The following is a 225,177-nucleotide window of genomic DNA, read 5'->3' as shown; positions in this document are numbered from 1 at the left end:
GGCCTCGCGCTGCTCACGGCGGTGAGCACGGCGGTGAGCGGCCCCGAGGCGGCGGTCGGCGGTGCGGCCGCACTCCAGGCGCAGACCGGCGGGTGGACGACCGGATTCGCGATCGCCGCCGCGACCATGATCCTCGGACTCGTGATCACCCTGCTCACGATCCCGCGGAAGCCCCTCATGCAAGTAACGACTTGCGCTTGACATGCAAGCATTCACTTGCCTATCATTGCCGCCATGACGGATGTCTTCAAGGCGCTCTCCGACCCGACACGGCGTGCGATCGTCGATGAGCTGCGCCAACGCGACGGGCAGTCGCTGTTCGAGCTCTGCGCGCGGCTCGCGACCAACCACGGGTCGACCTCATCGCGGCAGGCCGTCTCGCAGCACCTCGACGTGCTGGAGGCGGCAGGACTCGTGCGCTCCGAGCGCAAGGGCCGGTACAAGCTGCTCTTCCTCGACACCGCGCCCCTGACACCGGTCGTGGAGCGCTGGCTCGCCGACCGCACCGCGACGGCGCCCGCCCGGGTCGCCGCCCCTGCCGCCGGGACGGCGCGGACAGGCATGAAGATCACCTGGGTCAGCCTCTTCGTCGACGACCAGGAGCACGGACTGCGGTTCTACACCGAGGTGCTGGGCTTCGTCACCAAGCACGACGTCCCGGTCGGCGAGGACCGATGGGTCACCGTCGTCTCCCCCCTGGACCCCGACGGCGTCGAGCTCGTCCTCGAACCGACCAGCCATGCCGCCGTGCGGCAGTTCCGGGACGCCCTGACCGCCGAGGGCACGCCGTTCACCTCCTTCGCCGTCGACGACGTCGACGCCGAGTACCGGCGGCTCCGCGACCTCGGCGTCCACTTCACCCAGCCCCCCGCCGCCATGGGCGAGACCACCACCGCGGTGTTCGACGACACCTGCGGCAACCTGATCCAGATGCACCACCATGTCGGCCGACCGGCCGGCGAGTCCGACACAGAGAAGAAGGAGAACTGACATGTCCGACATCGCAGCCCAGGACGCGAGCATCCCGCTGGTGGAGCGCCGCGTCACGACCCGCGAGATCGGCGACGGGACCGCCCACGCCGTCGTGCTCCGCCGCCGCCTGGACGCACCCGTCCAGGACGTGTGGGCCGCCGTCACGACGCCCGATCGCATCGACCGCTTCTTCCTGCCCGTCGGCGGCGACTTCCGCGAGGGCGGCGAGTACGCGTTCGAGGGCCAGGCCAGTGGCAGGATCCTCGCCTGCGACGCCCCGAACCTGCTCCGGCTGGAGTGGATCCCGCCGGACCGCACCGAGGCCGACCAGGTCGAGGTCCGGCTGACCGCCGACGGGGACGACGCGACCTGGCTGGAGCTGGAGCACGCCTCCATCGCCGACGTCTTCCACACCGACCTGTCCGGCGACAAGTTCAGTCCGGCGATCGGCTGGGAAGGCCCGCTGCACTTCCTCGGCGAGTACCTGCGCGGCGTCCTTCCGGACCGGCCGAGCATGGAGTGGTACGAGTTCGACGAGGCCGAGGAGGTCCGGCTCGCCAAGCTCCGCGCCGCCGAATGGGTCAAGGCCGAAGCCGAGTACGCCGAGTCCCGCTAGATCGGAGCATCCCGCGTGAACGAGCCCCTTTCCTCACCCGGAGGCGCCGGTTCGGCGGCGCCTCCGGGGTCCCCCACGCAAACGAGAACGGCCTAGTCCTCGCAGTGCTCGTCCTTGCAGAGGCGGTCGGGATCGACCGGGTCGTCGGCCCCGGCAGCCGAGGCCGCCGAGACGCCGACCACGGCGATGATCAGCCCCAGGAACACGGCGGCGATCGCCTTGCGGGTCTTGGAAAACATGGTGGTACTCCGTTCACGGGAATCGGACCCGACCGGACTCCCCGGCCGGGGGACAGGGGTGATCAGCAGGAGCCGACCCAGCGGAGGCCGGCCAAACGGGCACCGGCCGGCACCGCCCCGGTCGTGGGGGTGCCGCCTCCGGGGAAGTTCAGGCACTGGCTGTAGTTCGAGCCGTCGCTGCGGATGACGTTGTAGCTGAGATGGTCGGCGCCCGGGTCCGCCACGCCGTTGTTGCGGACCGATCCGGACGCGGTGAAGGGCCGTGTCGGGAAGGGCGCGTCGCTGTCGCTGCTCCAAATCAGGGCGCCGCCCTCGTAGACGCAGGCCTCACCCCGGTCACAGGTGTCCTGGACGGCGAGGCCGTCGGCCGAGGCGGGAGCTGAGGCGGTGATCAGAGAGATGCCGATGAAGGCGGCGGTAGCGGCGGCGCCGAGTGCCGCCTGCAGTCGCAAGGTGCTCATTCGTGGTCCGTTCTGCGGAAGTCGTGGAAAGGGGTCCGGCCGCCCCGCGCCCCTCGTCGTGGCGGGGCGGCCGGAGGTCTAGCAGGCGTTGACCCAGCGGAAGTTCCCGACCCGGCCGTTGTTCGGGATCGCCCCGGTCGTGGGGGTGTCGTCGCCGGGGAAGTGCAGGCACTGCCCGTAGCTCGATCCGTCGCTGCGGGTGACGGTGTACTTCAGATGGTCGGCGCCCGGGTCCGCCACGCCGTTGTTTCGGACCGAGCCCCCGCCCGGGAACGGGCCGAGGGTGCCGGAGACGTTGCCCGGGTTGCTGTACACGAGGTCGCCGTCGGCGTCGTACACGCAGAACTCGCCGCGCACGCACGTGTCCGCCGCGGCGAACTCCTCGTCGGCGGTGGCGGGCGTGGAGGACGCGAAGAGCGAGAAACCGATGATGGCGGCGACCGCGGCGAATCCGAGTGCGAGCCGCTGATACCTGCTGGTCATGCGAGATCCGTTCTGGAGATTCGGATGATTCGCAGACGACTCTCGGTCACGGGTGCACGGAATCCGCACGGATTCGGCACGTGCCCCTCGTCGGCCCTCCGGGCTAGGCCGTGTCGGGTCATGTTCCTTCGGCGTTGGTGGTCTTGGTCTGCGTGTCGATGGTGTTGGGGCTGAGGCGGTCCGAGTGCCGGGGCTCGTCTCTGCTCAGGCTTCGACGTAGATCCAGGCGGTGCGGCCGGAGACGAGGGTGGTCTGGACGCGGGTGTAGTCGTCGACTTCGTAGTCGTCGGCGGCTGTGAGGTCGGTGTCGGTGAGGGCGAGGGCGGTGCCGTCGATGCGGTCGGCGGGGTCGCCGGTGCGGACGGCGATGGGGTGGTGGGTGGCGCCGGAGTCGGCGATGACGGCGGGGTCGGTGATCTCGACGGTGTCGAGGCGGTAGCCGGGAAGGGCGTCGGGGGTTCCGGCGAGTTCGCGGCCGAAGCGGGCGACCTGGACGGCGGGCAGTTGCAGGGTGCCGTAGGAGAACACCAGGTGGTCGGTCAATGCGGCTCCTCGATCGGGCGGATGCGGTCGGGCGGATGCGGTCGGGCCCTGATTTTCGCTGCGGGCGCGGTGTTGCGTCGTGCCGGGTGTGGTGGTTGTGGGCGCACCGGTCCAGACCGTCTCGGTGGGCTGCTGCTTCGGATTCGGGGTTGCTGCCTGCGAGGACCGCGGTGGCCAGCGGGTGGTTAGCCGAAGGTGAAGGTGTAGGCGGTGATATCGGGGCTGTAGGAGATGGTGATGGTCTCCTCGACCGCCTCGTCGCCTTGGATGAGCGGGTACAGGTTCGGTGTGCTCGACACCTCGATCACGGTGTCCGGCTCGCCCTCGCGGCTGACGGTGACGGTGCCCTCGCCTTCGAGGACGTGGTAGACGTTCGCGGCGTGGAAATGCACCCGGGACTGGGCGTCCTCAGTAGTGGTGATCGACTCGTCGTCGACCTCCCAAGCGCCGCCGATGCTGTACGTGTCGAGGCGCTGGTCCTGGGCGAGGGTGTACTCGGTGACCGAGCGGGCGAGCGCGGCCGGGCCGTCGTAGCCGTCCTGGCGGAACCGCGACAGGTACATCTCCGGCGACCGGTCGTCGGGGTCGGCCACGAGCTGCTCGCCGTCGTCGGCGGCGATGTCGGTGACCGGGTCGGGCAGGTCCGCCTCGGGGTCCCGCTCGTGCAGCAGTTCGCGCAGGAGGGTCTCGGTCTGCTCGTAGGAGCCCTCGCCGAACTTGATCGCCCGCACCGTCCCCGACTCGTCGATGAGGTACTTCGCGGGCCAGTAGCGGTTGCGGTAGGCGCTCCAGGTCGCCAGGTCGTTGTCCTGGACGACCGGGTAGGCGATCCCTTCGCGCTCGATCGCGTCGGCGACGTTGGCGGCGTCCTTCTCGAACGCGAACTCCGGGGAGTGGACGCCGATGACCTCCAGGCCCGCGTCTCGGTAGGCGTCGTACCAGGCCGAGAGGTACGGCTCGTCCCTTTGGCAGTTGATGCACGAGTAGGCCCAGAAGTCGAGCATCACGACCTTCCGACCGCGGCGAGGATGACGACCCCGGCCCAGCGCAGGAAGTCCTGCGGCAGGCCCAGCGCCGACAGCAGCGCCGACCCGGCGAGGGTGAACACGCTGAACGAGGTGATCAGGCCCGCGATGATGATCAGCGGGCGCAGGTCACGGTGCTTGCGTGCCCTCCGGGGCCTGGTGCGGACCCCGACCGCGCCCGATCCGGACGCTTCGCCCCCGCCGCCCGGATCGGCTTCGGCGGGGGCCTCGGTGTCGCGGTTGCCGGTGCCCCCGGCGAAGAAGATCACCGGCAGAAGGCCGTCGATCCGTCGAATGGTGGTCGAGCGAATTCAGTTGCGTGGTGGGCGGGGCCAGAAGGCGCTGGTGCGGCGGGTGTAGGCGGCGTAGGCGGGGCGGGTGGCGGACAGGTGGGACTCCATGAGCGGCTTGCCGGTCTTGGCGACGAGGAAGTAGGTCATCAAGACCGGGGAGAGCAGAGTGGCCGCGCCGGGCCAGGTGCCGCAGGCGGTGAGGTACAGGCCCCACCAGACGCAGGCGTCGCCGAAGTAGTTCGGATGGCGGGTGTAGCGCCACAGTCCCTTGTCGAGGACGAGGCCCCGGTTGGCCCGGTCGCGGCGGAACGCGCGGAGCTGGGCGTCGCCGACGGACTCGAACACAAGGCCGATCGCCCACAGCGCGACGCCTATAAGGAAGAGCGCGTCGGGCGGCGCGGGATCGTACTGCGCGAGCTGCACCGGGAGCGAGATGAACCACGCGACCGCGGCTTGCAGCAGGTAGACCGTGCGCAGCGCGTACAGGTTGCGCGACCCTTTCGCCGCACCGAGCATGGCCTGGTAGCGGCGGTCCTCGGGCTCGCCCCAGTTGCGCACCAGGAGATGCACGGCCAGACGCAGCCCCCACACCACCGTCATCGCGGTGACGAGCCAGCGCCGCACGGGATCGCCGTGTCCGGCGGACATCGTCAAGCCTGCGATGGCGATCGCGGCGAAGACGGCTCCCCAAGCGACGTCGACGACGCGGTGCCGGTCGCGGGCCGCACCGATCGCGAACGCGATGAGGAACGCGGCGAGGGAGATCGCGGCCGTCGCCGCGAGGTTGTCGGCGAGGGCGCTCCAGTCGGTCACGACGGCGCGTCCTCAAGGAGCGCACGGCGGGTGCGCGGCATGCCCGAGGTGCCGAAGCCGTCGGGGACGACGCTGAGGATCTGGTCGACGCCCATGCGGCGGTCCTCGAACGCCAGGGCGGCACCGACCAGGTAGAGGCGCCATACTCGGGCGGTGGGCAGGCCGACGAGGTCGACGGCGGCGTCCCAGCGGGCTTCGAGGGTGTCGTGCCAGGCGCGGATGGTGCGCGTGTAGTGCTCGCGCATGGCCTCCACGTCGCGGACCTCGAATCCGGCGTCCTCGATGAGGGCGACGGTCTCGCCCAGGGGCCGCATGTGCATGTCGGGGGCGATGTAGGTCTCGATGAAGGGGCCGCCCCCGGGGGCCGTGGAGCCGCGGGACATCTGTTGGACCAGGAGCCGTCCTCCCGGCCCCAGGAGGCTGCGGAGCCGGGACACGAAGGGCGCGTAGCCGTCGCGGCCCACATGCTCGCCCATCTCGACGGTCGAGACCGCGTCGAAGCCGCCGTCGTCGATGTCGCGGTAGTCGCAGTGCCGGAACTCGACGCGGTCGAGCAGGCCGCGCGCGGTGGCGCGGTCGAGGGCGAAGCGGTGCTGCTCGGCCGAGAGGGTCACGGCGAGGACGTCGGCGCCGTAGTGCTCGGCGGCGTGCATCGCCAGTGCGCCCCAGCCGCATCCGACGTCGAGGAGGCGGGTGCCCGCGCCGAGGCCGAGTTTGCGGCAGATGAGGTCGAGCTTGTCGCGCTGGGCGTCTTCGAGCGCGTAGTCGGGGGACGTCGAGGTCCAGTATCCGCAGGAGTAGACCACGGCCGGGTCCAGGAGCAGCTCGTAGAAGTCGTTCGAGAGGTCGTAGTGGAAGCCGATGACCTCGCGGTCGCGGCGCTTGGAGTGCATGCGGCCGGAGACGGCGTGCTCGACGCCCACTGTGGCAGGGCGAGGGCCGATGAGCTTGTGGCGCAGTGCGAACGGGAGCGCCGCCGCGGCGGCGGCCAGGCCGGTGGCGGGGCGGGTGGCGGCGGCGACGCGGCGGACGCGGCGGAGCCCGTCGGCGAGGTCGCCTTCGACGTCGATCTCGCCGAGGAGGTACGCCTGGGCGAGGCCGAGCTCACCGGGGCTCCACAGCAGGCGCCGCAGGGCGTCGGGGGTGTTGACGCACAGGACGGGGCCGCCGTCCTGCGGGCCCGCTTCGCTGCCGTCCCAGGCGCGGAGCCGGACCGGGGGCACGGTGCCGGTGGCCTTGGCGGCGAGGTCGAACAGGTCTTGAGCGAGCGTCATGGTCAGACCTCCAGGATGAGTTGGCGGACGTCGAGGTATCCGGTGGCGAACCCGGCCTCGGAGTAGGCGAGGTAGAACTCCCAGGTGCGCCGGAACGTCTCGTCGAATCCCAGGGCGGCGAGGCGGTCGGCGCGGGAGGTGAACCGCTCGCGCCACAGCCGCAGCGTCCGGGTGTAGTCGCCGCCGAAAGCGAGCCGGTCGCCGATCTTCAGGCCCGCGGCGGCGGCGTGCTGCTCGATCACGGGCAGGGAGGGGATGATCCCGCCGGGGAAGATGTACTTGTGGATCCAGGTGTAGCCGCGCCGGGTCGCCGTCATCCGGTCGTGTCGCATGGTGATCGCCTGGATCCCCGCCCGGCCGCCGGGTTCGAGGGCGCGCCGGAGGGTGGCGAAGTACTCGGGCCAGTAGCGTTCGCCGACGGCCTCGATCATCTCGACGCTGACCACGGCGTCGTATCGGCGGGCCGCGTCGAGGTCGCGGTAGTCGCGCAGTTCGGCATGGACGCGGTCGGCGACACCGCGCTCGGAGGCGCGTGCCTTCGCATGCTGTAGCTGGTTGGCCGAGAGCGTGACGGTGTGGACGGTGGCGCCGCGTTCGGCGGCGCGGACGGCGAGTTCGCCCCAGCCGGTGCCGATCTCCAGGACGCGGGTGCCGGGGCCGACCCCGGTCCGGTCCAGGAGCCGGTCGATCTTGCGGCGCTGGCCTTCGGCGAGGTCGTCCCAGGTGCTCTCGGCGCCGCCGAACAGGGCCGAGGAGTAGGTCATGGTCTCGTCGAGGAATAGGGCGAACAGTTCGTCGGAGAGGTCGTAGTGGTCGGCGATGTTGCGTTCGGCGTTGGCTCGGGTGTTGTCCTGGCGCTCGGGGGCGGGGGCGGTGAAGGGGCGCCGGAGGATCTGGAGCGGGCGGGGCACGAGGTAGTCGATGTTGGCTGCGAGCGCGGTGAGCAGGCGCGGCAGGTCGTCGGAGCTCCAGTCCCCGGCCTGGTACGCCTCGCCGAAGCCGATGAGGCCGCCGGTGCCGATGCGGTGGAAGAACGCCTGCGGGCGGTGGAGGCGCAGGACCGGCAGCGCGGGGTCGCCGACGGCGCCGGCGGCGGTCTCGACGCGGAGGGGGATGCGGGCGGCGATGTGGCGCACCAGTTCCGAGGCGATCCGGGCGCGCACGGGCGCGTGCGGGAGGGCGGCCACGTCGGGCCAGCGGCTGGGGTCGGTGCGGGTGTCAACGGGTGTGTTCACGGTGTGCCTCTCGTTCCGTGCGGGGCGCCCGGCGGAGCACCGGCAGTCCCTTGAGCCACAGGCGGATGCCGTGGCGGCGGATGTTCGCGGTGACGGCGAAGGTGCTGAACGGGTGGCGCGCGGTCGCGGCCAGGAGCGCGCCGGTGCCGGCGCTTCTGCGGTGCCCGGCGACGGTGGCGACGAGGATCGGCTCGTCGTCGATGTCGAGGGCGACCGAGAGGCGCAGGCGCTCCCCCGGTTCGGGCAGGGCCATGCGGTACTCGCCCGCGACGGGCAGGAACGGGGAGACGTAGAACGTCTTGGCGACTTCGTCGCGGCCGCGTTCGTCGGGTCGCAGCAGGTACCGGTGGCGTTCGCCGTAGGTGTTGTGGACTTCGGCGACGATGCACCGCAGGCCGTCCTCGGGGTGGCGGCACCAGTAGACGGTGAGGGGGTTGAACACGTGGCCGAAGGCGCGCGCGTGGGCGAGCATCGTGACGGAGCAGTCGGTGGTGTCCACGCCTCCTGCGGCGGTGAACTCGTCGAGGCTCTCGCGCTGGCCGGGGGCGCCGATGTGGTCGCGGGCGGGGAAGCCCGCGAAGGGGCGCAGCCACCAGGGCGGGCGGGGCGGGTCGTCGAGGTCGAGGACCCAGTAGAAGGTGCGGTGGCGCAGGCGGTGGGCGACGGGGCGCAGCCGGGTGTGCCGCACCGTCGCCTCGTAGAGGGACGCGCCGCGGGCCCAGCCGGTCACCATGTCGCCCCCAGGCTCGCGGCGGCCGCGGCTCCGGCCCGGCACCCGTCCTCGTGGAAGCCCCAGCCGTGGTAGGCGCCCGCGAACGCGGTCCGCCCGGTGTTGAGCTCGGGGAGGCGCCGCTGCGCGGCGAGCGCGGCGGGGGTGTACACCGGGTGCTCGTACACCATCGTCGCGATGACGCGGTCGGGGTCGATGCGCGAGGCGTCGCCGAGGGTGGCGACCATGTCGGTCGCGGTGTCCAGGCCCTGGAGGCGGCGCAGGTCGTAGGAGACCTCGACGGCGCCTGGGCCGGGGCGGCATGAGGGCAGTAGGTAGTTCCAGGAGCCGCGGGCGCGCTCGCGCCTGGGCAGGGGCGCGGGATCGGTGTGCAGGACGGTGCTGTTGCGGGAGTATGTGATCGCGCCGAGGAGTTCGGTCTCGGCGGTGGTGGGGTCGGCGAGGAGTCGCAGGGCCTGGTCGGGGTGGGCGGCGATGACGACGGCATCGTGCTCGCTCTGCTCGCCCGAGCCGAGGGTCACGGTCACGCCGTCGGTGCGGCGCTGCACGGCGGCGACGGGCGCGTCGGTGCGGACGGTGTGGAGCCGCTTGGCGATCCGCTCGACGTAGGTGCGCGATCCGCCCTGGACGGTCCGCCAGGTCGGGGACCCGGTGACGGACAGGAGCCCGTGGTTGTCCAAGAACGCGAACAGGTACCGGGCCGGGTAGTCCGCGACCTGGTGCGGCCCGCAGGACCAGACCGCCGAGACCAGCGGGATCACGAAGTGGCTGGTGAAGTGCGCGCCGAAGCGGCCTTCGGCGAGGAACTCGCCCAGCGTCGGCTCGGTCCCGTCATGGCGGGCGAGGAGGCGGCGGGCCCGGGCGTGGAACCGCGGGACCTGCGCCAGGAGCGCCCAGAAGCGCGGGTCGGCGGCGTTGGCGGGGCGCGCGAACAGGCCGGAGGCCCCGCGGGCGCCGCAGTATTCGAGACCGCATTCGAGGCATTGCACCGACATGCTCATCTCGGTGGGCCGGGTGGTGACGCCGAGTTCGTCGAACAGGCGACACAGCAGCGGGTAGGTGCGCCGGTTGTGGACGATGAACCCGGAGTCGACCGCGACGGAGCGGTCCCCGGCGCGCACGTCGTGGGTGTGGGCGTGCCCGCCGAGCCGATCGCCCGCCTCGTAGAGGGTGACGTCGGCGCGCCGCTGGAGCAGGTGCGCCGCGGTCAGTCCGGCGACGCCGGAGCCGATCACGGCGATCGTCCGGGATCGAGTGCTCACGGGCCCCTCCTTCGTCTCGCTTCACTCCCGATTCGGAGCCGGGCCGGTCGCGGATGGGTCGCGTGGTGGAGGATTCGCCGCGCCGGGCTCACTTCGGGTCGCGGCCGGAGGCGAGGACGGTGCCGGTGAACGCCTCGACCGCGTCCATGACCGCGTCGAAGCGCAGCGAATGGCCCAGGTCGAAGGCGTGTTGGCCGCCGGGGAGGACGGCGAGGACCACCCGCTGGGCCGAGACGTCGCGCAGTTCCTGCGCGAAGTGGCGGGCGTCGGCGACGGGCACGACGGTGTCGCGTTCGCCGTGGACGATCAGGCACGGCGGCGCGGCGGGCCCGGCGAGGCCCAGCGGAGACGTCCGCGGCCCCTGCCCGTAGTAGGTCCCGTAGTAGCCGCCGAACCCGATCACGGCGCTCACCGCCGTGTCGACGTCCTCGAACCCGGGTTGCAGGGCCCGGTCCGCCGCGGTGAACGCGGCCGAGGCGGCCAGGTGCGCCCCGGCGGAGGACCCGGCCAGCACGATCCGTCGGGGGTCGGCGCCCCACTCGCGACCGTGCTTCCTGATCCAGGCGATCACGCGTTTGGCGTCCAACAGGTGGTCGGTGAACCCGGCGGCGGGCCGCAGCCGGTAGTCGGCGCTGACGCAGACCCAGCCGGCCTCGGCGAGGCGGTACAGCAGCGCCAGCGACTGCGTGTCCTTGCGGCCGGAGCGGTAGCCGCCGCCGAAGAAGTGGACGAGGACCGGCCCGCCGCGGGACCCAGGGCGCCGGTACAGGTCAAGCGAGTTGCGGTCCTCGGGGCCGTAGGGGAGGCCGCGGACGTGCTCGACGGTGCGGCGGCGGCGGAGCACGGGACCGAGCAGGAGACGTCCCCACGACCGGGACCGCGGGAGCGGCCCCATGACCTGTTCGAGGACCTGCCGCGCCGCGGCGGCGCGAAGCGCCAGCACCACCAGCCCGAGCGCGACTGCGGCGGCGGCCGCGGCGCCGTACACGGAGAGGGCGCCGAGCCCCCACGTGAGCGCCGTGGCGGCGCCAACCCATGCGAGCCACAGGAACGGCGCCTCGTTGACGACCACGCTCAGGTAGAACACGATCGTGCCCGCCGGGCCCGGCCGGGCCGAGGCCGTCAGGGCCGCCAGCATGGGGACGGCCGCGATGAAGAGCGCGGCCGCGTATCCGTACGGCATGGTCCTCCTCGGCTAGTCGGCGGCGAGTTTGGCGAGCCGTTCGGGGGTGGGCCACTTGACGTCGGTGACCCACCCCGCCCGCTCCATGAGCCAGATGACGCGGGCGGAGGTGTCGATCTGGCCGCGCCTGACGCCGTGGCGGGCACACGACTGGTCGGCGTGGTGGGAGTTGTGCCAGGACTCCCCGCCCGAGAGCAGGGCGAGCGGCCAGAAGTTCGCGGCCTTGTCGCGGCTCTTGAACGGCCGGTCGCCGATCATGTGGCAGACCGAGTTCGTCGACCAGGTGGCGTGGTGCAGCGCCGAGACGCGCACCAGGCCCGCCCAGAAGAACGCCGTCGCCGCGCCCGCCCACGACATCGTGATCAGCCCGCCGAGCAGCGCCGGGAGCGCGAACGTCGCCACCGTCCACACCCAGAACAGCCGGTCGATGCGCACCAGGTCGGGGTCCTTGAGCAGGTCGGGGGCGAAGCGCTCCGCGTTGGTGGTGTTGCGCGGCTGGAACATCCACCCCATGTGCGCGTGCCAGAACCCCTTCGCCAGGGCCCATGCGGAGGTCCCGTACAGCCACGGCGAGTGCGGGTCCCCCTCCCGGTCGGAGAACGCGTGGTGGCGGCGGTGGTCGGCGACCCACGAGATCACGGGGCCCTGCACCGCCATCGACCCCAGGATCGCCACGGCGATCTTGACCGGCCGGTTGGGCCGGTACGAGCCGTGCGTGAACAACCGGTGGTACCCGACGGTGATGCCGTGGCAGGTCAGGACGTAGAACCCGATCGCGAGCGCGGCATCCGACCACGACAGCAGCCCGGTCGCCCACGCCAGCGGCACCGCTGCGACCAGTGCCGCCATCGGGACCAGCAGGAACAGGTACACCAGGGACTGGCGTCCGACGTCGCGCGGCTCGCCGTGGAGGCGGCGGTGGCCCAGCCGCGTCTCCGCACGCCCCTCTTGCGTTGTCACCACGATGCCGACACCCCGTTCCCGAATCGATTCGACCGATCACCCTTGATTCGTCGCCGATCGCGGCGCGGATGGCACGGCGGCGGCAGAGATGCGTCAGACGTCGAGGGGCACGTCGGCGACCAGGGGGAGGGTCAGTGTCGGCGGGCCTCCATGCGAAGGAGCGCCGGTCGGAACGGGTTCCGGCCGGCGCTCTCGCGCTGCTGCTCGTGTCCGGGCCTGGCGCAGCAGACCGGGAACGAGGACGAGGGCGCGTTGTGTGTGGTGTGGGTGTGTTAGGCGGGCATGAGGACGGTGTCGATGATGTAGACGGTGGCGTTGGCGGTCTGGACGTTGCCGCAGACCACGGCGGCCTCGCCGTTCACGGTGAAGTCCTCACCGGCGCCCTCGACCGTCAGGCTCTCCCCCTGGAGCGTCGCGTGCTCCCCGGCCAGGTCCTCAGGCGCGAGCCGGCCGGCCACGACGTGGTAGGTCAGGATCGAGGTGAGGGTCTCGGTGTCGGCCAGCACGGCCTGGAGGTCGGCCTCGGGGATCTTCGCGAACGCCTCATCGGTGGGCGCGAACACGGTGATGTCCTCGGCGGTGTTGAGCGTGTCGCCCAACCCCGCCTCGGTCACCGCGGTCACCAGCGTCGACAACACCGGGTTGTTGCCCGCCGCGGTGGCGACCGGGTCGTCGGCCATACCGGTGAAGGAGCCCTCGCCGTCGGCCGGGACCGCCGAGCACGCCGCCCCGAACTCGCCGGCCGGGGTCATGGCCTCGGTGGTCTCCTCGGGCATGGACTCCTGGGTGGCGGAGGTGTCCTCAGTAGCGTCGTCGCTGCCGGTGTCGTCCGAGCACGCGGACAGCGCGATCGCGCATCCCGCGGCCAGGGCGAGCGCTCCGGCGCGGGTCAGGAGTCGATTGCTCATCGTGAATGCCTCTCTCATCGGGTACCGGGCCCAGACGCCTCCGGCGCCCTGCCATGCCCCAGATTCGGCACCAGGACCACCCCGGATGGGTCCCCAACCAAAAATCTCTCCAGCCCCGCCCCCACCGCTTCGACGGCCCGCCGCGATCCTCGCGCTTCCACCGGGAAACGTTGGGTGCCAGTGCTTGTGGGTGGGACACCAGCCTGTCCCTCGATCGCGGGGCGCCGGCGCGGGTTCGGGGCAGCGTGAGGGCGGGGCGCCCGTTTCGGATGCCCCGCCCGTTGTTCACTTCACTTCAGGTCAGGCCAGCAGGGCCCGACCGGTATGCGCAGTGTTGCCGCCCCAGGAGTGGGCCCAGGCGTCGCCGCCCTCGCCCGCGTCACCGGAGTGACCACCAGTGGTGTGGCTGGAGTTCCAAGCGTCACCGGTCGCACCGGTCCAGCCGGTGTCGCCGGAGTCGCCCGAAGTCACCTCGGTGCTGGACGCATCGTCGTGCTCCCAGCAGCCGCACCATTCGTGCCAGCCGTGGCGGTCCTGGTTCGACTCGCCGAACGCGAGCCCGAGCGCGGTGTTGCCGCCGGTGGATCCGGAGTCACCGGAATCACCGGTGTCGCCGGACGTGGCGGTGTTGTCGCTCGCGGCGTCCCCGGCGTCGCCGGAGTCGCCCCCGTTGCCGCCGTTCGCACCCGCGGTGCTGTCGCCGTCGGCCGTGGCGTCACCGGAGGCGGTGTCGCCCCAGCTGCCGCGGTTCCAGTCGGCGAAGTGCCACCAGCCGTCCGCGTTCACGGCTTCGCCTGAGTGGGCGGCGTTCCAGCTGCCCGCGTCGGCGTCGGCGTCCCCGCCGTCGCCCGCGTCGCCGGAGTGACCGCCCCAGGTGTGGCTGGTGTTCCAGGCGTCGCCGGTCGTACCGGTGGACCCGGTGTTCCCCGAGTTCCCCGAATCGGCGCTCGCGTGGCACTCGGCCAGGACGCACACGTTCAGCGCGCTGTTCCCGCCGGTCGCCCCGGAGTCGCCCGAGTCGCCCGAATCCCCGGAGGTCGCGGTGTTGCCGCTGACGGCGTCACCGGCGTCGCCGGAGTTCCCACCGTTTCCGGCAGTCCCCTCGGCATTGGAGTCCCCGGAGGCGTCGGCGTCACCAGTGGTGGTGTCGCCGGAGCCGTGACCGAACCAGCCGTCCTCGTTCCAGACGTCACCGCTGTCGGCGGTGTTCCCCGACTCGGCAGCGGCGTCGGCGTCGCCGCCGTCACCGGCCGTACCGGAGTTGCCGCCGGCGGTCTCGCTGGTGTTCGAGGCATCCCCGGTGTCACCGGTGGAACCGGTGTCGCCGGAGTCGCCCGAATCGGCGCTCGCGTGGCACTCGGCCAGCACGCACACGTTCAGCGCGCTGTTCCCGCCGGTGTCACCGGAATCGCCCGAGTCCCCGGAGTTCCCGGAGGTGGCGGTGTTGTCGCTGGAGGCGTCCCCGGCATCACCGGAGTCACCGCCGTTGCCACCTGTCGCATCGGCGTCGCTGTCACCGTCGGCCGTGGCGTCACCTGTGGTGGTGCCGTCGCGGTCGCCTCCGGTCACGGCCGAGGCCACGGAGTCGACGGCCCCGGCGATGCCGAGCAGGTCGCCCGGTCCCTCGTCGGCGCTCGCCATCGAGCCGCCCAGCAGGATGATCCCGCCGGACATCACTGCGGTCACCAGACCGCGTCGCACATATCTGTGCATGACGTTCCCTTCTTTTCCATTGCGTCTTCGAACTTGAATCTGCGGAAGAGAAAAGGCGTCTAGCCCGGATGGTCGCGGTCGCCGTACCCGAACCATTCGCTGAACGGCTCCTGGCCCGGAGGCCCGGGACCGGCCGCGGTGTCGCCAGTCGCGGCTGGCCATTCCACTGCTGTTGCATGGTCAGCGGAGGTGGACCCGTTCGCGTTGCTCGCACCGCCCACCGGAGCGAAGGTCCCGATCGCGAACCCACCGGTCGGCCAATGGCCTTGCGCTGGATCGGATCGGGTCTCGTTCCCAGTCGCGCTGCGCGCGTCGATCGCGGTGTCCAGAAGGACGGACTGCTCTTCGACGTGACGCTGCACTGCCGCGGCCGGTTCGGGCGGGGCCCCGGAGGGCCCGACGGGAACCGGTGCAGCCTCCTCTGGAAGCGGCGCGGACGGTTCGAGGCCAGTGGCCTCGACGACCGGGTCCACGACCGGGCTTGCGGCGCCCAGCACGGGCGCCGTGATCGGCTCGGCCAGCACTGAGACGGATTCGAGAACCGGCGCCACCGCGGTGGCGACCGGCTCAAGGACCGGCTCAGCCACCGGTTCGACCACTTCGGCCACCAGCGGCTCGGCCACGCCCTCGACCACCGGTTCGGCGGTCTCGGCGACCGGTGCCACCAGGTCGCCCACGGGCTCGGTCACCTCGGACAGCTCCTCGACGGGCGCAACGGCCGCACCGAGTGCGCCCGCGACACCGCCCAGAAGACCGTCCTCAGTGTCTTCGGAAGCGTTCGCCTCTGTGGCCGCGACAAGGCCGAGCAGCACGAACCCGAATGAGAAACCCGCGGTGGTCCCAATTCTGCGCAGCGAGACCAGAACCGGCGAGGGCGCTGGCGCTGCGTCTGCGTTCATCTTCATCGAATCACCTCCTTCAGAAGACGTCGCATGAGAGATTCGCCGCCAGGGCACCCCCAGATGGGCCAGAACACGAGAAATCTCAATAAATCGACATACATGCAGCTCAAGAGCCCGATCCGCACTGAGCCACGGCCTGATGGGGACTAGGACTGGGATCGAGTGGGTCCGTGTCGGCCAGGTGCCGTTCGATCGCATTGTGAACTTGCTGCCGCACCGCCGCTACGCCAGCACGCACACGAAAACACCGGGAACATCATTGATGTTCCCGGTGTCCGTCTGTCGGCCTAAGTCGCGCTTATTTGAACCTGAACCCCCAGCTAACGGCCCTTCTCAAACGCCTATCAGGCCCGTGGCCCACCCGCGAACCCGAAACCGGACCTTTGACCCCCGGCTCCCCGACGATCAACCTCCCATCGCCTACCCGCCAGCGCCTGAGCGAACGCTCGCCAAACGCCTCTCCCCCACCGACCAGGCCGAACTGGAACCGCCTCACCCCGAACAACGCGACGCCATCGCCACCAACTACGCCACCGGAGGCAACACCAAGACCGAACTCGCCCGCACCTACGGCGTCGGTCTCAGCACCATCAAGCGCATCCTCCGCGAAACCCGGCAATGAACTTGTATTCGCCGAAGCGGCTTCAGACACAACCAGCGAGCGCGACGAAGATCTGCTTGCGCGGTGCCTAATCGGTCTTCCCGCAGCACCTCGCGGGCCCCTCAGTGTTCGCTGCTGAAGAACCGTAGCAACAGCGGGCCGACGACCTGTGGGTCGACGACGTGATCCGGCCCCTCAAGGGTCTCCCGCTGAGCGTGGGGTAGGAGGTCTGCAAGCTCGTCGGCTGCGCGGTCGAAGAAGTCCGAGGGCAGGCCTGCCATGTAGGAGACCGTAATCGGTCCTCCGGTGGTGACCAGGACCGGTTGGGTGACCGTTGCCAGTCGATCGGCCGGCAACTGGTAGCGATTGAGGAAGAGGCTGTCGTGGACCAGCGTGGGCGCGAGGGCGACCGAATCCGCCCAATGCTCCGTCTGCTTGCCTGCCGCTTTCCTGGCCGCGATGTTGTCGTCGGAGGCGCCGGTCATGCGCATGAACAGTTCGAGAACCTCCTCGTCTCGCCCGGCGTCGAAGGCGCGTCGGGTGTCCGCGACGTACTCCTCGAATCGCGGGCGTATGTCGTCCCCGACCGCGTAGGGCACCTCCCACACGGCGATCGTGTCGATGGCTGACCCGGCCGCGGCGGCTTCCAGCGCCAGAGCGCCACCAGAGGACGCCCCGAACAGGTGTGCCGAGCCGCCCGCCTCCGCGATCAACGCATCCAGGTCCTCGATCTCCCTTTCCACGGCATAGGGCTCGGTGAAGCCGCTCGCGCCGCGTCCCCGACGGGCATAGTTGAACACCGTGAAGTGCTCGGCGAGAGCAGGTACCAAGGGAGCGTTCTCGGCTCCGTCGTCCTGTGCGCCGCCTACCAGGACGACAGCCGGGCCGCTTCCCTTCCGGTCGTAGGCGATGGCGGTGCCATCGTTTGATGTCACGCGAAAGACCATCTCGTTCATCTCACATCTCCGTTCGAGAGGCTTGTCTCAGCGCCTGAGCAGCGTGCCGACGACGGCCTCGGTGCGCGACCACCGCGCCCTTGCGATCACGGCCGCCACGACGAGAAGGGCGAGCGGCAACCAAGGGCTCTGCTTGAGCACGAACTGATCGGTGATGACAGCACCGGTCAGCAATGCCGCCAACCCGAGACTGGCCAGCCCCGATGTCGGCCGTCTAGTCAAGTTTGATTACTCGGTGAAAGTACACGAGGAGGAGCGTCTAGTCAAGATTGATTAGGGGACCGTTCGTCACAAACCCGGATCATCGGCCATGGTGTAGGCGCCCTCAGCCAGTCGTTTGCTCAGGCTCTTCGCCCACTCCAGTTCGGTGCGTGCATGTCCCGCCCACAGTTCGGCCTGATCCCGGACGTGTTCGGGAATGTCGGGGTTCGGGTGCTCCCGCCACTTGGCCTGCTCTACCAGCTCCGCTTCCAGGCGCGCGACCCGCTCGTTGACGTGCGCGATGGCATCTGCCCTGGTCAGCATGGGCAACATGGCGATCGACGCGTCGAGCATGGCGGGGTCGTGAGTGTGCCGCAGACCGTCGCGGACCAGTTCGACTATCTCGTCACGTCCCCGAGCTGTCACGCGGTACAGAACGCGCTCCGGCCCGGAGTTGCCCGGCTCGGCGTGTTCGGTGAGGAGGCCAGCAGCCGCCGCCTTCTTCAGCGCGTGATAAATCGAGCCGGGCTTGATCTTGGCCCAAATCTCCGCACGCCAGCTCTGCAGCTCGGACCGCACCTGGTAGCCATGCGCGCCGCCGGAGAGGTGCACGACACCGAGTACCAGGAGCTTCGTCGCCGACATGCGCCCGCCTCCGCTCAATCTGCTCGGACTCGCTCCGCTTGCGCGCCCGCCAGGGTGGTATCAACTCCCACCAACTCTAAAGCTTGTCCCGTATTAGGTTGTTGCTCCTGCCGTGGCTGGCGGTAGCTTCGGCTGATGGAGTTGGAGCAGCCGAGTGTGTGTGCCCTGCACGGCGCTGGGATCGCGCCGCAGCGTTTGATCGGTCGTCGCCTGGTGAAGGTCACCGCCTCATGGTTTTGGTATGAAGGCGTGCAGACCGCGGCACCCCTGGAGGTGTGGCTGACTGATGAGCGTCAGGAGTCGATACGGATCACCACCGGTTCGGACTGGTGCCTGATCATCGAGGCGTCCGAGCCCCATGAGGGTTACGACATGGGTGAATGGGGTCGTGTCGAGGTGCGTGAGGGTGGCGATGCGACGCCGCTTGCCGACCACATCGGGGAGCGCATCCTCGGCACACGTGAGGGTTTTGAACCGTTCACCGGGCGCATGGCGCTCGACTTGGCCTTCCCGACCGGTGGAGTGCGCTGTGACAGCTGGGCGGGCGACCTGCGCCTGCAGCATCGCCGACCGGCTGACCGGTGCGCGCCAGATGCGCTGCCACCGCCCGGCCGAGCCCTGCCGCGATCCGAGGCCGGGGCGCCCCGGCGCCATGCTCTGACATCCGACTCCTCGGCAAGGGGCTGCCGGGCACTCCACCCCGCCGCCCGAAGCCGTCGACCGTAGCGGATTCCAGCCGATTGCAACGAACACTTTGCACCTGCTGCGAGCACCCGTTCACTTGGGGTGCGCGGAGAACACCCTTCTCAACGCACGATCACCACAGAAAGGTCGGACATGCACACCAACCCGCTATTCCGGTCGCGAAGGACCCCGGCGCTGGCGGCGGCGTTCGCCGCCATGCTCATCGCCCTCGTCACCGTCCTCGGCGATCCGAGCGCCGCCTCCTCCCCTCGGATCGACAGCGTCCAGGCGAAGATCGACGCCGTCCTCGCGAACTCGACCGACGGCGTCCAGATCAACGAGAACGAGATCGCCTGGGACGGCGGCACCATGGTCCTGACGATCCCCGAGGAAGGCGAAGACACCGCGATCGGCCCGAACGAGATCGAGTACGGCAACGGTTACCGCAACTGCCCGCGAGGGTGGACGTGCCTGTATGAGGACAGGAACTTCGAGGGCGTCCGCGTGCGGTTCACCGAGTGCGGCTTCATCCACCAGCTCAGCAAGACCGAGCCCTACTTCCGCGACATGGCGTCCTCGTACCACGACAACCAGACCGGCGGTGTCCAGACTACCGTCTACAACTGGCACGACTGGACCGGATGGATTCCGATGTGGACTTCCGCTCCTGCTCCCACGTCGAGCACCTACGTCGGCGACGACAAGAACGACCGCGCCGACGGCGTCAAGGCCTGCTAAGGACCGCACCCCTGCCTTGCAACGCCTTTCCTTGGGGCGGCGCCGTGATCGGCGCCGCCCCGGCCCGCATCGCGCTGACTTGGGCCACTCGGTACCAGCGGCGACAGGCCCCAGGCGCCGACCGCCTCCTCGCCGTAGAACGCGGCCTCCTCGACCCGTTTCCGCAGCTCGGATTCGACACCGCGGGACTCATGGTTGAGATGCGCCTCCCAGCGGCCGTCCGGTCTCCGCTGTCGCACTTCCCGGCGAATATCGTGTCGCAGTCCGGAGTTGGGGTGGATCGCATGGGACGCAGAGCGCACGCGCGGCCGGTTGGCGTCGCGGGTGCTGGTCGGGGACGTCATGTGGCAGGCGAAGACCGGCGCGAACACGCCGGTGAAACCGCCCGGGGGCTGCTCGACCGTCTCGCGCATGCGTGCGAACTCGGCCTGGGTGAACGCCCCTGGCGTCGCGTCGCGGCGCCAGGGGCACTCGGTACAGGACCGGTGCCGGTAGGCGAACGCACTCGCCGGGGCGGGCGCGGCGTTCGGGGTTTCATTGTCGCGCATCGGTACTCCTCGAACGGCTGCCGTATCGTCCTCGTCGCGCCCGGCAGCGTACCGCGCACCGCCCGCACGTGGGGGGTTCAGGACCGCAGTTCCAGCCGCACCCACAAACCCATTCGCTGCACAAGTGGCTTGACCGGATTGGTTGATCGGGTAATTCCTGGCAGGTTGCCCGTTTCGTTGTTACCGCGAGCCGCGCATGGGGGCGATACCGGCGGAAAACCGGCAGGCGCGGCGCGAGGGCCCCCGTGAATCGCTCCCGCACCGTATCGTCTTCGTTGTCTCGCATCCCCGTCCAGTCCCTGTCCCGTCCCCATTGGTCGCTGCGGATCGCTTCGGCCCGGCGACCGAGGTCCGGCATCTCACTGCCGCCCACCGATCCCAGGAGTGCACCCTTGACTGCCCCTCAGTCCTCCCCTTCGACTGCTCCGTCGACCATCCCCTCGAACGGGCCGCGACCTGCGGCGGGCCGAAACCGGAAGCAACTCTTCACCTTCGTGTCCATCGGGCTGGCCCTGGCGGCAGTGGCCGCCGTGTACCTGGTCGTCAGGGGTACCGATGACGGCGCATCGAACGACGCAACGAACGATGCCGGGACGACCGGCGCGACGTGCATCGACGATGCGGCGCACGTCATCGACGAGAAGGCCGGTCTCTGCTTCACCCTCCCCGAGGGCTGGACGCGGCTCTCAGAGGAAGAGATGGCGGAACAGGAGTTCGAGGTTCCCACCTCGGTGGTCAGTTCACCAGGGGGCGAGGCCCGAATGCTCGTTTTCGCGTGGGACGCGGACGAGGACGTTCTCCCGGAAGACGAGGTCGCAGTTTCGATCAATGCCTTCGTTGATGCGGGGGGAACCGACGCTCCGGAGATCGAGCCGATGTCCGGCACCGTCGACGGGTACCCCTCCGCCACGGCTTCGGGTTCGCACGACATTCTCGGGTGGTTCTCCACGACGTCCATCAGGGTTGAGGATCGGATCATCACTACGCGCAGCATGATGCTCGGTCAGGAGCCAGAGCTGAAAGCGCAGATCGAGGCGATCCAGGAGTCGTTCAGCCTCACCTGACGATGGCGACGCTCACGTCCCCGGTACCAGGGATGCGAGCATCACCGCCCTCGCCTGGCTGGCGCTCATTCCACTCGCCGGGGTCGTCGCCGCCGAGACCGCGGCCATGCGGCAGGCCCGATCGAGTTGAGCTCGGGCACAGGGCCGGTGCTAGTGGCTTCTCCGCGAACCTTGGGTCGGTAATCGGGGTGGCGGATCTTGGAGTTGATCGCGAATCTGGTTTTGGGCCTGGCGTTCTGGTTGCGCCATCTGACGTAGTCGCCGATGGCTTTGCCCTGCTCGACATGGGATCGGTGCTCGGTGCCGTTGAGCGCACATTCGCGCAGCACGTCCAACTGCCCAGATTCACCCACCACACAGGCAGCTTCAGACACCGACAACACGAACGCAAGCGCCAGCCTCAGCTAGTGCAGTCAACAGCCAGCAGCGAGCGGACGGCGTCCCCGTGCATCGGGGCGTCGAGGCCGATGGCGGTGCGCTCTGTCGCGTCGAGAGTGCCGACCGTGTGCCGCTCGCGCAGGTGGATGGTCCCGGTGCCGATGGCAACTTCGGACTTGACCGCGGGTGCGGCGGCTCCGGCGCGGGCGATCTTGTCGATGACGCCGACAGGGCGCGGCGGGTGGATCGGCCGATGCCGGTGCGCAACGAATCGAGCGCACCGGCAGCAGCGGGCGCGTCATGTTGCACCGGCACGCGGCGGCCGGAGCTGCGGTCACACCGCGCGCGGGGCCGGGTCCTGGGGGTCGGCGCTGGCGGTTCGCGGCGGCGGGGGGACCTTCCGGGCGTGGTAGAACCGCTCGATGTACTCGCAGAACAAGCTGTGCGTGCGGTAGCGGAGCCAGAACCCGTGGCACACCGCGGCCTGCACCCCGGCCGGGCGCTGGACGCCGCTGTCGTGGCACACCACGTACCCGTCCTCGGCCGCGACCTGGCCACCCACACGTCGCGGTCGGTGTCGGGCAGGCGGAACGGCCGCGGGGCAGTCGGCGACGATCCCGGCCTGCACCGCGGCCTCGACCGGGTCGACGCTCAAGCCCCGCCTCGTTGGCCCAGACCCGCTCGTGCATTTACCGGCACCCCGCGTCTGCGGGACCTGCTCGCGGGCGAACTCACCCCGCGCCGGGCGCTGGACGAGGGAGTTCTGACGCTCGATGGCGACCGGGCCCTGCTGGAGGACTTCGCTGCCGCATTCTCGGTGCCCTACCGCGTGCCCGCCGATTCGTGAGGAGCGCTGCGGCCGCGATCGATACCTCAGCCGTTGCGGATCTTCGGGTAGCGGCGGGGCTGGTAGCCCCGGGCCTTCAGCGAGGCGACGCTGTGCCGCGCGTGCCGCATGTCGTAGCTGGGGTTCGCCAGGTCGTACATCCAGACGTATCCGGTCCCGCCCCGCTTGTGGTACAGCATGCAGTGGCTTTCGTCGATGCTGTTGACGATGTCGCCCGGTCGCAGGTGGCCCCATTTGATCTTGGGGGCGATCTGCGCCAGGAGCGGGATGCTGGGTCCGGGCGCGTGGGAGTGCCAGGCCATTGCCACGAACCCGGCGCAGTTGCGCCAGTACAAGTGGGTCCCGTCCATGTCGGAGGCTTTGCCGCTGATCTCGTACTGGATGTCGCGGTCGTACCAGTTGCGGGCCCGGGCCATCACGCTTGAACGCGAAATGGGGTCCAGGTAGCCCGCGTGGGCCGGGCTCGCGACGGCGAGGGTGGGAACCGCGGCAGCCGGGATAATCACCGCGGCTTGCAGCAGTCGCCGCCGGGAGAGGTTCGCTTTGACATTGCTGTCCGTCATGTGGACGACCTTCGGTGAGAAACGAGCGGGGTGGATCCGGCTGGCCTTGCGAGGTCTGTCCGGCGCCTGGGGAACTGTCGGACCGTTGCGGCCCAGCATTGCGAGTGGAAAATCTGGCACTGAAGCCCGGACGCCCGCTGGACCGGCCTGAGGCCGATGCCCGAATAGGATTGACGGAGACGATCCGCGACCTCCGGAACGAGCACCGGCCACCGGCACCGCAAGTGCACCATGCGTCCTCGTACGCCAGCTTCGGGGCATTTCGCTGCGACAAGGCGGGCGGCTGTCAGAGGCGTCCCTCGTAGTACACGTGCCAGATGGTGCCCATGGCGTTGCCTTGCAGGCACCAGGCATCGGTGATGCCGTTGAACGAGCCGAGCCAGTCGGCCACCTCCCCGCACCGAGTGGAAGTGCTGAAGGACGCGTAGTAGATGCCCCGGGACGCCGTGTAGTCGCCGGAGTCGATCGATGTCGCCTCCACCTGGGCGGGCGCCGGTGCCGCCGCGGCGGCACCGGCGAGGGCGAATCCGGTCATGGACGCCGCCAGCGCGAAGCCTGCGAGCACCGCCGAGGCCCGTCGCGCGTTCGCCTTGAGGACACCGTTCATGGACATCGCGTTCCTTCCGCTGCAAGGGTCTGCGCCAACTGGTGACGCGAGCGGAAGCCGTACCCAGTGCTCGGCCACCTGGTGGGGATCGGCGGGGCCGGGCCGCTCTGCGATCAGTCTGGTGGCGGGAGTCGACCGTGACCAGGCGGTACTGCGGCGGGTCGGCGGCAGGAGTCTTCGCACCATCCCGGCAGCGGTCGTCGCGGGGACGTGTGCCACGACCTGCCCGAAGGAGGGACTGTTGCTAATCTGAACGCCCACCCGACGAGCGAACAGGTTCACCTGCCCCCCAATGCCTTCCGCAACCAGCACTGATCTTGCCGCTTTGGTCGTGTCCGTCGTGAGCGTTCTCGTGGCCGTGGTGGGCATTTCGGCGTCCGCGCGGCCGCCGAAGCGACACCTGCGGTTGGTCGCTTGTCGATCGAGACGACTCCTGCCCTTCACTGAGCCTGACATCGAGGTCGTTGTTGCGGGCGAGACTCTCAACGACCCCTACATCACCGAGGTGCGATATCGAAGCACCGGCCGCTTTGACTTCACCGAAGCGAACGGAGACATCAGCCTGCGCTTCACTGCTCCGGTCCGGGTCCATCAGACCGCGGGCACGCTGTTCATGACCCACAACCAGGAGCAGAATGTGCTGGGCCTCTCGCTCGATCCGTTTCGCTGCCCGAGGAAGAGGCTGTTCGTTCTGACTGTCCTGACAGAGGGAATCACGGAGATCGCACTTCAGGACGATCCCCTCAAGGACGCGACCGCTCGACTTCACCATGTCCACCCGAAGCGATGTGGGATTCGCACGTAGCCAAACTCTCAGGCATTCCTTTGCCTGCGGCCTTCATCAGTCATGCCGTGGTGTGTCTCAGGCTCGCGCCGCTGCGATCGCCGTCGGTCGTCTCCGGTGTGGATCCGCCACTGCGGGAACGCCTCGACGAGGTAGTGCGGGCCGCCCTCGTCGGCATCGAAGTCGTCATCCACCACCTCATCATCGGTAACTGCACCGCCCCGCCGTGCCAAGGAGCGACCAAGCTCCGCGCTCACTTGAGGTTCCGCCTCCCATTGGAGTTGAACATCAAGTCGCGATCGCGGAGCTGTCTGGAATCGCGGTCAAGGACCGGTCCGGCGGTGTAGGCCGCGACGGCCTGCCCGTCCCGGTCACGACCTCCAGAATTCCTGGGACGGCGGTTCCCTTCGCCGCCACCAGGACCGGGACGTCGTCCCGGTACGAACGGGCGGCAGAGCGTCGCCGCGCTGTTGTGCGGGTGGGCTCTATCGTGTGCCAGAACCCCTGCGGGACAACTCTTCGAGACGGATGGTGACACATGGAATCCCTCGGCAAAGGCGATCCGAAGCGTCTGGGCCCGTATCGGCTGCGGGCACGGCTGGGCGCGGGGGCAATGGGTCAGGTGTACCTCGGCCAGACGCGAGACGGGCGCCAAGCGGCCGTGAAGCTGCTCCGCGCCGAGTTCGCGTCCAGTCCTGAGTACCGGGAGCGGTTCGCACGCGAGTTCGCGGCCGCCCGCAGCGTCACCGGCCCGCACACCGCGCCGGTCTTCGACGCCGATCCGCAGGCGGCGCGCCCCTGGTTCGCATCGGCGTACGTCCCCGGGCCGACCCTCCATGAACACGTCGCCGCACACGGCCCGCTCCCCGCCGCCACGGCGGCGGCGCTCGGCGCCGGACTCGTCGGCGGACTCCGGGCGATCCACGCGATGGGGCTCGTCCACCGGGACCTCAAGCCCGGCAACGTGATCATCGCCGGGCACGGCCCGGTGATCATCGACTTCGGGATCTCCCGGTCGATCGACGCGAGCACGCTCACCGCGACCGGCACGATCCTCGGCACCTACGGGTACATGGCCCCCGAGCAGATCACCGCCGACACGGCCTCCCCTGCCAGCGACGCCTTCGCCCTCGGGTGCGTCCTCGCGTTCGCCGCCAATGGCAAGGGTCCGTTCGACGCCTCCACCATCGCCGCCGTCATCCACCGTGTGGTTGCCGAACCCCCCGAACTCGGCGGCCTCACCGGGGATCTCAGGGCACTCGTCGAATCCTGCCTCGCCAAGGACCCCGCCCAGCGGCCCGCACTGCCCGAGCTGGCGTCCCGACTCGCCGCGGCCGCCGGTCCGACCCCCGCTCCCACACTCGTCGACCCTGCACCGGGCCCGGGTTTCGCACCAGGACAGGCCGACGCACGGACCTGGACCGGCGACCGACCGACCGAACCGTTCGCGGGCCCAACCGCCCCGAGGCCGCACAGGCGCTGGCTCAACCGGCGCAACCTCCTCATCGCGGCCGGGACCGCGGCGGTCGGCACCGCCGTACCCGTCGGATGGAACCTCTGGAGGAACCGCCACCGGCTCACGGACGAGGACCTGGACGGCATCGCGATCAGCCCCGACGGCACGATCGTGGCCGCCGCCATGTGGAGCGGCGGGACCATACGGATCTGGGACGCCCACACGCGGGACGTCCTCGTCGAGGGCAGCGGGAGCGGCGTCGGCGCGCTGGCGTTCTCTCCTGACAGCTCCGTCCTGGTCACTGCCGGGCACGACACGCCCGTCGAGTTCCGCGATCCGGCCACCGGCCTCGCAACCCGGTCCCTCGACTCGCCGGTCGCAACGACGAACGTGTTCGCGTTCAACGCCCGCGGCGACCGCCTGCTCCAGGGCGGCCACGTGCCCGTGGGGACCCCTGATGCCGATGAGATCTGCGCCGTCTGGGACGTGGAGTCCGGAGAGGTCACCGCCGTCCTGCCCTTCGCGAGCGCTGCCAGTTCATCAGTCCACTCGGCGCTGTTCCTCGACGAGGACACCGTCCTCATCGCAGGCGATCAACTCACCGGCACCGAATACACGGCGGGGTTCTGGCGCTGGCGCCTCGACGGTTCCGGGATCGAGCCGATCGGGCCCGAATCGGTCGGCTACGCCGTCGCGATGAGCTCCCAGGGCCGCCTCGCGCTCGGGAGCGAGGAGGGCTGTTGGCTGTCGCTCGATGGCAGCGGCGACGAGTTCTCCCAGATCAGCTCTGCGGCGGTCGACGCCGTAGCGTTCACTCCGGACGGCGCCGCACTCGCGGTCGCCGATGCCGACGGGATCGCGCTGTGGGATGTGGGGACTGCCCAGGTGGCGCGGACCGTCACCGACCAGCGCTCCCTCCAACTGACCTTCGACGACGCCGGCACCAGACTCGCCTCCGGAGGCTGGTACGTCGGCGGCACCGGGGGCTGGCTGTGGCCCATCGACTGACCAGCGCCACACCATGAGAGCCCAGCGGGCGAACGCTTCAGCGCACACCGGTGTCGGTGCACCTCCTCGATGAGGCCGTCGGGCCCGACCTGATCCGGGAGGGCATCCCGGCATCGCGCACAGGAGCACAATGCCTTCCCCCATACCAATCCGGTTCGGCGCTCGACAACGGCAACCCCGAGACGGAGGGCGCCGCCGTGGTCCAGGGGGCCGATTCCGGTGCGGTCCCAAAGCAGTGGAACCTCAAGCGCGTCACCGGAGGGCAGCCGCAGCACCCCGAGCTGGTGCGCCAGTGCGACGCCAGTGCCGCGACACCGCACGGTGACAACGTTGGCCGCGAACCGCAACGACAGGAGGAATCATGAGATCGCGAATCATCAAGAGCCTTGCGGCGCTCGCGGCGAAGGCGGGCCTGGCGTTCGCCGCCGCCCCGGCCCACGCCGAGTACACACCGAACACACTGGCCTGCATCACCACTCTCACCGTCCACGAGTCCGAGGACTGAGGCGCGGACGGCGATGAACCCCTGCTCAAGTTCGATCTCGGCACCTGGAACTCCCCGGGGTCGATGGACAACGGCTCGACGGCGGCCGTATACCGGCAGGTCAACACCGGCACGATCGTCCAGGCATGGGACCGGGACTCGCCCGACCCGGACGACTTCATCGGGAGCGACCGGGTGGGCTCGACGGCAGGCACCCTCTCGTTCTCGGGCGACGACGCCTCGTACACCGCCAGGTACAAGATCGGCGTCGGCTTAGAACGACTACTACTCAGGCTCGGGCCCGGATCCTGAATGGGTCCGGCCCCGAGAACAAGACACGGTCCTCCACACCGTCGGCCCCCTCCCGGGCCCCAGTGACCGCCTGTGACGAAATCTTCGGTCACAAGCGGTCGTTTTGTTTGTGCCGGAGACGGCCGAAACGGTGCCACGTGCGTGGAGAACAGGTACGGCCGTGTGTGATCAGGTGCACCAGCATCGGAACACCTCCAGGCACGTGGAGGTGTTCGGGGAGAGTGGTTCGCACCTTGGACTCTGGCCCCGAAGTTCTTGTGACGCTCTCCCCATGCAGCGCAGGAGGGCCCAGGCGAATCGAACTGAAGCTCTTCAAGGCGTAAGAAGCGAATGCGAAGCGCCTCAACGAATCTAATGCGAGTCAGCCAGAACATGATGGAGGTCACTTCGTCGGGGGCTTTCGGTCGCCAGCGTGCCGGGGGATCCTGGTTCATTTGACCAGAGAATGACCAGCGAGAGCGGTCAGTCGGGCTTTCAGGTTCTTGGAAATCCCTTCTGACCACTGGTTTTGAGTCGGGACGACAGGATTTGAACCTGCGACCCCTCGCTCCCAAATGTTGCGGCAGCCGGGATGTCTCATTGGTAGGACTGAGGCTCCTCACCGACCGATCTCTGCCGCGCAGATCGGCACCCACCAGGGAAGAAATCTTATGCGACTGAGACCACGTCCTTCAGCGGTTCCGCCGCCGGGCGTGCCGAGGCATCCTGGAACATCCAGACAAGCGAGAGCCAAACACGACGAAGCCCCAGACCGGGGACTTCGTCCCTGGCCTGGGGCTTAACGGTCGGCCTAACACTCGCTTACTCGAACCCAAACCCCCAGCTAGACGGCCTCCTGGAACGCCTGTCCGGCCCCTTGCCCGCACGCGGCCGAGAGTCCGGCCCCTCGCCCCTGGGCTCCTCCGAGGACCAGCCCACGGTCGCCTACCCGCCAGCGTCCCCGAGGGCGATCGGCAAGCGCCTCTCCCCCACCGACCGGGACGACCTCATCGCGGCCTTCAACGCGGGCGCCACCCAGAAGACTCTCGCCGCTAAATGCGGCATCAGCACACGCAGTATCAAACGCCTCGTCCACGGCAACTCCAACCGACCTCAAGCCACCGCCAACCGACTCACCTCCGACCAGCAAGCAGCCATCGCCCACATCTACGCCACCGGAGGCACCACCCAAGCCGAACTCGCCCACCACTACGGCGTCGACACCAGCACCATCAAACGCCTCCTCCGCCAAGCCCGCAGCGGCAAGCCGAGCGACACGTTCGAGTGAACCCAGGCCAGTACGGCTCCAACTGGCCAGAGAAGCTGGCAATCACATCCGTGGAGAGCGGCAAGAAAACCGAAGACGCGGCCCACTCCTCTGGGGCAACGCGACGGGGCTCGATCCAGCGACAAGGGCGACCTATCGTCCGACGAGTTCGGGAAGGGCGCCGTCGCGGGTGAACACGGGGATGAGTTCGATCGGCGCGTCGACCGTGATCCATTGGCCGCCTTGGTGTTCGGTGCCGGTGTGGAGGTCGGTCCAGGTGGCGCCCTGCGGGAGGTAGACGCGGCGGGTGGTTGCGCCGGGTTCGGTCACGGGGGCGACGAGGAGGTCGGGGCCGTACATGTACTGGTCGGCGAGGTCCCAGGTGGTCGGGTCAGCGGGGAAGTCGTGGAACATGCCGCGCATGACCGGCTGGCCGTCGGTGTGGGCGGCCTCCATGAGGGTCCGGGTGTACGGGCGCAGGGCTTCGCGGAAGTGGACGTAGCGCGAGAGGATCGCGTAGACCTCGTCACCGAAGCTCCACAGCTCGTTGGGGGCCCCGGTCTCCTGGCGCACGGTGCCGTCGGCGGCGAGGACCTCCTCGGAGGGGTGGCGGTGGCCGTGCATGCGCATGACCGGGCAGAAGGTCCCGAACTGGAACCAGCGGACCAGGAGCTCGCGGAAGGGCGGGTCGTCGACGTCGCCGCCGCCGAAACCGCCGATGTCGGTGGTGAACCAGGGGATCCCCGCGACGCCCATGTGGATGCCCGCGGTGATCTGGCGGCGGAAGTCGGTCCAGTCGGAGTGGATGTCGCCCGACCACGCGAGCGCGCCGTACCGCTGCGACCCGGCCCAGGCGCAGCGGACCAGGTTGACGACCTCCTCCTGCCCGGACGCGCGCTGGCCCTCGTAGAACATGCGGGAGAACGTCTGCGGGTAGATGTTCCCGACTTCGACGTTCGGTCCGGCGTGGTACCGGTAGTTGTCGAAGTCGTAGACCCCGTACTCCGGTTCTGCCTCGTCGAGCCAGAACAGCTTGATGCCGAGGTCGTGGTAGTTCCGCTTGAGGATCTCCCAGACCCGCTCGCGGGCACGGGGGTCGGTGGTGTCGAGGAACATGCTGGGGCCCTGGAATCCCATCTGGACGTCCAGGCCGCGCTCGGTGCGCACGAGGAGGTTCTCCTGCTTGAGCATCGCGAAGTTCTCCGATTCGACCGAGACCTGCGGCCATACGGAGACCATCAGCTCGACGCCGAGCTCCTTGAGTTCGGCGACCATGGCGGCCGGGTCGGGCCAGAACTCCTCCTCGAAGCGGAAGTCGCCCATCTTGGGCCAGTGGAAGAAGTCGGCGACGAGGACGTCGAGCGGCAGGCCGCGGCGCTTGTGCTCGCGGGCCACGTCGAGGAGCTGCTCCTGGTTCCAGTACCGCAGCTTGCACTGCCAGTATCCGAGACCGTACTCGGGCATCATCGGGGCGTGGCCGGTCGCGTCGGCGTAGGCGGCGGTGATCTGCGCAGGGGTGTCGCCGGCGGTGATCCAGTAGTCGAGCTGCCGGGTGGCGTCGGCGGTCCACTCGGTGCGGTTCGCGGCGAAGGTCGCGGTCCCGATGGCGGGGTTGTGCCACAGGAACCCGTACCCGGCGCTGGACATGACGAAGGGGACGCTCGCCTGCGAGTTGCGGTGCGCCAGCTCGAAGGTGGAGCCCTTGACGTCGAGGATGTCCTGCTGGTACTGGCCCATGCCGTAGAGCTTCTCCCCTGTCGGAGGCTCGAACGCCGCGCGGAGCCGGTGGGCGCCGCCGGCGAGCGGACGGAACTCGCGGGCGGCGAGCTTCAGAGCGCCGCCGCGTCCGAGTTCGCGCAGGAGCGTGCGTCCGGCGGCGTCCTGGAATTCGACCGAGCAGTGGAAGACGTCGTAGCCGGTCTGGTGGTCGAAACCGCCCCAGGCGCGGAGCACGGCGGTGATGCCGCCGTTGACGAGGACCGCGGTGTCGCCGTCGACCTCGATCCGCACGTCGGCGGGCTCGGGCTCCAGGAGCGCGAAACCGGTGTCGAGCACCTCGCCGGACACGCTGGCGCGCACGCGCAGCGAGTCCTTCCCCCATGCCTGGACGACGAGGGTCTCCCCGTCGCCGCGCCAGGTGAGAGCGTCCTTGCCTACTGCGAACTGGTTCATGCTGGTGCCAATCTTCCTTGTCGGGATCAATCCTTGACGGCCCCGGCGGTCACGCCGGCCGCGATGTACCTCTGTGCCGCGACCAAGAGCACCGCCGCCGGGACGGACGCGATGACCGCGGTGGCCGTCATCGGCCCCCACTCCTGGTTCTGGGCGCCGATGTAGTCGTAGATCCCCATGGTGACCGGGCGGAGCGCACCCCCCTCGCGGTTCAGTGTGGAGGCGAAGATGAAGTCCGACCAGGCCCACAGGAACGCGAACAGCGCGGCGGTGATGAGCGCGTTGCGCGAGACGGGCAGCACGACCGACCGGAACGTGCGCCACTGCGAGGCGCCGTCGAGCTGCGCGGCCTGGAGCAGTTCGCGCGGGAGTCCGGCCATGAAGGCCGTCAGGAGGAGCGCGGCGAACGGGACGGCGATCGTGGAGTCGGCCAGGATCAGGCCGGGGATCGTGTCGAGCAGCCCGACCGCGTTGTAGATCGAGTAGAAGCCGAGGGCCATGACCACGGCGGGGATCATCTGGGCCACGATGAGCGCGAATCCGAGGACGCCGCGGCCGGGGACGGACAGTTTCGCGAGCGCGAACGAGGCCGGGGCAGCGATCGCGAGGGTCAGCGCGGCGGTGCCGATCCCGATCAGGAGGCTCGTGCCCAGATACGGGAGCTGGTCGCCGAACGCGGCCCGGTAGTGGTCGAGCGTGAAGTCGAAGGGCAGGAGGTCGCCGCGGCGGATGCTGTCGCGGCGCGTGAGCGAGACGTTGAGCATCCAGTACAGCGGGAACAGCATGACCGCGGTCATCAGGAGCGCGACGGGGGTCTTCCACCAGGTGCGGGGCATCGTCAGTTCTCCTGCTTCCGTTGGGCGGCCGTGTAGAGCATCCCGAACGCGAGTGCGACGAGGAGCAGGACGGTGCCGACCGCCGACGCCTCGGAGTAGCGGATGACGCCGGAGGCGCCCTTGCCGAAGGCCATGCCGTAGGCCCAGGTGGCGAGCGTCTGGGAGGTGCCGGTCCCGAGGGTCATGATCCAGATGACGTCGACGACCTTGAGCGTGTAGACGAGGCCGAGGAGCAGTGCGATCAGGGAGACCGGCCGCAGCATCGGCAGTGTGATGCGCCGGAACTGCTGCCAGGGTCCGGCGCCGTCGATGGCCGCGGCCTCGTAGAGCTCCTTCGGGATGTTCTGGAGTCCGGAGTAGAGGATCACCAGGTTGAAGGGGATGCCCAGCCAGATGTTGACGATCGTCACCGACGTCAGGGCGTTGTCGGCGCTGAGCCACCACACCGGGTCGAGGCCGAGGACACCGAAGGCGGCGTTGAGGATGCCGTTGTCCGGGTTCATCATCCACTGCCAGGTGGTACCCGAGACGATGATCGGGAGGAGCCACGGGATGAGGAGCGCGGCGCGCAGGGGCGCGGCGAGGCGGAACCCGCCGCGGTGGAAGAACACGGCCGCGGCGAGTCCCAGCAGGTACTGGAACGCCAGGGACGCGACGGTGAACGCCGCGGTCTGCCGCACGACCGTCCAGAAGCGGGGGTTGTCGACGACCTCGCCGTAGACGTCGAGGCCGACGAAGGGGGCGCCGCCGTTCACGAAGGTGCCGCGGTCGAAGCGGTGCAGGCTCATCGACACGTTCGCCACGAGCGGGTAGGCGTAGAACAGCAGCAGGTAGATCACCAGCGGCGCGATGAACGCGATCGCGGTCCACTCGCGGGCGCGCCGCCTGCGTGTAGGTGCCGGGCGCGGCGGCGCCTCGGTGGTCGCAGTGGTCATGGGGGGATGCTCCGATCCGGTTGCGGGAGCGCCGACCCGCCCGGTCGGGGCGGGTCGGCGGTCCGTCAGAATCCGCCGGCGTCCTGGAACGCGGTCTCGACGGCGGCCGGGTCGCCTTCGGCGTTCAGCGACGCGGTGATCGCCTCGGAGAGCGAGGCGGAGACGCCGACGTAGTCGCTGCCGAGGTCGGTGGTGCGGCCTTGCGCGCCTTCGACGGCGGCGACCCACGGTTCCCACAGGGGGTTCGCCGCGACCTGCTCGGCGCGGACGTCGGCCTTGGCCGACAGGTAGCCGAGCGTCTCGTTGGTCTGGAGGGCCGCCTCGCCTTCGGTCAGGCAGGCGATCACCGCGGCGGCGTTCGCGTAGTGGTCGGAGGCGTCCTCGGACTGGATGGGCGCCACGGCGAACTCACCGCCCGTGGGAACGGGGGCGACGCCGCCGTCCTTCGCGGGGATCGGGATGACGCCGACCTCGAAGTCGGCTTCGGCCGCGGCTGCGGCGAACCAGGACCCGTTCTCGGCGAACGCGTACTCGCCGGTGAGGAACAGGTCCCAGGCCGCGGACTGGTTGTCGGTCGCGGCCGAGCGCGGCGCGTAGCCCTCGCCGATCCAGTCCGAGAGGAGCTGCCCGGCGGCCACCGCTTCGGCGGAGGCGGGGTCGGCGAGGTCGGCGCCCGCGCCCCAGAACCAGGGCAGGAACTGGAAGACGCCTTCTTCCCCGGTCACGCCGGAGAAGGTGATGCCCTTGCCGCCGCCGTCGGCGACCTGTCCGAGGGCGGCGTTGAGCGAGTCCCAGTCGGTGACCGAGGCCGGGTCGACGCCGGATGCGGCGAGCAGGTCGGCGTTGTAATACAGGCCGAGCGCGTTGGAGCCGAACGGGACACCGTAGGCCTCGCCGTCGACGACCCCGGGGCCGAGCAGGTTCGCGTCGACGCCGGCGGTGTCGATGCCGGACTGCTCGGCGGTCGCGAGCATGCCGGCCGCGACGGCCTCGGGCATCATCGGGTTGTCGAGCAGGACCACGTCGGGTGCGGTGCCCTCCTTGACCGCGGTCGTGAGCTGGTTGAACAGGTCGGTCTGCGGCGCGCTCGTCCGCGTGATCGCCGATCCTTCGGGGGCGCAGGACTTGACGTGCTCGTCCCAGGCCGACCCCTCGGCGTGCTGGGGGTACGGGTCCCAGAAGGCGATCTCGGCGGTCGTCGAGCCCTCCTCGGCGTTGCCTTCGGCGCCGGGTTCGGGCGTGCCGCCGTTCGAGCATGCGGCCGCCGCGCTGAGCGCGAGGGCCGCCGCGGCCGCCAGGGGCCAGTGCGTTCGCTTGGTCATGTTCCACCTCTTCGTTGAGCAGGGGTCCCCGGTGGAGCGCTGGATCGAGGGATTCAAAAAGTCAGCGAACCGGTTCGCTGACGATCATGCCAAGGACTTGCGGCATCGTCAAGGCGAACCGGTTCGCTGAATGTTGAACTGTTATCTTCGCAGGTGGGAACGGGGTTCAGTCGCCGGTCCCGACGCTGCCCTTCCGCTCCAGGTGCGGTACGACGAGGCGCTTCTGGACGGGTGTGTCGGGCGAGGCGAGTCGCTTGCCCAGCATCTCGACCGCGGCCTGCACGACGGCGGTCGGCTCGGACTCGACCGCGTCGTAGGAGAGGACGTAGAGCCGCGCCAGCTCGGCGGAGTGGAGCGAGACGACGCTCAGGTCCGCGGGAACGTCGAGTCCGAGGTCGTGGAGGACGAACGGGAGCATCGCGGCGGCGGCGTCGTTGTGGATGAGCAGTGTCCGCGGATTCTCGGGATCCCGCAGGGCGGTGCGCAGCGTGGCGCGCACCTGCTCGGGTCCGACCGGCACGGGCAGGTGGACCAGGCGCAGCCCCCGCTCGGCGGCGCGGCGGTGGGCGGCGCGCTCGAACCGGGTCGCATAGGTGCTCCCCGAGGCGTACAGCTCCTCGGGCCAGCGCACGAACACGGCCTCGCGGCGCCCGGAGTCGGCGAGGTGGTCGACGAGCATCGTCGCCGCCCCGGCGAAGTCGAGGTCGACCGCGTCGATCCCGCGGGTGTCCTCGGGCATGCCGACGAGGACCGCGGGGTAGCCGGACCGGCTGATCGGGTCGAGCCGCGGGTCGCCGTCGACGACGTTGAGGAGGATGAACCCGTCGACCTGGCGGGCCGCGATCGCGCGCTGCACGGCCGCCGCGCCGTCGTGCTCGGTCAGCAGGACCACCGAGTAGCCCTGTTCGCGCGCGGCGTCGGCGAGCGCGACGAGGTAGGTGGCGAGTGCGGGGCTGAACTCGGCCTCGTGGAAGCGGACGACGACGCCGTAGGTCATGGTCCTGGAGGTGGCGAGCGCGCGGGCCCCCGCGTTGACGGAGTACCCGAGCTTGGCGATCGCGGCCTCGATGCGCGTCTTCGTCTCCGGGCTGACGAACTTCCGGCCGGTCAGGACCGAGGAGACGGTGCTGCGGGAGACCCCGGCCTCTCGGGCGACATCGCCGATCGTGGCCATGCCGACCCCTTTCGATGGAGATGGTTGAGGAGTCGAGTGTACCGGTTCGCTGGAAGGCGGCCGGGTGCTCGGGACGGCCTGCGACCGTCGCGGGCACCCGGCCGTCCTCGTTATCCGGCCCGTTCCCAGGGCCCGTAGGCGGCCCCGGGCTCCTGGTTCCGGGTCCACCACTTCGCGGTGAAGACGGCGTCGCCGAACCGCACCCGGTCGCCGGCGTGGTAGATGCGGCTGGCGGTCCATTCGGCGATCCCGTCGGCGGCCACCGGTGCGATCTCCTCCCAAGGGCCCCAGGCGCTCGCGCCCGGTTCCTGGTTCTCTGTCCACCAGGCCGCGCGGTAGACCGCGCGGTTGTGGACGACGAGGTCGCCGGTCGAGTAGGCGGTGGCGGCGTCCCACGCCGGATGCTGCTCGGTCGCGGCGAACAGCGGGGTGAGGGCGATGCTGTCGAGGTTCGGCGCGTACTGGGACCGCAGCAGGACGCCGGGCCAGGTGTCGGAGGCGTAGGTGGTGCCGTCGAACTGCGGTTTCTCCTCCCCCGCGATGGTGATCGTGTTGGTCCCGGCGTCGAGTTCGACCACGGTGGTGAGTTCCCAGAAGTTGTTCTCGTGGAACGAGTGCGGGAAGACCACGCGGATCGGTTCGGCGCCGTTGACCGACACGAGCGCGTACCGCGCGACGGGGTCGGGGTTGTAGTGGGTCGCGGGCGACTGCTCCTCGTTGGAGTAGCGGAAGGTCAGCGCGTACTTCCCGGATTCGGCGGCTTCGACGGCGTCGAAGGTGAGCGTGTTGCCGTTGCCGGGTTCGCCGCCGATGCCGGTGACCGCGGTGCCGCCGGAGGCCAGCGACAGGTCGGTGGCGGCGGCGGTCCCGGCGAGGTCGCCGTCCTCAGCCTCGTAGACGGCGGTGGCGAGTGCGTCGGAGGCCCTGATGGCGAGGCGGTCGACGGTGAGGGCGTCGGCGCCGTGGACGGTGATCTTGTTGACGCCGCCGAGCAGGAAGGCGTCCACAGTGCCCGCGGCACCGGTGGTGACGGTCTCGCCGTTGACGTCGAGGGTGACCGGACCGGTGGCGTCGACGTCGATGAGTGCACCGGCGTCGTCGGCGGCGTAGGTCCAGAACGTCGCTGTCGCGCCTTCGGGGACGACGGCGCCTCGGGTGTCGCCGTATGCAGTGCTCGCGCCGCCGTCGAGTTCGGCGTACTCGGCCTCGTAGACGTCTTCGTGACCGGGGTCGGCCAGCGTGAGGTCGAGCTTGTCGACGATGACGTCGCCGGTGATCGCGCCGTCGCCGCCGATGGCCTTGGTGCCCAGGCGGATCACGTGCTCACCGGCGGTCAGGTCGACGGTGGTGTCGGCGTGGTCCCACACGACCCACTTGTATCCGAGCGGCAGGAACACCTCCTGTTCGGTCGCGGGGTCGCCGTCGACGCTGAGGAAGAGGTTCGTCGGGCCCTGGTCCTGGACTTCGGCGTCGGTGTTGAGGGAGCCGGCGAAGACGCTGAGGTCGTAGGCGCCGTCCTCGGGGACATCGACGTGGAATTCGAGGGCGTTGTCGGTGCCGGTGCGCATGCCGCCGATGCTGTGGCCGCCGGAGGTGTAGAACTTGGCGACGTTGGACGGGGACCCTTCGGGGCCGTTGACGTTCAGGCCCGAACCGATCCGGTCGGCGTCCTCGGCTTCATAGGTCGCCTCCCAGGCGGTGCGCGGCGCGGCGGTCGCGGCAGCGGGGTCGCCGGGGGTCAGGATCACCTCGTAGGCGGACTCGGCGTTCAACGAGGGCAGGTCACCGGCGCCGAAGTGGAGCGAGGCGGTGCCGTCGGCGACCGGGACGTCGAGTTCGGCGACGGTCTCGGGCTGCGCCGAGTCGCCGATCTGGCCGCTCCAGTCGATCTCGCGGACGACGGCGCGGACCGAGTCGCCGAAGACCTCCGAGGGGACGTCGTCGAGCTTGAGCGCGTAGTCGCCGCCCTCGCCGCCGAGGATCACCCGGGCCTGGCGCTGCCCGGTGTCGAGCGAGGCGACGCCCTGGAGGGTGTAGCTGACGCCCGGATGCGGCGGGGTGACCTCGACGGTGTCGCCGCTCATCTGGCTGTAGGCGTTCAGGAGCCACCACTGGCCGTTGGCGCGGTTGGCCTGGACGGCGGAGTCGGAGAGGTTCCCGTCGATGTTCCAGTAGGCGATGTCGCCGTAGACCTTGGAGTCTTCGAGGGCGGAGATCCACTGGATCATCTGGCCGGGCACGGAGGTGTGGTAGTTGTAGGCGTATTCGCTGATGTTGACCGGCAGTTCGGTGCCCTCGTACTCGGTGCCGGCGAAGAACTCGGCCTCCCAGCCGCGGTACCGGTCCACGTTGGATCGGATGGTCGCGGGGTTGGAGAGCTCGTGCCACACGACGGTGTCGGGGACGGTGCCGGCGGCGACGGTGTGCTCCATGAAGCCCTCGACCTGGTTGTACAGGCCGCTGGTGTTCGGCCCGCCGATCCGGGCCTCGGGCAGGACGTCGTGGATGACCGCGTAAGCGGCGTCCCAGGCGGCGAAGAAGTACTGGGGGTCGCTGAGCCAGCTGACGCCGTTGTAGCTCCACTCGCCGGTGCCGAACATGTTGCCTTCGGGCTCGTTGTAGGGCATGAACACGACGTTGTCCTGCTGCTCCGCGGGGAGCGTCGCGACCTGCTCGGCCTGGTCGCGGAGCTTCTGGAGGTAGGTGTCGAGCTTCTCCTCGGGAGTGTCGCCGGGCCACTGGTAGGGGAAGCCGCGGTGGATGTCGGTCATGTAGACGTAGACGTCGCCGTTGGAGGCCTCCACGAGGGGGCCGAGGACTTCGAGTGCGTCGGCCCCGGGGTGCTGGGGCCCGTCCTGGGCCTTGGTGGCGACGGTGGTGAGGTCGATGCCGTCGATGAGGTTCTCGGAAGGGAGGCCCTCGTCGTACAGGCCGTAGAGGGTGCCGGAGGCACCGCCCATGAAGTCGCCTGTGGATCGTCCGAGGTCGACGGTGAGGGCGTTCTCGATGACCTCGACCGTGGCGGTCACCGCGAAGTCGTGGCCGGCGACGGTGCCGGACACGGTGAACGTGCCGGGTTCGGCGTAGCGCTCGGCGGGGACGTCGTCCCAGTCGATGCCGACGTTGCGTCCGATGCCGTCGCTGAAGGAGGCGGCCGCGGCGGCGGGCAGCACCGGCGCCTCGCCGACGACCGTGCGGACCTCGAACGCGTCCTGGTCAACGGTCTCCAGGACGGGGAGGTCGGCGCCGTAGAGGTCGGCGACCTGGGCGGCGTCCAGTGCGGTGTCGTAGACCCGGAAGTCGTCGATCGCTCCGTCGAAGAACGGGTGCCCGGTCCAGAACGCCTTGCCGATGAAGCCAGACGTGGTCCCGTCCGGGTCGTGCATGACCGCGTCCAGGTCGAGCCGGGCAGCGGTCCGGCCGACCTCGACCCCGTTGAGGTAGTAGACGATCGACTCGCCGTCGATGGCGGTGACGGCCTGGACCCACTGCCCGGCCGGAAGCTTCCCGGTGCCGTCCACACCGACCTCGGCGCTGCCGTTCACCGGCTTGATCGAGGACCGGTTCGTCCCGGGCCCCTGATACGACGGGGTCAGGAAGGTCGCGGTGGCGTTGTCCTTGCCGAGGTTGTAGACCCACTGGAAGTCGGCTCCGCCGTCCCAGCGCAGCCAGGTCGCGATGGTCACCTGGTCGCGGCCCTCGAAGAGGCCGTTCGGGATCGCCACGTAGGGCGCGGTGGCCGAGGAGGCCGACCCGCCGGTCAGGTCCAGGGCGGTCGAGCCGTCGGTCCGTCCGGGCACCGAGGGCGCCTGCCCGGCGTTGACGACGGTTCCGTCCAGGCCCGAGGACGAGAGGTCGTCCACAATGCCGTCGGCGACCTGCCCTTCCTCGAACGCGTAGGACAGGATCAGGTGCTCGTCGAGCGCTGCCGCGGAGGCCGCGTCGCCTGCGAAGGGGACGGCGGCCGCGACCAGTACGGCCGAGGCGAGCACCCCCCACGGACGGGCGGCCGGTCTTGCTCGCAAAGTCATTGCGCCTCACTCTCATCATTGAGAGGTCCGTCCGCCCGGGTCGGGCCGACGGGCAGAGGCGGCCCGTCGACCCGACCCAGGACAGCGAACCGGTTCGCTGATGACCCTACCTGCTATATCGATCACAGGCAATACCTTGACGAACCGGTTCGTTGCACATTTATCCAGCGGCGACCAGGCCCGCTATGGCTGCGGCGAGGTCGTCGGCGGCGGTGTCCACCTCCTCCTGCGTCATGCCCTTGTCGTCGGCGGCGGCCTGGGCCGCGTCGCGTGCGGCGGACAGGGCCGTCCATGACCCGGGCGTCCACTCGGCCTCGGTCAGCGCGGCCGCGTCGTCGAGGCGGACGGCGATTCCGGTCTTGTCGACGACGGCGACGATGAACTGGAGTTCGGCGACGTTGCAGTAGCCGTTGCCGCCGCTGATACGCAGTGCCTCGTAGGCGGCGGGCTCGCTCAGGGTCAGCGTGTTCCAGCCCGCGGCGGGGGTGCCGGTGTTGGCGAAGGTGGTCCAGGTGGCGCCGCCGTCGGTGGAGCCTTGGATCGGCATGCCGGTGGCACGGGAGACCGCGTTCGAGCGCGGGTGGTACCTGACCGAGAGGACTTCGAACGCGGTGCCGTCGGTCGGCAGGACGGTGTCGGTGCAGGACTTGGTGGTCGTGTCGGTGTAAGTGCCGGTGTCGCCGTCGAACATGCGCCAGCCGTTGGCGGCCGCGGCGGTGCCGTCGGCGCTGGCGGTACTGGCCGTGACCCACGTCGGGTCGAGCACGGCGGGGGCCGTGTCGGCGGCCGGGTCGAGGAGGTCCCAGGCGTCGAGCAGGCGGCGCGCGAGCGCGGTCTCGTCGGCGTCGGGCTCACTTGCGGCGGCGCGGACCGCCGCCACCTCCCTGGGGAACAGGATCTGCGACCCTCGGGTGTAGGAGGTCAGGTCGACCGCGTCGGCGCGCGCGAGGATCGGGTCGAGATCGAGTGCGACCGTGCCGTAGACGCGCAGTTCGGTGATGTTGATCCAGTTCGTGTTGGTGATGCGGAGATAGCGGTAGGCGCCTCCGTCCGCGTCGACGTTCTGCCATGCGTAGGTCTTGAACGGGGGATCGGTCAGCGCGGTCCAGTCGCTGAGGTCGTCCGAGCCTTCGAAGACGAGGCCGGGCAGCCGGAGCATGCCGTTGTTGTTGGCGAGCGCCAGGAAGTCGAGCCGGTCCACATCGAACGTGGAGCCTTCCCCGGCGTCCCAGATGAGGCTGTAGGCCCCGTCGACGGGGCCGATGTCCGCGAACGTCGCCGGATTGCCGTCGAGCATGCGGGCGGCCTGGGTCGCCTTGGCCGCGTCGGGTTCCCCGGCGGTGTCGACGACCGTGAAGTCGGCCAGGTCGATGAGGTCGCTCTCGTCGGCGCCGTACAGGTAGGTCCCGTCGGTGGCACCGTGGACGGTCGCGGCGGTGCGCCCCTTGGCGGTGGTGTGGTCGATGGCGACGTCGAGCAGTCCGCTCCCTTCGATCGGGCCGACGGTCCCGGTGGCCGTCCAGTTGCGGCCGTCGTCGCTGGCCGCCGTGAGCTCGCTGCCTCCGACGTCGACGGTCACATCGGTGATCTCGGTACGGCTGGTGAAGGCGACCGTGACCGCATCGCCTTCGGTGACGCGTCCGGAGACGGCGTCCGGCGAGGAGACCGAGACGGTGTCGATGTCGCCGCGCACCTCGGTCCGGTCGCCGTCGATCGCGAGGTTCGCGAAGGACCAGATGCCCGGGTAGGCCGGGTCGGTCGGGATCCCGGGCTCGTCCACCTGGGCTTTGAGGTAGCGGTACTGCTTCCCGCGGTGCTCGTCGACGACGTCGACGCGGTCCCATTCGTTGGTGTTCGCCGCCGGTCGCTCGGTGAGGAGGTCCCAGTGGACGCCGTCGGTGGAGCCGTAGACGTTGGTGCCCTCCATGCGGTTGCCGAAGGTGAACCGCGCTTGGAACGCGAAGCCGTCGACCGTGACCCGGTACTGGGGGCCGAAGTCGTAGACGAACGATGCGGTCCGCAGGTCGCCGATGGAGGTCATGGTGCCGTCGGCGAGGTTGTTCACGCCGGTCGCGTCGAGCCCGGTGGCCTTCACGACGCCGAAGCGGTAGTCGAGCATCCCGTCGAGGCGCGGGTTCAGCAGCTTCAGCGCCTTGACGGCGTCGAGCAGCGCGGTCACCGCCGCTTCGAACTCCTCCTGAGTGCCGTCCTCGGCGGCCTGCTTCGCGGCGTCGAGGGCCGCTCGGTAGGGCTCGCGGGAGACGGTGGTGTAGACGGCGCCGCGGTCGGTCCCGTCCGCGACGATCGCGTCGACGGTCTTGATCCGGTTCTTGGAGACGACCAGTTCGAAGGCCCGGGAGGCGACGGTCTCGCCGTCGTCGGCGGTGATCACGACGTCGTACCGGCCGGACTGGGTCTTGGCCGGGGTCCATTGGAGGAGCCCGGTCGCGGCGTCGAATTCGGCGCCGTCCGGCAGCCCCTGGACCGTGTACGCGACGTTCCCGCCGGTGTCCACGGCGGAGAGGTCGACCGCCCGCTCCTCGCGTGCGGTCAGGTAGAAGGTGGACTCGGTCTGCGCGAACTGGGGGGCGGTCAGATCGGTCGCGGCGGAGAGGATCACGCTGTGCAGGTCGACAGTGTCGCCGGCGGCGCCGGTGAGACGGTAGAAGTGGGTGTTGGATCCGCCCGCGGGATAGGTGATGTACCGCCACTCGCCGCCGGTGTCCGGGAGGTCCCTGACAGCGATGGAGTCGGCGTCGTACTCGTCGGGGTTGATCCCGGAGGCCTCCTCCTTCGTGCGCACTTCGAGTCTCGCGGGACCGTCGCTGCGGTAGCGCAGGCCCAGAACGGCGCCGGTGCCGTACATGAGGCGGCTGACCGCGGTCGTGGTGCCCGCTTCGGAGAGCGTCGCCCGCGCGAAGGTCTCCCCGTCCTCGGTCACCAGTTCGGTGTCCTCGTCCAGGGTCGTGCCGATCCGCTCGAAGGTGAGCGCGGCGTCGTCGGGGACCGGCGTCGGGCCGGTGCCCGCGAGCTCCTCGGGGAAGGCCACCCAGTACTCGGGGTTCTTGTCGCCGGGGCCCCAGAAGTTCGCGACGCCCGTCCCGTAGTAGTAGTACGGTCCGTCCATCCGCGACGCGAGCTCGGCCAGCCAGGGCGCCTCGGTCTCGACGTCCACCCCGCGTTCGTAGGCGTACTCGTAGTACAGCTCGTTGACGGGGTTGAACAGGCGGCCGCGGTACGCCTCGGAGATGGTGCCGTTCCAGCCGTCGCCGCGCTCGTCGGTCCAGGGCATCCACTGCCCCATCATGAATCCGAAGAACGTGTCGGCACCGTCGAGGAGGCGCCGGTCGAGGAAGTCGTAGGCGCTCACGGCGTCCGCGGCGTCGGAGACGGTCCCCGCAGTCGGGTCTACTGTGGTGCCCTGCACTTCGAGCATTCTGGCGAGGCCGGTGAAGTTGTCGATGTTGCACTCGCCGTGCGCCTGGTCGCGGCCCATCTCGCGGACCTGCACGAAGTCGGTGCCGTACGGGTTCAGCGGGTCGTCGGCGTCGATGAGCGGCATCTGCGCGGCCATCGACCCGTTGTCGTAGCCGTCATAGGTCGCATTGACGGTGAACCACTCGACGCCCTTCGCATACCCTTCGGCGTCGTCGGCGTAGATCGCGGTCGCGATGCGCCCGAACAGGCCGAAGTTGTGCTGGTTCATCCACTTCGTGTTCGAGTAGAGGAAGGTCTCCACCACCGGGTTCGCGAAGTTGGTCAACAGGTCGGCGTCGTCCTCTTCGGACCAGATGACGTCGTACCCGCCGTACTCGCCGTGGGTGTCGTCGTCCACGGGCTCGGTGGCGCGGATGATCTCCGCGGCCATGAGGAACTGGTACAGCGGGTGCCCGGTGTGGATGTGCGCATCGGGGAAGTACGCGTACTTGGTCGGGTCCATGCCGCCCCACGTGCGGAGTGCCTGGATCGCGTTGCGCCGGTACACCTCGTCGCCGGTGATCGTCCACATGAGCGCCTGCGTGAGCGCCCCGAAGGAGTCGTTGGTCTCGCGGTACCGCAGGCCCACTTGGGTGAAGGTGGGGTCGAGGGGGACGTCGGGCTGCGCCGCGGACTTGGAGTTCGACGCCCGGTAGGTGGTGGACGCGAACGAGGTGTCGGCCATCGCCGTGAAGTAGGAGGCCCACGGCTCGACCCCGGCGCGGGCCTGGGTCTGCGCGTTCCGCAGGTCCTCGGCGGTCAGGCCGACGCCCGGGTGGACGAAGCCCTCGTCGGAGACGGTCTCGTTGATCGCCACGACGTTCTCGGTGATGAGGTCGCTGTACTCGACCGCCTGCGCGGACTGCTGAGGAAGGGCGACCAGCCCGACCGCGGTCGCGAGGGCGGCGGCGAGCGCCAAGGGGCGCAAGCGCTTTCTCTGTCTGGTGTGTGTCATCGGTTCCTGATTTCAGTGAGGGGGACGGGTGGTCGGAACGGCCGCGGACCGGGCGGGAGCCCGGCCCGCGGGAGGGGATCAGGTCGTGATCTTGAAGGTCGCGTCGGCGTGGCCGCCGCTGTCGATCACGTCGGTGCGGAGCACGTAGTAGGCGTGCCGCACGTACAGAGTCGCGTCGTCATATGCCTGGAACGAGGTCCACGAGGCGTCCGCGAGTCCGGCGACCGCGCGGAAGGTCGCGTCCCCGGCGAACTGGGCCGAACCGTCGTGCTCTTCGAGCTTGAGCACTGAGCCGTTGCGGCGCAGGTAGTAGCCGGGGAGGTTGACCGACTCGAACGACACGCAGTCGTCGGCGCGGTCCGCCAGGCCCGCGGCGACCTGGAACCAGGTGTCCTCGGCGGGGCTCGCGTCGACCGAGATGTTCGCGGCGAATCCGGCGTGCCGCCAGTAGCGGGTCTGGTAGTTGTACGACTGGATCCGGTTGTAGGGCACCGTGGCCCGGCTCCGGCTGTAGAGGAGGGTGCCGAAGCCGAGGGCGTCGTAGCCGCCGGAGGTCGAGCCGTAGTCGCCGCCGCCGCCTTCGGGAGCGATGGAGGCGGCCATTTCCGCCGTGTAGGGCAGGTCGAGACCGCGCCGGGAGTAGTAGTGGTGGTGGATCATGGCCCAGATCGGCCGCACGGTGCCCCGCCCGGCCTCGCCGATGGCGGTCTGTTCGTTGTAGGCGCAGTTGGTGCCCGAGCCCCAGGCGTAGGTGGTGTAGGGCACGGCGTTGCCGAGGTTGTACTTGGCGACGTACTCGGCTGCCTTGGCGAACGCGTTGTCGTCGGCGGAGTAGAGGTCGATCCCCTGGTTCCAGGCGGTCTCCATGAAGGTCGCCATGAGACCGATGCCGAAGACGGCGTGGGCCTGGTCGCGGCCCGACTCCTGCCACTGCGCGAGTCCCTCGTCGTCGTAGGTGAAGGGCACCGCGCCGCGGATGGAGCCGTTGCCGACGCCGTTCCAGAAGTAGTCGAGGACGTCTTCGACGAGTGTGTCGTCGTCGCAGAGGATGCCCATCGCGAGCTCGGCGTTCATGGCGCACAGGTCCCAGTTCGCCCAGTAGTGTGTGGAGCAGGTCCCGTTGTGCACGTTGAGGAATCCGCTGGTCCAGGGATGGAAGACCTCCAGCATCATCGTCTGGAACGCGGCCATGTCGAACCCGGGGGCGTCCCGGATGAGCTCGGCGGCGTTCGCGAACTGGTAGCCCTGGATCCCGGCGCACAGCAGCGCGTCGGTGCTCCCGTTGATCTCGGTGAGCGTCGACGCCCAGGCGTTGCAGATCTCGACGGCGGCGTCGCGGTTGTCGGTGGTGCCGGCGAGGCGCCAGCGCAGCGCGTTCTGGTAGGCGGCGTGGACGTCGCGGTAGAGGACCGGGTAGTTCTGCGTGCCCGAGCCGCCGCGGGTGATCACCGCTGTGGCGCTGGGGGTCCAGGTGGACTGGGAGTGCGAGCTCGCGGTGAGCTTCTGCCAGCCGGAGAGCCAGGGGTCGGACCCGAGGTTCGCGGTGATGTAGGCGAGGTCGGACGCCGTGTGCAGCATGCCCGGGTGCGCCGGGGCCGCGGCGGTCTGCGCCGAGGCCGATCGAATGCCGCCGAGGCCCGCGGCGGTGAGGCCGACGGCGGCGGCGCCTTTGAGCAGGCGGCGTCGAGTGGTGCTGGGGACGGGGAGGACGGAGGGGGGAGACGACATGGTGCTCCTTTGCGCCATGCGGCAGGCGATGCCGGGGGATGCCACCGCGGACCAGTCCAAAGCGTGATCGCTCACGCAAATGGAGGTGTAGAAAACGGTATCTGGACTGTTCACACATGTCAATGCCTTGAGGAGATCATTCTTGAGGCCCCTCAGGACGCGCACTAGCCGAGCGACAGGTGATAATGGGTGCCATGCAGCGACGAGTGACCATCGAGGACATCGCCAAGGAGGCCGGCGTCTCGCGCCAGACCGTGACCCGGGCGATGAACGGGATGCCGCGGATCAGCGAGGCCACGCGGGCCCGCGTCCTGGAGGTCAGCGAGCGGCTCGGCTACCGCCCCAGCCGGTTCGCCGCGAACCTCGCGCGCTCGGCGAAGACCACGACCGTGGCGTTCGTCGTGGACTCCTTCCGCAACCCGTACTACTCCGAGCTCACCGCCGACCTCCTCGACGCCGCCTCGGCGCGCGGCTGGCAGATGACGATCTCCTCGCACGAGGGCGAGTCCGAGACCGCGCTCATCGGCCGCCTCGCGGGCGAGGTCGACGCCGTCGTGGGCTACTTCAGCGCGGACGAGGCCGCGATGGTCACCGCCGCCCGCGGCGCCCCCCTGGTCACCCTGGGACGCACCGCGACCGCAGCAGGCCTGCACTCCGTCGACCTCGACTTCGACACCGCCTTCGCCGGACTCGTCACCGCGCTGCGGGCCAAGGGCTCGCAGCGGTTCGCGCTCCTGGAGAGCCAGCCGCTCGGGACCGCGTACGAGCCGAGCAGCCGCCGCACCGCCTACGAGGGCGCCGTGGACGCGGCCTCGACCGGAGCCGTCATCGTGTGCGAGGCCCCGGCGCAGTCCGTGGACGCGGGCGAACTCGGCTTCGAGCGGCTCATGGAGCGGTTCCCCGAGACCGACACCGTGATCGCCTTCAGCGACCTCATCGCCATGGGCGCACTGCGGGCCGCCCACCGCCTCGGCGTCGACGTCCCCGGCCGGGTGCGGCTGGTCGGCGTCGACGGGCTCTCGCTCGGCGCCGTCACCTCCCCCGCGCTCACCAGCCTGGCGATACTCGGCACGGACTTCACCGGCCAGATCGTTGCCGTGATCGAACGGGCCCTGGCCGAAGACCAGGGCCCGTACGAGCACCGTCTAGCGGTGCCATCCGTCCTTTGGCGCGAGTCCGCCTGAGCCGCAGGCGGTCACGGTCCTGCGAGCGGCAGGATCGGGCCGGTCAGGACCTCCTCGCGGTCGCACACCAGAACCCCGTCGACAACATGCGCTCTGGCGACCTGGATCGAGGTGCGTCGGTGCGCGTACAGGTTGTCGCGCACCGGCGCATCGCGGTGGCGTCCGGGATGGGTGAAGTAGAAGACGAACGCGTCCTCGCCGACCACGACGACGTCCGCGTGCAGGCCGTTCCCACCGTCGTCGGGACCGGTTCCGGAGGCGTCGAGGATGCGGTCCTGCGGTGTCCAGGTCTCAAGGTCGTCAGAGCGCAGGACGCGCAGGCCCCGCCACTCGTCGACGAGCATCCAGTGGGACCCGCCGAGGGTGAACGCGTTCGGGCCCTCGTGCTTAGAGACGGTCACCGCCGGTCCGACCACCGTCCAGTCGTGCAGGTCGGGGCTGTCTGCGCAGTAGGTGTGCGTGCCGTGGTCGTCGTCCTTGAACCACATCCGCCATCCCCCTGAGGGGAGCGGGACGACGCACGCGTCGATGACGTGTCGCGAGTCCAAGTCGAGAGTGGATTCGAAGGTCCAACGCGCCAGATCAGTACTGGTGTAGTGGCGGATCCGCGCATCGGCGCCCCAGCGGGTGGGCACGCCCTCGATGACGCTGACGTACATGTGGAACCGCTCGCCGTCGTCCACGACCTCGGGGGCCCAGTAGGTGTCGCGGCCCCAGCCCGTCGCCAGGCCCTGAGCGGTGCCGCGGTAGACCCAGGTGGCGCCGCCGTCCCTTGAGGAGGCGATGCCGATGTCGGTCCCGTGGACCCACGAGACGTCGTCCACCGGGGGCGCGAGCACGCGGCGGTTGGTGTAGAACATCCACCACTCCCCCGCGGTGCGGTTCCAGATCACGGTGGGGTCGGCCGCGCCGTCGTGGACCGGGTCGCGGAACAGGGGCTTCGGGATCGCGGTCATCAGACTCCTCCGATGGTGATGCACGTCCAGGACATCGGCGGGAGCTCGACCGACACCGTCCCGCCCTCCCGGGCGATCGAGGTGTTCTCGCGCAGCGTCACACGGTCGGGCGCTTCGAGCGTGTTCTTGGCGTGGCGGTCGGTATCCCAGATACCTTGGGCGCGAACCGGACCGTCGACCCCGAGCAGACCGGCGTCGACGGTCAGCGACGCGGATTCCTCCAGGGAGCGGTTGAGGACGAACACGGCGGCGCGGTCCCCGTCGATCGTCGCGACGGCGTCGAGCACGGGCACCTCGCCGTACTTGGCGGTGCTGACGGTCGGCGCGTCGAGGACGCCTTGCAGCGCAGTCCCTCTCGCGAGGCGCGCCGTCGCGGCGAACGGGTGGAACGTGGTCTGGCGCCACGCGGGCCCGCCCGGCTCGGTCATGATCGGGGCGATCACGTTGACCAGCTGCGCGAGGTTCGCGGCCTTGACGCGGTCGGCGTGCTTGAGCAAGGTGATGAGCAGCCCGCCGAATGCGACCGCGTCGGTCACCGAGTACTGGTTCTCCAAGAGGCGCGGGGCCACGGGCCAGGAGGTCACGTCGATCTCGTTCGGGTCCTGGTACCAGATGTTCCACTCGTCGAAGGCGATGTCGATGCGCCGCTTCGACCGCTTGACCGCGCGCACGTGCTCGATGGTGTGGACCACGCTCTCGATGCAGTCCTCCATGTCCGCTCCGGACGCGAGGAAGCTCGCCGTGTCGCCGTCCTCCTCGTGGTAGTACGAGTGGCAGGAGATGTAGTCGATCTGGTCGTACGCGTGCTCCAGGACCGTCCGCTCCCAGACCCCGAAGGTCGGCATCCCGCGCCACGAGGACCCGCACGCCGCGAGCTCCAGGTCGGCGTCGACCGCGCGCATCGCGCGGGCGGTGACCGCGGCGAGCTTCCCGTAGTCGTCGGCGTTCTTCTGCCCGATCTGCCAGTCCCCGTCGAGTTCGTTTCCCAGGCACCACATCCGCACGTCGAAGGGCTCCTCGCGGCCGTTCTTGCGCCGCTCGTCGGCCCGCGCAGTGCCGCCGGGAACGTTCGCGTACTCCAAGAGCTGCAATGCCTCCCGCGTACCGCGGGTGCCCAGGTTCGCCGCGAGCACGAGGTCGGCGCCGACGAGGTCGAGCCAGTCGCTGAACTCGTGCAGGCCGACCTCGTTGGTCTCCAGCGAGTGCCAGGCCAGGTCGAGGCGCCTCGGACGGTCGGCGACCGGGCCGACGCCGTCCTCCCAGTCGTGGCCGGACACGAAGTTCCCGCCCGGATAGCGGACGGCGGTGATCCCGAGTTCGCGCACGAGGCCGACCACGTCGCGGCGGAACCCGTCCGGGCCCGCGGTGGGGTGGCCGGGCTCGTGGATGCCGCCGTAGATGTGGCGGCCCATCTGCTCGACGAAGCCGCCGAAGAGGCGCCGCTCGACCGTCCCGATCGTGAAGTCGGGGTGGAGTTTCAGATTCGCGGAGAACATCAGATCCGTTTCGGAGTAGTGGTCAGCCCTTGACGCTGCCGGCGACGAGGCCGGAGACGATGTGGCGCTGGGCGAAGATGAACAGGACCACCAGCGGCGCGAGCACGATGACGCTGAGGGTCATGAACGCGGGCCAGTCGGTGGTGAACTGCCCGACCGCGCTGTAGACCTGGAGGACCAGGGTCTGCTTGTCGGGCGAGTTGATGAACACGTTCGGGGTGATGAAGTCGTTCCACACCCACATCGCCTGGAACACCCCCACAGTGACCAGGATCGGGCGGATCAGCGGGAGCACGATCGACCAGTAGATGCGGAAGGCGCTCGCCCCGTCGATCCGCGCCGACTCGAACATCTCGGTCGGGATCGTGCGCATGTAGCCGACGATGAGGAAGTAGCAGAAGATCGCACCCGACATGTAGAGGACGATCAGGCCCTCCAGGGTGTCGACCAGTTGCATGCCGGTGAGCATGCGGTACAAGGGGATCAGCGTGGTCTGGCCCGGGACGAGGAACGCGACCAGGCACAGCATGCCGACGAAGGTCATGAACCGCCCGCGGCCGATGAGCATGCCGTAGGCGGCCATGGAGCCGACCAGCAGCATGAGCACGATCGACACGACGCCGACGTACAGGGTGTTGAAGAACGACTGGACGATCGGCAGGCTCTCGAAGACCTCGGCGTAGTTCGAGAAGTCCGGGCTCGACGGCAGTGCGAGCGGGCTCGCGGAGACCTCGGGCTGGGTCTTGAACGTGTTGACCAGGATGTAGTAGAAGGGGATCGCGACGACGCCGGCGATGGGGAGCATCAGGATACTCAGGAGGATGCTGCGCAGGCTTCTCATGAGAACCGGGCCTCCAGACGGCGGGACAGGGCGAGCTGGGCGACGATGATGAGCCCGACCGCCAGGAAGAACACCACGCTGAGGGCTGACGCCTTGCCGACCTCGCCTTGGGCGATGCCGTTCTCGATGATCGACTGCGTCAACGTGCGGGTGGCGAACCCCGGACCGCCGCCGGTGAGGGTGTACGGCAGGTCGTAGACCTTGAGTCCGCCGGTGAGCAGGAGCAGCTGGCTGATGGTGATCGCCGGGGTGAGCAGCGGGAGCGTCAGGTGCCGGAACCGCTGCCAGCGCGAGGCGCCGTCGATGCTCGCAGCCTCGTAGAACTCCGAGGGGATCGCCTGGAGGTAGGCGAGGTAGAGCACCGCATGCCAGCCGGTGCCGCTCCACACGGCGACGGCGACGACGCTGAACTTCGCGAGGGTCGGCTCGGCGAGCCAGGCGACCGGCTGTGCGCCGAACCAGCCGATCACCGAGTTGATGACCCCGGACCCCAAGGGCGCGAGGATGAACCCCCACACCAGGCCGAGGATCGCGACGCTGACCACGGAGGGGAAGAAGAACACGGAGCGGACGAGGTTGCGGCCGAAGAACTTCTGGTTCAGGATGAGCGCGAGCGGGATCGCCAGGACCGTGATGGCCACGGTGGTCGCGACCGTGAACAGCAGAGTGAACCCGAGTGCGGCGAGCATCGAGGTGTCCTGCCAGATCGTGGTGTAGTTCTCGAATCCGACGAAGTTCACGTCGGTGGAGTAGCCGTTGAAGTCGGTGAGGCTGTAGTAGAACGAGTACACCAGTGGAACGGCGAACAGCACCACGAAGACGACGATGACCGGCAGCGTGAACAGGTACGGCTCGATGCCGCGGCGGCGCAGGCGCTCCAGGCGCGTGGGCTGGGGGGCGGCTTGCCTGATCACCGGTCGCGGTGGGGCGGTGGCGGTGCCCATGTCGGGGTCTCCTCTCTGAGACGGGTCGCCGGGGCGGGCTGCCTCCCGCCCCGGCCGGGCGGCTACCGGAGGGACGCGAGCTTCGCGTCCATCGCCTTGCCGACGTCGACGGGCTCGATATCGCCGGTGGCGAGCTGCTGGGTGAGGGCGTTGGCCTCGGTGGAGAGCGCGTCGTTGTTGTCGATCCAGCTGACCGCGGGCAGGTAGTACTCGCCGTCCTGGACCGCCGTGACGAGGTCGCCGAGCTGCGCGGGCAGATCGGGCTCGTAGTCCTTGACGGTGGAGATGAACTGGTTGGCCTGCTGGTAGAAGCTCACCCCCGGCTCGGTGGACATCCACTCGATGAAGACCTTCGCGGCGTCGGGGTTCTTCGCCTTCACGTTGATGGCGAGCCCTGGCGAGACCGCACCGGACCAGTACGGCTCGCCGGCGGAGCCGGGGACGGCTTCGAACCGGAAGTCCAGGTCGGGCGCGCCGTTGCTGATGCCGCTGATGCCCCATGAGCCGGTGGTCATGACGGCCAGGCGGCCCTGCTGGAACTCGGGGAGCACCACGTCGCCGGTCAGACCGGCCGCGGAGGTGTCGAGGATGCCCTCCTCGAAGAGCCGGTACCAGGCCTTGACCGCGGGGGTCCACGCCTCCTCGAAGGTGAGGTCGCCGTCCCAGATCTGCTGGTCCATGGTGCCGCCGTGGACGACGTTCTGCTGTCCGAGCAGGGCGCAGAACGTGTCGGTCATGCCGACGACCGCTTCGAGGTAGGGGACGGTGCCGTCGGCTTTGAGCTGCTTGCAGAGGTCGAGGAATCCGTCCCAGTCGGCCGGGAACTCGCCGGGGACGAGGTCGCGGTTGACGACCATGCCGCCGGCCCAGGACGAGATGGCCGAGCCGTAGAGCTTGCCGTCGCGCGAGTACGTCTCGACGGCGGTCTCGTTGAGGTTGGAGGCCCACGGTTCGCCGGACTGGTCCTGGACGAAGGCGCCGTCCATGAGCTGCTTCTTGTTCTCGGCGGTGATGATGAAGACGTCCGTGGCGCTGTTGGAGCCCAACTGCGTCTGGAGCTTCTGGATGTACCCGGCCACGGGCGCGGCGTACTGGACTTCGACGTGGTAGTCGGGATTGTCCTTCTCGAACTGCTCGATCACCGGGCCCATCACTTCGGCGTTGTCCCAGGACAGGAACGTGATCTTGTTCGGGTCGTCCTCGCCCGAGCAGGCGGCGAGGGCTCCGGCCACCGGGGCGGCGACCGCGGTCGCAGCGGCGATCCGCCCGAGGGACCGGCGGGTGAGCCGGGTGGCGGTGGAAGGCGACATTGCGCTTCTCCTTAGGGATCGTAGGGGTTCTCGTTGCAGGTAGATGAAGGAATGAATACTTGCGTGATCGCTCACGCAATGGTTACCATAGCACCGCCCGGGACCGGGTACCACCGGATCGACGAACAGGAGGCGGCATGTACTTCGGCGGCGACTACAACCCCGAGCAGTGGCCCGAGGAGGTGTGGGACGAGGACGTCCGCCTCATGCGCGAGGCGCGCGTCAACCTGGTGAGCGTCGGGATCTTCGCCTGGGCGCGGCTCCAGCCCGACGAGGGCGAGTTCGACTTCGACTGGCTCGACCGCCTCCTCGGCAAGCTCCACGACGGCGGCATCGGCGTCGACCTCGCGACGGCCACCGCCTCCCCGCCGACCTGGCTCGTGCGCCGCTACCCCGACGTCCTCCCGGTCACCGAGACCGGGACCGTCCTCGGCCCCGGCAGCCGCCAGCACTACGCCCCGACCTCACCGGACTACCGGCGCCTCGCCTCGGAGCTGGCGACCGCGCTCGGGCACCGCTACGCCGACCATCCCGCGGTGGTGATGTGGCACGTGAACAACGAGTACGCCTGCCATGTGCGCGCCGACTACTCCGAGCACGCCGCCCGCGCCTTCCGCGCCTGGCTGGCCGACCGCTACGGCGGCGTCGACGCGCTCAACGACGCATGGGGCACGGCCTTCTGGTCCCAGCACTACAACGACTTCGACGAGGTCAGACCCCCGCGGGCCTCACCGACCACCCAGAATCCCTCGCTCATGCTCGACTGGCGGCGCTTCACCTCCGACTCGGTCCTGGACCTGTACCGGATGGAACGCGACGCGCTCCGCGCCGCCGGGGCGACCCAGCCGATCACCACGAACTTCATGGGCGCCTTCCCTGCGATGGACTACTGGGCCTGGGCAGCCGAGGTCGACCTCGTCTCCCACGACGGCTATCCCGATCCGCGCGAGCCCGACGCGCACCGCCACGCCGCCTTCGCGGCCGACCTCATGCGGTCCCTGCGACCGGACCGGCCGTGGCTGCTGATGGAGCAGGCGCCGAACGCGGTCCAGTGGAGGCCGAACAACGCCGCCAAGGCACCGGGCCAGATGGCCGCCTGGAGCGAGCAGGCCGTCGCCCGCGGCGCCGACGCGGTGATGTACTTCCAATGGCGCCAATCGCGAAGCGGCGCGGAGAAGTTCCACTCCGCGATGCTCCCCCACTCCGGAACCCGGTCGCGCACCTGGACGGAGATCGCCGCACTGGGCGCCGACCTGGAAGACCGGGAACCGGCGTCGCCGCCACCGGGAGCGGTCGCGATCGTGTTCGACTGGGAGAACTGGTGGGCGCTCACCCAGCCGGACCTTCCCGCCGACATCGACTACCAGGCCGAGGTCTTCGCCTGGTACACCGCGCTGCACGAGCGCCACGTCCAGGTGAGCTTCGTGCGCGCCGACGCCGACCTGTCGGCGTTCCGCCTGGTCATCGCACCGGCGCTGTACCTGCTCACCGCAGACGGCGCCGCCTCGCTCACACGGTTCGTCGACACCGGCGGCACCCTCGTGACGACCGCGTTCACCGACATCGCCGACGAGCACGACCGCCTCCGTCCCGGCGGGTACGGCACCCAGACCGCCGCCGTCCTCGGCGGGCAGCCGGTCGACTTCTTCGGGGTCCTGCCGCAGGACGGACTCGTCGCGCGGGCGAGCGGCACCGAGTTCGCGGTCAGGACCATGATCGAGGAGTTCGATCTCGACGGCGGCCACGTCCTCGCCCGCACCGCCGACGGCGAGCCCGTGCTCATCCGCAACGAGGCCGGTACTGGCTCCTCGCTCCACCTGGCCTGCTTCACCGACCGGGCCGGCATCGACTTCACGCTCGACCGGGCGCTGGAATCAGCCCGGGTCGAACCGGTCGTCAAGGACCTCGACCCCGCCGTCGAAGCCGTCGCCACCGCGCACGGCGTCACCCTCGTCAACCAGTCCCGCCGACCCGTCGACGTCGCGACCGGACTCCACTCGTTCCGGCTGGCCCCGTTCGAGACCCGCCACCTCCCCAAGTGACCCGCGAAACCGACAGGAAGCACCCGATGCGCGATACCGACCACCCGAACGCCCGCGACCTCACCGGATCCGGACGGCTCCTCGTGGGCGCCAACTACCACCCGCACGACAGCGACCCCGAGACCTGGCGGCGCGACGCCGCGATGATGCGGGATGCGGGTCTGCGGATCGTCCGCATGGGCCACCTCGCCTGGGACACCTTCGAGCCCGAGGACGGCGAGTTCCGCTTCGACTGGTTCGACGAGGCCATGGACCTCATGCACGAGCACGGCATCGGCGTGATCCTCGACATCGCCGTCCGCCCCGCGCCCCTGTGGCTCCACCGCAAGCACCCGGGCATCGGCGTCGTCGACCCCGAAGGGACGAGCCGGTACCCCAACCACCGCTACACCGAGGACGCCGGGGACCCGCACTTCCGCGAACACGCCGTCCGCTTCGCCGACCGCCTCACCAGCCGCTACGCCGACCACCCCGCGCTCGCCGCGTTCGGCGTCGACAACGAACCCGGCGACGGCCCGATCTCCTACTCCCCCACTGCGCTCGCCCGCTTCAAGACCTGGCTCAAGGCCAAGTACGGCGACGTCGAGGGGCTGAACCGCGCTTGGGCGAGCCAGCGCTGGTCGCGCCGGGTCGGCGACTTCGAGGAGGTCGGCCTCCCGCGACCGGGCGTGGCCGGCGGCGCACCCGAGCGCGCACTGGACTTCCGCCGCTTCGTCTCCGACGAGATGAACGGCTACCTCGCGGCCCTGCTCGACGTCGTCGACGCCAACGCGCCGGGCATGCTGACCACCTCGAACATGTGGTACTACGGCGAAAGCAAGCACTTCGACTGGGCGGCAGGGGCGTACGCGGGCCGCCTGACGCGTCCGGGGAACGGCTTCTACCCCAGCGGGTCTCTCATGGACACCGAGAGCGTCCGAGACGCGCTCTTCGGGATCGCCCGCATCCGCTACGAGCAGGACGAGCCGTTCTGGTGCACGGAGTTCACGACGATGACCGCCGCACCAGGCTCGATCCGCCGCTCCGCCTACGCGACCCTCATGCTCGGCAACCAGCTGGTGTGCGGGTGGACCTGGCAGACCATGCACGCGGGCGAGGAGCAGTTCCTCCAGGGCCTGGTCGACTGGGACGGCGAGCCGACCCGGAAGCTCGACGAATACCGTCGGATCGCCGCCGAGTTCGCGGCGATCGAGGCCCTCGGCTTCCCGTACCGCCCGAAGGCCGAGATCGCGATCGCCCTCGACTTCGCCAGCCAGATCGCCGGCGCGCCCCTGCCCGAACGCCACGACGACCAGGCGCTCACCGCGTTCCGGGCCGTGCTGGACCGGAACCTGGACGTGCGCATCGTCGACCTCGACGAGTCCGAACTCGAATACGAGATCCTCATCGTCCCGGGCGTCCTCCTACTGGAGGACCGGGCGGCCGAGGCGATCCGCCGCTTCGTCGCGCGCGGCGGCACCGTGATCATGACGTCCGACTCCGCGACGCTCGATGCGAACGGCCGGGCGTTCCGACACACCAGGCCCGGCGGCCTCGCCGACGTCTTCGGCATCCGCGTCGGCGGGTACGAGGAGCCCCGGCTTCTGGGCGAGTTCGCGAACGGCCGCAAGGGGACCGACGAGGTGCAGGTGATCCTTGACGAACGCCCGCTCCGAACCGGGTCGCCGCGCTTCGATCTGATCGAACCCCGCGGCGCCGCGGTCCGGGGCACCCTCGAAGGCTTGGACCGCCCGTATCCCGCGGTCACCGCGCACCGGTACGGCGAGGGCACCGCCGTCTACATCGGCCTGCCCGCCCGCCCCGACGTCCTCGGCGCGGTCCTGGACGCGGAGGTCGAGCGCCTCGGAGTGCGCACCGGCCCGATCGTGCCCAAGGGCGTCATGGCCCGCGCGGTCACCGACCGGCACCGCCTCTACCTCAACCTCGACGGCGAGCCGAAGCGGATCGAGCTGCCGCGCCCTGGGAGAGGAGTCCTGTCCGGACGGCACTTCGAGGGGTCCTTCACGCTCGGCCCCTGGGACGCCGAGCTCGTCGAGCTCGACGAGTCCGCTTGATCCGGGCGCAGAGCAGAGCAGACACGGCGCCCCGGTCCCGTGCTCAGCTCCGGGCTTTGACCAGTCCCGTGTCGTAGGCGGTGATGACCGCCTGGATGCGGTCCCGCGCGCCGATCTTGGCGAGGACCCTGCCGACGTGCTTCTTCACCGTCGACTCGGTCAAGTGCAGCGTCTCGGTGATCTCCGCGTTGGACAGTCCCCGGCCGATGAGCCCGAGCACTTCGAGTTCACGGTCGGTGAGGTCCGCCAGGCGCGGGTCGGTGCCGGAGGCGTCAGGGGCCGGGGCGAGCACTTGGTGGGCGTAGGCGTCGAGGAGGCGCCGGGTCAGGCTCGGGGCGACGACGGCGTCGCCGGAGGCGACGGCGCGGACGCCGGCCACCAGCTCCTCGGGGCGGGCGTCCTTGAGGAGGAAGCCGCTGGCCCCGGCCCGCAGGCCGTCGTAGGCGTACTCGTCGAGGTCGAACGTGGTGAGGATGAGGACGCGGGTGCGCCCGCCCGCGGCGGTGATGCGGCGGGTCGCCTCCAAGCCGTCCATACCGGGCATGCGGATGTCCATCAGCACCACGTCGGGCCGCAGGTGCGCGGACATCCGCACCGCCTCGGAGCCGTTCACGGCCTCGCCCACCGGCTCCAGGCCGTCGGTGCCTTCGAGGAGCATGTGGAGGCCGAGGCGCTGCATCGGCTGGTCGTCGGCGACCAGGACGGTGATCATGACGGGTGTGCTCCGTTCATAGGGACGGGTGCGGCGTCGCCGCGGTCCAGGACCACGTCGACCTCCCAGCCCGCGCCGTGCCCGCGCGGGCCGATGGTGGCCGCCCCTCCGTAGAGCGCGGCGCGCTGGCGGATGCCGATGAGGCCGTGGCCGGGATCGCCGCCGGTCTTGTCTCCGGTTGGGGCCGTGCCGGTGTCGGTGATGCTGATGTGGACTCGGTCGGAGTCGGCGGACAGCGCGACCCCGGCCGTCGCGGACGGTCCGGCGTGTTTGAGGGTGTTGGTCAAGGCTTCCTGGACGATGCGGTACACCGTCAGCTGGATCCCCGAGCCGAGCAGGTGGAGCGGGCCGGAGGTCCGGTAGGTGACCGTGAGGCCGGCGGCGCGGACGCGTTCGAGCAGGGCGTCGAGGTCGGCGACGCCAGGTTGCGGAGTCAGGGAGCGGGGGTCGCGGCCGTCGGCGCGCAGGACTCCGAGGACCCGGCGCAGCTCGTCCATGGCTTCCCTGCCGGTGTCCCCGAGCATCCGCAGCGCCCCTGCGGACGGCTCGCCCCGCTTGTCGGCGAGCGTCGCGGCCCCGTCTGCGAGCGTGACCATGACGGAGAGGTTGTGGCCGAGGATGTCGTGCATCTCGCGGGCGATGCGCGAGCGCTCGGTGGAGGCGATGAGCCGTTCGCGCTGGTCGCGTTCGACTTCGAGCTGCCGGGCGCGCTCTTCGAGGGCCTCGGTGTAGAGCCTGCGGATGCGCACCGCCAGGCCTAGGGCGCCCGCGGCGGTCACGGTGCCGAGCATGAAGAACAGGCCCAGCATCGGCTGCTCGACCTCGCGCACCACGGTGACCACGATGACGGTCTGGACGACGACGATCGCGGTCACCCAGGCGAGGACCCGCAGCCGGCCCCGGGAGGCCAGGGAGTAGAGGGCGATGAGGACGCTGATCGCCGCGGGCTGCCACAGGCCGATCGTCCACTGGGCGAAGACGATGAAGGACGCGACGAGGGCGACGGCGCCCGGATGGCGCCTGCGCCACCACAGCACCCCCACCAGTGCGGCGGTGAACGCGTACGGCACGAACCCGGGCAGCTCGGCGCGGGCGTCGATGCCTGGCTGGAACGGGCCCTCGCTGGTGCCGCCGAGGACGAGTTCGGGGAGTGCGACCACGGCGACGAAGGCCATCACGAGCAGGTCGAGCACCCAGGGACGGCGCCTGTCGAAGTCCCGCAGGCGCTGCTGGGCACCGAGGAGTCGGTCCAGCGGCACGTGCGCGTCCAGCGAGCCGGGCCCCGGGGGCGCCCCCAGGGCCTCGACTGCGGGTTCGGGACTCATGGTCCTCATTGTGTACGTCCGGTGGCGGGTCTAGGCGTCGGTTCGCTTGAGCCGGAGCGCCGCGGCGGCGAACATCAGGACGACCCACCCGGCGAAGACCGCGATCCCCGCGCCCGGCGAGAGCGAGCCGGAGGACTCGGTGAGCGCGTAGACCGCGCCGCCCGCGTTCGACGGGAAGTACGGGCTGAGCGTGTCGTACCAGGAGTCCGGCAGCAGCGAGGCCAGACCCGGCAGGATCAGCAGGATGCCCGCGAGCGCGGCGATCCCGCCCGCCGGGGAGCGCACGAGAGCGCCGATGCCGACGCCGAACATGGCGACCAGGCCGAGGTAGAGGCCCGCGCCCACGAGGCTGCGGACCACGCCGTCGTCGGTGAGCGACAGGGCGATCGACTCGCCGTCGAGCCCGATCCGACCGACCAGGAACGCGGCGAACGCGCCGACGGTGGTGACGGTGAAGACGCTGATCCCGGCGACGAGGCCCTTGGCCCACAGGACCGGGAGGCGCTTGGGGACCGCGGCGAGGGTCGAGCGGATCATCCCGGTCGAGTACTCGCCGGCGGTGAGCAGGACGCCGAGGACGCCGACGACGAGCGAGGCGAACGACAGGCCGGTCAGGGCGAGGCTCACCGCGTCCGAGGATCCGGTGTCCGCACCTGGCGGGCCGCCCATGCCCGCGGCGGCGTCGGGGCTGTATGTGAATGAGGCGACCGCCCCGAACACGCCGAGCAGGACCAGGCCCAGGCCCAGGGTGATCCAGGAGGAGCGCAGGGTCCGGAACTTCGTCCACTCGGATCGCAGGACCCGTCCGAAGGTGACCTTCTTGACGACGGTGCGCGCGGGCCGGGTCTCCTGGAGTTCGACGGTGGTCATCAGACTGCCTTTCCGACGGTGACGGGCGCGGAGTGGTACTCCACCTCGTCGCGGGTGAGGTCCATGAACGCCTCTTCGAGCGAGACCGACAGCGGCGTCAGCTGGTGGACGAGCACGTCGTGGTCCAGTGCGATCCGCCCGATCTCGCGGGCGCCGAGGCCGGTGACCATCAGTTCCTCGTTCGAATAGGAGGTGACGCTGACCCCGGGACCGCCGAGGAGCGATTGCAGCCGCGGCGCCTGGTCGCTGAGGACCTTCACTCCGCCGACGGTGGCGGCGACGAGGTCGGTCACGGTGGTGTCGGCCAGGAGCCGGCCGCGTCCGATGATGATCAGGTGGTCCGCGATCTGCGCGGTCTCGCTCATCAGGTGCGAGGACAGCATGACCGCCCGGCCCTCGGCTGCGAGGGACGAGAGCAGGTTCCGCACCCACAGGACGCCTTCGGGGTCGAGGCCGTTGACGGGCTCGTCGAGCATGACGACCTCGGGGTCGCCGAGCAGCGCGGCGGCGATGCCGAGGCGCTGGCCCATGCCGAGGGAGAACGCGCCGACGCGCTTGTGCGCCACGGATCCGAGCCCGGCCAGGTCGATCACCTCGTCGACGCGCTTGCGCGAGATCCCGTGGGTCTGCGCCAGGGCGGTGAGATGCCCGACCGCGGAGCGGCCGGGGTGGACGGACTTGGCCTCCAGGAGCGCGCCGATCTCGTGCATGGGCGCGGCGTGCCGGTCGTAGGTCTTCCCGTTGACGGTGACGGTCCCGGCGGTGGGCCGGTCCAGTCCGAGGATCATGCGCATGGTGGTCGACTTCCCGGCCCCGTTCGGGCCCAGGAACCCGGTCACCTCGCCCGGCTTCACGGTGAAGTCGAGATGGTCGACCACGGTCTTGTCGCCGTAGCGCTTGGTCAGTTCGCGTGCCTCGATCACGGGCTTCCTCGTTCCGCTCCGGCCGCGGCGTGCGCTGCGGCTCATGGGATCGACGCTACGAGGATCCGGGTCGCGCGCCCTGGCACCGTGGGCGAATCTTTCGCCCCGGAATGGGACCGTGGTACCAGTGCGCGGCCCGGCCGTTCAGGGCCGGTCGGCGCCTTCGGTCACGAGTTTGCGGGCCAGCTTGTCGACGGCCTGGTCCAGGACCTCCCGGTCGGCGGGGTCGAGTCGGCGACGATGGTCGATAGCGCGGTCGACACGATGGTCAGGTCGAGCGCGGCCATGACCATGCCCAGCAGGATCGCGACGAACACGAGGGTCCGGCGTGACTTCGCCAGCGGCGGCGCCGTGTCCACCACAGCATCATTCGTGCTCACCCCGGCCTCCGTCCGCCCTATGTGGGCAGAATGTAGACCAACGTCGGTGCCGCCGAAACCGATTCGGCGATCACCGTTCGACCGCCCGCAGTGGTACCACGGTCCCAGTTGGTCCCAAAAGATTCCCCCTCGGTCCCATCCTGCGCCGTCCCGGCGATCGTAGGTTTGGGCCAGGAGGTTCGCTGGTGAATGCACGATCCGATCGCGCCGGGCACATTCTGATCGCCGACGACGACGAGTCCACCGTCGCGATCCTCTCCGCCGCACTCCGACTGACCGGATTCGACGTCGACACCGTGTACGACGGCCCCTCATGCCTGCGGGCCGCGGCGGACCTGCGGCCCGACCTGGTCGTACTGGACGCCGTGCTCCCCGTGATCGACGGCTTCGAGGCCGTCGCCCGGCTCAAGGAGGGCGACCCCCGGATTCCGGTGATGTTCCTGTCGGCGCGGAGCAGCAGCCGTGAACGCGTTCGCGGGCTCCGGCTGGGAGCCGAGGACTATCTCGCCAAACCGTTCGACCTGGAGGAGCTGCTCCTGCGGATCGAGGTGATCCTACGGCGCAACCGCGCGGACGCCCCCGTGAAGAACCCCGTCCTCAGCTGCGGCGACCTCGAACTGAACGAGGACACGCACGAAGTCCACCGCGCCGGGAGGACGATCCACCTGTCCCCCACCGAGTACCGGATGCTCAAGTACCTCCTCGTCAACGCCAAGACCGTGCTGAGCAAGGCGCAGCTCTTCGAGCACACGTGGGGTTACGCCTTCACCGGCAACAATCAGATCATCGAGTCGTACATCCACCTGCTGCGCAAGAAGATCGACTTCGCCGAGCCCCGACTGGTCCACACCGTCAGAGGCTTCGGATACACGCTCAAACTCCCGGCGGCCGCCCGCGCCACCGGTCGTGAATAAGGCCGGGCGAGCTCCGCGGCATGCGAGCGGGGCGGGCCGCGGCAGCTCCGCCGCGGCCCGCCCCGCTCCGATCGTCCTTGCGCCGCCAGCTGTGAGTGAGAGACAACCGCTGGACTGCCTGCGCTCCGGAACCATCGTCGTCCGCAAGTCAACCCGAGCGAACTCAATCCGTCCTTCAGGTGAACTGACGGTTTCCTTGAAGTCTCGGCACACTGGACCCCGCGCGCCCGGGGGGTCAGCGCCGGGGCGCCCCGAGCACCGGAAGGAAGACCGTCTCGACGAACCGCCGCGATCTCGCCGCGTGCGGCGGCGCGGTCGAGGATCAGGTGCATCGTTCCTGCGGTCGGGTGCCCGATCGCGTCCTGAAGGGCCTGGACCAGCTGGGGGTCGCTCTTGGCGTCCTTCCCGATCGCGGCCATCAGCGCACCGTCCTCATCCGCGATCAGCAGCGACCGGCGAACGCACGCGAGCAGGTCGCCGCGCAGGCTCCCGGTGTCGATGTCCTCCAGCCACGAGGGCGTACCCTGCCGCAGCGCCTCGGCCGACGGATCCGAAGAGGCGAAATAAGTTACTAATTGTAATGATTTATGCGCTTTTCTCGCGCATCGCCTGATTTCTTCAAGGAAACGTTGAGTTCACCGGAAGTTCAGCTAGAGATACTCCGGGTTCACTCATGGCAGTCCCAAGCGACCAAGGAGTGCCTATGAGTCAAGACGCCGGCCATCTGCGCCGCACCGCAAGCGCACTGCACTCGTTCAACCGGTTCGAGATCAAGTACCTCCTCTCCTATGAGGAGGTCCCGAAACTGCGGGAGGCCCTGCGCTCGCGCATGGAGGCCGACCCGTTCACCGTCCGCGGCGGCTACCCCGTCGCGAGCCTGTACTACGACTCCGCCTCGCTGCGGTACTACTGGGAGAAGATCGAGGGCCTGCACTTCCGCCGCAAGCTGCGCATCCGCAACTACGGCGACCGGCACGAGCTCACCGACGAGACCCCGGTCTATATCGAGATCAAGCAGCGGGTCAACCGGGTCACACAGAAGCGGCGCGTCAAGGTGCCGTACCTGCTGGCGCGCAAGCTGTGCGACGAGGCGGTCCTCATCGACCACCTGCCCGAGCAGCGGCCGTTCCTCGAAGAGGTCATGGGCCTGGTCGAAGGCCACGGCCTGCGCCCGACCGCGATCACCGCCTACAACCGCGAGGCGTACCTCGGCGCCGACGCCGACCTCGGGCTCCGGGTCACCATCGACCACCGGGTGCGGGGGCGCGACCGCGACTTCCACCTCGGCGCCGAAGTCGAGAACCGGCTCATCATCCCCCCGCACAAGACCATCGTCGAGGTCAAGGCCAACGAACGGGTCCCGTACTGGGTCACCGACACCGCCGCGAGCCTCGGCATGGCCGTCGTGCGCGTCTCCAAGTACTGCCAGAGCATCGAGGCGCACGGCCAAGCGCCGCGCTCGGTCTTCCACGTGCCGGTCGAGGAGGACTACGCCGTCCACTCCAAGCCCGAGCACAGCGAGGCGGCCGCGCAGGTCTCCTAGCACCTGCGCGTCTCCGACTCCGTCCCCCAGTGTCCCTACACGAGGGCGAACCGCCCTCCTCTCAATGGAAAGCAAGCCGCTTCAATGGATTTCCTGACCAACCTCAGTGACAACACCGGCGAGTTCAGCTACCTGGACATCGCGCTGTCGCTGTCGCTGTCGTTCCTGCTCTCGTGCGTCATCGGCATCGTCTACCGCAAGACCCACCGCAACGTCTCGTACTCGCAGTCCTACGTGCAGACGATGATCGTCATGGGCGTCATCATCTCGATGATCATGCTCATCATCGGCTCCAACGTCGCCCGCGCCTTCGCGCTCGTCGGCGCCCTGTCGATCATCCGGTTCCGCAACGCGCTCAAGGAGACCCGCGACGTCGGGTACATCTTCCTGGTGATGGGCGTGGGCATGGCCTGCGGCACCGGCTTCTACACGCTCGCGATCATCGCGACGGTCGTCATCTGCCTGGCGCTGCTCATCATGCACCGCTTCAACTGGTTCCACCACTCCGTCCAGCGCCAGGTCGTCAAGGCGCAGGTCCCCGCGCACGAGGACTTCGCCGGCGATATCGACGACGTCCTGATCCGTTTCACCGACGAGTACGAACAGGTGAGCATCGAGACCATCCGCGGCGGTGCGCTGACCGAGATGACGTACACGGTCAGGCTCAAGAGCGGCAAGACCTCGAACGAACTGCTCGCGGCGCTGCGCGACGTCACCCAGGGCCAACAGGTCACCGTCCTGACCGGCTACGACCAGACGGACCTCTAGCCATGGGCGCCAAGGGCAAGCGGCTGCGCCACCGGATTCCGGTGAGCCTGCGCCACTACTGGAGGCTCATCGCCGGCTCCGTCGGACTGCTCCTGGTGCTCGCCCTCGTCATCGGCACCGTCCGGGTCTCGGCCCTGGCCTACTCCGACTCGAACGAGGGGTTCACGGTGAACTACGACATCGAGGGCACCGTGGACCTGTTCGACACCTCGGTCGCGCACGAGATCGGCCTTGAGTTCAGCGAGGACGACTACCAGGACATGATCGCGGTGTTCCAGGACTCGGGAGAGAAGGAGTGGATCAAGGCCGACATCACCATCGACGGCACCACGGTCCACGACGTCGGCATCCGCCTCAAGGGGAACTCGACGCTCTCCTCGCTCGGCGGCGGGTCCGCGGACGGGGGCATGGAGGGGATGATGCCCGAGGGCATGGAGCTTCCTGAAGGCATGGAGATGCCCGAAGGCATGGAGGGCATGGAGTTCCCCGGCGGCGGCGAGGGCGGCGCCGGGGGCATGGGAGGCATGGGCGCCGGTGCGTCGCTCAGCTTCGACGACCCCGAAGGGCTCCCGTGGCTCGTGGACTTCGCGAAGTACGTCGACGGGCAGGTCTACCAGGGCCGTCAGCAGATCAGCTTCCGCGTCGACTCGGGCCTCGGCGGCGGTTCGACGCTCACCGAGGCGGTCGCCGCGGAGCTGGTCGAAGCCAGCGGTGAGTCCTCGTACGACTGGACGTATGCGAGCACGTCGGCCAACGGCTCCGAGGCCGTCACCCGCCGGATCGTGGACATCATGGACACCACCTGGGCGGCCGAGGAATTCGGAGCGGATGCCGGTGTCCTCTACAAGGGCCGCGCCGGCGGGGACATGTCCTACCAGGGCGAGGACCCCAAGGACTACGAGGACGACTTCAAGCAGATCAACATGTCGGGGAACGACGAGCTCCAGTACCTCGTCGACTTCCTCAAGTGGCTCGACCAGGCCGACGACGCGACGTTCGAGGAGGAGCTGGGCGAGTGGGTCGACGTCGACTCGTTCGCGAACTACACCGCGCTCCAGAACCTGATCTCCAACGGCGACGACATGTCGGGTCCGGGCAGCAACTACTACCTCTGGTACGACTACGACACCGGGCTGATCAGCATCATCACCTGGGACCTCGACCTGACCCTCTCGGACGCCACGCTCGCGCCGAGCGAGTCCCCCTCGGTGCTGGCCGGCATGGGAGGCGAAGGCGGCTTCCCCGGCGGCGGTGAGATGCCCGAAGGCATGGAGATGCCTGAGGGTATGGAGATGCCCGAGGGCATGGAGGAGATGTTCGGCGGTGGGGGCGCCGGGGACTTCAAGGACCGGTTCCTCACCGTGTTCCAGGACGAGTACACGGAGGCGTACAGCGAACTGTACGAACGGCTCTACGGCTCCGGGACCGCGCTCGAAGCGATCGACGAGGCCGCCGCCGCGGCCGAGCTGAGCGGCGCCGAGGGCGTCGACGAGGACGCCGCGTCGCTCAAGGCGTTCGTCCAGGAGCGCAGCGAGTTCCTCGCCGTGGTGCTCGACGCCGACTGACCGCGAACGGCCGGATGATCCGGCGGCGGGGCCCGGGAAAGGGTGTACCGGGCCCCGCCGCCTTTTACGTGGAGGCGGTGGGCGCGGGCGCCAAGGGGACACCGCCGGGGTCAAGGATGCCGGTCCCCCGGCAGGAGCACCCGGAACGTCGCACCGCCGCCGGGCGTCGAGGACACCTGGACGCAGCCGCCGTGGCCCGCGACGATCGCCGCCACGATCGACAGCCCCAGCCCGGAGCCGCCACGCTCCCCTCCCTCGACGCGCGCACGGCCGGGGTCGATCCGGTAAAGCCGCTCGAAGACGGCTTCGGCGTACTCGGGCGGCACACCGGGCCCGGTGTCGGCGACCTCGACCACCGCGGCCGGCGGCGGGGGCGGCTCGCCGATCTGCGCCAGGCACGACCACTCGCACCGGCGACTCCGGCCCAGGCGCAGCGCGATCTTCGCATCGGGCGCCGTGTGCGCCAAGGCGTTCACCACGAGGTTCGTGACCACCTGGCGCAACCGCGGCTCGTCGCCGACGACCTCGACGGTATCGAGGAGACCGTCGCCCTCGTGCAGCGGCTCGATCGCGATGAACCGCCCCGGTTCGCGGACATGGGCGTCGCCGACCACCTCGGCGCACAGCCCGAGCAGGTCCACCGGCCCCTGGCGCAGGGGCCTGTCGCGGTCGAGGACCGCCAGCAGCATGAGGTCGTCGAGCAGCCGGCCCATCCGGCGCGACTCGGCCTCGATGCGGCCCATCGCCTCGTCGAGCACCGGCCCGGGCGGGGTACCGCCGCGCCGGTACAGCTGCGCGAAGCCGCGGATCGAGGTGAGCGGGCTGCGCAGCTCGTGGGAGGCGTCCGCGAGGAACTGCCGGAGCTTCGCGTCCGAAGCCGCACTGTCGTCGAGCGCCGCCTGAATGCGGGTGAGCATGGTGTTCAGCGCCGCGCCAAGACGCCCGGTCTCGGTGTGCGGATCGGTGTCCGCGACGCGTTCGCCCAGCCTCCCCTCGGCGATCGCCGCCGCGGTCGACTGCATGCGGTCGAGGGGGCGCAGCCCGACCCTGACGACCCAGGACGCGCACAGCGCGAGCAGCACCAGCACGGCGAGCACGACGACGCCGCCGATGACGACCAGGCTCCCCGTGGCGGCCTCGACGGTCTCGGCGGACAGCGCCAGCGCCTCGAACCCGTCCGCGGTGTCCAGGACCAGGATGCGCCAGGCGTTGCCGTTCACGTCATCCACTGTGTACGGCGCTGCGGACGAGGCGTGCCCGGCGAGGTCGCCGAGGCCTGTCAGGGCCGGGAAGTCCGCTTCGCCGTCCGGCTGCCCGAAGGTGCCGACCAGGGCGCCGTCCTCGTCGTACACGTAGACGCGGGGGCGTTCGGATACCGGTGCCCGAGGTCCGGGAGATCCGACTCCGTCGGGGAGGCCCTCCGGGGGCCGGAAGTTCCCGGCGTCCTCCGCCGCGGTCCTGAGCCGGTCGTCGATGCGGTCGGTCAGCACGTCGCCGAGCAGGGCCGTGGCGGTGATGACCGCCGCCGAGAGCGCCAGGCCGCACAACGCCACGATCGCAACGGCCATGCGCGAGCGAACCGTCAAGTGCCGCCATCGACGGGGGCGCGGCGTCGTCCGGCCCGGCAGGGATGCGACGCGTCCGCGGGGCGCGAGTGGGCATCCCATGACGGGAAGTCTCAGGCCCTTCGCTCAGCGCCGCGTCGACTCCTCCTCAACGCCGCCTTGAGAATCAGGATCGCGAGGACATATTGAGCGGTCTTCAACCTGGTTTGAACCCGAACCGTAGATCATCTGCGATCATGCGCACGAAGATCTCTCGCTCATTCATGTCCTCGATCGCCCTGGCCGCGGCCGGCCTGATGCTGGCCGCGTGCGGCAGCGACGACGACGGCGCGGGCACCGCCGAGGAGAGCGCCTCGGCCGACGGCGGCATGTTGAGCGCCTACCTCACCTGCATCGACGAGCAGGGCATAGACCTCCCCGACGACTGGGCCGAAGGGATGTCGGGCTTCGATCCCGGCAGCCTCCCATCGGGCATGCCGACCGACATGCCTTCGGACATGCCCACGGACATGCCGACCGATATGGCGGGAGGGTTCGGGGGAGGCGGATTCGAAGCGCCCGAAGGCGTCAGCGACGAGGACTGGCAGGCGGCGCAGGAGGCGTGCGCGGACGAGCTCCCCGCCGGTGGCGGGTTCCCCGGCGGCGGAGGCGAGGGCACTGACGACCTCACCGCCTACCGCGACTGCCTCTCCCAGCGTGGCGTCGAGTTCGGCGATGACCTCGCCGCTCTCGACGACACCGACCCGGAGACGGCCGCCGCGATGGAAGAGTGCGCAGTCCTGGCCCCGGAGACCGCGACCGACTCCGAATCCTGAAGACCCGCGAGGAAGGCCCGGTGGTCGTCCACCGGGCCTTCTTCGTCTTGTGGGCCTTCCAGACTGCGGAGACGGGACTCGGTCCCAGTCGCGGACGCAAGATTCCCCTCCAGTCCCATGGTGACCGTTCCGGCGGCTTGTAGCTTCAGTGCCGATCCGCCGCCGACGCAGTCGACGGACACTGCATGATCGTGCAGCTCCGCCTCGTGCGGAGCCTGAGCGCCCCACCGAATGGAGCACCTGCTGATGGCAACTGTTCTCTACCGGCTCGGCAGGGGATCCCTACGCCCGCGATGACTCGTCCTCGCCTCTTGGGTCGACTCGACCGAATTCGATGACCACCAGATGCGCAAAGGGACCTCCCTTCGCCGGTGGATCACCCTCGCGCTGCTGGCCTCCTGCCAAGTGCCATCGCCCATCACAGGGCCGCGGCGCTCGGCAGCCGCCTGACCTGACCGGCCTCGCCCGCCTCTACGGCGAGATCACCCGGGCCACTCACCACGCCGACTTCCATAACCGGCGGTCAGAGTGGATACGCGACCACAACGAGCAAGCCCGCGGATCCCACTTCGCCGACCGCGGCACCATCGAAAAAGGAAAGCGTCGGCGCTTTCGTGCTGCCAGAATGCCCCCATGAGCGACAAGCACCCCGCCGGGCTCACCACGCGCCAAGCGCGCGCGTCAGACGCGACCGCACTGGCCGAGCTCGACCCAATCGCCGCAGCAGGCGACGATGCCCGCCGCGCCAGCATCACACATTGGTGCGAACACGGCCTGGCCCTCATAGCCGAAGACCCGTCCGGGCCACTCGGCTACAGCGTCCTGGAGAACATCTTCTTCGAGCACGGATTCGTCACCATGCTGATGGTCGCGCCCCACGCACGCCGCCGGGGCGTGGGCACCCAGCTCCTCAAGGCCATCAATGCCGCATGCACCACCCCGAAACTGTTCACCTCGACCAATGTCTCCAACCACCCGATGCAGCAACTGCTGCACCAGAACGGCTGGACCCCGGTCGGTCTAGTCCATGGCCTGGACGAAGACGATCCCGAACTGTTCTACCTCTGCCACGGCAACTAGGAAACTTCCACCGACGTGGGTGCGGTCCTGACCTGGAGCGCCCGCCGCTAGCAAACCGGCATGAGCGTGGACGAACTGTTCCGGCATCGCCGGCCCCCGGCATCAGGCCAGACCACGAGCATCCGGATCGCCGCACTCCTCCTGGCCGAAGAAGCAAACACCCACTGCGGCAACAACACCGCAGACCACTTCCACCAGCTCGCCGCCGCAGCCACCCTGCTCGAACAACGAATGGAAGGCAAGGCCCTCGCCGCAGAAGCCATCATCCTGGGAACCCCCTGCAGCGGGCCCACGGGAAATCTGCCCTCATTGTCGAACTGGTAGCCGTCCGGCACCTTGATGCCGATCAATCCACGCCGGAAGACCCACAGTATGAAGAGCGCGAGGGCGAGTTGCGGAAGCGGACCCATGGACGGGTTGATAACCAGCGCACGAATCGCCAGCACGAGGATCGCGGTCGCGAATGCAATCATGAGCCATGCGAGCCAACCCACCCAGAGCCGAGCCCTGCCGAGCCGGCGGGCAGGCATGAGTGAGGGGGACTCCATCAGATGACCCTGGTCGGAACCGGTCGCCAACCTGCGCACTGAAGCTCAACGCCACCACAGCAGCGGAGCAAAGCGGACAAGCGAGAAATGCCCGCCAACTGAGACACACTCTCAGTACTGCTGCGGCACTCGGCGATCCTGCGATGGAGCAATCGAGGCTGCTGGCGTGACCGGCGGGGTTGCCGCAGGCACCTGGTCTTGTCCTCAGTATCCGCCGTCGTTCGAAGGACGTGACGGTATCGCAGCCTGGGCTTCACGGCGATCGTGGTGGCCGGGCTCTTCGGGATCCTGATCGTCTATGGGTACGGCGAGTTCGATGCGGCGCTCTACCAGGACGTGGAGATGCTGTGCCCCATGAACGCAGCCGGGACGCATATCAGTTGGGAGTACCCTGCTTGACCAGCAGGCCGTTGATCTTGATGACGTCAGCGCACCGTAAGGGTCTTACTCGAACCTAGAGAAAAGGTCGCAAAAGCCTGCAGCGCTCGCGAAACAGACTATCTGGATACTGCCGGAAACCTCCCGATCGCGCCCGGCCGCCCGAAATTATCGACCGCCAACTCCGCTATATCTAGGACGCATACGAAAACACCGGGAACATCATTGATGTTCCCGGTGTCCGTCTGTCGGGCTGACAGGACTTGAACCTGCGACCCCTTGACCCCCAGTCAAGTGCGCTACCAAGCTGCGCCACAGCCCGTTTTGCTGCGTTGCCGCAGCGGTGACAACTTTAGCGTATGGGCTGGGGGGCGGGTGAGGCGAGGTCCCCTGTGTGAGGCGGGCTATTTGCGCTTGTCTTTTTTGCGGGATTCGCGTGGTTTGACCACGAGTTCGATGGGCGTGCCCGGGAAGCCGAAGTCTTCTCGGAGCTTGCGCTGGATGAACTTGAGGTACTGCTTCTCGAACGGGGCGTTCGTGAAGAGGATGAAGCGCGGCGGCTCCGCGGCGGCCTGGGTCGCGTAGATGACCTTCGGGGCCTTGCCCGAGCGGGTCGGGTGCGGAGTGGCCGCCTGGAGCGTGCTGATCCACTGGTTCAGCTCGCCGGTGGTGATGCGCTGGCCCCAGCCTTCGAGGGCGACGCGGAGGGATCTGGCGATCTTCTCCACGGCGCGGCCCGTGAGCGCGGAGACGTTGACCCTCGGGGCCCAGTTCACTTGACCGAGTTCTCGGTCGATTTCTTTTTCGAGGTAGTAGCGACGGTCCTCGTCCACCAGGTCCCATTTGTTGAAGGCCAACACCAACGCGCGGCCACTCTCCACTACTTGCGTCAGGACACGCTGGTCCTGTTCGCTGATGGGCTCACTGGCGTCGAGGAGCACCAGGGCCACCTCGGCGGCCTCAACAGCGGCTTCGGTGCGGAGCGCCGCGTAGTACTCCGTGCCCGAGGCGAACTTCACGCGCTTGCGCAGGCCCGCGGTGTCGACCAGGATCCAGTCCTCGCCGTCGATCTCGACGACCGAGTCGACGGGGTCGACCGTGGTGCCGGCGACGTTGTCGACGACGGCGCGGTCCTCCCCGGCGATGCGGTTGAGGAGGCTGGACTTGCCGACGTTGGGGCGGCCGACCAGGGCGATGCGGCGGGGGCCGCGCTCCTTGAGCTGGCCGGTGGGCTCCTCGGGGAACGCCCAGATGATCTTGTCGAGCAGGTCGCCGGAGTTGCGGCCGTGGAGGGCCGAGATCGGGAACGGCTCGCCGAGGCCGAGGCTCCAGAGGTCGTGGACCTCCGCTTCCTGGCGCTCGGAGTCGGCCTTGTTGGCGACGAGGATGACCGGCTTCTGCGTCGAGCGCAGGATGCGGACCGCCGCCTCGTCGGCGTCGGTCGGCCCCACGCGGGAGTCGACCACGAAGACGATGACGTCGGCGGTGCGCATGGCCAGCTCCGCCTGGAACGCGATGGACTTGGCCATCCCGTCCGCGTCGGGCTCCCAGCCGCCGGTGTCGACCAGGCTGAACTCCTTGCCCGACCACTCGGCGTCGTACGCGATGCGGTCGCGGGTCACGCCCGGCTCGTCCTGGACGACCGCGGCGCGGCGGCCCAGGATGCGGTTGACCAGGGTCGACTTGCCCACGTTGGGGCGGCCGACCACGGCGACCGTGGGGACCGGGCCGCGGCCTGCGGGCTCGTCGAGGCCGTCGTCGGCCTCGTCGAACTCGAAGTCGTCGTCGTCCCAGGTCGGTTCGTCAGTCATCGATGTCCCTGTTGTTCAGCAAGGCCAGGATCTTGGCCACTACCTCCACGATCGGCAGCGTCGTGGAGTCGATCACCACGGCCCCGGCGGGGGCCTCCAGGGGCTTGGTGGTCTTCGAGTCGGCGGTGTCGCGCCGCTCGATGTCCTTCGCGGTGGCGCCGGCGTCGGCGCCGTTCTCGGCGGCGCGGCGCTTGGCGCGCTCGACGGGGTCCGCGGTGAGGTAGACCTTGACGTCGGCGTCGGGGGCGACCACCTCGACGATGTCGCGGCCCTCGACCACGATGCCGCGCTTGGCGTTCGCGATGATGCGGCGCTGCTCGTCGATGAGGAACTTCCGGACAGTCTTGTTGCCCGCGACCGCCGAGACCGCCTTGGTGACGTCGTCGGAGCGGATCGCCAGGTCGGCGTCCTCGCCGTCCACGCGGGTGAACGGGTCGTCGGGCGCGGTGCCGAACTCCAGCTTGGCGTTCTTCACCGTCTTGGTGACCTGCGCGGTCTGGGAGGGGTCGACACCGGCCTTGAGGACGGCGAGGGTCGCCGCCCGGTACATCGCACCGGTGTCGAGGTACGCCGCTTCGATCGCGGTCGCGAGGGTCTTGGACACCGTCGACTTCCCGGCTCCGGACGGGCCGTCGATAGCGACGACCGGTCCGCTCTTCTGCTCAGGCACTGTCGGCTCCGTTCTTCAAGTGCAAACCCCGCAAACCTACATCATGCCGGGTCAGGCGAGCCGGGGCGCCGAACGGCGCCGGTCCACAGTCGGCCTAGCGATCCACGACACGCGCCCCCAGCGGCCACAGTGCGAGCGGGATCATCTTCCAGTTCGCCACGGCCAGCGGGATGCCGATGATCGTGATCGCCTGGGCGAAACCGGTCACCAGGTGGGCGATCGCGAGCTCCCACCCGAACAGGATGAGCCACAGGATGTTCGCCACCAGCGTGAGGCACCCGGCCTGCGGGTCGTAGACCACGGTGCGCCCGAACGGCCACAGCACGTACCCGGCGAGCCGCATGTTCGCGATGCCGAACGGGATCGTCACGATGAAGATGCAGAACACCAGGCCCGCAACGAAGTAGCCGATCGCGAGCCACAGCCCGGCGAGCACGAACCAGATGATGTTCAGAATCGTCTTCATGCTGAGACCCTAACCGGGCCTTGCCCATCCCGTCGCTACAGCAGGCTGTACAAGGCTAGAGCCCGACCTCGCGGAACAGCTCCCCCACCTCGTTGGGGGTGAGCCGCCGCAGCGTCCCCGGCTTGAGGTTGCGCAGCTGGACCGGGCCGATCTCGGTGCGCACCAGGCGCGAGACGTGATGCCCGACCTCGTCCATGAGGCGCCTCACAATGTGCTTGCGGCCCTCGTGGATGGTGATCTCGATCAACGACTGCCCGGCGTGCTCGTCGATGATCTTCAGCTTGTCGGCCTTCGCGGGCCCGTCCTCCAGGTCGACGCCCTTGAGCAGCCGGTTCCAGGTGGGCTTGTCCATGATCCCGTTGACCTGCGCGCGGTAGACCTTCGGCAGGCCGTGCGACGGGTGCATGATCCGGTTCGCGAGCTCGCCGTCGTTGGTGAGCAGCAGCAGCCCCTCGGAGTCGGTGTCGAGCCGGCCCACGTGGAACACGCGGTGGTCGAGGCCCTTGGCGTACCCGCCCAGCGAGGGGCGGCCCTCCTCGTCCTCCATCGTCGAGACGATGCCGCGCGGCTTGTTGATCGCGTAGTAGACCTTGTCGACGTCGGTCACGACGCGCTTGCCGGAGACGTGGATGACGTCCTTCTCGGTGTCCACGCGCTGGCCGAGTCGGGCGGGCTCACCGTTGACCTTCACCTTGCCGCGGGAGATCAGCTCCTCGGCGGCGCGGCGGGAGGCGATCCCGGCCTGCGACAGGACCTTTTGCAGGCGTACGCCCTCTGCGTCAGCGTTGTTCATCTTCCTCGATATCCGTCACGTCGTCGGGCAGGAACGGGGCCAGCTCGGGGAGCTGGTCGACCGAGTCCAGCCCGATCTTCTCCAAGAACAGGGTGGTGGTGCGGTAGAGCGTCGCCGTCGAGTCCGGGTCGGTCCCGCACTCCTCGACCAGGCCGCGCGCCAGCAGCGTGCGGATGACGCCGTCGCAGTTGACCCCCCGGATGGCCGAGATGCGGCCGCGGGTGACCGGCTGCCGGTAGGCGACCACGGCAAGCGTCTCCAGCGCCGCCTTGGTGAGGCGGGCGGAGGCGCCGTCGGTCACGAAACGCTCCACGAACCGGGCGTAGTCGGCCCGGGTGTAGAAGCGCCAGCCGCCGGCTTGGCGACGCAGATCGAATCCGCGTCCGTCACCAGTGTATTCGGCGCTGAGCCGACCCAGCGTCTCGCGCACCTGTGAGCGCGGTCGCTCCAGGACCGAGGAGAGGAACTCCTCGGAGAGCGGCTCCTCGGCGATCATGAGGATCGCCTCCAGGACCGCGCCGAGGTCGACGTCCTCGGGGACGGGGCTGGGGGCCGCGTCCTCGGGTTCGTCCTCGGCCTCGGGTTCGGGGGCGGCCTCGGTCGCCAGCGCGGCCGCGTACTCGTCGACGTCGCCGACGGGTTCGTCGGCGGGCGTGTCGGCGCGCAGCGGCTCGGCCTCGGTGCGGGCGCCGGGCATCTTCCACGTCGCGAGGTCCCGGTCGAGGGACCCCTCCAGGTGCTCGGTCATTCGTTCGGCTCCTCCCCCGTCTCCGCGGGCGCGCCCGCGTACTCGTCGACCTCGATATCGGTGTTCCCGGTGCCGCCGAGCCACCTGACGGTGAGTTCTCCGAGCGCCTGCATCTGCTCGAACCCGACCAGGGCCTCGCGGTAGAGCTCCAGGAGCGCGAGGAAGCGGGCGACGACTTCGAGGTGGGTCTCGCAGTCGGAGGTGAGGGCCCGGAAGGTCGCGGTCTGGACGCGCTGGAGGCGGCGGGAGAGGATCACGGCGTGCTCGCGCACGGAGACGCGCTGGACGTGGATGTGGCCGGTGCCGACGGTGGGGGGCGGCTTGGGCTTCATGGCCTTCCCGGCGAGGGCGGCGAGGGCGTCGGGGGTGAGGTCGAGGACGAGTTCGGGCAGGAGGCCCTTGAAGCGGTCTTCGAGGCCGACGTTGCGGGCGACGCGGGTGGAGGCGGAGTCGGCGAGCGCGGAGAGGGCGCCGGCGGCCTCCTTGTACGCCTTGTACTGGAGGAGGCGGGCGAAGAGGAGGTCGCGGGCTTCGAGGAGGGCGAGGTCCTCTTCGTCGTCGACGACGGTGCCGGGGAGGAGGCGCGCGGTCTTGAGGTCGAGGAGGGTGGCGGCGACGAGGAGGAACTCGGAGGTCTCTTCGAGGTTCCACGCCTCGTCGAGTCCGGTGACGTAGGCGATGAACTCGGAGGCGACCTCGTGGAGGGCGATCTCGGTGACGTCGAGCTTGTGCTTGCCGATGAGCTGGAGCAGCAGGTCGAAGGGGCCCTCGAAGTTGACGAGCCGGACGCGGAAGCCGGTCTCGGCCTCGTCCGGTTCGCCCTCCCGCTGGGTCGGGAGCTGGGGCAGCTGCTGGTCGCTCACGCACGCAAGCTTAGACGGGCCCCGCAGACGCTACGGGGTGAACTCTGGGTTTCTTGTCCGGGAACGCGATCGGGTGACTGTTTGTCTGTGCCGCTACTTGTCCGTGGCGGCGATGAGTTCGCGCGCGAGCTGGCGGTAGGCGCGGGCGCCGGAGGAGGCCGGGGCCCACGTGGTGATGGGCTCGCCCGCGACGGTGGTCTCGGGGAAGCGCACGGTGCGGGTGATGACGGTGGAGAACACCTTGTCGCCGAAGGCTTCCACGACGCGCTGGAGCACCTGGCGGGAGTGCGTGGTGCGCGAGTCGTACATGGTGGCGAGGATGCCGTCGAGTTCGAGGTCGTAGTTGAGGCGCTCGCGGACCTTGTCGACGGTGTCGAGGAGGAGGGCCACGCCGCGGAGGGAGAAGAACTCGCACTCCAGGGGGACGAGGACCGAGTGGGCGGCGGTGAGCGCGTTGATCGTCAAGAGCCCCAGGGACGGCTGGCAGTCGATGAGGACGTAGTCGAAGTCGGGGATGACGGGCCGCAGGACGCGGGCGAGGGTCTGCTCGCGGGCGACCTCGTTGACGAGCTGGATCTCGGCGGCGGAGAGGTCGATGTTCGCGGGGAGGAGGCGCAGTCCGGCGACGTTGGTCTTGACCATGACGTCGTCGATGTCGACGTCCTCCTGCATGAGGAGGTTGTAGACCGTCAGGTCGAGGGTGTGGGGGTTGGTGCCGAAGCCGACCGAGAGCGCGCCCTGGGGGTCGAAGTCGACGAGGAGGACCTTGCGGCCGTACTCGGCAAGGGCCGCACCGAGGTTGATGGTCGTGGTGGTCTTTCCCACCCCGCCCTTCTGGTTGGCCATGGCGATGACGCGGGCCGGGCCGTGGCGTTCGAGCGGCTGGGGCTGGGGGATGTCCCGCTTGCCGGTGTACGCCTCGGGGTCGGGCGAGGACAGGTCCCCGTCGCCGTCAGTGGGAGGCACCTGCGCGGCCCCGCGCAGGGCGGCCCACTTGTCATTGCTGTCCACACTGCTCATTTCCGCCTCCGGGTGCGAGTCGGCACCGGGTGCCGGGCGTCTCACCATTGCCTGTCATAGCGACTGTACGTCAGTGTATCGAGGCTGTCGACGGCTTGCGAGACTCCGAGGCACCCGGTGTGGGATCGCTTGCTGCATCGCGGCGGCGCGTGCGGGCCGTCCGCGTGCTCAGCGGGACGCGAGGGTCCCCTGTGTCCTCAGTTCTCGGCGAGGACCTGCGCGATCGGCATGAGCGGCAGGTGGTGCGTGATCGCGACGGGCTCGTTGACGACCTGCCCCGCATAGGTGTTGAGGCCGCCGGCGAGGGCCGCGTCGGTGCGGAGGGCCTCGGCCCAGCCGTGGTTGGCGAGCTTCATGACGTACGGGAGCGTCGCGTTCGTGAGCGCGTACGTGGAGGTGTTCGGGACGGCGCCGGGCATGTTGGCGACGCAGTAGAACAGCTTGCCGCCGTAGTTGAACGTCGGGTCGTCGTGGGTGGTGGCCTTCGAGTGGGCGAAGCAGCCGCCCTGGTCGATGGCGATGTCGACGAGGACCGCGCCCTCCTTCATGTCGGCGAGCACCTCGTCGTCGACCACGGTGGGGGCCTTGGCGCCCGGGACGAGGACGGCGCCGATGACGAGGTCGGCCTCGCGGCAGGCGCGCTTGACCTCGAAGCGGTTGGAGACGATGGTGCGCAGGCGGCCCTGGTAGAGGTCGTCGGCGGCGTGGAGCTTGTCGAGGTTGAGGTCGAGGAGCTCGACGTCGGCGCGCATGCCGACGGCGACGGCGGCGGCGTTCATGCCGGAGACGCCCGCGCCGATGATGACGACGCGCGCGGGCGGGGTCCCGGGGACGCCGCCCATGAGGGTGCCGCGGCCGCCCTCGGGGCGCTGGAGGTGGTAGGCCCCGGCCTGGACGGCGAGGCGGCCCGCGACCTCGCTCATGGGCGCGAGGAGGGGCAGGCGGCCGTCGCGGGTCTGCACGGTCTCGTATGCGATGCCGGTGACGTGGCGCTCCAGGAGCGCGTCGGTGCACTCGGCCGACGCGGCGAGGTGGAGGTACGTGAAGAGGGTCTGGCCGGGGGACATCCGGTGGAACTCGTCCTGGATCGGCTCCTTGACCTTGAGGACGAGATCGCCTGAGCTCCAAGTGGAGTCGGCGTCGGGGCAGACGACGGCCCCGGCTGCGCGGTAGTCGTCGTCGGTGATGGCCGAGCCGAGCCCGGCGCCGGTCTCGACGCTGACATGGTGGCCGGCGGCGACGAGCTCGTGGACCCCGGCGGGGGTCAGGGCGACGCGGTACTCGTTGTTCTTGATCTCGCGGGGGACGGCGACTTTCACTCTGCGGGTTCCTTCCGAAGCGTTGTGCCAGTTCGGGGCCGGTCGGCGTCCCGCACGGGCAGTCTAAGACGCGCAGCGCCCTGAGCCCGGCATTCCTTCTGGGTCAGCGGTTCGGACGGCGTCGTCGCCGTGATCGTAAGTCGGCCCGCCACGCGAGTGCGCGACGGGCCTGGGTTTTCGGTAACACGGAATCGTGCGCCTCAGCGTCGTTCGAGGTGGAGGCGGGCGAGGTTGAGCGCGAGCGCGCACACGCCGTTGCGGATCTCGCCGTCCACGACCGCGTCCAGGGCCTTGTCGAGGTCCCACCAGACCAGCTCGATCGCGGCCTCCTCGTCGGTGCGCTCGTGCCGGTCGGCCTCGGGCACGGGGGTGAGGCCCGTGGCGAGGAAGTAGTGGATGAGCTCGTTCGAGATGCCCGGGGTGGTGTAGAACTCACCGAGCTTGACGAGGTCGGCGGCGGCGAGGTCCACCTCCTCAGCCAGCTCGCGGCGGGCGGTCACGGCCGGGTCCTCCCCCGCGACGTCGCGCAGGCCCGCGGGGAACTCCCACATGCGCTCCTTCGGCGGGACCCGGTACTGGCGGATGAGGCCGACCCTGCCGGACTCGTCGAGCGGGACGGTGACGACGGCGCCGCAGTGGTCGAGGAACTCGCGGCGGGCACTCCCCCCGTCCGGCATCGCGACGGTCTCGGCGGTCAGGTCGTAGCACCAGCCGCGGTGGACGATTTCGCTGTCGAGGACTCGGTATTCATGCACGGGAGCCACACTAGCCCGGACAGGGCTCATTCCTCCCCGGCGAGCCGGTTGAGGCGCTCGCGGAGGGCTTCGAGGGTCTCCCGGGTGGGCAGCGGGGCCCCCGAGAGCGCCGACAGGAACAGGCCGTCGCCGACGAGGCGGACGATCTCGGCGGTGACGGGGTCCTCGATCTCGGCGTGGAGGGCGTCCTTCCAGCCGTCGAAGATGAAGAGCATGTCCGCCTGGGCGGCCGCGGACAGCTGGTCCTTGCCCCGCATGGCGGTGAGCAGGGCCCACAGCCCGGCCGCGGACTCGATGTCGGCCACCTCCGAGACGCGCAGGAACGTGTCGACGACGCCTTCCTTGCGGGCGCGGGCGATCGTCGCCTCCTCCTCTTCGCGGAAGCGCCGGGCCAGGCCGTCGTACAGGTCGGACTTGGACTTGAAGTGGTACAGCAGGCCGCCCTTGGACACGCCGGCCTCGGCGGCGACCCGCTCCAGCGTCACCCCGGCGCTGCCCTCCTCCACGAGGCTGCGCTGGAGCGCGTTGAGAATCCGGTCACGCGTGCTCGGTTCGTCCTTGGCCATGAGACCTCCCGCTTGCTACTATACCGTCTGGACGGTACAGCGAATTCCGCTGAACCGTCGATTCGATCACAAGCTTCGCCGAAGCGCCCCAGGTGTCCACCTGCGGGCCTCCCGGTTCTGGAAATCCAGTTCGGGCGGCCCTCGGCCCGCGAGCTGATTCAGAGGAGGACACCATGACGACGACCCTGCCGCAGCACGCGGGACCGCGCCCGCGCTTCACCGCGAAGCAGATGTGGGCGCTGGCCGTGCTGGTGCTCCCCGTACTGCTCATCTCCATCGACATGACCGTGCTCGGCTTCGCCGTGCCGTTCCTGTCCGAGGACCTCGAACCGTCCTCCTCGCAGCTGCTGTGGATCGTGGACGTCTACGGGTTCACGCTCGCCGGACTCCTGGTCACCATGGGCACGATCGGCGACCGCGTCGGCCGCCGCAGGCTCCTGATCATCGGCTCGGCCGCGTTCGCCGCCGCGAGCGTCATCGCCGCGTACGCGACGTCCGCGGAGATGCTCATCGCCGCCCGCGCGTTCCTCGGCCTCGCCGGGGCCACGCTCATGCCGACCACGCTCGCGCTCATGCGGAACCTGTTCACCGACGGCCGCCAGCGCAAGTTCGCCATCGCGATCTGGGCCTCCGGGTTCTCCGCGGGCTCGGCCGCCGGGCCGATCGTCGGCGGCTGGCTGCTGGAGCACTTCTGGTGGGGCTCGGTGTTCCTCATGGCCGCACCGGTCTCGATCGCGGTGATGATCGCGGCGCCGCTGCTGCTGCCGGAGTCGAAGGACCCGAACCCGGGCCCGATCGACGTCGTCAGCGTGCTCATGTCGTTCCTGGCGATGTTCCCGTTCGTGTACGGCGTCAAGACGATCGCCGAGAAGGGCGCGTCGTGGGCGGCGGTCGCGGCGATCGGGTTCGGCATCGCCATGGCGGTCCTGTTCGTGCGGCGCCAGCGCCGCCTGGAGCACCCGCTGCTGGACCTGAACCTGTTCGGCATCAGGCGCTTCAGCGCCTCGCTCGCCACGAACTTCACGATCGTGTTCGCGATGATCTCGTCGCTGTTCCTGCTGACGCAGTACCTCCAGCTCGTGCTCGGGTTCTCCCCCATGCAGGCGGGGCTCCTGCTGCTGCCGGAGGTGACGGTGTCGATCGTCGCGGGCCTGGTGGCGGTGCGGCTGTCCGAGCGGATCGGCATGGCGCGCACCATCGTCGGGGGCCTGGCGTTCGTCATCGCCGGGTTCGCCGCGATGGCGTTCGTGGGCGTTGACGAGGGCGCGCTGGTGGTCGTGGGGGCCTCGGTCCTCATCGGCTCGGGCGCCGGCCTGGCGCAGACGGTGACCAACGACGCGATCCTCGCGGCGGCCCCGGCCGACCGCGCCGGGTCGGCCTCGGCCATCTCGGAGACCGCGTACGAGCTCGGCGGCGCGATGGGCGTCGCCCTGCTGGGGTCCCTCGCGACCGGGATATACCGGAGTGAGCTCGGGGACGCGCCCGCGGGCGCGTCGGAGACGCTGGGCGAGGCCGTGCACGTCGCGGCGACGCTCCCGGCCGAGGCCGGGGACGCGCTGCTCACGGCGGCGCGCACCGCGTTCACGCACGGGCTCCAGTCCGTGGCGCTCATCGCCGCGGGCCTGATCCTGATCTCCACGATCGCGGTCGGCCGGGCCCTGCGGACCAGGAAGGCGTTAGCGGACGCGGAAAGGGCGGGGCTCCGAGGAGCCCCGCCCTTTCCGCTTGTCTCGCTTACGCCTCGATGTCGAGGCGCTCGGCGGCCTGGCGCTTCAGGGCCGCGGCGACCAGGCCCGCGAACAGCGGGTGCGGGCGGGTCGGGCGGGACTTCAGCTCCGGGTGGGCCTGGGTCGCGACGTAGTACGGGTGCTGCTCGCGGTCGAGCTCGATGAACTCGACGAGGCGCCCGTCGGGCGAGAGGCCCGAGATGACGAACCCGGACTTCGCGAGCTGGTCGCGGTAGGCGTTGTTGACCTCGTAGCGGTGGCGGTGGCGCTCGTTGACCTCGGTGGCGCCGTAGACCTCGGCGACGATCGAGCCCTCGGCGAGGTTCGCCGGGTAGGTGCCCAGGCGCATCGTGCCGCCCATGTCGCCGCGGCCCGCGACGATCTCCGTCTGGTCGGCCATCGTGGAGATGACCAGGTGCTCGGCCTCGCGGTCGAACTCCTCGGAGTCGGCGCCGACGAGCCCGGCGATCTCGCGCAGGCCCTCGATCGCCATGCACTGCAAGCCCAGGCACAGGCCCAGCGTCGGCACCCCGCGGGTGCGCGACCAGGTGAGCGCCTCGATCTTGCCGGGCACGCCGCGGTCGCCGAACCCGCCGGGGATGACCACGGCGTCGACGCCCGCGAGGGCCTTCGCGGTGTCCTCGGGGCTCCCGCACCGGTCCGAGATCACCCAGCGGACGTTGACCTTCGCGTGGTGCGCGAACCCGGCCGCGTGCAGGGCCTCCACGACGGACTTGTACGCGTCGGGCAGCTCCACGTACTTGCCGACGATCGCGACCTCGACGGTGGCCTGCGGGTTGTGGACGCGGTCGAGCAGGTCGTCCCACGCGGTCCAGTCGACGTCCTTGAACGGCAGGTTCAGCTTGCGGACCACGTACGCGTCCAGGCCCTCCGAGTGGAGGGTCTTCGGGATCTCGTAGATCGACTTCGAGTCGGGCGCCGAGACGACCGCCGCCTCGTCCACGTCGCAGAACCCGGCGATCTTGCCCTTGAGGCCGTCGGGCAGCGGGCGGTCGGAGCGGCACACGATCGCGTCGGGCTGGATGCCGATGCTGCGCAGCTGCGCCACGGAGTGCTGGGTGGGCTTGGTCTTCATCTCCGAGGACGCGGCCAGGTACGGCACCAGCGACACGTGGAGGAAGAAGCAGTTGTCGCGCCCGATGTCGTGGCGGTACTGGCGGATCGCCTCCAGGAACGGCAGCGACTCGATGTCGCCGACCGTGCCGCCGACCTCGGTGATGACGACGTCGGGGACGCGCCCGGTCTCCGGGTCGGGGTCGGCCATCGCCGCGAGGCGGGACTTGATCTCGTTGGTGATGTGCGGGATCACCTGGACCGTCGCGCCGAGGTAGTCGCCGCGGCGCTCCTTGGCGATGACGTCGGAGTAGACCTGCCCGGTGGTGACGTTCGCGTCCCGAGACAGGTTCCGGTCGAGGAACCGCTCGTAGTTGCCGATGTCGAGGTCGGTCTCACCGCCGTCGTCGGTGACGAAGACCTCGCCGTGCTCGTACGGGTTCATCGTGCCCGGGTCGACGTTGAGGTAAGGGTCGATCTTCTGCATCACCACGTACAGGCCGCGGGCCGTCAGCAGGTTCCCGAGACTGGCGGCGGTCATGCCCTTGCCGAGGGCGGAGGTGACCCCACCGGTGACGAAGAGGTGCTTCGTAGTGCGGATCTGACCATTCGCAGCGCTGGCCAAGGCGGACTCCCGTGGTGTTCGTGGCGAACGAGCCGCTCAATAAAGCAGCCGGTGGATCGCTTCATCCACGGGATTCCACACTAACACTTTCGCCGCTGTTTTCCTCATCGACCCACGAGGGTGCGTCGACGATCATGTCCGAGTACTCCCCGTCCTTCACGTGAGCGCGGGCCAGGACGCGGTGACTCATGATGACCGCCAAGGGGACCATGACCGCGAGGGCCGAGCCGAGGCTCATGATGCCCTTGCCGAGGAGGAGCCCGGCGATGCCCGATCCGAAGACGGCCGCGGAGAACGCAGCGCGCAGCGGCGGGTACAGGCCCCAGGCGCGGCGCAGGCCGCCGCCGGGGCGCAGGAGCACCAGCCAGCAGTAGGCGCCGGCCGTGACGGCGAGGAGGCTCATCGGGGACGTGAAGACCGACACGACGTTCGAGCCGACCCCGGAGGCGATGACGCCGTTGGTGTCGCCGAGGACGTCGCCGAGGAACGCGCCCAGCTCGCCGCGCTCGGCGGCGGGCCGCTGGTAGTCGATCCACGAGAGCCCGAACAGGACCGCGACGCCCGCGAGGCCGGACCACGCGAAGCGCTGGAACGTGACCCAGCCGCCGGTGGCGAGCGCGGCCGCGAGGCAGGTGCCGACGATGATCGCGACCGCGGCGGGCACGGAGTCGCCGAGGAACCCGGCGGAGACGATGAGGACGCCGAGGCTGCCGATGGCGGCCATGACGGGGGCCTGGTAGCGGCGCGGGAGGCGCCAGGCCGCGGCGGCGGCCAGGAGCCACAGGGACGCGATGAACATGCCGGTGGCGACCGGGCCGAGCTCGTTCGAGGCGGAGTCGGCGACGGTGTAGTCGCCCAGGAGCGTCCCGAGCGGGTCCTCGGTGTGGATGACCATCGCCATGACGGTGACGACGATCCCGAACGCGGACACGGTGATCATGAGGCTCGCGGGGCCGCGGCGGCCGGGGATGAGGATCGCGGCGAACGCGCACACGACGGCGATGCCGAGGGCCGTGAGCGGCCCGACGACGCCGGGCCGGTCGGCCGACCACCACTCAAGGAAGTCGGCGAGGATCGCGGCCGCGGTGAACAGGGCGCACACGAGCGCCGAGACGATGTTCAGGCGCATGAGCCACAGCGGCGGGGGCTTGACGCCCGGCTGCCCGGCCTGGCGCAGCAGGTGCAGCAGCGGCCACGCGACGAACGTCAGGGCCAGGAACAGGACCACCTGGAGCCACTGGGTGGCGGGCGCGGCGGTGGCGGCGGCGATGAGCCGCACGTCGGTGTCGTCGAAGACCGCCTGGCGCTCGGCGTACGAGAGCGTGTCCTCGGAGGCGCCCGCGGCGGTCCCGGAGACCGAGTCCGGGAGCGGCACGTCCAGGAGCGTGAGGATCGTCGCCGTCAGGTCGGTCAGGCGCAGGTAGCCGGGGCGCTCGGCGGGCAGGTCCAGGAGCGTGTGGCCGTCGGTGGCGCCGAAGTTCGCGACGGTGGCGAGGAGCCGGTTGGGCTCCTCGGTCTGGCTGATGCCGGTCACGATGAGCGCGGTGTCGCCCGAGCGGGCGGCGTCGAGGGCCGCGACGGTGTCGTCGAGCTGGTCGAGCGCGGCGGCCCGCAGCTCCTCGTCGGAGGAGAGGACCCCGCCGTCCACGACGGTGAGCGGGCACTCGTTCAGGAGCGCGGCCAGGTCGCGGCCGGAGGGCAGCGCGGAGTCGTACTCGCCGACGCGGCCGACCGAGTTCGCGGTGGCGTAGGCCCCGCCGGGGCCGACGCCGGTCGCGCAGGAGGTCCCGGCGGCGAGCATCCCGACCTCGGCGCCCTGGTCGAGGTCGCGGTTGAGGGCCACGAGGTCGGTCATGTCGCCGACCGTGGTGACCCCGTTGTCGTCGTCGATCCGCTCGTCGGAGACGGGGCCGCAGTCGGCGGAGTCGCCGTAGTTCCCGGCGACGGCGGGGGCGCCTGCGGAGAGGGTGAGCCAGCCGTCGAGCGTGCACGTGAAGTTGCGCCCGGAGTCGGTGTTCAGCTCGGCCAGCGCGCCGTTCTCGGCGAGCGCGGCGAGGTTCGGGGTGGTGTCGGCGTCGATGTCGGTCCAGGACAGGCCGCCGACGCCGAGGACGATCACTGAGTCGACGGTGTCGGGGATGGCGTCCTCGCGCTCGTCGGGGAGGAGCTGGAGGACCGCGAGCGCCGCGAGGAGCACGACGGCGATCCAGACGCCGAGGGGCCCGCGGTTCTCGGACACGGAGCGGGACAGGGACTTGCGGGCTTTGCGGGCCCGCCGCCCGGCGTCCAGGTTGCGCACCACTGGTTATCTTCCGGTCAGTTCGAGGTAGAGCGCGTCGAGGGCGTCGAGCATCTGGGCCTCGTCGGGCCAGGTGGCGGCGCGGGCGAGGCTGGCGGCGCGGTAGCGGTCGAGCTTCTCGGCGTCGCCGAGGAGGCCGCGGACGGTCCGGTCGAGGGCGTCGACGTCGCCGACCTCGAAGTAGAGCCCGGCGTCGCCCACGAGTTCGGGGATGCCGCCGGTGCGGGTGGTGACGAGCGGGACGCCGGCCTGGAGGGTCTCCTGGGCGAACAGCTGGCGGGCCTCCCACTGGCTGGTGACCAGGGAGAGGTTCGCGTCGGTGAGGAGGTCGCCGACGTCGGTGCGGTGGCCGAGGAGGCGCACGTCGGCGCCGGAGGCGTCGATGAGGGCCTGGAGGCGGTCGCGCTCGGGGCCGTCCCCGGCGATGACGACCACGGGTGCCGGGTCGAGGTCCTTCCAGCGGGTCGCGGCGGCGATGAGCGTGTCGTAGTCCTTCTGCGGGTGCAGTCGGCCCACGGACAGGAGCATGGGGCGGTCGCCGATGCCGAGTTCGGCGCGGACCGTGCCGGGCGCGCCGTCGGGGGTCTTGGGCGGGGCGGCGACGGGCGCGAGGCGGGCGTCCTTGGCGCCCAGGGACACCAGGTGCTCGTGAAGGTCGGAGGAGGCGGCGAGGGCGACGTCGACGCCGCGGGCGAGGCGCCCCTCGATGGCGTCGGAGACGCGGCGCTTCACGCCGGAGGTGATGAGCTGGTTGTGCCAGGTGGTGACCAGTGCGGCGCCCGCGGGGCGGGCGGCGAGCGCGGTGATCCCGGCGGTGAGGCCGTGCGCGTGGACGACGTCGACGCCGCGTCCGGTGATGCCGTGCAGCGCGTTCCGGGCGGCCCACCAGGCGAGGGGCAGCTCCGGGGAGGGCTTCGCGGTGATGGGCGCGGGGGCGAAGCGGGCGCCCCGGGCGCGGAAGCCGAACCGCTCCTCGGTCTCGGGCGGGCCGACGACCAGGACGGCGTCGCCGCGCTCCACGAAGCCCTGGGCGACCGAGGCGACGTGGGTGCCGATGCCGCCGGTCGAGGGGCCGAGCACCAAGGCGATACGGCGGTGGCTCACTGGTCTGCTCCGTCTTCGTCGGGTTGGTGTGCTTCGTCTTCCGTTGACGACCGTATTCTGCCAGCGCGTCGCAGGACCGGGCGCACGACACCGGATCCGCCGATGAGGGCCCCGATGCCGAGGTAGACGACGGCGGTGGCGGCGCCGACGACGACGCCCTGGAAGAGCGCCGTGTAGATCGTATTGGCGTGGCCCCACAGCACGATGAGCTCGCGGGCGGCGAGCACGGCGGCCACGGCGGCGACGACGGTGGCGAGCGCGGCGCGGGGGATGCCCGCGAGGCTCGCGGCGCCGGTGTGGCGGGCGATGGCGGCGGTGAGGGCGAGGCCGATGACGGTCATGCCGATGGACCACGCGATGGCGAGCGCGAGCGTGCGGTCTTCCAGGGGCATGACCTGGGAGAGGACGACGGCGGCGACGGCCCCGGCGGCCCAGCCGATGGAGGTGGCCCCGGCGGCGTACTTGTTGCGGCCCACGGCGTAGAGGCCGCGGGAGTAGATCGCGAACATGGAGTAGCCGAAGAGGCCGAAGGCGAGGCCGGTGAGGGTGCCCTGGAACTGGTGGAGGGTGTTCTCGCTGCTGTCGGCGGACACGGAGGAGAGGACCGTGGCGATGGGTTCGGCGAGGCCCGCGAGGGCGGCGACGCCGAGGCCGGACAGGAGGAGGACGGCGCGGCCGGTCTGGGAGAGGCGGCGCTGGTAGCGGTCGTTCTCGCCGAGCGAGAACGCTTCGGCGAGCACGGGGTAGGCGGCGGTCGCGAGGGGGACGGCGAGCACAGCCCACGGCAGGAGGAAGAAGGTCTGCGAGACGGTGAAGATCGCGGACGGGCCCTCGCCGGCGTCGTTGGCGAGGGCGATGAGCAGGGCCTGGCACAGCTGCTGGGCGCCGACGGTGATCGCTCCCGCGATGGCGAGGGACTTGAGCCCGGAGGCCACGTGGGTCTCCATGCGCCAGGCGGGCCGCAGCCGCAGGCCGAGGCCGCGCAGCGGGATGATGAGGGACGCGGCGAGGACGGCGACGCCGACGGTGGTGCCGAGGCCCAGGAGCATGATGTCGCCCTGGTCGGTCTCCTCGACGCGGTAGGCGCGCCCGGAGCCGAGGCCGTAGACGACGTACACGCCGGCCATGACGACGCTCGACAGGAGCGGGGCGAGCGCGGGCCAGGCGAAGCGGCGGTGGGACTGGAGGATGCCGGTGAGGACGACGGCGACGCCGTAGATGGGGATCTGCGGGGCGAAGAGGACGAGCATCTCGGTGCCCGCGTCGATGGCGGCCGCGGAGGTCTGCTCCCCCGGCATGAGCAGTTCGATGATGGGGCGGGCGAACAGCGCGACGAGGAGCCCGGCGGGGACGAGGATCGTCAGGGCCCACGTGAGCAGGGCCGAGGAGATGCGGCTGACCTGGGCGGGGTCGTGGCGGGCGAGCGGGGCCGCGAGGAGCGGGATGACGAGGGCCGCGAGCGCGCCGCCCGCGACGAGCTCGAAGATGATGTTGGGGATGCTGTTGGCGGTCTGGTAGGCGGCGCCGAGGCTGCCGACGCCGACCGCGTAGGTGAACACCATCGTCCGGCCGAACCCGGCCAGGCGGGAGGCGACGGTGATCGCACCGATGACCGAGGCGGCACGACCGACTTCGCGTCGGGTCTCGGTCAAGACTTCGTCCGACCCAGCTCGTCCAGCTCGCGCAGTACGGGCGTCTCGGCGATGACCTTGGTGAAGGAGACCTTCTCCGAGGCGGCGATGAGGGCGGCGACACCGGCGAGGGCGACGTGGCGGCCGACCATGCCGGTGCGGGCGACGTAGGCGAGGCCCAGGAGCGCGCCGAGGGCGTTGGCGCCGCCGTCGCCGAGCATGGTCTTGCCTTCGAGGTCCTCGGACATCGCGGCGCCCGCGGCGGCGGAGACGGCGAGCGCGGTGTTGGCGCCGCCCGCGGCGGTGGCGCGGCGGGACTTGGGGCCCGGGGGGCGCGAGAGCGGGGCGGCGGCGATGGTGACGACTTTGAGGGCGCGGCCGGGGCGCAGGTCGAACAGGTTGATGACGTTGGCGGCCCCGGCGATGACGCCGCCGCCGACGCCGACGTTCCAGAGGCGCCGCAGGCGGGACCGGCGGCCGTCGGTGAGCTCGCCGTTCTGGAGGTCGACGAGCGCCGCGGCGGCGAGTCCGGCGCCGGAGATGCCGAGGATCTTGACGAGCCCGGCGGACACGCGGCCCTTGAGCAGGGCGCCGACGTGGCCCTTGAAGCCCTTCGCCTTCTCCCCCTTGGAGTCGGCGATGTCGTCGTAGAGGCCGACGGCGCCCGCGGTGACGCCCGCGGTGGCGGCGGCCGCGGCGTAGGCCGGGGAGTTCGCGCCCAGGACCGCGCCCGCGGTGGCGCCGATCGTGATGCCCGGCCCTTCGGCCAGGCTCACGGTGTCGCCCTTGTGGTTGATCCGTTCCAGGTCGGCGGCCCATTTCGAGCGGCGGATCGCGCCGATCGCGGCTATGGTGCCGCCTGCCGCGACCCCTCCGAGGAACGCCCTACCGACGGTGCGCGTCAACTGGCTCATGGGCGCGATACTAGGCCGCGTCGGGAAGCAGGGCCGAAGCGCCCTCCCCGATGCCGAGGTGGTCCACGGTGCCGGAGTTGATGAATTCGGCCAGCGCGGCGACGGCGGCGATCTGCCCCTGGGTGAACGCGGCGTTGTCGACGGTGGCGACGGTGTCGGCGCTGTCGGCGCGCAGGTCGGTAAGCGGGTTGCCGTCGCCGGTGGAGGTCATGGCGCCGTAGACGGTCGGGCCGTCGGCGGCGAACTCGTTGGTGAACGTGACCATGCCGGTGTTGCGGGAGTCGGCGTCGGAGTCGGTGGCGCCGGCCCCGGCGAGGATGAGCACGCCGTCGGCGAGGCCGGTGGGGGCGGTCTCAACGGTGAGCATCGACATCTCGCTGAGGGCGGTGGTGACGGTGGTGATGTCGCCGGGGGCGACCTCGACGGCGGTCCCGGCGGCCTTCCCGGTGGTGACGGCGGCGAGGACGTAGCTCATGGCCTGGACGCCGTCGTAGGTGACGGGGGTCTGGACCGTGGCGGGGGTGGCGGTGTCGACGAGGTCGACGAGCTGGTCGGCGTTGGTCGGGTCGAAGAAGTCGTCGAGCACGGAGATGCGGCCCGAGACGGTGGCCCCGGCGTAGCCGAGCATCTGGACGGCGCCGTCGACGGCGCCGGTGTCGGCGCCGGGCAGGGCGACGACGAGGATGTTCTTCCCGGTGAGCTTCGCGGAGAGGTAGGCGGGGGCGATCTCGGCGGCGAACTCCTGCTCCTCGCCGAGCTGGTCCTCCAACTGGGCGACCTGGGCGCGCAGCTGCTCGTTGGAGTCGCGCAGGCCCTGGCTGGTGGTCTCCAGGGCCTCCATGGCGGGGCCGTTGAGGGCGGCGGTGCCGAGGATGAGGCCGACGGTGAGGGCGAGGAACACCGCGGTGAGGCTCACCAGGTGGTACCGGAAGTTGATCACGAGAACAGCCTTTGGATCTGGAAGAGCAGCCCGTCCCACCAGTCGGCGATGACGTCCACGAAGGAGCGGCCGACGGTGGAGATGGCGACGGCGGTGGCCATGGCGGCGAGGCCGGAGACGATGAGCAGCAGGAGCGCGGAGATCGACATGTCCTGGCGGTACAGGCGCGAGACGCCCTTGGCGTCGACGAGCTTGCCGCCGACGCGCAGCCGCGTGAGGAACGTCGAGGCCATGCCGCCGCGGCCCTTGTCGAGGAACTCGACCATGGTGACGTGGGTGCCGACGGCGCAGATGAGCTCGGCGCCCTTCTCGTCGGCCATGAGCATCGCGATGTCCTCGGAGGTGGCGGCCGCCGGGAACGGGATCGCGGGGACGCCGAGCTTGTCCATGCGCTCCATGCCGGGCGCGCGGCCGTCGGCGTAGGCGTGCACGACGATCTCGGCGCCGCAGCGCAGGGCGTCGTCGGAGACGGAGTCCATGTCGCCGACGATCATGTCGGGCGTGTAGCCCGCCTCCAGGAGCGCGTCCGCGCCGCCGTCGACGCCGACGAGCACGGGCTTGAACTCGCGGATGTACGGCCGGAGGACGTCGATGTCCTCCTTGTAGTTGTAGCCGCGGATCACGATGAGCGCGTGGCAGCCGTTGAAGGAGGTCTTCACCTCCGGGACGCCGACGCCGTCGAGGAGCAGGTCGCGCTCGCGCTTGAGGTACTCCATGGTGTTGGCGGCGAACGCCTCCAACTGGATCGACAGGCCCTCCTTCGCGGCGTCCATGTCGGCGGCCACGGAGTCGGTGGTCTGCACGGTGCCCTCGGCGACCAGTTCGGTGCCGAGGAAGACCTTCCCGTCCTCGACGGTGACGGTCTTGCCCTCGCGGACCTTGTCGAAGATCTCGTCGCCGACGCCGTCGATGAGGACGATCCCGGCTTTGACGAGGACCTCGGGTCCGAGGTTCGGGTAGCGGCCGGAGATCGACTTGGCGGCGTTGACGACCACGGCCACGTCGGTGCCGACGAGGGTGTCGGCGGCGACCCGGTCGAGGTCGACGTGGTCGATGACCGCGATGTCGCCGGGTTCGAGGCGACCGCAGAGCCGCTTCGTGCGGCGGTCGAGGCGGGCGGTGCCGACGAGCCGACCCTCGGAGGGCTCGCCCTCCTGGTTCCGCCCGGGCAAACGCAAGCTAGGTACACGCATCGTGCATCATCATGCCATCTGGCGGCCACGCCCCATGCTGCGGCGCGCCGCTCAGCGGTGGATCGGCGCGGCTCCTAGGACTTCATCTTGGCGGCCTCGGCCAGCAGCTCCTCCGCGTGCGCGACGCCCAGGTGGGAGTCGGGCATCCCGGCGAGCATGCGAGCAAGCTCACGCGCCCGCGCCGCGTCGTCCACGACGCGCACGCCGGAGACGGTGACCGCGCCGGAGGTGTCCTTGGACACGACCAGGTGGCGGTCGGCGAACGCGGCGACCTGCGGCAGGTGGGTGACGACCAGGACCTGGTGGCGGCGGGCGAGCTTCGCGAGGCAGCGGCCGATCTCGATGGCGGCGCCGCCGCCGACGCCCGCGTCCACCTCGTCGAACACGAGGACCGGCGGACCGCCGATCTCCGCGAACACGACTTCGATGGCGAGCATCACACGGGACAGCTCGCCGCCGGACGCGCCCTTGTGGAGGGCGGCGGGCTGGGAGCCGGGGTGGGGGCGCAGGAGCAGCTCGACCTCGTCGGCGCCGTCCTCGGACGCGCCGGAGACCGCGGTCTCCACGGCCAGGTCGACGCTGCCGCGTCCGGCCGGGCGGGCCTCGACGGCGGCCACGACCTCGGCGTGCGGCATCGCCAGGCCCTTGAGCTCGGTGGAGACCGAGCCGGAGAACCGCTCGGCGGCGGCGCGGCGGGAGACGCGCAGCTGGGTGGCGAGGTCGGCGGCGCGGGCGGTCAGCTCGGCGTGCTGGGACTCCAGCTCGGCAACGCGCTCGTCGGAGACGTCGAGCTCCCCGAGGCGCTTGCTCGCGTTGTCGGCCCACGCGAGCACGCCGGGGAGGTCCTCGGCGTACTTGCGGTACAGGGTCTTCAGGGCGGCCTGGCGCTGGTAGATCTCCTCCAGGCGGCGCGGGTCCGCGGAGAGGTCGTCGAGGTAGGACGAGAGGTCCACGGCCGCTTCCGCAAGCAGCGCACCGGCTTCGGCGAGCCGCTCGGCGAACTCGGCGAGCTTGGGGTCGGAGTGCGCGTCGTGCTCCAGGGCGCGGGCGGCGGCGCCGACGGTGTCGGTGGCGCCCCCTTCGCCGGTGGCCGGGTCGCCGGTGATCGCGCCGTGCGCGGTGGCGGCGGCCAGGCGCAGGGCCTCGGCGTTCTCCAGGCGCAGGGCCTCTTCGGCGAGTTCGGACTCCTCGCCCTCCTGCGGGTCGACGGCGGTGATCTCGTCGAGGCCGAGGCGGAGCATGTCGGCCTCGCGGGCCATCTCGCGGGCGCTGGTGCGCAGGCGGGACAGCTCGGAGGCGCACGCGGCCAGCTCGTGGAAGGCGGCGCGGTAGGCGTCGAGGAGCTTGCCGTGGTCGGCACCGGCGAAGCGGTCGAGCGCGGCGCGCTGCTCGGCGGGCTGGAGCAGGCGCATCTGGTCCGACTGGCCGTGGACCGAGATGGCGAGCTCCCCGAGTTCGGCGAGGACGCCGACGGGCGCGGAGCGGCCGCCGACCCAGGCTTTGGAGCGGCCCTCGGAGGAGACGGAGCGGGCCAGGAGCAGCTCGCCGTCCTCCAGGTCGGCTCCGGCCTCGATGGCGCGCTCGCGCAGTTCGAGCGCGACCTCGGCCACGGCGAAGCGGCCCTCCACAAGGGCTCGGTCAGCGCCGAGGGGGGCACGGGAGGCACGACCGCCGAACAGCAGACCCAGACCGGCGACGACCATGGTCTTGCCGGCGCCGGTCTCACCGGTGATGCAGGTCAGACCGGGGTCGAGCGGCAGGGTGGCGTCAGCGATCACGCCCAGGTTCTGGATGCGAAGCTCCTCCAACACAGTTCAAGACTGTACCCGCACGCACCGACATCGGTCGGCTGAGTGCACCGAGGTGCGAGCTAGATTCGCCCGTGCCGCCAACCGTCAACGGGCAGAGAGAGTTTCGAGACGAGGCGGGAGGCGAACGGCTGTCCGGACATGCGCACCAGGCGGACCGGGCGCGCCGAGCGCCGGATGGTCACCGTCGATCCGGCCGTCAGGCGGGTCAGCTCCTTGCCGTCGGCGATGAGCGCGCCCTCGGTGCCGACCGACTCAACGCCGATGCGGATCTCCGAAGAGGAGTGCACGACCATAGGCTTGGCGAACAGCGCGTGCGCGTTCATGGGGACGACCACCAGGGCGTCCACATCGGGCCAGACGACCGGGCCGCCCGCGGACATCGCGTGCGCGGTGGAGCCGGTCGGGGACGCGACCGCGACGCCGTCGCAGCCGTAGCGGGAGATGCGGGTGCCGTCGATCTCGATGAACAGTTCGAGCATCCGCGCGGGCTCGGCCTTCTCCACGGCGATGTCGTTGAACGCCCAGGAGCGGTGCAGCTCGCCGTCGGTGCCGGTGGCCTCGACCGACAGGGCGGTGCGCTCCTCCACGCCGTAGTCGCCGTCCAGGAGGCGCGAGACCACGGTCTCCAGCTCGCCGGTCTCGGCCTCGGCGAGGAAGCCGACCTTCCCGAAGTTGACGCCCAGGAGCGGCACGTCGGCCTCCGCGGCGAGCTTGGCCGAGCGCAGGACCGTGCCGTCGCCCCCGAGGGCGAGCACGAGGTCGGCGGTGGCGGAGGTCTCCTCGTCGACGACCAGCAAGGCGTCGGGGTGGCGGAGGGAGCGGATCTCGCCGGTGAGGATGCGGACCGCGACGTCGGCGGAGCGGAGGGCGGCGGCCAGCTTCTCGGCGAGTTCGGCGACGTCCTCGCGGAGCGGGTGCGTCACGACCAAGACGCGGCCGGGCTTCTGCTGCGACCCCACTCGCGCTCCTTCTCAGACGGTTCCAGGGCCTCGAACTGTACACCGGGCGCCGTGACGCCCGGTACGGGTGAGCATACCGAAGACAACGCTTTCCGATCACAGTTCGGATATTCGCCTTCGCTTGGGCCGCAGGCCGGTCTACGCGGGCTTCGGGCCCGCCGCGACCACGGCGTCGACCGTGTCGCGGGCGACGGGCTCGCCGCCGGTCTGCATGCGGCAGAAGAACTCCACGTTGCCCTTGGGGCCGGGGAGGGGACTGGCGGCGACCGCGGTGGTGGTCCAGCCCAGGCCCTGGGCGGCCTCGATGACGTTCCACACGGCGTCGGCGCGCTGGGCCGGGTCGGCGACGACGCCGCCCGCGCCGACCTGGCCCTTGCCGACCTCGAACTGCGGCTTGACCATCGGCAGGATGAGCCCGGTGGGCTTCGTGCAGGCGGTGAGCGCGGGCAGGACGAGGCCGAGGGAGATGAACGAGAGGTCCCCGACGGTGAGGTCCACGGGCCCGCCGAGCTGCTCAGGCGCGAGGTGGCGGACGTTGGTGCGGTCGTGGACCTTGACGCGCTCGTCGGTCTGGAGCTTCCACGCGAGCTGGCCGTAGCCGACGTCCACGGCCAGGACCTCGGCGGCGCCGCGGCGCAGCAGGACGTCGGTGAAGCCGCCGGTGGAGGCGCCCGCGTCGAGGACGCGGAGCCCGGCCGGGTCGACGCCGAACGCGTCGAGGGCGCCGATGAGCTTGTGGGCGCCGCGCGAGACGTAGTCGTCGGCGTCGCCGACGAGGCGGATCGAGTCGTCGCCGGTGACGGACGTGGCGGCCTTGGTGGCCGGGATGCCGCGCAGGTGGATGCGGCCGTCCGCGATGAGCTCGCGGGCGTGCTCGCGGGAGCGGGCGATCTTGCGGCGCACGAGTTCGGCGTCGAGTCGGTAGCGCGTCGGCATGGCGCGGTCGGTGTCCCTCTAAACGGCGGGTGGAGGCGTGCGGATCAGGCGTCGTCGACGTTGCTGAGGATCTCCGAGAGGCGCTGCTGCACGCCCTCGAAGACGGCGACGTGCTCGGTCACGGGCAGGTCCGGGAGCGCTTCGAGGCGGCCGAGGGCCTCCTCGACCTCCATCTCGACGTCCTCGGCGTCGGCGCGGAGCCGGGCCGCGACGGCCCCCGGGTTCGGTGCGTCGGTCATGCGTCCCCTTCGTCGTCGCTCGGCGTGTGCGAGGGGGCGGCAGCGCGGGCCTCGGCCTCGGCAAGGCGGACGCGCAGTTCTCGGATCTGCCCCTCGGAGTGCTCCAGGCGCAGGTTGAGATCGTCGAGGTCGGCCTGGGTGGCGACGCCCATGCGGGTGAGGCCCGCGTCGAACTCGGCGCGCACGAGGCGGCGCACGTCGTGGGCGGTGCGGCCGCCGTGGCCGCGGAACTGCTCAGCGCGGGTGCGCACCCCTTCGGTGCCCGACCGCAGGTCCTCGCGGACCCTGCCGGCGAACTCGCGGGCGCGGCGGGCGGGCTCGCCGGCCATGCCGAAGACGGTGTCGAAGTAGGCGCGGTCGGTGTCGGCCATGTGGTCCCACTTCCTTTCGGGGTCCCCCGGTTTTCCCGGGACGGGGTCCTGTCCCTTCAACGGTACTGCCAAGCTACCGGTGACCGGTCGCGACCGACGCGTCGTACTGGCCGGTAACATACATGCGGGCGCACAGCCGCGCCCGCGCCGATCGAACAGGAGCGCCACATGGCCACCATCGACGAATGCCGGACCGCCCTGGAGCAGTTCGCGGAGAACCTCGCCTCCAACCCGAAGACGGTCAAGAAGCTCACCGGGTTCCAGCGGAGCCTCGCGGCGGACATCAAGGACCTGTCCGTCTCGTTCAACGGCCGCTTCGACGGGGGCAGGCTCGTCGACATCGTCGACGGCGACAACCCCGACGCCGAGATCCGCATGATCGTCGGCTCCGACGACCTGCTCAAGCTCGTCGCGGGCGAGCTCGACTTCATGAAGGCGTTCACCGGGGGCCAGGTGAAGATCAAGGCCCCCATGATGGACCTGATGAAGCTCCGCCAGGTCCTCTAGGGCCGCTTGGCCTCCCTATGCGGCGTAGGGTGCGCGGGCGCGGGCCGTGAGGCCCGCCCCGCCCCCTGCGGCCCCCGGACGGTCAAATGCCTCCCGGTCGGACGCAACAGCATTCAGGCCACGTTGTAATCTCTGCGCAGCCGACCACGCAGACGAGCGGGTCGAGCTTCACTGCATTCTCGGGAGGACCGCATGGCCACTGTTGACGAAGTCCGCAACGTGTTGGAGAAGCTGGCTGGCAAGGTCGCCAGGAAATCCGACGAGCTCAACCTTGAAGACGACTTCGAACGCACGCTGGCCGTCGAAGTCACCGACCTGGGCCAGGCGTTCAGCGCCAAGCTCGCGGGCGGCAAGCTGACCGACCTGCTCGACGGCGACGCCGCCGACGCCGAGGTCCGCATCATCATCGGCTCTGACGACCTGATCGCCCTGTCGAAGAAGGAACTGAAGCCCGCCAAGGCGTTCCTGACCGGCAAGATCAAGGTCAAGGCGTCCGTGAAGGACCTCGCGAAGCTGCGCAAGGCCCTCAAGGTCGACTAGGACCCGGAGGCCCCCGCTGCCGCCTCTAGAAACGACGAAGCCCGGACCGCGGCAGTCCGGGCTTTTCGCTTGCCTTGGAACGGGTCGGGTCAGGACGCCAGGAGCTTCTCGGCGGCCGGCCCGACCGGGACGGGCGGACGCGACGGGTCGTACCCGTTCATGTCCGCTGCGGCCCAGCTCAGCTCGCACAGCGCGCGCCAGCCGTCCAGCTCGTCCCCCTGCCCGCTGAAGCGGACGTCGGGGCCGTCGAGCTCGGCGGTCCAGCCGCCGCACTCGATGCGGTCCACGGCCTCGTTCCAGTCCGGCTCCGGGTGCGCCTCGGTCAGGGCCGCGAGGCTCCAGCCGAGGTACGTGGGCCGCTGCTCGGGCGGCAGGCCCAGCGCCAGGCGCGGCGAGGCCACGCCCGTGAACACCAGGAGCGAGTCGATCCCGGCGCGGTTGGCGCCCGCGATGTCGGAGTCGGGCCGGTCGCCGACCATGATCGCCCGGCCGCCCGGCTTGCGCGCCATGGCGATCCGGTAGATCGGCTGCTCGGGCTTGCCCGCCGTGAAGTCGGGCCCGTGCCCGAGCGCGGTCTCGACCGCGCCCACGAGCGCGCCCATGCCGGGCAGCGGACCGTCCGGTGTGGGCAGTGTGGCGTCGAGGTTCGCGACGGCCCAGAAAGCGCCGTTCCGGACCGCGATCGTGGTGTCCGCGAGCGAGCGCCACGAGGTCTGGGGCGTGTACCCGAAGGCCACCGCCGCGGCGGCCTTCGGGTCGTCGACCGGGACGAGCCCGGCGCCGGTCACCTCGTCGAGCAGCGCCTGCGAGCCGGTCACGAGGACCTTGCCGCCCTTGCCGATCCGGTCGAGGATGCCCGAGGCCACCACCTGCGCGGAGGTGAGCACCTGGGCCGCCTCGGCGGGGATGTCCATGCCGCGCAGGGACTCCGCCACCGTCTCGGGGCTGCGCGACGCGTTGTTCGTGACGAACACCGGGTCGCAGGCGAGGCCCGGAAGGGCCGCGAGGGTCGCGGCCGCTTCCGGGATCGGCTCGTGCAGCAGGTACACGACCCCGTCGAGGTCGAGCAGCGCCAGGTCATAGGCGCCGGCCAGTGCCTCAGGGGCGCCTTTCAGTCGGGTCATCGGACTCCTCAGCGTCGGGGTTCGCCTTCTCGGCCGCCGGACCGGTCGGCTCCTGCGCTGCGCGCGGGGCCTCGGGCTCGTCGTCCTCGTCGTCGTCCTCGTCGCCTTCGTCGAGGTCGCCGTCTTCGTCGCGTCGGTCGTCCTCGTCGTCGTACTCGACGTCGTCGCGGTCGTCCTCGTCGTCTTCGAGGTCGTCGTTGTCCTCGAACTCGTCGTCGTCCTCATCGTCTTCGATCTCCTCGAAGTCGATGCCCTCCAGCTGGAGGAGGCGCTCGGCGGCGCCGGTCTCGCCCTCCTCGTCGGCGGCGACGGCCTTGGACAGCCACTCGCGGGCCTCGTCCTCAAGGCCGTCGGCCAGCAGGCCCTCCGCGTAGGCGTAGCGCAGACGCGCCAGCCACGGCTCGGCCTTCGGCGAGTTGAGCGCCCCGACCTTGAGCATCGCGGTCGCGGCCTCGCCCATGCCCATGTCACGGCGGGCGCCGGAGGCGACGATGAGCAGTTCCACCCTGACCTCGGCGTCGATGGCCTCGTCGGAGCCGTGCTCGCGGAACAGGTCGATCGCGCGCTCGGGGTGCCCGAGGGCGCGCTCGCAGTCGGCGATCAGCGCGATGTGGTCGAGCGTGCCGCTCAGGCGCTGCGCGGCGCGCAGCTCGTTGACGGCGAGCTGCCACTCCTCGGCGCCGTACGCGGCCACACCGGTCACCTCGCGCACGATCGCCACGCGGGACGCCTTGCGGCGGGCGTAGCGGGCCTGCTCCAGGGCGCCTTCCACGTCGTCCTCGGCGAGGAGCGCGGCGGCGGCGAGGAGCCGGTTGCCGACGGCCTCGGCGAGCTGCTTGTTCAGGCTGCGGAGGCCCTCGCGGGTCTCCTTGTCGAGCTGGTCGAAGCCGTACTCGACGCCCTCGGGCAGGTCCGGCGCCTCGTCGGACTCGCCCATGCGGATCGGGCCCTCGTGACCGGCCTCGCGCTCCTCCAGGGGACGCAGGTTGTCGCGGCCCCGGCGCTCCTTGCCGTCGCGGCCGAAGCGGTCGTCGCGGTCCCGGTCGTCGTAGCGGCGCGGGCCGCGGTCGTCGCGGTTCCCGTAACTGCCGCGGCTGCCGCCACGGTCATCGCGGCTGCCGCCGCGGTCGTCACGGAACCCGCGGTTGCTGCCGCGGTCGCCGTCGAAACGGCGGGGGCCGCGGTCGTCGCGGTTGAACCCGCCGCGGTTGCCGCCGCGGTCGTCGCGGTTGTAGCCGCCGCCGCCGCGGTTGTCGCCGTCGCGGCGCGGGCCCCGGTCGTCACGGTCGAAACGGCGCGGACGCTCGTCCCGGTCGAACGTGCGGGGACCGCGGTCGTCGCGGTTGCCCTCGTAGCGGCGCGGGCCGCGGTCGTCGCGGTTGTAGCCGCCACCGCCGCGGTTGTCGCCGTCGCGGCGCGGACCGCGGTCATCGCGGTTGCCCTCGAAACGACGGGGGCCGCGGTCGTCACGGTTGAAACCACCGCGCTGGCCGCCCCGGTCGTCCCGGTTGTAACCGCCGCTGCGGTTGCCGCCGCGATCGTCGCGGTTGAAGCTGCGTCCGCCGCGGTCGTCGCGGTTGTACCCGCCACCGCCGCGGTTGTCGCCATCACGGCGCGGGCCCCGGTCGTCACGGTTGAAGCCGCCGCGCTGGCCGCCGCGGTCGTCGCGGTTCTCGAACCGGCGGGGGCGGTCGTCGTCGTAGCGGCGCGGGCCCCGGTCGTCGCGGTTGAACCCGCCCCGGTTGCCACCGCGGTCGTCACGGTTGAAACCACCGCGGTTGCCGCCGCGGTCATCGCGGTTGTACCCGCCACCGCCGCGGTTGTCGCCGTCGCGGCGCGGGCCGCGGTCGTCACGGTTGAAGCCGCCGCGCTGGCCGCCCCGGTCGTCCCGGTTGTAACCGCCGCCGCGGTTGCCACCACGGTCGTCGCGGTTGATGCTGCGTCCGCCGCGGTCGTCGCGGTTGTACCCGCCGCCACCCCGGTTGTCGCCGTCGCGGCGCGGGCCCCGGTCGTCACGGTTGTAGCCGCCGCGGTCGTCGCCGTCGCGGCGCGGGCGGTCGTCCCGGTCCTCGTAGCGCCGCGGGCGGTCGTCGCGGCCTTCACTGCGGCCGTAGCCGCCCCGGTTCCCGCCGCGGTCGTCGCGGCGGTCGGAACCGCCCCGGCCCGAACGGTCGCCGTAGCCGCCGCCCTCGCGACGGCCGTAGCCGCCTCGTCGGTCTTCTCCACCCTTGCGGGCGCGGCCGTCTTCAGCCACTTGTGTCTCCCCCTCTGTTCACCGCGACAAAACCAATCAAGTGTAGGACTCAGCCGACGAGTTCGACCCCGGCGACGGTCTTCTTACCCCGCCGGATCACTCCGTACCTGCCGTGAAGCAGGTCAGACCGGTCGATAACGGCCTCCGCGTCACTGACCCGGACGTTGTTCAGGTACGCCCCGCCCTCCTTGGCCGCGCGGCGCGCCTCGCCGAGGCTCGCCACGACACCGGCCTCCTTCATCGCCTCGGCGACGGTGACGTCGGGCTTCTGGAGCTCCGCGAGACCCGCCTCCACGAGCGCGGCGCGCAGCGTCGCCTCCGGCAGCTCGGCCAGTTCGCCGCGGCCGAACAGGGCCTGCGAGGCGGCGACGACGTTCTGCGTCTCCTCGGCACCGTGCAGGAGCGTGGTCAGCTCCTCGGCGAGGGCCTTCTGCGCGAGGCGCGCGGCGGGCTTCTCGGCCGTGGCGGCCTCCAGCTCGGCGATCTCCTCGTGCGACTTGAACGAGAAGTACTTCAGGTAGCGCACCACGTCGGCGTCGCCGGAGTTCAGCCAGAACTGGTAGAACGCGTACGGGCTGGTCAGCTCCGGGTCGAGCCAGACCGCGCCGCCCTCGGTCTTGCCGAACTTGGTGCCGTCGGCCTTGGTCACGAGCGGGGTCACGAAGGCGTGCACGTGGTCGCCGGTGCGGCGGCGGATGTAGTCGACGCCCGCGGTGATGTTGCCCCACTGGTCCGACCCTCCGAACTGGAGGGTGCAGCCGTGGCGCTGGTTCAGCTCGAAGTAGTCGTGGGACTGGAGCAGCTGGTACGAGAACTCGGTGAACGAGATCCCGGCCTCCAGGCGGGACTTGACCACGTCGCGGGCGAGCATCTTCGAGATCGGGAAGTGCTTGCCGACGTCGCGGAGGAAGTCCACGACGCTCAGCTCCGAGGTCCAGTCGAGGTTGTTCACCGGCACCGCGGCGTTCTCGCCGTCGTAGGTGACGAACGGCGAGACCTGGGCGCGGATCTTCTCGACCCACCCGGCGACGACCTCCGGCGGGTTGAGCGACCGCTCCCCCGCCTCCTTGGGGTCGCCGATCTGGCCGGTCGCGCCGCCGACGAGCAGCAGCGGGCGCAGCCCGGCCAGCTGGAGGCGGCGGGCGGTGAGCACCTGCATGAGGTGGCCGACGTGCAGGCTGACGGCGGTGGGGTCGAAGCCCACATAGAACGTGAGCCGCCCGGCGTCGATCGACTCGCGGAGGGAGTCGGTGCCGGTGGAGTCCTGGATGAGGCCGCGCCATGCGAAATCGTCGAGAATATGCACGGTCTCATTGTGCCCTAGCGGCCGAAACGCTTTTCCCGGTGCGTGCGGGCGGGTGGTGCGGCCTACGCCGGGCTGCGCGTGCCGGTCTCGCCGAGCGCGAGCCCGGCCTCGACGACCATCCGCAGCTCCGCGGACGCGGCGGTCTTCGCGGCCTGCTTCGTCGGGCCCTTCCCCTCGGCCGTGACCCGCTCGCCGGTGGCGCGCAGGAGGCCCTCGCCGCGGCACGTGAACACCCGTTCGTGGGACGGCCCGTCAACCTCGAACTCCCACGCGAGGCCGTCGATGGCCCCGCGGGCGGCGTAGATCTGGACGGCCTCGGCCGGGTTGACGGCGGCGTCCACGAGGAGCTTGCGGGGCGCGTCGGTGCGCGGTTTCGCGGCGGCGTCGGCGGAGAGGTCGGGCAGGCCCGCGAGCTGGGCGGCCAGCGCCAGGGCGGCCTGGTTGCGGGCGTCCTTCTTGTTGCGCTGCAAGCGCTTGGGGGACTCGGTGCGGGTGCCGTCGAAGACGAGGGCGACCTGGGCGCTGAAGAGGGGGCCTTCGTAGGCGGGTTCGGGCTCGACGGTCCAGTTGACGTTGGTCTCGTTGCTGACGGGGCCGCCGAGGCGGTCCTGGAGGTAGACGTTGAGCACGGACTGGGCCTGCTGGGGTTCGCGGGAGAGGCGGCGGTTCATGCGTTCGCGCAGGGGCTGGAAGTCGGGGCCGCCGTAGAGGTAGACGGAGGCGAACTCGCGGAGCAGGAGTTCGCGGGCGTCGAGGCGGCGGGCGGTCTCGTCGGCGAGTCCGGCGGGGGCCTCGCCGCGTTCGACGGCGAACTGGAGGACGCGGGCGAACTGCTTGTACGGCAGGGACGCGAAGTCGGCGGCCTCCATCTGGCGGGCGGTCTCGGCCTGGGCGCGCTGCTTGAAGAAGTCGGCTTTGGCGCGGCGCTCGGCGTCGAGGTGCTCGTTGACGTGGTCGGCGGTGGCGGCGAGCTCTTCGGGGCTGTAGGGGCCGGGGCGGCCGAGGGCGGCGGCGAGGAGGATGCGCTGGGTGACGAGGTCGGGGTAGCGGCGGATGGGGCTGGTGGCGTGGGTGTAGACGGGGAGCTGGAGGCCGTGGTGGCCGTGGACGGTGGGGCCGTAGGTGGCGGCGCGGGAGACCATCTTCATGCGGGAGCGGAGCATCTCGAAGGCGGCGCCGTCGCCTGAGGCGGCGATGTCGTCGAGTTCGCCGCGGAGTTCGGCGGGGTCGCCGGCGACGGCGGCGAGGCGGTGGTTGCGGAAGAGGATGGGGAGGTCCTCGCGGACGGCCCAGGAGGCGATCTGCGCGTTGGCGGCGATCATGAACTCCTGCACGATGATGTAGCCGGAGTTGCGTTCCGCGGAGTCGAGGCGGACGATCTGGCCCTCTTCGTTGGTGGCGAAGCCGGAGAGGAGGTCGTAGAAGGCGAGGGCGCCGGCGTTGCGGCGCGCGGCGAGCATGGTCTGGGCGAAGCGGAGTGCGAGCGCGAGGGTGGCGTGGAGGGGGTGGGCGGGGTCGCCGGAGGCGGTGGCGGCCTCGGCGTGGGTCATGGTCCAGGAGCGGGTGAGGCGGCCGGGGCCGAGTTCGGCGTCGAGGACGCGTCCGGCGGGGTCGATGCGCAGGTGGACGGCGAAGGTGTCGCAGGGCCGGTCGGGGGTGAGGGAGGCGGCTTCGACGACGGGGGCGGGGAGCATGTGCCGGGTGTGGTCGGCGCGGTAGCGGGTGTGGACGCGGCGGCGGGCCTCGGTGTCGGCGGGGCCGCCGGTGGTCACGTGGTCGGCGGCGCGGGCGATGTGGATCCACGCGTCGAAGCCGGTCTCGCCGCCGGCGCCGTCCCCGAGGGGTTCGATCCAGACCGCGTCGTCGCGGTCGGCGGTGGTGGGGGCGTCGATCATGATCCCGCACTCCGCCGGGTTGTGCTCGGCCAACTGCGCTCCTTCGTGTCCAGCCGCAATCGTAGCGGCAGCGACACGCTGTGCGCGCATACGAGTGGGGCCGGGCGTTCACATGGTGAACACCCGGCCCCTCGCGTGCGTCTACTGGGGCCGGAGGTCCCAGGTCTCGAGGCGTCCGCACATGCCCCACTTGCCTTCGGCGTCGCCCGCGGAGGCGACGTGGGCGTCGCAGAGGTGGGCGGCTTCGGCGCCCGCGAGGGCGTCGAGGTGGGCGCCGGTGGCGTCGGCCTGGGCCTTGGGCCCGGCGGCCCAGAGCTTGCGCCAGGTGTCGGTGCGGTCGGCGACGATGCGGGCGGCCTGCTCCCACACGGGCTTCATCGCTTCGGCGCCGTCCTTCTGGACGCGTTCGCGCAGGGCGAGGTAGCCCTCGACGGCGAGGTCGCGGCGGGTGCGGGTGGCCTCGCCGCGCTGCTCGTGGGTGAGGCCGGGGGCGCCGGGCGCGGTGGCGGCGGCGATGTAGGCCGCGGGGTCGTTGAGGACCTCGTCGGGGAAGGTGAAGACGGCGTCCCCGGCTTCGGGGATGCCGGCGTTCTGCATGACGACGACGAGTTCGAGGTCTCCGGCGTTGATCAGGCGGTGCACCGTGCCGGGGGTGAACCACAGGACGGTGCCGCGGGCGAGGTCGCGGCGCTCGTAGCCGTCGCCGGAGAGGGTCTCGACCGCGCCGGTGCCGCCGGTGACGACGTAGCCCTCGGTGGAGGCGGTGTGGAAGTGCGGGGAGCCTCCGGCCTGGCCGTCGATCGTGGGCCAGTCGTAGACGGTGACGATGGAGACGGCCGTGCCGCCGGGGAAGCCGGTCATGCGGCCAGCTTCGCGAGTTCGGCGGCGGCGAGTCCGGCCTTCTCGGCGGCGCCGTCGACGCCGGTGTCGCCGTTGACGATCGCCACGGCGTGGCGGAGGGTCACGGTGTCGCCGGGGGCCATCGGCAGCTCGGTGTCGAAGAACGGCGCGGGGCAGACCGCGGCGAACGGGGTCGAGCGGACAAACCACTTGACGGGCGCGCCGGGGTTGTCCGGGTGGTCGGTGAAGACGAGGGTGGAGGCGGCGTCGACGGAGTCGTGCGCGCCGCGGAAGGCCATCCAGTCGCCGCGCACGCCCATGAGCTCGTCGCCGCCTTCGCCGTCGGCGGTGTAGACCCGGCCCTCGGTGAAGGAGCGGGGCCCGCGCCAGAAGAACCCGCCGTACCCGGCGTTGTCGCGGCCCTCGGTGGTGGGGCTGCCCATGACCACCGTGTCCGCGGTGTCGTTGGTGAACGCGGTGGAGAAGGAGAGGACCCAGGTGTCGTCGGCGAGGACGGCGACGGCGAAGGAGCGGGTCTCGGAGAAGAAGTGGCGGCCGTCCTCGGTGATCCAGTCGAGGCGCTCGACGGCCTTGACGCCGTTCTCGTCCGCAGTGAGCTCGGTGAACTCCTGGTGGACCATGGCGCCGTCGTTCTTCTCGTCGACGTAGCCGAGGTCGCGGCGGAAGGTGCGCCCGCCCCAGAAGTTCTCGGGGCCCGCGTTCGGCAGCGAGAGGGCGATGCCCTTGTGCCACACGTGGTCGTGGGGCCGGTAGAGGCTCACCTGGTGCCCGGCGAGGTCGCGGAGGGGCTCGAAGTAGGGCCGGGGGGACTCGAACTGGTCGTTGTCGGGTCGGTAGACGTAGCGCAGGATCTCAAGGTCGCCCTTGGTGATCGAGAGGGCGGTGCCGTCGTCGGCGAGGTGCAGCGTCATCGGTGTCTCTCCACTCGGTTTCCGGTACGTCGTCACTTGAGGTCGGCCCAGGGCGTGCCCGAGCCGTCCATCCGCTGGTAGAAGGGGGAGGTCGGGTCGATGTCGCCGGCCCGGACGCGCTTGCCGGTGAACGCGGAGGCGTAGATCGCGGCGAGCAGTTCGAGGGTGCGGCGGGCCTCTTCGACGGGGACCGGCGGAGTCGCCTTGCCGTCGAGGGCGTCGGCGATGCGCTTGAACTGGGCGCCGTGGCCGGAGGACTGGCCGCGCGGCTCGCCCGCCCATGCCTGGTTGACGTCGTCGGCGGCGGACTCGATCGGGTGGACCGACCAGTTGTCGTCCCCGTACCCGTAGAGGTGGTCGAGTTCGACGGTGGCCGTGTCGAAGTCGAGGCGGATCTGGGAGACCTCGCGCGGGGACAGCAGCGAGTTGGTGATGACCACGGACGCGCCGGATTCGAGGGTGACGATCGCGTGCGAGACGTCCTCGGTGTTGGTGCGGCGGCGGTGCCGGTGCGCGGTGGCGACCACTTCGGACCAGGGCCCGACGATCGACAGGAGCGTGTCGATCTGGTGGATGCCGTGGCCCATGGTGGGGCCGCCGCCCTCGGTCTCCCAGCGCCCGCGCCATTCGACGGCGAAGTACTCCTCGGGCCGGAACCAGAGGGTGTCGCACTTGGCGACGGCGAGGCGGCCGAGGACGCCGGAGGCCATCATGTTGCGCACGCGCTCGGCCGCGGAGCCGAAGCGGTGCTGGGAGATCACGGCGAAGTCGGCGCTGGAGGCGGCGGCGGCCGCGGCGATCCGGTCGAACTCCTCCAGGCTCAGGGCCGGGGGCTTCTCGCAGACGACGCCGACGCCCGCTTCGAGGGCGGCGATGGCGCCGGGCCCGTGGGCCACGGGCGGGGTGCACAGGTCGACGAGGTCGAGCTCCTCGTTCGCGAGCAGCTCCTCGATGGAGGCGTAGCCGCGGTCGAGGCCGAACTTGTCCTTGAACGCGTCGAGGCGGGCGGTGTCGGGGTCGACGGCGGCCACGAGCTCGATGCGGCCGGGGACGTGCTTGCGCAGTTCTTCGGCGTGCAGGTTGGCGATCCCGCCGGTGCCGACGACGGCGAGGCGGTAGGTGGAGGACACAGGGGACTCCTTTGGCACGGAGATTCGGTAAACGTTTTCCAGCGCTGACGACAATACTAGCCGACAGCCGTTTCGACAGTGACCTGGGTCTCCAATGCCCTGGTCCCCGGCTCGATGCGCCGCTCGCCGGTGACCTGGACGGCGAGGGCCGCGGCGGTGTCGGCGGCCGAGCGTCCCAGGCGCAGTTCGAGGGCCCCGGCCTCCACGGTCCACTGGCCGTCGAGGCCGATGAGCGCGGCGAGGTCGGCGGGGACGGCGAAGCGGGCGCGCGCGGCCTCCCCCGGGGCCAGCTCCAGGCGGGCGAAGCCCACGAGGCGCTGCACGGGGCGGACGGTCGACGCGACGGGGTCGTGGAGGTAGAGCTGCACGACCTCGGTGCCGCGGCGGCCCCCGGTGTTGGCGACGCGCACGGCCACCTCGACGACGCCGTCGGGCGCGGTCTCGGCGCCGGAGAGCAGTTCCGGCTCGTCCCAGGTGAACTCGGTGTACGTGAGGCCGTGCCCGAAGGGGTAGCGGGCGGTCGGGTCGACCGAGGACACCTCGGAGCGGCGGGCCAGCTGCGGGCCCAGGTAGGTCGCGGGCGGCGAGTCGCGCCGGGCCGGGACGCCCACGGGCAGGCGGCCCTCGGGTTCCGTTGCGCCCGTGAGGATGCCGGAGATCGCGGCCGCGCCCTCCTCGCCGGGCAGGAACGCCTGGACGATCGCGGCGGCCCGCTCGGGGGCGGTGCCGAGCGCGTACGGGCGGCCCGAGACGACCACGACGACGGTGGGCGTGCCGGAGTCGAGGACCGCTTCGAGCAGCTCGTTCTGGCGGCCGGGCAGGGCGTGGTCGGGGGCGTCGCAGCCCTCGCCGGAGGTGCCGCGCCCGAACAGGCTGGAGCGGTCGCCGACGGCGACGATCGCCAGGTCGGCGGCCGCGGCGGCGTTCGCGGCGGCGGCGATCTCGGTGTCCGTGGACTCCCGGACCCAGCCCCCGGCGACGTGCTCGATAGCGGCGCCGGGCAGGTCGGCCGCGAGCCGGTCGGCGAGGGTGGCGACGGCCACGCCGGTGTCGACCACCGGGTACGGCTCGCCGCTCTCGGTGTCGTACCGCATGTGGTGGTTGGGGAACGAGTAGCAGCCGAGGAACGCGGCCCGGTCGTCGGCGACGGGGCCGAGGAGCGCCACGCGCGCGGGGGCCGCCGCGAGGGGCAGCGTCCCGTCGTTCGACAGGAGCACCACGGACTTGCGGGCGACCTCGGCGGCCAGCGCGCGGGCCTCGGGCGGGTCGAAGTCGACGGTCCCGGACGGCTCGGGCAGCTCGTCGAGCAGGCCGAGCTCGATCTTCTGCGCGAGGACGCGCTCGACGGCGCGGTCGAGGGTCTTCTCCTCGACGAGTCCTTCGGCGACGGCGTTGCGCAGGGGCTCGCCGAAGCAGTCGACGCCGGGGAGCTCGACGTCCACGCCCGCGCCGAGTGCGGCCGCGGCGGCGGCGGAGCGGTCGCCCGCGATGCCGTGCAGGGAGTTGAGGAAGTTGACGCCGAAGTAGTCGGCGACGACGGTGCCCTCGAAGCCCCACTCCTCGCGGAGGATGCCGGTGAGGAGGCGGGTGTTGGCGTGGGAGGGGACGCCGTCGTTGGCGGCGTAGGAGGGCATGACGGACTTGGCGCGGCCGAGCCGCACGGCCATCTCGAAGGGCGTCAGGTAGGTCTCGGTGAACTGCCTGGGGCCCAGGTAGACCGGGCCGAAGTTGCGGGCGGCGTGGGAGGCGGAGTACCCGGCGAAGTGCTTGACGGTGGCGACGAGTCCGGCGTCCTGGAGGCCGGTGACGTACGCGGTGCCGAGGACGCCGGTGAGGTACGGGTCCTCGCCGATGGTCTCCTCGGTGCGGCCCCAGCGGGAGTCGGCGACGACGTCGAGGACGGGGGCGAGGCCCTGGTGGATGCCGGCCGAGCGCATGGTGTCGCCGATGCGCCGGGCGACGGCGTGGACGAGCGCGGGGTCGAAGGTCGCGCCCCAGGCGAGGGCGGTGGGGAAGATGGTGGCGCCGTAGGCCATGAACCCGGCGAGGCACTCGTCGTGGGCGACGGCGGCGATGCCGAAGCGGCTGCTCTCGCGGACGCGGCGCTGGATCGCGGCGAGGCGGGCGGCGCCCTCGGCGGGGTCGACGCGGGCGGATCCGAAGGGGCGGGTGACCTGGCCGAGCCCGTGGGCGAGGGGGTCGGCGGCGGCGACGGCGCCGCCGGTCTGCTCGCTCTGGTGGGGGGCCATCTCCCCCGCGTCGGCCTCGACGCCGTGCCACAGGCTCGACAGCTGCGCGCACTTCTCTTCGAGGGTCATCCGCTTGACCAGCCCGGCGGCCCGTTCGGCCGTCTCCGCGGGGGTGTCGGTGTCCATGCTGCTCCACTCAAGCGGCCCAGCGCGCGCCGTGGCGGCTGGTTCCGGGCCGATAGTTTCTGAAACTTTTCTGATCGTTTTCGATACAGGTTCGCACACCATAACATTGATGAAGCCTCAGTTCTAGCGCCAATCTGACCTTGGGATGCGTTTGCCCAGCACCCGGTTTCACGGTCGGCGGCCGAAACTTTCGGGCGCGCTCCGGGAGCCGCGTAGCCGCGCTATAGGATGTGCAGCGAACCATTGCGCACCGGACCTGGAGGAGACCCTTGAGCGAAGCCGAACACGGGCGGATCACCATCCGCGCCATCGCCGACGAGGCCGGCGTCAGCGTGCCGACGGTGTCACGTGTCATCAACGGCCGCTCCGACGTCGCCCCCGAGACCCGCCGACGCGTCGAGGAGCTGCTGAACGAGCGCGGGTACCAGCGCCGCCGCTCGACCCGCACGCCCAGCCGCGCGCGCCTGGTCGACCTGGTGTTCAACGAGCTGGACAGCCCCTGGGCCGTGGAGATCATCCGCGGCGTGGAGGACGCGGCGCACGCCGCCGGGGTCGGCACGGTCGTCTCCGCGGTGCACCGCCGCCGCGCCTCCACCGAGCAGTGGATGGACAACCTCCGCACCCGCGCCTCCGACGGCGTCATCCTGGTGGTCTCGCAGCTCGCGTCCCCGATCCTGGAGCAGCTGCGCCACCTCGGCGTCCCCATGGTGGTCCTCGACCCCTCGGGCGGGCCCACGATGGACGCCCCCGCGATCGGCGCCACCAACTGGGCGGGCGGCCTGGCCGCCACCGAGCACCTGATCTCCCTGGGCCACCGCCGGATCGGGTTCATCCACGGCCCCAAGCAGGTCCTGTGCTCGCGCGCCCGCTTCGACGGCTACCGCGCCGCCCTGGAGGCCGCGGGCATCGAGTTCGACCCGTCCCTGGTCTTCGACGGGGACTTCTACCACCAGTCCGGCTTCGACGCCGCGAACGGGCTCCTGGCCCTGGACCCCCGCCCGACGGCGATCTTCGCGTCCTCCGACCAGATGGCCTTCGGCGCCTACGAGGCGATCCGCCAGGCGGGCCTGCGCATCCCCGAGCACGTCAGCGTCGTCGGCTTCGACGACCTCCCCGAGTCCCGCTGGACGTCCCCGCCCCTCACCACGGTCCGCCAGCCCCTCGCCGAGATGGGCGCCCTCGCGGCCCGCACCGTCCTGGAGATGGCCGCGGGCAACGAGATCGACTCCCCCCGACTCGAACTCGCCACGGAGCTCGTGGTCCGCGAGTCCACCGCGGCGGTCTAGGCGTTCGGCGCGACCTCGGTGCCGGCGCCGCGCCTGCGGGGCTTGACGGCTTCGCGGACCTCTTGCGGGGCGGTGTCGAGGCCGAGGGGGACGAGGCCGGCGTCGGCGATGAGGGCGAGGTCGTCCTTGGCGGCCTGGCCCTCGCTGGTGAGGTAGTCGCCCAGGAAGATCGAGTTGACGATCTGGAGGGCGGTGGCCTGGTGGGCGCGCAGGTGGACCTCGCGCCCGGCCGCGAGGCGGACCTCCGCCGACGGGTTCGCGAGGCGGACCATCGCGAGGATGCGTAGGCACCGGCGCGGGTCCAGGTCCCAGGTCGCCTCCATGGGCGTGCCGTCGAAGGGCAGCAGGAAGTTCACCGGGATCGAGTCGACGTCCAGCTCCCGCAGGCCGAGGGCGACCGAGACGAGGTCGGCGTCCGACTCGCCCATCCCCGCGATGAGGCCCGAGCACGGCGACAGGCCCGCGCCGTGGGCGGCGTTGACGGTGTCGACGCGGTCGGCGAACGTGTGGGTCGAGCAGATCTCCGCGTACGTGTCCTCGGAGGTGTTCAGGTTGTGGTTGTACGCGTCGGCGCCGAGGTCGGCGAGGCGCTCGGCCTGGCCGTCCTTGAGCAGGCCCAGGCACGCGCACACCTCGACGCCGGGGGCGGCGTTCTTGACCGCGGCGATGGTCTTGCCGACCCGCTCCACGTCCATGTCCGTCGGCCCGCGCCCGCTCGCCACCAGGCACACCCGCGAAGCCCCGCCCGCGACCCCCGCGGCGGCCGCGTCCGCGGCCTGCTCGGGGCTGAGCCACGTGTACTTGAGGACGTCGGCCTTGGAGCCCAGCCGCTGCGAGCAGTAGTTGCAGTCCTCGGGGCACAGGCCGCTCTTGAGGTTGACGAGGTAGTTCAGCTTGACCGTGTTCCCGAAGTGGCGGAAGCGGAGCCGCGCGGCGGCGGCGACCACGTCCATCAGCTCGGCGTCGCCGCTCGCGAGGACGGCCGCCAGGTCCGCCGCGTCGGGGGCGCGGTCCAGTTCGGCGGCGGTGGCGAGGCGGTCGAGGGCGTCAGGGAGTCCGGTCATGGGCACGATCCTCCCACAGCCGTGGGGAGGGGATTTTCCGATGGTGCGGGTGGTATCGGGCGGTATGCCCTCGCGACATCACGCTCGGGCCGGAGCGTCGCGATCCGCCTACACTTGCTACAGTGGGTGGTCGGTGCTGCGAAGGACGCGGCGGGCTGGTGGAGATCCCCCTGCTCGCGTCTCGACTTGTGAACCGCCCGAACCATCCGGAGAGAACCAATCTTGCCGATCGCACCTGGACAACCGGCGTTGATCGCCGTGGCAGTCGCGACCCTCTGGGCCCAGCCCTCCGCCGCCGGGCCCGAGGACCGGCTCGCGCTGGGCGTGCCGTCCGCCATCCGCGAATGGGTCGCCAGGCTCACCAACGACATCCGCGCCAACGGCCTCAAAGGACGCGTGCGGACCCAGTGCCTCCTGGGCACCCGAGTCGACGTCGAGCAGATAGCCGACGGCTGGGCGAAGGTCACCTGCCCCTCGCAGGAGACCTCGGGCTGGGTCCCCCTCGACCAGCTCGCGCACCCGGCCGACGGGGGCGGCGGCGGCACCGAGTACCTCGTGAGCGCCACGGCGACGGCCGTGCGCGACGAGCCCGGGGGCGACGTGTCGATCCCCGGCGTGACCCTCGGGACGCGCCTGCGCGTCGTCGGCGAGGCGTACCGCGGCTGGGTCCCCGTGGCCCTCCCGGGGCCGCGCCAGCCCGGCTGGGTCCCCCAGCGCGACCTGACGGCCGAGCCCGCCGCGGACCTGTCCGCGCCCTCGACCGCGATGGTCGCCGCGGGGCTCGACGCCGTCAAGCTCGCGCAGCAGCTCCTGGAGATCCCCTACCTGCACGGCGGCGTCAGCGCCTACGGCATCGACGCCCCCGGCCTGGTGTGGATCGTCTACCGCCAGCTCGGGATCGACGTGCCCCGCTTCGGCGAGGCCCTCATCGAGGCGGGCGAGGCCGTCGCGTTCGAGGACCTGCACCCGGGCGACCTGGTCTTCCTCGACCACGGCGGGGACCCGAAGACCCCGGCGATCATGGCCGAGCGCAGCCAGTCGGACCTGCCCGAGGTGATCTTCTCCTCGCCGGTCTACGGCAAGGTCGTCGCCGAGCCCCTCAAGGACGCCGAGCTGGCGCGCATCGCCGCGTGCCGCAGGCTGCCCGTCAGGGCCTGACAGCAACGCGAACGGCCCGCCTCTCCTGTCCCGGGGAGGCGGGCCGTTCCACGTGCGTGTCAGACCTTCTCGGCGCCCGCGGTGGCCGGGACGTGCTGCTCGCGCTCGGCCTCCTCGAACAGCTCCTTCCAGGTCTTGCCCTCGCGGCGCAGGAGGATCCCGTTCGTCACGATGACGGCGATGAGGACGCCGGCGATGACGCCCAGCGACAGCGCGGTCGGGATCTCGGGGATCGCGTCGAGGTGCTCGCCGCCGTTGATGAACGGGAGCTGGTTCTCGTGCAGGCCGTGGAGGATGAGCTTGACGCCGATCCAGCCGAGGATCGCGGCCAGGCCCAGCGAGAGGTACCGCAGCGACTTGAGCAGGGCCGCCAGCAGGAAGTACAGCTGCCGCAGGCCCATGAGCGCGAAGATCGTCGCGGTGAAGACCAGGTACGGCTCCTGCGTGAGGCCGAAGATCGCCGGGATCGAGTCGAGCGCGAACAGGATGTCCGTGGAGCCGATCGCGAGCATCGCCAGCAGCAGCGGGGTCACGAACTTGACGCCGTCGATGCGGGTGGTCAGGCGGCCGCCGTCGTAGTCGGGGGCCACGCGCATGCGCGACTCCGCGAACCGCATGAAGCGGTTCTGCGTCAGGCCCTCCTCGTGGTCGTCGTCGCCCTTGAGCTGGCCCCACGCGGTCCAGATGAGGATCGCGCCGAAGATGAGGAAGACCCAGCTGAACTGCTCGATGAGCACCGAGCCGACGGCGATGAAGCCGCCGCGCAGGATGATCGAGAGGACGATGCCGACCAGCAGCACCCGCGACTGGAGCTTGTCCGGGACGCGGAACGCCTGGATGATCAGGAGGAAGACGAAGAGGTTGTCCACGGAGAGGGCCAGCTCGGTGAGGTAGCCCGCGTAGAACTGCCCGCCGTAAGCGGCGCCCTGCGTGAAGAATATGAGGGCTCCGAAGAGCAATGCGGCACTGACGTAGACGCCGGCCCAGGTGGCCGATTCCTTCGTGGAGAGTTTGTGGGGGTTGCGGACCGCCATCACGAGGTCGAACACGACCACCGACGCCAGTCCTGCCATGGTCAGCGCCCATGCCCAGGCCGGGAGTTCCAATGTGTTGCCTTCCTTGGTCTTTGGAGGGTCACATGGTCTCTCCCGATCCCTCTGGGACCAGCGTCACCGGGGACCGATCGCGGTCCCGTGCATTGACGACGACGCTAACAGCGCTGGCGCTGCGGGATACTCCCCACATACCTGATTTTGAACAGACACGCTTATTCTGCCTGCCGAAACCCGACTTGTCATCAGTCGGATTTGTGACTTCTCTCTCGACAGTACGCCTGACCTGCGGCGATCACCGAACCTTGTGGCACGCTCCGCCCATGGTTCTGGAAGTCGCTGAAATCAAGATCACCCCCGGACAGGAGGACGCCTTCAAGGAGGCGTACCGGTCCGCCCGCGAGTTCGTCAAGGTCTCCCCCGGCCTCCGCTCCATGCGGATGACGCAGGGGGTGGAGAACCCGAGCCGCTTCGTGCTCCTCATCGAGTGGGACTCGGTCGAGGCCCATGAGCAGGGCTTCCGTGAAACCGACCGGTTCCCGAAGTGGCGCGAGGCGATCGGCCCGTACTTCGCCGAGCCGCCGTTCGTCGAGCATGCCGTCGACATCGACTAGCACCCTCTGCACAACACCGGCACCGGCCCGCGCATTCCCGCGCGGGCCGGTCCCGTGTCAGGCCCCGGCCGCGTCGATCTCGCGCAGCTCGCGCTTGAGGTCGGCGATCTCGTCGCGGTAGGCCGCCGCCAGCTCGAAGCGCAGTTCCCTTGCGGCGGTGAGCATCTGCTCGTTGCGCTCGTCGATCTGCTGCACGATCTCGGAGCGGACCTTGCCCGCGCCCTTCGTGTCCGACTTCTTCCCGCGGACCGGCCGCTCGGCGGCGACGAGCTTCGCGGTCTCGGCCGCGGAGTCGTACAGGTCCTCCATGATGTCGCCGATGCGCTTGCGCAGCGGCTGCGGGTCGATCCCGTGCTCCAGGTTGTAGGCCACCTGCTTCTCGCGGCGCCGGTCGGTCTCGTCGAGCGCGGCCTTCATCGAGTCGGTGAGGTTGTCCGCGTACATGAGGACCGTGCCCGAGACGTTTCGGGCCGCGCGCCCGATCGTCTGGATCAGCGAGGTCGCCGAGCGCAGGAAGCCCTCCTTGTCGGCGTCGAGGATCGCCACGAGCGACACCTCCGGCAGGTCGAGACCCTCCCGGAGGAGGTTGATGCCGACGAGCACGTCGTAGTCGCCGCGGCGCAGCTCCCCCAGCAGCTCGACGCGGCGCAGCGTCTCGACCTCCGAGTGGAGGTACCGGACGCGGATGCCGTTGTCGAGGAAGTAGTCGGTGAGGTCCTCGGCCATCTTCTTGGTGAGGGTGGTCACCAGGACCCGCTCGTCCTTCTTGGCGCGCTCGCGGATCTCGAACATGAGGTCGTCGATCTGGCCCTTCGTGGGCCGAACCTCCACGTGCGGGTCGACCAGGCCCGTGGGCCGGATGACCTGCTCCACGAACTTCCCCTTGGTCTGCTCCATCTCCCACTTGCCGGGCGTGGCCGACAGGTACACCGACTGGCCCACGCGCTCGCGGAACTCGTCGAAGCGCAGCGGCCGGTTGTCCTGCGCGCTGGGGAGGCGGAAGCCGTGGTCGACCAGGTTGCGCTTGCGGGAGGCGTCGCCCTCGCTCATCGCGCCGATCTGCGGGACGGTCTGGTGCGACTCGTCGACGATCGTGACGAAGTCCGAGGGGAAGTAGTCCAGGAGCGTGTGCGGCGGCGACCCGGCGGGGCGGCCGTCGATGTGCCGCGAGTAGTTCTCGATGCCGTTGCAGGTGCCGGTCTGCTTCATGTTCTCCAGGTCGAATACCGTGCGCATCCGCAGCCGCTGGGCCTCCAGGAGCTTGCCCTGGGACTCCAGCTCCGTCAGGCGCTCTTCGAGCTCGACCTCGATGTCGCCGATGGCGCGCTTGAGCCGGGCGTCGCCCGTGGCGTAGTGCGAGCCGGGGAAGATGAGGACCCGGTCGACCTCGCGGACGACGTCGCCGGTGATCGGGTGCAGGTAGTAGAGCCGGTCGATCTCGTCGCCGAACATCTCGATCCGGATCGCCAGCTCCTCGTACGCCGGGATGATCTCGATCGTGTCGCCGCGGACCCGGAAGGTGCCGCGGGTGAAGGCGATGTCGTTGCGGGCGTACTGGACGTCGACGAGGCGGCGCAGCAGCTTGTCGCGTTCCCACTCCTGGCCGACGGCGACCTCGGTGGCCTGTTCGAGGTACTCGGCGGGCGTGGCGAGGCCGTAGATGGCCGAGACCGTGGCGACCACGACGACGTCGCGGCGGGTGAGCAGCGAGTACGTGGCGCGGTGGCGCAGCCGCTCGACCTCCTCGTTGATCGAGGCGTCCTTCTCGATGTAGGTGTCGGTCTGGGCGACGTACGCCTCGGGCTGGTAGTAGTCGTAGTAGGAGACGTAGTACTCGACGGCGTTGTTCGGCAGGAGCTCGCGGAGCTCCTTCGCCAGCTGGGCGGCGAGGGTCTTGTTGTGGACCATCACCAGTGCCGGCCGCTGGAGTTGCTCGATCAGCCACGCGGACGTGGCGGACTTGCCGGTGCCGGTGGCGCCGAGCAGCACGGTGTCGCGCTCGCCGCCGCTGACCCTGTCGGTGAGCTGCGCGATCGCTGTCGGCTGGTCGCCGGAGGGCCGGTACTCGCTGACCACCTCGAAGCGCCCGTCGGCGCGCGGAATATCGAAAGCCACGGCCCAACGGTAACCCCGGGGTCCGACACTCCTCGCTCCCGCCGGTGACTTTTCGGGCACTGGATCGTTGGTCCCTGCGTGAGCTCCACTACCTCTGTTCCGTTCAAGTCGGCCCTGCTGTGGGTCGTCGCCATCATCACGGCCATCGCGATCGCGGGCTGGTTCGCCGTCTCGTGCAGTCCGGGGAACTCGCAGGCCGAGCGCCCGGTCAGCGAGGACGAGGCCGCCCTGCTGGCCTCGATGCGCCAGAAGAACCACGAAGCCGCGCCCGTCGCGCTGCGGATGAGCCTGCCGGTCGACGGCGAGACGCTCACCGTCGACGGGTACATGGACTGGCAGGTCCCGATGGTGTACGCGCGCGTCCCGGCCGCCGACGGCACGTACACGCTGGTCCAGGCCGTGCCGGGGCTGATGGCTTCGCGGGCCGACGACGAGGCCGCGTTCACCGCCGCCACCGTCCCCGAAGACGGCTGGACGACCCGGGCGATGCTCTCGGGCGCCGGCTCGCAGTTGGAGACGACTCTGGACATCCTGGTGTCCTCCCTGTTCACGCTGACCGCGGCGGACGCCGACGACCCGGCCGAGCTGGCCGACGAGGCGACCTGGCGCGAGGAGGGGATCATCGACGGCGAGCCCGTGGACTCGTTCCGGGCGCCGATCATGGTCGAGACCGGCGAGCCCGCGGCGGGCGAGACCGCCGCGGCAGCCCCCGAGGCGCTGTACTCCATCGACGGCGAGGGCGTGCTGCGCCGGTTCCAGGTGAACACGGGCTCCGAGAGCCTCTCGGCCGTGGACTTCCTGCGCGACGTCGAGATCGACGCGACCGGGCTCGACCCGATCGACCTCCTCGGCGGCCCGGCCATCGCGCCGGGCGCGGTGGACGAGGACCTGGCCGAGACGATCAGCGAGGTCCGGTACGAGAACTGGGAGCAGTCCTCGGAGGTCGAGATGTCGGTGCCGATCGCGGACGGGCAGGTCGCGACCGGGTTCGGGTCGATCGACTGGCGCACCATGACCGCGTACCTGCACCTGGAGGACGCGAGCGGCCAGCGGCTCATGCTCGCGCGGCCGGGCGGCTTCGCAACGCTCGCGGTCGAGGACGGCGAGCTGCCCGACACGCCGCCGACGGAGGGCTGGGAGGCCCACCAGCTGTCCGACGAGGACGTCGCGGACAGCTTCGGCCCGGTCGAGTCGCTGGTGTACCGGCTCCTGGAGATGGCCTCCGAGGAGCCCGACGACGAGGCCAAGATGGCCGAGCAGGCGAAGCTGCTGCGCACCGACGGCACTGAGGACGAGCCGGAGTACGTGGTCGAGTTCCCGGTCAACGGCGACGCGGAGGCCGCGGCGGGCCAGTCGGCGTACCGGTACCACGTGGCCGACGACCGCCTGACCGAAGTCGAGATGATGACGTACTACGGCGTCGCGAGCGCGAACGTGGCGTACGAGGACTACCCGATGGTCGCGGTCCCGTGGGGGGTCGAGGACCAGATCGGCTGAGGCGCAGCATGACTGCGGGCCCGGCCTCTCGGCCGGGCCCGCGGTGCGTCTGTGCCGCTTCGAGTCAGGCGTCGAGGCGCTTGAGGGTCAGGGAGAGCTGGGCGCGCGCGTCGGCGGGCAGCTCGGGGTTCTCGATCCACTCGCACAGCAGGTCGTAGGCGGCGCGCACGCGGAGCATGACGAGCTTCGCGGCGGCCACGATCCGCCAGTACCAGGGCGTCGTCGTGGCGAGGACGATCCGCCACAGCGCCTCCACTGCGGCCTCGCGGTCCATGAGCGCCCACTCGTTCGCGGCGAGGATGCGCACGCCGAAGCCGACGGCGGCATCGGTGGCGATGACCTGGAACGCGGCCTCGGCGTCGCGCGGGGCCAGCGGCTTGAGCGCGGTCGCGGCCTTGAGGCGGCACTCGGCGTCGACCTCGGCGGCCGTCGCGATGGCGAGCACGGCGCGGCGCCGGACGGACCGCTCGGTGATCCACTGGGCCGCTTCGAGTCTGCGGAACGCGTTGTTGGAGCCGTCGCGGGCGAACAGGTCGAGCGCTTCGAGGGCGGCCTCGGGATCGCAGCGGCAGTAGGCGGTGAGCATGGCGAAGCGGTGGTCTTCGTCGAGGTAGCGGTCCTGGACGGTGTTGCGGAGGGTCCACCGGGTGGTGTCGGTCGCGGCGCGGCCGTGGGCGAGGTCGTGGACGGCGCGGGCCCGGTCCTCGGCGGGCCGGTGCGGGTCGCGGACGGCGGCGCGCGCTTCGCGCTGCACGTCCTTCGGGTCCCGGATCTGGGTGTCGACGTGACCGCAGTCGGAGCGGCCGTGGCGCCGCAGGAGCGCGTCGAGCGGCGGTATGCGGCGTCTCGCGCGGATTGCGAGGACTATGTGGACTGTCAGAGTCGCGATGAGCAAGGTCGTGCCGAAGACCGTGAGCGGGAAGGGTGTCAGCATTGTCCCGAAAAGACTTTCGTTGCTCGTACAAGCGGATGCCGGTGGCACCTGGGACGCTGAGCGACCGAATGCGCACCGATCGGTGAATGACGGCGCCGGGCGGAATCGAATCCGCGTCGAACGCGACTCGTCATCGTATCAGCATCGGCGGCCGCGTGCGCATACGCGAGCGGGCCCGCGGTCGCACCGCGGGCCCGGATTTGTCGTGTTTGGACGATCAGCAGAGCGGCGCGTGCCAGCCGTGCTCCTCGGCCCAGCGGTTGGCGCGGGGCCAGCCCTCGCTGTCGAACCAGGGCTCCTTGGCCTCGGCGTAGTCGGTGACCGAGTCGACCTTGGCCGCGAGCACGCCCTTGGCCTGCGCGTAGTCGGCGCGGGCCTGCGGGTCGGCGCGGAGCCAGTCGCGGAACAGCAGCGCGAACCGCTGGCCGGGCGTGTCGATCGACCGGAAGTGGATGTGGGACACGTTGCCGGGGTCGGCGTAGCCGTAGAGGCGCTTCTCCCACATGGCGACGTCAGGGAACTCGGGCTTGGGCGAGTCGGACCCGACCGCGCCGTAGAATCCGGCGTCGCCGAGCGCTTCCGCGAACGCGTCCACGACGTGCAGGGACACCACGGTCACCTGGATGTCGATGACGTCCTTGGCGGGCAGGCCCGCGACCGCGGTCGAGCCGACGTGGTCGATGCGGACGGCGCTGGGGCCCATGACGCGGCGCAGCCGCGCGGCCAGGTGCTCGAAGCGGCGGAACCAGGCCGGGTCCGACTCCACGAACTGGAGCTTCTCGGGCCGGCGCTCGGCGTGGCCGTGGCGCAGGTTCTCCGCGAACGGCTTGATGCGCTCGTCCCACAGCAGGGCCACGCGCCGTTCGAGCTCGTGGACGTCGTCGCCGTTGTTGAGGACGACGTCGCAGACCTCGCGGCGGTCGGCGTCGGACGCCTGGGCGTCGATCCTTCGGAGGGCGTCGGCGCGGTCGAGGCCGCGCGCGGCGAGCCGTTCGAGCCGGAGCTCTCGCGGCGCTTCCACGTCGATGTTGAGGTGGAAGCCGGGCGCCTGGCCGGTCTCGGCCAGGAGCGGGATGTCTTGGACGACGATGGCGTCCTCGGGCAGGGATTCGGTGATCTCGCGGGCCCGCGCGCGGACGCGCGGGTGGACGATCGCTTCGAGTTCGGCCCGCGCGGGCGCGGAGTTGAAGACGATCTGGGCGAGTTTCGCGCGGTCGAGCGCGCCCTCCGGGGTCAGGACCTCGGGGCCGAAGCGTGAGACCACCGCGGCGAGGCCCTCCGTGTCGGGGGCGACGACTTCGCGGGAGAGGGCGTCGGCGTCGATGACGCTCGCCCCCAGCTCTGCGAGCTGCTTCGCGACCGTGCTCTTACCGGCTCCGATGCCACCGGTCAATGCGACTTTAAGCACAGATAAAACACTACCCGCCCCAGGCGAACGGCCTGGGACGGGCAGTGGTCTGTCAGTTGAAAGAGTGACAGCTGTTAGTTGCCGGCGAGCTTCTCGCGGAGAGCCGCGAGCGCCTCGTCGGTGGCCAGCGTGCCCTGGGGCTCCGCGGGGGCCGACTTCTTCTCGGAAGTGGCCTTCTTGGCGCCCTTGTCACCCTTCGGGGCGGCTTCGCCCTCGGCGGGCTTGGCCGGAGCCTCGGTGATGACGCGCTCGGCGATCTGCTTGCCGTGCTCCTCCCAGCGGGTGCGGGCCTCGGCGTACTGCCGCTCCCACTCCTCGCGGGCCTCGTCGAAGCCCTCCATCCACTCGCCGGTCTCCGAGTCGAAGCCCTCCGGGTAGATGTAGTTGCCCTGGTCGTCGTACTGCGCGGCCATGCCGTACAGCGTCGGGTCGAACTGCTCCTCGTTCTCGACGTAGGCCTCGTTGGCCTGCTTGAGCGAGAGCGAGATCCGGCGGCGGTCCAGGTCAATGTCGATGACCTTGACCATGGCGTCGGAGCCGACCTTGACGACCTGCTCGGGCACCTCCACGTGGCGCTCGGCCAGCTCGGAGATGTGCACGAGGCCCTCGATGCCGTCCTCGACGCGGACGAACGCGCCGAACGGGACGAGCTTGGTGACCTTGCCGGGCACGATCTGGCCGATGGCGTGGGTGCGCGCGAACTGGCGCCACGGGTCTTCCTGGGTCGCCTTCAGCGACAGGGAGACGCGCTCGCGGTCCAGGTCCACTTCCAGGACCTCGACCTCGACCGGCTGACCGACCTCGACGACCTCGGACGGGTGGTCGATGTGCTTCCAGGACAGCTCGGAGACGTGAACCAGGCCGTCGACCCCGCCGAGGTCGACGAAGGCGCCGAAGTTGACGATCGAGGAGACCGTGCCCTTGCGGACCTGGCCCTTCGCGAGCTGGTGCAGGAACTCGGTGCGGACCTCGGACTGGGTCTGCTCCAGCCAGGCGCGGCGCGACAGGACCACGTTGTTGCGGTTCTTGTCGAGCTCGATGATCTTGGCTTCGAGTTCGCGGCCCACGTACGGCTGGAGGTCGCGCACGCGGCGCATCTCGACCAGCGACGCGGGGAGGAAGCCCCGGAGGCCGATGTCGAGGATGAGTCCGCCCTTGACCACTTCGATGACCGAGCCGCGGACGACGCCGTCCTCTTCCTTGATCTTCTCGATGGTTCCCCAGGCGCGCTCGTACTGCGCACGCTTCTTCGAGAGGATCAGACGGCCTTCCTTGTCCTCCTTCTGGAGGACGAGGGCCTCGACGTGGTCGCCCACAGAGACGACGTCTTCAGGGTCGACGTCGTGCTTGATCGACAGCTCGCGCGAGGGGATGACGCCCTCGGTCTTGTAGCCGATGTCGAGCAGGACTTCATCCCGGTCGACCTTGACGACGGTACCTTCGACGATATCGCCGTCGTTGAAGTATTTGATGGTCGCGTCGATCGCGGCGAGGAGTTCCTCGTCCGAGAACGTTTCTTCGACCGTGGTGCTGTTCTCAGCGTTGCTCGAGGTGGCCTCGATGCTGCTCGTCATGTGGGCTGGTGCTCCGGATACGTATCAATCGTGGGCTCGCGCACGCACCCTGGCCGGACGCGCGCACTCGCGGTTCAGTCCCGGGCCGCCCTTGCCGCCGGCGGCGTCCTGCTCCATTCTGAGGACGCGGACAAGCCCAGGCCCGTCCAGGTTACCGTGCGCGATAACGCCGCGCCAGTCCGGGCCGGGTCCCGGTGTCGATCGACACCGCTAATGCGCAGCGGCTTCCCACGAATCGCCGAAGCCCGCGGCGACGGTCAGCGGCACCGCGAGCGTTGCGGCGTTGGACATCTGCTCCCGCACGAGTGATTCGAGCCGCTCCGACTCGCCGGGTGCGACCTCGCACACGAGCTCGTCGTGGACCTGGAGGATGACCCGCGAGTCGAGCTTCGCCTCGCGCAGCGCGCGGTCGACGCCGAGCATCGCGGTCTTCATGATGTCGGCCGCGGAGCCCTGGATCGGCGCGTTCAGGGCCGCGCGCTCGGCGATCTCGCGGAGCTGGCGGTTGTCGGAGGTCAGGTCCGGGAAGTAGCGGCGCCGGCCCATGATCGTCTCGGTGTACCCGGTCTTGCGGGCCTCCTCGACGACGTTGTGCAGGTAGTCGCGGACCTTCCCGAAGCGCGCGAAGTAGTCGTCCGACAGCTGCTGCGCCTCGGCGTTCTCGATGCCGAGCTGCTGGCTCAGGCCGTACGTCGACAGGCCGTACGCGAGGCCGTAGGACATGGCCTTGATCTTGCGGCGGTGCTCGGCCGAGACCTCGCCGAGGCCGACGCCGAAGACCTTCGCGGCGACCGCGGAGTGGATGTCCTCCCCCGCGATGAACGCCTCGATCAGGCCCTCGTCGCCGGTGAGGCTCGCCATGATCCGCATCTCGATCTGGCTGTAGTCGATGGTCATGAGCGACTCGAAGCCCTCGGAGACCACGAACCCGGCGCGGATCGCGCGCCCGGCCTCGGAGCGGACCGGGATGTTCTGGAGGTTCGGGTCGGCCGAGGAGAGGCGCCCGGTGGCGGCGACGGTCTGGTGGAACGTGGTGTGGATGCGCCCGTCGGTCTGGATCGTGGCGCGCAGCGTGGCGACGATCTGCTTGAGCTTCTCGACGTCGCGGAAGCGCAGGAGCTGCTCCAGGAGCGGGTGCCCGGTCTTGACCAGGAGCTGCTGGAGCGCCTCGGCGTTCGTGGTGTACCCGGTCTTGGTGCGCTTGGTCTTCGGCATCTTCAGCTCCTCGAAGAGGATCTCCTGGAGCTGCTTGGGCGAGCCGACGTTGAAGGGGCGCCCGACGATCTCGTGGGCGCGGTCGGTGGCGTCCTTGGACTGCGCGGCGAACCCGGACTCGATGTCCGCGAAGTGGCCCTCGTCGGCGGCGATCCCGGTGATCTCCATGCGCGCGAGCACGCCGATGATCGGGAACTCCAGGTCGTCGGCGAGCGCGGCCTGGTGGCGCTGCTCCAGGCGCTGCGCCTGCTCGGCGGCGAGCTCGGCGACGACCGCGGCGGCGTCGCAGTCGGCCTGCACGCGCGCGGAGCCGTCGTCCTCGCTCCCGCCCGCGAGCGCGGCGTCGCTGAACAGGGCGCCGTCGTCGGAGGCGGTCTGGGCGGTCTCCAGTTCGCGGCCGAGGTACTGCATGGCGAGGTCGCCGAGTGCGTAGGAGCGCTGCTCGGGCTTGAGGAGGTACGCGGCGATCATGGTGTCGGCCTTGAGCCCGGCGGGCTCGGGCCAGCCCGCGGCGTCGGCGCCCCACAGGAACGCCTTGGCGTCGTGGACGAGCTTCGGCTTCGCGGCGTCGGCGAGCCAGTCGGTCCAGGACCGCTCGTCCTCGGCGTCGAGCTGCGAGGGCTCGAACCAGAGGGCCTGGCCGCCTTCGGCCAGCGCGATCGTGTCGAAGGACCCGGCGCCGGACGCGAACGTGCCGGTGAAGGCCACGCCGGTGTCGCCGGTGCGGGCGCCGAGCCAGGCGGCGAGCCCGCCGGGGACGAGCGCGGCGGCTTCGACGCGGGCGGTCTCGGCGACGGGGACGGCGGCGGCGCCGACGGCCTTGTCGGCGAGGTTGGCGTTGAGCCGCTCGCCGAGGGCGCGGAACTGGAGGGCGTCGAAGAGGGTGTTGGTCTCGGCGACGTCCCAGCCCTCCCATTCGAGGTCGGGGACGGCCTTGTCGAGTTCGACGTCGGTGACGAGGAGGTTGAGGCGGTGGTTGCGCAGGACGTCGTCGAGGTGGTCGCGCAGGCTCTGCCCGGCCTTGCCGGTGATCTCGTCGGCTTTGGCGATGAGGCCGTCGAGGGAGCCGTACTTGGCGATCCACTTGGCGGCGGTCTTGGGGCCGACGCCGGGGATGCCGGGGAGGTTGTCGGCCTTCTCGCCGACGAGCGCGGCGAGGTCGCGGTAGTGGCCGGGGGTGACGCCGTACTTCTCCTCGACGGCGGCGGGCGTGTACCGGGCGAGCTCGGTGACGCCCTTGACCGGGTAGAGGAGGGTCACGTTGTCGTTGACGAGCTGGATGGCGTCGCGGTCGCCGGAGGAGATGAGGGTGGCGAGCCCGGCGGCCTCGCCCTGGGTGGCGAGGGTGGCGATGATGTCGTCGGCCTCGAAGGTGTCCTTGGTGAGCCAGGCGATGCCGAAGGCGTCGAGGAGCTGCTTGATGATGGGGATCTGGCTCTTGAACTCCTCGGGGGTCTCGCCGCGGCCGTCCTTGTAGGCGGCGTACTCGTCGGTGCGGAACGAGTGGCGGGAGACGTCGAAGGCGACCGCGACGTGCGTGGGGGCCTCGGCCTTGAGCAGGTTGATGAGCATCGAGGCGAAGCCGTAGACGGCGTTGGTCACCTGCCCGTCGTCGGTCGCGAACTTCTCCGCAGGCAGGGCGAAGAACGCGCGGTAGGCCATTGAATGGCCGTCGATCAGGAGCAGGCGGGATTGCGAAGCGGTCACGCCCCCGAGCCTATCGAGTGGGTCCGACAGGATCGGGGCAAGTCCGCGACGGCGTGCCGGGGAACGCGGAAGGCCCGCGATCCGGCGGATCGCGGGCCCCTCGGGAATCGGGTCGCCTACTCGGCTTCCTGGGCTTCCTTCTGCTCTGCTTCGGCGATGACGCGCTCGGCGACGGCGCGCATGGACAGGCGGTGGTCCATGGCGGCGCGCTGGATCCAGCGGAACGCGTCGGGCTCGGGCATGCCGTACTGGGTCATGAGGAGGCCCTTGGCGCGGTCGACGAGCTTGCGGACCTCCAGGCGCTCGGTGAGGTTCTCGACCTCTTTCTCCAGGGCGGTCATCTCGGCGAAGCGCGTGAGGGACAGCTCGATGGCGGGGACCAGGTCGGACTTCTGGAAGGGCTTGACCAGGTAGGCCATGGCCCCGGCGGAGGTGGCCCGGCTGATGAGGTCGCGCTGCGAGAAGGCGGTGAGGATCACGACCGGCGCGATGCGCGCGGAGACGATCTTCTCGGCGGCCTGGAGACCGTCCATGATCGGCATCTGGATGTCGCAGATGACCAGGTCGGGCAGGTGCTCCTGGGCGAGGCGCACGGCGGCTTCGCCGTCGGCGGCCTCGGCTACGACCTCATAGCCCTCCTCGGTGAGCATCTCGGCCAGGTCGAGGCGGATGAGCCCCTCGTCTTCGGCGATGAGCACGCGCTTGCGCGGCTCCTCGGCGGCCTTGCTCGTCATGCGGGTCCGTACCTTTCATGCGCGTCTGGACGGTGGGGCGTGCGGGAATCGCGGCACGTCCGGACGCTAGCTTAGCCGCCGCGTGTTACGTCCGCACGTTCCTATGGCGAGCGTTTCGGACGACAGGGCCGAAACGTGAGCCGCACTACCCCTCGCCGGTGCCGCCGGAGTTCGCCATGAGCGCGTCGAGCAACGGGATCTCGGCGAGCTGCTCGGCGGTCAGCCGGTCTTTGTGGAGCCCGTGGGGGCGGCGGGTGCGCGGGCAGCGGATGACAGCGGTCGGGGTGACGACGAGGTCGACGCGGAAGTCGTGCGGCTCCTCGGGGATCGGGCCGTCGATCACCTGGAGGTCGTGGACGGTCGTGGCGATGACCGTGGCGTCGTCGATGAGCCCGGCCTCGGTGAGCATCCCGTACTCGATGTCGGCGTACCCGCGGCCCTTGCCGATGCGGGCGCCCTCGCGGTTGACGGCGACGGACCCGGAGACGACCAGGTCGAGCCGCTGCATGGCCTCGACGCCGACGAGGAGGCTGTGCGCCTCGGCGGCGTCGCGGGTGGCGGCCTCGTCGGGCGTGTAGCTGGGCAGCAGCGAGTTCAGCAGGTAGAACGGCTGGTCGAGCGCGAGTTTCGGGACGGCCATGTACGTGGCCTTGGAGGCGCCGAGGGCCAGCGCGCGCACCTGGTGCTGGGCGCGGTCGGGGTTGACCTTGACGGCGTTCGCGCCGCGCCACTGCTCGGTCGCGGCGAGCCGCTCGGCGGCCTCGCCGGCGCCTGTGAAGCGGGGTATGCGCCCGTGCGGGTCCCCGTCGGCGGCGCCTTGGCGCTCCAGGAGCGACCACACGCGGTGTCGGATCTCATCCTTCGCTTGCGCCGACGACATTCCGGTCTCCTCAACGCCCAGGGGTGAACTCCTCCAGGCTCCCACACCTCCACTGTGCCCGTCATCCTCCGGGCCGGGAAAACCCGGTTGCCGCGGGGGCCGGGCGGTGCGAGGCTCTGCCCATGCAGATGCACGAGGGCCAGCTTTCCGTTCCCGTTGCCGCAGTTCAGGAGCTGATCGACGCCCAGTTCCCGCGGTGGCGGGGCCTGCCGGTGTCCCCGGTGTCCTCGCCCGGGACCGTCAACGCGATCTTCCGCGTGGGCGAGGACCTGACGGCCCGGTTCCCGCTCCAGCCGGCCGATCCCGCGGCGGCGCGGCTCGTGCTCGAAGCGGAGGCCGAGGCGGCCCGGGAGCTGCTGGGCCGCACGGGGTTCCCGACGCCGAAGCCGCTGGCGATCGGCGCGCCGGGCGCGGGGTATCCGATGCCGTGGTCGGTGCAGACGTGGCTGCCCGGTGAGACGGCGGTCGACGATCCCGGTGCGTCCCACGGGCTCGCGGCGGACCTCGCGGAGTTCGTGCGGGACGTGCGGGCGATCCCGACGCGGGGCCGCCGCTTCTCCGGCGGCGGGCGCGGAGGGATCGTCGCGGCCCACGAGGAGTGGGTGGCGACGTGCCTGCGCGAGAGCGAGGGGCTGCTCGACGTGCCGCTCATGCGCCGCCTGTGGGCCGACATGCGGGACCTGCCGCGCGGTTCGGCGCCCGACGTCATGAACCACGGCGACCTCATCCCCGGGAACGTCCTCCTGCGGGACGGCCGCCTGACCGGCGTGCTCGACGTCGGCGGCCTCGGCCCGGCGGACCCGGCCCTGGACCTCATCGCGGCCTGGCACCTCCTCGACACGGGACCGCGCCGCACCTTCCGCGACGCCCTCGCCCCCACCGAATCCGAGTGGGACCGCGGCCGCGCCTACGCCTTCGTCCACGCCATCGGCGCCGCCTGGTACTACGTCGAGTCCAACCCCCCGATGACCCGCTGGGCCACGCGGACGCTGTCGCGCATCGCCGCCGACGTCCTCGCCTTAGGCTCGGCGCATGGGACGGGCAGTGGTCGTGACGGGCGGCGGACGAGGGATCGGGCGGGCGGTCGCCGAGCGGCTGCTCGGCGGCGGGGACGCGGTCGTGGTGGTGGAGACGGCGCCGGTGCCGTGGCTGGAGCCGCTGGTGCGGGCCGGGCGCGCGGCGGTCGTCGTCGGCGACGCCGGGGATGACGCGGTCGCCGCGCGGGCCGCGGACGCCGCGGTGTCGTTGGGGGCGTTGCGCGGGTGGGTGAACAACGCGGCGGTGTTCCGCGACGCGTGGCTGCACGAGGCCGGCGGCGCGGCGGTCGCGGAGCTCGTCCGCGCGAACCTGCAACCGTGCCTGGCGGGCGCGGCCGCGGCGGTGCGCGCGTTCCTGGCCGCCGGGACGGGCGGGGCGATCGTGAACGTCTCGTCGCACCAGGCGCAGCGGGCCGTCGGGGGCGCACTCCCCTATGCGACCGCGAAGGCCGCGGTCGAGGGGCTCACGCGGGCGCTCGCGGTGGACTACGGGCCGCTCGGCATCCGGGTCAACGCGGTCGCACTGGGCTCGATCACGACCGGGCGGATGGATGAGGTGCCCGACCGGGCGGGGTTCGAGCGGCGGCTGCGGGAGCTGCACCCGCTGGGCCGCGCGGGGGAAGGCTCCGAAGTCGCCGACGCGGTCGCGTACCTCCTGTCGGACGCCTCGTCGTTCATCACCGGGGCGGTGCTCCCGGTCGACGGCGGCCGGGCCGCGCAAGGCCCCGATCCGGAGGCCCGCCGACTCGATTGACAGGTACCTGTCAACGAATGTTAGCCTTGCCCGCGTGGAGGAACTGAGTCCGCGCGCCCTCGCGGTGTCCGAGCTGATCATCGGCGTGTTCCGCGCCAACGGCGCGCTCATCGCCGCCGGGGACGACCTCGCGCGGCCCGCGGGGCTCACCAGCGCGCGCTGGCAGGTCCTCGGCGTCGTCGACACCGAGGCGCGCACCGTCGCCGACGTGGCGCGCCTCATGGGACTGCGGCGACAGAGCGTCCAGCAGACCGCCGACGCGCTCGTGCGCGACGGCCTCGCCGAGTACCGCGACAACCCGCGCCACCGCCGCGCGAAGCTCATCGCCCCCACGCCCGCGGGCCTGCGTTCACTGGCCGAGATCGAGCGCCGCCACGCCGCGTGGGCCGACGCCCTCGCCGCGCGCCTCGACCCCGCCGCGGTCGACGCCGCCCGCGTCCTTCTCGACTCTCTCAGTGCCGCAATCGAACAGGAGATCCCGCATGACCGGTGAGACCACGATCCCGCTGCTCCCCTGCCGGTCGATCGACGAGACCGCCGACTTCTACCGGATGCTCGGCTTCACCGAGACGCTCCACCAGACCCGGCCGAACCCGTACACGGTGGTCGTCAAGGACGACATCCAGCTCCACTTCTTCGGCGTCGACGACCTCGACCCCGAGAACACCCACGGCACCTGCATCGTCATCGTCCCCGACACCGGCGCCCTCTTCGACCGCTTCGCCGCGGGCATGCGCGCCGAGCACGGCAAGGTCCTCGTCTCCGGCATCCCCCGCGTCACGCGCCCCCGCAAGCGCGCCAACACCGGCAACCGCGCGGGCTTCTCCCTGGTCGACCCCGGCGGCAACGTCATCCGTTTCTTCCCCGCCGACGAGGACACCGAGCAGGCCCCCAAGCCCACGAGCAAGCTCGGCCGCACCCTCGTCACCGCGATCATCCTCGGCGACGCCAAGGGCGACGGCCCCCAGGCCGCCAAGATCCTCGACGCGACCCTCGCCAAGGCCGCCCCTGACACCCCTGCCACCGAACTCGCCGAAGCACTCGCCTACCGCGCCGAACTCGCCGTCCGCCTCGGCGACCACCCGCGCGCCCTCGAACTCCTCGACCGCCTCGCCGCCCTCCCCCTCACCCCCGCCGACCGCACCGCCCTCGCCCCCGCCCTCACCGCCGCCGCCGACCTCCGGACCCAACTCACCTGACCCCCAGGTATCATTTGCACCGGCCCCGCCCTCACCGGCAGGACCCCGGCCCGGTATTCCAACTGGCAGAGAAGACGGATTCAAAACCCGTACAGTGTGGGTTCGAATCCCACCCGGGCTACCACCACAGACCCACACCCCTCGACGACCTGCAAACACACGAGAATCTTCCAGGCTTCCGGGTTCGGGCTGTATATGACTCCAACGGCAACGAGATCGCAGCCGAGGTTCGGTCCATCTGATTCCATGTCATTGCGGTTGCCGCGCAGCCCGCAAAGCGGGCAGGTCTCCAGTTCGCTTAATCTCCGCCCTGGACTACCCGGCCGAGGTGAGTAGAGCCGCCGCCTCCTTCGCGCACAGGTCGCGATGGAAGAGCTGCCCGGCGCCGCAAGCACCATGGACAGCGCCTTGGCCGCGCCGAGGGAAGACAGGCCAGTCGAGCTTGCGGATGCTGTAGGTGCGCCCGTGGACGGCTGGTGGGTGTGTGTTGTCGATGCCCGGCAAGATGACGACCGGGCCGTCGCCGTTGTGGACGGCGACGAAGCCGTCGGGGCCGAACGCTTCGGAGACCCCGGGGGTGTCGAACGTGCTGCGCACGGCGAGGTGCGCATGTCCTGCGAGATACGAGGCGTCCTCATGGTGGATGGCGAGCCGGATCGGCTCGACCGCGGGGGAGAACACCCATGGGTGTCCAAGGACGGTGAACGCGATCGTGAAGGCGGCCTTGACGTCGGTGAGCTGCTGGGCAGCCGTGCGGGGCACGACCATGCGGCCCGTGTAGTGCTGCGGCTGCGGGTCGATGAGGCCGAGGTGCGCCATGGCCGCCAGCCGCGTCGGGCGGGCGACATCCGCCTCGAAGCCTTCGCCGCACTTGTGGTTGCAGGGCCCGCAGGTCCAGCACGCCATCGACCAGGCACCGAAAATGGAGCGGCCGCTCTGCTGGGGTGCGTGTTCCCATTCCCACAGGTCGTCGTTGGCTTTCGCCACGATGCCGCACATGGGGCACTTCAGCTCAACCTGCGACAGCAACTCCGTGGTCCGCGCGCGGTATTCGACCAGAGCGTTCCGGTACTCCTGGCCGTTGAGGAGGTCGCCGTCCGGGTACTTGGGGAATGGGCAGTTGCGCTCGTTCAGGTGAGCGCCTTGGAGGCCGGCGGCGTAGTGGAAGGCGGCGTGCGCCTGCCAGACACGCATCTCCTGGCGCTGGCGTGGGTCAGATCGTGCCATGGCTCCAGACTAGTGACCGGGCCTCGCGAAACCGCATACCGCGCGCCGTGTCGCGCCGGGGATTAGGCAAGGGAGAACTGCTCGGCGAGCCGAAGGAGCTGTGCGGAGACGCCTTCGCGGGTGTGTCGCCAGTCCGGGCCACCTAGGGTGTCCCGGACCGGCGCTCCCAGAGGGCGTTAGGCGGCGGCGTCGATCTCGGCTTGGAGCTCGTCGATGAACGCCTGGGCGGCGTCGTCGGGCGCGGTGTCGTCGAAGAGGACTTCCTGGGTGTAGCGCTGGAGCATCGGTTCGATGCCGCTGGCGCCGTTAGGGGTCACGACCGGGGAAGGGCCGGGGTGACGGTGGTGAGGAAGTCGGCGGCGGCCTCGTAGTTGGCGAGGAAGTCGACGAACAGGGCGGCTTCGGCGGGTGCTCGCCCTGCGAGGACACCGACCAGTACATCCAGGGCCTGCAGAAGGTCGCCCCGGATCCGGCGCTGTCGGGCAGGGCCAGCAATCGCAGGTCGGCGCCGCTGACCTCGCGCAGGGCGGTGATCTGGGTGTTCCAGGCGAAGCCCATGACGATCTTGCCGGTGACCAGGGACTCGACGCTCTCATGGTTCAGCTTGTTGGCTGTTTGTTCAGGTGCCGGAGCGTACGATGACGCGATGGCGACACCCCTCAATGCAGCCTTGAAGCCGATGTATGGATTCAACGGCCCCAACGAGCCGATCGAGCTGTTTAGCGGCGAGATCGGCGGTCACGGCCCGGACAACTGCCAAGGAACTGTGGCTATCTCGTTCTCACGTCGACCGATCATCGAGTGGGAGGTATCGGTCCCGGACATCAGAGCAACGCGGAGAGGGCCGCTCGATCTGGTCCTGCATCGGCCAGACGGTGTCATGCCCCTTGTGGGGAACGCTTCAGACCCCCAGCGTGGATTGTCGAACGGCAGCGAATTCGGGTCACGAAACTCGAAACTATCTCGAGCCATCGCCCACTGGTTCAACCTGCCGGACTGGTGGTGCAGAGATCTGATCTCCGACACACCGGACGACCCTGACACCGGATACCAGGGGCGATGGAGCTTCGAAGCTGATGGTTGGTCCATCACCTTCGACCAGAGGCCGGATCTCGATGAAGTGCTCAAGCACGCCAAGAGGTCCAACTTGTATGTCATGACGCATGTGATGGAGCTGCGCCGCACCGATGGAAGCGAGTTCTCGGCAGACGAGGCTGATGCCGTCCTCGAATCTCTCCATACCGGTATGTCGTTCGCCCTCGGAAGATGGGCTGCGCCGATGCTGCCGGTCGGGTTCGCCCGAGACGGGTCGATTGCATGGGAGGAATGGCGTCCTCTGCACCTGGACACTGCTGACTCGATTACTCCTGGCTGGTGGTATCAGAACGACCTGGTTTCGCTTGCAGAGGTCCTACGACTTGCGATCGAGAAGTTCAAAGATCCGGCTGTACGTGCCAGGCTGGGCTTCCAGATGAAGTTCTCCATCCTGGCGACCGGATATCACGGATTCGTCGAGTCCCGAGTCATCAACGGCACCGCCGGGCTCGAGCACATGCAGTGGCAATACTTGAGGCTCGGCAAGATTCTCACGAAGGAGCAGTACAAAGGGCGCGCCCCGTGGAACGGAAAGACCCTCCGTGCCGCGCATCGGCTCCGTATGACACTCGACGCTGCTCAGATCTCGTACGACGTGGACCCGCTCGTGCTCCCCGAAGTTCATGCCTTCATCCAGCGCGACCCGAACGCGAACGACGGCGCTGACGTCGTCACGCGGATCCGCAATCGGCTCGTGCACCCCGAGGCCGGCCAGGAGATCGTGTACGACCAGCCGGGCTTGCTCACCGAGGTGTGGGCACTCGCCCGCCACTTCCTCGCGCTGCTCGTGCTGCACTCGCTCGGCTTCACCGGCCAGTACCGTGACCTGCGCAAGTTCGAGGGCTGGTACGGAGCAACTGAGCAAGTCCCCTGGGCGTGAGCACGAAAACACGCGAAGCTGCCCTGGCGCGGCTCGGCGCCGCGAACACCTACTCCATCACGATGAGGACGACGGCATGACGAGCACCCCTGCGGACACCAACCTATTCGCGAGCTCCCTCGACCTGGTGCGCATGCCGTTCATCTTCACGCAAGACGAGTTGCACACCACCGAGTCGTTCATCAAGCGGGCTAAGGAGCGGGGCTTCGACCTGACCCTGGACACGCTTCAAGAGCTTCACAGCCTTCGCGTCCTCGTTCCCCTGTATCGCGTGAGCGATACTGCGGTGGCCGGCCGACGCATCGCAATCGAACGGCCGATGGGGCCGAATACTCGAGCCGAGGTGCTGGACGCCGCCGGTGAAGGGCGCCTGCGTGATCCTGCGGCGGAGGGATACTCGGTGGCGTGGCCGTATCGAAGACCTGCCGATGCGGACCCGGAGGGCTGGTGGAACGGCTTCGTGTACTCCTCATGGCAGCTCATCGACCTGCACAGAATTACGACTATTCACCAGAACTTCAAGCACGGCTGGGACCGCACTCGCGTCGGTCGAGTAGAGCAGCACCACCGGTTCGCTCGGGCTCTGGCGGCCCTGGCGACGCCATACCTGCCGGGAGTCATCAGGCGATTCAGTCTGCCCATGGAACTCGATGAGAGCGAGCTGCGGCGGTATCGAGCGGGCGTGGACAAGCTCGACCTCCTCCGCGTGGCGGGCTTCCCGCCTGACCAACTCCAATCGACCGCTGACCACCTCCTCGCACAGGCGAATCACCTGGACCCGCTCCGCAAATGGCTGCCGCTGATGCGCTACGCACGCTACGACGGATGGTCGAAGCTCCGGGGGGCACCGCTCGCAGCGATGTGGCAGCGGGTAGCAGCTGAGGTTCTGCTGCGAGCCCACGAGGAACTCGCCGCATACGGCACTCTCGAGCCGCTGCCCGCCCTGACCGGCACGGGCTGGTGGACCCCACAGCATGACCGGCTGTCACCTCGGTACGTGGAGGCGCAGACGCTTGAAAGGGCGCTCGCCGAGTTCGGGCTCTCCCCCCACCCGAAGGTCATCCTCCTGGTAGAAGGGGAGACTGAGCTGTTCCACCTCCCCAAGTTGCTTGCAGAGCTGGGATACGACCGACCCCAGGACATCCGGGTACAACGCACCGAGGGGTCCATGGTCAACCCGCACCTGATCGCCCGGTACGGCGTGACACCGCGCGTCGGGCGGAAAGTCAAGGACGACACTTGGCTGCTCGATGCCTCCCCCACGGCCTTGATGATCGCGATGGACGCAGAGAACAACTTCGCCACGGAGGAGAAACGGCTGAAGATGCGCCGCAAGCTCCAGGCCGCGATCAGAGAAGAAGTGCGGTACCAGGACGCCGACATCAACGATGCCTCCCTCGACGAGCTGGTGCACATCTTCGTCTGGGGCGACGACACCTACGAGCTCGCCAACTTCACCGACGACGAGCTAATGCCCGCACTCACACAGATTGCGAAGGCGCAGGGGAATCCTCGGCAGGCGGAGCCCTCCTGGGAACACGACCTTGCCGCGGCTCTGCTCGACGCGCGCTCGAGGCACGTCGACATCAAGTTCGTGTTCTCAGCGATGCGCATGACCGAGTCCAAAACCGAGCTTGCACGACTCCTCTGGCCGGCCCTGCTGCGGAAGAGTGAGCGCGAGTACGCCGACGATGAACCCACCACGCCCGTCGTCCGGCTGGTGCTGGAGGTCCGCCGCGTCATCGCACGCCAAACAGGCATTTTCGGACTGAGGGGCCCGTCGGAAGCATCCTGACGCATTCGGTCGAGCATCGGCGGTCGCCGTGCTTCCTAACGGGTGATTGTGGACCCTGCGTCGACTGTCAGCGGGGTTACGATAAGCAAGATCAAGCTGATTCGTGTGGATGTGATGAATCATGGCCCGTCGACACCCCTCCCGCCGAACTTCCGCCTCACCCCCGGCTGACGCCGCTCGTGAAGCCGCGCAGATTCAAGCCGCTGCTTCGAAGAGGGGCGCGCACATCGCCGGCATCTGGGGAGTGGTCGCGGCGTCCCTGGCAGTCGTCATCGGCGGCGTGATCGGCCTGATGCTCGCCAACGACACAGGCAGCCCCAGCGAAGACAGCTCGACCTCGGTATCGCAGGCGGGCGATGCGCTGACCTCTGCGGAGGACCTGGCGAGCGGAGCGTTTTACGAAGTGGCCTACACCGACGGGCTCGGCGTCGACACCTACGAAGGCCCGTCGCGGGATTACCAGAAGGGCACCGCCCTGCAGGAGGGTGTGCTCGTCCGTATCCAATGCCAGGACCGCACCGGGGAGACCATCAGCGAGTACGCCGACGGCGACGCCTCCGAGCGCTACGACGAGCCCTGGCCGGTCTGGGACCTGCTCAGCACCAGCATGTGGGTGCCCGACCTGTTCGTCTCCACCCCGAAGATCCCGGGCGATCAGCCGCCAGCAGACATTCCATTGTGTGAAGAAGAGTGAGCAGAAAGGGCGAAAGTGGCTAGGAACTCCTCGAAAGGCAAGGGCAAGGCGGGAAAGCAGCCGCGGCAGGACTGGTCAGCCCTGGATCGCCGGATGCTGCACGATGACGCCTCGTGGGTGTACTCACTGGCGGGGTCGGCCCAGGGGGATGAGTACTGGGAGGCGCCCATGGGTCTCGGAGGGCTTCCCCAGTTCGCGCGCATCGCCCATGAAGGTCTGGAGCTACTGAAGCACCGCGACTCCGACCGGGCAAGAGCGATCGCCCTCAAGTTCGCCGACGATATCGCCGCCGCCCGCCATACCGTCAAGCTGTTCGATGATAACCAGAAGTTCTACGACGGGGTCATCGCCGATTTCGTCCGCATCGAAACGCTGCACGGCAGCCGGTTCAGCGCCGATGACGATCTCGCGATCGTTGAGGTCGACGGCCGGCTGATCTCGACCAGCCGCATCGCCGCCTTCCAGAGAACACTCGTCCTCGATGCCACTGGGGACCGAGCGCAGGGTCGCGGCCACACTTACAACTTCGGCAATGAGATCGGCCAATTGGTCTCCGTCGTGCTGTTGGGGTTCGGGTTGACCAAGCCGCGCTCCGTTCCCCTGGAGCTTCCGGAGGGACCCCACCCCTCAGCGGAGACCACGTCTCGTACCGACCGCTATAGCGGGTGGTTCGAACCAGAGTTCCCGCTCCCCGTGAAGGACGCTTTGACCGTGGTGGAGACCCATGTCAACACCGCACTGCTCCTGTTCGCCTTGTCGGCATCCGAGTTCACCAGCCCGCTCTTTCGCGCCCGGTTCATCACTGCAGCCCACGTGCTCAACGCACTCGAAGAGGTCCAACTACGGAATCCCGCACTCGCAGGACGGCAGGGCATGTCGGAGCTGTCGCGGCTGCTGACCATGCCCGAAGCGAAACGCATCCGCGCCAACGACAAGCTAAGGAACAGGTGCATGCACTATGGTGTGCCCTCGTACCTGCAGAACCTGGGCCCGAACCGACCCGGATACGGTCTAGTGGAAGCAACAACCAGCCCACGCTGCACCTTCGACCAAGCGAGAGCCGACGTACTGGAAGTCCTCCAGACTGCTTCAGATCTCTTCCGAGACTGGCGCAATCCCTGAGGAGACACGCAGTGCCATTCCGGCGCTTGGTCTTCTGGCGGAAAGTTCTCTGGCAGAGATTCTTGTCAGCCTCGCCGAGGAATTTGTTCGCCGGGGCAACACTTGCGGGCGCGTCAGAGGCCCTCAGCTGCCAGCGCTGCAGTCAATCTGCTTTTCCTGCTTCCGGATTCCGGATAGCCCAATTTGCTCGAGACATTCATGGGTTGAAGAACGGTACGCTGAGGCGATCAGTCGTTTGCCCCCTTTCGAAGGACTGTTTGTGATGTCACTCCGTCATTGGATTTGCGGACCGAGTTGGAAAGCCTCGACGGGTGCGATCGTCGTGGCGGTGATCGTCGCTGGGATCTCGGGCCCTGTGACGAACGCGGTGCCGTTGTGGGTAGGCATTCCGTTGGGGCTGGCCGCGGGAGTTGCCACGGCCTCGCTCCAAGTGCAGTTGGACCGCCGCGCTGAGTGCCGGACGCGAGAGCGCGCGTGGGAGGCGGCGGTCGCGAACGGGCCGTCAGTTCCCTCGACCGATGACGACGAGGATGGGCTGATCACGCTCCTGCTGCCTGAGCAGTCGCCGGTGCGGTTCTCCCAGACGCATGCCGCGATGGCGCGACAGTTGCGGCGTTGGGCAGCCGAGCCTGGGACACGGCCACGGCCGGTGATCTGCTTGGCAGGGCAGGCCGGAGGTGGGAAAACTCGACTCTTGCTCGAGGTGTCCTCAATGCTGGCCGATCAGGGCGTCCGAAGCGGCTGGGTCTCCGAGGGGCACGGTCCGGATGCGGTGGAGGCAGCAATCGCCCTCGACGAGCCGGTGCTCCTGATCGTCGACAATGCCAGCACGCATCCGCAACTGGTCGATCTTCTGACCTGTCTGCAGACCACGGCGCCTTCAGCGGTGACCGTGGTGCTGGCGGCGCGCGACTTCGGGGACTGGTGGCGCAGCGCCCAAATGCGGCTTCCACGCAAAGTCCTTGGCCTCGTGGTGGTCGATCCCGACCTGCAACTTCCGCCGGCACCAACCGACCCGAAAGGGCAGCAGCAGGTGTTCGAACAAGCGCGGCGAGCGTTCGGTGGCGACGCTGCGGCGGCGGTCCAGTTGACCCCGGCAGCGGCGCCGTCGATACTGCTACTCCAAACTGCTGCACTCTTGGCGGCGACAAGCACGAGCGCTCCCCGAGCCGACCCCAGCGTGGCGATCGCGAGACTCTTCACGCTCGAAGAAGCGCGGTGGCAAGCCGCATCTAGGCATGGCGGTGGCATTGAAGACTTGCGTGCCGCAATCCTCCTGGCGACGCTGGTAGGTGCCGCCACCGAGGCAGACGCAGAGCCGCTCCTGCTGCACCACCCTGGGCTGGCAGCATAATCCCATCTTTGGCGCCAGGATCTGATCGTGACACTTCGAGGCCGTTATCCGCAGGAGTACTCCTTCTACCTGGCACCGCACTTGCCAGGCTTGCTCGCCGAGTACTACACCGCAACCCATCTCGCAGCTCACCCCACCATCGCGAACGCCGTCGAAGCAGCAGCACTTGCAACCGCGGACCCGCACATGACCGCGACCCGCATCGTCGGAATCCTGGGGCAAGCAGCCAGCCACACCCCAGCCGCCGCGACCGCCTTGCGGACAATCATCGACCACAATCCCAGCTACTGGCTCCCGGCCGCCATCAGTGCCGTCCGTGACGTCGGCGTACCGATCGACCAGATCCTCGCAGCAGCAAGCAGAACCGCGAAGCTGGACTCCACCGAACTGGCCGAGACGCTGGAACAGATCCCGCAGTCCGAACGAATTTACCGATTGGGCGAAACCGCAATCGCACTCATGCGATGCCGCGCCGAACTCGCCGACGATGAGGAAGCTAAGACAGAGCGCTACCTCGACATCACGAACCTGCTCGATGCCCAGGGCAAGTTCCGCGAGGCCGAGCGCGTGCTCCAGCAAGCACGAAGCCGCATGGAGCGGGACAGCCACGAAACAACCAACCCATCCGATCTTCAATCAGCCGCGTCTAGTCAACCTGTATTGGCTGCGCTTCTAGAGACCAGCTCGCAGTACCAACGACTCGTGGGGCTCCTCGCTTCGGTGCTGAGGCATCAGGAGCGTCTGGAAGAGGCTGAGCAGCTGTACCGCATAGTCCTGCAGGCGCGCGAAGAGCAGCTCGGTACCGACCACCGAAAAGCCCTCGCCATCCGCCACAATCTCGCGGACCTCCTGGACAGGCGCGGCCGGTGGGAGGAGGCCGAGCAAATACTTCGGGCAGTCCTGCGCGCGCAGGAAGAGCAGCTCGAGACCGACCACCCCGACATCCTGACCAGCCGCCACAACCTCGCTCGCCTCCTGGACAGGCGCGGCCGGTGGGAGGAGGCTGAGCAACTGTTCCGGGCAGTCCTGCGCGCGCAGGAAGAGCAGCTCGGGACCGACCACCGCGGCACCCTTGCCAGCCGCCACAATCTCGCGGGACTCCTGGGCAAGCGTGGCCGATTGGGGGAGGCCGAGCAAATGTTTCGGGCAGTCCTGCAGCCGCAGGAAGAGCGGTTCGGGACCGACCACCCCGATACCCTCAACACCCGCCACAACCTCGCAGGCGTCCTGGGCAAGCGTGGCCGGTGGGAGGAGGCTGAGCGACTGTTCCGGGCCGTCATGCAAGCCCGAACGGAACACTTGGGAACCGACCACCCCCACACCCTCAACACCCGCCACCATCTCGCGGACCTCCTTGAAATGCGTGGCCGGTGGGAGGAGGCTGAGCGACTGTTCCGGGCCGTCATGCAAGCCCGAACGGAACACTTGGGAACCGACCACCCCGATACCCTCAACACCCGCCACAACCTCGCAGGAGTCCTGGGCAATCGTGGCCAGTGGGAAGAGGCCGAGCAACTGTTCCGGGCAGTCCTGCGCGCGCAGGAAGAACAGCTCGGGACCGACCACCCCGACACCCTCGAGACCCGCCACAATCTCGTGATCCTCCTGGGTAAACGCGGCCAGTGGGAAGAGGCAGAAGTGGAAGCACGCACCGCGTTCGCACGGGCAACTGCGACGCTTCGAGGTGACGATCCCCGCGTGGAAGCGACTCGACGTTCATTGACAAATGTTCTGCGAAGTCAGGGAAAGATAGACGAAGCCGAGCAGATCGCGTCCAGCTAACCCCCAAGTTTGTCCTTCACCTTGCAGGTCTCGCAGTGTCGGCCCGGCTGGGTGACTCAGGATATTCCCGGCAGTCAGTTCGTACTTGACATCACGCCAGCACAGCGTGACCCGGACGCCTCGCTGCGACTGTGAGTCAGGACCTGCTGTGACGCAACGTGAAACGCTATCGGCGCTCTTGCCTGGCGCAGCTCGGCGACGGCATCGCCAAGGACCAGCGTCCCTTAATCACGTACGCAGTTACGAGGCGCTCACATATGTCAAGATGAAGGCCCTGCCCTTGGTCTGCAACGGACTGAAGCGAATGAAGCTGTTTCGGCCCACAATGTAATCAAAGAGTGGGTCCGCCGCCTCCCCGGGCTACCACCACAGACCCACACCCCTCGACGACCTGCAAACACACGAGAATCTTCCAGGCTTCCGGGTTCGGGCTGTATATGACTCCAACGGCAACGAGATCGCAGCCGAGGTTCGGTCCATCTGATTCCATAGCAGGAGATGGCGGCTGCGAGGGCGAGGAATGCGGCGAAGAGGCGGCCATGGCGCGTATCGCAAGGTCACACGGCGGTAGCCGCCGAGCCAGGCGATGGTGCGCTCTACGACCCAGCGGTGGCGGCCGAACGACAAGATGAGCATTGTGCCTGCCGACCGGGTAGTCGGTCAGGTTCGCCACGCCGTGGTACTCCAAGATCGCCCTGTTGAGCGTGCGGTTCTTACGGTCCTCGGCCTCAATCTCCTGCTGACACTTGTCGCGTTTACAGAGCCGCTCGATGTTGACGCTAGTGACGGTGACACCGAAACAATCGAGCGCCTCCGTCTTCGCGGCGACCTCTTCGATGACTACCTTGTCCGTGTCGCCTTCGACCAGAACAGCGCCGACAGCGAACAAGCAATCGACGAACGGCTCGGAGAAGACGGCGTCGATTTGTTGGAGCCCTTCGGACCCGCCAGGCGCTTCGCATTAAGCGGCGCGTTCCTCGGCGTTCAACCGTGTACCCCAATGTGTACAACTCTCGCATACGATTTGCGTAGCGGGTCGCTCACCGGACTCAAGGGGAGGACGGCGGAATGTCGGCCCAGGACAGGAAAACATACACGTTGACACCTGAGCGATACTGCTCGGCGCACTGCATAGGTCATCACGGAGAGATCCTGCAGGGAGTGTTCTACACGGAGGGCGGCAAGCCCGTGCGCGCATTGGTCACGATGCCGTTCCACGGCGGCGGTACCACCGCATTCGCGCAAATGACCACGGAGGACGGGATTCGAGTGCTTCCCGCCGGGCGTTGGAAGGCGTTCCGCGCGGCGGAACTCACCAGGAGGGCACTCCGCATCAAGGCCGGATTGCGAATCACCCTTTCATCGGACCTCCCTCCCGGCCTCGGTATGGGTTCATCGACTGCCGACGTCGTCTCCACCATCCATGCGATCGCGGGTGCTGCCGGTCGGCAGCTGTCAGAGTCGCGCGTGGCGGGGTTGGCGGTCCAGGCCGAGAAGGCGGCCGATTCGCTGATGTTCCAGAGCAAGGTCGTCTTGTTCGCCCAACGCGAAGGCCGCGTAATCGAGGACCTCGGAAGCCGGCTTCCGTCGATGATCGTGGTCGGGTGCTGCTGCGACGACGGAACGGTGGAGACGCTCGGTCAAGCGCTGATCGAGTACACCCCTGCGGATCAGCGCGAATTCGAACAGCTCCGGCGCCGGATTCGGGCCGCCGTCCGCGACGACGACGCGTCGGCACTGGCATCAGTGGCCACGAACAGTGCCCTGATCAACCAGCGCTACATTCCGAAACGGCGATTCTCCGAGTTCATGGAGGTCGCCGAGCGAGCCGGGGCGCTCGGGGTCCAGATCTCCCACAGCGGCACCGTCGCCGGGATCATCTTCGACGGTCGGGATCCCGAATCCCTGGAGCGTGCCGCTCTCGCGAGAAGGATGCTCTCGCTCCGAGCGCTCGAGCCGAACTGGTCCTTTCGCACCGATGAGCGCTTTCCGCCGATCAGGCTGCGTCAGGGGAAATATCGGGACGCGTAGGAGCGTGCGAGGGTAGTCACCCGGAGTCCTTCTCTCCTTTGTGCTCCGCGATGAGCCCGAAGATCCACGCCGAGGACTCGACCGTGTCGCCGAGAAGCAGTCGGTTGGTTCGCGATCGCATCCGGCCCGCCATCTCGGTGAGCCCGATCTGCTCGTATATCTCCCCGGCCGCTCCGAAGTGGCTCAGCGCCGGGGAGAGCTTTCCCCTGGCCCGGGCGACCTCTCCCAGGCCGAGTCGAGCGTTCGCGCCGCCGAGCCGGTCTCCGATCTCCTCGAACGTCTCCAAGACCGCCTGGAAGCAGGTGTCTGCGTCAGCGAGTCGTCCCTTGGACAGCGCCACCGCCCCGAGTCCCCATTGGGCGTACGCGGCTCGCCGCCGCTTGCCCAGCGACGCGAACAGTTCGAAGGCCGCCGAGAACCGCGTCTCGGCCGTCGCGTAGTCCTCGCGCAGCCGGGCCACCTCGCCGAGTCCGCGGTGCACCCCGGCGACCCCGCCCAGCATCCCGGTTGCCTCGAAGATCACTCCCGCCGCCTTGTAGTGCGTCTCTGCGGTGTCGAAATCGCCCCGGAGGCGGGCGATGTGGGCGAGGCCCGAAACCGCGTCGGCGATGCCTCCCTGGTCACTGAGGGCCTCGTACGTCGAGAGGGCCTCCGCGTAATGACGCTCGGCAGCGGCGTGCTCTCCACGCAGGCGCCCGACCTCGCCGAGCCCCCACTGGGCCGAGGCCCGGCCGGCCTGGTCCCCGATTTCACCGAAGACCTCCGCGGCGTGCAGCAGCGCAGTGGCGGCGATGTCGAACCGATCCAGCAGGATCGCCAGACCGCCCGCCGCGCGCGCGAGACGGGCGCGGTCGCCGTCTCGGCCAGACAAGGCGACGTCGCGCACGTTCTCGGCTTCCACCTCGAACCAGTCCCGCCGTTCCTCGTTCGTCGACGCGACTCTGGTGCGGTAGTGCGCGACGAGCGCGGCGACGATCCGGTCGTGATCGGCCGGATCGGAGCCGGCGCTGAGCGGGTCCGAGGCGGAGTCTGACCATCCGAGCCGGGCGAGATGGTCGCCGAATGCGCGGATCATGTCGTGAGCGACGTAACTGCGCAGCCCTAGGTCGGAGGCTGAGGCGGCGGCCGCCGGGCGCTCGGCGAGACCCGCGCGGATGAGCATGTCCATCACCGCGGCTGTGCGCCGGAGCGGGAGGCCGAGGACCGACGCGATGCTGTCGATCGTGGCAGCGGCCCCAGGATGCACGCCGAACGCGCGGAAGGCCCGCCGCTGCTGCTCGTCGAGGTGGCGGTACGAGCCGCCCAATCGCACGAACAGGTCGGAGAACGAGTCCGGTTCCGTGCTTTCGCGTGGCTCAGGAAGGTCCTCGACAACCTCGGCCAGCGGCCAGCCGGCGGCGACCTTCCTGGCGTGCGAGGCGATGAGGACGGGGATGTACAGGTCGCGCTCCAGCAGTGCCGCGACGAGGGAGCGGTCGTGCCCGACTCCGGCGATATGCTCGAACATGGCCTGCGCCTCCGGCGGTTCCAGCACGTGGAGCCGGATCGGACTGCTCGCCAGCTCCATCTCGATGCGGTTCCGGCTGGTGATGATCGTCGCGCACCCAGGGGCGCGCACCATCAGGTCGGCGACCTGCTCCGCGGCCCTGACGTTGTCCCACACCATGAGGAGCCGCCGGCCTGCGGTGACCGATCGCCATAGTGCCAGCCGCTCCGGCGCGGTCAGCTTGCCGATCTCCATGACCGAACGTCCACTCACGGTCGGTAGCATCGTCGCCAGTGCCTGGTCGGCGGTCTGTGGGAGCTTCGTCCCGTAGGAGTGGAAGTCGTAGAAGACCCGGCCCTCGAAGGAGTGGGCTCGATTCGCGAACGCGATGGCGAGAGCGGTCTTGCCGACTCCACCAAACCCGCCGATGGACTGGACCTGTGCGATCCCGTCGGCGGACTCGACTGCCGCTCGGATCCGTTCGAGGTCCGCCTCCCTGCCGACGAACCCGGTGCCGCTCTGGTCGGGGTGCCAGTAGTCGCGCCACTCGAACCGGGCCTCTCCTGAAGCGATCTCGATGTCGCGGCGACCGGAGGCCGCGGCTTCGAGTTCAGGGAGCCGCTCGAGGTCGTTCTGGCGGAACGCCTGCCACAGCGGATTAAGCACCTGCATTCCCCGCGTAGCCTCATGCTCGACTTCGCGCAGGATAGACGTGCAGAATACGGCGACGACCGAGTGCTCCGTGTTCCCCACCACCGCCGGGAAACCAGTACCGGCGGCGTCGATCCACAATCGCACGGAGCCGACCAAATCCTCAATTGCCGTACCGTTCACCAAGGGCCAGTTGGCCTTTCGCTGGCCGAACAGTGATTTGCGAACGGTGCGCCGGAGTCGCGCATCGTTCTCCCACAAGGTTGCGATCGCGGTCCGGGCGCCCCGGGAGACGGCGATGAGGAGTGCTCGTCGCACCTCTGCAGAGTCCCGGCGTCGACGTGCGGCGACGAAATCGGAGGCGCGCTGGGAAAGCTTGGAGGCGATCCACATGCTAATGCTTAAGGGGTCCATGGACATCGCCGTTCACTCAAGGGGTGGGTCCAATGCTACCGATCTGACGCCGTCGCCGCTTTTCCGGCTTGCGCACCCGACGACGCCCTAGTGCCCCGGGGGGCGGCGCTCTGGAGGCAGCTCGGGCTCGAAATGCATGAGCCGGTGCGATGTGGTGAACCCCGCGCGCTGGTAGACGGCGACCGCTCGGGTCGTCGAGTGGACGGTCACGCGTTCCAATCCGAGTTCGTCGGCGAGAAGTAGGAGTGCGTCCACTAGGCCGCTCCCGATGCCGCTATTGCGTGCTTCCGGAACGATGTACACGCTCTGGACGTCGCCGACGGAGCGGTCCAGAACGAGTGGAGTGGGTACGCGAGGGGTGATCGCGATCCAGGCCATGCCGATCAGCTCCCGCACGCGGACCGCCACGACGCACCGGTGAGAGTGCGCCGCCGCCGCCCAGCGCGCGAACTCCTGCTCGAACGCGTCGCGATCGGTCCCGGGTTGGCCGTCTTCCTCAGTCAGCCATCGCCATCGGAGCCGGGCCACGTCGAGCCACTCGGCATCCTGCGGCTGTCGGAACTTGACCTCGCTCATACATCGAGTATGCCCGCTCGGGGCTGCACGGGCGCGAACGCGGGTCCTGGGGCCCACTCGCATGACGCATCGGGCCGCGCTCGCCCAGTTCGTAGCGGATGGTGAGGCGGCGGTAGCCGCCGAGCCAGGCGATGGTGCGTTCGACAGCCCGGCGGTGTCGGCCAAGGTGGGCTGAGGACTCGATGCCGCGACGAGCGATCCGGTCACTGATCCGGCGTTCGCGCAGCGCTCGGTGACGGTATCCGCCTCGTCGGCCCGGAGAGCAACCGGGAGGTGCTCCGGTCGGCTGCGACTCGCGGCGGCCTGCTGCTCTTCACGGACGCGGGGGTGTACCAGTCTGCTTTGCACCGTTGCGCTCGTTGCCGGGAAGTCCTCTCCACCGCGGGGTGGACTGGTCAGCGGGCTCGTGCACCTCGCCGAGAACCGCACCGCCATGGGCGACCCCGGCACGGCCCGCGGGCACTACCGGCGCGCCGTGGAGATCCTCGACCGACTCGGCCACCACGACGCCGCCGAGGTCCGCGCCGCCCTGGACGCACTGCCCTGACGCGGCGGTGCCGACCGTCCAACCGCCGATCCATGGAGACCGACACCCCGATGATCGCGATCACGACCGCCCGACCCGAGGAGTACGCGGCCGCCGCCGCGGTCCTCGCGGACGCCTTCGCCGACGACCCCGTCGCCCTCAGCATCCTTCCCGCGCAAGCGGACCGGCAGCGGAAGCTGACGCACTTGTTCACCGCGGTCCTGCGGTCCGGCCCGGGGCCGCGCGGTGCCGTGGACGTCGCCCGCCGGGAGGGCGACGGGCAGATCGTCGGCGTCGCCGCCTGGGAGTCGCCCGCGGCGCGCCGCGGCGCGCTCGCCCGGGAGCTCGCCCAGATGCCGCTGTACCTCAAGGCGTTCGGCGCCGCCGGCATCCCCCGCGCGATGACCATGGAGCACCGCCTCCAGCGCCACCGCCCCGCCGAGCCGCACTGGTACCTGGCCGACATCGGCGTCGGTGCCGCGACACAGGGGCTCGGCGTCGGGTCGGCGCTGCTGCGGGCCCGCCTGGAGGACGTCGACCGCACCGGCCTGCCGTCCTATCTGGAGTCCTCCACTCCCGGCAACCGACGCCTCTACGCACGCTTCGGCTTCCGCGAGATCGCCCCCATCGACGGCATCCCGAACGCGTCGCCCGTCGCCATGCTCAGATAGCGCGGCCGACCGTCCGGACGGTCCGCGGCGTACCGGGAACGAAGCCGCTGTTCGGCTTCAGCACGGCCACCACCGCACGTTCGGTGGCGGTTGGTCGTGTCGGGCATGCCCCGATGCCGTCTCGGAACAGGGACAGGTTCGGTCCTGGTTCGCTCCTACGCTCGCCGGACCGGTCCGGCCGGGCCGGTTTCCGTCGATCCAAGGAGCATCATGACCATTCTCGTCACCGGGGCGACCGGCACGGTCGGCCGTCATCTCGTGGAGCAGCTGACCGGCGCGGGGCACCGGGTGCGGGCGCTGACGCGCGACGCGTCGCGGGCGCGGTTCGCTCCGGAGGTGGAGGTCGTCGAGGGCGACATGACCGATGTCGCGAGTCTGCGCCCGGCGTTCGCGGGCGCGGCGGCGGCGCATCTGATCACCTTCGGCGGCGACGACGGCGAGGACCTGTCCAACGGCGCCGGCATCGTCGCGCTGGCCGCGGAGTCGGGGGTGCGGCGGGTGTCGGTGCTGAGCGGTTGGGCGCCGACCTCGGTCGAGCGGGCGCTGCGCGCCTCCGGGATCGGCTGGACGCTGCTGGCGCCCGTCGAGTTCATGTCCGGCGCGTTGGAGTGGGCGCCGCAGGTCCGGGCGGAAGGCACCGTGAGCACCCTGGCGACGTTCGCGAGCGCGGTGGTGCACGAGGCGGACATCGCCGCGGTCGCGGCGACGGCCCTGACCGAGGACGGCCACGCGGGCCGGACCTACCACCTGACCGGGCCCGAGTCGCTCACCCCGCAGGAGCGGGTGCGCCTGCTCGGCGAGGCGCTCGGCCGCGACGTCGCATATGTACACCTGACCGAGGGGCAGGAGCGCGAGCGCCTGCGCGGCCTCGGCTACCCGGAGGACTACGTGGAGTTCGGCATCCAGCTCGCCGTGAACCCGCCCGCGCAGGCCGGCGACGTCCACGACACCGTCGAAGCCGTCACCAAGCGCCCGGCCCGGACCTTCGCGCAATGGGCGGCAGAGCACGCCGACCGCTTCCGCGGCTGAGCCCGCCCAGGCTACGTCACCGACCCGCACGGCAGCCGCTGCTTGTGCGGGTTCTTCGTCTTCTTGCGCGTTTTCTGCCTCGTGTCGGTCTCAGAGGTCGTAGCCGAAGCTGCTGCATGCCTGCACCACCTCGTAGAGGACCGATTCGGTGTCGCCTTCGGCAGGACCGATGCCCTTGTCCTCGAACTCGATGCAGGCCGGCACCCAGTAGCGGTAGAGCTCCATGAGGTCGGTGATCTCGTAGACGCCCTCCGCGTCCTGGAACTCCGCAATGAATTCCGCGGACCTGTCGGGGTCGGTCAGCTTGATCCGGAAGGCCGACGGGAGCTCGTCGGCCTCGACGGTGTCCACGAGGTCCGGCCGGTCTTCGAAGGTGTCCTGGAAGCGTTCCAGGGCTTCCGCCTGGGACTCGAACTGGACTTCATCGACCAGTGGATGCTCTTGGAACGTCGATTCGAGCTGCTCCAGGACGTCGTCCTCGATGTCGCGTTCAAGGTAGACGATCACATGGTGGTCGCCGGGGAACGTAGGGGTCGTGGCCTCGTCGCCTCGCAGGAGCACGTAGGCGAGCGCCCCGACGGCCGCCACCCCCACGCAGAGGGCGACGATCGCGATCGTCCGGCCGAGGGGCCGTTTCGACTTGGGTGGGATTGTGGACATGACCGCAGGTTACCGAGCGATCGCAAGCCCGGGACAGTGGACGGAGGCCGCGGGCGGTCCGGTTCAGGCGATCGAGGCGGTGATCTGCTCCGCTTGCACTGCAAGGTCTTCGAGGTAGGCGTCGGCGTCGTCCGGAGACTGCTGGGCCGGGTCGATCCAGCAGAAGACCGAGACGGTGAGGCGGCCGGTCACAAAGGTGATCTGGCGCTTCTGCGGTTCGTCGCCCGCCCCCTGGACGTACAGGAAGCCCGACTCTCCGGCGCCGTCGAAGTCGGTGACGGTGTCGGCGTGCCCGGTCCACCAGGACTTCTCGTCGAGCCAGAACTGGGCGGCGGAGTCGGCGTCGGTCCAGGCGTCGACGGCCAGGCCCGATCCGTCCGCGCCGTCGTGGAACCAGGTGCAGGTGAGGGTGCCGACGCCGCTGCCGCCGGTGGTGTAGCCGTCCGCTTCGGACGAGCCGGGCGCGGTCCCGAACAGGACCGCGTACCCGTCGGCGTCGAACTCCGCGCAGGTCTCGTCGGCGAGCACGTCGCCTCCGGTGCCGCCGCCACCGGCGGGGCCCATGCGCCACAGGACGACCAGGACGGTGGCGAGCACGATCGCGACGACGGCGACCACCGCGCCGCCGACCGTCCAGAGGTTCCGGCGCGGCTGCGGAGGCGGCGGAAGCAGCGAAGGGGCACTCCAGGTCGCCCTGCTCGGCGGCATCATGCGGGAATCCCTACTGTCGTCGCGGCAGGCGCCGGATCGCGGTGGACGGAGCCGGGACCGGGCCCGGTCGCAGTCCATTGAACCGACCGGAGGGGCGATGAGGAAGGGCCCGTTGGAATCGGTTGCAATCGGCGACGGTCCGGCGGACTCCGACCAGCCCTTGCCGTCCGGTCCGCGCCGGAGGTCACCCGGGGGCGTCGAGTTTCGCGCGGACGTCGTCGGCGGCGGTGTGGCCGAGCTCCTCGAAGAGCGCGAGCGATTCGCTCCAGGCGGCGCGCGCGGCGGTGCGGTCGCCCGCGTCGGCGTGGACGTCGCCGATGCGGTCGAGGGTGCCTGCGGTCTCGAACGGGCGGCCGAGGGCCCGGAACTCGGCGTTGGCGCGGCGGTACTCGGCGATCGCGGCGTCGTGCTCGCCGCGGGCGTGGTGGATGTAGCCGAGGGTGTCGAGGGTGAGCGCGGCCTTGCCGCGGTCGCCGAGCTGCTCGAAGACGGCGAGTGCCTGGAGGCACGGCTCGACGGCTTCGGCGGCGCGGCCGAGGTGGGCGAGGTGCCAGCCGATCTCGTTGAGCGCGCGGCCTTCGCCGCCGAGGAAGCCGCGTTCGCGGTTGATGGCGAGTGCCGTTTCGGCGCAGGCGAGGGCGGCGGCGTAGTCGCCGACGTGCTCCTCGATGGCGGCGAGGCTGTGGAGGACGGCGGCCTGGCCCGCGGCGTCGGCGCCTTCACGGTGGAGGTCGAGCGCACGGCGCAGGTGGGAGCGGGCCTCGTCGACGCGCCCGTCGCGGATCGCGGGGTGGGCGACGAAGCGGTGGCTGCGGGCGATCCCCTCCGCGTCGCCCGCGCGTCGGGAGGCGTCCAGGGAGCGGTGGGCGAGCTCGGTCTGGCGGTTCCACTGGCCGCGGTCGCCGAGCGCGTTCGCGGCGGTCCAGGCGAACTGCCAGACGTCGGCGTCGAAGCCCGCCCCGGCGACGATGCCTTCGAGTTCCTCGTCGATCCACCGCGCGGCGGTCTCGTAGTCGTGGAAGACCTCAGGTGCGACGCCCGAGGCCAAGGGGTGCAGGGTGATCGGGTCGCGGCCGGGTTCGGCGGCCATGGTGGCGGCGAACCCGCCGGCGCGCCAGTGGTCGAGACCGCGGCCGATGGCGGCGCGCCGGTCCTCGGCGGTCTCGTGGCGTTCGGCGAGGGCGGCGGCGTGCTCGCGGAGCAGGTCGTGGAACGCGTACCGGCCGCGGTCGTCGACGGTGAGCAGGTTGGCCTGGGCGAGCTCGGACAGGAGCAGGCGGGCGCGGTCGAGGGGTTCGGCGACGACGCTGGCGGCCCAGGCGGGCGCGAAGTCGGGCGCGCGGTGGAGGCCCAGGAGGCGGTAGGCGCGCTGCGCGCCGGAGCTGAGATGGCGGTGGGAGTGGTCGAGGGTGGGGGTGACGGCGGTGGCCGGGTCGTCGGGACCGGTCGCCAAGGCCCCCAACGCGAGGGCGGCGGTGTAGTCGGCGAGCGCGGTGCGCCGCGGGTGGTGGTGGGTGAGGTAGTCGGCGGCGGCGATCTGGATGGCGAGGGGGAGGCGGCCGCAGCGGTCGGCGAGGGCCTGGACGTCGGCGTCGGCGACGTCCTTGGTGGCGAGGCGGCCCAGGAGGTCGCGAAGGAGGGCGGTGGCCTCGGCCGCGGCGAGGACGTCGAGGTCGAGGCGGACGAGGCCGGGGCTGGTGACGTCGAGGCCGGTCAGGCGGCCGCGGCCGGTGACGAGCGCGAGGCAGCCGGGGGCGGCGGGAAGGAGCGGGCGCACCTGGGGCTCGCCGTGGGCGTTGTCGAGGACGATGAGGATGCGGCGGTCGGCGAGCATCCGCTGGTACAGGGCCCCTTGGGCTTCGGGGTCGGAGGGGATTCGGCGCGGGTCGGCGCCGAGCTGGTAGAGCAGGCGCACGCGGGCGGTGGCGGCGTCGACGGGGCTCCCGGCGCTGTACCCGTGCAGGTCGAGGTGGAGGCAGCCGTCGGGGTAGGTGGCCCGGGTGAGCGGCGAGCGGGCCCACTGGACGGCGAGGGCGGTCTTGCCGACGCCGCCGATGCCGGTGAGGAGGACCAGTGCGGCGCGGTCGGCGAGCGCGCGGTCGAGGCGGCGGAGGGCGGTCCGGCGGCCGGTGAAGGAGCGGTTGGCGGCGGGCAGGGTGCGGGCGTCCCAGGTGGCGGGGTCCTCGACGTGCAGGGAGGTGCCGGTGAGGCGGCGGCGGACCTCGTCGAGCTGGACGCGCTGGTGGGTGCCGAGGCCGAGCGCGGGGTTGGACAGGAGCAGGTCGAACCGGTCGGGTTCGTCGGCGGCGGGCGGAGCGGGGAGGTGCTCGCCTTTGAGCCAGTTGTAGACCGTGCTCATCGAAACGTGCTCGGTGGAGGAGGCGAGTTCGCGGACGGTGAGCCCGGAGTCGGCGATGCGGGCGCGCAGCCACGCGCCGAGTTTCACGGGCGTGTCGAGGTGGTCGAACTCCCCCGCGGCGGCGGGCGGGCGGTGCCCGGCGGCGGCGAGCCAGTCGCGGACCTGCCGCGCGCCGACGCGCAGTTCGCGGGCGACGTCGTCGGGGCTGAGCCGGTGGTGCTCCATGTGCGCGGCGAGCCAGGCCGCGAGCCGGGCGGCGGTGTCGGGAGGGGGCATGCGTCCTCGCTTCCGGTGCTGGCGCTCCAACGTATTCCAATCGCGCCTTCCCTTCGACCGCGGCCGAGGGTTGCATCGTGGCGTCGGAGCGCGCGGGCCCAACGGGGCCCGGGCCCGCGCGCTCCGACGCTCGCCGTCCGCGCCCGGCCGCTTCTCGCTGTGCGGTCAGGTGCCGATGCGGGTCAGGGCTCCCGGGTCGAGGTGGGCGGCCAGCAGGCGTAGCGCGCTCTTGACCTCGTCGAGCCGGTCGGGGTCGTCGAGGGCTGCAGCCAGAACAGGGTCGATGTCGGCGGCGCGGACCTCGGCGACGCGGGCGGAGACCTTGCCGGAGGGGCGGATCAGCGTGCGGCGGCGGTCGGCGGGATCAGCCTCGCTCTCGACCGCCCCGGCCTCCCTCAAGCGGGCGACGCAGGCCGAGACCTTGCTCTGGGGGAACCCGGTCCGCGCGGCGATGTCCTTGACCGGCGTGCCGGGGTGGGCTTTGACGTCGGCGGCGACGATGATCACCGACTGCTCGCTGGTGCCGTGGGCGCCGATGCCCTCGGTAGGGATGGCGGCTTCGCCGAGCTTCATGAGGGTGCGGCCCAACAGGGCCAGTTCCATGCCGTTCACGCCGCCCACAATACATCATGACTGATGCATCACAAAAGATGCGTCAATCTTGATACATCAGAATTGATGCAATATCGTGGAGTCCGTTGAGCCACCCCACCAAGGAGGATCCCCATGACCACCGGCCGACTCCCCGTTGACGGCGCGACCATCTACTTCGAGCATCGCGGCCCCGGCCCGCTCCTGCTCATCGCCCAAAGCGGCGAAGGCGACGCGGGCCGCTCCGTCGACCTCGTCGACGCCCTCGCGGACGACTTCACCTGCCTGACCTACGACCGCCGCGGCCTGTCGCGCAGCGCCATCAACGACCCGGCCCGGGTCACCATCGCGGACCATGCCGAGGACGCCCACCGCCTTCTCGCCCACATCGCCGACGGGCCGGCGTTCATGCTCGGATGCAGCTTCGGGGCCGTCATCGGCCTCCACTTGATCGCGAACCACCCTGAACAGGTCCACACCCTCATCGCCCACGAACCTGTCGCCCCCTGGCTCCTGCCAAGCGCCGAGGACGCCGCCGCGCACCGCCGCGAACTCACCGAGCTTCAGCAGCTCTATGCCGCCGAGGGCCTCGCCGCCGCCCTGCCCGCCATCGCCGCTTCACTCGGCATCGACCCGGCAGGTCCGGCCGAACCCGACTTGACCCCGCAGCCGATGGACGAGCAGCGCCGATCGAACTTCGCGCACTTCATCACCAGCGAGTTCACCGCCATCAACACCGACCCCGGCAGCCGGGACCACCTCAAAACGGCCGCCACCCGCATCGTCCCCGCCGCCGGGACCACCACCCCGCGCACCGCCTTCGACTACCGGGCCGCCGTCCACCTCGCCGAGCTGCTCGACCGCCCCCTCGCCGCCTTCCCCGGCGGCCACAACGGCAACCTCACCCACCCCCGCGCCTGGGCCGACCAGCTCAAGAACGAACTCGATGGCGGCGCGGCGATGGGGTTCCCGCACTCCCGAGGACTGATCGCCCGTCGCGATTGACGCAACCTTGAGGTTGCGATACTATCGCAACCTCAAGGTTGCCAATGAATGGAGAACAACGATGGGCTTTCCCGACCGCATCGAACGCACTGCGGACCTCGCGCACCCGCCGGACGAGGTCTGGGCCGCGCTGACCACGGCCGAGGGCCTCAGCGGCTGGTTCGGCCGCGAGACCGAGATCGACCTGCGCCCCGGCGGGCGCGCTTGGATGCGCTGGGACGACGGCTCGACCGCCGACCTGCGCATCGAACGCGTCGAGGAGCCGAAGGTCCTCGGGTTCACCTGGCCGATCACCGGCCTGCCCGCGGACGATCCGCGGCGCACCTACGTCGAGTTCACGCTCGAAGCGACCGGCACCGGCACGCGACTGCGCGTGGTGGAGACCGGGTTCGCGCAGCTGCCCGACGAGGCGCACCGCGGGGCCTTCGGCGGCAACGTCCAGGGCTGGGCGAGCGAACTGGCGGAGCTGGCCGGGTACCTCGATGCACGATGACGCCGAGGCCGTCGCCGAGCAGGTCTTCGTCGCGCTCGCCGACCCGACTCGGCGCGCGGTCCTGGCCGCGCTCGCCGCGCACGGTCCGGCCACGGTCACCGAACTCGCCGAGCGCCTTCCGATCACCCGGCAGGCCACCGCGAAGCACCTCGCCCTGCTGGCCGACACCGGACTCGTGACCGCGGGGCCGCCGGAGGGGCGCCGCGTCCGCTACCGGCTCCGGTCCGCGCCGATGCAGGTCGCACAGCAGTTCCTGGCCGGACTCGCACGCGACTGGGACGGCAGACTGCAAGCGCTGCAACGACATCTCACGAGCGAAACGGAGCACCCGTCATGAGTCCGAAGTTCCAAGGCGGGCAGAACATCGCCATGAAACTGCCGAAGGCGCAGTTCGACCAGACCGTCGCCTTCTACCGCGACGTGCTGGGCATGACCGTCACCGACGAGTCCGACGCCGACGTCGCGGCGGGCGTCGCCCAATGCGCAGCAGTGCAGTTCGGCCCGGTCACGCTGTGGCTCGACCGGGTCGACAACTACGCCGGCGCAGAGCTCTGGCTGGAGCTCGTCACCGCGGACGTGGAGGCGGCGACCACGCATCTGGCCGAGCACGGCATCGCCCCGCAGGACGAACTCGAAGCGCTGCCGCCGGGCTCGGACGGACACTGGATCACCAACCCCGCCGGCATCCCCCACCTCGTCCGCCGCCCCGACTGACCGTCGACTTCGCGAGGTGCGGCGACGAGTCCGGCTACTGTTCGCGTTTGCGGATGAGGATGATGCCGTACACCAGGAGCGGGAGGCCGACGAGGAGCAGCGGGGCGATGGAGGCTGATCCGTCGTCGGTGCCGCCGTCTGCGGGCGGTCCGAACCAGGCGCCGCTGTTGGCGTCGACCAGGGCGTGCAGGACGATGCCGATCCACATGGTGTTCGTCCTGAGCAGGAGCGCGGCGAATCCAACGCCGAACCCGAAGGCGTACCCGACCTGGATCAGGGTCGGCGCCAGCGCCGCCCCGCCGAAGAGGTTGAGGAGGTGGGCGATGCCGAAGAGGAAGGAGGAGATCATGACGGCCCGCATCACGCCGCTCGGTCGCGACTGCCATGCAATGAGCATCGGGAGGAGGACGAGCCCGCGGGTGAGGGCCTCCTCGAAGAACCCGATCATGAACACGTTGGGAATGCCCAGGCCCAGCCATTTGGCGTCATCCGTGAGCGGCGACTGCATGAGCTGGAGCATGAACAGCACCACCACGATGAGGGTGGGGAACCACGCGAACCGCATGGCTCCCTTCGCGACCGGTCCCGCGAGCCCTACTGATCGCCACCACCCCAAGGCGAGGATGATCGCGACGACCAGTAGCACCGAGAGGGTCTCCCCGACGAGCTCGCCGAGCTGCGTGGAGTACACCGTCCCGTCGTCGAGGCCGCGGAGGACCATGCGGCCGACGATCTGATGGAATCCGAACACGATGACGAGGATGACGAGTGCGGCGAGCACCGGATGGCGCACAACGACACTCGCCCAGCGCGGAGTGTCGGCGTTCCTGATCGCGTCGGCTCGTAGCGTGGACATGCGTTCGCCGAGGTAGTCAGGTGTCATAGCGGCTGATTCTATGGAATCCCCGGTCTCGAAGAGCCGGTTTGAGGTTCTCAGAGCGCCGGTCCGGCGCCGTGGTCTTCGGGGCGGGTTGTCGCACTGCGGTGTCAGACTCGTGCGATCCCTATGCGCAGGAGGCAGTATGGACATCGAAGCGGAAGTGCAGGTCCGGGCGAGTGCCTTCGAGCTTGCGCTGCTGGCGAACGATGCAACCCGGATCGCCGGGTTTCTCACCGACGAGTGGGTGTACGTCGGCCCCGACGGCATGGTGACCAAGTCCGAGCTGGTCGAGTGGATCGCCTCGGGCCGCCTCGCGCACCACACCATGGAGGCCGCCGGACCCGAACGCACGGTCGCGACCTCGGACGCGCTCCTGGTCACCTGCCAGCGCGTGAGCACCGGTGCATGGGAAGGCGATCCCTACACCGCCGACGAGTGGATCAGCGACCTGTGGGTGCGCGAGGGCGGGACCTGGAAATGCGCCTTCACCCAGAAAACCCCCGCCTGAAACGCAGTTTCCTCTTCAACGACCGCCGATGTGGGCACACGGCGGTTGCTCATTGTCGTTCGCACCAGGTCTGCCAGGTCCGGCGGGAGTTGGGGAGCGCGGGCGATGCGGACGTATTCGCGGTCCTTGCACCGGTAGGCGCGCGCCACCGCGGCGGTGACCAGTTGGATGAGCTTGGCGCGCAAGGGTCCGCGGTGGTCGTCTCTGGCGAGGTCGCGGATGAGGTCCTGCTTGGTGCCCCATTTCTTGGCGTGGAGCGTCCGAATCGTCCTTGTCACGGTCGACTCGGTGGTCCCGGAAGACAGCGACTCCTGGTTCAGGGCCTCGATGAGCGCCTCGACCTACGTCTGGGCCTAGCACCCCGAACCAATGTCTTGGCGCTGGTGGAGGTGGGTCCAGAGGGTTGGGCCGAGTTCGGCGAGGATGAATTGGTTGGTGGTTTCTGTGGCGGTGGTGAAGTTGGGGAAGCCTCGGTCTCGGGCGGCGGCGGTGTGTGTTTCGGGGGTGGATTCGTCGAGGTGCCAGAGTTGGTGGAGGTAGTGGCGGACGGCGGCGGGGTTGAGGTGGTTGATGTCGATGCCGAGGGTGGCGGCGCGGTCGTTGGTTTCGTAGGCGCGGGTTACGGCGTCGAGTGTGGTGGGGTCGGGTTCGGGGGTCGGCCAGTTGCGGCCGGGCCAGGTCGGGTTGGAGCCGGTGGTGCGGACCAGGATGCGTAGGAGGGCTTCCTTGGGGTCGAGTGTGGTGTCTTCGGCTTCGGTGAGCCAGTGGCGTCGTTGATGTGCGGTGAGGTCTTCCAGGTGCAGGCCGCTGGCCTCGGCGGCGCGTTTGGCCGAGTCTTCGTTTGCCGAAGGGTCGCCGGCGATCCAGGCCAGGACGCGGGCACGCCACCATTGCGGGTAGTCGAGATCGAATATCTGGCGGTATTGGCGCTGGGCCAGGGTCGAGATGTGCCGTGAGTTGTGGAGTGGACCTGTATGGCGGTCGGTCCATTCCGCCAGGTGTTCGGTGCGCCAGTCTTGGTTTACCCAGGCGCCCGGGTTGGGTGATTCCAAGGCTTCGTCGGCGAGGAGGCGGAGCGCGGTGAGGGCGTCCTCTTGCTTGGCGCCGTGGCGGTCGGGGTGCTTGGCGAGCCAGGCGCGGAAGGCGGCTATGCCGGGAGCCTTCAGTACGGCGAGGTGCTGGGAGCTGCGTTCGGTGTAGTGGATTTCGCGGAACGCCGCGGTGATGGCGGCGCGTTCGGTGTCGTCGATGGCGCCTGCACGGTGGGCCTCGCGGAGTTGGGATTCCAGGTCGACCATTGCCACGGAGAGCTGCTCGATTTCGGGGCCTTGCGTGTGGGTCACGGCCACGTCCGCGTCGGCGTCGATGCGGCCCTGCTTGTAGCTCCGGTAGACCTCGCCTACGCCGATCATGCCGTAGACGTCGAGTTCGGCCGCGCGCAGCGCGCCCATGCTGGAGCAGCCGACGACGGTGGCGCCGGTCGCCATGAGCGCGAGGATCTCCTTGTGGCGCACCGAGGCCGACTGGTGGAACACGCCGTCGATGATGAGCACCCGGTCGCCGGGACCGGCGTCGAGGCGTAGGGCGTCGCCGTGGCGGATCGGCGGGTGCAGGACGGCCGCGGGGACGATCGCGCGGACCTCGGTCGAGCTGAGGGTGGGGCCGCAGAAGACGTGGACTGGCATCGACTACTCCGGACGCGGGAGTTCATGGCGGGAGAGGAAAGCGAGGCCCGGGCTCAGGGTCTTCACCACAGCGAAGTCGTCGGCCGCCTCGGGCTGGGTCAAGTCGATCCGCATCGGCGCGGTCCCGGTGGCGGTGGTGATCAGGTCCACCAGGCGGTCCAGTTCCTCGACGTCGGTGTCGGCGGGGGCGTCGGCTCTCGCCGACCATGTTGTCGCCGTGGGCTCTGCGATCGGGAGGCGGGCCGCTCGGCCGCGGTAGGCGCGGGGGTCGAGGTCGTCGCGGGTGCCCGCGATGAACGTCAGGCGGGACTGGGCGGCTTCCGTGATGGCGCGGGACAGCGCGATCGCTGGGGACGTGTGCGCTCCTGCTCCCCCGAACATCGCGCCCATGTCGGGCATCCAGAGATTGCAGGTGAAGCACTTGACGGTGCGCCAGCGTTCGAGGGAGGCGTCGGTGATCTCCAGTCGGCCGCCCGCCGAGCGGATGCGCCCGATGAGGTCCGCGCAATGCGGATCGGATACGGAGCCCGGATCGACGATGGTGCGCTCGCCGACCGGTCGCAGGGCCAGCGCGGCGGTGCAGTCGCGTTCGATCTGCTCGTACAGCGCGTGAACGGTGGCCTCCGCGACGGTGTTGCCCGAGGCGAGTCCGTTGGAGCTGGAGGAGAGGTGGTGGCCGCGCCAGGTCGTGTCGGTCATGCCGATGTGGACGGAGTCGTGCGGGACGAGGGTGTCGCCGCCGGTGAGGATCTCGGCGGGGATCCAGTCGAGCCGGGTGCGGGAGGTGAGCAGGCTGCCTTCGACCTGTTCCAGGTCGGTGACGGCGTACGGCAGGTCCAGTTCGGACGGGGCGACGCCTTGCAGTTCCGGCTTCGGCACGGCGCGCTCTGCGTGCCAGAGTTCGATGGCCTCCATGGCCGCGGAGACCCGGGCGTGGGTGAGAGTCGCCCCTTTGCCTTGCGAGACCGAGAGGGTGGTGGCCAAGGGCCGCACCGACATCACCACCGGGATGCCGATGACGTCGAGGCCGGTGACGTCGGCGAGGCGGGTGATCCCGTAGTCGGCCAGGCGGCGGGTGATGCGCTCCAGGGTGTCGACCGGGTCGCGGGTGCGGCGGGTGCCGTGGAACGTCATCAGTTGCGGCACAGGCGTCTCCTGGGGGTGGAGGGGCGGCGCCGCGCCCGCGGAGCGGGGCTCCGCGGGCGCGGTGGTTCGGCTCTGCGGCCGCGTCGCTCAGTTGTAGGCGGGGGCGTCGCTGTGGGTGCGGGCCCACTGGCTGATGGCGTGCACGACGCCGTCGCCGGGGTCGGCGGCGGGGGCTTCGGCGTTCACCGAGGGGCCGCCCGCGGTGTCGGCGGGGCCGATGAGGCGGGCGATGAACCGGTCATCGATCTCGACGCGGGGTCGGGTGTTCATGCCGTGGGTTCTCCAATGTCCGGCGTGGTGGCGGGTCGGCTAGAGCCCGTACTGGTAGTACAGCTTCCAGATGACGCCGCCGCTGGAGCCGGTGCCCTGCTCGCACCAGGCGACGATGTTGAGGTCGGGGTCGCTGACGAGGTCGCGGCGCACTTCCTGGCACTTGGAGTAGAGCTTGTAGGTGCCGAAGAGGATGGCCTGGATCGTGTACTCGCCGTCGTCGGTCGCGGTCGCCTCGGTCTGGGCGGCGGCCGGGGCGGCCGAGGCGGTGCCCGCGACGGCGAGTCCCGTCAGGGTCGTCGCCATGGCGAGCCCGGCGAGCATTGCGGCGCCTCGCTGCACGTTTCCTTTGAGGACGTTGTTCATGGACGTCACGTTCCTTCCGCTGCGACCCTGGGGCCGTCTGGTGATTCCGTGACCAGTCTCGCGGCGGGGGACGGCCCGTTCAAGGCGGAAGATCGGCGGGGCAGAGGCAGGTTTCGCGTGGTCAGTGGACGGAGAGGCCGCCGTCGACGAAGACCGACTGCCCGGTGAGGTAGGCGGAGGCGCGGCTCGCCAGGAACACCGCGGCGCCCGCGAAGTCCTCCGCGAGGCCGTTGCGGCCGATCATGGTGCGGGCGGCCAGCGCCGCCGACTTCTCGGGGTCGGAGGCGATCCGCTCGTTGAGCGGGGTCATCACGAAGCCCGGCACGAGCGTGTTGCAGGTGACGCCGTGCGGGGACCAGGCCTCGGCCTGCGAGCGGGCGAGGGATTCCAGCGCGCCCTTGGAGACGCCGTAGGCGCCGCTCTGGACGAACGCGCGGTGGGCCTGCTGGGAGGTGACGTGGATGATCCGCCCGAATCCCCGCTCGGCCATGCCGGGCCCGAACCGCTGCCCGAGGAGGAACGGCGCTTCGAGGTTGACCGCCATGGTGGCGTCCCAGACCGCTTCGTCGAGGTCGCCCATGGCGGGGCGGAGGTTGATGCCGGCCGCGTTGACGAGGATGTCGGGTTCGCCGAACTTCGCGGCCGCTTCGTCCCCTGCGGTGCGCGCGCCCTCGCGGGTGCTCAGGTCGGCGCTGACCCAGGCCGCTCGGCATCCGTGGTCCGCGAGTTCCGCGACGGTGGCGGCCAGCTCGGGTTCCCTGCGGGCGACGATCACGACGCTCGCCCCGGCCCGCGCCAGTGCGCCGGCGATGGCCCGGCCGATGCCGGAGCTCCCTCCGGTCACCAGTGCGACGCGGTCCTCCAGTGAGAACAGCTCGGTGAGATACGGCTGCTGGGTCATCCCCGAACCTTAGAACCGCGCGCGGGCGGTCCGGTCAGGCGGGGAGGGGGAGGTCGGCGAGCATCGGCTCGGTGGGCTGGGGGGAGCCGCCCGCGGGCTCGTTGGTGAGGCCGACGACCTCGGTGTCGCCGAGGCCGGTGAGGAGCATGGTCGCGGAGGTGTCGCCGGGGGTCATGACGCCTGCGGAGACCTGGCCGGAGGGGTCGACGAGCCAGAGCTGGTAGGAGCGGTCGTCGTCGATGGCGGCGAGGTCGGAGACCACGACGACGGCCTGGTCGAGGGAGGCGGAGAAGAGGACGGTGACGCGGCCGCCGCCGTCGGCCTGCTGGACGGAGACGGCGGCGTCGGGGGCTTCGAGGACCGCGGTCATCTCGGATTCGGGAAGGGGCGCTTCGGTACTGCGCATGACCTGCCAGGTGGCGAACACGCCGAGGAACGCGGCGGCCAGGGTGAGGGCGGCCGCGCCGAGGGCGGTGCGCAGGCGCGGGGCGCGGCGGGGGCGGTGGGCGCGGCGGCGGGGTTCGGGGGCGGTGTCCTGGCCGGTGCGGCGGGTCTCGGCGAGGACGCGGTCGCGCAGTCCGGGCGGGGGTTCGGTGAGGAGGACGTCGGAGAGGCGCCCGGCGGCCTCGCGGAGTTCGACGGCCTCGGCGGCGCAGGACTCGCATTCGAGGAGGTGGGCCTCGACGCGGCGGCGCTCGTCGTCGTCGACGGCGTTCAGGGCCCAGGCGCCGATGAGGGAGTGGACGTCGTCGCTCACCGGGACGCCTCCAGGCAGTCGCGAAGTTTCCCGAGCCCGTCGCGGATGCGGGTCTTGACGGTGGGCACGGCGGTGTCCAGGAGCGCGGCGACCTGCCGGTACGTGTACCCGCCGTAGTAGGCGAGGGTGACGGCGCGGTGCTGGAGGTCGGTGAGGGCCTTGAGGCAGCGGCGCACCTGGCGGTGCTCGATGCGCTGCGCGGCGGCGTCGGCGACGGGGTCCGTGAGGGACTCTGGCGTCTCGGTGGCGGCGCGCCGCTCGCGGTCGCGGTCGGCCTGGGAGGAGCGGACGCGGTCGACGGCGCGGCGGTGGGCGATGGTGGCGATCCATGAGGTGGCGGAGCCGAGCCGGTCGTCGTAGCGGGAGGCGGTGCGCCAGATCTCGACCAGGACCTCCTGGGCGACCTCTTCGGCCTGTGCGCGGTCGCGGATGACGCGGAGGCAGATGCCGTACACGCGCGGGGAGACGAGGTCGTAGAGCTCGGTGAACGCCTCGTCCTCGCCGCGTCCGGAGCGCACGAGCAGCGACGCGGCCGAGACGGTGTCAACCACGGCACCGTCCGGGGCGCTGCGGGAGACCGCGGGGCGCCCGCGCGTCCTCGGCGTGTGCGTGCACGGTGCGTCCTCCATCCCGGTGCGGCGGACCCTCAGCGTATCGGCCCGCACGGCGGCGCGGGCACGGCCGTGCGGTCACTGTGCGACCAGGACCGCCGCGACGGCGCAGGCCGCGGCGACCCCGGCGGCGTGCGGCAGGAAGGCCCGCGGGGCGCGGACGCCGTGGCGGGCGAGGATCACGATGTCCCCCAGTGGGATCACCGCCAGGGCGAACACGACGAGACCGGCGGTGAGCGCAGGCGAGGTGCAGGCGACGGCGATCACGGCCGCGCCCGCGGCGATGTCGCGCCAGGCCGCCGCGGCGGCCCAGGCGCGGGTCTCGGGCGTCGTGGCGAGGATGCCGTACGCGCGCGAGGCGCGCTCGGGCGCTACCGCGGCGGCGACGCCGAGGGCGACGAACGCGGCACCGAGGGCGGCCGCCGCCCAGAGGGCGATCGTGTCGAGCTCCACGGTGTCCATGATGCACTCCCCCGGTCAGGCGCCGCGGGCCGCGGCGATGAGCACCAGCGTCACCGTGAACCCCGCGATCTGATTGAGCCACAGGAACCGGCGCCAGCCCTGCGTCGACTCGCCCGCGTGCTCGTCCGGCACGGACCGGTACGGCCACACCGAGGCGATGTACAGCAGCACCAGCGGCGCGGCGAACGGGCCGGGCCACGGCGTGAAGAGCACGGCGACCCCGGCGGCCGCGTAGCAGGCGATCGCGAAGCGGACGGTGGCCGCCGCGCCCCACCAGGTGGCGATCGAGGCGATCCCGGCCTCGCGGTCGGAGGGCACGTCCTGGACGGCCCCGAACGCGTGCGAGGCGATCCCCCACAGCCCGAACGCGACGAACACGGAGGTCGTCGCGGCGGTCCAGGGCGCGCCCGAGAGGACGATCGCGTAGGCGGCCGGGGACCAGAAGTGGGCGCTGGAGGTGACCGAGTCCGCGAGCGGGACCTCCTTGAGCCGCAGGGGCGGCGCGGAGTAGAAGACCACCAGGAGCATCGAGGCGGCCAGGACGAGGTTGGCCGCGGTCGAGCCGATCGCGAAGAGGTACACCAGGAACGGCGCGCACGCGACGGCCGCGGCGGTCAGCGTGGTCCGGTGGAACCGGCGGTCGAGGACGGCGCCGTGCGCGCCGCCCTTGCGCGGGCTGCGCAGGTCCGACTCGTAGTCGAACACGTCGTTCACGCCGTACATCGCGAGGTTGTACGGCACCAGGAAGAACAGGGTGCCGACGACGAACGCGGCGTCGATCGTGCCCGCCGTGAGCAGCCAGGCCGCCCCGAACGGGTAGGCGGTGTTGATCCAGCTGACCGGGCGCGAGGCGATGAGCAGCTGCGCGGCGGTGCTCCGGGCGGTCAGGACGGTCATCGGCGGCGCCGTTCAGGTAGGAGGACATGGATGGCGGGCACCGCGAACGCGGCGCTCAGCGGGTACGCGAAGTCCTCGATCGGCGCGAGGCCGACCTTGACTCCGATGAGGTGGGACTCGGGGTAGGTGAACAGGCCCGCGGCGATCATCACGTTGTCGAACACGGCCGTGAGCAGGAGCAGGACCACCGCGGCGACCGCCGAGGCGGCCATCCGGCGCCCGAAGCGGGGCCGCCGGGCGCTGATGAGGGTCAGGGCCGCGGCGGCGGCCAGGAACGGGAGGCACAGCAGCGCGTACGTCATCGGGCCTCCTGGTTCGGCCGCTGCGCGGCCTGCCAGGCGACGACCGCGAGGTAGCTCAGGAACGCCAGGAAGAACGGCTCCTCCAGCGGGAGGTGCGGGGCGAGGTCGACGCCGAGGAGGAGGTCGGAGTCGCCTTTGACGAAGACGCCCGCGGCGATGCCGACCGCGTCCCACAGCAGGAAGAACGCGGTGCCGATCGCGACGGCGAGCAGCGTGCGGCGCGGGGACCGGAACGCGGCCAGGCGGAATCGGTGGTCGAGGGCGGCCACGCCCGCGGCGCTGGCGAGGATCGCGAGGAGGTACAGGCCGGGCATGTCATTCGGCTCCGGGTTCGGGGAGGGGGCCGGGCGAGCGGTCGCCGCGGACCCGTTTGAGGACGAGTTCGGCCGAGATCAGGCACATCGGCAGGCCGATGCCCGGCAGGGCCGAGGCCCCCGCGTAGTACAGGCCCCGCACTTTGCGGGAGGCGTTGCGTGGCCGGAAGACCGCGCTCTGGCGGAGCGTGTGCTCCAGGCCGAGCGCGTTGCCGCTCCAGGCGTTCAGGTCGGCGGCGAAGTCCCCCGGGGCGACGGTGCGGCGCACCGTGATGCGCTCGGCGAGGTCGCCGACGCCGCACCAGTCGGCGATCTGCGCGACGACGCGGTCGGCGGCGGCCTCGACGCCGGGGTCGCCGCCGCGGCCGATGCCGGGGTCGGCGGGGACCGGGACGAGGACGAACAGGTTCTCGCTCCCCGGCGGGGCGGCCGTGGGGTCGGTGGCGCTGGGGCGGCACACGTAGATCGAGGCGGGGTCGGGGATACGCTTGCGGCGCCCGAAGACCGCGTCGAAGTTCGCCTTCCAGTCGCGGGTGAACAGCAGGTTGTGGTGGGCGAGCTGCGGCAGCTCGCCGTCCACGCCGAGCATGAGCAGGAGCGCGCCCGGGCCCGGGGAGCGCCGCCGCCACCACGACTCGGGGTAGGTGCGCTCGCGGTCGCCGAGGAGCGCGGTCTCGGTGTGGTGCAGGTCGGCGGTGGAGACGACGAGGTCCGCGTCGAGTTCGCCGCCGTCGGCGAGGCGCACGCCGCGCGCGTGCCCGTCGCGGGTGAGGATGCGCGCGACGGGCGCGCCGGTCTCGATCTTCGCGCCCGCGGCCGCGGCGAGGCGCTCGACCGCGGCGATGACGCTCGTGAAGCCGCCCATGGGATAGAGCACGCCGTCGGCGAGGTCGAGGTGGCTCATGAGGTGGTACAGGCTGGGCGCCCGGTACGGGGAGCTGCCGAGGAAGACCGCCGGGTAGCCGAGGATCTGGCGCAGCCGCCGGTCGCTGAAGCGGCGCTCGACGTGCGCGGCGAGCGACCGGGTGAGCAGCGGCGCGAGCGCGGGCAGGCGCCGCAGCAGCGCGGGGTCGCGCAGGCCCGCGGTCGTCTCGTACGTGTCGTAGAGGAAGCGGCCCACCGCGAGCTCGTACGCGTCGCGGGCCGAGTCCAGGTAGGACCCCAGGCGCGGGCCCGCGCCGGTCTCGATCCGCTCGAACAGGGCGGTCGCCTGCTCGCGGCCAGAGACCACGTCGACCGGCCCGGCCCCGGGCGGCTCGAAGTGCGCGCGGAACGCCGGGGCGAGGCGCACCAGGTCGAGTTCCCTTGCGGCCGTGGTGCCCATGAGGTGGAAGTAGTGCTCGAAGACCTCGGGCATGAGGTACCAGCTCGGGCCGGTGTCGAAGCGGAAGCCGCCGTGCTCCCAGGACCCGGCGCGGCCCCCGGTCGCGCCGCGGGCCTCCAGGACGGTGACGTCGTGGCCGTCCGCGGCGAGCAGGCCCGCCGCCGCCAGGCCCGAGATGCCCGCGCCGATGACGATCGCCTTCATGCGGCGCCTCCCCGCTGGGACGGGACGAGCGAGACCCTCGCGGCGATGACCGCCTTGCGCCAGTTGGAGACCCGGACCCGGCCGGTGCCGTCGTCCTCGCGCAGCCGCACGGCGAGCGCCGCGAACAGGCCGTGCGCGGCGGCCACGGCCCGGCGGCAGTCCTTGGGCAGCAGCGGGATGCACGCGCGGGCCGCGCGCAGGTCGCGGTCGATGCGGTCGAGGACGGCCGCGCGGGCGTCCGGGGCGTCGTCCACGCCGAGGTAGTCGCGGCCCAGGCGGGTGCGGTCGTGGTCGGCGTCGCGCAGGAAGTTGATCTCCTGGAACGCCGCCCCGAGGCGCCGCGCGCCCTCGCTGATCAGGGGGTCCGCACGGTCGGTGCCGGGGCGCCCGGCGTTGCGGAACACCTGGAGGCACATGAGGCCGACCGCCTCCGCGGAGCCATACACGTACCGGCGCAGCGACCGGTCGTCGTGCTCGGTGACGTCGAGGTCGGCGCGCATCGACGCGAAGAAGGGCCGCACCAGGTCCGGGCCGATGCCGCACTCGCGCGCGGTGAGCGCGAAGGCGTGGACGACGAGGTTGGTGCTGAAGCCCTCATCGATCGCGAGGAGCGTGTGCGCCTCGAAGTCGTCGAGCACGTGGCGGGTGGCGGCCGGGTCGAGCCCTGCCGCCGCGGCGGGGCCGTCCACGACCTCGTCGGCGACGCGCACCAGCGCGTACACGGCGCGCACGTGCGGGCGCACCCGCGGTCCGAGCAGCCGGCAGGCGAGGCCGAAGGACGTCGAGTACGCGGCGATGACCTCGGCGGCGGCGCGCATCGCGGTGCGGTGGTAGAGGTCGAGTCCGTCGGGGTCGTTCACGGGGTGCGCTCCTCGATGACGTCGGTGAGGTTCCCGAGCATCCGCTTGGACGCTTCGGGAACTGGGGCGCGGGACCAGCGCTCGCGGGCGGCGTCCAGGGTCTCCTCGATCAGGGCGTGGACCCGCTTGCGGGCCCCGCACGCCTCCAGGGCCTCCCGCGCGGCCCGCACCCCTGCGGGCCCGTCGGGCGCCAGCGCGAGCGCGGCCTCCACTTCGGGCCAGGAGCCGCTCTGGCGGGCCATCGCGACGAGCGCGGTGTGCTTGCCTTCGCGCAGGTCGGCGCCGGGGGCGCGGCCCGCCTGGCCCGCGGTGCCGAACGCGCCGATGAGGTCGTCGGCGAGCTGGAACGCCAGGCCGAGGGCGCGCCCGGCCGCGCCGAGCGCGTCCACGGCGTCATCGGGGGCGCCCGCGAGGATCGCGCCCGCTTGGAGCGGGGCGCTGATGGAGTAGACGGCGGTCTTGTCGCGGGCGGCGGCGAGCACCGCTTCGGGGGCGGGCGGGGCCGGGAGGGTCGCGTACTCGACGTCGGCGAGTTCGCCTGCGGCCGAGAGGAGGATGACGTCGTCGAGGAGGTCGAGGAGTCGGCGGCGGGGCCCGGCGGGGAGGTCGGCGGCGGCGATGAGGCGCACGGCCTCGTAGAGGAGGACGTCGCCGACGAGGATGGAGGCGGCGTCGCCGTAGCGCGCGGCGCGGGCGGGCGTGGCCCCCTCGGCGCGGGCTCCGGCGCGGAAGAGGCCGGAGGTGTTGGGGCGGCCGCGGCGCTCGGTGTCGCCGTCGATGACGTCGTCGTGGACGACGAACGCGGTGTGCAGCAGCTCGAATCCAGCGGCGACGTCGGCGACCGCGGCGTCGGCGGTGCCGCTGCCGCCGAAGGCGCGGTGGGACTCGGCGACCAGGCGGGGCCGGAACCGCTTCCCGCCGGAGGCGGCGTCGCGGGCGGCTTCGGCGAGGACCGCGGAGCGGGCGTCGCGGGCGCGGCCCTGCGCGACGAGGCGCCCGAGGGCGCGGTCGACGGCGGTGTCGACGGCATCGTGGACGGCGGTCCGGCCGTCGTCGGGGGTCATCACGGTTCACCTTCGGGGCGGAGCAGGTCCAGGCCGGGGGCCTGGAGGACGAGCCAGGGGCTGAAGGCCCAGGGGGCGGCGGCGATGGCGGCGGCGAGGTCGCGCGGTTCGGTCCAGGCGGTGTCCATGACCTCGGCCGGGTCGGCGTGGACGGGGCCGGCGGCAGTCGCGGTGTAGACCGGGCAGACCTCGTGCTCGACGATCCCGGAGGGGTCGACGGCCCGGTAGCGGAAATGGGGGATCGCGGACGCGACCGCGGTGACCCGCAGGCCGAGTTCGCGTTCGGCGTGGCGCGCGATGGCGTCCTCGAAGGACTCGCCGGGCCGCGGGTGGCCGCAGAACGCGTTGGTCCACACGCCGGGCCAGGCTGTCTTCGCCAGGGACCGGCGGGTGACGAGCAGCTTCCCGCCGGGTCCGGTGACGTGGCAGGAGAACGCCAGGTGGAGCGGGGTCGCGCGGGTGTGGACCGTAGCCTTCGGCGCGGTCCCGATCGCGTTCCCGGCCTCGTCGAGGAGGATCACGTCGTCGCCCATGGCGCCCGTCCCCTCCCCGCGTCCCGTGCCGCGGTTCCGTCCATGACTCACGTCCTCTCCTGGATCTTGAGCACCCATTCGGAGCCGGCCGGGTTTCGGATTGGTCCCGGACCGGATTTTTTTCCGGCGGGTCCCGTCGCAGCTCGCGGGCCGTCACGGCTCGCCGGCGGGGCCCTCGGTCTCGGCGATGGCGACGATGCGGCGGGCCATCCCCGCGAACACGAATCCGTGGAAGGGGAGCACCGCGAGCCAGTAGAGGCGCCCGGCGAGGCCGTGCGGGAAGAACACGGCGCGCTGGCGGTAGCGGGTGACTTTGCCCGTCTCGCAGGCGAAGTCGAGCCAGGCGAGGCCGGGGAGGCGCATCTCGGCCTTGAGCCGCAGGAGGCGCCCGGGCTCGCACGCCTCGACGCGCCAGAAGTCGATGCTGTCGCCGACGCGGATTCGGGTGCGGCTGCGGCGTCCCCGCTGGAGGCCGACGCCGCCGAACGCGCGGTCGCCCCAGCCGCGGGCGGCCCACAGCAGGGGCGTGGAGTACCAGCCGTTCTCGCCGCCGATGCCCGCGATGACGCGCCAGAGCGCCTCGGGGCTCGCGGTGGTGGCGACGGTGCGCTCGTCGGTGTAGACGACGCGCCCGGCCCAATCGGGGTCGCCGGGCAGGGGGTCGCTGGGGGCGTGGGCGACGGTGGCGTCGACCCAGCTGGTCTCGACGCGGTCGACCTCGATGCGGCCGAGGGCGAGTCGCACCGCGTCGCCGTAGCGGACGAGGCCGCCGGGCGGGGGCGGGATGAGGTCGTCGATGCGGTGGTCGTGCATGACGCAGTCGTGCTGGAGCGATTCGACGAGGGGGCGCGCGAGGTTGCGGGGCACCGGGGTCACGAGCCCGACCCAGTGCGAGGCCAGGCGCGGGGTGAGGACGGGGAGGGCGAGGATGCGGCGGGGCGGGAGCCCGGCGACGCGGGCGTAGCCGTTCATCATCTGGTCGTAGCGGAGCACGTCGGGGCCGCCGATGTCGTAGGCGCCGTTGGCGTCCTCGGCGCGGAGTGCGGCGAGGAGGTAGTGGAGGACGTCGCGGATCGCGATGGGCTGGATGCGGTTGCGGACCCAGCGCGGGGCGGTCATCACCGGGAGGACCTCGGTGAGGTGCCGGATCATCTCGAAGGAGGCCGAGCCCGCTCCGATGACGACGCCCGCCTGGAGGATGAGGACCGGGACACCGGACCGCTGGAGGATCTCGCCGACCTCGCGACGCGACGCGAGGTGCTCGGAGAGCGGGCCGGTGCGCGGCGAGAGCCCGCCGAGGTACACGATGCGCTCGGTTCCGGCGGCCGCGGCGGCGCGGGCGACGTTGCGGGCGATGAGCCGGTCGCGCTGCTGGAAGTTGCGCCGGTCGGTCATCGAGTGGATGAGGTGGTACGCGAACCGGGCGCCTTCGGCGGCCCGCCGCACCGCGGCCGGGTCGGCGGCGTCGCCCTTCACCACTTCGACGTCGGGCGAGGCGAGGCCGCCGGCCCGCTCGGGCCGCCTGGTGAGGACCCGGACGCGGTACCCGGCGTTGAGGAGCCGCGGGAGGAGGCGGCCGCCGATGTACCCGGTCGCGCCGAGCAGCAGCACCAGCGGGCGGGGCTCCCCCGGAGTCGCGGGGGTCCAGCGGTACTCGGGCTCGCGCCCGCTCGGCGCCGTCAGATCCGTCCCGTCCATCCGTGCCCCCCAGCCGTCCCGAGCAGCCTATGGGAGCGGACCGCCGACCGTCCCGATCACGGCGGGATCGGCGTGGCCCGGTCAGCGCAGGACGGCCGCCAGGAGGTCGGTTCCCAGGCCCGTGAGGTCGGGCAGGTTGAGGGTGTAGCGGACGTAGCGGCCGTGGCGCTCGGCCGTGAGCAGGCCCGCGCGGCGCAGGACGGCGAGGTGGCGGGAGACCTCCGGGGGCGAGAGCTGCCAGGCGTTCGCGAGTTCGCCGGTGGTGTGCGGGCCGCGGGCGAGGGTGCGCAGGAGGCGCAGCCGCACGGGGTGCGCGAGGGCCTCCAGCCGCAGCGTGACCGTCTCCAGCGGGACGGGCTCGGGCGAGTCCGGCTCGGCAACGGGGTACTGGACCACCGGCCGCCACCCGCGCGCGTACACCGCCACGAGGTGCGGGCGGCCGAAGACGGTGGGCAGGAACGTGACTCCGGCGCCGTCGGCGGCGGTCGCGGTGTCCTGCAACTTGTCCACGACGATGGCGCCGCCGCCGGGCGCGAGGGCGACGGCCCCGGAGACCGCGGCGAGCGCCGCCTCGACCCCTCGGTGCGCGAGGAGGTCGTTCTTGAGGCGCCGGTCGTTGGCGAGCTGCACGGCGACCCGGCTCCAGGCGGCGTCGAAGAACGCCTCGGCGCACTGTTCGAGGGTGTCGCGCACGCGCGCCCGCACGGCGGCGGGGTCGGCGAGCAGCCGTTCGGCGAACGCCTCCTGGACCGCGCCGCGGGCCTGCGCGAGGCCCAGGGCCCGGTCGCGGCCGGCCGGGTCGGCGAGCGGCGACGCGCCGGGGAAGTGGACCCGGTTGCTGCCGCAGGTGGTGACCAGCGCGGCGGTCACGTACGCCTCATCATCGATCTTGTCGACGTCGTCCAGCTCCTCGGCGAGGGTGGGCCGGGGGCGGGACGGGACGAGGAAGTCGGCCCGTGAAGAGCGCCAGAGGAACTCGGCCTCCTTGAGCCGGTCGGCCAGCTCGGGCCGCAGGCGCGCCCAGACGCCGCCCGCCCAGCCGGACAGCTGCGGGTGGTGCGCGGGCTCGGCGAGCACGTGCAGCATCGCGGTCAGCTCCGCCAGCGGGGAGACGGCGAACCGCAGCCGCTCGGGCGGCGCTCCGCCGATGTCGATCCTCAACGCCATGCCCCCATTCTCCGCGCTCGCGGCCGCGGCGGCCGCGTCGGTTGACGAACACCGTCAATCGACGCGGCCGGTCTTGCGCGCGAACGCATGTTTGACGCCATGGCAACCACCGTGAAGATCCGGCCGCGCGGCCTCGTCCGCGCCTCCGGCGGCCCCCGCTACGCCGCCGCCCTGGCCGTGGACGCGCTCGGCACCGGCCTGCTCCGGCCGTTCCTGCTGCTCTACGGCGTGACGGTGCTGGGCCTGTCCGCGCCCGCCACCGGCCTCGCGATGACCGCGGGCATCGTCGCGGCCCTCGCCTGCACGCCCGTAGTGGGCCACTGGCTGGACCGGGGCGCGCGGAGCACGGTCGTGGCGGCGTCGATGCTGGTGCGCGTGGTCGGCGTGGCGCTGCTGCTCGCCGCCCCGGCGGGGAACGTGTGGACGTTCGCCGCTGCGGCGCTGTTCCTCGGCGTCGGCAACCAGGCGTGGCCCGCCGCCCACGCCGCCGTCGTCGCCACGGTCGCACAGGGCCGCGAGCGCGACGCCGCCCTCGCGGCGGGCCGCGCCCTGCGCAACGCGGGCATGGGCGCGGGGGCGCTCCTCGCGCTCGCGTTCCTGACCGGCGGCGCCGCGGCGTTGCAGGCCCTGGCCGCGGTCACGGGCCTCGCCTACCTCGTCGCGGCGGGCCTGACCTGGTCGGTCCACCTGCGGGCGGACGATGCCGTTGCGCCGGAAGGGGACCGCCCCGAGGGTCCGGCGCCGCGGATGCGTTCGCTGCTCGCCGCGAACGTCGTGTACACGTTCTGCCTCAACGTCCCCGAGATCGCGCTCCCCCTGATCCTGGTGACCCAGCTCGACGCGTCCCCCGCGTGGGCGGCGGCCGTGTTCGTGGCGAACACGGTCCTGGTGGTCACCTTGCAGGTCCCGCTCACCGTCCTGCTGTCGCGCTACCCGCGCCGGTCGGTGCTGGCGTGGAGCGGCGTGATCATCGCCGCGTCCTACCTCGGCTTCCTCGCCGCGGCCTCGCTGGGGCACGGCTGGGCCGCCCCGGCCGTCGCGGCGGTGTCCGTGGTCTGCACGCTCGGCGAGATCCTGTACGCGGGCAGCGCCACCGCGCTCGTCACGGCGCTGGCCCCGCCCCGCGCGATGGGCCGCGCCCTCGCCCGCTTCCAGTTCTCCACGGGCCTGGGCCTCGCCGTGTCCCCGGCGGTCATCACCGCCCTCGCCGCGCTCGGCCCGCTCGCGCTCTGGGGCGGCCTCGCGGCGGCGACCCTCGTCTCCTCCGCTGCCGTTGCGGCGGAACAGGATCGAGAGGGCCGGAGCGCGAGCGACACCGGTCGTCGGTCCCGGCGCTTACGATGGCGGGATGACCGATCGCGAGGGCGCCGCCGCCGAGTACTTCTCCACTCTCGACGCCCGCGACTGGGCCGCGTTCGGCGCCCTGCTCGCGGAGGACGTGGTGTACGAGATGCCGCAGACGAGGGAGCGGATCGTCGGCCGCGAGCGGTACGTCCGCTTCAACCGGGAGTACCCCGGCGAGTGGCGCCTGGAGGCGCGGCGGGTGGTCACCGAGGGGCGGCACGCCGCGGCCCTGGTGGACTTCTGGATCGGCGAGGACCACCAGGCCGCCTGCGTCTGGCTCGACTTCGACGAGGCCGGCCTGATCATCCGCGTCACCGACTTCTGGCCCGAACCCTACGACCCGCCCCCGGGCCGCGAGCACCTCGTCGAGCGGTACTGAGGGGCCGCGGGCCGGCCCCTCCCCCGCTACATGCGCACCACCAGTTTCCCGGTGGTGTGGCGGCCCGCGAAGTCCGCGATCGCCTGCGGCCCTTGGTCGAGGGTGTAGCGGCGGCCGACGGTGACGTCGAGTTCGCCCCGCACGGCGGCTTCGGCGACCTCGCTCATGCCGCCGAAGCGGCCTTCCATGTCGAGCACGAACCGCAGGTCGACGTCGGTGCGGCCCAGCGACTCCGGTTGCGTGACCGGGAAGGTGATGGTCACGAGGCGACCGCCGGGGCGCAGGGCCGCGCCCAGGGCGGCGAGCCGGTCTCCCGGCAGCACCAGGTTGAAGGCGACGTCCACGTCCGAGGGGTACCCGGCCGGGTCGTAGCCGATGACCGAGGCGGCGCCGAGGCTCCGGAGGAGCTCCTCGTCGGCGGGGGTCGCGGTGGCGATGACCTTGGCGCGCTTCGCGAGCAGCGGCACGACGGTGGTGCCGACGCCGCCGGTGGCGCCGACGACGAGCACCGTGGCCCCGGCGGGGACCTCGGCCGCGGCCATGAGGGCGCGGGCGGTGAGGCCGACCGTGGGCAGTGCCGCGGCGGTCTCGACGTCGAGGCCCGCGGGCCGGTGGGCGATGAAGGGCGTGTCGGCCTCGTAGACCGCGTACTCGGCGAGCGATCCGGTCCCCAGCGAGACCCGGCCGGGCCCGGCCAGCGCCTTCAGCGCCCGCGGGACGGCCTGGCCGAAGACCTCGTCCCCGACGCGGTAGGCGTCCACGCCCGGTCCGACTTCGCTGACGGTGCCGGCGAAGTCGTTGCCCGGGACGTACGGGAACTCAAGGGGGAAGTCGCGGCGGAACTCGCCGCTGGGGACCTTGACGTCGGCGGGGTTGACCGAGGCCGCGGCGATGCGCACCTGGATCTGGCCGGGGCCGGGCACCGGGGCGGGGAGCTCGGTGACGGTGTAGCCCTCGGGCGGGCCGTAGTCGAATGCGGCGACTGCCTTCATGATGCGTCCTCCAGTAAACGGACCGTTCGGTCACTTTATTCGAGGGACGCTAGCATTAAACGGACCGCGCGGTCAACTTGGTAGGGTGTCCCCATGACCGCCGCTGCCCGACCGCCCCGCGCCGACGCCGTGCGCAACCGCAGGCTCCTCCTGGCCGCGGCCGCCGACGAGTTCGCCGAGCACGGCCTCGACGCCTCGGTCGCCGACATCGCCCGGCGCGCCGGGGTCGGCAAGGGCACGGTCTTCCGCCACTTCGCGACCAAGGACGACCTGGTCGCCGCGATCCTCACCGACCGCATGGACGAGCTGCACCACCGCGGCGAGGAGCTGCTCGCCGCCGCCGACGCCGCCGCGGCCCTGCACGAGTTCCTCACCGCCGCAGCGGGACAGCGCCAGGAGCGCGACCTCTCGTTCCTGGCCGAGGCCGCCGGGTCGATGCCCGAGGTCGCCGCCGCCCGCGACCGGATGACGGGGACCATCGACCGGATCGTCGACCGGGCCCGCGAGGAGGGAGTGCTCCGCGCCGACATCACGGGGACCGACGTGTTCCTGCTGATGTGCGCGCCGAACTACATCGCCGGGTACGTCCCGGACGCCTCGCCGGACCTGTGGCGCCGCTACCTCGGCGTCATCCTCGACGGGCTGCGCCCCGAAGGGGCCCGCCCGCTGCCTGCCGAGGCGCCGACGCTCGCCTGAGCTTGGGCCTCAGCGCCGTTCGAGGGCGTCCTGCCTGGCCGTGGTCGCGATGATCCCGGTGAGGAGCAGGACCTCGAAGACGTTGGTCGCGGCCGCGCTGGGGACGGGGATCGGCAGGCCGGAGCCGAGCGCCATGAGGACCGCGCCCGCGAGGAGCCACGGCCAGGACTGGCGGCGCCACACGATCGCGCCTGCGATGACGAGGACGGCCGCGACGACGAGGACCATGAGCGGCGGCCCGCCCGCGTGGTCGGAGGTGTAGCTCAGGGCGCCGTGCTCGTCGCGGACCCGCAGTTCCAGTCCGGCCACGACGGTGACCAGTTCGATCGCGACCAGTGCGAGCGCGAGGCCGATCGCGGCCCACCGGGCCCGTGCCTTCGCGGCCCAGGGCGATCCGGCCCGGCGCACCGCGTCCCAGGACCAGATCACGAGCAGCGGCGTCACGAAGGCGTGCAGCCAGAACCGGCCCGCGTTCAACCCCTCCAGCAGGGCTCCCTCGCCGATCGCTCGGCCGACAGCGATCATGCCGTTGTCGTACACGAGCGCGGCGACGACCAGCACCGGCAGGTCGGCGGCCCGCCATCCGGACCGGGCGGCGAGCCGCAGCCCCCAGACGAGCAGGGCGAGGTGGGCGAGGGCCAGGAGGAGGAACAGCAGGGAGTCCACGCCCTATTCTCAACCGCCGCAATCGTTTCGCGCAACAGCACCCCCGTCCACCCCGGTCGTCAGGGGCCTTCGAGGGCGGTCATGCGTTTGCGGAGGTCGTCGAAGTGCTCGCGCATGCGGCGGACGGCGAGGTCCTCGTCTCCGGCGGCGAGGGCGTCGATGATGCGGGCGTGGAGGAGGCCGCGGTCGGGGGCCGGGTCGAGCATGCGGCCGCCGACTTCGCGGCTGAGTTCGCCGAAGAGGCGCCAGAACAGGTCGATGAGGTTGTCCACCAGCGGGTTCCCGAGGCCCGAGTAGAGGGTGCGGTGGAACTCCTCGTCGAGTTCGCGGGAGTCCTCGCCGCGCTCGTCGCGCTCGGTCATCTCGCGGGCGAGGTCGGCGCAGCGCTGGAGTTCGGCGCTGAGCCCGGCGCGCGCGACCGCGGGCATGAGCCCGGCCTCCATCGCCTCGCGGGCGGTGAGCACCTCGACGACGGCGGTGCCGGTCCCGGCCAGGCCGTACGGGAGCTGCTCGATGATCGGCTTGAACGAGAACTCGGAGACGAAGAGGCCGTTGCCGTGCCGGGCCTCGATCACGCCGAGGGTCTGGAGGCTGCGCGTGGCCTCGCGCATCGAGAGGCGGCTGACGCCGAGCTCGGCGGCGAGGTCGGCCTCGCTGGGGAGCCGGTCGCCCGCGAGCAGGTCGTGCTCGCGGATGTAGTCGCGCAGCCGGCGCTGCGCGGCGAGGTAGATCGGGCCGCCTGCTCTCATGAGACGACCGTACCGGGCACTGCGGACGGTGCGGCGCTCGCCGCTGCGAGCGCGTCGCGCAGGAGCGGCACGAGCCGGTCGATCGCGGCGCGGTCGGCGTCGGTGGCCGGGCCCCAGGGGGTGCGGGCGGGGCCGACGTCGGGGCCGAGCCGGTTCATGAGCTCCTTGACGAAGCCGGGCCCGGTGGCGGCGCGCGCGATGTCGCGGAAGGGCCGGTGCAGGTCGTGGGCCTGGGCGATCTCGCCGCGGTCGAAGGCGTCCACGACGGCGTGGGCGAGGGGCGCGAGGCCGTTGTAGAGGCTGCCGATCGCGGCGTCCGAGCCGGCCGCGAGCGCGGCGGGCAGCAGCTCGTCGCGTCCGAAGTAGACGCGGAGGTCGGGGCGGGCCAGGCGGATCGCCTCCAGCTCCATGAGGTCCTCGTCGGTGAACTTCAGCGCGGCGAGGGTGGGGATCTCGACGGACGCGGCCGCGACGACCGCACTGGGGCGCGGGACCGGACCGGTCATCGAGGGGATCTGGTAGTAGCAGAACGGGACGCCGTCGGCGGCCTCGGCGACCTCGGCCAGCCACCGCACCAGGTGGGCGAGGGTGGGCGCCTGCCCGTAGTAGGGCGCGACGGTGGCGACGAGGTCCACCCCGAGGCCCTTGGCGTGGGCCGCGAGTTCGCGGGTGGTCGCCAGCGGCAGCCCGCCGACCTGGACGCCGAGCCCGAAGCCCTCCGGTCGCGCCGCCGCCCACGCCTCCAGGACGGACATGCGCTCTTCGACGGTGAGGAACGGGAACTCGCCGCTGGTGCCGTTGACGAAGGCCCCCCGCACCCCGGTCGAGCGGAGGTGCCCGAGCTGCTCGGGGATGCGCGCGGGGTCCACGCGCCCGGCCCCGTCGTAGGGGGCGAGGGCGGCGGCCCAGAATGCGAACCGGCTCATGAGCTGTCCTTTCGTGCGCGTGTCACGCTTTGGTGGCGCCGTCGGTGAGCCCGGCGACGATGTACCGCTGGAGGAAGACGAAGGCCGCGATCACGGGGAGCGCGACGACCGCGGAGACCGCCATGAGGTCGTTCCAGCGCACCCCGAACTCGTTGGTGATCTCGGCGAGGACGATGGTGACCGGCTGGATGCCCTCGCTGGTGGCGAGGGAGAGGCCGAAGACGAACTCGCCCCAGGCGCCGAGGAAGCTGACGACGGCGACGGTGACGATGCCGGGCACCGAGACCGGCAGGGCGATGCGCACGAACGAGGCGAGCTCGCTGCAACCGTCCATCTTGGCCGCTTCGACCACTTCCTCGGGGACGCTGAGGAAGTACGGCCGCAGGATCGTGACCGCGAGCGGCACGGCCAGCGCGCAGTTCGCGATGATCAGGCCCGCATAGGAGTCGACCAGTCCGGCGCCGCTGAAGAGCACGAACATCGGCAGGGCGAGGTTGACCGAGGGGACCATCTGCACGATGAGCATGAGCATCATGACCGCGCCGATGCCGCGGACCTTGAACTTCGCCAGGCCGTACGCGGCGGGGAGGGCGATGAGCAGGGTGAGGACGGTGGTCCCGACGGCGATGACCGCGCTGTTGGCGAGGCCGCGGGCGATGTCGGGGTCGGAGAAGACCGCGCGGGTGTAGGACTCGACGGTCGGCGGGAGCGGGACCAGGTCCGGGGGCACGCGGAAGACCGCGTCGCCGGCCTTGAGGGAGGTGACGACCATCCAGTAGACGGGGACGAGGTAGACGGCGGCGGCGAGGACGCCCGCGGTCGCGAGCCAGCGCCGGGTGAGGCGGTCGCGCCGCGAGCCGGTCGCAGGGGTGTGGGTCGCGGTCATGCGTCGCGCTCCTTCCGCAGGGCCCGGAAGTAGAAGAGGGACAGGGCGATCGGCACGATCATGAGGACCGTGGTGGCGACCGACGCGGTGTCGAAGCGGGAGAACTCGAACGCCTCGTTGTACGCGTAGACCGGGAGGGTCGCGGTCGCGCCGCCGGGGCCGCCCGCGGTCATGAGGAAGATCGTGTCGAAGTTCTTGAACGTGTAGATGAAGACGAGCAGGAGCGCGGCGAGGGAGACCGGGCGCAGCTGCGGGAGCGTGATGTGCCGGAACTGGCGCCACGGCGAGGCGCCGTCGATGCGCGCGGCCTCGTACAGCCGCTTGGGGATGCCTTCGAGGCCCGCGGCCAGCAGGATCATCGCGAACGGGGCGAAGCTCCAGGCGGTGGCGAAGACGACCGCGGCGACGGCGGCGCCGGGCCGCCCGAGCCAGAACAGGTCGCCGTCGATGAGCCCGAGGGCGCGCAGCATCGCGTTGAGGAGGCCGTAGCTGCCGTCGAGGAGCCACCGCCACACGTTCGCACTGACCACTGTGGGCAGGACCCAGGCCACGAGGATGAGCGCCCGCAGCACGTCGCGGCCGCGGAAGGGCCGCCGCAGCAGCAGGGCCAGGCCGAGGCCGATCGCGAAGGTGAGCGCCACGCTCGCCACGGTGTAGACGACCGAGACGCCGAAGGAGTCCCAGAAGCGCGGGCGGGCGAACTGGTCGGCGTAGTTGTCCAGGCCCACCCATTGCGCGCCGCCTTGGACGACCTCGCGCAGGCCGATGTCGAAGAAGCTCTGGAGCACGCTGTACAGCAGCGGGTAAACGACGGTGGCGCCGACGAAGAGCACTGCGGGGGCCGTGAACAGCAGGGGCGCGAGGAGGCGGCGGGCCCGGCCCCGCCCGCGGCCGGTCGGGACCGGCCGCGGCGGGGCGTCGGCGCGCGGTGGGACGGCGACGGCCACCGGTCAGCGCCCCATGGCCTCGTCGATGGCGGCCTGCGCCTCGGCCGCGGCCTCTTCGGCGGTGGCCGAGCCGCTGACCACGGCCTGGAGCGCCTGCTGGACGATGGTGAGCGCCTCGGTGGAGTGGAGCGCGGTCTCCCCGGTCGGGGCCCAGGCGTTCACGAGCTGGTCGGCGAAGACGGCCCGGACCGGGTCGGTGACGGCGCCGGGCACGTCGGAGCGCGCGGGGAGCTTGTTGCGCTCGGGCAGGTACTCCTCCAGGACGCTCGGCTGCTGGAGCCACTCGATGAGGTCCCATGCGGCGTCGGCGTCGCCGCTGCCCGCGCCGATGGCGAGGTTCTCGGCGGACAGGAAGGTCGCCTCGGTGGCGTCGGCGGGCAGCGGGGCCACGTTCCAGGCGAGGTCGGGGGCGTTCTCGCGGACGACGGTGACGGCGCTGGCGGAGTTGATCGCCATGGCGGCCTCGCCGTTGGTGAACGCCGCCATCGCGTCGTCCTCGTTCCAAGTGAGGAAGCCCTCGGAGAGCCCGCCCGAGGCGGTCATGCGCTGGATCGACTCCAGGGCGGCGACGCCCGCTTCGCCGCCGAACCCGGCGAGGTCCCCGCCCGCGGCGAGGGTGCGCAGGAGGATGCCGGTGGCGCCCTCGGCGCCTTCGATGCCGGACATGGCGAGCCCGTAGGAGGCGGCGCCGCTGTCGGCGACGGCGGCCGCGGCGGCCTCCATCTCGTCCCAGGTGGTCGGGACCTCCACGCCGGCCTCGGCGAGGGCGTCCTCGTTGTAGTAGAGCGCGTAGTCGTCGGCGAGGTGCGGGATGCCGTACGTGGCGCCGTCGACCTGCCCTGTCTCCCAGCCGGCCTCGTAGTAGGCGTCCTGCTGGCCCCACTCGTCGGCGTAGGCGCTGAGGTCCTCGATGATCCCGGCGCCGGCGAGCTGGCCGGTCTCGTAGGCGTTGATGAGCGCGATGTCGGGGAGGCCGCCCGCGGCGGCCTGCTGCTGGAGCGTGCGGCTGAAGTCCTCGAAGGGGATGAACCTCGGCTCGACTTCGACGCCGGTCTCCTCGGTGTACTGGGCGAGCGCGGCTTCGAGGGGAACGCCGTGCGGGTCGCCGTAGTAGTGCCAGAAGGTGATCACGCCGTCTCCGGCGGCGGACTCGTCGGTGCCGGTGCCGCCGCCGAACGCGCCGCACGCGGCGAGGGAGAGGGCGGCGGTGCCCGCGGCTGCGGCCGTGGCCGCGCGGCGGAGGGGTGCTCGCGTCATTGGTCCTCCAGGAGTTGCTTCGTCGGAACTCGCGATCGGAGGAGTAGATCAGATATCTGATAACTTGTCAATCGAGCCCGGGCCGGGCGTCGGCCAGCACCTCACGGTGGCGCACGACGCGTGGGACGGCTACGGCGCAGGGTACGAATCGTCCTGGTATGCCGACCCCTCCTACACGTGGACCGGGGAGCTCTTCTAATCTCCGAGAGGCTCACCGCGGCAACACCTCCGGCCGCGATCTAATGTCCAGAAGGGACTCACCAGTGCCTCGATACCACGTCAGCGCCACGACCTCCGCCCCCGTCTCCGCCGTCTGGGCACTGCTCGCCGACGGACGCGCCTGGCCGCGCTGGTCCACGGGTCTCGACGAACTGGTGGAGGAGCGCTCCAGCGGGCTAGCCTCCGACGGCCGCGACGGCGTCGGCGCGGTCCGCGCCTTCCGCACGGGCCGGACCGTCACGGGCGAGCGCCTCACCGAGCTGGTGCCCGAGGAGCGCATGTCGTACGAGGACGCGTTCAACCTGGCGATGAAGGACTACCGCACGGCCATCGAGCTCGCGACCACCCCCGAAGGCGGCGCCCGCATCGAATGGCACGGCACCTGGCGCGCCCGTCCGGGCATCGGCTGGCTGACGCCGCTCTTCATCCCGATGATCATGCAGCGCATGGCGGACGACCTGGCGTCCTACGCGCAGCGCCTCGACTAGGGAGGGCGCCGCATTGCCGCGGCGTTGCCGTTCACGTTTACGCCCGGGCAATGCCCGGTGCGGTGGACTGGACCCATCGGACGGGACCCCTCCCGTCCGGGTCGAGAGAACGGATCGCGATGGGCACCTTCAAGAAGACCGCCATGTGGACGGGCATCGTCCTCACCGGCCTGTGCGGCATCGTGCTGCTCGGGGGCGGCAAGATCGTATCGGGATCCCTCCTGATCGTCACGGCCTTCGTCATGGCACTCCTGGTCGGCCGCTCCAAGATCCCCGTCTGGCTCCGCGCCGTCATCCTCTGCGCCATCTTCGCCCTGGTCATCTGGAACATCTCCACCACCGAACTCCCGGACCCCAACGACCCCATCGCCATGGGCTGCGGCGAACTCGCCTTCGACTACGAACCGAGCGGCATCAAATTCCTCGACCAAGTGGTCCGAATCTTCAACAGCTTCCTCGCCCAGGCGGCCCCCTCGTAGCGCCGCCCGGGGCTCCCTACCAATGAATTGAACAATTCCCATAGGATAAGTTGACTATGGGCTCGGGCGGGCATAGGCTGGGGCCGCACCGCACCCGACTCACTCCAGGGAGCCCCATGGACCCGTGTTGCGCCCCAGGTCATCCGGCCCGGTCGGCCGGTCGTGCGCCGGTGGGCGTGGCGCTTGCGCCGCGCCGGGCGGAGTTGATCGGGCTCGACGGCGGGGCGTTCCTCATGGGGGCCGAGGACGGGATCGGGCGTCCGAAGGACGCAGAGGGGCCGGTGCGGCAGGTCGTGTTGTCGCCGTTCCGGATCGCCGCCACGGCGGTCACGGTCGCGCAGTTCGGCGCCTTCGTCGAGGCGACCGGGTATGCGACCGAGGCGGAGGGCTTCGGGTACTCGTTCGTGTTCGACGGGTTCCTGGACCCGCGCATCGCCGAGGTCTCGCCCCGCGTGCCGACGGCGCCGTGGTGGCGCTCGGTCGACGGGGCCACCTGGCGGGCGCCGGAGGGGCCCGGCTCCGACACCGGGGAGCGCGGGGACCACCCCGTCACCCACGTGTCCTGGAACGACGCGCAGGCGTACTGCGCCTGGTCGGGGACCCGGCTGCCCACCGAGGCCGAGTGGGAGTACGCCGCCCGCGGCGGCCTCGAACAGGCCGTCTACCCCTGGGGCGACGAGTTCGAGCCCGACGGCCGGTACCGCGCGAACATCTGGCGCGGCGACTTCCCCAGGGAGAACACCGCCGCAGACGGGCACCTCGGCACGGCCCCCGCGAAGTCGTTCGAGCCCAACGGGTTCGGCCTGTACAACACGGTCGGGAACGTGTGGGAGTGGACCGCCGACTGGTTCGGCCGCGAGCACCATGCCGGCACCGACCCGCGCGGTCCCGAGCACGGGCAGGCCAAGGCCATGCGCGGCGGCTCCCACATGTGCCACGACTCGTACTGCAACCGGTACCGGGTCGCGGCCCGCTCCGCGAACACCCCCGACAGCTCCAGCGGCAACATCGGCTTCCGCGTCGCCGCCTGACCCCCCCGACCACAACTGAAGGAATCCCCATGCCGCACAAGACCTCCCGACGCACCGTCCTCGCCCTCGGCGGCGCGATCGCCGGGACGACCGCCCTGCCCGCCGCGGCCGCCGCGCAGGGCGCCGACCGGCCGAACGTCCTGTGGCTCGTCGCCGAGGACCACAACCCGTTCCTCGGCGCGTACGGCGACGACCAGGCGCAGACGCCTACATTGGACGCACTCGCCGAGCGCGGCGTCCTGTACGCCAACGCCTTCTCGACCTACCCGGTGTGCGCCCCGACCCGCTTCTCCATCATCACCGGCAAGGCCCCCGAGTCCTGCGGCCCCGCCCACCACATGCGCGCCTCGGGCCTGCGCCCCGACTGGCTCCTGGGCTTCCCGCAGTACCTGCGCGAGGCCGGGTACTACACGTCGAACAACAACAAGACCGACTACAACACCGACATCGACCTGGACGCGACCTGGGACGCCAACGGCGCCAGCGCCTCCTGGACCCGGCGCGCCCCCGGCCAGCCGTTCTTCGCGGTCTTCAACCACATGACCACCCACGAGTCGTCGCTGTGGTCGAGCGAGCCCACCGGCGTCCACGACCCCGCCGACGCCGAGCTCCCCGAGTACACGCCCGACACCGAGGCCACCCGCGCCGACCGGGCCCACTACTACGACAACATCACCCGCGTGGACGCCCAGGTCGCCGACCGCCTCGCCGAGCTCGAAGCCGCCGGGCTCGCGGAGGACACGGTCGTCTTCTACTACTCCGACAACGGCGGCGTCCTCCCGCGCTCCAAGCGCTACGCCTACGACTCGGGCCTGCGCACCGCGCTGATCGCGGTCTTCCCCGACAAGTGGGCGCACCTCGCGCCCGCCGCCCCGGGCTCGGTCGTGACCGACCCGGTGACGACGCTCGACTACGCGCCCACGGTCCTGGAGGTGGCCGGGCTCGACGTCCCCGGCCACTTCGACGGGACCTCGCTGCTGGAGCGGGGCCGCCGCCCCGAGTACGCCTTCGGGGCGCGCAACCGCATGGACGAGCGGTACGACTTCGTGCGCACGGTCAGGGACGGGCGCTTCCGGTACATCCGCAACTATGCGCCGCACCGGATCTACAACCAGCACGTCGGCTACCTCTTCCAGCAGCTCGGCGTCCTCGACTGGGAGCAGGCGCACCTCGACGGCGCGCTGGAGGAGGTCCAGGAGCGCTGGTGGGGCCCCAAGCCCGCCGAGGAGCTGTACGACCTCGACGCCGATCCCGACGAGGTCGCGAACCTCATCGACGAGCCGCACCTGCGCCGCGTGCGCCGCCGCCTCGCCGCGGCCCTCGACGAGCACCTGATCGCGGTGCACGACAACGGGTTCATCCCCGAGGGCGCCGCCGCGGAGGGCTACGACCGGTCCCGGGCGCGCGGGGCGTTCCCGATCGGGCGGGTCAAGGCGCTCGCCGACCTCGCGATCCAGCGCAGGCAGTCGAACACGGCGAAGTTCACGCGGGCGCTGCGCGACGGCAACGAGGTCGTCCGCTACTGGGGCGCGCAGGGCCTGCTCATCCTCGTTGCCGCGGATCGCTTGCACCGCAGGGACGTCGAGGCCGACCTGGACGCCGTCTTGAACGACGCCGAGGAGATCCCGCAGGTGCGCATCGCCGCGGCCGAGACCCTGGCGCGGCTGGGCCGCGGCGGCGCCGCCGTCGAGTACCTCATCGGCGTCCTCGCGGACACCGCGGCGCCGAACCCGGTCCGGCTCCAGGCCGTCGAGGCCCTCACCTACAGCCCGGCCGAGGACGCCGCGGCCGCGCTCGACGTGCTCGACACCGTCTCGGCCACGGCCACCGGAACCGACCTCGGCAAGGCCGTCAACTACCTGCGCTTCGTCCTTCGCGGCCAGTACGCGCCCACGCCGGAGGTCCAGGCCGCGATCCTCGGCCTCGCCTAGCGGTCGCTCCTCAAACCGCTGACGGCTCGGCGGCGCTGACCAACTCTCGTGCCAGGTCCGCTGTCTCGGCCAGCGTGTCGAACGGCAGCGGCCTGGTGGCGAGGGCGCCCTCGTGGAGGACGAGCAGCCGCGTCGCCAGCGCGTCGGGCCCGGCGCATCCGGCCGCGGCGGCGAGGCCGCGGAACAGGTCGAGGAGCCAGCGCTTCTGGTCCTCGGCGACGCGGTGGGCGGGGTGCGCCGGGTCGGGGAGTTCGGCGAGGGCGTTGATGAAGGCGCAGCCGCGGGGGCTGGTCGCCGTCCAGGTGCGGAGGGCGTCGAACGGGGCGGTGACCGCCGCGACGGGGTCGTCGCTCCGGTCGACGGTCTCTTGGACGAGGGTGCGCCAGCGCCGGTCGCGTTCGGCGAGGTAGGCGGCCACGAGCTGGGCTTTCGATCCGAACTGGTTGTACAGGGTGCGTTTGGTGATGCCGGAGTGCTCGGCGATGAGGTCCACGCCGACCGCGGTGATCCCCTGGTCGTAGAACAGCTCCTCGGCGGCGGCGAGGATGCGGCCGCGGGCGGGGCTCGCGGCGTGCGGTGCTGGCATCCGGCAGTCCTTCACAGATCGGTGTACCGTGGTGGGTTCACCGATCAGTATACCCAGGGAGGCGGACATGACGCAGCGGACGATGCGGGCCGTGCGGATCACCGGACACGGCGGCCTGGAGGTCCTCGAACCGGCGGAGGCGCCGGTCCCGGTCCCGCGGGCGGGCGAGGTCCTGGTGCAGGTGAGCGCCGTGGCGCTGAACAACACCGACCTGTGGACCCGCGAGGGCTCCTACGGCCTGCCGGGCGACCCCGGCGCTTTGGCGGGCTGGCGCGGCCCGGTCGACTTCCCCCGGATCCAGGGCGCGGACGTCGCGGGCCGGATCGCGGCGGTCGGCCCCGGCGTCTCGCCGGACCTCGTGGGCCGCCGGGTCGTGGTCGACCCCGCGCTCTACGACGGCGTCGGTCCCGACGCGAACCCCCTGGGACTCATGGGCAGCGAACGCGACGGCGGGTACGCCGAGTACGTCACCGCCCCTGCGGCCCGCGTCCACGACATGACGGCGTCCCCGCTCTCGGACGACCAGCTCGCCGCGCTCCCCACGGCGTACGGCACCGCGCTGGGCATGATCGAGCGGGCGCGCCTGGCCCCCGGCGAGACCGCCCTCGTCTCGGGGGCGTCCGGCGGCGTCGGCCTCGCCCTCGTCCAGATCGCCCGCGCCCGCGGCGCGACGGTGCTCGCGATCAGCAGCGGCGCCAAGCTCGACGCCGTCCACGACGCGGGCGCGCACACCGTCCTCGACCGCGCCGGCGACCTCCCCGGACAGGTCCGCGCCGCCGCACCCGACGGCGTGGACATCGTCCTCGACGTGGTCGCCGGAGACCTCGTCCCCGCCCTCCTGCCGCTCGTGCGCGAAGGCGGCCGCTGGACTGTGGCGGGCGCCCTGGGCGGGCACGACATCAACATCGACATCCGCCGCCTCTACCTCCACAACATCACCCTCATCGGCTCGTCGATGCACACGCCGACCCACTTCCGGCACCTCATGGACATGGCCGCGAACGGCGACCTCAACCCGGTCATCGCCGCCGCGTACCCGCTGGACCAGGCAGCGGCCGCCCAAGCAGCCCTCGCCCAGCGCACCCACGTCGGCAAGATCGTGCTCCGCCCCTGAGGAACCGGGGTCGGCTGTGGCACGATCGGCGGAACTGCACCGATCCCGACTGGAGCCTCCGATGCCGCAGCCGCCCGCGCCCACCCCTGCGTCCCTTGACGAGTCCGACGCGGGGAAGGCCAGATCTGCGTTCAGGGCCGCCATCCGTGCCGGCGGGATGGGCGACGCGGTCGCGGCGGCGCTCCCGGAGCAGTCGAAGGCAGTGCGCCTGGCCGCTTACGCGGTCCTGCGCAGGGACCGGGACGAATCGCTGGCCGACGAGCTGCTGCCGGTCGTCAAGGAGCGGTACGGCATGCAGGAGGCCGAGCGGCTGCTTCCCGCCTGCTCCTCGGCCGTGGTCGCCGCGGCGCTCCCCGCGTTCGCCGCGTGCATCTCCACCTGGTCCACCTACGCGAAGCACCACACCGAGGTCTTCACCGCGTACGCAGCCGCGGCGCTCGGCGCACGGAGCCCCGAGCAGCGGTCCGACTGGTGGAACCGCCACTCGAACGGACTGGGCGCGGCATTGGAGCACGCTCCGGAGGCCTGGCTCGACCTGCTCGAACGCCATCCCGCATCCGATGTCGGCGAGACGGCGGTGATCAAGGCCCTCCCCGTCCTGCTCGCGGCGGTCCCGGAACGCACCTGGGCCTACCTGCTCGATCCGCGCCGGGAGGGCATGCTCGCTTCGCTGTTCCACCGCAGCGCCCACCTGCGGCGGATCGCCGCCGAACCCGCCGATCGCATTGCGGCCCTGGTCGTCCGGGCCGGGGACCGCGCCGACGTGCCCGGGGTCCTGCGCCGGGTCGCGCCGTCCCGCCGGATGGAGGTGCTCGGTGCGATCCGCGGCGCGGGCGTCCACGTGGACGACCAGAGCGTCCTGGAGGTCCTGCCGCACCCGGCCCGGGCCGAGGCGGCGCGGCGCCTCCTCGGCGACCGCCGTGCCGCGGGCAACGCCGTCAAGCGGGAGTCGATCCGCGCCCACCTGCCGTATGAGGAGGTCCGGGACGACTTCACCGCCGCGGCAAGGCGATCGGACGTCGAGGAGCGGGCTCGGGCGTACGGCAACCTCGTCGCTGCGGCCGTCCTCCAGAACGACCCCGAAGCACTCGCCGACCTGTTCGGGCGCCTCAAGCGCGCCGCCGGGGATCAGGGACTCGTCCACGAGGCGATCCTCCAGGGCCTCAAGAAGGTCCGTCCGCAGGACTGGACCCCGGCGTTGCTGGACGAGCTGGCGGCCCTGACCGAGTCGTTCCGGACCGGCCCGACGCACTCCCCCGATGCCGTCTCGCTCAGCCTCGGCCTGGCCGCCCGCGCCGTCAACGCTGGCCTGAGCGCCGGTCGGCCCGACCTCGTCGCCTACGGCGAGAACGAGTTCGACCGCCTGCTGCCGGAGACCACCCGCTGGGAGCTGGCCGCCGCCCTGCGCGGACTCCCCCGCCGGTTCACCGTCGGGATCGCCCGACGGGCCACGCCCGTGCTCGCGGTCAACGCCGAGGTCGGGGAGTACGCGCTGCTGTGGGGCCTCGCGGAGACGCTCGGCAGGAGGCTCGCCGACGTCCCCGAGCTGGTGGCGCTGCTGCACCGGGCCTCGGCGTCGAAGGACCTCTCGCACGCCCGCACCGCCGTGCGCCTCCTCGCCGGAATCAGCAGGGGCCGCCACGACCGGCTCGCCGAGCTCGCCGCCGCCCGTCCCGGTCTGCCCGAGCTCTTCCCGGCCCTGGTCCACCACCGCGGCGACCTCGTCCCGGCCTGGCTCGCCGCCGAGCGCGAGACCGTTCCGGACGTGCTGTTCGCGCCCTGGAATCCGGCGGTCCTCGGCCGCTGGCCCCGTTCCGCGCTCGACGCCTACAGCGCGACGCTGCAAGCGATCGCGACCGACGTGCGCCGCACCGATGCCCACCGCGCGATGGCCGTGCGGCCCCTCACCAGGATTCCCGGTCTCGCCCTCGACACGCTGCTTCCCCTGCTACGCAGCGACAATCAGCACGTCAAGGCCGACGCGCTCGCGGACCTCCATCGCGCGAACCCCGCCGAGGCCGTCTGGGAGGTCCTGCCCTCCTACCTCGACTCGAAGGACGCGCCCGCCGCGGCCGCGGTCATGGACCGGCTCGCGCACGTCTCCCGACCGGCGGTGATCGCCGCTCAGGCGGTCCGGATGCTCGACTCGCCCAAGGTCACCGTCCGCAAGCAGGTCGTCCGGGTCCTGTCCCGCTACCGCGTGGCGGGCGCCGACGCGATCCTGACCGGGCTCTGGGCCGAGGCCGACCTGAACCCAAGCGTCCGCGAAGCCGTCGCCGGGGCCGCCGCCGACCGCCTCGCCGAGTCATGGGCGCAGGCGATCGTCGCCTCGGTCGACGAGCACGGCCCCGACGTCCAGGCCGTCGCGCTCGACCTCGCGCCCGAGCAGGTCCCGGACGGATTCCGTTCCCGCTACACCGAACTGCTCACCGCCGCGGCCTCCGACGACGACGCGCGGCTCCAGGTGATCGGCTCCGCGGGCCTGGCCCGTTGGGCCCGCTACGAACCCCGCGCAGCCGATGCACTGGTCGACCTCGCGACCGGCCTCGACCAGACCGACGTGTGGGCCGCCGCGATGAACGCCCTGTGCGCCAACGTGACCGCGGGCGGCGACCCCGGTCCGCTGCTGCGCGCCGTCGACGCCTTGAACAACGAGGCCGACGAGCCCAACGCCGACGAGGACCGCGACCTGCCCGTACGCCAGCGCTTCGAGCGGATCGTCTCGGTCATGTCCCCGCTGTACGGCGGCCCGGTGCCGCCCGCTGCCGCGGTCGAGGCGATCGCAGAGCGCCTGCCCGCGCACCTGGGTACGAAGCTCCTCGCGGGCACCCTCGACTGGGCCGCGGGTCCTGAAGCGGCACTCGGACTGGCGGGCCGCGTCCAGGACCCGATGGAGGCCCGGCTGATCGGCGAGGTACTGGACGAGCGGATGGACTACGGGTCGCACACGTTCACGCTCGGCTTCGTTGCGGCTCTGGTGCACTCCGGGGACCTGCACGGCTCGATCATCGCCGCCAGCATCATCGAAAACGCCGCAGCCGTCGATGATTGGGACACTCCTTGGCGGGAGCTGCTGCGCCGCATGCGCGCCCATCCCTCCACCATGGTGCAGGTGTTGGCGTTCAGCGTCTACACGGCCGAGGAGTACGACAGCGGAGACTGACACCGCCGCCCGTACCTCAGCGGGATTCGGCGAGCAGTGATTCGATGGCGGCGGTCGCGTCGTGCGCGATCCGCTCGGGTGCGGGGCCGCCGGGCCAGGCGCGACCGCGATCGATCCAGATGGTGCGCAGCCCGGCCGACCGGCCTCCGCCCACATCGGCTTTGGCGCTGTCGCCGACCATCCATCCGCCGGATCCGAGTTCGGCGCCGCAGCGGCGCGCCGCGATGGCGAACAGCTCGGTCTCGGGCTTCTTGACGCCTTCGGCGCCCGAGACGGCCCAGCCGTCGACCAGGTCGCCCAGCTGCGCGTGCATGATGGTGGCGGTCTGGGTGTCGTCCCGGCCGTTCGTGACGATGCCGATCCTCCAGCCGCGCTCCCGAAGCCGCACGAGCCCGGCTTGGGTGTTGTCGAGGTCGAAGAGCGCGAGCGGTGCTGTCACACAGGGGATCCTAGTCAACTCGCCATTCGGGGGACGGGGGGTCGGGCGGGGTGGTCCAGGTGTCTTTGAGGGTGGCGGCGGCTCGGAGGGCGAGGTAGGCGAGGAGGACGATGAGGGCGCAGATGCCGATGACGACGACCACCCAGCCGTTCTGGTCCCACCAGAGGGCGCGGGCGGCTTCGGGGGATTCGCCGGTGAGTTCGTACATGTCGATCGACTGGTCGGCCGTGAAGAGCGCGTACGGGATGAGGCACGGGGAGCACAGGAGCAAAGGGACGGTCACGAGGGTCGCGGGCCCGGCGTACGCCCCGGCCGCGAGCCAGAGGCGCCAGCCGCGGGGTTCGCTCCGGTAGGCGAGGAAGAGCATGGCGGCCATGACGATCAGGTAGCTCCCGGTGATCCAGTTCGGGAGCAGGATGGGCCCCAGGATCTCGTGGACCTCGTCGTGGAGGCCGGGATCGGCCTGGTCGAGGCGGGTGAGGCGGCCTCCGACGTCGTTGAAGAACGTGACCAGCGCGGCGAGCAGGTAGCCGAGCAGGGCGGTGAACGCCTGGAGGCCGACGACGGCGCCGGTGACCGGGAGCTTGCCGAGGAGGGTGCGGGGGCGGTAGCGCCGGACGTGGAGGAAGGCGCTGCGCAGAGCCCTGCCGACCTTCTGGCCGGTCGCGGTCATCGACTTGACCTGGTCGATCCAGGCTTTGGTGAACCACCACAGGGCGAGCACCGCGATGAGCGCGGCCGGGACGCCGACGGCTTGGAGGCCGTCCTTGATGAGGTTGTTGGGGTCGAGCTGCTCTACGAAGTCCATGCTGTTGTGGGCCAAGCCATTCAGTTAGAGGGGTGGGGGCGGGCCACAGTCTACGACGGCCGGACACGCAGTAGGGGTCCCGCGCCCGTGCCGTCCTTACTGGAGGAAGTCGAGTCCCGGTGCGTCGGTGAGGTCCCGGGCGACGGACCACAGGGACGCGGCGTAGTCGGGGCCGCGGCGGGCGCTCTTGGGGAGGGCGATCCGCTTGGTGGGGCCGGTGAGCATGTGCTGCGGGCCGTAGTAGGCGCCTTGGGCGGCGGCGGGGTCGGCGGCGGCGAACAGGAGCGGTTCGGTGCCTTGGACGACGTCCTGGGAGGGCAGGAAGGTCCGGTCGGACGGCTGCTTGGCGTTCTCGGGGCTGCGGGCGAGATTGAGGCCGGCGGTCTGGAGGTTGGTGCGGGTGTAGCCGGGGTGCGCGATGGCGCTGAGCAGGGGCCAGCCGCGGGCTTCGGCGATGCGGGCGAGGTGGACGCCCATGAGCATGTTGCCGAGCTTGGACTGGCCGTACGCGCCGAACGGCCGGTAGGAGGCGCGCGATTGCAGGTCGGCGAAGCGGATCTCGGCGCGGTGGGCGACGCCGCTGGTCATGGTGGCGACGCGCGCATCGCCGGATTCGAGCAGGCGCGGCAGGAGCAGGTTGGTGAGCAGGAACGGCCCGAGGAAGTTGGTGCCGAACTGGAGCTCGAACCCGTCGGCGGTCTCCAGGCGCTTGGGCGGGCGCATGACGCCCGCGTTGTTGACGAGTGTGTGAATGGGGCGGCCGTCGGCGAGGAGGTCTTCGGCGAAGCGGCGGACGCTCGCGAGGTCGGCGAGGTCGAGGCGGCGCACGTCGAGGTCGGCGTCGGGGACGGCCGCATTGATCTCGTCGCGGGCGGCCTCGCCCCGCTCGGGCGAGCGCACGGCCATGACGACGCTCGCGCCCGCGGCCGCGAGCCGCTTGACGGACTCCTTGCCGGTGCCGCTGTTGGCGCCGGTGACGACGACGCGCCTGCCGGTCTGGTCGGGAACCTGGTACATGACTGCCCCTTGCACTAGATTAAGAGCCCGGTGGTCTATTAAGCCGAATATAACAGACCGCCGGGCTATTAACCAGGAGCTGACGTGAACCACGAATTCCGCCGCGCCCGCACCGAGGAGCAGCGCGCCGAGCGCCGCACCGCCATCCTCGCGGCCGCCCGCGGCCTGCTGTACGACGTGCGCGTCGCCGACCTCACCCTCACCGAGCTGGCGAAACGCTCCGGACTCGCGAAGTCGAACGTGCTGCGCTACTTCGAGTCCCGGGAGGCCGTGCTCCTGGAGGTCTACCACCTCGACTTCGTCGACTGGCTCGACGAGCTGGAGCGCACGCTCCCCGCGACGGCCGCCGACGCCGAGTCCGTCGCCGCGGTCCTCGCCGAGTCCGCCGTGCGCCGCTCCCGCATGTGCGAGCTGGCCGCGAACTCCCCCAGCGTCCTCGAACGCAACCTCTCCGGGGACGTCGCGGCCGCCTACAAGCTGTCGTTCGTCGCCAACGCCCACCGGTTCGGCCGCATCGTCGGCGAACGCCTCGGCGGCTACAGCGACACCGCCTCAATGGCCCTGGCGGCCATGGTCATCCTCGGCGTCGGCGGCATCTGGGCGGGCACCCAGCCCTCCCCCGGCATGGCCGCCGCCTACGCCGCCCACCCCGAACTCGCCGTCATGAGCCACGACACCGAGCGCTCCCTCCGCGAGTACATCGCCACGGTCCTCACCGGCCTCGCCCACCGCGAACCCCAATCGGTCCTCAAGCAGAAGGAGACCGGGGCCTGAGCATCCGACCGAAGCGGCGTCACGGTCCGTAGTGAATGTACGGAGCCCATTGCAGAGCCGCGAGGGGGCGGGCGTCGCGCAGCTCCTTCACGATGTCGTGGAGGGCGCGCGCGGTGCCGGAGAAGTCGGGCCCCGTCCCCTCGCCAGGTGCGACAGTGCGGTAGACACGCTCGGAGACCAGCCGGGAGACGCGGTCGCGCACCGCCCAGAGTGTACCGACAGTATGCGGAAAGCCGCCGATCTGCATGGCCGAAGCGAGATGGATCGCCTCGTCGGCCAGGTATACGCCGCCGCGGCCGGTGTCGCACGCCGAAAGGTACGCCATCCGGTTCGGCAGCCGCCGGTTGGCGAGCAGTTCTTCGACGGTCAGTACACCACCGTGGAGGACCAGACCGTTCGAGGCGGGGTCGGTGATGTCGCTGGTGGCGTGGCAGGCGAAGTGGACCCAGGTGTGGGCAGGCAGCAGTTCCAGCACGGCTTCGGGCGTCGCATCTGGTCCGGAAAGGATGGTGGCACCCGGGAACCGCTCATGAAGTTGGGCGACTTCGAGCGCGACACCGGGAAGGTCCGGCACGCCTGCATGTGATGAGTCCACTGCGACGATGAGCCCGCGGCCCGAGTCCGGGCCACTCGACGCGAGGCGGCGCGCATGGGCGAGTGCGCCGATACTCGCCGCGTACGAGGAGACGCAGCGGTCGAGCACCGTCGGAGAAGTCTGGTCAGCGGGCCGGTCGTGATGGCCCGCGGCGTGGATCGGGAGAAAGCTGAGGGCACCCGTCGGGATCCACCACACCCGCGGCGTCTCGCCGCCGCCGACCGCTCCGATCCCGAGCGCGTCGAGCGCCGGTTCGGCGACTGCGTCCCAGAGCCAGCGCAGGACCGCGTCGGCGCGCCGACCGGCCAGCGCCTGATCGATCCTGCGGATCCGGATCGCCTCGTCGAACATGTCGACGTGAAGGGTGAGACTCGTTTCGGTCAGATCGGGGAGTGGGACCGCCTCGGTTCCTCCAGACGTGGTGAGTAGTGCTGAGGAGCCGTAGCGGGAGAAATTGATGGTGACGACGGGTCCCGCCTCGGTCGAGGCAGGTGGTGCGGTGCCGCTGGGGGCATGGAATGCATCGAAACCCTCGATCGTCCTGATCCGGGCCACCACAGCGGCGAGTTCGTTCCGCAGTGCAGGATAGCGGCCGGGCCGAACCAGTGACCTGGCTGCGTCGGGTCCGTTGAGTGCTCGGATCTCCAGTTGCAGTGCTTCGTATTCGGCGGCAAGTTCCGGGAAGCGGTCACGCAGGCCGTCGAGCTGGGCGTGGGTGTGCAGCATCCGGGCGCCGAGGATGTTCCTACCGCGTTCGAGGATCTGAAGCGCCGCAGCCGGGTCCCGGGCGCGGATCGCGCATGCCGCGGCGTCGGTGGCCGCGCCGGGCATGCGTGCCAGTCGCCGTTCCTGATCCTGCCTTTGCAGGTCGGGACCGGACATGAGGGGCATCTGGTCGACGGCGATGGAGAACAGGCGGAGCGCCTCCGTGTACCGGCCCGCGTCGGCTGACCGGGTGGCGCACACGGTGGCGGCAAGGTAGCGGTCATCGGGTTCGGCGTCGCTGTCATCCGCGACGAGAGCCAGGATCGCCAATGCCTCGTCCGCCAGCCGCGGGTCGCCGATGTCGGTCGCCAGGTCGAACAGGATCGGAGCAGAGGACAAGAGTGATCGGATCCGGGCGTTCCCTGGAGGTATCCCGTATGCGGCCCGCAGGTGGGACAGCAGCGTCGTCGTGTCGATCTCGCGCTCGCCAGCGGTTCTGAGGGCCCATTCGAGTGTGCCGAGACTGACTTTGAGGATTCCGGACACGGCGTCGCCGTCGGGAAGCATGCCGATGACCGTTCGGAGGAGTCCGCTCGCTGCGCGGACGATCCCGACGTCGTGATGCTGTTCGTGCGCGCGCAGGGCCGTGGCTGCGAGCCCGGCGAAGATCGTGGTACGGGACAGCGTCAGATGGAGGCGCAGCTCGGTGTCCGCTTCAGCGAGCAGGTCGGCGATCGTGCCCGGCTCTGCCGCGTAATTCAGGTCGTGCAGGTGGACCAGGCAGAATGCGACGAGCACCATCCGCTCCGGCCGGTACGGGTGACCGGCCGGCGTCTGTTCGAGCGCGGTCCTGGCGGCGAGGAATGCTGAGTGGAGGGCGTTGGAGTCCCCTTCGAGCATCCACTTCGTCTGAAGCCCGATGCCCAGATGCCAGTAGTAGCGCCCTGCCTGCGGATGGTTCTCGTCGATCCGCTCGACCGCGCGGGAAGCGGCGAGGATCGCAGCGTCGATCGCCTCGCGGTCGCCGAAGAGCTCGAACGCCTTCAGATGGGCCAACGCCAGATTCGTCCAGGGCATGCCCGGGGTCGTAAGGTCAGGGCTGTGATCGTCGGCCGCAGCGGCCTCCCTCAGAAGGTCGGTGCATTCCTCGAGACTCGCTCGGTCGGGTTCGTGCTGTTGGGACGACAGCAGCGCGGCGGCGAGGTTTCCACGCCGTACGAACCAGTTGGGGTCGTCCCTCGGAGTGGCGGCGACGGCGCGGCGTGCCAGGTCGACCGCGTTCTTCGCGTCGGCGGGGTCACCCGATGCCTCGAACCGGTGGCGATAGGCGGCGCCGAGCATCGACAGGCAGGCCGGATAGCGGCTGCCGAGCCGCTTCCGACTTTTCTGGGCCCCCTTTCCGACCTCGATGAGCTCGTCGAGCACGTCCGAGTCGCCGGTGAAGTCGTGCGTCGCGGTCAAGACCAGCAGATGGTCCGGGTAGAGGTGCACCCCGCGACGGGGAAGCCGATCAGGGTGCTGGAACGCGAACCTGAACATCGCGTACGCCTCGATGAGGCTCGCGGTGTCGGCGGTCCGCTCGTAGTGGGCGTAGAACAGTTGGCCCGCTTCAGCATGACGCTCGACCTGCTCAATCTGCATCGCCGCAGGCATCATGCATGCGATAGCGAGGGTCATCTGCGCGGCGCGCTCGACAACGACGTGCTCCTGGGTAGCGCGGGCGAACAGGACCAGCTGGTCCCGAACGACGAGCGCATGCGTCAGGTCGACGGCTCGATCGGCGGCCAGGAGGCCGAGGGCATCGACCGGCTCGGGAAGGACGCGCCCATCGTCCGCCGGATCGAAGGCGGCAAAGGCGAGGCGGAAGTACTCGGGGCTACGGAGGTGCCGGTATGCGCACCAGACGGCCCAGGCGAATGCGTCGCACAACCGGGTCCGGGTGGGAAGGGTCCCGTCGTTGAACGCGTCTTCGAGTACGGTCAGCAATTCGTTGACCTGGTCGGACGCGATCACAGAGAGGTCGCCCTCTTCCAAGTACGCGGCGACGGCGGCCTCGATGAGTTCGCTGGCCGCTTCGGTGTCGGAGGGAAGCATCCGCCTCAGTCCCCGGCGGGGACCGGTACGCCGTCTTCGGGCCGCGCCTCGACGACCTGGAGCGTCCAATCCGACCCTGCCGAACCACGGCTGACGAGGACCCAGTCCGTGCCGTTCGCCAGTGCGAGGAGTCTGCCGATCTCAGCCAGGTCGTCTTGCCCGAGATTCCGGGGTACGCGCAATGCCGCTTTCATCGGCTCGTCGATCAGGATCAGCCCGGCGTCCGAGTGCTCGCTTCGGGGGTCGGACCGGCGCTCGGCGAATCGGCGCTTCAAGAGCGCGTAGAGGTCTTCGCCGGCCTTCACTGCGATCGTCTGGATCAAGGGGATGAGCACCGTCGCCGCGGCGGCGCCGAGCACCACGTCGGACAGGCTGCGTTCGTGATCATCGACCGCGTCGAGGACGGAGGCCAGTGCATCGGTGTCAATCGCGTCCGGCTCCGGATCGCTTCGACTAGTGCCCATTGAAAAACGGTAGCAGCTCCCGGCCCGTGAACGGGGCCGCGGAAACGGGCTGCTGCGCACGGCCGCAGGCTGCGCTAGCCGTGCCGAATCCGTGCACGATTCGTGCGGCACCGCGGCATGCTCACCGCACCAACGGAAACTCACACCAGGAGTGCGATGTGAACATGCTCAAGTGCCTTCGCGGGGCGGTACTGGCCGCCGCGGTCGTTGCCGCAGCAGTATTGGCAGCGGCGCCCGCACAGGCGATCCCCTCAAGTTGGAGCGGCCCCGATGGGCACTGCACCTACGACACCCCCGACCCTGCACCTGAATGGTGCTCGGGGACCTCTGCGCCGCAGGGTGACATGGCGGCCGCGGCGGCCTACTCCGCACGCGTCGAGAGGCAGGACACCGACTTCTGCCCGTGCACGCTGCCCGACGCATGGGACGGTACCTACTTCGAGCACGATGCCGATGCGTGGGCCGTCAAGATCACCCTCTACACCCCGAACGGGCAGATCGCCGGCAAGATCGAGTTTCACCCCCAAGGGGAATACGTGTACGTGTACGACACCCTTACCGACGGGGTGTCCCTCTTCGCGACGATCAACGGCGAGATCTACCACCCGCAGGGCGGCTACCGCTACGACCTGTCCTTTGCCGAGGGCGCGAACGTCATGGTGTCGATCCACACCTCGAACGGCATCTTCACGTCCGGGCTGGGGAACGCCTGACCGCCCCGGGCGGGCGGATACTGGGCTAGCATTCGTTCAGAGCGAACGGCACCCCCAACAGGGTGCCGTTTCTCGTTCCGGTCGAGGAGAGGGGTCGGGCAGTGGGGGTCATTGCGGTTACCGGGGCCACCGGGCAGTTGGGGGGCCGGGTGGCTCGGGTGCTGGCCGGGCGCGGGGTCGCGCAGCGGCTGGTGGTGCGGGACGCGTCGCGGGCGCCGGTGCTGGCGGGGGCCGAGGTGGCGGTCGCGTCGTTCGAGGACGAGGGGGCGCTGCGGGAGGCGCTGGCGGGGGTGGACACGCTGTTCATGGTGTCCGCGCACGAGAGCGAGGACCGGATGCCCGAGCACCGGAGCGCGGTGCGCGCCGCGGTGGCGGCGGGGGTCGAGCGGGTGGTGTACACGTCCTTCATGGGCGCGTCGCCGCACGCCACGTTCACATTCGCGCGGGAGCACTCGCTGACCGAGCAGCTCATCGTCGAGTCGGGACTGCGGCTCACGGCGCTGCGCAACGCGCTGTACGCGGACATGCTGCCGCTATTCGTCCAGGATGGAGTGATCAAGGGCCCGGCAGGGAAGGGCAGGGTCGCCTGGGTCGCCCGGCACGACGTGGCCCGACTGGCCGCGCAGGTGCTGGTGGACCCGGCGCACGCCAACCGGATCTACGACGTCTCGGGGCCGGAGCCGCTGAGCATGGACGAGTCGGCGCGGATTCTCGGCGGGGTCGTCGGGAGCGAGATCCGGTACGTGGCCGAGACCGACGAGGAGGCGCGTGCGTCGCGGGCCGGGGCCGAGGAGTGGCAGATCGACGGGTGGGCCGGGTCCTACAAGGCCGTCGCGACCGGCGAGACCTCGGTGACCAGCCATACGATCGAGAAAGTGACGGGGCAGCGGCCCTGGACGCTCGCGGAGTTCCTGGACAACGAGCCCGATTCCTGGGCGCACCTTCGCGGCTGAGCGTCAGTGCGCGGCCAGGTGGCAGCGGAAGACCATGCCCATGACGACCGTGCCATCGGGGCGGGTGAGCGAGGTGAAGAGGGTTCGCAGCGCGGATTCGACTGCGGCGCTTCCTGAGTGGCGAACCGCTGCGATCACCGGTCCTGCAGGGAGTTGAGCACCTATGGCTTCCTCAATGGAGGTGTAGTCCACGTCGAACGCGATGTCGAAGGTGGTCGTCGTGGCGAATCCGGCCCGGCGCAGGGTGTCGCCCGCGGCGTCGGGGTCGGTGAGGTCGAACTCGTCCGCGTCCGGGACCTCGTCGTGCGCGGCCAGCGGGTTGATGAGCGCCGCGCTCCGGGCCTGGTCAGGGCCAGCGCCGACTGTGAGGACCGCCCGGTCGGCGCTCACGCGCGCGATCTCGGCGAGGGCGCGGTGCGGGTCGGCGGCGTAGTGGACGGAGTTGAACGCGGTGACGGTGTCGAAGGCGTTGTCGCGGAACGGGAGGCGGCCGAGGTCGCCGACGACGTAGCGCGGTCCGGGGCGGTGGGCGCGGGCGTAGGCGATCAGGCCGGGGGCCGCGTCGAGGCCCGAGACGTGGGCCCCGGTGCGGGCGGCGAGGTCGGCGAAGAGGCCCGCTCCGCAACCGGCGTCGAGGAGGCGAGTGGCCGAGTGCGGTTGCAGCCGTTGCAGGATGCGCTCGTAGAGGGGCAGGATGCGGCCCTCGGCGGTCTCGGCCCAGGACTGCGGGTCGCCGCTCCAGAGCTCGCCCTGGGCCGCTGCGTTCGAGATGGTGTCGGACATGGTTCGACCGTACGGCCGCAGGCCGCTCCCGGTCTTGAACGAACCAGGCGTGGATACTCGGAGGCGTGAACACCCCCGCCGGCGGGCAGAGCCACGTCGAGCGCGCGCCCGGTCCGGCCCTGCGCGGGCTCGTGGCCTCGGCCTGGGTGCAGCGCGTCGGGGCCGGCGCGGCACCGTACGTCCACCGGCACCTTCCCAACGGCGCCATCGAACTCGCCTGCACGGTCGGGGCCGCGCCGCGGGTGGTCGGGCCGCTCACCGCGCCGCTGACGGAGACGATCGCGCCTGGGGCGACCGTGGTCGGCGTCCGGTTCGCGCCCGGCGCGTTCCCCGCGGTCGCAGGACTTCCGGCCTCGGACCTGACGGGGTTCGACGTTGCGGCGGAGGCGGTCTGGGGCCGCACGGCGGTCGAACTCGGGGAGGCGGTCGCGGAGGCCGCGTCGCCGCAAGAGGCACTGGCGGCACTGGAACGTCACGTGTTCGAGCGCGCCCGGGACGGCGGGGAGCCCGATCAGCTGGTGTCAGCGGCGGTGCGAGGCCTGATGCCCTGGCGTGCAAACGATGTGGCCTCGCTACGGGCGACGCTGCACATCTCGGAGACGCAACTGCGGCGCCGCTGCCTGAGCGCCGTCGGGCTCGCACCGAAGGCGCTGCACCGGATGCTGCGGTTCCAGGGGTTCCTGGCCCTCGTCCAGGAGTCGATCGCGCGGCACCGCGCGCCGACCGAGACCCTCGCGCGGCTGGCGACGCGGATCGGGTACGCCGACCAGGCGCACCTGTCGCGCGAGTGCGTGCGGCTCACCGGCGTCCCGCCGCGGGTGTTCCTGGCGCAGACGCGCCTGACCTGCGCTGAGGGGCACGACCATGCGGCCTCGTTCGCGCCGCTGCTCCGGGCCGAACCGGTCACGTCGCGGGGCCCGCGGCCTTGAGGTGCCGGGCGAGGTAGGCGCCGGTGAGGCTGTCCGGTTCGCGGGTGAGGTCGTCGGGCGTGCCGGTGGCGACGACGGTCCCGCCGCGCGTGCCGCCGCCCGGTCCCATGTCGATCACGTAGTCGGCGTTGGCGATCAGGTCCAGGTCGTGCTCGATGACGAGGACCGTCGCGCCGTGCCCGGTGAGCCGGTCGAGCACGCCGAGGAGCGTGCGCACGTCGAGCGGGTGCAGGCCCACGGAGGGCTCGTCGAAGACGAACAGGGCGTCGGTCTGGTCGCGGCCGAGTTCGGAGGCGAGCTTGAGGCGCTGGGCCTCGCCGCCGGAGAGCGCGGGCGTGGCCTCGCCGAGGGTGAGGTAGCCCAGGCCCAGGTCGGCGAGGGTCCGGAGGCGCGTGCCCACCTTCTTCAGGCCCTGGACGCGGTCGAGCGCCTGGGTCGCGGTGAGGGTGAGCAGGTCGGGGAGGGCGATCCCGTCGCGCTCGTAGCGGTGGGCCGCGGGCGCGTAGCGGCAGCCTTTGCAGTCGGGGCAGGCGATGTCGACGTCGGGGAGGAACTGGACGTCGAGCGAGATCTCCCCGGTCCCTTCGCATCTGGGGCAGCGGAGCGAGCCGGTGTTGAAGGAGAAGTCACCCGCGGTGAGGCCGTTCGCCTTCGCGTCCGGAGTGGCGGCCCAGGCGCGGCGCAGGTCGTCGAGGATGCCGGTGTAGGTGGCCACGGTGGAGCGGACGTTCGCGCCGATGGGCGAGGAGTCCACGGTGTGGACGCGGCGGACCGGCCCGGCGTCGACGGCCGCGACATGCGCCGGGAGCGGTTCTTCCGCTAGGCGCGCTTGCAAAGCGGGGATGAGGCTTTCGAGGACCATCGTGGTCTTGCCCGAGCCGGACACGCCGGTGACCGCGGTCAGGCGCCCGGCCGGGAAGTCGAGGCCGAGGGCGTGGACGGTGTGGATCGGCCTGGTGGACAGGGTGATGCGACCAAGAGCGAACACGTCGTCGGCGCGGGCGCGGACGACCGAGGGTTCGCGTCCGGCGAGGAACGGGCCGATGAGCGAGCGCGCGTCGGCGGCGAGCGCGGCGGCGTCGCCGGTCGCGAGCACCTGCCCGCCTTGGGATCCCGAGCCGGGGCCGATCTCGATGAACCAGTCGGCCTCGCGGAGCACCTGGACGTCGTGGTCGACCATGACCACGGAGTTCCCGTCGGCGAGGAGGTCGCGCATGACGGTGATGAGGCCGTCGACATTGGAGGGGTGGAGGCCGATGGAGGGCTCGTCGAGGACGTAAAGCACGCCGGTGGTCTCGTTGCGCACGGCCCGGGTCAGCTGCACGCGCTGCCGCTCCCCCGTGGACAGGGTCGCGCCCGCGCGGTCGAGCGAGAGGTAGTCGAGGCCGAGTCCGATGAGCCGCTTGGCGATCTCCAGGAACTGCGCGGTGATGGTCTCGCCCATCCGGGCCATGTCGGCGGGGAGCGCGGCGACCACCTCGGGAACCCACGTGACGAGTTCGCCGAGGGTCTTGGCGGTGGCCTCGGCGAGGTTCACGCCGTCGACGGTGGTGGAGCGGGCCCGCTCGTTGAGCCTGGTGCCGCCGCATTCGGGGCAGGTCTGGGCGGAGATGAACCGGTTGACGCGGGCGAGGCCCTTCTCGCTGGCGGCGTTGCGGACCGCCTCCTCGACCGCACGCCGGGCGTTGCGGTAGGTGAAGTTCAGGTCGAACAGCTTGCCGCTCTTGGAAGGAACGCGGATCTGGCGCTTGACCTCGGGGCCGTGCATGACCGTGTCGCGCTCCTTCGCGGTGAGGTCGGCGTACGGCACGTCGGTGCGCACGCCCAGTTCGGCGACGACCGCGGGCATGACGGTGAGCCCGAACATGGACCACGGCGCAACCGCACCGTCCTCAATGGTCTTGGACGCGTCCGGAACCAGCGCGTTCTCGTCCACCTCCCGGACCACGCCGGTGCCCTCGCACCGCGGGCAGGCGCCGTCGGAGTTGAACGCGAACGACTCCGCACCCGGCGGCGTGAACTCGGCGCCGCACACCGGGCACGTCAGGTCGGCGCCCGTGGCGACGTCGATCGTCGGCTCCTGCCGGTGCCCGTTGGGGCACAGGTGCGCGCCGAGCCGGGAGTACATGAGCCGCAGGTAGTTCAGCAGCTCGGTGGAGGTCCCGAAGGTGCTGCGCACGGACGGCGCGCCGGGGCGCTGGCGCAGGGCCAGCGCGGCCGGGACGTGCTCGACCGAGTCGACCTCGGCGCGCGGGGCCTGGGCGAGGCGGCGGCGCGTGTAGGTGGAGAGGGCCTCCAGGTAGCGGCGGGAGCCCTCGGCGTAGAGCACGCCGAGCGCGAGCGAGGACTTGCCCGACCCGGAGACGCCCGCGACGGCGACGAGCCTGCGCAGCGGCACCTCGACGTCGATGTCCTTGAGGTTGTGGACCCTCGCCCCGCGCACCGCGATACGCACCGGTGCGCCGTCCCCGTCTCGTCCCATGTCCAGGCCGCCCCTTCCGCCTAGGCCATCTTCGCCGCATCGCGGCCCGAAGGGGCGGTTTTCGTCGGGGCTGGCGGCTAAATCGCTTGCCGCCCCCGGGCGGGGCCGGTTGAATGGCCGGTTATGGACGTGACCGGTGTGGCCGAGCAGCTCGATCTGGGGCGGCCGACACTGCCGCCGACCATGCTCAAGGACGACGAGCAGAACCCGGTGTGGCGGGTCGAGACCGCTTCGGGCCCTTGGGTCGTGAAGGTCATCAAACCGTGGGGCGACTTCTGGCTGCGGATGTCCGCGCAGTCCGGCGCGCTCGAAGCCGCCGCGTGGGATTCCGGCGTCGCGATGCCCGAGCCGCACACGACCGAGCTGGGCGAGGCGGGCCTGTGGCGCCCGATCGACGGGGGCCGGTACGCGCGGGCCGTGCGCTTCCTCGAAGGGGCGCATCCGGAACCGCCCGCCTCGGAGGCGCTCGCCGGGTGGATCGGCGGCGTGGTCGCCGACCTCGCGCGGCTCGGCGTCCCGTCCGACCCGACCGTGGACGGCGACTACCGGACCCACCCGCAGGACGAGTGGGACGACTGGTTCGAGCAGGCCGAGCGCCTCGAAGTACTCAGCGCGGACGAGGTCCGCAGCTTCCGGCGCGCCGTGGACCGGGCGAACGACATGGTCGCGGCCAACCGCGACCTGTGGGAGAAGAAGCAGGTCATGCACCGCGACATGCGGTTCCCGAACATCCTGGTCGGCGCGGACGGGCCGGTGCTGCTCGACTTCGACGCCGCCGGGGCGCAGCTGCCGTGGTGGGAGCTGGTGCAGGCCGCGTTCCAGACCGCGGGGTTCGGCGACGGCTCGCTGGTGCCGGAGCGGCGGATCGTGGCGGCCTGCGTGGCCGGGTACGCGGACGCGGGCGGGGAGGTCGGCCCGGCCGACGAGTCGGCGTTCGCGGGCATGTTCGCGGGCCGGGTGGGCGCGGCGACCTGGCAGATGTGGATGGCGTGCGGGCACCGCGGCGGGAGCCCGGAGTTCCAGGCCGGGTTCGGGCGGATGCTGCGGGAGTCGGTGGCGGCCATGGACGTCACGCTCGCATCGCTCCCGGTCTGGACGGGCTGGCTCGCCTCGTAGCGCCGCCGCGATGAATCCGCGGTGGCCGCCTCGTCTCAATCCGTAGCGCCGGCGTGCAGCCGGCGGTACGACGCGGATTGGAGCGAGGATGAGCAAGGTGCTGAGCCACATGACGATGTCGCTGGACGGCTTCATCGCGCAGCCCGACGACCAGATCGGCGAGCTGTTCGAGTGGTACGGGGCCGGGGACGTGGAGGTCGCCAACCCGAACGAGGGCGTGTCGCTCACGGTGGACGCCGAAAGCGCGGCGTTCCTGAACGAGGTCATCGGGAACTGCGGCGCGCTCGTGGCGGGGCGGCGGCTGTTCGACATGACCAGCGGATGGGGCGACCGGCACCCGGTGGGGGCGCCGGTCGTGGTCGTCTCGCACGGCGTGCCCGAGGACGCCGCGGAGCGGTGGCCGAGGACGGTGTTCGCCGACGGCGTGAAGGAAGCGCTCGAAAAGGCGCAGGAGATCGCCGGGGACCGGGACGTGACGATCGCCAGCGCGAACGTCACGCAGCAGGCGCTGGCGCTGGGCCTGGTGGACGAGGTGTGCGTGAGCCTGGTGCCGGTGCTGTTCGGGGAGGGCGTGCCGTACTTCGCGGCCTTCGACACGGGGCACCTGCTGCTGGAGGACCCGGTGGTGGTCCAGGGGCGGCGCGCGGTGCACCTGCGGTACCCGGTGCGGCGGCCCGCGGGCGGCTGAGCCGGAGCACGGATGCGGCCGGGTGGCAGGCCCGGCCTTTCGGCGTGCCCGTGTGACCGATCCTCGGGCTTACCGGTCGGCCAGTCGGGGCCGCGTGGGGCGCGCCATAGGATGGGCGCATGAAGATCTGGATCGCTCATGAAGCGGGGCTGCCGCACCTCGGAGTCCTCCCCGACGGCGCCGAGGTCGAGGTCTGGGACGGCGGCGAGTTCCCCTCCGACCCGGCCGACGTGAAGCTGCTGGTCGCGGGGGGCGGCGGCGTGGACGAGCGGGCGCTCGCGGCGATGACGGGGCTGACGGCGGTGCAGATCCTGAGCGCCGGGGCCGAGAAGTGGATCCCGATCATGCCCGCGGGGGTCGCGTTGTGCGACAACCGGGGCGCGCACACCGAGACGACTGCCGAGTGGATCCAGGCGGCGACGCTCGCGTCGATCCGCCGGTTCGACGCGTTCGCGCGGAACCAGGCGGAGCGGAAGTGGGCGACGGCGTTCACCGGGACGCTGACGGGCGCGACCGCGGTCATCGTGGGCGCCGGGTCGATCGGCGAGTCGGTGGCGCGGCGGTTCGCGGCGAGCGACGTGAACGTCGTGAAGATCGCCCGCACCGCGCGGCCGGGCGTGGGGACGGTCGAGGACCTGCCCGACGTGCTGCCGAAGGCGGACGTCGTGGTCATCATCGTGCCGCTGACGCCCGAGACGGACGGCCTGGTGGACGCGGCGTTCCTCGCGCACATGAAGGACGGCGCGCTCCTGGTCAACGCCGCGCGCGGGCGCGTGGTGGACACCGACGCGCTGACTGCCGAGGTGGCCTCGGGGCGCCTGCGGTGCGCGCTCGACGTGACCGAGCCCGAGCCGCTTCCGGCCGACCACGAGCTGTGGGGCCTGGAGGGCGCGCTCATCACCCCGCACGTGGGCGGCGCGGTCGCCGGGTTCGTCTCGCGGGTCTACCCGCCGGTCGGCGAGCAGATCCGCCGTCTCGCGGCGGGCGAGCCGCTCGCCAATACGGTCGTGAACGGCTACTGACCTCAGGCGGTGCCGAAGCGCGCTGCGGAGCGCGCCTTGGCCTTCGCGGCCTCCTCCTCTCTGTCCCGGGGCGGCGCGGCGGTCACGAGGGAGTCCAGCAGCTCCCTGGTGGCGGCGGCGACCGCCTCGACCGCTTTGTCGAACGCCTCCTGGTTGGCCTTCGACGGCTTCGCCGACCCGCTCAGTTTGCGCACGTACTGGAGCGCCGCGGCGGCGACCTCTTCATCGGTGGCGACGGGGTCGAGGTTGAACAGGGTCTGGATGCTTCGGCACATGCCCCAAGCCTGACACGGGCCACCGACAGTCCGCAGCCGCGTCGCTGACCTGCTTCGATACCGGAAGTTTTCAATACTTCTGGTATTCAGTACTTTCGGTATGCTACGGTGGCGGGCATGAGCGACCCTGTCGGCGGCTCTGCCGAACCCGCCAAGCGCCTCCCCCGCGACGAGGTGCGCCGCCGCATCCTGGCCGCGGCCGCGGCCGAGTTCACCGCGCGCGGCTACGACGACGCGCGGCTCGACGCCATCGCGCAGGCGGCCGGATTCACCAAGGGCGCGGTCTACTCCAACTTCGGCGGCAAGCGGGAGCTGTTCGCCGCCGTCCTCACCGAGCGCGCCGACGCCGAGCACGAGGCCGTCAAGGCCGATGTGGACGGCGTCGGGATCGGCGCGGCCGTGGAGGCCGCCGCCGCCCGCGTCGCGGGCCGCATCGCCGGGGACCCCGAGCGGGGCGCGCTCGGCCTGGAGTTCGCCGCGCGGGCCACCCGGGACGAGCAGGTCCGCGAGGTCTTCGCTCCGATGCGCCGCGCCCAGCGCGAGGCCGCTGGCGAAGCGGTGGCCGCCGTCGCCGCGCAGACCGGCGCTCAGCTCACTGTGGACCCTGCGCTCGCGGGGATCATCCTGCACTGCTTGACCAACGGCCTGTCGATGGAGCACCTGGCCGACCCCGAGGCGCTCGACGCCGCGACCGTCGAGCGCGCGCTCGCCGCGGTCATGACCCTGCTGACCGGCGACCAGGAGCGCTGAGAGGACCCTCCCCCACCGCATCCCGCCCCGGCCCCGGCCGGAGGCGCGGCCCGACCTCACCCTCGTTCCGCTGCAAAGGAATCGTCACGTGCGCCACCACTACGTCGACTGGATCAGGAACCTGTGCATCCTGTTCCTGTTCGCCTTCCACACCGCCCGCTTCTTCAACGCCGACGCCACCGAGACCTCCTTCTACCTCAAGGGCGGGGAGAACGCGTTCTCCACGTACCTCGTGTATGCCTCCTCGTTCTGGTTCACGCCGCTGCTGTTCCTCATCGCCGGGATGTCCGCGTACTTCGTGCTCAAGCGCCGCTCCGCCGGGGCGTTCGCGAAGGAGCGGACGATGCGCCTGGCCGTGCCGTTCCTGTTCGGCTGCCTGGTGATCGTGCCGCCGCAGTCCTACTACGCGCTGCGGTTCCACGAGGGGTACAACGGGAGCTACTGGGACTTCCTCGGCTCGTACTTCACCGACTTCGCCGACTGGGACCCGCTGACCGGCCTGTCCCCCGCGCACCTGTGGTTCATCGCGTTCCTGTTCGTCATGAGCGTCGCCGCACTGCCGCTCATGCGGTGGACCGTGAAGCGCGAGTACTCGCCGAAGTGGATGCGCGACCCGCGCCTGCTGTTCGCGGCCAGCGCGGGCCTCGCGCTCCTGGCGCTCCTGCCCGCGCCGGGGGGCAAGAGCCTCTTCGTGTCCGCCGGGTACTTCCTGCTCGGGTTCTTCATCGCCACCGACGACGCGATCACCGCGGGGATCGAGCGGAACCGGCACGTCTTCGGGCTCATCGCCCTCGCGGGGACCGCGGCGATCGTGGTCGAGGAGGCCACGGTCGGGCGCCAGAGCGACCTGCTCTCGGTGCTGTGGCACCACCCGGTGTACTGGGCGGTGCTCCTGGCGTTCCTCGGCTACGGCAGGCGGCACCTCAACCGCCCCAACGCGTTCATCACCTACCTGACGCAAGCGTCGTTCCCCGTCTACATCGTCCACCAGACGTACCTGGTCGTCGCCGCGTACTACGTGTTCCGGGTGAGCGACCACGGCGTCCTCCCGTACCTGGCGATCGCGTTGGGCGCGTTCGCCCTCAGCATCGCCACGTACGAGGCGAACCGCCGCTGGAACCCGGCGCGGGCCCTGTTCGGGCTCAGGAGCGCGCCGCGGCCCGCGCCGGCGATGGCGGAGAGCCGCTAGGCGAGCGCGGCCTCCACGCGGGCCTCGCCGGGTTCGACGAGCGCGACGTCGGCCCGGCGGTCCCCCGCGGTGATCCGGTAGTCCCCGAGGAAGCCGGTGAAGCGCAGGCGGCCCTCGGCGTCCGTGGTGAGCACGGTGCGCGGGGTGCCCCACTCCTCGTTGACGAGGCGGTGGAGACGGTCGTAGGAGGGCTTGGGGGTGCCGTCGGCGCGGACGAGGCCGCCGGGGGCGCCGAGCCACATGCCCGCGTCGTTCATGCCCCAGTAGGTGACCGCCTCGACGGAGGGGTGCGCGAGGAGCGTCCGGTAGTGGCGTTCGATCTCGTCCGCTTGGCGCGCTTCGCCTTCGGGCGTGGAGGGCCACGAGTCGACCACGTGGTCGTTCAGGTCGACGATTTCAGGCGGCATGATGTCGCCCGAGACGATCGTGGTCTCGGTGAAGTGGATCGGGAGGCCGTACCGTGAGAACCGGTCCAGGACCGCCTCGGTCTTCTCCTCGCCCCAGTAGCCCTGGTGCATGTGGCTCTGGAGGCCGAGCGCGTCGATGCGGATACCGGCTTCGAGGACGCCCTCGATGAGGCACTCGTAGGCCGCGGACATGTCGAAGTCGTTGAGCAGCAGCGTCGCCGAGGGGTTCGCCTCCCGGGCGGCGTCGAAGACCATGCGCACCATGGGGATGCGGCCGATGTCGCGGCACAGGCGGGTAATGCCGTTGTCGTACTTGTCGAAGATCGGCATGATCACGACCTCGTTGATGACGTCCCACATGTCGATGGCGCCCGCGAAGCCGCCCACCTCCCGCTCGATGCGCTCGACCTGGGCGCGCGCGATCGATTCGTTGTCGAGGTCGAGGAGCCAGTCCGCGGTGACGGTGTGCCAGGCGAGCGGGTGGCCCTTGACGGGGTGGCCGCGCTCGGCGAACCAGCGGGCGGCCTTGAGGAGGCGCTCGGTGTCGGGCCTGCCGCGCTCGGGTTCGTAGCGGCCCCAGTAGAACGGGAGGGTCGCGAAGTTGAAGACCCCTTCCCACAGCTCGGCGTTGCGGGCGGCGCCCTCGGGGTCGGCGGCGGTGCCGTTCGCGTGGTCGATCAGGTCGAACCCGATGCACCCGAACAGGAACCGGTGCCGGGTCTGTTCGAGGACGACCTCGCGGTCCGCGAGGGGCTCGCCGTCGAGGGTGAGGGCGACCGTCGCGTCGGCGGTCCGGTGCCGGAACCGTCCGGAAGTTTCTGACATCTCGGGGCTGCCTTCCATGGAATTATCGGTGCACCCGTATTCCAGCAGCCGCGCGCCCTCACGTCAAGGGCGGCGGGCGAGGTCCCGCGAGAGATGGGACCGGGCGGGACCGTGCGCGGCGAGGCGCCGGAGGTCGGCCCGGTTGTCGTACATCAGCTGCACGTGGAAGTAGTTGACGTGCTCCAGGACCGCGAACAGCGCGAAGCCCAGGCCGAGGAAGGCCGACCGGCCCGGATCGGCGACCGCGGACCAGCCGGTGAAGAGGACGGCGGCGACGAGCACGGCCGGGTTGGCCCGGAGCGCGGCCGCGAAGACCACCGCCCCGGGCAGGGGGCCGCCCGCGTCGATCTGGCGCAGCTTCGCCGCCCAGTACGCGGCGCCCTGTACCAGGAGCAGCGCGAACGCCGCGAACCCGGTGAGGTTCGCGGCGCTCGCGGGGAGTCCGAGGAGGCCGAACCAGACGAACGCCTGGAGCGGGATGTTCACGAGTTCGAGTGCGGCGAGCGATCGGAGGCGCTTGCGCACGAGGAGTCGGGGAGGCACCCCGCCAACCTACCTACCAGGCGTACGCCTCCGGAGCGGCACCGCCGGGGCCGGGGAACAGCCCGTCGAGGGTCTTCAGGTCCTCGTCGGTGAGCTCGACGTCGAGTGCGGCGACGGCGTCTTCGAGCTGGCTCATGGTGCGGGGGCCGATGATCGGGCCCGTGACGCCGGGCTGGCGCAGGACCCACGCGAGGCCGAGGACCGCGGGCGCGATGCCCTTGGCCGCGGCGAGGGCCTCGTACGCCTCCAGGGCCGGGCGGTGCTCCTCGATGCGGGCGGCCATGTGGGCGGTCGCGCGCCGGCCGGTCTCGGCGGCCTTCGCGAGGACGCCGCCGAGGAGCCCACCCGCGAGCGGGGACCACGGGATGACGCCGAGGCCGTACTGCTGCGAGGCCGGAATGACCTCCAACTCGATGTTGCGGTTGACGAGGCTGTAGATCGACTGCTCGGAGACGAGGCCGAAGCTGCCGCGCTTGGCGGCCTGCTCGTTGGCCTGCGCGATCATCCAGCCCGCGAAGTTCGAGGAGCCGGAGTAGACCACTTTGCCCTGCGCGACGAGGACTTCGATCGCCTCCCAGATCTCCTCCCAGCGGACCGTGCGGTCAATGTGGTGGAACTGGTAGAGGTCGATGCGGTCGGTCTGGAGGCGCTTGAGGGACGCCTCGACTTGGGCGCGGATGCTGTACGCCGACAGGCCGCGGTCGTTCACGGCGTCGCTCATGGCGCCGTACACCTTGGTGGCGAGGACGACCTGGTCGCGGGCCTCGGGGCGGGCGGCGAACCAGCGGCCGATGATCTCCTCGGTCCAGCCCTTGCGGTCGCGGCCGTACACGTTCGCGGTGTCGAAGAAGTTCACGCCGAGTTCGAGCGCGCGGTCCATGATCCGGTGCGCGTCGGCCTCCTCGGTCTCCGGCCCGAAGTTCATGGTGCCGAGGACGATGCGCGAGACCTTGACGCCCGCGCGGCCCAGCTGGGTGTATTCCATGGTTCCTCCATTGGTCAGGACCGATCCTAGTCCGCGCAGAAAGCCCTTTCACGGCGGCGCGAACGAGGGCCCGGACGGCGGTCCTGACGTAGACTGAGGCGGCTCAAATACGCGTCGAGGGGAGTCCCGGTGGCATCCGAGGTCGTTGTGGTGCATGCGAACGAGACGCCTCCTGAGTGGTGGGACGCCGCGGTGTTCCTCGCCGGGCCGCTGCCGCGGGACGCGGGCGTCCCCTCCTGGAACCCCGTCGCCGTCGCGCACCTGCGCGAGCAGTGGACGCGGCCGGGGCGGCTCGTGGTCTTCACGCCGGAGCTGCGCGAGGGCGTCCTCAGCGACTACACCGGGCAGGTCGAGTGGGAGCACCGCGCGATGCACGACGCCGACGTGGTGCTCTTCTGGGTCCCGCGCGACCTGGCGACCATGCCCGCGCTGACCACGAACATCGAGTGGGGCATCTGGTACGCCACCGGGAAGGTGGTCTACGGGGCGCCTCCCGAGGCGGTCAAGAACGAGTACCTGCGGCACCTCGCGGACTCTCGTGGCGTGCCCGTCGCCGAGCGGCTCGGCGACACCGTCGCCGCGGCGCTGGCGATGATCGGGGACGGGGCGCGGCGCGAGGGCGGGGAGCGGTCGGTCCCGCTCCTGGTGTGGCGCACCGAGAGCTTCCAGAACTGGTACCGGGCGCAGGTTCACGCGGGCAACGTCCTCGAAGGCGCGAGTCTGGAGTGGACGTTCCGGGCCGGGGAGCGGCGCGACCACGTCGTGTTCTGGGCCGCACATGTGCGCGTCCGTGTCACCGCCGAGGACCGCGTGAAGACCAACGAGGTCGTCATCTCCCGGCCCGACACCTCGCAGGTGCTGCTGTACCGGCCCGGGGCCACTTTGGACGAGACGGTGATCGTGCTGGTGCGCGAGTTCCGCTCCCCCGCTTCGACTTCCGACGGGTTCGTCCACGAGCTGCCCGGCGGCTCCAGCCGCGGGCCCGCCGATCCGGCGGTCCAGGCCCTCGACGAGGTCCGGGAGGAGACCGGCATGACGTTCACCGCGGACCGCCTGCGGCCCATAGGGGTCCGCCAGGTCGCGGCCACCGTGTCGGCGCACCGGGCGCACCTGTTCGCCGCCGAGATCACCGAGGCCGAGCTGGAGTGGTTCCGCGCGCACCGGGACGAGCCGCACGGCGACGGCGGCACGGAGCGCACGTGGATCGAGATCGCGTCCTACGGGGAGATCCGCAGGCGCGGCCTGGTGGACTGGGCGACCCTCGGGATGATCGCCCAGGCGCTCGGCTGAGCGGACCTCAGTCGCAGACGGTCTCGTCGGTCCCGCTGTAGGAGTATGTGATCGTGATCGTGTCGGCGAACGCGCGCTCCTCCCCCGCCGCCGGGTCCTGCCCGATGACCTCGCAGTCGTCGTAGTACGGGCCGAAGAGGCCCTCCTGCTCGCCCGTGCGCGCGACCGCGGCGAACCCGGCGGCGCCCAGCGCCGCCTCGGCCTCGTTCGCGGTCATGCCCGTGACCTCCGGGACGTCGCCCGAGGTGGGGACCTCGGCGGCCTCGGTCGTCGGGTCGCTCTCCGACTCCTCCTCGGACGCTTCGGACTCCACCGCGTTCGGGGAGCCCGGGGCCTCCTGGCCCCCGGCGCCGCCGGTGTCGCCCTCCTCGTCCGGCGAGGTCGGGGCCTCGCTCGCGGAGGTCGCGCTCGGCTCGGGCGACTCGGAGGCGGTGGCCTCGGGCCGGTCGTCGTCCCCGAGCTGGTTGCCGTAGACGGCGCCCGCGGCGACCAGCGGCACCAGCACCGCGGCGAGGACCACCAGGCGGCGCTTCTTGTTCGGGCGGCCCTTGACGTCCGCGACGGGGGCGTTCGCGAGCGCGACGATCCGCGCGCCGTCGGCCGCGGCGGCCTCGGGGAACGCGGGAAGCACCGGTTCGAGGCCGGTGCGGGCGGCGAGCGCGGTCGCGAGGAGCGGGGTGCGGCTGGCGCCGCCGACGAGGATAAGCCCGGTGACGGCCGTGTCGGCCTCGGCGATGGCCGCGACGGCGAGGTCGGCGGCCTGGTCGACGAGTTCGGCGATGCACGCTTCGAGCTCGTCGCGGGTCAGGTGGAGGTCGCGCTCGCCCACGGGGAGCGGCACGCCCGCCCTGGGGCGCTTGGAGATCAGTTCGCGGGCGCTGCGGATCTCGGCGAGGAGCGCGGCGCGCAGGGCCTCGTCCTCGACGGTCGCCGGGGAGTCCACTTTGTCCCAGAAGTCGGGGTCGGTGTCGCGGTAGCGGCCGGAGAGGTACGCGAAGAGGAGCTGGTCGAACTCGCGGCCGCCGACGGCGGCGGTGCTCGCGGAGGCGCGGTGCTGGAAGTCGTCCTCGCCGCGGACGACCACGGTGACGTCGAAGGTGTTCGCGCCCAGGTCGCACACGACGAGCCCGGCGCCGGTCCCCAGCTCGCGCCCGAGGCCCTCCACGTAGCAGACCGCGGCGGCCTCGGGCCCGGCCATGACCTCGACCTCGCCGAGCCCGGCCTCGCGGGCCAGGTACACGAGCTCCTGCCGCCGGGGCGCGCCCCACGTCGCGGGGACGGCGAACCCGACGGGCGCGGGGACCGACCCCGCGGCCTCGTCCCTGGCGTCGCGGACCCGCCCGAGCACGGCTTCCAGCGTCGCTTCGCCGTCCAGGCAACGGATCTCGGTCTCCTGGTCGCCGCGTCGGACCGACAGCGTGACATTCGGCCCTCCGAGCTCGACGCCGATCGCTGCCATTGCGGGGTTGTGCTGCATGATCCGAGTCTAGAAACTGGAATAGACGCCCTTTGATCTACCTTGCGTCTAATCCCCTTTACCTGCTGAAATACCCGATCCGATCGCTTTGTGTCCGTCCCTTGTCACGCACGGTCCCCCTATTTACCGGGTGCGTCCTGCAATGGGACGGCGGCCGGGCGGGGGCAGGTGCTCTCCACCGTGACTGCGGTGCCCTCGTGGGCCGCCTGGAGGAGGGCGGTCATGGTGTCGAGGACGTGGTAGGCGAGGTCGCCGTTGGCGCGGAAGGGAAGGCCGGGCGGGGTGGTGGCGAGGTCGGCGACGCCGTAGCCGCGGGCGGCGTCGCGGTAGCCCGCGGACGGCGGGAGGGTCTGCCACTCGCCGCCGAGGGGGTGGAGCTGCACGTCCCCGGCGAAGCCGTTGGGGTCGGGGACGACGAGGGAGCCGGTCTGGCCGTGGACCTCGATGTTGGAGGCGCGGGTGGCGACCGAGTCGAAGCTCATGACGAGGGTGGAGAGGGCGCCGGACTCGTGGCGGAGGACGCCGGTGACGTGGGTGTCGATCGTGACCGGGATCGTCTCGCCCGCACGGGGACCGGAGCCGATGACGCGGGTGTCGCGGGTGTGGCTGGCGGCGCCGACGACGGAGGCGACGGGGCCGAGGAGGGTGACGAGCGCGGTCACGTAGTAGGGGCCCATGTCGAGGAGGGGGCCGCCGCCGGGGACGTAGTAGAAGTCCGGGTTGGGGTGCCAGCGCTCGTGGCCGGGGGTGAGCATGGTGGCGGTGGCGGCGACGGGGGTGCCGATGAGGCCGTCGTCCACGGCCTTGCGGGCAGTCTGGATGCCGGTGCCCAGGACGGTGTCGGGGGCGCAGCCGACGCGCACGCCCGCCTCGCGGGCGGCGTCGAGCACGGCTTTGGCGTCGCCGAGGTCGGCGGCGAGGGGCTTCTCGCCGTAGACGTCCTTGCCCGCGGCGATGGCCTTGAGGGCGATGTCGGCGTGGGCGGCGGGGATCGTCAGGTTGAGGACGAGGTCCACGCCGGGATCGGTGAGGAGGGCGTCGACGGTGAGGGCGCGGACGCCCTGGGCGTCGGCCACTTCTTTGGCGCGGGCGTCGTCGAGGTCGGCGACGGCGGTGAGGCGCACGGCGTCGAGGCGCTCGAAGGCGGCGAGGTACTGGCCGGAGATCGCTCCGACGCCGATGATGCCGATGTTCAGCGGCTGGCCCACAGGATGCCCCTTTCGATGATGGTGCGCACGTTGGGGTCGGCGAGGACGCCGGTGTCGTGGCCGGGGGTGGCGACGAAGATGCGGCCCTGGCCCCATTCGCGGGTCCAGACGGCCGGGCAGGTCACGGGCCGGTGCCACGGGTGGTACGGGGTGACGGGGATGGTGGTGGTCGCGAGGACGTCGTTGAGCTCGTCCGAGAGGACCCAGTACTGCTCGGTGTGGAGGTCGAAGTCCTCGATGCCCTGGACGATCGGGTGGTCGGCCTGGTCGGGGACGATGTTCACGGTGTAGTGCGTGAAGCAGTCGCCGGCCTCGCCTTTGAGCTCCTCGCGCGGGGCGCGGGTGGGGTGGGTGGCGAACTGGCCGCCGATGAACTGGAGGTAGTCGGAGCTGTTGCGGTAGGAGTCGGCGATGCCGCCGTGCCAGCCCGCCATGCCGGCGCCGTTCTCGACGGCGGCGATGAGGCCGTGCAGTTCGTCGCGCTCGATGGTGTTCATGGTGTTGGTCTGGACGATCAGGTCGACCGTGGCCATGTACCCGGCGTCGGCGTAGACGGCGGTGGCGTCCTCGACGCGGACGTCGTAGCTGTGCTCTTTGAGGAAGGGCAGGAACGAGTCGGTGGCCTCGACGGGCTGGTGCCCGTCCCATCCGCCGCGCACGACGAGCGCGCGCTTGTTCTCGGCAGTAGGCATTGCTTGGCTCCAAATGTTGCGCAAGTTTCGGCGCCGGTCAGGCGCCATCGGTTCATTATGTCAAGAGTTTCGCGCTATAGCCAGCCCGAATTTCGGCGGCCGAGTTGCGCAAGTTTTCGTGTGCTCGGTATGCTGCGGCCATGCAGGAGAAGGAGCGGCGGACGACGCTCGCCGACGTGGCCGAGGCGGCCGGGACGACGGTGCCGACGGCCTCGAAGGTCCTCAGCGGGCGCTCGGACGTGTCGGCGGCGACGCGCGAGCGCGTGATGCGGGCCGTGGCCGACCTGGGGTACCGGGGGCGGTCGGGTCGCGGGGCGGTGCCGCGGACCGATCGTCCGTCGCTTGTGGACCTCGTGTTGAGCGGCGTGGAGGGCACGTGGGCGAACCGGGCGCTCATGGGCGTGGAGCGGGCCGCTACGGCCGCCGGGGTGGACCTGGTGGTGTCGGTGGCGCGCAGGGACGGCGCGTGGCTGACGCGGCTGCTGGAGCGGAACCTGCGGGGCGCGGTGCTCGCGCTGGTGGACGTGACGGCCGGGCAGTTGGCGACGCTCGCCGCGGCGCGCGTCCCGGTGGTGCTGCTCGACCCGGTGACGCAGCCGCCGTCCACTGTGGCGAGCGTGGGGGCGGCGAACTGGGCGGGCGGCCGGGCCGCGGCCGAGCACTTGATCGGGCTGGGCCACGAGCGGCTCGCGGTGCTCGGGGCCGACCGGAGGGCCCTGTACACGCAGGCGCGCGTGGACGGGTTCCGTTCGGCCGCAGCGCATGCCGACGTCAAGGTGGAGGTGGCGTACATCGAGTGGACCGAGACCGGGGCCGCCGAGGGCGCCGCGGCGCTGCTCGGCGCCGCGCACCCGCCGACGGGGATCTTCGCGTGCACCGACAACATCGCCGCGGGGGTGTACGACGCCGCGGAGTCCCTGGGCCTGCGCATTCCCGCCGATCTGAGCGTCGTCGGCTTCGACGACCTCCCCGAGGTGCAGTGGCTGCGCCCCGCGCTGACGACGGTGCGCCAGCCGATCGCGGAGATGGGCGAGGCCGCGATGCGGATGCTGCTGCGGATCATGGCCGACCCGCCGCGGGACGCCCCGCGCGAGGAGCTGGCGACCCAGCTGATCGTCCGCGGCTCCACCGGACGCCCTTAGAACAGCTCGCCATAGCCCATCGCGACGAGGTTCAGGTACGAGGTCGTGAGGCACTCGATCGCGGTGCGGCCGTAGAACTCGTCCTGCTCGACCAGGAGGTGGTCGGCGCCGATCGCGATGGCGGCGTCGATGATCGACGGGAAGTCGAGGTTGCCCTCCCCCACCTCCGCGAACTGGACGATCTGCTGCATGGCCTCCTGCCACGGGCCGCGGTCGCCCGCATCGAGCGCGGTGTAGACCTCGACGGGCAGGCGCGCGATCCGGTAGTCCTTGAGGTGGACCATGGAGACGCGCCCGGCGTACCTGCGGAGGGTCCGCACGGGGTCGAGGCCGCCGCGCTGGACCCAGTGCGCGTCGATCTCCAGGCCCACCAGCGGGGAGCGCTCGGCGATGACGTCGAGCAGGTACCGGCCGTCGTACTTCGCGAAGTCGACGTGGTGGTTGTGGTAGTGGAGCCGGATGCCCTCGTCCGCAAGGCGAACCGCGACTTCCTGGCAGCCGTCGGCGAACGCCGCCACAGTGGACGCATCGCGCATGGCTTCGGGCGGGAGCATCCCGATGCGGATCATGTCCGCGCCGAGGGCGTGCGCGTCGTCGACGAACTTGCCCAACGCGGTGGTCAGCGACTCCTCGCCGGTGAGCCCGCCCGAGATCGAGGCGAACTCGAAGCCCAGCTCCTCGCGGACGCGCACGAGCTCGGCGACGTTCTCCTTGGTCATCGCCAGCGCGGAGACCTCCGCGGTGCGGTAGCCGATGTCGCGGACCTTCCGGAAGGTCTCGTACACGCCGTGCGCGGGGAACTCGTCGCGCAGGGTGAAGCACTGGACGCCGATCCTGGTCATGCGGGCTCCTTCGTGTCGACGGTGCAGGTCAGCTCGAACGCGGCAGTCATGGACGCGCCCGGCGCGAGCGTCAGCGGCCCGAGCGGGCCGCCGCCGTGCTCGTAGGGCCGGGAGGCCGGTTCGAGGGCGATGGTGTCGGCCGCGCCCCACCAGGGGAATCCGGAGTTGGCGCGGTGCTCCTGCCAGACGTACAGGTAGGGGAACGGCTCCGGGTCCCAGGTGAGCACGGCGGCCTTGGCGCCGTTGCGGATCGCGGCCGTGCCGCGGCCCTTCGCGCGCAGCTCCTGGAAGCCGCTGTGCGAGTCGAATCGCGCGTCCACGCGGTCCTCGCCGATCGTGACGACGGCGTCGGGGCCGATGAGGGCCGGGCCGAACGCCGGGTGCTCGACCCAGGTGAAGGCCGCGTCGGCGGACCCGTAGTTGGCGACGGTCTGGGTCACGCGCACCCCGGCCCCGGTGGCCTCCACTCTGCGGCGCACGGTGAGCGGGGCGGTGCGCAGGACCACCGCGAACTCGCAAAAAGCAGTGTCGGCTTCAACCGGTTGCCAGCGCCGCCATGCGGCCTCGCCGTGGAAGGGGTGGGCGATCCCGTCGACGGTGCGCGCGTCCCCGGCGTTGGGCACGAGCGTGTGCCAGCCGCCCGCGTACCGGCGGTGCCACTCCTCGTTCGAGTTCGCGGACTGGTGGGCGCCGCTCCAGTCCTCCTCGCCCCAGGGGACGGTCAGGAGGAACTCGGTCCCGCTGGGGGCGTGGCGGATCGAGGCGATGCGGGCGCCGACGGGGTCGACGTCCACCGTGTACTCGCCTGCGGCCAAGCGCTTCACAGGCCGTACCCCCGGGTGCGGCGCACGGAGGGCGCGAACGAGGCGTGGAAGATCGTGGAGGCCGCGCCGATGGCGCCGGCCTCGGTCTTCACCATTGAGCGCTCCACGGCGACGTGCCGGGCGTGCCGGGCGGTGGGCATGGTGTTGACGGCCTTGTCGATGGCGTCGAGGGTGAGGGCCTCGATCTGGGGCTCGAAGGCGGGCCCGCCGACGACGAGGAGCGGCAGGTCGAGCAGGTCGATGAGGGCGACCGCGCCGAGCGCGATGACGTCGGCGATCTGCCGGGCCGCGGCGGTGGCGGCCGGGTCGCCCGCGCCGACTTCGGCGCACATCTCCAGGTACGTTGCGGCCGTGCCGGTGTAGCCGAGTTCGCGGGCGATCTCGGGGAGCGCGGCGGTCGGGTTGCATTCGCGCACGAGGCGTGGACGGCCGGAGTCGTCCACGCGCCCGGACCTGACGGCGCACAGCTGCCCGAACTCGCCCGCGTTGGCGCTCATGCCGCGGTAGGTCTCGCCGTTGAGGACGAGGCCGGAGCCGATGCCGGTCCCGAAGTAGAGGTAGACGAAGTCGCTGGCGCGCTCGGTGCGGCCGACCCAGCGCTCGCCGACCGCGGCGGCGGCGCCGTCCTTCTCCAGGACCACGGGGCAGTCGAGCCGTGCGGCGAGCATGGACCGGAGCGGCACGTTGCGCCATTCGCGCGACAGCGGCAGGTCGAGGAGCTCCCCGTCGGTGGTGATCGGGCCGGGGGCGGCGACGCCGGTGCCGAGGAACGTGGACCGGTCGATGCCCGAGGCGGTGACGGCCTCCTCGGTGCACGCGGCGATGGTCTCCACCAGCGCCTCCGGGGAGGTGCCGTGCTCGATGGGGATGCGCTGCTTGTGGAGTGCGGTCCCGTCGAGGTCGGTGAGGACCACGGTGACGAGTTCGGGGTCCACGAGGGCCCCGACCGCGTGGGCGGCCTCGGCGCGCAGCCGCACGGGGGTGCGGGGCTTGCCGAGGCGCTCGGCGCGCTCGGAGGCGCCCTCGGCGAGGAGGCCGCGTTCGAGGAGGATGCGCAGGATGCGCGAGACCGACTGCTGCGTCAGGCCGGTCCGCTCGGCGATCTCGACGCGGGAGATGGCCCCGGCCTGGCGGATCGTCTCGATGATCGTGGCCTCGTTGAACGAGCCGAGGTCGGACTGGTTGGCGCCGGCCCGGTCGCTCGGGCGGGTCGGTGCGGTGTGCCGGTCGGTCACGGGGCCTCCAGTGCGCCGTCGGGTCTGCGGACGCCGGCGGCCCAGGCGTCGTGCCCGGACAGCTCGGCGGGGTACTTGGCGGCGGCGGCCTCGTCCAGGCCGATGCCCCAGCCGGGGGCCTCGTTCGGGCGGAGCCAGCCGTCCTCGATGCGGAGCGTCCCGGGGAAGACCTCATGCACGCGTTCGCTGTACACGTGGCCTTCCTGGATGCCGAAGGCCGCGGAGGTGACGTCGAGGGCGACGTTCGCGGCGGCGCCGATCGGGGACGTGTCGCCGGGGCCGTGCCAGGCGGTGCGCACGCCGCACAGCTCGGCGAGGTCGGCCACCTTGCGGGCGTTCGTGAGTCCGCCGATGTCGGAGACGTGGCTGCGGATGAAGTCCACGCCGCCGTCGCGCACCAGCCGCACCGCGTCCTGAAGGGACGTCGTCAGCTCGCCGACCGCGATCGGGACGGGGCTGGCGGCGCGCACCTCGGGGAGGCGGTCCCAGTGCTCGGGGGCGAGCACGTCTTCGAGGAAGAACAGCCGGTACGGCTCCAGTGCGCGGGCGAGCCAGACGGCCTCTTTCGGGGTGAGTCTGGAGTGGACGTCGTGCAGCAGCTCGACGTGGTCCGGGAGCTTGTCGCGGGCGGCCTCGAAGAGGGCCGGGGTGCGGCGCAGGTAGTCGCGGGCGGACCAGCCGTTCCGGTAGGGCGCGTCCGGGTACTCGGTGGGGACGCTCGGGGCGCCGTACCCGCCGCCGCCGGGCGTGGACATCTGGAGCCGGACGTGCCGCTGGCCGCGCTCGATGAGCCGCTGGGCGTCCTCGACGACCTCGCCGATCGTGCGCCCCGCCGCGTGCAGGTACGTGTCCGCCGCGGCGCGCACCTTGCCGCCGAGCAGCTCGTGGACGGGCATCCCGGCTCGCTTCCCGGCGATGTCCCACAGCGCCTGGTCGATCCCGGAGATCGCGTTGTTCGTGACGGGCCCGCCGCGCCAGTACCCGGTGAACGCGGCGAGGCGGGTGAGGTCGCCGATGTCGCCGGGGTAGCGGCCGACGAGGAGGCGCGCGAGGTGGTCGTTCACGAACGACACCACGGCCTTCCACCGCTGCGTGAACGTGGCGCAGCCGAGCCCGTAGAGCCCGGGCACGTTCGTGTCGACGCGCACGACGACGAGCGCGATGCCGTCGGGCGCGGTGCTGATCGCCCGCACGGAGGTGATCGCGACGTCCTCGCGGGGCGGCCACGGGTTCGCGAACGTTTCAATCGTCATGGGTCGCTGCTCCTTGCTGGGTCTCCATTATGGGGGTCACCGGAACTCGGCCGGGAGGTCGAGCGTCGGCACGAGCAGGTCGCGGTGCGCCTCGAAGCCGATGAGCTCCCGCGCGGGCGTCAGGTCGATCGGGACCTCGCGCTCCACGAAGCGGCGCAGGCGGGGCGCGGCGGGCGCGAACGCCTCCAGCATCGCCTCGGTCCGGTACGGCGCGATCGTGTCGCCCGCGGCCAGGAAGAACGCGTGCGCGCCGGTGGTCTTCGCCGTGAGCGCCAGGACGATCGCGCGGGCGGCGTCCTCGGTGTGCAGGTACGACCACGCCTCCCGCAGGCCCGGCCGCGGGTCCGCTTCGAGCTGCTTCGACTGGGCCATGAGCGCCTCCTCGTCGTGGACGTGCGGGAACCGCAGCGTCACCACGTCGATCCCCCACTGCCGCCACGCCATCCGCGCGGTGCTCTCGCCGTGGTGCTTCGACAGCGAGTACCAGTCGGCGATGTCCACGGGGATGTCGGTGTCGAGCGGGAAGTACGCGGGCGTCACCTCGTGGCGGTTCATCGGCAGCCCGTAGGCGTTGATGCTCCCCGCCACGACCGCCCGGCCGATCCCCGCGGCCCCGGCCTGCGCGAGCACGTTGAACGTCGAGACGACGTTCACGGAGTACACGTCGTAGGGCGGGGCGATGTCGCGGTGCGCGAGCGCGGCGAGGTGCACGACGAAGTCGGCGCCCTCCAGCGCGGTCGCGACGTCCTCCTGGGACCGGGTGTCGCCCACCAGGACCCGCTCGGCCTCCAAGCCCGGGTTCTCCTGTATGGACAGCGTCGTGACCTGGGCGCCCGCGGCGCGCAGGTGCGCGACCGCGACCGGGCCGATGCGGCCCGAGGCGCCCGTGACGAGGACCCGGGCTCCGTTGAGGGACGTCATCCCTTCACACCTCCTGCGGTGCCGACCCCGCGGAGGAACTGCTTCTGGAAGATCGCGAAGAGCACCACGGGGATGATGATGGACAGGAACACGGCGGCCATCTGGACCGCCAGCGGCGAGTTGCCGGTCGCCAGCCGCGGCAGCATCACCGAGACCGGCTGGAGGTCGGGGTTCGACAGGACCAGCATGGGCCACAGGAACTCCTTCCACGACCCCACGATCGACAGCAGCACGATGACGCCGAGGATCGGGCGCGACAGCGGCAGCACCACCATGGTGAGCACGCGCAGCGGCCCGGCCCCGTCGATGGTCGCCGCCTCCATGTACTCGCGCGGGATCGAGTCGAAGAACCGCTTGAGGACCACGACGTTGAACGCGCTGGCCCCGGCGGGGAGCCAGACCGCCCAGAACGTGTCCTGGAGGCTGACGTGCAGCAGCGGCATGTCGAGGATCGTCAGGTACAGCGGCACGAACGAGACGACGCCGGGCAGGAACAGGGTCGCGAGGATCGCGCCCGACAGCCACGGGCCCCACTTGGGGCGCAGCACGCTGAGCAGGAACGCCGCCGCGACGGAGACGATGAGCGTGGACAGTGTGGACCCGACCGCGAGGACCACGGTGTTGCCCAGGGACTGCCCGATGCGGGCGCCGTTCCAGGCGAGGGCGAGGTTGCCCCAGTCGTTGGGGCTGAACCAGATCCCCATCGGGTCGGACACGATGTCGTTCGAGGGCGACACGGACGCCTTGGCGGCCCACAGGAGCGGGCCGAGGCCGGAGACGATGAGGACGATCAGCAGGACCGTCTGGGCGATGCCGAACCACGCGCGCACGGAGGGGCGCCTGCGGTCGGCGAGGGAGACGACGCCGCGTTCCTTGAGCTCGGTCATGAGGTGCTCCACCGCTTGGTGACGAAGTAGTAGGCGACGGAGAGCAGGCCCAGGAACGCCGCGAGGAGGACGCTGAGCGCGGTCGCGGCCCCGAAGTCGCCGTTGACGAACGCGTAGTTGTAGATCTTCAGCAGGATCGTCTGCGTGGCGTTGTTCGGGCCGCCGCCGGTGAACAGGAACGGCTCGGTGAAGATCTGGAACGTGCCGATGAGCTGGAGGAGCATCATCACGAAGATGACGTTCCGCAGCTGCGGGAGGGTGATGTGCCAGATGCGGCGCCAGATCCCGGCGCCGTCGATCTCCGCGGCCTCGTACAGCTCGGTGCGCACTGTGGACAGCGCGGCGATGTAGATGATCGCGGTGGACCCGGCCCCGGCCCACGTGGCGTACAGGACGATCGAGGGCATGGCGCTGTTCTCGGCGTTGAGCCACGGGAAGGGCCCCAGGCCGATCCAGCCGAGCGCGGTGTTGAACATGCCCGTCGCGTTCGGGTCGTAGAAGAACTTCCACAGCAGGATCGCGGCCACGGGCGGGACGATCGCCGGGAGGTAGGCGAGCGCGTTGTACAGCGAGTCGTACTTGCGCAGCTCGTTGATGAGCACGGCCAGGACGATCGGGATCGGGAAGCCGAACACGAGGGCCAGGAGCGCGAAGTACGCGGTGTTCAGCGACGCCTGGACGAGGCCGGGGTCGGCGAGCACGTACGTGAAGTTCGACCAGCCGACCCATTCGGCGGGCTGGATGAGGTTGGTCTTCTGGAAGCTCAGGACGAGCCCCTGGATCACCGGGCCCCAGCTGAAGTACGCGTACACGAGCACGACCGGGACCGCGAAGAGCACGGCGTGCAGGCCGCCGCCGCGCGCCCAGCGCGTGAGGTTGAACCGCTTGCGGCGCTTGGCTTGCGGCGCCGCTTCGAGCGTGTCTGTCATGGGTGGTCTCCGTTTCCGAGGGCCGGCCGGGCCCGGCGCGGGGCCCGGCCGGCGGCTCGGGGTCCTACCGGGCGGCCTGCGCGATGATCCCGTTGAGGACCTCGGTCGCGTCGGCGACGGCCTGGGCGATGTCGGCGTGCTCGTCGGTGAGGATCTGCTGCACGACGGGGTCGAGGGCGGCGTACGTCTGCTGGGTGCCCGCCGGGGGTTCGGCGATGAGCGGCAGCGTCGAGGAGGTGTAGGACGCGAACTGCTCCAGGGGGACGTTGATGTGCGGTTCGATCCAGCCGAGGTAGCGGTCGTAGATCTCCTGCGACACCGGCGGGAGGCCGGGGAGGCCGACGGGGTTGCCCGCGGCCGCGTTGGTCTCGGCGTCGTCGAGCGCCACGGTCTCGTCGTAGTACTTGTCGAAGTCGTAGTACTTGATCCACTTGGCGGCGGCGAGCAGCTGGTTCGGGGTGGCCTTGGCGTCGAACAGCTTCAGGGTGCCGCCGGTGAGCGTCCCGTTGGCGCCCGAGCCGCCCTGCGGCAGCTGGCCGATGCCGAAGTGGGCGGGGTCGAAGCCGTAGTCGCGCACGAGGGTGTCGTACGCGTCGGGGGCCTGGAGGACCATGCCGATGGTGCCGCCCGCGAACGCCTGCCGCACGCCCTCCTGGTCGAAGAGGAACTCGCGGCCCATGGTGTCGTCGGTCCAGCGCATGTCGTGGAGGAGCTGGAGCGCGGCGATCGTCTCCTCGCCCATGACGGACTCGGTGCCGGCCTCGTCCTGGATGCGCCCGCCGTTGGCGTACGTCATCGTGGTGAGCATCCAGCCGCCGGTGTTGTTGGTGGTCATCTGCGCGTAGGGGGTGACGCCGGGGACGTTCGCCTTGATCTGCTGGGCGAAGGCGCGCACGTCGTCCCACGTGGCGGGCGGGGTGTCGGGGTCGAGCCCGGCCTGCTCGAAGACGTTGCGGTTGTAGGCGATGCCGACCGAGAAGAGGCCGGTGGGGATGGTGTAGACGTTGCCGTCGTCGTCCTTGACGTTGTCGAGGGCGAGGGGGTTGAGGTCCTTGGTGAGGTCGAGTTCGTCGAGGTAGGGGGTCATGTCCGGCAGCTGGCCGTTCTCGATGAGCTCGTAGCTGTAGGTGAGGGACACGCCCATGACGGTGGGGAGGGTGCCCCCGGCGAGCTTCGCCTGGAAGGTCTGGGCCTCCCACACCTCGGCGGACGGTTCGAGGGTGATGTTGCCGTTGGCGGCCTCGAACTCGGCGACGCGTTCGTTGAAGGCCGCGAGCTCTTCGGGCTTGTCCTCGGTCGGCTGGTCGCCGACGGAGATAGTGACGTCGGCCGAGGGGTCGAGCTCCTCGGCCTCGCCGTTGGCGCCGGGGTTCGAGCATGCGCCGGTCGCGGCGAGGACGGCGCCGCTGGAGCCCGCCGCGAGCACGTGGCGCCTGGACAGTTTCATCATTGAAACTCCTGAGAGGGTTCTGGCCCGTGATCCGTTCGGGCCGGTCGTCGTGGTGCCAATAAACTAAATCCATTAGTGTTAGTAAGTCAAGCGGGTGCGGGACGTTAATTTCCGGGCCGCCCCGGGTACCGTTCCCCTCGATCGCCGAATGCCAAGGAGCACAAGCACTGTGAGCACTGAAGCACCCCTTCGCGTGGCCGTCGTCGGCTGCGGCGTCATCGGCCGCCTCCACGCCGAGGTCGCCGCCCACTCCCCCGACCTGGAGGTCGCGGCCCTGATCGACCCGTACGCGCCCGCCGCCGAAGCGGTCGCCGACCAGCTCGCCGCACTCGGGCGGCCGCGGCCCGCCGTCCACCCCGACCTCGCGTCGGCGCTCGCGGCGGGCGGCGTCGACGTCGTCGCCGTCTGCACCCTCAGCGGCACCCACGCCGACCTCGCCCTGGAGGCCCTCGAAGCGGGCGTCCACGTAGTCGTGGAGAAGCCCCTCGACGTCGCGATGGGCCCGGCCCGCCGCCTGCGCGCGGCCGCCGCCGAGCGGCCCGGCCAGGTCGTCGCCGTCATCTCCCAGCACCGCCACGACCCGGCGTCCCTCGCGGTCCACAACGCGCTCAAGGCGGGCCGCTTCGGCACCGTGACCTCCGCGGTCGCCAATATCGACTGGTTCCGCACCCAGGCGTACTACGACTCCGCCGACTGGCGCGGCACCTGGGCGCTCGACGGCGGCGGCGCCCTCATGAACCAGGGCGTCCACACCCTCGACCTGCTGCTGTGGTTCCTCGGCACGCCCGTCGAGGTCACCGCCCACACCGCGCGCCTCGGGCACGAGCGCATCGAGGTCGAAGACGTGGCCGTCGCGATCCTCCGCTTCGAGGGCGGCGCGCTCGCCACCCTCCACGCGACCACCACCGCCTACCCGGACCTCGGTGTGCGCCTTCAGGTCCACGGCACCGACGGCTCCGCGGTGATCGCCGCCGACGAGCTGACGTTCCTGCACACCCGCGACGCCGAGGGCCTTGAGGGCGACCAGGTCGCCCGTGAGCTGCGCGACGCCGCCGAGACCCCGCAGGGCGGGTACGCCAACCCGCACCTGACGCAGTGGACCGACATCGCCGCGGCCGTGCGCGAGGGCCGCGACCCGTGGGTGACGCTCGACGACGGGCTCCTCGCGCTCGCCACGGTGCGCGCGGTCTACCTCTCGGCGACCCTCGGAAAGCCCGTGCTCGTGGCCGACGTCCTCGGCGGCGCCTACGACGAGCAGGAGACGCAAACCGGTTTCACCGCTCCCGTTGGGGAGTAACCGGTTCGCTCCGGTGCATTAGGGTGGAGTACGGCACATGGGGGCTATTCGGGTTATCGGTGGGAGCGGCCAGTGCGCGCTGGGCGGATCGTGGGCGGTCGGTACCGGCTTGAGGAGCGCCTCGGGTCGGGCAGTCAAGGCGAGGTCTGGCGGGCGGCCGACCAGCGGCTCCACGACCGGCCGGTCGCGCTGAAACGGGCCCTGACCGGCGGCGACGGCGCCGCGGCGGCCAAGGTGCGCAAGGAGTCCGAGGCGCTGGCGAGCCTCAGCCACCCCCACGTCGTCACCGTCCTCGACCTGGTCGAGGACGACGGCGACCACTGGCTCGTCATGGAGTTCGTCTCCGGCCGCTCCCTCGCCGACCTCGGCACCGTCGACGCCGACGCGGCCGCCCGGTACGGCGCGCAGCTCGCAGGCGGCCTGGAGGCCGTGCACGCCAAGGGCATCCTCCACCGCGACATCAAGCCCGCCAACGTCCTCGTCACCGAGCAGGGCCAGGCGAAGCTCGCCGACTTCGGCATCGCCCGCCAGGTCCACGCCGAGACCACGCTCACCGGGACCGGCGCCGTCACCGGCACGCCCGGCTACGTCGCCCCCGAGGTGGTGCGCGGCGGCCGCTACACCGCCGCCGCCGACGTGTTCTCCCTGGGCGCCACCCTGTTCCACGCCGTCGAGGGGACCACCCCGTTCGGCGAGGGCAACGCGCACGCGCTGCTGTGGCGCACCGCCCAGGGCGACCGCGAGCCCGCCAGGCGCGCCGGGGCCCTCGGGCCGGTCCTCGAACGGCTCCTCGAAGCCGACCCGAAGCGCCGCGTCCGCATCGGCGAGGCGCAGGCCGCGCTCGCCCGCCTCTCCGGAGAGCCCGTCACCGGCCGACGCCGCAGTCCCATGCGCCGCAAGTGGATCTGGGCCGCCGCGGCCGCGACGGCCCTCGTCGTCCTCACCGCGGTCCTGTGGCCCGCGCTCCGTCCCGCGGAGTCCGGCGGGAGCACGCCCGCCGACGTCGCCCAGGACTACATCGGCGACGCGAAGAGCGCCGACCCGTGCTCGCTGCTCGACCTCGACGCCCTGAGCGCGTACGGCACGACCCGCCTGGACTCGAACCTCGGCGGCTGGCGGCACTGCGACGTCGCGGTCGACACGGACCAGGGCTTCGTGGACGTCGAGCTGTACTTCTACACCACCGAGCAGGAGCCGGAGCAGGGCGAGGCCGAGATGTTCGGCCTCATCGGCCTCATCCGCAACGAGTCCGACCACGAGCAGTGCGAGCGCAGCCTCGTGCTGCCCGACGGCGACAACATCATCTCGATCGACGCGGAGCAGTACGAGAGCGGCGACGCCGACCTGTGCGCCATCGCCGACACCGCCGCCGAGGGCGCGCTCACCGTCCTCGCCGACGGCCCGGTCCCCCGCCGCGCCGAGATCCCCGGTCCGCTCTCGACCTATGCGCTCGACGCCTGCGACATGCTCGACAACGAAGCGCTGGAACTGTTCCCGGGCGTCAACGCCCACGAGCCGTGGCAGGGCTACGGCGAATGGGAGTGCGAGTGGTACTCCACCACCAGCGAGGACAAGATCCGCGTCGAGTTCGACTTCGACGACCCGGTGAGCGCCGACGAGGGCGAGCTGACCGAGCTCGACGGGCGCACCGCCGTCGTCGAGGGCGACCACTGGGCGGACTACTCCTGCCTGGTCACCATCGTCAACCGGCAGTACCCGAGCCCCGACGGCGACGGCACCACCGTCGCCGAGACCGTCCGCGTCATCGCCTACGGCGACGAGGCGGACGCCCAGGAGGACCTGTGCGCGTTGGCCCTCGACCTGGCCGGGCCCGTCGCCGAGGCCCTCCCCGACGCCTGATCCGGGAGTGGTCCCGGGCGGGGCGTGCGATGGTGTGCGGGAACAAGACCGGAGGCCGAGATGACGGACATTCCCCAGGTGGAGGGGCTCGAACCCCTGCCGCCCGACCATGCGAGCCTGGCGTTCGAGGTGGCCGACGCGGTGCCGGGGACGATCTACGCGCTGTCCGTCTCGGGCGGGGTCCGGTTCCGCCCCAAGGAGGACCGGGTCGTCCTGTTCGGACGGAACCGGCCGGAGGTCCACGTGTGCGTGGGCGAGGACGACCGGCGCGTCAGCCGCGCGCACGGCCGCGTCGCCCGCATCGGCGGGCACTGGTGGCTCGCGAACACCGGGCACCTGCCGCTCCAGCTCCCCGGTTCGCGCACGCTGTTCCCCGAGGACGAGCCGGTGCCGGTCCTGACCGGCTACACGCCGGTGTTCATCAGCGGCACCGCGCGGCGCAGGCACCTGGTGGAGCTGTTCGTGTCCGGCGACGACGGCCGGCTGCCGCCGCCCGCGCCCGGCGCGGCGACGCTGAAGGACCGGCCGTGGCGCCTCGCGGCCGACGAGCGGATGGCGCTGGTGTGCCTGGCGCAGCGGTACCTGCTGCACGAGGCGTACCCGCAGCCGGTGTCGTGGAAGCAGGTCGCGGTCGAGCTGAACGGGATCGGCGGCGAGGAGTGGCGGCCGAAGAAGGTCGAGCACCTGGTGGCGAACGTGCGCAAGCGCCTGTCGGGCGGGGGCGTGCCGGGCCTGACGCGCGAGGAGGTCGGCGAGCCGGTGGGCAACATGCTCAACCACAACCTCATCACCGAGCTGCTCCACACGCGCACGCTCGTGCCCCCGGACCTGCGCGTCCTCGGGGACGACTAGCGCACCCGCAGGCCGCCCGCGTAGCCGATGACGACGGCGGTGATCACGAGCGCCACTGATCCGAGCACGAATCCCCCGGTGCCGTAGGAGACGGCGACCGCGGCGAGGACGGGGCAGAAGAACGCGGGCCAGGCGGCCAGGCGCAGCCTGCGGGCGATGAGGGGGCCGGCGACGGCCGCGGCGAGGGGTCCGACCGCGATCGCGGCGAGGACCCACTCGAAGCCCTCCCAGTCGGTGTCGTCGGGTTTGGACCCGCTGCCGACGGCGGCGCCGATGAGGACGAGGGCGATCGCCACGACGGCCGCGACGGCGATCTGGGCGAGCGCGGTCCACAGGCCCATGAAGGCGGCCTGGATGCGCTCGTCACGGGTCTTCCCCGTCGCAGGAGTGTGATCGCGGCTCATGGGCACCAAGCGTAACCGGCGGGTGCGACCACCGCTTCGACCTGGAACACTGGCGCGGCGGGCGCGGATCGGCGAGACTGCTTCCATGCTTCTGGCCGTTCAGATCCTCGCCGCCCTCGCCGGGCTCCTCCACGTCTACATCTTCGTGATGGAGAGCGTGCGCTTCGCCGACCCGAAGGTCCACCAGGCGACCTTCAAGACCGACCCCGCGGACCTGGAGGCGGTGAAGCCCTGGGCGTACAACCAGGGCTGGTACAACCTGTTCCTCGCGGTCGGGGCCCTGCTCGGCGCGGTGCTGGTGCGGGTGGAGCCCGCGGTGGGGTGGACGCTGGTCGTGTCCTCGTGCGGTTCGATGCTGCTGGCGGCGCTGGTGCTGGTGGCGCGGGACCGCTCGATGGCGTCGTCGGCGCTCAAGCAGGGGCTGTTCCCGCTGCTCGCACTGGTGTTCTCATTGACGCAGCTTTAGTCTTGTAGGCTGGCGGCGCCCCCTTCCCCGAAGACTGGAGTGCCCCGATGGCGTATGCCCCTGCCCCGCAGACCCTGAAGATCCGCTACAAGACCTGGTACCC

At 70.8% G+C, this 225,177-nt stretch carries 211 protein-coding genes, 2 tRNA genes and 8 pseudogenes (2 of these 221 running past the window's edge); 77 read left to right on the top strand and 144 right to left on the bottom strand.

All coding sequences use genetic code 11. The annotated features are described in order from the left end of the window. From AB0A65_RS11235 to AB0A65_RS11220, 4 genes and pseudogenes are all read left to right on the top strand, one after another. On the top strand, nt 1-201 hold the 3' portion of the coding sequence (locus AB0A65_RS11235; protein ID WP_359949928.1) for a DHA2 family efflux MFS transporter permease subunit. It extends 1,248 nt beyond the left edge of the window; the window shows 201 of its 1,449 coding nt (coding positions 1,249-1,449); the start codon falls outside the window, past its left edge; it ends in the stop codon at nt 199-201. A 33-nt stretch (nt 202-234) separates the two neighbouring features. Then, nucleotides 235-414, top strand: a pseudogene (locus AB0A65_RS11230) (helix-turn-helix domain-containing protein); the annotation flags it as partial. Between the two features lie 147 nt (nt 415-561). Next, nucleotides 562-990, top strand: a complete 429-nt coding sequence (locus AB0A65_RS11225; protein ID WP_359950078.1) for a VOC family protein — start codon at nt 562-564, stop codon at nt 988-990. Nucleotide 991: 1 nt separating this feature from the next. Further along, nucleotides 992-1,588, top strand: coding sequence for an SRPBCC domain-containing protein (locus tag AB0A65_RS11220; protein WP_359949926.1), 597 nt, complete (start codon nt 992-994; stop codon nt 1,586-1,588). 92 nt (nt 1,589-1,680) lie between these two features. Here the strand turns inward: AB0A65_RS11220 and AB0A65_RS11215 are convergent, their stop codons facing one another. The 16 genes from AB0A65_RS11215 to AB0A65_RS11140 all read right to left on the bottom strand — a co-directional run bounded on the left by AB0A65_RS11215 (nt 1,681) and on the right by AB0A65_RS11140 (nt 15,618). Then, nucleotides 1,681-1,827 carry a hypothetical protein gene (locus AB0A65_RS11215; RefSeq protein WP_359949923.1) on the bottom strand — a complete coding sequence of 49 codons (147 nt, stop codon included), beginning with the start codon at nt 1,825-1,827 and terminating at the stop codon, nt 1,681-1,683. Nucleotides 1,828-1,889: 62 nt separating this feature from the next. Beyond that, nucleotides 1,890-2,288: a hypothetical protein gene (locus AB0A65_RS11210; protein WP_359949920.1), complete on the bottom strand. Its 399-nt coding sequence runs from the start codon at nt 2,286-2,288 to the stop codon at nt 1,890-1,892. 78 nt (nt 2,289-2,366) lie between these two features. Then, nucleotides 2,367-2,771 (bottom strand): hypothetical protein, encoded by a 405-nt coding sequence (locus AB0A65_RS11205; RefSeq protein WP_359949917.1) that lies wholly within the window; start codon nt 2,769-2,771, stop codon nt 2,367-2,369. A 204-nt stretch (nt 2,772-2,975) separates the two neighbouring features. Further along, a complete protein-coding gene (locus tag AB0A65_RS11200) occupies nt 2,976-3,314 on the bottom strand; it encodes a gamma-glutamylcyclotransferase family protein (RefSeq protein ID WP_359949914.1) in 339 nt (112 codons plus the stop codon). A gap of 185 nt (nt 3,315-3,499) precedes the next feature. Further along, nucleotides 3,500-4,318, bottom strand: coding sequence for a redoxin domain-containing protein (locus AB0A65_RS11195; protein ID WP_359949911.1), 819 nt, complete (start codon nt 4,316-4,318; stop codon nt 3,500-3,502). Continuing rightward, nucleotides 4,318-4,608, bottom strand: a complete 291-nt coding sequence (locus tag AB0A65_RS11190; RefSeq protein WP_359949908.1) for a hypothetical protein — start codon at nt 4,606-4,608, stop codon at nt 4,318-4,320. The genes AB0A65_RS11195 and AB0A65_RS11190 overlap by 1 nt, the downstream gene beginning before the upstream one ends. A 42-nt stretch (nt 4,609-4,650) precedes the next feature. Next, nucleotides 4,651-5,445, bottom strand: coding sequence for a DUF1295 domain-containing protein (locus tag AB0A65_RS11185; RefSeq protein WP_359949905.1), 795 nt, complete (start codon nt 5,443-5,445; stop codon nt 4,651-4,653). Then, nucleotides 5,442-6,719, bottom strand: a complete 1,278-nt coding sequence (locus tag AB0A65_RS11180; RefSeq protein WP_359949902.1) for a cyclopropane-fatty-acyl-phospholipid synthase family protein — start codon at nt 6,717-6,719, stop codon at nt 5,442-5,444. Before AB0A65_RS11180 ends, AB0A65_RS11185 begins: the two co-directional genes overlap by 4 nt. Before the next feature lie 2 nt (nt 6,720-6,721). Next, a complete protein-coding gene (locus tag AB0A65_RS11175; protein ID WP_359949899.1) occupies nt 6,722-7,954 on the bottom strand; it encodes a cyclopropane-fatty-acyl-phospholipid synthase family protein in 1,233 nt (410 codons plus the stop codon). After that, nucleotides 7,938-8,687: a DUF1365 domain-containing protein gene (locus AB0A65_RS11170; protein WP_359949896.1), complete on the bottom strand. Its 750-nt coding sequence runs from the start codon at nt 8,685-8,687 to the stop codon at nt 7,938-7,940. The genes AB0A65_RS11175 and AB0A65_RS11170 overlap by 17 nt, the downstream gene beginning before the upstream one ends. Further along, a complete protein-coding gene (locus tag AB0A65_RS11165) occupies nt 8,681-9,946 on the bottom strand; it encodes an FAD-dependent oxidoreductase (protein WP_359949893.1) in 1,266 nt (421 codons plus the stop codon). The genes AB0A65_RS11170 and AB0A65_RS11165 overlap by 7 nt, the downstream gene beginning before the upstream one ends. Before the next feature lie 88 nt (nt 9,947-10,034). Continuing rightward, complete coding sequence (locus AB0A65_RS11160) at nt 10,035-11,129, bottom strand: alpha/beta hydrolase (RefSeq protein WP_359949890.1); 1,095 nt, start codon at nt 11,127-11,129, stop codon at nt 10,035-10,037. Between the two features lie 12 nt (nt 11,130-11,141). Beyond that, nucleotides 11,142-12,056, bottom strand: coding sequence for an acyl-CoA desaturase (locus AB0A65_RS11155; protein WP_359950075.1), 915 nt, complete (start codon nt 12,054-12,056; stop codon nt 11,142-11,144). Nucleotides 12,057-12,364: 308 nt separating this feature from the next. After that, nucleotides 12,365-13,000, bottom strand: coding sequence for a fasciclin domain-containing protein (locus AB0A65_RS11150; protein ID WP_359949887.1), 636 nt, complete (start codon nt 12,998-13,000; stop codon nt 12,365-12,367). Nucleotides 13,001-13,300: 300 nt separating this feature from the next. Next, nucleotides 13,301-14,686 (bottom strand): hypothetical protein, encoded by a 1,386-nt coding sequence (locus AB0A65_RS11145; RefSeq protein WP_359949884.1) that lies wholly within the window; start codon nt 14,684-14,686, stop codon nt 13,301-13,303. A gap of 86 nt (nt 14,687-14,772) precedes the next feature. Next, on the bottom strand, nt 14,773-15,618 hold the full coding sequence (locus tag AB0A65_RS11140; RefSeq protein WP_359949881.1) for a hypothetical protein: 846 nt from the start codon (nt 15,616-15,618) through the stop codon (nt 14,773-14,775). A gap of 196 nt (nt 15,619-15,814) precedes the next feature. Between AB0A65_RS11140 and AB0A65_RS11135 the strand changes: the two genes are divergently transcribed. After that, nucleotides 15,815-16,237, top strand: a complete 423-nt coding sequence (locus AB0A65_RS11135; protein WP_359949878.1) for a hypothetical protein — start codon at nt 15,815-15,817, stop codon at nt 16,235-16,237. Between the two features lie 101 nt (nt 16,238-16,338). Here the strand turns inward: AB0A65_RS11135 and AB0A65_RS11130 are convergent, their stop codons facing one another. The 3 genes from AB0A65_RS11130 to AB0A65_RS11120 all read right to left on the bottom strand — a co-directional run bounded on the left by AB0A65_RS11130 (nt 16,339) and on the right by AB0A65_RS11120 (nt 18,018). After that, on the bottom strand, nt 16,339-17,172 hold the full coding sequence (locus tag AB0A65_RS11130) for an alpha/beta fold hydrolase (protein WP_359949875.1): 834 nt from the start codon (nt 17,170-17,172) through the stop codon (nt 16,339-16,341). Nucleotides 17,173-17,199: 27 nt separating this feature from the next. Further along, entirely contained in the window at nt 17,200-17,355 is a 156-nt protein-coding gene (locus tag AB0A65_RS11125) for a hypothetical protein (protein WP_359949872.1), read from the bottom strand. Nucleotides 17,356-17,460: 105 nt separating this feature from the next. After that, nucleotides 17,461-18,018, bottom strand: a complete 558-nt coding sequence (locus AB0A65_RS11120) for a helix-turn-helix transcriptional regulator (RefSeq protein WP_359949869.1) — start codon at nt 18,016-18,018, stop codon at nt 17,461-17,463. A gap of 135 nt (nt 18,019-18,153) precedes the next feature. Between AB0A65_RS11120 and AB0A65_RS11115 the strand changes: the two genes are divergently transcribed. Beyond that, the gene (locus tag AB0A65_RS11115; RefSeq protein ID WP_359949866.1) at nt 18,154-18,744 is read left to right on the top strand and encodes a hypothetical protein; all 591 of its coding nucleotides are present in this window, start codon (nt 18,154-18,156) and stop codon (nt 18,742-18,744) included. Between the two features lie 111 nt (nt 18,745-18,855). Then, on the top strand, nt 18,856-19,440 hold the full coding sequence (locus AB0A65_RS11110) for a peptidase inhibitor family I36 protein (protein WP_359949863.1): 585 nt from the start codon (nt 18,856-18,858) through the stop codon (nt 19,438-19,440). On the opposite strand, the gene AB0A65_RS11105 is transcribed toward AB0A65_RS11110, so the two are convergent. Then, nucleotides 19,437-19,988 carry a DUF6283 family protein gene (locus AB0A65_RS11105; RefSeq protein WP_359949860.1) on the bottom strand — a complete coding sequence of 184 codons (552 nt, stop codon included), beginning with the start codon at nt 19,986-19,988 and terminating at the stop codon, nt 19,437-19,439. The two genes, AB0A65_RS11110 and AB0A65_RS11105, sit on opposite strands and share 4 nt — an antisense overlap. A gap of 494 nt (nt 19,989-20,482) precedes the next feature. Here AB0A65_RS11105 and AB0A65_RS11100 point away from each other — a divergent pair, with 494 nt between their 5' ends. Next, nucleotides 20,483-21,052 carry a hypothetical protein gene (locus tag AB0A65_RS11100; protein ID WP_359949857.1) on the top strand — a complete coding sequence of 190 codons (570 nt, stop codon included), beginning with the start codon at nt 20,483-20,485 and terminating at the stop codon, nt 21,050-21,052. Between the two features lie 712 nt (nt 21,053-21,764). On the opposite strand, the gene AB0A65_RS11095 is transcribed toward AB0A65_RS11100, so the two are convergent. The 3 genes from AB0A65_RS11095 to AB0A65_RS11085 form a co-directional block, all read right to left on the bottom strand. Further along, the gene (locus AB0A65_RS11095) at nt 21,765-22,085 is read right to left on the bottom strand and encodes a hypothetical protein (RefSeq protein ID WP_359949854.1); all 321 of its coding nucleotides are present in this window, start codon (nt 22,083-22,085) and stop codon (nt 21,765-21,767) included. Nucleotides 22,086-22,303: 218 nt separating this feature from the next. After that, a complete protein-coding gene (locus tag AB0A65_RS11090) occupies nt 22,304-22,840 on the bottom strand; it encodes a hypothetical protein (RefSeq protein ID WP_359949851.1) in 537 nt (178 codons plus the stop codon). Between the two features lie 286 nt (nt 22,841-23,126). Continuing rightward, nucleotides 23,127-23,453 (bottom strand): hypothetical protein, encoded by a 327-nt coding sequence (locus AB0A65_RS11085; RefSeq protein ID WP_359949848.1) that lies wholly within the window; start codon nt 23,451-23,453, stop codon nt 23,127-23,129. 286 nt (nt 23,454-23,739) lie between these two features. Between AB0A65_RS11085 and AB0A65_RS11080 the strand changes: the two genes are divergently transcribed. Continuing rightward, the gene (locus AB0A65_RS11080) at nt 23,740-24,252 is read left to right on the top strand and encodes a hypothetical protein (protein WP_359949845.1); all 513 of its coding nucleotides are present in this window, start codon (nt 23,740-23,742) and stop codon (nt 24,250-24,252) included. Nucleotides 24,253-24,260: 8 nt separating this feature from the next. Here AB0A65_RS11080 and AB0A65_RS11075 read toward each other — a convergent pair whose 3' ends face one another. Then, on the bottom strand, nt 24,261-24,425 hold the full coding sequence (locus AB0A65_RS11075; protein ID WP_359949842.1) for a hypothetical protein: 165 nt from the start codon (nt 24,423-24,425) through the stop codon (nt 24,261-24,263). A 419-nt stretch (nt 24,426-24,844) separates the two neighbouring features. On the opposite strand from AB0A65_RS11075, the gene AB0A65_RS11070 reads away from it, so the two are divergent. The 5 genes from AB0A65_RS11070 to AB0A65_RS11050 all read left to right on the top strand — a co-directional run bounded on the left by AB0A65_RS11070 (nt 24,845) and on the right by AB0A65_RS11050 (nt 28,758). Then, nucleotides 24,845-26,695 carry a WD40 repeat domain-containing serine/threonine protein kinase gene (locus tag AB0A65_RS11070; protein ID WP_359949838.1) on the top strand — a complete coding sequence of 617 codons (1,851 nt, stop codon included), beginning with the start codon at nt 24,845-24,847 and terminating at the stop codon, nt 26,693-26,695. 56 nt (nt 26,696-26,751) lie between these two features. Continuing rightward, nucleotides 26,752-27,060 (top strand): hypothetical protein, encoded by a 309-nt coding sequence (locus tag AB0A65_RS11065; protein ID WP_359949835.1) that lies wholly within the window; start codon nt 26,752-26,754, stop codon nt 27,058-27,060. Then, nucleotides 27,057-27,200 carry a hypothetical protein gene (locus tag AB0A65_RS11060; protein WP_359949832.1) on the top strand — a complete coding sequence of 48 codons (144 nt, stop codon included), beginning with the start codon at nt 27,057-27,059 and terminating at the stop codon, nt 27,198-27,200. Before AB0A65_RS11065 ends, AB0A65_RS11060 begins: the two co-directional genes overlap by 4 nt. Before the next feature lie 63 nt (nt 27,201-27,263). Then, entirely contained in the window at nt 27,264-27,491 is a 228-nt protein-coding gene (locus AB0A65_RS11055; RefSeq protein WP_359949829.1) for a hypothetical protein, read from the top strand. Between the two features lie 856 nt (nt 27,492-28,347). Then, entirely contained in the window at nt 28,348-28,758 is a 411-nt protein-coding gene (locus AB0A65_RS11050) for a helix-turn-helix domain-containing protein (RefSeq protein WP_359949826.1), read from the top strand. A 132-nt stretch (nt 28,759-28,890) separates the two neighbouring features. Here the strand turns inward: AB0A65_RS11050 and AB0A65_RS11045 are convergent, their stop codons facing one another. The 8 genes from AB0A65_RS11045 to AB0A65_RS11010 all read right to left on the bottom strand — a co-directional run bounded on the left by AB0A65_RS11045 (nt 28,891) and on the right by AB0A65_RS11010 (nt 45,367). Continuing rightward, nucleotides 28,891-30,909, bottom strand: a complete 2,019-nt coding sequence (locus tag AB0A65_RS11045; RefSeq protein WP_359949823.1) for a TIM-barrel domain-containing protein — start codon at nt 30,907-30,909, stop codon at nt 28,891-28,893. 26 nt (nt 30,910-30,935) lie between these two features. Next, the gene (locus AB0A65_RS11040) at nt 30,936-31,745 is read right to left on the bottom strand and encodes a carbohydrate ABC transporter permease (protein ID WP_359949820.1); all 810 of its coding nucleotides are present in this window, start codon (nt 31,743-31,745) and stop codon (nt 30,936-30,938) included. Between the two features lie 2 nt (nt 31,746-31,747). Then, nucleotides 31,748-32,680 carry a sugar ABC transporter permease gene (locus tag AB0A65_RS11035; RefSeq protein WP_359949817.1) on the bottom strand — a complete coding sequence of 311 codons (933 nt, stop codon included), beginning with the start codon at nt 32,678-32,680 and terminating at the stop codon, nt 31,748-31,750. 65 nt (nt 32,681-32,745) lie between these two features. Then, complete coding sequence (locus tag AB0A65_RS11030) at nt 32,746-34,002, bottom strand: extracellular solute-binding protein (RefSeq protein WP_359949814.1); 1,257 nt, start codon at nt 34,000-34,002, stop codon at nt 32,746-32,748. 166 nt (nt 34,003-34,168) lie between these two features. Next, entirely contained in the window at nt 34,169-35,176 is a 1,008-nt protein-coding gene (locus AB0A65_RS11025) for a LacI family DNA-binding transcriptional regulator (protein ID WP_359949811.1), read from the bottom strand. A gap of 110 nt (nt 35,177-35,286) precedes the next feature. Beyond that, nucleotides 35,287-39,207, bottom strand: coding sequence for a LamG-like jellyroll fold domain-containing protein (locus tag AB0A65_RS11020; protein ID WP_359949808.1), 3,921 nt, complete (start codon nt 39,205-39,207; stop codon nt 35,287-35,289). Between the two features lie 160 nt (nt 39,208-39,367). Next, the gene (locus AB0A65_RS11015; protein WP_359949805.1) at nt 39,368-43,639 is read right to left on the bottom strand and encodes a putative Ig domain-containing protein; all 4,272 of its coding nucleotides are present in this window, start codon (nt 43,637-43,639) and stop codon (nt 39,368-39,370) included. Between the two features lie 78 nt (nt 43,640-43,717). Further along, nucleotides 43,718-45,367, bottom strand: a complete 1,650-nt coding sequence (locus AB0A65_RS11010) for an AbfB domain-containing protein (RefSeq protein WP_359949802.1) — start codon at nt 45,365-45,367, stop codon at nt 43,718-43,720. A gap of 194 nt (nt 45,368-45,561) precedes the next feature. Between AB0A65_RS11010 and AB0A65_RS11005 the strand changes: the two genes are divergently transcribed. Then, nucleotides 45,562-46,551, top strand: coding sequence for a LacI family DNA-binding transcriptional regulator (locus AB0A65_RS11005; RefSeq protein ID WP_359949799.1), 990 nt, complete (start codon nt 45,562-45,564; stop codon nt 46,549-46,551). An 11-nt stretch (nt 46,552-46,562) separates the two neighbouring features. Here the strand turns inward: AB0A65_RS11005 and AB0A65_RS11000 are convergent, their stop codons facing one another. The 5 genes from AB0A65_RS11000 to AB0A65_RS10980 form a co-directional block, all read right to left on the bottom strand. Further along, the gene (locus tag AB0A65_RS11000; RefSeq protein ID WP_359949796.1) at nt 46,563-47,507 is read right to left on the bottom strand and encodes a glycosyl hydrolase; all 945 of its coding nucleotides are present in this window, start codon (nt 47,505-47,507) and stop codon (nt 46,563-46,565) included. Further along, nucleotides 47,507-49,003, bottom strand: coding sequence for an alpha-N-arabinofuranosidase (locus AB0A65_RS10995; protein ID WP_359949793.1), 1,497 nt, complete (start codon nt 49,001-49,003; stop codon nt 47,507-47,509). Before AB0A65_RS10995 ends, AB0A65_RS11000 begins: the two co-directional genes overlap by 1 nt. A 22-nt stretch (nt 49,004-49,025) precedes the next feature. Next, nucleotides 49,026-49,808, bottom strand: coding sequence for a carbohydrate ABC transporter permease (locus AB0A65_RS10990; protein ID WP_359949790.1), 783 nt, complete (start codon nt 49,806-49,808; stop codon nt 49,026-49,028). Nucleotides 49,809-49,840: 32 nt separating this feature from the next. Beyond that, nucleotides 49,841-50,788: a sugar ABC transporter permease gene (locus AB0A65_RS10985; RefSeq protein WP_359949787.1), complete on the bottom strand. Its 948-nt coding sequence runs from the start codon at nt 50,786-50,788 to the stop codon at nt 49,841-49,843. A gap of 62 nt (nt 50,789-50,850) precedes the next feature. After that, a complete protein-coding gene (locus AB0A65_RS10980; protein ID WP_359949784.1) occupies nt 50,851-52,098 on the bottom strand; it encodes an extracellular solute-binding protein in 1,248 nt (415 codons plus the stop codon). Between the two features lie 137 nt (nt 52,099-52,235). Between AB0A65_RS10980 and AB0A65_RS10975 the strand changes: the two genes are divergently transcribed. Next, nucleotides 52,236-54,140 (top strand): beta-galactosidase, encoded by a 1,905-nt coding sequence (locus tag AB0A65_RS10975; protein ID WP_359949781.1) that lies wholly within the window; start codon nt 52,236-52,238, stop codon nt 54,138-54,140. Nucleotides 54,141-54,166: 26 nt separating this feature from the next. Then, entirely contained in the window at nt 54,167-56,194 is a 2,028-nt protein-coding gene (locus AB0A65_RS10970) for a beta-galactosidase (RefSeq protein WP_359949778.1), read from the top strand. Nucleotides 56,195-56,237: 43 nt separating this feature from the next. Here AB0A65_RS10970 and AB0A65_RS10965 read toward each other — a convergent pair whose 3' ends face one another. The 5 genes from AB0A65_RS10965 to AB0A65_RS10945 form a co-directional block, all read right to left on the bottom strand. Next, a complete protein-coding gene (locus AB0A65_RS10965; RefSeq protein WP_359949775.1) occupies nt 56,238-56,906 on the bottom strand; it encodes a response regulator transcription factor in 669 nt (222 codons plus the stop codon). After that, nucleotides 56,903-58,231: a histidine kinase gene (locus tag AB0A65_RS10960; RefSeq protein WP_359949772.1), complete on the bottom strand. Its 1,329-nt coding sequence runs from the start codon at nt 58,229-58,231 to the stop codon at nt 56,903-56,905. Before AB0A65_RS10960 ends, AB0A65_RS10965 begins: the two co-directional genes overlap by 4 nt. A 30-nt stretch (nt 58,232-58,261) precedes the next feature. Beyond that, nucleotides 58,262-59,101 carry an ABC transporter permease gene (locus AB0A65_RS10955; RefSeq protein ID WP_359949769.1) on the bottom strand — a complete coding sequence of 280 codons (840 nt, stop codon included), beginning with the start codon at nt 59,099-59,101 and terminating at the stop codon, nt 58,262-58,264. After that, complete coding sequence (locus tag AB0A65_RS10950; RefSeq protein ID WP_359949766.1) at nt 59,101-60,024, bottom strand: ABC transporter ATP-binding protein; 924 nt, start codon at nt 60,022-60,024, stop codon at nt 59,101-59,103. The genes AB0A65_RS10955 and AB0A65_RS10950 overlap by 1 nt, the downstream gene beginning before the upstream one ends. 167 nt (nt 60,025-60,191) lie before the next feature. Next, the gene (locus AB0A65_RS10945) at nt 60,192-60,404 is read right to left on the bottom strand and encodes a hypothetical protein (RefSeq protein WP_359950081.1); all 213 of its coding nucleotides are present in this window, start codon (nt 60,402-60,404) and stop codon (nt 60,192-60,194) included. A 185-nt stretch (nt 60,405-60,589) separates the two neighbouring features. Here AB0A65_RS10945 and AB0A65_RS10940 point away from each other — a divergent pair, with 185 nt between their 5' ends. Further along, the gene (locus AB0A65_RS10940) at nt 60,590-61,318 is read left to right on the top strand and encodes a response regulator transcription factor (RefSeq protein WP_359949763.1); all 729 of its coding nucleotides are present in this window, start codon (nt 60,590-60,592) and stop codon (nt 61,316-61,318) included. Between the two features lie 296 nt (nt 61,319-61,614). Here the strand turns inward: AB0A65_RS10940 and AB0A65_RS10935 are convergent. Continuing rightward, nucleotides 61,615-61,803 (bottom strand): annotated as a pseudogene (locus tag AB0A65_RS10935) (TetR/AcrR family transcriptional regulator C-terminal ligand-binding domain-containing protein); the annotation flags it as partial. A gap of 218 nt (nt 61,804-62,021) precedes the next feature. Here AB0A65_RS10935 and AB0A65_RS10930 point away from each other — a divergent pair. From AB0A65_RS10930 to AB0A65_RS10920, 3 genes are all read left to right on the top strand, one after another. After that, complete coding sequence (locus tag AB0A65_RS10930; RefSeq protein WP_359949760.1) at nt 62,022-62,861, top strand: polyphosphate polymerase domain-containing protein; 840 nt, start codon at nt 62,022-62,024, stop codon at nt 62,859-62,861. A gap of 84 nt (nt 62,862-62,945) precedes the next feature. Beyond that, on the top strand, nt 62,946-63,629 hold the full coding sequence (locus AB0A65_RS10925; RefSeq protein WP_359949757.1) for a DUF4956 domain-containing protein: 684 nt from the start codon (nt 62,946-62,948) through the stop codon (nt 63,627-63,629). Nucleotides 63,630-63,631: 2 nt separating this feature from the next. Next, on the top strand, nt 63,632-65,194 hold the full coding sequence (locus AB0A65_RS10920; RefSeq protein WP_359949754.1) for a CotH kinase family protein: 1,563 nt from the start codon (nt 63,632-63,634) through the stop codon (nt 65,192-65,194). Between the two features lie 110 nt (nt 65,195-65,304). Here the strand turns inward: AB0A65_RS10920 and AB0A65_RS10915 are convergent, their stop codons facing one another. After that, entirely contained in the window at nt 65,305-66,762 is a 1,458-nt protein-coding gene (locus tag AB0A65_RS10915) for a HAMP domain-containing sensor histidine kinase (protein WP_359949751.1), read from the bottom strand. 233 nt (nt 66,763-66,995) lie between these two features. On the opposite strand from AB0A65_RS10915, the gene AB0A65_RS10910 reads away from it, so the two are divergent. From AB0A65_RS10910 to AB0A65_RS10900, 3 genes are all read left to right on the top strand, one after another. After that, nucleotides 66,996-67,574 (top strand): hypothetical protein, encoded by a 579-nt coding sequence (locus tag AB0A65_RS10910; RefSeq protein ID WP_359949748.1) that lies wholly within the window; start codon nt 66,996-66,998, stop codon nt 67,572-67,574. A gap of 633 nt (nt 67,575-68,207) precedes the next feature. Then, the gene (locus tag AB0A65_RS10905; protein WP_359949746.1) at nt 68,208-68,654 is read left to right on the top strand and encodes a GNAT family N-acetyltransferase; all 447 of its coding nucleotides are present in this window, start codon (nt 68,208-68,210) and stop codon (nt 68,652-68,654) included. A 60-nt stretch (nt 68,655-68,714) separates the two neighbouring features. Then, a complete protein-coding gene (locus AB0A65_RS10900) occupies nt 68,715-68,978 on the top strand; it encodes a hypothetical protein (RefSeq protein ID WP_359949743.1) in 264 nt (87 codons plus the stop codon). A gap of 850 nt (nt 68,979-69,828) precedes the next feature. Here the strand turns inward: AB0A65_RS10900 and AB0A65_RS10895 are convergent. The 11 genes from AB0A65_RS10895 to AB0A65_RS10845 all read right to left on the bottom strand — a co-directional run bounded on the left by AB0A65_RS10895 (nt 69,829) and on the right by AB0A65_RS10845 (nt 78,591). Beyond that, a tRNA-Pro gene (locus AB0A65_RS10895) sits at nt 69,829-69,902 on the bottom strand. 82 nt (nt 69,903-69,984) lie between these two features. Further along, complete coding sequence (gene der / locus AB0A65_RS10890; protein ID WP_359949740.1) at nt 69,985-71,391, bottom strand: ribosome biogenesis GTPase Der; 1,407 nt, start codon at nt 71,389-71,391, stop codon at nt 69,985-69,987. Further along, the gene (gene cmk / locus AB0A65_RS10885) at nt 71,384-72,061 is read right to left on the bottom strand and encodes a (d)CMP kinase (protein WP_359949737.1); all 678 of its coding nucleotides are present in this window, start codon (nt 72,059-72,061) and stop codon (nt 71,384-71,386) included. The genes der and cmk overlap by 8 nt, the downstream gene beginning before the upstream one ends. A 94-nt stretch (nt 72,062-72,155) precedes the next feature. Continuing rightward, nucleotides 72,156-72,527, bottom strand: a complete 372-nt coding sequence (locus tag AB0A65_RS10880; RefSeq protein WP_359949734.1) for a YccF domain-containing protein — start codon at nt 72,525-72,527, stop codon at nt 72,156-72,158. 55 nt (nt 72,528-72,582) lie between these two features. Further along, the gene (locus AB0A65_RS10875; RefSeq protein WP_359949731.1) at nt 72,583-73,320 is read right to left on the bottom strand and encodes a pseudouridine synthase; all 738 of its coding nucleotides are present in this window, start codon (nt 73,318-73,320) and stop codon (nt 72,583-72,585) included. Then, nucleotides 73,307-74,068 (bottom strand): SMC-Scp complex subunit ScpB, encoded by a 762-nt coding sequence (gene scpB / locus AB0A65_RS10870; protein WP_359949728.1) that lies wholly within the window; start codon nt 74,066-74,068, stop codon nt 73,307-73,309. The genes AB0A65_RS10875 and scpB overlap by 14 nt, the downstream gene beginning before the upstream one ends. Beyond that, the gene (locus AB0A65_RS10865) at nt 74,065-74,931 is read right to left on the bottom strand and encodes a ScpA family protein (RefSeq protein ID WP_359949725.1); all 867 of its coding nucleotides are present in this window, start codon (nt 74,929-74,931) and stop codon (nt 74,065-74,067) included. Before AB0A65_RS10865 ends, scpB begins: the two co-directional genes overlap by 4 nt. Before the next feature lie 93 nt (nt 74,932-75,024). Beyond that, nucleotides 75,025-75,951 carry a ParA family protein gene (locus tag AB0A65_RS10860; RefSeq protein ID WP_359949723.1) on the bottom strand — a complete coding sequence of 309 codons (927 nt, stop codon included), beginning with the start codon at nt 75,949-75,951 and terminating at the stop codon, nt 75,025-75,027. Nucleotides 75,952-76,148: 197 nt separating this feature from the next. After that, complete coding sequence (ald, locus tag AB0A65_RS10855; protein WP_359949720.1) at nt 76,149-77,270, bottom strand: alanine dehydrogenase; 1,122 nt, start codon at nt 77,268-77,270, stop codon at nt 76,149-76,151. A gap of 200 nt (nt 77,271-77,470) precedes the next feature. Next, nucleotides 77,471-78,025, bottom strand: a complete 555-nt coding sequence (locus AB0A65_RS10850) for an NUDIX hydrolase (RefSeq protein WP_359949717.1) — start codon at nt 78,023-78,025, stop codon at nt 77,471-77,473. A 26-nt stretch (nt 78,026-78,051) separates the two neighbouring features. After that, entirely contained in the window at nt 78,052-78,591 is a 540-nt protein-coding gene (locus AB0A65_RS10845) for a TetR/AcrR family transcriptional regulator (protein ID WP_359949714.1), read from the bottom strand. Between the two features lie 173 nt (nt 78,592-78,764). Between AB0A65_RS10845 and AB0A65_RS10840 the strand changes: the two are divergent. Continuing rightward, nucleotides 78,765-80,003, top strand: a pseudogene (locus tag AB0A65_RS10840) (MFS transporter); the annotation flags it as partial. 322 nt (nt 80,004-80,325) lie between these two features. Here the strand turns inward: AB0A65_RS10840 and AB0A65_RS10835 are convergent. The 12 genes from AB0A65_RS10835 to AB0A65_RS10780 form a co-directional block, all read right to left on the bottom strand. After that, entirely contained in the window at nt 80,326-82,017 is a 1,692-nt protein-coding gene (locus tag AB0A65_RS10835) for a CTP synthase (RefSeq protein WP_359949711.1), read from the bottom strand. A gap of 61 nt (nt 82,018-82,078) precedes the next feature. Continuing rightward, the gene (locus AB0A65_RS10830) at nt 82,079-84,319 is read right to left on the bottom strand and encodes a hypothetical protein (RefSeq protein ID WP_359949708.1); all 2,241 of its coding nucleotides are present in this window, start codon (nt 84,317-84,319) and stop codon (nt 82,079-82,081) included. Nucleotides 84,320-84,322: 3 nt separating this feature from the next. Then, on the bottom strand, nt 84,323-85,420 hold the full coding sequence (locus AB0A65_RS10825) for a glycosyltransferase family 4 protein (protein WP_359949705.1): 1,098 nt from the start codon (nt 85,418-85,420) through the stop codon (nt 84,323-84,325). Further along, complete coding sequence (locus AB0A65_RS10820; RefSeq protein ID WP_359949702.1) at nt 85,417-87,072, bottom strand: lipid II flippase MurJ; 1,656 nt, start codon at nt 87,070-87,072, stop codon at nt 85,417-85,419. Before AB0A65_RS10820 ends, AB0A65_RS10825 begins: the two co-directional genes overlap by 4 nt. Beyond that, nucleotides 87,069-87,965 (bottom strand): hypothetical protein, encoded by an 897-nt coding sequence (locus AB0A65_RS10815; protein WP_359949699.1) that lies wholly within the window; start codon nt 87,963-87,965, stop codon nt 87,069-87,071. The genes AB0A65_RS10820 and AB0A65_RS10815 overlap by 4 nt, the downstream gene beginning before the upstream one ends. A gap of 10 nt (nt 87,966-87,975) precedes the next feature. Then, complete coding sequence (locus AB0A65_RS10810) at nt 87,976-88,905, bottom strand: copper transporter (protein ID WP_359949696.1); 930 nt, start codon at nt 88,903-88,905, stop codon at nt 87,976-87,978. Further along, complete coding sequence (gene steA / locus AB0A65_RS10805) at nt 88,902-90,098, bottom strand: putative cytokinetic ring protein SteA (protein ID WP_359949693.1); 1,197 nt, start codon at nt 90,096-90,098, stop codon at nt 88,902-88,904. The genes AB0A65_RS10810 and steA overlap by 4 nt, the downstream gene beginning before the upstream one ends. Nucleotides 90,099-90,172: 74 nt before the next feature. Next, nucleotides 90,173-91,909, bottom strand: a complete 1,737-nt coding sequence (recN, locus tag AB0A65_RS10800) for a DNA repair protein RecN (protein ID WP_359949690.1) — start codon at nt 91,907-91,909, stop codon at nt 90,173-90,175. Nucleotides 91,910-91,968: 59 nt separating this feature from the next. Continuing rightward, nucleotides 91,969-92,868, bottom strand: coding sequence for an NAD kinase (locus AB0A65_RS10795; RefSeq protein ID WP_359949687.1), 900 nt, complete (start codon nt 92,866-92,868; stop codon nt 91,969-91,971). Between the two features lie 138 nt (nt 92,869-93,006). Beyond that, nucleotides 93,007-93,804 carry a TlyA family RNA methyltransferase gene (locus tag AB0A65_RS10790; RefSeq protein ID WP_359949684.1) on the bottom strand — a complete coding sequence of 266 codons (798 nt, stop codon included), beginning with the start codon at nt 93,802-93,804 and terminating at the stop codon, nt 93,007-93,009. Nucleotides 93,805-93,848: 44 nt separating this feature from the next. Then, nucleotides 93,849-94,043 carry a hypothetical protein gene (locus AB0A65_RS10785; protein ID WP_359949681.1) on the bottom strand — a complete coding sequence of 65 codons (195 nt, stop codon included), beginning with the start codon at nt 94,041-94,043 and terminating at the stop codon, nt 93,849-93,851. Further along, the gene (locus tag AB0A65_RS10780; protein WP_359949678.1) at nt 94,040-94,414 is read right to left on the bottom strand and encodes a hypothetical protein; all 375 of its coding nucleotides are present in this window, start codon (nt 94,412-94,414) and stop codon (nt 94,040-94,042) included. Before AB0A65_RS10780 ends, AB0A65_RS10785 begins: the two co-directional genes overlap by 4 nt. Nucleotides 94,415-94,582: 168 nt before the next feature. On the opposite strand from AB0A65_RS10780, the gene AB0A65_RS10775 reads away from it, so the two are divergent. Together AB0A65_RS10775 and AB0A65_RS10770 are read left to right on the top strand one after the other, a co-directional pair. Further along, nucleotides 94,583-94,921: an SCP2 sterol-binding domain-containing protein gene (locus tag AB0A65_RS10775; protein ID WP_359949675.1), complete on the top strand. Its 339-nt coding sequence runs from the start codon at nt 94,583-94,585 to the stop codon at nt 94,919-94,921. 192 nt (nt 94,922-95,113) lie between these two features. Further along, complete coding sequence (locus AB0A65_RS10770) at nt 95,114-95,461, top strand: SCP2 sterol-binding domain-containing protein (RefSeq protein WP_359949672.1); 348 nt, start codon at nt 95,114-95,116, stop codon at nt 95,459-95,461. A gap of 89 nt (nt 95,462-95,550) precedes the next feature. Here the strand turns inward: AB0A65_RS10770 and AB0A65_RS10765 are convergent, their stop codons facing one another. The 8 genes from AB0A65_RS10765 to AB0A65_RS10730 all read right to left on the bottom strand — a co-directional run bounded on the left by AB0A65_RS10765 (nt 95,551) and on the right by AB0A65_RS10730 (nt 107,317). Then, on the bottom strand, nt 95,551-96,585 hold the full coding sequence (locus tag AB0A65_RS10765) for an HAD-IIA family hydrolase (protein ID WP_359949669.1): 1,035 nt from the start codon (nt 96,583-96,585) through the stop codon (nt 95,551-95,553). Then, entirely contained in the window at nt 96,560-98,839 is a 2,280-nt protein-coding gene (locus AB0A65_RS10760) for a hypothetical protein (protein WP_359949666.1), read from the bottom strand. Before AB0A65_RS10760 ends, AB0A65_RS10765 begins: the two co-directional genes overlap by 26 nt. 49 nt (nt 98,840-98,888) lie before the next feature. Then, nucleotides 98,889-100,145, bottom strand: a complete 1,257-nt coding sequence (gene tyrS / locus AB0A65_RS10755; RefSeq protein WP_359949663.1) for a tyrosine--tRNA ligase — start codon at nt 100,143-100,145, stop codon at nt 98,889-98,891. Between the two features lie 62 nt (nt 100,146-100,207). Next, nucleotides 100,208-102,073, bottom strand: a complete 1,866-nt coding sequence (locus AB0A65_RS10750) for an RNB domain-containing ribonuclease (RefSeq protein WP_359949661.1) — start codon at nt 102,071-102,073, stop codon at nt 100,208-100,210. A gap of 108 nt (nt 102,074-102,181) precedes the next feature. Beyond that, complete coding sequence (locus tag AB0A65_RS10745) at nt 102,182-102,901, bottom strand: cupin domain-containing protein (RefSeq protein ID WP_359949658.1); 720 nt, start codon at nt 102,899-102,901, stop codon at nt 102,182-102,184. Next, entirely contained in the window at nt 102,898-103,812 is a 915-nt protein-coding gene (locus AB0A65_RS10740; RefSeq protein ID WP_359949655.1) for a PmoA family protein, read from the bottom strand. The genes AB0A65_RS10745 and AB0A65_RS10740 overlap by 4 nt, the downstream gene beginning before the upstream one ends. 32 nt (nt 103,813-103,844) lie before the next feature. Beyond that, the gene (locus AB0A65_RS10735; protein ID WP_359949652.1) at nt 103,845-104,942 is read right to left on the bottom strand and encodes a Gfo/Idh/MocA family oxidoreductase; all 1,098 of its coding nucleotides are present in this window, start codon (nt 104,940-104,942) and stop codon (nt 103,845-103,847) included. Nucleotides 104,943-104,998: 56 nt separating this feature from the next. Continuing rightward, nucleotides 104,999-107,317, bottom strand: a complete 2,319-nt coding sequence (locus tag AB0A65_RS10730; RefSeq protein WP_359949649.1) for a glycoside hydrolase family 3 N-terminal domain-containing protein — start codon at nt 107,315-107,317, stop codon at nt 104,999-105,001. A gap of 269 nt (nt 107,318-107,586) precedes the next feature. Between AB0A65_RS10730 and AB0A65_RS10725 the strand changes: the two genes are divergently transcribed. Next, nucleotides 107,587-108,603 (top strand): LacI family DNA-binding transcriptional regulator, encoded by a 1,017-nt coding sequence (locus AB0A65_RS10725; RefSeq protein ID WP_359949646.1) that lies wholly within the window; start codon nt 107,587-107,589, stop codon nt 108,601-108,603. Here AB0A65_RS10725 and bioB read toward each other — a convergent pair. Continuing rightward, nucleotides 108,600-109,667 carry a biotin synthase BioB gene (gene bioB / locus AB0A65_RS10720; RefSeq protein ID WP_359949643.1) on the bottom strand — a complete coding sequence of 356 codons (1,068 nt, stop codon included), beginning with the start codon at nt 109,665-109,667 and terminating at the stop codon, nt 108,600-108,602. The genes AB0A65_RS10725 and bioB overlap by 4 nt on opposite strands. A gap of 258 nt (nt 109,668-109,925) precedes the next feature. On the opposite strand from bioB, the gene AB0A65_RS10715 reads away from it, so the two are divergent. Then, the gene (locus AB0A65_RS10715; RefSeq protein WP_359950072.1) at nt 109,926-110,825 is read left to right on the top strand and encodes an NlpC/P60 family protein; all 900 of its coding nucleotides are present in this window, start codon (nt 109,926-109,928) and stop codon (nt 110,823-110,825) included. Nucleotides 110,826-110,884: 59 nt separating this feature from the next. On the opposite strand, the gene AB0A65_RS10710 is transcribed toward AB0A65_RS10715, so the two are convergent. Further along, a complete protein-coding gene (locus AB0A65_RS10710; RefSeq protein ID WP_359949640.1) occupies nt 110,885-111,931 on the bottom strand; it encodes a TerC family protein in 1,047 nt (348 codons plus the stop codon). A 269-nt stretch (nt 111,932-112,200) separates the two neighbouring features. On the opposite strand from AB0A65_RS10710, the gene AB0A65_RS10705 reads away from it, so the two are divergent. Then, complete coding sequence (locus AB0A65_RS10705; protein WP_359949637.1) at nt 112,201-112,491, top strand: antibiotic biosynthesis monooxygenase; 291 nt, start codon at nt 112,201-112,203, stop codon at nt 112,489-112,491. A 57-nt stretch (nt 112,492-112,548) separates the two neighbouring features. Here AB0A65_RS10705 and uvrB read toward each other — a convergent pair whose 3' ends face one another. Continuing rightward, complete coding sequence (uvrB, locus tag AB0A65_RS10700; RefSeq protein WP_359949634.1) at nt 112,549-114,606, bottom strand: excinuclease ABC subunit UvrB; 2,058 nt, start codon at nt 114,604-114,606, stop codon at nt 112,549-112,551. A gap of 78 nt (nt 114,607-114,684) precedes the next feature. Here uvrB and AB0A65_RS10695 point away from each other — a divergent pair, with 78 nt between their 5' ends. Further along, the gene (locus tag AB0A65_RS10695; protein ID WP_359949631.1) at nt 114,685-116,103 is read left to right on the top strand and encodes a hypothetical protein; all 1,419 of its coding nucleotides are present in this window, start codon (nt 114,685-114,687) and stop codon (nt 116,101-116,103) included. A 64-nt stretch (nt 116,104-116,167) separates the two neighbouring features. On the opposite strand, the gene AB0A65_RS10690 is transcribed toward AB0A65_RS10695, so the two are convergent. The 6 genes from AB0A65_RS10690 to AB0A65_RS10665 all read right to left on the bottom strand — a co-directional run bounded on the left by AB0A65_RS10690 (nt 116,168) and on the right by AB0A65_RS10665 (nt 124,555). Next, nucleotides 116,168-117,037 carry a hypothetical protein gene (locus AB0A65_RS10690; RefSeq protein ID WP_359949628.1) on the bottom strand — a complete coding sequence of 290 codons (870 nt, stop codon included), beginning with the start codon at nt 117,035-117,037 and terminating at the stop codon, nt 116,168-116,170. Nucleotides 117,038-117,254: 217 nt separating this feature from the next. Further along, nucleotides 117,255-118,445, bottom strand: coding sequence for a dephospho-CoA kinase (gene coaE / locus AB0A65_RS10685; RefSeq protein WP_359949625.1), 1,191 nt, complete (start codon nt 118,443-118,445; stop codon nt 117,255-117,257). 74 nt (nt 118,446-118,519) lie between these two features. Further along, nucleotides 118,520-120,019 carry a 30S ribosomal protein S1 gene (gene rpsA, locus AB0A65_RS10680; protein WP_359949622.1) on the bottom strand — a complete coding sequence of 500 codons (1,500 nt, stop codon included), beginning with the start codon at nt 120,017-120,019 and terminating at the stop codon, nt 118,520-118,522. Nucleotides 120,020-120,229: 210 nt separating this feature from the next. Then, a complete protein-coding gene (polA, locus tag AB0A65_RS10675) occupies nt 120,230-122,941 on the bottom strand; it encodes a DNA polymerase I (RefSeq protein WP_359949619.1) in 2,712 nt (903 codons plus the stop codon). Between the two features lie 116 nt (nt 122,942-123,057). Next, nucleotides 123,058-123,675, bottom strand: coding sequence for a response regulator (locus AB0A65_RS10670; RefSeq protein ID WP_359949616.1), 618 nt, complete (start codon nt 123,673-123,675; stop codon nt 123,058-123,060). Nucleotides 123,676-123,820: 145 nt separating this feature from the next. Continuing rightward, nucleotides 123,821-124,555 carry a 5-formyltetrahydrofolate cyclo-ligase gene (locus AB0A65_RS10665; RefSeq protein ID WP_359949613.1) on the bottom strand — a complete coding sequence of 245 codons (735 nt, stop codon included), beginning with the start codon at nt 124,553-124,555 and terminating at the stop codon, nt 123,821-123,823. Between the two features lie 128 nt (nt 124,556-124,683). Here AB0A65_RS10665 and AB0A65_RS10660 point away from each other — a divergent pair. The 5 genes and pseudogenes from AB0A65_RS10660 to AB0A65_RS10640 form a co-directional block, all read left to right on the top strand. Further along, a pseudogene (locus tag AB0A65_RS10660) lies at nt 124,684-125,565 on the top strand (phosphotransferase); the annotation flags it as partial. Nucleotides 125,566-125,587: 22 nt separating this feature from the next. Next, nucleotides 125,588-126,346, top strand: a complete 759-nt coding sequence (locus AB0A65_RS10655) for an SDR family oxidoreductase (RefSeq protein ID WP_359949610.1) — start codon at nt 125,588-125,590, stop codon at nt 126,344-126,346. A 34-nt stretch (nt 126,347-126,380) separates the two neighbouring features. Then, a complete protein-coding gene (locus tag AB0A65_RS10650; RefSeq protein WP_359949607.1) occupies nt 126,381-126,839 on the top strand; it encodes a helix-turn-helix domain-containing protein in 459 nt (152 codons plus the stop codon). Further along, a complete protein-coding gene (locus tag AB0A65_RS10645) occupies nt 126,829-127,545 on the top strand; it encodes a VOC family protein (RefSeq protein WP_359949604.1) in 717 nt (238 codons plus the stop codon). The genes AB0A65_RS10650 and AB0A65_RS10645 overlap by 11 nt, the downstream gene beginning before the upstream one ends. A 47-nt stretch (nt 127,546-127,592) precedes the next feature. After that, nucleotides 127,593-127,669, top strand: a tRNA-Leu gene (locus AB0A65_RS10640). 191 nt (nt 127,670-127,860) lie between these two features. Here the strand turns inward: AB0A65_RS10640 and AB0A65_RS10635 are convergent. Continuing rightward, the gene (locus AB0A65_RS10635; protein WP_359949601.1) at nt 127,861-128,772 is read right to left on the bottom strand and encodes a hypothetical protein; all 912 of its coding nucleotides are present in this window, start codon (nt 128,770-128,772) and stop codon (nt 127,861-127,863) included. Between the two features lie 176 nt (nt 128,773-128,948). Then, nucleotides 128,949-129,089 carry a hypothetical protein gene (locus AB0A65_RS10630; RefSeq protein ID WP_359949599.1) on the bottom strand — a complete coding sequence of 47 codons (141 nt, stop codon included), beginning with the start codon at nt 129,087-129,089 and terminating at the stop codon, nt 128,949-128,951. A gap of 329 nt (nt 129,090-129,418) precedes the next feature. Here AB0A65_RS10630 and AB0A65_RS10625 point away from each other — a divergent pair, with 329 nt between their 5' ends. The 6 genes from AB0A65_RS10625 (at nt 129,419) to AB0A65_RS10600 (ending at nt 137,494) form a co-directional block, all read left to right on the top strand. Then, nucleotides 129,419-130,747, top strand: coding sequence for a hypothetical protein (locus AB0A65_RS10625; RefSeq protein WP_359949596.1), 1,329 nt, complete (start codon nt 129,419-129,421; stop codon nt 130,745-130,747). A 76-nt stretch (nt 130,748-130,823) separates the two neighbouring features. Further along, nucleotides 130,824-132,542: a hypothetical protein gene (locus AB0A65_RS10620; RefSeq protein WP_359949593.1), complete on the top strand. Its 1,719-nt coding sequence runs from the start codon at nt 130,824-130,826 to the stop codon at nt 132,540-132,542. A 121-nt stretch (nt 132,543-132,663) separates the two neighbouring features. Next, nucleotides 132,664-133,236 carry a hypothetical protein gene (locus tag AB0A65_RS10615; RefSeq protein ID WP_359949590.1) on the top strand — a complete coding sequence of 191 codons (573 nt, stop codon included), beginning with the start codon at nt 132,664-132,666 and terminating at the stop codon, nt 133,234-133,236. A 93-nt stretch (nt 133,237-133,329) separates the two neighbouring features. Further along, the gene (locus AB0A65_RS10610) at nt 133,330-134,358 is read left to right on the top strand and encodes a hypothetical protein (RefSeq protein WP_359949587.1); all 1,029 of its coding nucleotides are present in this window, start codon (nt 133,330-133,332) and stop codon (nt 134,356-134,358) included. A 712-nt stretch (nt 134,359-135,070) separates the two neighbouring features. Further along, nucleotides 135,071-135,712, top strand: coding sequence for a hypothetical protein (locus AB0A65_RS10605; protein WP_359949584.1), 642 nt, complete (start codon nt 135,071-135,073; stop codon nt 135,710-135,712). Between the two features lie 27 nt (nt 135,713-135,739). After that, on the top strand, nt 135,740-137,494 hold the full coding sequence (locus AB0A65_RS10600; RefSeq protein ID WP_359949581.1) for a tetratricopeptide repeat protein: 1,755 nt from the start codon (nt 135,740-135,742) through the stop codon (nt 137,492-137,494). Nucleotides 137,495-137,982: 488 nt separating this feature from the next. On the opposite strand, the pseudogene AB0A65_RS10595 reads toward AB0A65_RS10600, so the two are convergent. Both AB0A65_RS10595 and AB0A65_RS10590 read right to left on the bottom strand, forming a co-directional pair. Further along, nucleotides 137,983-138,112 (bottom strand): annotated as a pseudogene (locus AB0A65_RS10595) (transposase); the annotation flags it as partial. A gap of 166 nt (nt 138,113-138,278) precedes the next feature. Continuing rightward, nucleotides 138,279-138,383 (bottom strand): annotated as a pseudogene (locus AB0A65_RS10590) (TOPRIM nucleotidyl transferase/hydrolase domain-containing protein); the annotation flags it as partial. A 272-nt stretch (nt 138,384-138,655) separates the two neighbouring features. On the opposite strand from AB0A65_RS10590, the gene AB0A65_RS10585 reads away from it, so the two are divergent. Then, nucleotides 138,656-139,525, top strand: a complete 870-nt coding sequence (locus tag AB0A65_RS10585) for a hypothetical protein (protein WP_359949578.1) — start codon at nt 138,656-138,658, stop codon at nt 139,523-139,525. Nucleotides 139,526-139,541: 16 nt separating this feature from the next. On the opposite strand, the gene AB0A65_RS10580 is transcribed toward AB0A65_RS10585, so the two are convergent. The 3 genes and pseudogenes from AB0A65_RS10580 to AB0A65_RS10570 all read right to left on the bottom strand — a co-directional run. Beyond that, the gene (locus tag AB0A65_RS10580) at nt 139,542-142,055 is read right to left on the bottom strand and encodes a tetratricopeptide repeat protein (protein WP_359949575.1); all 2,514 of its coding nucleotides are present in this window, start codon (nt 142,053-142,055) and stop codon (nt 139,542-139,544) included. Between the two features lie 108 nt (nt 142,056-142,163). Further along, nucleotides 142,164-142,652: a GNAT family N-acetyltransferase gene (locus AB0A65_RS10575; RefSeq protein ID WP_359949572.1), complete on the bottom strand. Its 489-nt coding sequence runs from the start codon at nt 142,650-142,652 to the stop codon at nt 142,164-142,166. An 88-nt stretch (nt 142,653-142,740) separates the two neighbouring features. Beyond that, a pseudogene (locus tag AB0A65_RS10570) lies at nt 142,741-142,875 on the bottom strand (IS5/IS1182 family transposase); the annotation flags it as partial. 183 nt (nt 142,876-143,058) lie between these two features. Here AB0A65_RS10570 and AB0A65_RS10565 point away from each other — a divergent pair. From AB0A65_RS10565 to AB0A65_RS10555, 3 genes are all read left to right on the top strand, one after another. Then, the gene (locus tag AB0A65_RS10565) at nt 143,059-143,199 is read left to right on the top strand and encodes a hypothetical protein (protein WP_359949569.1); all 141 of its coding nucleotides are present in this window, start codon (nt 143,059-143,061) and stop codon (nt 143,197-143,199) included. Nucleotides 143,200-143,231: 32 nt separating this feature from the next. Beyond that, complete coding sequence (locus AB0A65_RS10560; protein ID WP_359949567.1) at nt 143,232-143,849, top strand: GNAT family N-acetyltransferase; 618 nt, start codon at nt 143,232-143,234, stop codon at nt 143,847-143,849. Nucleotides 143,850-144,059: 210 nt separating this feature from the next. Next, nucleotides 144,060-144,878, top strand: coding sequence for an NAD(P)H-binding protein (locus AB0A65_RS10555; RefSeq protein WP_359949564.1), 819 nt, complete (start codon nt 144,060-144,062; stop codon nt 144,876-144,878). A gap of 90 nt (nt 144,879-144,968) precedes the next feature. Here AB0A65_RS10555 and AB0A65_RS10550 read toward each other — a convergent pair whose 3' ends face one another. The 4 genes from AB0A65_RS10550 to AB0A65_RS10535 all read right to left on the bottom strand — a co-directional run bounded on the left by AB0A65_RS10550 (nt 144,969) and on the right by AB0A65_RS10535 (nt 149,487). Further along, nucleotides 144,969-145,538: a permease-like cell division protein FtsX gene (locus AB0A65_RS10550; RefSeq protein ID WP_359949561.1), complete on the bottom strand. Its 570-nt coding sequence runs from the start codon at nt 145,536-145,538 to the stop codon at nt 144,969-144,971. A gap of 63 nt (nt 145,539-145,601) precedes the next feature. After that, nucleotides 145,602-146,249 carry a hypothetical protein gene (locus tag AB0A65_RS10545; protein WP_359949558.1) on the bottom strand — a complete coding sequence of 216 codons (648 nt, stop codon included), beginning with the start codon at nt 146,247-146,249 and terminating at the stop codon, nt 145,602-145,604. A gap of 184 nt (nt 146,250-146,433) precedes the next feature. Then, the gene (locus AB0A65_RS10540; protein WP_359949555.1) at nt 146,434-148,884 is read right to left on the bottom strand and encodes a tetratricopeptide repeat protein; all 2,451 of its coding nucleotides are present in this window, start codon (nt 148,882-148,884) and stop codon (nt 146,434-146,436) included. A 165-nt stretch (nt 148,885-149,049) separates the two neighbouring features. Then, complete coding sequence (locus tag AB0A65_RS10535) at nt 149,050-149,487, bottom strand: MarR family transcriptional regulator (RefSeq protein WP_359950069.1); 438 nt, start codon at nt 149,485-149,487, stop codon at nt 149,050-149,052. Nucleotides 149,488-149,610: 123 nt separating this feature from the next. Here AB0A65_RS10535 and AB0A65_RS10530 point away from each other — a divergent pair, with 123 nt between their 5' ends. From AB0A65_RS10530 to AB0A65_RS10515, 4 genes are all read left to right on the top strand, one after another. Then, a complete protein-coding gene (locus AB0A65_RS10530; RefSeq protein ID WP_359949551.1) occupies nt 149,611-150,480 on the top strand; it encodes an alpha/beta hydrolase in 870 nt (289 codons plus the stop codon). A gap of 61 nt (nt 150,481-150,541) precedes the next feature. Then, nucleotides 150,542-150,973: an SRPBCC domain-containing protein gene (locus AB0A65_RS10525; RefSeq protein ID WP_359949548.1), complete on the top strand. Its 432-nt coding sequence runs from the start codon at nt 150,542-150,544 to the stop codon at nt 150,971-150,973. After that, nucleotides 150,963-151,310, top strand: a complete 348-nt coding sequence (locus AB0A65_RS10520) for a metalloregulator ArsR/SmtB family transcription factor (protein WP_359949545.1) — start codon at nt 150,963-150,965, stop codon at nt 151,308-151,310. The genes AB0A65_RS10525 and AB0A65_RS10520 overlap by 11 nt, the downstream gene beginning before the upstream one ends. Beyond that, entirely contained in the window at nt 151,307-151,687 is a 381-nt protein-coding gene (locus AB0A65_RS10515; protein WP_359949542.1) for a VOC family protein, read from the top strand. Before AB0A65_RS10520 ends, AB0A65_RS10515 begins: the two co-directional genes overlap by 4 nt. A gap of 34 nt (nt 151,688-151,721) precedes the next feature. Here AB0A65_RS10515 and AB0A65_RS10510 read toward each other — a convergent pair whose 3' ends face one another. Next, nucleotides 151,722-152,570, bottom strand: a complete 849-nt coding sequence (locus AB0A65_RS10510) for a CPBP family intramembrane glutamic endopeptidase (protein ID WP_359949539.1) — start codon at nt 152,568-152,570, stop codon at nt 151,722-151,724. A 139-nt stretch (nt 152,571-152,709) separates the two neighbouring features. Here AB0A65_RS10510 and AB0A65_RS10505 point away from each other — a divergent pair, with 139 nt between their 5' ends. Continuing rightward, nucleotides 152,710-153,075, top strand: coding sequence for a nuclear transport factor 2 family protein (locus AB0A65_RS10505; RefSeq protein WP_359949536.1), 366 nt, complete (start codon nt 152,710-152,712; stop codon nt 153,073-153,075). A 353-nt stretch (nt 153,076-153,428) separates the two neighbouring features. On the opposite strand, the gene AB0A65_RS10500 is transcribed toward AB0A65_RS10505, so the two are convergent. The 17 genes from AB0A65_RS10500 to AB0A65_RS10420 form a co-directional block, all read right to left on the bottom strand. Beyond that, nucleotides 153,429-154,760, bottom strand: a complete 1,332-nt coding sequence (locus AB0A65_RS10500; protein ID WP_359949533.1) for a TfuA-like protein — start codon at nt 154,758-154,760, stop codon at nt 153,429-153,431. 3 nt (nt 154,761-154,763) lie between these two features. Next, nucleotides 154,764-155,906 (bottom strand): YcaO-like family protein, encoded by a 1,143-nt coding sequence (locus tag AB0A65_RS10495; protein WP_359949530.1) that lies wholly within the window; start codon nt 155,904-155,906, stop codon nt 154,764-154,766. 87 nt (nt 155,907-155,993) lie between these two features. Next, entirely contained in the window at nt 155,994-156,176 is a 183-nt protein-coding gene (locus AB0A65_RS10490; RefSeq protein WP_359949527.1) for a hypothetical protein, read from the bottom strand. Nucleotides 156,177-156,215: 39 nt separating this feature from the next. Then, nucleotides 156,216-156,551, bottom strand: coding sequence for a hypothetical protein (locus AB0A65_RS10485; protein ID WP_359949524.1), 336 nt, complete (start codon nt 156,549-156,551; stop codon nt 156,216-156,218). A gap of 112 nt (nt 156,552-156,663) precedes the next feature. Further along, entirely contained in the window at nt 156,664-157,443 is a 780-nt protein-coding gene (locus AB0A65_RS10480) for an SDR family oxidoreductase (RefSeq protein ID WP_359949521.1), read from the bottom strand. 34 nt (nt 157,444-157,477) lie between these two features. Beyond that, on the bottom strand, nt 157,478-158,200 hold the full coding sequence (locus AB0A65_RS10475; protein ID WP_359949518.1) for an anti-sigma factor: 723 nt from the start codon (nt 158,198-158,200) through the stop codon (nt 157,478-157,480). Beyond that, entirely contained in the window at nt 158,197-158,751 is a 555-nt protein-coding gene (sigK, locus tag AB0A65_RS10470; protein WP_359949516.1) for an ECF RNA polymerase sigma factor SigK, read from the bottom strand. The genes AB0A65_RS10475 and sigK overlap by 4 nt, the downstream gene beginning before the upstream one ends. A gap of 138 nt (nt 158,752-158,889) precedes the next feature. Continuing rightward, on the bottom strand, nt 158,890-159,273 hold the full coding sequence (locus AB0A65_RS10465) for a DUF4267 domain-containing protein (protein ID WP_359949514.1): 384 nt from the start codon (nt 159,271-159,273) through the stop codon (nt 158,890-158,892). A 15-nt stretch (nt 159,274-159,288) separates the two neighbouring features. Then, nucleotides 159,289-160,170: a prenyltransferase gene (locus tag AB0A65_RS10460; protein ID WP_359949511.1), complete on the bottom strand. Its 882-nt coding sequence runs from the start codon at nt 160,168-160,170 to the stop codon at nt 159,289-159,291. Next, nucleotides 160,167-160,472, bottom strand: a complete 306-nt coding sequence (locus AB0A65_RS10455) for a lycopene cyclase domain-containing protein (protein WP_359949508.1) — start codon at nt 160,470-160,472, stop codon at nt 160,167-160,169. The genes AB0A65_RS10460 and AB0A65_RS10455 overlap by 4 nt, the downstream gene beginning before the upstream one ends. Then, nucleotides 160,469-160,786: a lycopene cyclase domain-containing protein gene (locus AB0A65_RS10450; RefSeq protein ID WP_359949505.1), complete on the bottom strand. Its 318-nt coding sequence runs from the start codon at nt 160,784-160,786 to the stop codon at nt 160,469-160,471. Before AB0A65_RS10450 ends, AB0A65_RS10455 begins: the two co-directional genes overlap by 4 nt. A gap of 1 nt (nt 160,787) precedes the next feature. Then, nucleotides 160,788-162,314 (bottom strand): phytoene desaturase family protein, encoded by a 1,527-nt coding sequence (gene crtI / locus AB0A65_RS10445; RefSeq protein WP_359949502.1) that lies wholly within the window; start codon nt 162,312-162,314, stop codon nt 160,788-160,790. Next, nucleotides 162,311-163,174, bottom strand: a complete 864-nt coding sequence (locus AB0A65_RS10440; RefSeq protein WP_359949499.1) for a squalene/phytoene synthase family protein — start codon at nt 163,172-163,174, stop codon at nt 162,311-162,313. Before AB0A65_RS10440 ends, crtI begins: the two co-directional genes overlap by 4 nt. Further along, a complete protein-coding gene (locus AB0A65_RS10435; protein WP_359949496.1) occupies nt 163,171-164,238 on the bottom strand; it encodes a polyprenyl synthetase family protein in 1,068 nt (355 codons plus the stop codon). The genes AB0A65_RS10440 and AB0A65_RS10435 overlap by 4 nt, the downstream gene beginning before the upstream one ends. Continuing rightward, on the bottom strand, nt 164,238-164,771 hold the full coding sequence (gene idi, locus AB0A65_RS10430; protein WP_359950066.1) for an isopentenyl-diphosphate Delta-isomerase: 534 nt from the start codon (nt 164,769-164,771) through the stop codon (nt 164,238-164,240). The genes AB0A65_RS10435 and idi overlap by 1 nt, the downstream gene beginning before the upstream one ends. Nucleotides 164,772-164,924: 153 nt before the next feature. After that, nucleotides 164,925-166,469, bottom strand: coding sequence for an SDR family oxidoreductase (locus AB0A65_RS10425; protein WP_359949493.1), 1,545 nt, complete (start codon nt 166,467-166,469; stop codon nt 164,925-164,927). Nucleotides 166,470-166,550: 81 nt separating this feature from the next. Beyond that, nucleotides 166,551-167,636, bottom strand: a complete 1,086-nt coding sequence (locus AB0A65_RS10420; RefSeq protein ID WP_359949490.1) for a helix-turn-helix domain-containing protein — start codon at nt 167,634-167,636, stop codon at nt 166,551-166,553. A 99-nt stretch (nt 167,637-167,735) separates the two neighbouring features. Here AB0A65_RS10420 and AB0A65_RS10415 point away from each other — a divergent pair. Together AB0A65_RS10415 and AB0A65_RS10410 are read left to right on the top strand one after the other, a co-directional pair. Then, nucleotides 167,736-168,935 (top strand): annotated as a pseudogene (locus AB0A65_RS10415) (MFS transporter); the annotation flags it as partial. Between the two features lie 49 nt (nt 168,936-168,984). Next, nucleotides 168,985-169,359, top strand: coding sequence for a nuclear transport factor 2 family protein (locus tag AB0A65_RS10410; RefSeq protein ID WP_359949487.1), 375 nt, complete (start codon nt 168,985-168,987; stop codon nt 169,357-169,359). A gap of 26 nt (nt 169,360-169,385) precedes the next feature. On the opposite strand, the gene AB0A65_RS10405 is transcribed toward AB0A65_RS10410, so the two are convergent. Continuing rightward, a complete protein-coding gene (locus tag AB0A65_RS10405) occupies nt 169,386-170,351 on the bottom strand; it encodes an NADP-dependent oxidoreductase (RefSeq protein ID WP_359949484.1) in 966 nt (321 codons plus the stop codon). A gap of 93 nt (nt 170,352-170,444) precedes the next feature. On the opposite strand from AB0A65_RS10405, the gene AB0A65_RS10400 reads away from it, so the two are divergent. Beyond that, nucleotides 170,445-171,047, top strand: a complete 603-nt coding sequence (locus AB0A65_RS10400; protein ID WP_359949481.1) for a helix-turn-helix domain-containing protein — start codon at nt 170,445-170,447, stop codon at nt 171,045-171,047. A gap of 9 nt (nt 171,048-171,056) precedes the next feature. Here AB0A65_RS10400 and AB0A65_RS10395 read toward each other — a convergent pair whose 3' ends face one another. From AB0A65_RS10395 to AB0A65_RS10370, 6 genes are read right to left on the bottom strand one after another with little or no spacing between them, the layout of a single operon-like run. Next, a complete protein-coding gene (locus AB0A65_RS10395) occupies nt 171,057-171,713 on the bottom strand; it encodes a hypothetical protein (protein WP_359949478.1) in 657 nt (218 codons plus the stop codon). Nucleotides 171,714-171,772: 59 nt separating this feature from the next. Continuing rightward, nucleotides 171,773-172,462, bottom strand: a complete 690-nt coding sequence (locus tag AB0A65_RS10390) for an FCD domain-containing protein (protein ID WP_359949475.1) — start codon at nt 172,460-172,462, stop codon at nt 171,773-171,775. Then, nucleotides 172,459-173,388 carry a dihydrodipicolinate synthase family protein gene (locus AB0A65_RS10385; RefSeq protein ID WP_359949472.1) on the bottom strand — a complete coding sequence of 310 codons (930 nt, stop codon included), beginning with the start codon at nt 173,386-173,388 and terminating at the stop codon, nt 172,459-172,461. The genes AB0A65_RS10390 and AB0A65_RS10385 overlap by 4 nt, the downstream gene beginning before the upstream one ends. A gap of 22 nt (nt 173,389-173,410) precedes the next feature. Beyond that, on the bottom strand, nt 173,411-174,274 hold the full coding sequence (locus AB0A65_RS10380; protein ID WP_359949470.1) for a carbohydrate ABC transporter permease: 864 nt from the start codon (nt 174,272-174,274) through the stop codon (nt 173,411-173,413). Then, complete coding sequence (locus AB0A65_RS10375) at nt 174,271-175,221, bottom strand: sugar ABC transporter permease (protein WP_359949467.1); 951 nt, start codon at nt 175,219-175,221, stop codon at nt 174,271-174,273. Before AB0A65_RS10375 ends, AB0A65_RS10380 begins: the two co-directional genes overlap by 4 nt. A gap of 3 nt (nt 175,222-175,224) precedes the next feature. Further along, nucleotides 175,225-176,478 (bottom strand): sugar ABC transporter substrate-binding protein, encoded by a 1,254-nt coding sequence (locus AB0A65_RS10370; protein WP_359949464.1) that lies wholly within the window; start codon nt 176,476-176,478, stop codon nt 175,225-175,227. 64 nt (nt 176,479-176,542) lie between these two features. On the opposite strand from AB0A65_RS10370, the gene AB0A65_RS10365 reads away from it, so the two are divergent. The 5 genes from AB0A65_RS10365 (at nt 176,543) to AB0A65_RS10345 (ending at nt 180,626) form a co-directional block, all read left to right on the top strand. Continuing rightward, nucleotides 176,543-176,677 carry a hypothetical protein gene (locus AB0A65_RS10365; RefSeq protein ID WP_359949461.1) on the top strand — a complete coding sequence of 45 codons (135 nt, stop codon included), beginning with the start codon at nt 176,543-176,545 and terminating at the stop codon, nt 176,675-176,677. 64 nt (nt 176,678-176,741) lie between these two features. Beyond that, nucleotides 176,742-177,185 carry an SRPBCC family protein gene (locus tag AB0A65_RS10360; protein WP_359949458.1) on the top strand — a complete coding sequence of 148 codons (444 nt, stop codon included), beginning with the start codon at nt 176,742-176,744 and terminating at the stop codon, nt 177,183-177,185. Between the two features lie 119 nt (nt 177,186-177,304). Then, on the top strand, nt 177,305-177,664 hold the full coding sequence (locus tag AB0A65_RS10355) for a hypothetical protein (RefSeq protein WP_359949455.1): 360 nt from the start codon (nt 177,305-177,307) through the stop codon (nt 177,662-177,664). A gap of 203 nt (nt 177,665-177,867) precedes the next feature. Further along, a complete protein-coding gene (locus AB0A65_RS10350) occupies nt 177,868-178,695 on the top strand; it encodes a formylglycine-generating enzyme family protein (protein ID WP_359949452.1) in 828 nt (275 codons plus the stop codon). 29 nt (nt 178,696-178,724) lie between these two features. After that, the gene (locus tag AB0A65_RS10345; protein ID WP_359949449.1) at nt 178,725-180,626 is read left to right on the top strand and encodes a sulfatase-like hydrolase/transferase; all 1,902 of its coding nucleotides are present in this window, start codon (nt 178,725-178,727) and stop codon (nt 180,624-180,626) included. Nucleotides 180,627-180,636: 10 nt separating this feature from the next. Here the strand turns inward: AB0A65_RS10345 and AB0A65_RS10340 are convergent, their stop codons facing one another. Further along, the gene (locus tag AB0A65_RS10340) at nt 180,637-181,212 is read right to left on the bottom strand and encodes a TetR family transcriptional regulator (protein WP_359949446.1); all 576 of its coding nucleotides are present in this window, start codon (nt 181,210-181,212) and stop codon (nt 180,637-180,639) included. Between the two features lie 67 nt (nt 181,213-181,279). Between AB0A65_RS10340 and AB0A65_RS10335 the strand changes: the two genes are divergently transcribed. Both AB0A65_RS10335 and AB0A65_RS10330 read left to right on the top strand, forming a co-directional pair. After that, the gene (locus AB0A65_RS10335; protein WP_359949443.1) at nt 181,280-182,326 is read left to right on the top strand and encodes a zinc-binding dehydrogenase; all 1,047 of its coding nucleotides are present in this window, start codon (nt 181,280-181,282) and stop codon (nt 182,324-182,326) included. Nucleotides 182,327-182,387: 61 nt separating this feature from the next. Beyond that, nucleotides 182,388-185,489, top strand: a complete 3,102-nt coding sequence (locus AB0A65_RS10330; protein WP_359949440.1) for a hypothetical protein — start codon at nt 182,388-182,390, stop codon at nt 185,487-185,489. Between the two features lie 16 nt (nt 185,490-185,505). Here the strand turns inward: AB0A65_RS10330 and AB0A65_RS10325 are convergent, their stop codons facing one another. The 3 genes from AB0A65_RS10325 to AB0A65_RS10315 all read right to left on the bottom strand — a co-directional run bounded on the left by AB0A65_RS10325 (nt 185,506) and on the right by AB0A65_RS10315 (nt 187,753). Then, nucleotides 185,506-185,928 carry an HAD-IA family hydrolase gene (locus AB0A65_RS10325; RefSeq protein ID WP_359949437.1) on the bottom strand — a complete coding sequence of 141 codons (423 nt, stop codon included), beginning with the start codon at nt 185,926-185,928 and terminating at the stop codon, nt 185,506-185,508. A gap of 10 nt (nt 185,929-185,938) precedes the next feature. After that, nucleotides 185,939-186,751, bottom strand: coding sequence for a hypothetical protein (locus AB0A65_RS10320; protein ID WP_359949434.1), 813 nt, complete (start codon nt 186,749-186,751; stop codon nt 185,939-185,941). Between the two features lie 81 nt (nt 186,752-186,832). After that, nucleotides 186,833-187,753, bottom strand: coding sequence for an SDR family oxidoreductase (locus tag AB0A65_RS10315; protein WP_359949431.1), 921 nt, complete (start codon nt 187,751-187,753; stop codon nt 186,833-186,835). Nucleotides 187,754-187,837: 84 nt separating this feature from the next. On the opposite strand from AB0A65_RS10315, the gene AB0A65_RS10310 reads away from it, so the two are divergent. Beyond that, nucleotides 187,838-188,527, top strand: a complete 690-nt coding sequence (locus tag AB0A65_RS10310; protein WP_359949428.1) for a TetR family transcriptional regulator — start codon at nt 187,838-187,840, stop codon at nt 188,525-188,527. A 19-nt stretch (nt 188,528-188,546) separates the two neighbouring features. Here the strand turns inward: AB0A65_RS10310 and AB0A65_RS10305 are convergent, their stop codons facing one another. Then, on the bottom strand, nt 188,547-191,921 hold the full coding sequence (locus AB0A65_RS10305; protein WP_359949425.1) for a CHAT domain-containing protein: 3,375 nt from the start codon (nt 191,919-191,921) through the stop codon (nt 188,547-188,549). A 5-nt stretch (nt 191,922-191,926) separates the two neighbouring features. Next, nucleotides 191,927-192,385 carry a hypothetical protein gene (locus AB0A65_RS10300; protein WP_359949422.1) on the bottom strand — a complete coding sequence of 153 codons (459 nt, stop codon included), beginning with the start codon at nt 192,383-192,385 and terminating at the stop codon, nt 191,927-191,929. A 158-nt stretch (nt 192,386-192,543) separates the two neighbouring features. Here AB0A65_RS10300 and AB0A65_RS10295 point away from each other — a divergent pair, with 158 nt between their 5' ends. Next, on the top strand, nt 192,544-193,098 hold the full coding sequence (locus tag AB0A65_RS10295; protein WP_359949419.1) for a hypothetical protein: 555 nt from the start codon (nt 192,544-192,546) through the stop codon (nt 193,096-193,098). 62 nt (nt 193,099-193,160) lie between these two features. After that, nucleotides 193,161-194,051: an SDR family oxidoreductase gene (locus tag AB0A65_RS10290; RefSeq protein WP_359949416.1), complete on the top strand. Its 891-nt coding sequence runs from the start codon at nt 193,161-193,163 to the stop codon at nt 194,049-194,051. A 3-nt stretch (nt 194,052-194,054) separates the two neighbouring features. On the opposite strand, the gene AB0A65_RS10285 is transcribed toward AB0A65_RS10290, so the two are convergent. Further along, a complete protein-coding gene (locus AB0A65_RS10285; protein ID WP_359949413.1) occupies nt 194,055-194,834 on the bottom strand; it encodes a class I SAM-dependent methyltransferase in 780 nt (259 codons plus the stop codon). A gap of 65 nt (nt 194,835-194,899) precedes the next feature. Here AB0A65_RS10285 and AB0A65_RS10280 point away from each other — a divergent pair, with 65 nt between their 5' ends. Next, a complete protein-coding gene (locus AB0A65_RS10280) occupies nt 194,900-195,763 on the top strand; it encodes a DUF6597 domain-containing transcriptional factor (protein ID WP_359949410.1) in 864 nt (287 codons plus the stop codon). On the opposite strand, the gene AB0A65_RS10275 is transcribed toward AB0A65_RS10280, so the two are convergent. Further along, nucleotides 195,738-198,245: an excinuclease ABC subunit UvrA gene (locus AB0A65_RS10275; RefSeq protein WP_359949407.1), complete on the bottom strand. Its 2,508-nt coding sequence runs from the start codon at nt 198,243-198,245 to the stop codon at nt 195,738-195,740. The two genes, AB0A65_RS10280 and AB0A65_RS10275, sit on opposite strands and share 26 nt — an antisense overlap. A 123-nt stretch (nt 198,246-198,368) precedes the next feature. On the opposite strand from AB0A65_RS10275, the gene AB0A65_RS10270 reads away from it, so the two are divergent. The 3 genes from AB0A65_RS10270 (at nt 198,369) to AB0A65_RS10260 (ending at nt 201,071) form a co-directional block, all read left to right on the top strand. After that, complete coding sequence (locus AB0A65_RS10270) at nt 198,369-199,361, top strand: aminoglycoside phosphotransferase family protein (RefSeq protein WP_359949404.1); 993 nt, start codon at nt 198,369-198,371, stop codon at nt 199,359-199,361. An 88-nt stretch (nt 199,362-199,449) separates the two neighbouring features. Next, nucleotides 199,450-200,049 carry a dihydrofolate reductase family protein gene (locus tag AB0A65_RS10265; RefSeq protein WP_359949402.1) on the top strand — a complete coding sequence of 200 codons (600 nt, stop codon included), beginning with the start codon at nt 199,450-199,452 and terminating at the stop codon, nt 200,047-200,049. A gap of 119 nt (nt 200,050-200,168) precedes the next feature. Then, entirely contained in the window at nt 200,169-201,071 is a 903-nt protein-coding gene (locus AB0A65_RS10260; protein WP_359949399.1) for a 2-hydroxyacid dehydrogenase, read from the top strand. Nucleotides 201,072-201,073: 2 nt separating this feature from the next. Here AB0A65_RS10260 and AB0A65_RS10255 read toward each other — a convergent pair whose 3' ends face one another. Further along, on the bottom strand, nt 201,074-201,346 hold the full coding sequence (locus tag AB0A65_RS10255) for a DUF2277 domain-containing protein (protein WP_359949396.1): 273 nt from the start codon (nt 201,344-201,346) through the stop codon (nt 201,074-201,076). Nucleotides 201,347-201,463: 117 nt separating this feature from the next. Between AB0A65_RS10255 and AB0A65_RS10250 the strand changes: the two genes are divergently transcribed. Together AB0A65_RS10250 and AB0A65_RS10245 are read left to right on the top strand one after the other, a co-directional pair. Then, the gene (locus AB0A65_RS10250; RefSeq protein WP_359949393.1) at nt 201,464-202,096 is read left to right on the top strand and encodes a TetR/AcrR family transcriptional regulator; all 633 of its coding nucleotides are present in this window, start codon (nt 201,464-201,466) and stop codon (nt 202,094-202,096) included. Nucleotides 202,097-202,184: 88 nt separating this feature from the next. Next, nucleotides 202,185-203,285: an acyltransferase gene (locus AB0A65_RS10245; RefSeq protein ID WP_359949390.1), complete on the top strand. Its 1,101-nt coding sequence runs from the start codon at nt 202,185-202,187 to the stop codon at nt 203,283-203,285. Here the strand turns inward: AB0A65_RS10245 and AB0A65_RS10240 are convergent. The 3 genes from AB0A65_RS10240 to AB0A65_RS10230 all read right to left on the bottom strand — a co-directional run bounded on the left by AB0A65_RS10240 (nt 203,282) and on the right by AB0A65_RS10230 (nt 206,045). Next, the gene (locus AB0A65_RS10240; protein WP_359949387.1) at nt 203,282-204,517 is read right to left on the bottom strand and encodes an endo-1,4-beta-xylanase; all 1,236 of its coding nucleotides are present in this window, start codon (nt 204,515-204,517) and stop codon (nt 203,282-203,284) included. The genes AB0A65_RS10245 and AB0A65_RS10240 overlap by 4 nt on opposite strands. Before the next feature lie 63 nt (nt 204,518-204,580). Then, nucleotides 204,581-205,060 carry a hypothetical protein gene (locus tag AB0A65_RS10235; RefSeq protein WP_359949384.1) on the bottom strand — a complete coding sequence of 160 codons (480 nt, stop codon included), beginning with the start codon at nt 205,058-205,060 and terminating at the stop codon, nt 204,581-204,583. Nucleotides 205,061-205,073: 13 nt separating this feature from the next. Then, on the bottom strand, nt 205,074-206,045 hold the full coding sequence (locus tag AB0A65_RS10230; protein ID WP_359949381.1) for an aldo/keto reductase: 972 nt from the start codon (nt 206,043-206,045) through the stop codon (nt 205,074-205,076). Between the two features lie 129 nt (nt 206,046-206,174). Between AB0A65_RS10230 and AB0A65_RS10225 the strand changes: the two genes are divergently transcribed. Next, entirely contained in the window at nt 206,175-207,335 is a 1,161-nt protein-coding gene (locus AB0A65_RS10225) for a nucleoside 2-deoxyribosyltransferase domain-containing protein (protein ID WP_359949378.1), read from the top strand. A gap of 7 nt (nt 207,336-207,342) precedes the next feature. Here AB0A65_RS10225 and AB0A65_RS10220 read toward each other — a convergent pair whose 3' ends face one another. The 3 genes from AB0A65_RS10220 to AB0A65_RS10210 all read right to left on the bottom strand — a co-directional run bounded on the left by AB0A65_RS10220 (nt 207,343) and on the right by AB0A65_RS10210 (nt 210,712). Then, nucleotides 207,343-208,812: an Hsp70 family protein gene (locus tag AB0A65_RS10220; RefSeq protein WP_359949375.1), complete on the bottom strand. Its 1,470-nt coding sequence runs from the start codon at nt 208,810-208,812 to the stop codon at nt 207,343-207,345. Between the two features lie 119 nt (nt 208,813-208,931). Beyond that, complete coding sequence (locus tag AB0A65_RS10215) at nt 208,932-210,020, bottom strand: Gfo/Idh/MocA family oxidoreductase (protein WP_359949372.1); 1,089 nt, start codon at nt 210,018-210,020, stop codon at nt 208,932-208,934. Further along, nucleotides 210,005-210,712: a ThuA domain-containing protein gene (locus AB0A65_RS10210; protein ID WP_359949369.1), complete on the bottom strand. Its 708-nt coding sequence runs from the start codon at nt 210,710-210,712 to the stop codon at nt 210,005-210,007. The genes AB0A65_RS10215 and AB0A65_RS10210 overlap by 16 nt, the downstream gene beginning before the upstream one ends. 140 nt (nt 210,713-210,852) lie before the next feature. Here AB0A65_RS10210 and AB0A65_RS10205 point away from each other — a divergent pair, with 140 nt between their 5' ends. Next, the gene (locus AB0A65_RS10205; protein ID WP_359949366.1) at nt 210,853-211,854 is read left to right on the top strand and encodes a substrate-binding domain-containing protein; all 1,002 of its coding nucleotides are present in this window, start codon (nt 210,853-210,855) and stop codon (nt 211,852-211,854) included. Here the strand turns inward: AB0A65_RS10205 and AB0A65_RS10200 are convergent. The 8 genes from AB0A65_RS10200 to AB0A65_RS10165 all read right to left on the bottom strand — a co-directional run bounded on the left by AB0A65_RS10200 (nt 211,851) and on the right by AB0A65_RS10165 (nt 220,195). Then, nucleotides 211,851-212,696: a sugar phosphate isomerase/epimerase gene (locus AB0A65_RS10200; protein WP_359949363.1), complete on the bottom strand. Its 846-nt coding sequence runs from the start codon at nt 212,694-212,696 to the stop codon at nt 211,851-211,853. The two genes, AB0A65_RS10205 and AB0A65_RS10200, sit on opposite strands and share 4 nt — an antisense overlap. Further along, nucleotides 212,693-213,520, bottom strand: a complete 828-nt coding sequence (locus AB0A65_RS10195; protein WP_359949361.1) for a hypothetical protein — start codon at nt 213,518-213,520, stop codon at nt 212,693-212,695. The genes AB0A65_RS10200 and AB0A65_RS10195 overlap by 4 nt, the downstream gene beginning before the upstream one ends. Beyond that, nucleotides 213,517-214,755 (bottom strand): ROK family transcriptional regulator, encoded by a 1,239-nt coding sequence (locus AB0A65_RS10190; RefSeq protein WP_359949358.1) that lies wholly within the window; start codon nt 214,753-214,755, stop codon nt 213,517-213,519. The genes AB0A65_RS10195 and AB0A65_RS10190 overlap by 4 nt, the downstream gene beginning before the upstream one ends. Then, entirely contained in the window at nt 214,752-216,008 is a 1,257-nt protein-coding gene (locus tag AB0A65_RS10185; RefSeq protein WP_359949355.1) for an enolase C-terminal domain-like protein, read from the bottom strand. Before AB0A65_RS10185 ends, AB0A65_RS10190 begins: the two co-directional genes overlap by 4 nt. Nucleotides 216,009-216,044: 36 nt before the next feature. Beyond that, nucleotides 216,045-216,929 carry an NAD(P)-dependent oxidoreductase gene (locus AB0A65_RS10180; RefSeq protein WP_359949352.1) on the bottom strand — a complete coding sequence of 295 codons (885 nt, stop codon included), beginning with the start codon at nt 216,927-216,929 and terminating at the stop codon, nt 216,045-216,047. Beyond that, nucleotides 216,926-217,816: a carbohydrate ABC transporter permease gene (locus AB0A65_RS10175; RefSeq protein ID WP_359949349.1), complete on the bottom strand. Its 891-nt coding sequence runs from the start codon at nt 217,814-217,816 to the stop codon at nt 216,926-216,928. The genes AB0A65_RS10180 and AB0A65_RS10175 overlap by 4 nt, the downstream gene beginning before the upstream one ends. Beyond that, the gene (locus AB0A65_RS10170; protein WP_359949346.1) at nt 217,813-218,745 is read right to left on the bottom strand and encodes a sugar ABC transporter permease; all 933 of its coding nucleotides are present in this window, start codon (nt 218,743-218,745) and stop codon (nt 217,813-217,815) included. The genes AB0A65_RS10175 and AB0A65_RS10170 overlap by 4 nt, the downstream gene beginning before the upstream one ends. 64 nt (nt 218,746-218,809) lie before the next feature. Then, entirely contained in the window at nt 218,810-220,195 is a 1,386-nt protein-coding gene (locus tag AB0A65_RS10165; RefSeq protein ID WP_359949343.1) for an extracellular solute-binding protein, read from the bottom strand. Between the two features lie 169 nt (nt 220,196-220,364). On the opposite strand from AB0A65_RS10165, the gene AB0A65_RS10160 reads away from it, so the two are divergent. From AB0A65_RS10160 to AB0A65_RS10150, 3 genes are all read left to right on the top strand, one after another. Further along, nucleotides 220,365-221,492, top strand: coding sequence for a Gfo/Idh/MocA family oxidoreductase (locus AB0A65_RS10160; protein ID WP_359949340.1), 1,128 nt, complete (start codon nt 220,365-220,367; stop codon nt 221,490-221,492). A gap of 72 nt (nt 221,493-221,564) precedes the next feature. Beyond that, entirely contained in the window at nt 221,565-223,352 is a 1,788-nt protein-coding gene (locus AB0A65_RS10155) for a serine/threonine-protein kinase (RefSeq protein WP_359949337.1), read from the top strand. A 60-nt stretch (nt 223,353-223,412) separates the two neighbouring features. Beyond that, complete coding sequence (locus AB0A65_RS10150) at nt 223,413-224,204, top strand: FHA domain-containing protein (RefSeq protein ID WP_359949334.1); 792 nt, start codon at nt 223,413-223,415, stop codon at nt 224,202-224,204. Here the strand turns inward: AB0A65_RS10150 and AB0A65_RS10145 are convergent. Next, entirely contained in the window at nt 224,201-224,608 is a 408-nt protein-coding gene (locus tag AB0A65_RS10145; RefSeq protein ID WP_359949332.1) for a hypothetical protein, read from the bottom strand. The genes AB0A65_RS10150 and AB0A65_RS10145 overlap by 4 nt on opposite strands. Before the next feature lie 85 nt (nt 224,609-224,693). On the opposite strand from AB0A65_RS10145, the gene AB0A65_RS10140 reads away from it, so the two are divergent. Together AB0A65_RS10140 and AB0A65_RS10135 are read left to right on the top strand one after the other, a co-directional pair. Beyond that, entirely contained in the window at nt 224,694-225,074 is a 381-nt protein-coding gene (locus AB0A65_RS10140; RefSeq protein ID WP_359949329.1) for a DUF1304 domain-containing protein, read from the top strand. A 47-nt stretch (nt 225,075-225,121) separates the two neighbouring features. Then, nucleotides 225,122-225,177, top strand: the 5' end (the start) of a protein-coding gene (locus AB0A65_RS10135) for a hypothetical protein (protein ID WP_359949326.1). Its footprint extends 361 nt past the window's final position; the window shows 56 of its 417 coding nt (coding positions 1-56); it begins with the start codon at nt 225,122-225,124; the stop codon falls past the right edge of the window.

Source organism: Glycomyces sp. NPDC047010 (genome assembly GCF_040644205.1).
In the GTDB taxonomy this organism is placed as follows: domain Bacteria; phylum Actinomycetota; class Actinomycetes; order Mycobacteriales; family Micromonosporaceae; genus Glycomyces.
The sequence above is the reverse complement of the archived record's forward strand: the minus strand, read 5'-3'. Positions and strand labels throughout refer to the sequence as shown.

Excerpts from the sequence above, each read along its gene's own strand:
- AB0A65_RS11225 (WP_359950078.1), top strand. The coding sequence starts at position 562 with ATGAAGATCACCTGGGTCAGCCTCTTCGTCGACGACCAGGAGCACGGA.
- AB0A65_RS11220 (WP_359949926.1), top strand. The coding sequence starts at position 992 with ATGTCCGACATCGCAGCCCAGGACGCGAGCATCCCGCTGGTGGAGCGC.
- AB0A65_RS11215 (WP_359949923.1), bottom strand. The coding sequence starts at position 1,827 with ATGTTTTCCAAGACCCGCAAGGCGATCGCCGCCGTGTTCCTGGGGCTG.
- AB0A65_RS11210 (WP_359949920.1), bottom strand. The coding sequence starts at position 2,288 with ATGAGCACCTTGCGACTGCAGGCGGCACTCGGCGCCGCCGCTACCGCC.
- AB0A65_RS11205 (WP_359949917.1), bottom strand. The coding sequence starts at position 2,771 with ATGACCAGCAGGTATCAGCGGCTCGCACTCGGATTCGCCGCGGTCGCC.
- AB0A65_RS11195 (WP_359949911.1), bottom strand. The coding sequence starts at position 4,318 with ATGCTCGACTTCTGGGCCTACTCGTGCATCAACTGCCAAAGGGACGAG.
- AB0A65_RS11180 (WP_359949902.1), bottom strand. The coding sequence starts at position 6,719 with ATGACGCTCGCTCAAGACCTGTTCGACCTCGCCGCCAAGGCCACCGGC.
- AB0A65_RS11170 (WP_359949896.1), bottom strand. The coding sequence starts at position 8,687 with ATGGTGACCGGCTGGGCCCGCGGCGCGTCCCTCTACGAGGCGACGGTG.
- AB0A65_RS11160 (WP_359949890.1), bottom strand. The coding sequence starts at position 11,129 with ATGCCGTACGGATACGCGGCCGCGCTCTTCATCGCGGCCGTCCCCATG.
- AB0A65_RS11150 (WP_359949887.1), bottom strand. The coding sequence starts at position 13,000 with ATGAGCAATCGACTCCTGACCCGCGCCGGAGCGCTCGCCCTGGCCGCG.
- AB0A65_RS11140 (WP_359949881.1), bottom strand. The coding sequence starts at position 15,618 with ATGAAGATGAACGCAGACGCAGCGCCAGCGCCCTCGCCGGTTCTGGTC.
- AB0A65_RS11130 (WP_359949875.1), bottom strand. The coding sequence starts at position 17,172 with ATGAACGAGATGGTCTTTCGCGTGACATCAAACGATGGCACCGCCATC.
- AB0A65_RS11120 (WP_359949869.1), bottom strand. The coding sequence starts at position 18,018 with ATGTCGGCGACGAAGCTCCTGGTACTCGGTGTCGTGCACCTCTCCGGC.
- AB0A65_RS11115 (WP_359949866.1), top strand. The coding sequence starts at position 18,154 with ATGGAGTTGGAGCAGCCGAGTGTGTGTGCCCTGCACGGCGCTGGGATC.
- AB0A65_RS11110 (WP_359949863.1), top strand. The coding sequence starts at position 18,856 with ATGCACACCAACCCGCTATTCCGGTCGCGAAGGACCCCGGCGCTGGCG.
- AB0A65_RS11105 (WP_359949860.1), bottom strand. The coding sequence starts at position 19,988 with ATGCGCGACAATGAAACCCCGAACGCCGCGCCCGCCCCGGCGAGTGCG.
- AB0A65_RS11090 (WP_359949851.1), bottom strand. The coding sequence starts at position 22,840 with ATGACGGACAGCAATGTCAAAGCGAACCTCTCCCGGCGGCGACTGCTG.
- AB0A65_RS11085 (WP_359949848.1), bottom strand. The coding sequence starts at position 23,453 with ATGTCCATGAACGGTGTCCTCAAGGCGAACGCGCGACGGGCCTCGGCG.
- AB0A65_RS11080 (WP_359949845.1), top strand. The coding sequence starts at position 23,740 with ATGCCTTCCGCAACCAGCACTGATCTTGCCGCTTTGGTCGTGTCCGTC.
- AB0A65_RS11070 (WP_359949838.1), top strand. The coding sequence starts at position 24,845 with ATGGGTCAGGTGTACCTCGGCCAGACGCGAGACGGGCGCCAAGCGGCC.
- AB0A65_RS11060 (WP_359949832.1), top strand. The coding sequence starts at position 27,057 with ATGAGATCGCGAATCATCAAGAGCCTTGCGGCGCTCGCGGCGAAGGCG.
- AB0A65_RS11055 (WP_359949829.1), top strand. The coding sequence starts at position 27,264 with ATGGACAACGGCTCGACGGCGGCCGTATACCGGCAGGTCAACACCGGC.
- AB0A65_RS11045 (WP_359949823.1), bottom strand. The coding sequence starts at position 30,909 with ATGAACCAGTTCGCAGTAGGCAAGGACGCTCTCACCTGGCGCGGCGAC.
- AB0A65_RS11040 (WP_359949820.1), bottom strand. The coding sequence starts at position 31,745 with ATGCCCCGCACCTGGTGGAAGACCCCCGTCGCGCTCCTGATGACCGCG.
- AB0A65_RS11035 (WP_359949817.1), bottom strand. The coding sequence starts at position 32,680 with ATGACCACTGCGACCACCGAGGCGCCGCCGCGCCCGGCACCTACACGC.
- AB0A65_RS11030 (WP_359949814.1), bottom strand. The coding sequence starts at position 34,002 with ATGACCAAGCGAACGCACTGGCCCCTGGCGGCCGCGGCGGCCCTCGCG.
- AB0A65_RS11025 (WP_359949811.1), bottom strand. The coding sequence starts at position 35,176 with ATGGCCACGATCGGCGATGTCGCCCGAGAGGCCGGGGTCTCCCGCAGC.
- AB0A65_RS11020 (WP_359949808.1), bottom strand. The coding sequence starts at position 39,207 with ATGACTTTGCGAGCAAGACCGGCCGCCCGTCCGTGGGGGGTGCTCGCC.
- AB0A65_RS11015 (WP_359949805.1), bottom strand. The coding sequence starts at position 43,639 with ATGACACACACCAGACAGAGAAAGCGCTTGCGCCCCTTGGCGCTCGCC.
- AB0A65_RS11010 (WP_359949802.1), bottom strand. The coding sequence starts at position 45,367 with ATGTCGTCTCCCCCCTCCGTCCTCCCCGTCCCCAGCACCACTCGACGC.
- AB0A65_RS11005 (WP_359949799.1), top strand. The coding sequence starts at position 45,562 with ATGCAGCGACGAGTGACCATCGAGGACATCGCCAAGGAGGCCGGCGTC.
- AB0A65_RS11000 (WP_359949796.1), bottom strand. The coding sequence starts at position 47,507 with ATGACCGCGATCCCGAAGCCCCTGTTCCGCGACCCGGTCCACGACGGC.
- AB0A65_RS10995 (WP_359949793.1), bottom strand. The coding sequence starts at position 49,003 with ATGTTCTCCGCGAATCTGAAACTCCACCCCGACTTCACGATCGGGACG.
- AB0A65_RS10990 (WP_359949790.1), bottom strand. The coding sequence starts at position 49,808 with ATGCTCCCCATCGCCGGCGTCGTCGCGATCCCCTTCTACTACATCCTG.
- AB0A65_RS10985 (WP_359949787.1), bottom strand. The coding sequence starts at position 50,788 with ATGGGCACCGCCACCGCCCCACCGCGACCGGTGATCAGGCAAGCCGCC.
- AB0A65_RS10980 (WP_359949784.1), bottom strand. The coding sequence starts at position 52,098 with ATGTCGCCTTCCACCGCCACCCGGCTCACCCGCCGGTCCCTCGGGCGG.
- AB0A65_RS10975 (WP_359949781.1), top strand. The coding sequence starts at position 52,236 with ATGTACTTCGGCGGCGACTACAACCCCGAGCAGTGGCCCGAGGAGGTG.
- AB0A65_RS10970 (WP_359949778.1), top strand. The coding sequence starts at position 54,167 with ATGCGCGATACCGACCACCCGAACGCCCGCGACCTCACCGGATCCGGA.
- AB0A65_RS10965 (WP_359949775.1), bottom strand. The coding sequence starts at position 56,906 with ATGATCACCGTCCTGGTCGCCGACGACCAGCCGATGCAGCGCCTCGGC.
- AB0A65_RS10960 (WP_359949772.1), bottom strand. The coding sequence starts at position 58,231 with ATGAGTCCCGAACCCGCAGTCGAGGCCCTGGGGGCGCCCCCGGGGCCC.
- AB0A65_RS10955 (WP_359949769.1), bottom strand. The coding sequence starts at position 59,101 with ATGACCACCGTCGAACTCCAGGAGACCCGGCCCGCGCGCACCGTCGTC.
- AB0A65_RS10930 (WP_359949760.1), top strand. The coding sequence starts at position 62,022 with ATGAGTCAAGACGCCGGCCATCTGCGCCGCACCGCAAGCGCACTGCAC.
- AB0A65_RS10925 (WP_359949757.1), top strand. The coding sequence starts at position 62,946 with ATGGATTTCCTGACCAACCTCAGTGACAACACCGGCGAGTTCAGCTAC.
- AB0A65_RS10920 (WP_359949754.1), top strand. The coding sequence starts at position 63,632 with ATGGGCGCCAAGGGCAAGCGGCTGCGCCACCGGATTCCGGTGAGCCTG.
- AB0A65_RS10915 (WP_359949751.1), bottom strand. The coding sequence starts at position 66,762 with ATGGCCGTTGCGATCGTGGCGTTGTGCGGCCTGGCGCTCTCGGCGGCG.
- AB0A65_RS10910 (WP_359949748.1), top strand. The coding sequence starts at position 66,996 with ATGCGCACGAAGATCTCTCGCTCATTCATGTCCTCGATCGCCCTGGCC.
- AB0A65_RS10905 (WP_359949746.1), top strand. The coding sequence starts at position 68,208 with ATGAGCGACAAGCACCCCGCCGGGCTCACCACGCGCCAAGCGCGCGCG.
- AB0A65_RS10900 (WP_359949743.1), top strand. The coding sequence starts at position 68,715 with ATGAGCGTGGACGAACTGTTCCGGCATCGCCGGCCCCCGGCATCAGGC.
- der (WP_359949740.1), bottom strand. The coding sequence starts at position 71,391 with ATGACTGACGAACCGACCTGGGACGACGACGACTTCGAGTTCGACGAG.
- AB0A65_RS10880 (WP_359949734.1), bottom strand. The coding sequence starts at position 72,527 with ATGAAGACGATTCTGAACATCATCTGGTTCGTGCTCGCCGGGCTGTGG.
- AB0A65_RS10875 (WP_359949731.1), bottom strand. The coding sequence starts at position 73,320 with ATGAACAACGCTGACGCAGAGGGCGTACGCCTGCAAAAGGTCCTGTCG.
- scpB (WP_359949728.1), bottom strand. The coding sequence starts at position 74,068 with ATGACCGAGCACCTGGAGGGGTCCCTCGACCGGGACCTCGCGACGTGG.
- AB0A65_RS10860 (WP_359949723.1), bottom strand. The coding sequence starts at position 75,951 with ATGAGCAGTGTGGACAGCAATGACAAGTGGGCCGCCCTGCGCGGGGCC.
- AB0A65_RS10845 (WP_359949714.1), bottom strand. The coding sequence starts at position 78,591 with ATGGCCAAGGACGAACCGAGCACGCGTGACCGGATTCTCAACGCGCTC.
- AB0A65_RS10815 (WP_359949699.1), bottom strand. The coding sequence starts at position 87,965 with ATGAGCCAGTTGACGCGCACCGTCGGTAGGGCGTTCCTCGGAGGGGTC.
- steA (WP_359949693.1), bottom strand. The coding sequence starts at position 90,098 with ATGCGTGTACCTAGCTTGCGTTTGCCCGGGCGGAACCAGGAGGGCGAG.
- AB0A65_RS10790 (WP_359949684.1), bottom strand. The coding sequence starts at position 93,804 with ATGCCGACGCGCTACCGACTCGACGCCGAACTCGTGCGCCGCAAGATC.
- AB0A65_RS10785 (WP_359949681.1), bottom strand. The coding sequence starts at position 94,043 with ATGACCGACGCACCGAACCCGGGGGCCGTCGCGGCCCGGCTCCGCGCC.
- AB0A65_RS10780 (WP_359949678.1), bottom strand. The coding sequence starts at position 94,414 with ATGGCCGACACCGACCGCGCCTACTTCGACACCGTCTTCGGCATGGCC.
- AB0A65_RS10775 (WP_359949675.1), top strand. The coding sequence starts at position 94,583 with ATGGCCACCATCGACGAATGCCGGACCGCCCTGGAGCAGTTCGCGGAG.
- AB0A65_RS10770 (WP_359949672.1), top strand. The coding sequence starts at position 95,114 with ATGGCCACTGTTGACGAAGTCCGCAACGTGTTGGAGAAGCTGGCTGGC.
- AB0A65_RS10765 (WP_359949669.1), bottom strand. The coding sequence starts at position 96,585 with ATGACCCGACTGAAAGGCGCCCCTGAGGCACTGGCCGGCGCCTATGAC.
- AB0A65_RS10745 (WP_359949658.1), bottom strand. The coding sequence starts at position 102,901 with ATGACCGGCTTCCCCGGCGGCACGGCCGTCTCCATCGTCACCGTCTAC.
- AB0A65_RS10740 (WP_359949655.1), bottom strand. The coding sequence starts at position 103,812 with ATGACGCTGCACCTCGCCGACGACGGCACCGCCCTCTCGATCACCAAG.
- AB0A65_RS10730 (WP_359949649.1), bottom strand. The coding sequence starts at position 107,317 with ATGGACACCGACACCCCCGCGGAGACGGCCGAACGGGCCGCCGGGCTG.
- bioB (WP_359949643.1), bottom strand. The coding sequence starts at position 109,667 with ATGACCGGACTCCCTGACGCCCTCGACCGCCTCGCCACCGCCGCCGAA.
- AB0A65_RS10705 (WP_359949637.1), top strand. The coding sequence starts at position 112,201 with ATGGTTCTGGAAGTCGCTGAAATCAAGATCACCCCCGGACAGGAGGAC.
- AB0A65_RS10690 (WP_359949628.1), bottom strand. The coding sequence starts at position 117,037 with ATGCTGACACCCTTCCCGCTCACGGTCTTCGGCACGACCTTGCTCATC.
- rpsA (WP_359949622.1), bottom strand. The coding sequence starts at position 120,019 with ATGACGAGCAGCATCGAGGCCACCTCGAGCAACGCTGAGAACAGCACC.
- AB0A65_RS10670 (WP_359949616.1), bottom strand. The coding sequence starts at position 123,675 with ATGACGAGCAAGGCCGCCGAGGAGCCGCGCAAGCGCGTGCTCATCGCC.
- AB0A65_RS10665 (WP_359949613.1), bottom strand. The coding sequence starts at position 124,555 with ATGTCGTCGGCGCAAGCGAAGGATGAGATCCGACACCGCGTGTGGTCG.
- AB0A65_RS10655 (WP_359949610.1), top strand. The coding sequence starts at position 125,588 with ATGGGACGGGCAGTGGTCGTGACGGGCGGCGGACGAGGGATCGGGCGG.
- AB0A65_RS10645 (WP_359949604.1), top strand. The coding sequence starts at position 126,829 with ATGACCGGTGAGACCACGATCCCGCTGCTCCCCTGCCGGTCGATCGAC.
- AB0A65_RS10635 (WP_359949601.1), bottom strand. The coding sequence starts at position 128,772 with ATGGCACGATCTGACCCACGCCAGCGCCAGGAGATGCGTGTCTGGCAG.
- AB0A65_RS10625 (WP_359949596.1), top strand. The coding sequence starts at position 129,419 with ATGGCGACACCCCTCAATGCAGCCTTGAAGCCGATGTATGGATTCAAC.
- AB0A65_RS10620 (WP_359949593.1), top strand. The coding sequence starts at position 130,824 with ATGACGAGCACCCCTGCGGACACCAACCTATTCGCGAGCTCCCTCGAC.
- AB0A65_RS10615 (WP_359949590.1), top strand. The coding sequence starts at position 132,664 with ATGGCCCGTCGACACCCCTCCCGCCGAACTTCCGCCTCACCCCCGGCT.
- AB0A65_RS10610 (WP_359949587.1), top strand. The coding sequence starts at position 133,330 with ATGCTGCACGATGACGCCTCGTGGGTGTACTCACTGGCGGGGTCGGCC.
- AB0A65_RS10605 (WP_359949584.1), top strand. The coding sequence starts at position 135,071 with ATGCTGGCCGATCAGGGCGTCCGAAGCGGCTGGGTCTCCGAGGGGCAC.
- AB0A65_RS10580 (WP_359949575.1), bottom strand. The coding sequence starts at position 142,055 with ATGTGGATCGCCTCCAAGCTTTCCCAGCGCGCCTCCGATTTCGTCGCC.
- AB0A65_RS10575 (WP_359949572.1), bottom strand. The coding sequence starts at position 142,652 with ATGAGCGAGGTCAAGTTCCGACAGCCGCAGGATGCCGAGTGGCTCGAC.
- AB0A65_RS10560 (WP_359949567.1), top strand. The coding sequence starts at position 143,232 with ATGGAGACCGACACCCCGATGATCGCGATCACGACCGCCCGACCCGAG.
- AB0A65_RS10555 (WP_359949564.1), top strand. The coding sequence starts at position 144,060 with ATGACCATTCTCGTCACCGGGGCGACCGGCACGGTCGGCCGTCATCTC.
- AB0A65_RS10550 (WP_359949561.1), bottom strand. The coding sequence starts at position 145,538 with ATGTCCACAATCCCACCCAAGTCGAAACGGCCCCTCGGCCGGACGATC.
- AB0A65_RS10545 (WP_359949558.1), bottom strand. The coding sequence starts at position 146,249 with ATGATGCCGCCGAGCAGGGCGACCTGGAGTGCCCCTTCGCTGCTTCCG.
- AB0A65_RS10540 (WP_359949555.1), bottom strand. The coding sequence starts at position 148,884 with ATGCCCCCTCCCGACACCGCCGCCCGGCTCGCGGCCTGGCTCGCCGCG.
- AB0A65_RS10535 (WP_359950069.1), bottom strand. The coding sequence starts at position 149,487 with ATGGAACTGGCCCTGTTGGGCCGCACCCTCATGAAGCTCGGCGAAGCC.
- AB0A65_RS10530 (WP_359949551.1), top strand. The coding sequence starts at position 149,611 with ATGACCACCGGCCGACTCCCCGTTGACGGCGCGACCATCTACTTCGAG.
- AB0A65_RS10525 (WP_359949548.1), top strand. The coding sequence starts at position 150,542 with ATGGGCTTTCCCGACCGCATCGAACGCACTGCGGACCTCGCGCACCCG.
- AB0A65_RS10520 (WP_359949545.1), top strand. The coding sequence starts at position 150,963 with ATGCACGATGACGCCGAGGCCGTCGCCGAGCAGGTCTTCGTCGCGCTC.
- AB0A65_RS10515 (WP_359949542.1), top strand. The coding sequence starts at position 151,307 with ATGAGTCCGAAGTTCCAAGGCGGGCAGAACATCGCCATGAAACTGCCG.
- AB0A65_RS10510 (WP_359949539.1), bottom strand. The coding sequence starts at position 152,570 with ATGACACCTGACTACCTCGGCGAACGCATGTCCACGCTACGAGCCGAC.
- AB0A65_RS10505 (WP_359949536.1), top strand. The coding sequence starts at position 152,710 with ATGGACATCGAAGCGGAAGTGCAGGTCCGGGCGAGTGCCTTCGAGCTT.
- AB0A65_RS10500 (WP_359949533.1), bottom strand. The coding sequence starts at position 154,760 with ATGCCAGTCCACGTCTTCTGCGGCCCCACCCTCAGCTCGACCGAGGTC.
- AB0A65_RS10490 (WP_359949527.1), bottom strand. The coding sequence starts at position 156,176 with ATGAACACCCGACCCCGCGTCGAGATCGATGACCGGTTCATCGCCCGC.
- AB0A65_RS10480 (WP_359949521.1), bottom strand. The coding sequence starts at position 157,443 with ATGACCCAGCAGCCGTATCTCACCGAGCTGTTCTCACTGGAGGACCGC.
- AB0A65_RS10465 (WP_359949514.1), bottom strand. The coding sequence starts at position 159,273 with ATGGACACCGTGGAGCTCGACACGATCGCCCTCTGGGCGGCGGCCGCC.
- AB0A65_RS10460 (WP_359949511.1), bottom strand. The coding sequence starts at position 160,170 with ATGACCGTCCTGACCGCCCGGAGCACCGCCGCGCAGCTGCTCATCGCC.
- AB0A65_RS10455 (WP_359949508.1), bottom strand. The coding sequence starts at position 160,472 with ATGACGTACGCGCTGCTGTGCCTCCCGTTCCTGGCCGCCGCCGCGGCC.
- AB0A65_RS10450 (WP_359949505.1), bottom strand. The coding sequence starts at position 160,786 with ATGCCCGGCCTGTACCTCCTCGCGATCCTCGCCAGCGCCGCGGGCGTG.
- crtI (WP_359949502.1), bottom strand. The coding sequence starts at position 162,314 with ATGAAGGCGATCGTCATCGGCGCGGGCATCTCGGGCCTGGCGGCGGCG.
- AB0A65_RS10435 (WP_359949496.1), bottom strand. The coding sequence starts at position 164,238 with ATGACCCCCGACGACGGCCGGACCGCCGTCCACGATGCCGTCGACACC.
- idi (WP_359950066.1), bottom strand. The coding sequence starts at position 164,771 with ATGGGCGACGACGTGATCCTCCTCGACGAGGCCGGGAACGCGATCGGG.
- AB0A65_RS10425 (WP_359949493.1), bottom strand. The coding sequence starts at position 166,469 with ATGGACGGGACGGATCTGACGGCGCCGAGCGGGCGCGAGCCCGAGTAC.
- AB0A65_RS10420 (WP_359949490.1), bottom strand. The coding sequence starts at position 167,636 with ATGGCGTTGAGGATCGACATCGGCGGAGCGCCGCCCGAGCGGCTGCGG.
- AB0A65_RS10410 (WP_359949487.1), top strand. The coding sequence starts at position 168,985 with ATGACCGATCGCGAGGGCGCCGCCGCCGAGTACTTCTCCACTCTCGAC.
- AB0A65_RS10405 (WP_359949484.1), bottom strand. The coding sequence starts at position 170,351 with ATGAAGGCAGTCGCCGCATTCGACTACGGCCCGCCCGAGGGCTACACC.
- AB0A65_RS10400 (WP_359949481.1), top strand. The coding sequence starts at position 170,445 with ATGACCGCCGCTGCCCGACCGCCCCGCGCCGACGCCGTGCGCAACCGC.
- AB0A65_RS10390 (WP_359949475.1), bottom strand. The coding sequence starts at position 172,462 with ATGAGAGCAGGCGGCCCGATCTACCTCGCCGCGCAGCGCCGGCTGCGC.
- AB0A65_RS10385 (WP_359949472.1), bottom strand. The coding sequence starts at position 173,388 with ATGAGCCGGTTCGCATTCTGGGCCGCCGCCCTCGCCCCCTACGACGGG.
- AB0A65_RS10380 (WP_359949470.1), bottom strand. The coding sequence starts at position 174,274 with ATGACCGCGACCCACACCCCTGCGACCGGCTCGCGGCGCGACCGCCTC.
- AB0A65_RS10370 (WP_359949464.1), bottom strand. The coding sequence starts at position 176,478 with ATGACGCGAGCACCCCTCCGCCGCGCGGCCACGGCCGCAGCCGCGGGC.
- AB0A65_RS10355 (WP_359949455.1), top strand. The coding sequence starts at position 177,305 with ATGGGCACCTTCAAGAAGACCGCCATGTGGACGGGCATCGTCCTCACC.
- AB0A65_RS10345 (WP_359949449.1), top strand. The coding sequence starts at position 178,725 with ATGCCGCACAAGACCTCCCGACGCACCGTCCTCGCCCTCGGCGGCGCG.
- AB0A65_RS10340 (WP_359949446.1), bottom strand. The coding sequence starts at position 181,212 with ATGCCAGCACCGCACGCCGCGAGCCCCGCCCGCGGCCGCATCCTCGCC.
- AB0A65_RS10335 (WP_359949443.1), top strand. The coding sequence starts at position 181,280 with ATGACGCAGCGGACGATGCGGGCCGTGCGGATCACCGGACACGGCGGC.
- AB0A65_RS10330 (WP_359949440.1), top strand. The coding sequence starts at position 182,388 with ATGCCGCAGCCGCCCGCGCCCACCCCTGCGTCCCTTGACGAGTCCGAC.
- AB0A65_RS10315 (WP_359949431.1), bottom strand. The coding sequence starts at position 187,753 with ATGTACCAGGTTCCCGACCAGACCGGCAGGCGCGTCGTCGTCACCGGC.
- AB0A65_RS10305 (WP_359949425.1), bottom strand. The coding sequence starts at position 191,921 with ATGCTTCCCTCCGACACCGAAGCGGCCAGCGAACTCATCGAGGCCGCC.
- AB0A65_RS10300 (WP_359949422.1), bottom strand. The coding sequence starts at position 192,385 with ATGGGCACTAGTCGAAGCGATCCGGAGCCGGACGCGATTGACACCGAT.
- AB0A65_RS10285 (WP_359949413.1), bottom strand. The coding sequence starts at position 194,834 with ATGTCCGACACCATCTCGAACGCAGCGGCCCAGGGCGAGCTCTGGAGC.
- AB0A65_RS10275 (WP_359949407.1), bottom strand. The coding sequence starts at position 198,245 with ATGGGACGAGACGGGGACGGCGCACCGGTGCGTATCGCGGTGCGCGGG.
- AB0A65_RS10270 (WP_359949404.1), top strand. The coding sequence starts at position 198,369 with ATGGACGTGACCGGTGTGGCCGAGCAGCTCGATCTGGGGCGGCCGACA.
- AB0A65_RS10265 (WP_359949402.1), top strand. The coding sequence starts at position 199,450 with ATGAGCAAGGTGCTGAGCCACATGACGATGTCGCTGGACGGCTTCATC.
- AB0A65_RS10260 (WP_359949399.1), top strand. The coding sequence starts at position 200,169 with ATGAAGATCTGGATCGCTCATGAAGCGGGGCTGCCGCACCTCGGAGTC.
- AB0A65_RS10255 (WP_359949396.1), bottom strand. The coding sequence starts at position 201,346 with ATGTGCCGAAGCATCCAGACCCTGTTCAACCTCGACCCCGTCGCCACC.
- AB0A65_RS10250 (WP_359949393.1), top strand. The coding sequence starts at position 201,464 with ATGAGCGACCCTGTCGGCGGCTCTGCCGAACCCGCCAAGCGCCTCCCC.
- AB0A65_RS10240 (WP_359949387.1), bottom strand. The coding sequence starts at position 204,517 with ATGTCAGAAACTTCCGGACGGTTCCGGCACCGGACCGCCGACGCGACG.
- AB0A65_RS10230 (WP_359949381.1), bottom strand. The coding sequence starts at position 206,045 with ATGGAATACACCCAGCTGGGCCGCGCGGGCGTCAAGGTCTCGCGCATC.
- AB0A65_RS10220 (WP_359949375.1), bottom strand. The coding sequence starts at position 208,812 with ATGCAGCACAACCCCGCAATGGCAGCGATCGGCGTCGAGCTCGGAGGG.
- AB0A65_RS10210 (WP_359949369.1), bottom strand. The coding sequence starts at position 210,712 with ATGCCTACTGCCGAGAACAAGCGCGCGCTCGTCGTGCGCGGCGGATGG.
- AB0A65_RS10205 (WP_359949366.1), top strand. The coding sequence starts at position 210,853 with ATGCAGGAGAAGGAGCGGCGGACGACGCTCGCCGACGTGGCCGAGGCG.
- AB0A65_RS10200 (WP_359949363.1), bottom strand. The coding sequence starts at position 212,696 with ATGACCAGGATCGGCGTCCAGTGCTTCACCCTGCGCGACGAGTTCCCC.
- AB0A65_RS10185 (WP_359949355.1), bottom strand. The coding sequence starts at position 216,008 with ATGACGATTGAAACGTTCGCGAACCCGTGGCCGCCCCGCGAGGACGTC.
- AB0A65_RS10180 (WP_359949352.1), bottom strand. The coding sequence starts at position 216,929 with ATGACGTCCCTCAACGGAGCCCGGGTCCTCGTCACGGGCGCCTCGGGC.
- AB0A65_RS10175 (WP_359949349.1), bottom strand. The coding sequence starts at position 217,816 with ATGACCGAGCTCAAGGAACGCGGCGTCGTCTCCCTCGCCGACCGCAGG.
- AB0A65_RS10170 (WP_359949346.1), bottom strand. The coding sequence starts at position 218,745 with ATGACAGACACGCTCGAAGCGGCGCCGCAAGCCAAGCGCCGCAAGCGG.
- AB0A65_RS10165 (WP_359949343.1), bottom strand. The coding sequence starts at position 220,195 with ATGATGAAACTGTCCAGGCGCCACGTGCTCGCGGCGGGCTCCAGCGGC.
- AB0A65_RS10150 (WP_359949334.1), top strand. The coding sequence starts at position 223,413 with ATGACGGACATTCCCCAGGTGGAGGGGCTCGAACCCCTGCCGCCCGAC.
- AB0A65_RS10145 (WP_359949332.1), bottom strand. The coding sequence starts at position 224,608 with ATGAGCCGCGATCACACTCCTGCGACGGGGAAGACCCGTGACGAGCGC.
- AB0A65_RS10140 (WP_359949329.1), top strand. The coding sequence starts at position 224,694 with ATGCTTCTGGCCGTTCAGATCCTCGCCGCCCTCGCCGGGCTCCTCCAC.